Annotated in this window: 203 protein-coding genes, 2 tRNA genes and 3 pseudogenes (2 of these 208 only partly in view); 83 read left to right on the top strand and 125 right to left on the bottom strand. The window is 72.7% G+C overall.

Going from position 1 to position 227,852, the window contains the following annotated elements:
* Both ACTMSW_RS01665 and ACTMSW_RS01660 read left to right on the top strand, forming a co-directional pair.
* Positions 1-1,397: the 3' portion of a UDP-glucose dehydrogenase family protein gene (locus tag ACTMSW_RS01665; RefSeq protein ID WP_441178615.1), read on the top strand. Its footprint begins 31 nt before the window's first position; the window shows 1,397 of its 1,428 coding nt (coding positions 32-1,428); its start codon lies off the left edge, out of view; the stop codon is at positions 1,395-1,397.
* Between the two features lie 171 nt (positions 1,398-1,568).
* Positions 1,569-6,512 (top strand): SCO7613 C-terminal domain-containing membrane protein, encoded by a 4,944-nt coding sequence (locus ACTMSW_RS01660; protein WP_441178614.1) that lies wholly within the window; start codon positions 1,569-1,571, stop codon positions 6,510-6,512.
* 403 nt (positions 6,513-6,915) lie between these two features.
* Here ACTMSW_RS01660 and purE read toward each other — a convergent pair whose 3' ends face one another.
* The 6 genes from purE to mca form a co-directional block, all read right to left on the bottom strand.
* Complete coding sequence (purE, locus tag ACTMSW_RS01655) at positions 6,916-7,407, bottom strand: 5-(carboxyamino)imidazole ribonucleotide mutase (RefSeq protein ID WP_441178613.1); 492 nt, start codon at positions 7,405-7,407, stop codon at positions 6,916-6,918.
* Positions 7,404-8,585, bottom strand: coding sequence for a 5-(carboxyamino)imidazole ribonucleotide synthase (locus ACTMSW_RS01650; protein WP_441178612.1), 1,182 nt, complete (start codon positions 8,583-8,585; stop codon positions 7,404-7,406). The genes purE and ACTMSW_RS01650 overlap by 4 nt, the downstream gene beginning before the upstream one ends.
* 37 nt (positions 8,586-8,622) lie before the next feature.
* Complete coding sequence (locus ACTMSW_RS01645) at positions 8,623-10,668, bottom strand: thioredoxin domain-containing protein (RefSeq protein WP_441178611.1); 2,046 nt, start codon at positions 10,666-10,668, stop codon at positions 8,623-8,625.
* Positions 10,669-10,738: 70 nt separating this feature from the next.
* Positions 10,739-13,228 carry a putative bifunctional diguanylate cyclase/phosphodiesterase gene (locus ACTMSW_RS01640; protein ID WP_441179039.1) on the bottom strand — a complete coding sequence of 830 codons (2,490 nt, stop codon included), beginning with the start codon at positions 13,226-13,228 and terminating at the stop codon, positions 10,739-10,741.
* A gap of 216 nt (positions 13,229-13,444) precedes the next feature.
* Complete coding sequence (locus tag ACTMSW_RS01635) at positions 13,445-13,738, bottom strand: hypothetical protein (protein WP_441178610.1); 294 nt, start codon at positions 13,736-13,738, stop codon at positions 13,445-13,447.
* Positions 13,739-13,786: 48 nt separating this feature from the next.
* A complete protein-coding gene (mca, locus tag ACTMSW_RS01630) occupies positions 13,787-14,668 on the bottom strand; it encodes a mycothiol conjugate amidase Mca (RefSeq protein ID WP_441178609.1) in 882 nt (293 codons plus the stop codon).
* Positions 14,669-14,866: 198 nt separating this feature from the next.
* On the opposite strand from mca, the gene ACTMSW_RS01625 reads away from it, so the two are divergent.
* Both ACTMSW_RS01625 and greA read left to right on the top strand, forming a co-directional pair.
* Positions 14,867-15,301 (top strand): DUF4307 domain-containing protein, encoded by a 435-nt coding sequence (locus ACTMSW_RS01625; protein ID WP_441178608.1) that lies wholly within the window; start codon positions 14,867-14,869, stop codon positions 15,299-15,301.
* Positions 15,302-15,398: 97 nt separating this feature from the next.
* Positions 15,399-15,896, top strand: a complete 498-nt coding sequence (gene greA / locus ACTMSW_RS01620; RefSeq protein WP_441178607.1) for a transcription elongation factor GreA — start codon at positions 15,399-15,401, stop codon at positions 15,894-15,896.
* Positions 15,897-15,986: 90 nt separating this feature from the next.
* Here greA and ilvA read toward each other — a convergent pair whose 3' ends face one another.
* From ilvA to ACTMSW_RS01605, 3 genes are read right to left on the bottom strand one after another with little or no spacing between them, the layout of a single operon-like run.
* Positions 15,987-17,207: a threonine ammonia-lyase gene (ilvA, locus tag ACTMSW_RS01615; protein ID WP_441178606.1), complete on the bottom strand. Its 1,221-nt coding sequence runs from the start codon at positions 17,205-17,207 to the stop codon at positions 15,987-15,989.
* 50 nt (positions 17,208-17,257) lie between these two features.
* A complete protein-coding gene (locus ACTMSW_RS01610; protein WP_441178604.1) occupies positions 17,258-18,658 on the bottom strand; it encodes an amidase in 1,401 nt (466 codons plus the stop codon).
* A gap of 16 nt (positions 18,659-18,674) precedes the next feature.
* On the bottom strand, positions 18,675-19,817 hold the full coding sequence (locus ACTMSW_RS01605) for a cystathionine gamma-synthase (RefSeq protein WP_441178602.1): 1,143 nt from the start codon (positions 19,815-19,817) through the stop codon (positions 18,675-18,677).
* Between the two features lie 121 nt (positions 19,818-19,938).
* Here ACTMSW_RS01605 and ACTMSW_RS01600 point away from each other — a divergent pair, with 121 nt between their 5' ends.
* Positions 19,939-20,358, top strand: a complete 420-nt coding sequence (locus ACTMSW_RS01600; RefSeq protein ID WP_441178601.1) for an HIT family protein — start codon at positions 19,939-19,941, stop codon at positions 20,356-20,358.
* Between the two features lie 63 nt (positions 20,359-20,421).
* On the opposite strand, the gene ACTMSW_RS01595 is transcribed toward ACTMSW_RS01600, so the two are convergent.
* Positions 20,422-22,071 (bottom strand): PKD domain-containing protein, encoded by a 1,650-nt coding sequence (locus ACTMSW_RS01595; RefSeq protein ID WP_441178599.1) that lies wholly within the window; start codon positions 22,069-22,071, stop codon positions 20,422-20,424.
* A gap of 174 nt (positions 22,072-22,245) precedes the next feature.
* Positions 22,246-22,740: a GNAT family N-acetyltransferase gene (locus tag ACTMSW_RS01590; RefSeq protein WP_441178598.1), complete on the bottom strand. Its 495-nt coding sequence runs from the start codon at positions 22,738-22,740 to the stop codon at positions 22,246-22,248.
* 116 nt (positions 22,741-22,856) lie between these two features.
* Here ACTMSW_RS01590 and msrA point away from each other — a divergent pair, with 116 nt between their 5' ends.
* The 7 genes from msrA (at position 22,857) to ACTMSW_RS01555 (ending at position 32,024) form a co-directional block, all read left to right on the top strand.
* Positions 22,857-23,519 (top strand): peptide-methionine (S)-S-oxide reductase MsrA, encoded by a 663-nt coding sequence (msrA, locus tag ACTMSW_RS01585; protein WP_441178596.1) that lies wholly within the window; start codon positions 22,857-22,859, stop codon positions 23,517-23,519.
* 202 nt (positions 23,520-23,721) lie between these two features.
* Positions 23,722-25,506 (top strand): N-acetylglutaminylglutamine amidotransferase, encoded by a 1,785-nt coding sequence (locus ACTMSW_RS01580; protein ID WP_441178595.1) that lies wholly within the window; start codon positions 23,722-23,724, stop codon positions 25,504-25,506.
* 2 nt (positions 25,507-25,508) lie between these two features.
* Entirely contained in the window at positions 25,509-27,332 is a 1,824-nt protein-coding gene (gene ngg, locus ACTMSW_RS01575) for an N-acetylglutaminylglutamine synthetase (RefSeq protein WP_441178594.1), read from the top strand.
* Positions 27,329-28,513, top strand: a complete 1,185-nt coding sequence (locus ACTMSW_RS01570; protein ID WP_441178593.1) for an osmoprotectant NAGGN system M42 family peptidase — start codon at positions 27,329-27,331, stop codon at positions 28,511-28,513. The genes ngg and ACTMSW_RS01570 overlap by 4 nt, the downstream gene beginning before the upstream one ends.
* Before the next feature lie 668 nt (positions 28,514-29,181).
* On the top strand, positions 29,182-30,111 hold the full coding sequence (locus ACTMSW_RS01565; RefSeq protein ID WP_441178592.1) for a ribonuclease Z: 930 nt from the start codon (positions 29,182-29,184) through the stop codon (positions 30,109-30,111).
* Positions 30,108-30,617: an N-acetyltransferase family protein gene (locus ACTMSW_RS01560; protein ID WP_441178591.1), complete on the top strand. Its 510-nt coding sequence runs from the start codon at positions 30,108-30,110 to the stop codon at positions 30,615-30,617. The genes ACTMSW_RS01565 and ACTMSW_RS01560 overlap by 4 nt, the downstream gene beginning before the upstream one ends.
* A 450-nt stretch (positions 30,618-31,067) precedes the next feature.
* The gene (locus ACTMSW_RS01555) at positions 31,068-32,024 is read left to right on the top strand and encodes a S1C family serine protease (RefSeq protein ID WP_441178590.1); all 957 of its coding nucleotides are present in this window, start codon (positions 31,068-31,070) and stop codon (positions 32,022-32,024) included.
* A gap of 49 nt (positions 32,025-32,073) precedes the next feature.
* Here ACTMSW_RS01555 and ACTMSW_RS01550 read toward each other — a convergent pair whose 3' ends face one another.
* A complete protein-coding gene (locus ACTMSW_RS01550) occupies positions 32,074-33,444 on the bottom strand; it encodes a cystathionine beta-synthase (protein ID WP_441178589.1) in 1,371 nt (456 codons plus the stop codon).
* Positions 33,445-33,520: 76 nt separating this feature from the next.
* Positions 33,521-33,877 (bottom strand): YkvA family protein, encoded by a 357-nt coding sequence (locus ACTMSW_RS01545; RefSeq protein WP_441178588.1) that lies wholly within the window; start codon positions 33,875-33,877, stop codon positions 33,521-33,523.
* A gap of 161 nt (positions 33,878-34,038) precedes the next feature.
* Here ACTMSW_RS01545 and ACTMSW_RS01540 point away from each other — a divergent pair.
* The 3 genes and pseudogenes from ACTMSW_RS01540 (at position 34,039) to ACTMSW_RS01530 (ending at position 37,285) form a co-directional block, all read left to right on the top strand.
* Positions 34,039-35,156, top strand: a pseudogene (locus ACTMSW_RS01540) (SGNH/GDSL hydrolase family protein).
* Positions 35,153-35,944 carry an SGNH/GDSL hydrolase family protein gene (locus ACTMSW_RS01535; RefSeq protein WP_441178587.1) on the top strand — a complete coding sequence of 264 codons (792 nt, stop codon included), beginning with the start codon at positions 35,153-35,155 and terminating at the stop codon, positions 35,942-35,944. The pseudogene ACTMSW_RS01540 and the gene ACTMSW_RS01535 overlap by 4 nt, the downstream one beginning before the upstream one ends.
* Positions 35,945-36,022: 78 nt before the next feature.
* Positions 36,023-37,285, top strand: coding sequence for an acetyl-CoA C-acetyltransferase (locus ACTMSW_RS01530; protein WP_441178586.1), 1,263 nt, complete (start codon positions 36,023-36,025; stop codon positions 37,283-37,285).
* Positions 37,286-37,363: 78 nt separating this feature from the next.
* On the opposite strand, the gene ACTMSW_RS01525 is transcribed toward ACTMSW_RS01530, so the two are convergent.
* The 3 genes from ACTMSW_RS01525 to ACTMSW_RS01515 all read right to left on the bottom strand — a co-directional run bounded on the left by ACTMSW_RS01525 (position 37,364) and on the right by ACTMSW_RS01515 (position 38,884).
* On the bottom strand, positions 37,364-37,684 hold the full coding sequence (locus ACTMSW_RS01525) for a hypothetical protein (RefSeq protein ID WP_441178585.1): 321 nt from the start codon (positions 37,682-37,684) through the stop codon (positions 37,364-37,366).
* A 193-nt stretch (positions 37,685-37,877) separates the two neighbouring features.
* Positions 37,878-38,693 carry a Bax inhibitor-1/YccA family protein gene (locus ACTMSW_RS01520; RefSeq protein WP_441178584.1) on the bottom strand — a complete coding sequence of 272 codons (816 nt, stop codon included), beginning with the start codon at positions 38,691-38,693 and terminating at the stop codon, positions 37,878-37,880.
* Positions 38,694-38,803: 110 nt separating this feature from the next.
* Positions 38,804-38,884, bottom strand: a tRNA-Leu gene (locus tag ACTMSW_RS01515).
* Between the two features lie 89 nt (positions 38,885-38,973).
* Between ACTMSW_RS01515 and ACTMSW_RS01510 the strand changes: the two genes are divergently transcribed.
* Positions 38,974-40,794, top strand: a complete 1,821-nt coding sequence (locus tag ACTMSW_RS01510; protein ID WP_441178582.1) for a hypothetical protein — start codon at positions 38,974-38,976, stop codon at positions 40,792-40,794.
* A gap of 91 nt (positions 40,795-40,885) precedes the next feature.
* Here ACTMSW_RS01510 and ACTMSW_RS01505 read toward each other — a convergent pair whose 3' ends face one another.
* The 11 genes from ACTMSW_RS01505 to ACTMSW_RS01455 all read right to left on the bottom strand — a co-directional run bounded on the left by ACTMSW_RS01505 (position 40,886) and on the right by ACTMSW_RS01455 (position 50,363).
* Positions 40,886-42,217: an NAD(P)/FAD-dependent oxidoreductase gene (locus ACTMSW_RS01505; protein ID WP_441178581.1), complete on the bottom strand. Its 1,332-nt coding sequence runs from the start codon at positions 42,215-42,217 to the stop codon at positions 40,886-40,888.
* A gap of 102 nt (positions 42,218-42,319) precedes the next feature.
* Positions 42,320-42,880, bottom strand: coding sequence for a hypothetical protein (locus tag ACTMSW_RS01500; protein ID WP_441179038.1), 561 nt, complete (start codon positions 42,878-42,880; stop codon positions 42,320-42,322).
* 58 nt (positions 42,881-42,938) lie between these two features.
* The gene (locus ACTMSW_RS01495; RefSeq protein WP_441178579.1) at positions 42,939-44,339 is read right to left on the bottom strand and encodes a DUF58 domain-containing protein; all 1,401 of its coding nucleotides are present in this window, start codon (positions 44,337-44,339) and stop codon (positions 42,939-42,941) included.
* Complete coding sequence (locus ACTMSW_RS01490; RefSeq protein ID WP_441178578.1) at positions 44,339-45,346, bottom strand: AAA family ATPase; 1,008 nt, start codon at positions 45,344-45,346, stop codon at positions 44,339-44,341. The genes ACTMSW_RS01495 and ACTMSW_RS01490 overlap by 1 nt, the downstream gene beginning before the upstream one ends.
* The gene (locus ACTMSW_RS01485; RefSeq protein ID WP_441178577.1) at positions 45,343-45,912 is read right to left on the bottom strand and encodes a hypothetical protein; all 570 of its coding nucleotides are present in this window, start codon (positions 45,910-45,912) and stop codon (positions 45,343-45,345) included. Before ACTMSW_RS01485 ends, ACTMSW_RS01490 begins: the two co-directional genes overlap by 4 nt.
* Before the next feature lie 13 nt (positions 45,913-45,925).
* Positions 45,926-46,711: a DUF4129 domain-containing protein gene (locus tag ACTMSW_RS01480; RefSeq protein WP_441178576.1), complete on the bottom strand. Its 786-nt coding sequence runs from the start codon at positions 46,709-46,711 to the stop codon at positions 45,926-45,928.
* 18 nt (positions 46,712-46,729) lie between these two features.
* Complete coding sequence (locus tag ACTMSW_RS01475) at positions 46,730-47,470, bottom strand: uracil-DNA glycosylase (RefSeq protein ID WP_441178575.1); 741 nt, start codon at positions 47,468-47,470, stop codon at positions 46,730-46,732.
* Positions 47,463-48,146, bottom strand: coding sequence for a dienelactone hydrolase family protein (locus tag ACTMSW_RS01470; RefSeq protein WP_441178574.1), 684 nt, complete (start codon positions 48,144-48,146; stop codon positions 47,463-47,465). The genes ACTMSW_RS01475 and ACTMSW_RS01470 overlap by 8 nt, the downstream gene beginning before the upstream one ends.
* A gap of 199 nt (positions 48,147-48,345) precedes the next feature.
* Complete coding sequence (locus ACTMSW_RS01465; protein ID WP_441178573.1) at positions 48,346-48,828, bottom strand: LppU/SCO3897 family protein; 483 nt, start codon at positions 48,826-48,828, stop codon at positions 48,346-48,348.
* Between the two features lie 165 nt (positions 48,829-48,993).
* Positions 48,994-50,034, bottom strand: coding sequence for an HAAS signaling domain-containing protein (locus ACTMSW_RS01460; RefSeq protein ID WP_441178572.1), 1,041 nt, complete (start codon positions 50,032-50,034; stop codon positions 48,994-48,996).
* A complete protein-coding gene (locus ACTMSW_RS01455) occupies positions 50,031-50,363 on the bottom strand; it encodes a PadR family transcriptional regulator (RefSeq protein ID WP_357034836.1) in 333 nt (110 codons plus the stop codon). The genes ACTMSW_RS01460 and ACTMSW_RS01455 overlap by 4 nt, the downstream gene beginning before the upstream one ends.
* A 136-nt stretch (positions 50,364-50,499) precedes the next feature.
* Between ACTMSW_RS01455 and ACTMSW_RS01450 the strand changes: the two genes are divergently transcribed.
* The 3 genes from ACTMSW_RS01450 (at position 50,500) to ACTMSW_RS01440 (ending at position 53,230) form a co-directional block, all read left to right on the top strand.
* On the top strand, positions 50,500-51,558 hold the full coding sequence (locus ACTMSW_RS01450; protein WP_441178571.1) for a transporter substrate-binding domain-containing protein: 1,059 nt from the start codon (positions 50,500-50,502) through the stop codon (positions 51,556-51,558).
* 2 nt (positions 51,559-51,560) lie between these two features.
* Positions 51,561-52,634 carry a hypothetical protein gene (locus tag ACTMSW_RS01445; protein WP_441178570.1) on the top strand — a complete coding sequence of 358 codons (1,074 nt, stop codon included), beginning with the start codon at positions 51,561-51,563 and terminating at the stop codon, positions 52,632-52,634.
* 422 nt (positions 52,635-53,056) lie between these two features.
* A complete protein-coding gene (locus ACTMSW_RS01440; RefSeq protein ID WP_441178569.1) occupies positions 53,057-53,230 on the top strand; it encodes a hypothetical protein in 174 nt (57 codons plus the stop codon).
* Positions 53,231-53,380: 150 nt separating this feature from the next.
* Here ACTMSW_RS01440 and ACTMSW_RS01435 read toward each other — a convergent pair whose 3' ends face one another.
* Complete coding sequence (locus ACTMSW_RS01435) at positions 53,381-54,322, bottom strand: Ppx/GppA phosphatase family protein (protein ID WP_441178568.1); 942 nt, start codon at positions 54,320-54,322, stop codon at positions 53,381-53,383.
* Between the two features lie 10 nt (positions 54,323-54,332).
* Positions 54,333-55,373, bottom strand: coding sequence for an ArsR/SmtB family transcription factor (locus tag ACTMSW_RS01430; RefSeq protein WP_441178567.1), 1,041 nt, complete (start codon positions 55,371-55,373; stop codon positions 54,333-54,335).
* 107 nt (positions 55,374-55,480) lie between these two features.
* Between ACTMSW_RS01430 and ACTMSW_RS01425 the strand changes: the two genes are divergently transcribed.
* Entirely contained in the window at positions 55,481-56,368 is an 888-nt protein-coding gene (locus ACTMSW_RS01425) for an alpha/beta hydrolase family esterase (protein WP_441178565.1), read from the top strand.
* Positions 56,369-56,400: 32 nt separating this feature from the next.
* Here the strand turns inward: ACTMSW_RS01425 and ACTMSW_RS01420 are convergent, their stop codons facing one another.
* The 4 genes from ACTMSW_RS01420 to eno are packed head-to-tail and all read right to left on the bottom strand — an operon-like array spanning position 56,401 to position 59,465.
* Complete coding sequence (locus tag ACTMSW_RS01420; protein ID WP_441178564.1) at positions 56,401-56,913, bottom strand: amino-acid N-acetyltransferase; 513 nt, start codon at positions 56,911-56,913, stop codon at positions 56,401-56,403.
* 2 nt (positions 56,914-56,915) lie between these two features.
* Positions 56,916-57,473: a DUF501 domain-containing protein gene (locus ACTMSW_RS01415; protein ID WP_441178563.1), complete on the bottom strand. Its 558-nt coding sequence runs from the start codon at positions 57,471-57,473 to the stop codon at positions 56,916-56,918.
* Between the two features lie 37 nt (positions 57,474-57,510).
* Positions 57,511-58,149, bottom strand: coding sequence for an FtsB family cell division protein (locus ACTMSW_RS01410; protein ID WP_441178562.1), 639 nt, complete (start codon positions 58,147-58,149; stop codon positions 57,511-57,513).
* Between the two features lie 32 nt (positions 58,150-58,181).
* Positions 58,182-59,465 (bottom strand): phosphopyruvate hydratase, encoded by a 1,284-nt coding sequence (gene eno, locus ACTMSW_RS01405; protein ID WP_441178561.1) that lies wholly within the window; start codon positions 59,463-59,465, stop codon positions 58,182-58,184.
* A gap of 248 nt (positions 59,466-59,713) precedes the next feature.
* Between eno and ACTMSW_RS01400 the strand changes: the two genes are divergently transcribed.
* Positions 59,714-60,406, top strand: a complete 693-nt coding sequence (locus tag ACTMSW_RS01400) for a hypothetical protein (protein ID WP_441178559.1) — start codon at positions 59,714-59,716, stop codon at positions 60,404-60,406.
* Positions 60,403-61,254 (top strand): NAD(+) diphosphatase, encoded by an 852-nt coding sequence (locus ACTMSW_RS01395; RefSeq protein WP_441178558.1) that lies wholly within the window; start codon positions 60,403-60,405, stop codon positions 61,252-61,254. Before ACTMSW_RS01400 ends, ACTMSW_RS01395 begins: the two co-directional genes overlap by 4 nt.
* 79 nt (positions 61,255-61,333) lie before the next feature.
* Here the strand turns inward: ACTMSW_RS01395 and ACTMSW_RS01390 are convergent, their stop codons facing one another.
* The 4 genes from ACTMSW_RS01390 to mfd all read right to left on the bottom strand — a co-directional run bounded on the left by ACTMSW_RS01390 (position 61,334) and on the right by mfd (position 68,479).
* Positions 61,334-62,953, bottom strand: coding sequence for a DUF885 domain-containing protein (locus ACTMSW_RS01390; protein ID WP_441178557.1), 1,620 nt, complete (start codon positions 62,951-62,953; stop codon positions 61,334-61,336).
* Positions 62,954-63,048: 95 nt separating this feature from the next.
* Entirely contained in the window at positions 63,049-64,032 is a 984-nt protein-coding gene (locus ACTMSW_RS01385) for a nucleoside triphosphate pyrophosphohydrolase (RefSeq protein WP_441178556.1), read from the bottom strand.
* Positions 64,033-64,034: 2 nt separating this feature from the next.
* A complete protein-coding gene (locus tag ACTMSW_RS01380; protein WP_441178555.1) occupies positions 64,035-64,793 on the bottom strand; it encodes a hypothetical protein in 759 nt (252 codons plus the stop codon).
* Positions 64,794-64,843: 50 nt separating this feature from the next.
* Complete coding sequence (mfd, locus tag ACTMSW_RS01375; protein WP_441178554.1) at positions 64,844-68,479, bottom strand: transcription-repair coupling factor; 3,636 nt, start codon at positions 68,477-68,479, stop codon at positions 64,844-64,846.
* Positions 68,480-68,632: 153 nt separating this feature from the next.
* Here mfd and ACTMSW_RS01370 point away from each other — a divergent pair, with 153 nt between their 5' ends.
* On the top strand, positions 68,633-69,529 hold the full coding sequence (locus ACTMSW_RS01370; RefSeq protein ID WP_441178553.1) for a helix-turn-helix domain-containing protein: 897 nt from the start codon (positions 68,633-68,635) through the stop codon (positions 69,527-69,529).
* Positions 69,530-69,794: 265 nt separating this feature from the next.
* Here the strand turns inward: ACTMSW_RS01370 and ACTMSW_RS01365 are convergent, their stop codons facing one another.
* Together ACTMSW_RS01365 and ACTMSW_RS01360 are read right to left on the bottom strand one after the other, a co-directional pair.
* Positions 69,795-70,016, bottom strand: a complete 222-nt coding sequence (locus ACTMSW_RS01365; protein WP_441178552.1) for a hypothetical protein — start codon at positions 70,014-70,016, stop codon at positions 69,795-69,797.
* 52 nt (positions 70,017-70,068) lie between these two features.
* Positions 70,069-71,109, bottom strand: a complete 1,041-nt coding sequence (locus ACTMSW_RS01360; RefSeq protein WP_441178551.1) for a S66 family peptidase — start codon at positions 71,107-71,109, stop codon at positions 70,069-70,071.
* Between the two features lie 433 nt (positions 71,110-71,542).
* On the opposite strand from ACTMSW_RS01360, the gene ppc reads away from it, so the two are divergent.
* A complete protein-coding gene (gene ppc / locus ACTMSW_RS01355; protein WP_441178550.1) occupies positions 71,543-74,329 on the top strand; it encodes a phosphoenolpyruvate carboxylase in 2,787 nt (928 codons plus the stop codon).
* A gap of 106 nt (positions 74,330-74,435) precedes the next feature.
* Here the strand turns inward: ppc and ACTMSW_RS01350 are convergent, their stop codons facing one another.
* Positions 74,436-75,275 (bottom strand): hypothetical protein, encoded by an 840-nt coding sequence (locus tag ACTMSW_RS01350; RefSeq protein ID WP_441178549.1) that lies wholly within the window; start codon positions 75,273-75,275, stop codon positions 74,436-74,438.
* Between the two features lie 55 nt (positions 75,276-75,330).
* On the opposite strand from ACTMSW_RS01350, the gene ACTMSW_RS01345 reads away from it, so the two are divergent.
* Complete coding sequence (locus ACTMSW_RS01345) at positions 75,331-76,515, top strand: DNA recombination protein RmuC (protein ID WP_441178548.1); 1,185 nt, start codon at positions 75,331-75,333, stop codon at positions 76,513-76,515.
* Positions 76,516-76,648: 133 nt separating this feature from the next.
* The gene (locus ACTMSW_RS01340) at positions 76,649-79,906 is read left to right on the top strand and encodes a S8 family serine peptidase (RefSeq protein WP_441178547.1); all 3,258 of its coding nucleotides are present in this window, start codon (positions 76,649-76,651) and stop codon (positions 79,904-79,906) included.
* Between the two features lie 307 nt (positions 79,907-80,213).
* Here the strand turns inward: ACTMSW_RS01340 and ACTMSW_RS01335 are convergent, their stop codons facing one another.
* Both ACTMSW_RS01335 and ACTMSW_RS01330 read right to left on the bottom strand, forming a co-directional pair.
* Complete coding sequence (locus tag ACTMSW_RS01335) at positions 80,214-80,663, bottom strand: hypothetical protein (protein WP_441178545.1); 450 nt, start codon at positions 80,661-80,663, stop codon at positions 80,214-80,216.
* A gap of 39 nt (positions 80,664-80,702) precedes the next feature.
* Positions 80,703-81,689 (bottom strand): 4-hydroxy-3-methylbut-2-enyl diphosphate reductase, encoded by a 987-nt coding sequence (locus ACTMSW_RS01330; protein WP_441178543.1) that lies wholly within the window; start codon positions 81,687-81,689, stop codon positions 80,703-80,705.
* Between the two features lie 205 nt (positions 81,690-81,894).
* Between ACTMSW_RS01330 and xseA the strand changes: the two genes are divergently transcribed.
* The gene (gene xseA, locus ACTMSW_RS01325) at positions 81,895-83,061 is read left to right on the top strand and encodes an exodeoxyribonuclease VII large subunit (protein WP_441179037.1); all 1,167 of its coding nucleotides are present in this window, start codon (positions 81,895-81,897) and stop codon (positions 83,059-83,061) included.
* 60 nt (positions 83,062-83,121) lie between these two features.
* Positions 83,122-83,334: an exodeoxyribonuclease VII small subunit gene (locus tag ACTMSW_RS01320; RefSeq protein WP_441178542.1), complete on the top strand. Its 213-nt coding sequence runs from the start codon at positions 83,122-83,124 to the stop codon at positions 83,332-83,334.
* A gap of 96 nt (positions 83,335-83,430) precedes the next feature.
* Here the strand turns inward: ACTMSW_RS01320 and ACTMSW_RS01315 are convergent, their stop codons facing one another.
* From ACTMSW_RS01315 to ACTMSW_RS01305, 3 genes are all read right to left on the bottom strand, one after another.
* Positions 83,431-84,267, bottom strand: a complete 837-nt coding sequence (locus ACTMSW_RS01315) for a hypothetical protein (protein ID WP_441178541.1) — start codon at positions 84,265-84,267, stop codon at positions 83,431-83,433.
* 245 nt (positions 84,268-84,512) lie between these two features.
* Entirely contained in the window at positions 84,513-85,307 is a 795-nt protein-coding gene (locus ACTMSW_RS01310; RefSeq protein ID WP_441178540.1) for a hypothetical protein, read from the bottom strand.
* Between the two features lie 103 nt (positions 85,308-85,410).
* Positions 85,411-86,124: a DUF4245 domain-containing protein gene (locus tag ACTMSW_RS01305; protein WP_441178539.1), complete on the bottom strand. Its 714-nt coding sequence runs from the start codon at positions 86,122-86,124 to the stop codon at positions 85,411-85,413.
* Positions 86,125-86,281: 157 nt separating this feature from the next.
* On the opposite strand from ACTMSW_RS01305, the gene glpX reads away from it, so the two are divergent.
* Together glpX and ACTMSW_RS01295 are read left to right on the top strand one after the other, a co-directional pair.
* Positions 86,282-87,316: a class II fructose-bisphosphatase gene (glpX, locus tag ACTMSW_RS01300; protein ID WP_441178538.1), complete on the top strand. Its 1,035-nt coding sequence runs from the start codon at positions 86,282-86,284 to the stop codon at positions 87,314-87,316.
* Positions 87,313-88,329 (top strand): DMT family transporter, encoded by a 1,017-nt coding sequence (locus ACTMSW_RS01295; RefSeq protein ID WP_441178537.1) that lies wholly within the window; start codon positions 87,313-87,315, stop codon positions 88,327-88,329. Before glpX ends, ACTMSW_RS01295 begins: the two co-directional genes overlap by 4 nt.
* A gap of 3 nt (positions 88,330-88,332) precedes the next feature.
* Here ACTMSW_RS01295 and ACTMSW_RS01290 read toward each other — a convergent pair whose 3' ends face one another.
* Positions 88,333-89,268 carry an NAD-dependent epimerase/dehydratase family protein gene (locus ACTMSW_RS01290; protein WP_441178536.1) on the bottom strand — a complete coding sequence of 312 codons (936 nt, stop codon included), beginning with the start codon at positions 89,266-89,268 and terminating at the stop codon, positions 88,333-88,335.
* Between the two features lie 137 nt (positions 89,269-89,405).
* Between ACTMSW_RS01290 and ACTMSW_RS01285 the strand changes: the two genes are divergently transcribed.
* A complete protein-coding gene (locus tag ACTMSW_RS01285; RefSeq protein WP_441178535.1) occupies positions 89,406-90,095 on the top strand; it encodes a TetR/AcrR family transcriptional regulator in 690 nt (229 codons plus the stop codon).
* A 19-nt stretch (positions 90,096-90,114) separates the two neighbouring features.
* Here ACTMSW_RS01285 and ACTMSW_RS01280 read toward each other — a convergent pair whose 3' ends face one another.
* From ACTMSW_RS01280 to ACTMSW_RS01255, 6 genes are all read right to left on the bottom strand, one after another.
* Complete coding sequence (locus ACTMSW_RS01280; protein WP_441178533.1) at positions 90,115-91,083, bottom strand: NAD(P)/FAD-dependent oxidoreductase; 969 nt, start codon at positions 91,081-91,083, stop codon at positions 90,115-90,117.
* A 112-nt stretch (positions 91,084-91,195) separates the two neighbouring features.
* Entirely contained in the window at positions 91,196-91,849 is a 654-nt protein-coding gene (locus tag ACTMSW_RS01275; RefSeq protein ID WP_441178532.1) for a rhomboid family intramembrane serine protease, read from the bottom strand.
* Positions 91,850-91,961: 112 nt separating this feature from the next.
* Positions 91,962-92,660, bottom strand: a complete 699-nt coding sequence (locus ACTMSW_RS01270; protein ID WP_441178530.1) for a lytic transglycosylase domain-containing protein — start codon at positions 92,658-92,660, stop codon at positions 91,962-91,964.
* A 266-nt stretch (positions 92,661-92,926) separates the two neighbouring features.
* Complete coding sequence (locus ACTMSW_RS01265) at positions 92,927-94,342, bottom strand: PhoH family protein (protein WP_441178529.1); 1,416 nt, start codon at positions 94,340-94,342, stop codon at positions 92,927-92,929.
* Positions 94,343-94,717: 375 nt separating this feature from the next.
* The gene (locus tag ACTMSW_RS01260) at positions 94,718-95,068 is read right to left on the bottom strand and encodes a hypothetical protein (protein ID WP_441178528.1); all 351 of its coding nucleotides are present in this window, start codon (positions 95,066-95,068) and stop codon (positions 94,718-94,720) included.
* A gap of 31 nt (positions 95,069-95,099) precedes the next feature.
* Positions 95,100-95,444, bottom strand: coding sequence for a hypothetical protein (locus ACTMSW_RS01255; protein ID WP_441178527.1), 345 nt, complete (start codon positions 95,442-95,444; stop codon positions 95,100-95,102).
* Positions 95,445-95,708: 264 nt separating this feature from the next.
* Here ACTMSW_RS01255 and ACTMSW_RS01250 point away from each other — a divergent pair, with 264 nt between their 5' ends.
* From ACTMSW_RS01250 to otsB, 3 genes are all read left to right on the top strand, one after another.
* On the top strand, positions 95,709-96,149 hold the full coding sequence (locus ACTMSW_RS01250; protein ID WP_441178526.1) for a helix-turn-helix domain-containing protein: 441 nt from the start codon (positions 95,709-95,711) through the stop codon (positions 96,147-96,149).
* Between the two features lie 160 nt (positions 96,150-96,309).
* A complete protein-coding gene (locus ACTMSW_RS01245) occupies positions 96,310-96,663 on the top strand; it encodes a hypothetical protein (protein ID WP_441178524.1) in 354 nt (117 codons plus the stop codon).
* Between the two features lie 94 nt (positions 96,664-96,757).
* A complete protein-coding gene (gene otsB / locus ACTMSW_RS01240; RefSeq protein WP_441178523.1) occupies positions 96,758-97,582 on the top strand; it encodes a trehalose-phosphatase in 825 nt (274 codons plus the stop codon).
* Positions 97,583-97,624: 42 nt separating this feature from the next.
* Here otsB and ACTMSW_RS01235 read toward each other — a convergent pair whose 3' ends face one another.
* The 4 genes from ACTMSW_RS01235 to ACTMSW_RS01220 all read right to left on the bottom strand — a co-directional run bounded on the left by ACTMSW_RS01235 (position 97,625) and on the right by ACTMSW_RS01220 (position 102,639).
* Entirely contained in the window at positions 97,625-98,395 is a 771-nt protein-coding gene (locus tag ACTMSW_RS01235; RefSeq protein ID WP_441178522.1) for an isoprenyl transferase, read from the bottom strand.
* A 31-nt stretch (positions 98,396-98,426) separates the two neighbouring features.
* Positions 98,427-99,593 carry a geranylgeranyl reductase family protein gene (locus tag ACTMSW_RS01230; protein ID WP_441178521.1) on the bottom strand — a complete coding sequence of 389 codons (1,167 nt, stop codon included), beginning with the start codon at positions 99,591-99,593 and terminating at the stop codon, positions 98,427-98,429.
* 324 nt (positions 99,594-99,917) lie between these two features.
* Positions 99,918-100,757, bottom strand: a complete 840-nt coding sequence (locus tag ACTMSW_RS01225; RefSeq protein ID WP_441178520.1) for a hypothetical protein — start codon at positions 100,755-100,757, stop codon at positions 99,918-99,920.
* 37 nt (positions 100,758-100,794) lie between these two features.
* Entirely contained in the window at positions 100,795-102,639 is a 1,845-nt protein-coding gene (locus tag ACTMSW_RS01220; RefSeq protein ID WP_441178519.1) for a phosphoenolpyruvate carboxykinase (GTP), read from the bottom strand.
* A gap of 134 nt (positions 102,640-102,773) precedes the next feature.
* Between ACTMSW_RS01220 and ACTMSW_RS01215 the strand changes: the two genes are divergently transcribed.
* On the top strand, positions 102,774-103,586 hold the full coding sequence (locus ACTMSW_RS01215; RefSeq protein WP_441178518.1) for a GtrA family protein: 813 nt from the start codon (positions 102,774-102,776) through the stop codon (positions 103,584-103,586).
* 63 nt (positions 103,587-103,649) lie between these two features.
* Positions 103,650-104,372: a GtrA family protein gene (locus tag ACTMSW_RS01210; protein WP_441178517.1), complete on the top strand. Its 723-nt coding sequence runs from the start codon at positions 103,650-103,652 to the stop codon at positions 104,370-104,372.
* A 19-nt stretch (positions 104,373-104,391) separates the two neighbouring features.
* On the opposite strand, the gene ACTMSW_RS01205 is transcribed toward ACTMSW_RS01210, so the two are convergent.
* Both ACTMSW_RS01205 and ACTMSW_RS01200 read right to left on the bottom strand, forming a co-directional pair.
* Complete coding sequence (locus ACTMSW_RS01205) at positions 104,392-104,964, bottom strand: PH domain-containing protein (RefSeq protein ID WP_441178516.1); 573 nt, start codon at positions 104,962-104,964, stop codon at positions 104,392-104,394.
* A gap of 176 nt (positions 104,965-105,140) precedes the next feature.
* Positions 105,141-106,016 carry a biotin--[acetyl-CoA-carboxylase] ligase gene (locus ACTMSW_RS01200; protein ID WP_441178515.1) on the bottom strand — a complete coding sequence of 292 codons (876 nt, stop codon included), beginning with the start codon at positions 106,014-106,016 and terminating at the stop codon, positions 105,141-105,143.
* An 86-nt stretch (positions 106,017-106,102) separates the two neighbouring features.
* On the opposite strand from ACTMSW_RS01200, the gene ACTMSW_RS01195 reads away from it, so the two are divergent.
* On the top strand, positions 106,103-107,686 hold the full coding sequence (locus tag ACTMSW_RS01195) for an acyl-CoA carboxylase subunit beta (RefSeq protein ID WP_441178513.1): 1,584 nt from the start codon (positions 106,103-106,105) through the stop codon (positions 107,684-107,686).
* A 105-nt stretch (positions 107,687-107,791) separates the two neighbouring features.
* Here ACTMSW_RS01195 and ACTMSW_RS01190 read toward each other — a convergent pair whose 3' ends face one another.
* The 3 genes from ACTMSW_RS01190 to ACTMSW_RS01180 all read right to left on the bottom strand — a co-directional run bounded on the left by ACTMSW_RS01190 (position 107,792) and on the right by ACTMSW_RS01180 (position 110,204).
* The gene (locus tag ACTMSW_RS01190; protein ID WP_441178512.1) at positions 107,792-108,646 is read right to left on the bottom strand and encodes a hypothetical protein; all 855 of its coding nucleotides are present in this window, start codon (positions 108,644-108,646) and stop codon (positions 107,792-107,794) included.
* Complete coding sequence (locus ACTMSW_RS01185) at positions 108,646-109,137, bottom strand: SigE family RNA polymerase sigma factor (RefSeq protein ID WP_441178511.1); 492 nt, start codon at positions 109,135-109,137, stop codon at positions 108,646-108,648. Before ACTMSW_RS01185 ends, ACTMSW_RS01190 begins: the two co-directional genes overlap by 1 nt.
* Positions 109,138-109,220: 83 nt before the next feature.
* On the bottom strand, positions 109,221-110,204 hold the full coding sequence (locus ACTMSW_RS01180; protein WP_441178509.1) for a ketopantoate reductase family protein: 984 nt from the start codon (positions 110,202-110,204) through the stop codon (positions 109,221-109,223).
* Between the two features lie 96 nt (positions 110,205-110,300).
* Between ACTMSW_RS01180 and ACTMSW_RS01175 the strand changes: the two genes are divergently transcribed.
* Entirely contained in the window at positions 110,301-110,765 is a 465-nt protein-coding gene (locus tag ACTMSW_RS01175) for an N-acetyltransferase family protein (protein ID WP_441178508.1), read from the top strand.
* Positions 110,766-110,771: 6 nt separating this feature from the next.
* Here ACTMSW_RS01175 and ACTMSW_RS01170 read toward each other — a convergent pair whose 3' ends face one another.
* On the bottom strand, positions 110,772-111,515 hold the full coding sequence (locus tag ACTMSW_RS01170) for a M50 family metallopeptidase (RefSeq protein ID WP_441178507.1): 744 nt from the start codon (positions 111,513-111,515) through the stop codon (positions 110,772-110,774).
* A 100-nt stretch (positions 111,516-111,615) separates the two neighbouring features.
* On the opposite strand from ACTMSW_RS01170, the gene ACTMSW_RS01165 reads away from it, so the two are divergent.
* Positions 111,616-112,167: a Uma2 family endonuclease gene (locus tag ACTMSW_RS01165; protein WP_441178506.1), complete on the top strand. Its 552-nt coding sequence runs from the start codon at positions 111,616-111,618 to the stop codon at positions 112,165-112,167.
* 84 nt (positions 112,168-112,251) lie between these two features.
* Positions 112,252-113,007 (top strand): GH25 family lysozyme, encoded by a 756-nt coding sequence (locus ACTMSW_RS01160; protein ID WP_441178505.1) that lies wholly within the window; start codon positions 112,252-112,254, stop codon positions 113,005-113,007.
* A gap of 88 nt (positions 113,008-113,095) precedes the next feature.
* Here ACTMSW_RS01160 and ACTMSW_RS01155 read toward each other — a convergent pair whose 3' ends face one another.
* Both ACTMSW_RS01155 and ACTMSW_RS01150 read right to left on the bottom strand, forming a co-directional pair.
* On the bottom strand, positions 113,096-113,326 hold the full coding sequence (locus tag ACTMSW_RS01155; RefSeq protein WP_441178504.1) for a hypothetical protein: 231 nt from the start codon (positions 113,324-113,326) through the stop codon (positions 113,096-113,098).
* 94 nt (positions 113,327-113,420) lie between these two features.
* Positions 113,421-115,379, bottom strand: a complete 1,959-nt coding sequence (locus ACTMSW_RS01150; protein WP_441178503.1) for a serine/threonine-protein kinase — start codon at positions 115,377-115,379, stop codon at positions 113,421-113,423.
* Between the two features lie 91 nt (positions 115,380-115,470).
* Here ACTMSW_RS01150 and ACTMSW_RS01145 point away from each other — a divergent pair, with 91 nt between their 5' ends.
* The 3 genes from ACTMSW_RS01145 to ACTMSW_RS01135 all read left to right on the top strand — a co-directional run bounded on the left by ACTMSW_RS01145 (position 115,471) and on the right by ACTMSW_RS01135 (position 118,830).
* Positions 115,471-115,683: an acyl-CoA carboxylase subunit epsilon gene (locus ACTMSW_RS01145; protein ID WP_441178502.1), complete on the top strand. Its 213-nt coding sequence runs from the start codon at positions 115,471-115,473 to the stop codon at positions 115,681-115,683.
* A 134-nt stretch (positions 115,684-115,817) separates the two neighbouring features.
* Positions 115,818-116,279 carry a hypothetical protein gene (locus tag ACTMSW_RS01140; protein ID WP_441178501.1) on the top strand — a complete coding sequence of 154 codons (462 nt, stop codon included), beginning with the start codon at positions 115,818-115,820 and terminating at the stop codon, positions 116,277-116,279.
* 1,417 nt (positions 116,280-117,696) lie between these two features.
* The gene (locus ACTMSW_RS01135; RefSeq protein WP_441178500.1) at positions 117,697-118,830 is read left to right on the top strand and encodes a S8 family serine peptidase; all 1,134 of its coding nucleotides are present in this window, start codon (positions 117,697-117,699) and stop codon (positions 118,828-118,830) included.
* Positions 118,831-119,057: 227 nt separating this feature from the next.
* Here ACTMSW_RS01135 and ACTMSW_RS01130 read toward each other — a convergent pair whose 3' ends face one another.
* A complete protein-coding gene (locus tag ACTMSW_RS01130) occupies positions 119,058-119,483 on the bottom strand; it encodes a PIN domain nuclease (RefSeq protein ID WP_441178499.1) in 426 nt (141 codons plus the stop codon).
* Positions 119,480-119,689, bottom strand: coding sequence for a type II toxin-antitoxin system VapB family antitoxin (locus tag ACTMSW_RS01125; protein WP_441178498.1), 210 nt, complete (start codon positions 119,687-119,689; stop codon positions 119,480-119,482). The genes ACTMSW_RS01130 and ACTMSW_RS01125 overlap by 4 nt, the downstream gene beginning before the upstream one ends.
* Positions 119,690-119,811: 122 nt before the next feature.
* Between ACTMSW_RS01125 and ACTMSW_RS01120 the strand changes: the two genes are divergently transcribed.
* On the top strand, positions 119,812-120,468 hold the full coding sequence (locus ACTMSW_RS01120; protein ID WP_441178497.1) for a Maf family protein: 657 nt from the start codon (positions 119,812-119,814) through the stop codon (positions 120,466-120,468).
* Positions 120,469-120,477: 9 nt separating this feature from the next.
* On the top strand, positions 120,478-121,131 hold the full coding sequence (locus ACTMSW_RS01115) for an O-methyltransferase (RefSeq protein WP_441178496.1): 654 nt from the start codon (positions 120,478-120,480) through the stop codon (positions 121,129-121,131).
* A 15-nt stretch (positions 121,132-121,146) separates the two neighbouring features.
* Here the strand turns inward: ACTMSW_RS01115 and ACTMSW_RS01110 are convergent, their stop codons facing one another.
* The 4 genes from ACTMSW_RS01110 to ACTMSW_RS01095 all read right to left on the bottom strand — a co-directional run bounded on the left by ACTMSW_RS01110 (position 121,147) and on the right by ACTMSW_RS01095 (position 125,049).
* Entirely contained in the window at positions 121,147-122,448 is a 1,302-nt protein-coding gene (locus ACTMSW_RS01110) for an MFS transporter (protein WP_441178495.1), read from the bottom strand.
* A 126-nt stretch (positions 122,449-122,574) separates the two neighbouring features.
* The gene (locus ACTMSW_RS01105; RefSeq protein ID WP_441178494.1) at positions 122,575-123,330 is read right to left on the bottom strand and encodes an ABC transporter permease; all 756 of its coding nucleotides are present in this window, start codon (positions 123,328-123,330) and stop codon (positions 122,575-122,577) included.
* 17 nt (positions 123,331-123,347) lie between these two features.
* Positions 123,348-124,307 carry an ATP-binding cassette domain-containing protein gene (locus tag ACTMSW_RS01100; protein WP_441178493.1) on the bottom strand — a complete coding sequence of 320 codons (960 nt, stop codon included), beginning with the start codon at positions 124,305-124,307 and terminating at the stop codon, positions 123,348-123,350.
* A 121-nt stretch (positions 124,308-124,428) separates the two neighbouring features.
* Positions 124,429-125,049: a PadR family transcriptional regulator gene (locus ACTMSW_RS01095; RefSeq protein ID WP_441179036.1), complete on the bottom strand. Its 621-nt coding sequence runs from the start codon at positions 125,047-125,049 to the stop codon at positions 124,429-124,431.
* A 148-nt stretch (positions 125,050-125,197) separates the two neighbouring features.
* Between ACTMSW_RS01095 and ACTMSW_RS01090 the strand changes: the two genes are divergently transcribed.
* Positions 125,198-126,949, top strand: a complete 1,752-nt coding sequence (locus tag ACTMSW_RS01090; protein WP_441178492.1) for an acetyl/propionyl/methylcrotonyl-CoA carboxylase subunit alpha — start codon at positions 125,198-125,200, stop codon at positions 126,947-126,949.
* A gap of 79 nt (positions 126,950-127,028) precedes the next feature.
* On the opposite strand, the gene ACTMSW_RS01085 is transcribed toward ACTMSW_RS01090, so the two are convergent.
* Positions 127,029-127,925 (bottom strand): LysR family transcriptional regulator ArgP, encoded by an 897-nt coding sequence (locus tag ACTMSW_RS01085; RefSeq protein ID WP_441178490.1) that lies wholly within the window; start codon positions 127,923-127,925, stop codon positions 127,029-127,031.
* Positions 127,926-127,994: 69 nt separating this feature from the next.
* On the opposite strand from ACTMSW_RS01085, the gene ACTMSW_RS01080 reads away from it, so the two are divergent.
* Positions 127,995-128,600 (top strand): LysE/ArgO family amino acid transporter, encoded by a 606-nt coding sequence (locus tag ACTMSW_RS01080; protein WP_441178489.1) that lies wholly within the window; start codon positions 127,995-127,997, stop codon positions 128,598-128,600.
* A 66-nt stretch (positions 128,601-128,666) separates the two neighbouring features.
* Positions 128,667-130,106, top strand: coding sequence for a GuaB1 family IMP dehydrogenase-related protein (locus ACTMSW_RS01075; RefSeq protein WP_441178488.1), 1,440 nt, complete (start codon positions 128,667-128,669; stop codon positions 130,104-130,106).
* 190 nt (positions 130,107-130,296) lie between these two features.
* Here ACTMSW_RS01075 and ACTMSW_RS01070 read toward each other — a convergent pair whose 3' ends face one another.
* On the bottom strand, positions 130,297-130,869 hold the full coding sequence (locus ACTMSW_RS01070; protein ID WP_441178487.1) for a TetR/AcrR family transcriptional regulator: 573 nt from the start codon (positions 130,867-130,869) through the stop codon (positions 130,297-130,299).
* Positions 130,870-130,942: 73 nt separating this feature from the next.
* Here ACTMSW_RS01070 and ACTMSW_RS01065 point away from each other — a divergent pair, with 73 nt between their 5' ends.
* The 4 genes from ACTMSW_RS01065 (at position 130,943) to ACTMSW_RS01050 (ending at position 135,624) form a co-directional block, all read left to right on the top strand.
* Entirely contained in the window at positions 130,943-131,389 is a 447-nt protein-coding gene (locus tag ACTMSW_RS01065; protein WP_441178486.1) for a DoxX family protein, read from the top strand.
* 25 nt (positions 131,390-131,414) lie between these two features.
* Positions 131,415-131,882, top strand: coding sequence for a MarR family winged helix-turn-helix transcriptional regulator (locus tag ACTMSW_RS01060; RefSeq protein ID WP_441178485.1), 468 nt, complete (start codon positions 131,415-131,417; stop codon positions 131,880-131,882).
* The gene (locus ACTMSW_RS01055; RefSeq protein WP_441178484.1) at positions 131,876-133,606 is read left to right on the top strand and encodes an ABC transporter ATP-binding protein; all 1,731 of its coding nucleotides are present in this window, start codon (positions 131,876-131,878) and stop codon (positions 133,604-133,606) included. The genes ACTMSW_RS01060 and ACTMSW_RS01055 overlap by 7 nt, the downstream gene beginning before the upstream one ends.
* Before the next feature lie 119 nt (positions 133,607-133,725).
* Positions 133,726-135,624 carry an ABC transporter ATP-binding protein gene (locus ACTMSW_RS01050; RefSeq protein WP_441179035.1) on the top strand — a complete coding sequence of 633 codons (1,899 nt, stop codon included), beginning with the start codon at positions 133,726-133,728 and terminating at the stop codon, positions 135,622-135,624.
* Here the strand turns inward: ACTMSW_RS01050 and thrS are convergent.
* Complete coding sequence (gene thrS, locus ACTMSW_RS01045; protein WP_441178483.1) at positions 135,621-136,832, bottom strand: threonine--tRNA ligase; 1,212 nt, start codon at positions 136,830-136,832, stop codon at positions 135,621-135,623. The two genes, ACTMSW_RS01050 and thrS, sit on opposite strands and share 4 nt — an antisense overlap.
* A 574-nt stretch (positions 136,833-137,406) precedes the next feature.
* On the opposite strand from thrS, the gene ACTMSW_RS01040 reads away from it, so the two are divergent.
* A complete protein-coding gene (locus ACTMSW_RS01040; protein WP_441178481.1) occupies positions 137,407-138,042 on the top strand; it encodes a DedA family protein in 636 nt (211 codons plus the stop codon).
* Positions 138,043-138,318: 276 nt separating this feature from the next.
* The gene (locus ACTMSW_RS01035; RefSeq protein ID WP_441178480.1) at positions 138,319-138,543 is read left to right on the top strand and encodes a helix-turn-helix domain-containing protein; all 225 of its coding nucleotides are present in this window, start codon (positions 138,319-138,321) and stop codon (positions 138,541-138,543) included.
* A 122-nt stretch (positions 138,544-138,665) separates the two neighbouring features.
* Here the strand turns inward: ACTMSW_RS01035 and ACTMSW_RS01030 are convergent, their stop codons facing one another.
* Positions 138,666-140,069 (bottom strand): NAD(P)H-quinone dehydrogenase, encoded by a 1,404-nt coding sequence (locus ACTMSW_RS01030; RefSeq protein WP_441178478.1) that lies wholly within the window; start codon positions 140,067-140,069, stop codon positions 138,666-138,668.
* 165 nt (positions 140,070-140,234) lie between these two features.
* Here ACTMSW_RS01030 and ACTMSW_RS01025 point away from each other — a divergent pair, with 165 nt between their 5' ends.
* On the top strand, positions 140,235-140,690 hold the full coding sequence (locus tag ACTMSW_RS01025) for a gamma-glutamylcyclotransferase (protein WP_441178477.1): 456 nt from the start codon (positions 140,235-140,237) through the stop codon (positions 140,688-140,690).
* A 73-nt stretch (positions 140,691-140,763) separates the two neighbouring features.
* Here ACTMSW_RS01025 and ACTMSW_RS01020 read toward each other — a convergent pair whose 3' ends face one another.
* The 4 genes from ACTMSW_RS01020 to ACTMSW_RS01005 form a co-directional block, all read right to left on the bottom strand.
* Positions 140,764-141,726, bottom strand: coding sequence for a GNAT family N-acetyltransferase (locus tag ACTMSW_RS01020; RefSeq protein WP_441178476.1), 963 nt, complete (start codon positions 141,724-141,726; stop codon positions 140,764-140,766).
* Positions 141,727-141,793: 67 nt separating this feature from the next.
* Positions 141,794-142,537 carry an SCO6745 family protein gene (locus ACTMSW_RS01015; protein ID WP_441178475.1) on the bottom strand — a complete coding sequence of 248 codons (744 nt, stop codon included), beginning with the start codon at positions 142,535-142,537 and terminating at the stop codon, positions 141,794-141,796.
* Positions 142,538-142,566: 29 nt separating this feature from the next.
* On the bottom strand, positions 142,567-143,502 hold the full coding sequence (locus ACTMSW_RS01010; RefSeq protein ID WP_441178474.1) for a hypothetical protein: 936 nt from the start codon (positions 143,500-143,502) through the stop codon (positions 142,567-142,569).
* Between the two features lie 6 nt (positions 143,503-143,508).
* Positions 143,509-144,138: an MBL fold metallo-hydrolase gene (locus tag ACTMSW_RS01005; protein WP_441178473.1), complete on the bottom strand. Its 630-nt coding sequence runs from the start codon at positions 144,136-144,138 to the stop codon at positions 143,509-143,511.
* Positions 144,139-144,260: 122 nt separating this feature from the next.
* Between ACTMSW_RS01005 and ACTMSW_RS01000 the strand changes: the two genes are divergently transcribed.
* Entirely contained in the window at positions 144,261-145,244 is a 984-nt protein-coding gene (locus ACTMSW_RS01000) for a DUF4349 domain-containing protein (RefSeq protein WP_441178472.1), read from the top strand.
* A gap of 60 nt (positions 145,245-145,304) precedes the next feature.
* Here the strand turns inward: ACTMSW_RS01000 and ACTMSW_RS00995 are convergent, their stop codons facing one another.
* From ACTMSW_RS00995 to ACTMSW_RS00985, 3 genes are all read right to left on the bottom strand, one after another.
* Positions 145,305-146,360: a hypothetical protein gene (locus tag ACTMSW_RS00995; protein ID WP_441178471.1), complete on the bottom strand. Its 1,056-nt coding sequence runs from the start codon at positions 146,358-146,360 to the stop codon at positions 145,305-145,307.
* Positions 146,357-147,634, bottom strand: a complete 1,278-nt coding sequence (locus ACTMSW_RS00990) for an amidohydrolase (protein WP_441178470.1) — start codon at positions 147,632-147,634, stop codon at positions 146,357-146,359. Before ACTMSW_RS00990 ends, ACTMSW_RS00995 begins: the two co-directional genes overlap by 4 nt.
* Positions 147,635-148,293: 659 nt before the next feature.
* Complete coding sequence (locus ACTMSW_RS00985; protein ID WP_441178468.1) at positions 148,294-149,877, bottom strand: acyl-CoA mutase large subunit family protein; 1,584 nt, start codon at positions 149,875-149,877, stop codon at positions 148,294-148,296.
* 205 nt (positions 149,878-150,082) lie between these two features.
* On the opposite strand from ACTMSW_RS00985, the gene ACTMSW_RS00980 reads away from it, so the two are divergent.
* Complete coding sequence (locus ACTMSW_RS00980) at positions 150,083-152,146, top strand: serine/threonine-protein kinase (RefSeq protein ID WP_441178467.1); 2,064 nt, start codon at positions 150,083-150,085, stop codon at positions 152,144-152,146.
* A 48-nt stretch (positions 152,147-152,194) separates the two neighbouring features.
* Positions 152,195-153,919 carry a phospho-sugar mutase gene (locus ACTMSW_RS00975; protein ID WP_441178466.1) on the top strand — a complete coding sequence of 575 codons (1,725 nt, stop codon included), beginning with the start codon at positions 152,195-152,197 and terminating at the stop codon, positions 153,917-153,919.
* A gap of 99 nt (positions 153,920-154,018) precedes the next feature.
* On the opposite strand, the gene ACTMSW_RS00970 is transcribed toward ACTMSW_RS00975, so the two are convergent.
* Together ACTMSW_RS00970 and upp are read right to left on the bottom strand one after the other, a co-directional pair.
* Entirely contained in the window at positions 154,019-154,696 is a 678-nt protein-coding gene (locus ACTMSW_RS00970; RefSeq protein ID WP_441178465.1) for a GOLPH3/VPS74 family protein, read from the bottom strand.
* A gap of 107 nt (positions 154,697-154,803) precedes the next feature.
* Positions 154,804-155,436, bottom strand: coding sequence for a uracil phosphoribosyltransferase (gene upp / locus ACTMSW_RS00965; RefSeq protein WP_441178464.1), 633 nt, complete (start codon positions 155,434-155,436; stop codon positions 154,804-154,806).
* 122 nt (positions 155,437-155,558) lie between these two features.
* Here upp and deoC point away from each other — a divergent pair, with 122 nt between their 5' ends.
* The 5 genes from deoC to ACTMSW_RS00940 all read left to right on the top strand — a co-directional run bounded on the left by deoC (position 155,559) and on the right by ACTMSW_RS00940 (position 160,315).
* Positions 155,559-156,518 carry a deoxyribose-phosphate aldolase gene (gene deoC, locus ACTMSW_RS00960; protein ID WP_441178463.1) on the top strand — a complete coding sequence of 320 codons (960 nt, stop codon included), beginning with the start codon at positions 155,559-155,561 and terminating at the stop codon, positions 156,516-156,518.
* A gap of 5 nt (positions 156,519-156,523) precedes the next feature.
* Positions 156,524-157,954: an aldehyde dehydrogenase family protein gene (locus tag ACTMSW_RS00955; RefSeq protein ID WP_441178462.1), complete on the top strand. Its 1,431-nt coding sequence runs from the start codon at positions 156,524-156,526 to the stop codon at positions 157,952-157,954.
* On the top strand, positions 157,947-158,771 hold the full coding sequence (locus ACTMSW_RS00950; protein ID WP_441178460.1) for an aldehyde dehydrogenase family protein: 825 nt from the start codon (positions 157,947-157,949) through the stop codon (positions 158,769-158,771). Before ACTMSW_RS00955 ends, ACTMSW_RS00950 begins: the two co-directional genes overlap by 8 nt.
* Positions 158,772-158,937: 166 nt before the next feature.
* Positions 158,938-159,399, top strand: coding sequence for a BlaI/MecI/CopY family transcriptional regulator (locus tag ACTMSW_RS00945; protein ID WP_441178459.1), 462 nt, complete (start codon positions 158,938-158,940; stop codon positions 159,397-159,399).
* 10 nt (positions 159,400-159,409) lie between these two features.
* Positions 159,410-160,315 (top strand): M56 family metallopeptidase, encoded by a 906-nt coding sequence (locus ACTMSW_RS00940; protein WP_441178458.1) that lies wholly within the window; start codon positions 159,410-159,412, stop codon positions 160,313-160,315.
* Positions 160,316-160,361: 46 nt separating this feature from the next.
* Here the strand turns inward: ACTMSW_RS00940 and ACTMSW_RS00935 are convergent, their stop codons facing one another.
* Both ACTMSW_RS00935 and ACTMSW_RS00930 read right to left on the bottom strand, forming a co-directional pair.
* Entirely contained in the window at positions 160,362-161,273 is a 912-nt protein-coding gene (locus tag ACTMSW_RS00935) for an alpha/beta hydrolase (protein WP_441178457.1), read from the bottom strand.
* A gap of 3 nt (positions 161,274-161,276) precedes the next feature.
* A complete protein-coding gene (locus ACTMSW_RS00930; RefSeq protein WP_441178456.1) occupies positions 161,277-161,621 on the bottom strand; it encodes a hypothetical protein in 345 nt (114 codons plus the stop codon).
* Between the two features lie 73 nt (positions 161,622-161,694).
* Here ACTMSW_RS00930 and ACTMSW_RS00925 point away from each other — a divergent pair, with 73 nt between their 5' ends.
* The 6 genes and pseudogenes from ACTMSW_RS00925 (at position 161,695) to ACTMSW_RS00900 (ending at position 168,877) form a co-directional block, all read left to right on the top strand.
* Positions 161,695-162,267 (top strand): helix-turn-helix domain-containing protein, encoded by a 573-nt coding sequence (locus ACTMSW_RS00925; protein WP_441178454.1) that lies wholly within the window; start codon positions 161,695-161,697, stop codon positions 162,265-162,267.
* Between the two features lie 78 nt (positions 162,268-162,345).
* A complete protein-coding gene (locus tag ACTMSW_RS00920; RefSeq protein WP_441178453.1) occupies positions 162,346-163,602 on the top strand; it encodes a cytochrome ubiquinol oxidase subunit I in 1,257 nt (418 codons plus the stop codon).
* Between the two features lie 9 nt (positions 163,603-163,611).
* Positions 163,612-164,619, top strand: a complete 1,008-nt coding sequence (locus tag ACTMSW_RS00915) for a cytochrome d ubiquinol oxidase subunit II (protein WP_441178452.1) — start codon at positions 163,612-163,614, stop codon at positions 164,617-164,619.
* Positions 164,616-166,292: a thiol reductant ABC exporter subunit CydD gene (cydD, locus tag ACTMSW_RS00910; protein ID WP_441178451.1), complete on the top strand. Its 1,677-nt coding sequence runs from the start codon at positions 164,616-164,618 to the stop codon at positions 166,290-166,292. The genes ACTMSW_RS00915 and cydD overlap by 4 nt, the downstream gene beginning before the upstream one ends.
* Positions 166,238-168,049 (top strand): annotated as a pseudogene (cydC, locus tag ACTMSW_RS00905) (thiol reductant ABC exporter subunit CydC); the annotation flags it as partial. The gene cydD and the pseudogene cydC, both read left to right, overlap by 55 nt.
* A 132-nt stretch (positions 168,050-168,181) precedes the next feature.
* A complete protein-coding gene (locus ACTMSW_RS00900; RefSeq protein ID WP_441178450.1) occupies positions 168,182-168,877 on the top strand; it encodes a permease prefix domain 1-containing protein in 696 nt (231 codons plus the stop codon).
* Positions 168,878-168,883: 6 nt separating this feature from the next.
* On the opposite strand, the gene ACTMSW_RS00895 is transcribed toward ACTMSW_RS00900, so the two are convergent.
* The gene (locus ACTMSW_RS00895; RefSeq protein ID WP_441178449.1) at positions 168,884-169,225 is read right to left on the bottom strand and encodes a PadR family transcriptional regulator; all 342 of its coding nucleotides are present in this window, start codon (positions 169,223-169,225) and stop codon (positions 168,884-168,886) included.
* A gap of 118 nt (positions 169,226-169,343) precedes the next feature.
* On the opposite strand from ACTMSW_RS00895, the gene ACTMSW_RS00890 reads away from it, so the two are divergent.
* Both ACTMSW_RS00890 and ACTMSW_RS00885 read left to right on the top strand, forming a co-directional pair.
* On the top strand, positions 169,344-170,279 hold the full coding sequence (locus ACTMSW_RS00890) for a DNA primase (RefSeq protein ID WP_441178448.1): 936 nt from the start codon (positions 169,344-169,346) through the stop codon (positions 170,277-170,279).
* Between the two features lie 40 nt (positions 170,280-170,319).
* Positions 170,320-172,791 (top strand): transposase, encoded by a 2,472-nt coding sequence (locus ACTMSW_RS00885; protein WP_441178447.1) that lies wholly within the window; start codon positions 170,320-170,322, stop codon positions 172,789-172,791.
* A 361-nt stretch (positions 172,792-173,152) separates the two neighbouring features.
* Here the strand turns inward: ACTMSW_RS00885 and ACTMSW_RS00880 are convergent, their stop codons facing one another.
* The 4 genes from ACTMSW_RS00880 to ACTMSW_RS00865 form a co-directional block, all read right to left on the bottom strand.
* Positions 173,153-173,746, bottom strand: a complete 594-nt coding sequence (locus tag ACTMSW_RS00880; RefSeq protein WP_357040251.1) for a GTP-binding protein — start codon at positions 173,744-173,746, stop codon at positions 173,153-173,155.
* Position 173,747: 1 nt separating this feature from the next.
* Positions 173,748-174,122 carry a DUF742 domain-containing protein gene (locus tag ACTMSW_RS00875; RefSeq protein ID WP_441178446.1) on the bottom strand — a complete coding sequence of 125 codons (375 nt, stop codon included), beginning with the start codon at positions 174,120-174,122 and terminating at the stop codon, positions 173,748-173,750.
* 101 nt (positions 174,123-174,223) lie between these two features.
* Complete coding sequence (locus ACTMSW_RS00870; protein WP_120730092.1) at positions 174,224-174,628, bottom strand: roadblock/LC7 domain-containing protein; 405 nt, start codon at positions 174,626-174,628, stop codon at positions 174,224-174,226.
* A complete protein-coding gene (locus ACTMSW_RS00865) occupies positions 174,625-178,245 on the bottom strand; it encodes a nitrate- and nitrite sensing domain-containing protein (protein ID WP_441178445.1) in 3,621 nt (1,206 codons plus the stop codon). Before ACTMSW_RS00865 ends, ACTMSW_RS00870 begins: the two co-directional genes overlap by 4 nt.
* Before the next feature lie 502 nt (positions 178,246-178,747).
* Between ACTMSW_RS00865 and ACTMSW_RS00860 the strand changes: the two genes are divergently transcribed.
* Positions 178,748-179,044, top strand: a complete 297-nt coding sequence (locus ACTMSW_RS00860; protein ID WP_441178444.1) for a hypothetical protein — start codon at positions 178,748-178,750, stop codon at positions 179,042-179,044.
* Between the two features lie 68 nt (positions 179,045-179,112).
* Here ACTMSW_RS00860 and ACTMSW_RS00855 read toward each other — a convergent pair whose 3' ends face one another.
* Complete coding sequence (locus ACTMSW_RS00855; RefSeq protein ID WP_441178443.1) at positions 179,113-180,192, bottom strand: adenosine deaminase; 1,080 nt, start codon at positions 180,190-180,192, stop codon at positions 179,113-179,115.
* Positions 180,193-180,345: 153 nt separating this feature from the next.
* Between ACTMSW_RS00855 and ACTMSW_RS00850 the strand changes: the two genes are divergently transcribed.
* Positions 180,346-181,221 (top strand): putative RNA methyltransferase, encoded by an 876-nt coding sequence (locus ACTMSW_RS00850; RefSeq protein ID WP_441178442.1) that lies wholly within the window; start codon positions 180,346-180,348, stop codon positions 181,219-181,221.
* Here ACTMSW_RS00850 and ACTMSW_RS00845 read toward each other — a convergent pair.
* The 9 genes from ACTMSW_RS00845 to ACTMSW_RS00805 form a co-directional block, all read right to left on the bottom strand.
* The gene (locus ACTMSW_RS00845) at positions 181,218-181,898 is read right to left on the bottom strand and encodes a DUF4272 domain-containing protein (protein WP_441178441.1); all 681 of its coding nucleotides are present in this window, start codon (positions 181,896-181,898) and stop codon (positions 181,218-181,220) included. The genes ACTMSW_RS00850 and ACTMSW_RS00845 overlap by 4 nt on opposite strands.
* A gap of 92 nt (positions 181,899-181,990) precedes the next feature.
* On the bottom strand, positions 181,991-183,271 hold the full coding sequence (locus ACTMSW_RS00840) for a thymidine phosphorylase (RefSeq protein ID WP_441178440.1): 1,281 nt from the start codon (positions 183,269-183,271) through the stop codon (positions 181,991-181,993).
* A gap of 19 nt (positions 183,272-183,290) precedes the next feature.
* The gene (locus tag ACTMSW_RS00835; protein WP_441178439.1) at positions 183,291-183,995 is read right to left on the bottom strand and encodes a cytidine deaminase; all 705 of its coding nucleotides are present in this window, start codon (positions 183,993-183,995) and stop codon (positions 183,291-183,293) included.
* A gap of 12 nt (positions 183,996-184,007) precedes the next feature.
* Positions 184,008-185,288: an ABC transporter permease gene (locus ACTMSW_RS00830; RefSeq protein WP_441178438.1), complete on the bottom strand. Its 1,281-nt coding sequence runs from the start codon at positions 185,286-185,288 to the stop codon at positions 184,008-184,010.
* Positions 185,289-185,291: 3 nt separating this feature from the next.
* Positions 185,292-186,617, bottom strand: a complete 1,326-nt coding sequence (locus ACTMSW_RS00825; protein ID WP_441178437.1) for an ABC transporter permease — start codon at positions 186,615-186,617, stop codon at positions 185,292-185,294.
* Positions 186,614-188,161: an ABC transporter ATP-binding protein gene (locus ACTMSW_RS00820; RefSeq protein WP_441179034.1), complete on the bottom strand. Its 1,548-nt coding sequence runs from the start codon at positions 188,159-188,161 to the stop codon at positions 186,614-186,616. The genes ACTMSW_RS00825 and ACTMSW_RS00820 overlap by 4 nt, the downstream gene beginning before the upstream one ends.
* Positions 188,162-188,421: 260 nt before the next feature.
* Positions 188,422-189,486, bottom strand: a complete 1,065-nt coding sequence (locus ACTMSW_RS00815) for a BMP family lipoprotein (RefSeq protein WP_441179033.1) — start codon at positions 189,484-189,486, stop codon at positions 188,422-188,424.
* A gap of 275 nt (positions 189,487-189,761) precedes the next feature.
* Entirely contained in the window at positions 189,762-190,103 is a 342-nt protein-coding gene (locus ACTMSW_RS00810) for a hypothetical protein (RefSeq protein WP_441178436.1), read from the bottom strand.
* A 45-nt stretch (positions 190,104-190,148) separates the two neighbouring features.
* Positions 190,149-191,138, bottom strand: a complete 990-nt coding sequence (locus tag ACTMSW_RS00805) for a hypothetical protein (RefSeq protein WP_441178434.1) — start codon at positions 191,136-191,138, stop codon at positions 190,149-190,151.
* 101 nt (positions 191,139-191,239) lie between these two features.
* Here ACTMSW_RS00805 and ACTMSW_RS00800 point away from each other — a divergent pair, with 101 nt between their 5' ends.
* Complete coding sequence (locus tag ACTMSW_RS00800) at positions 191,240-191,887, top strand: TetR/AcrR family transcriptional regulator (RefSeq protein ID WP_441178432.1); 648 nt, start codon at positions 191,240-191,242, stop codon at positions 191,885-191,887.
* A gap of 12 nt (positions 191,888-191,899) precedes the next feature.
* Here the strand turns inward: ACTMSW_RS00800 and ACTMSW_RS00795 are convergent, their stop codons facing one another.
* The 3 genes from ACTMSW_RS00795 to ACTMSW_RS00785 form a co-directional block, all read right to left on the bottom strand.
* On the bottom strand, positions 191,900-192,811 hold the full coding sequence (locus ACTMSW_RS00795; RefSeq protein ID WP_441178431.1) for a sugar ABC transporter permease: 912 nt from the start codon (positions 192,809-192,811) through the stop codon (positions 191,900-191,902).
* A gap of 1 nt (position 192,812) precedes the next feature.
* Positions 192,813-193,832 (bottom strand): carbohydrate ABC transporter permease, encoded by a 1,020-nt coding sequence (locus tag ACTMSW_RS00790; protein ID WP_441178430.1) that lies wholly within the window; start codon positions 193,830-193,832, stop codon positions 192,813-192,815.
* Positions 193,833-193,942: 110 nt separating this feature from the next.
* A complete protein-coding gene (locus ACTMSW_RS00785; RefSeq protein ID WP_441178428.1) occupies positions 193,943-195,244 on the bottom strand; it encodes an extracellular solute-binding protein in 1,302 nt (433 codons plus the stop codon).
* A gap of 351 nt (positions 195,245-195,595) precedes the next feature.
* Here ACTMSW_RS00785 and ACTMSW_RS00780 point away from each other — a divergent pair, with 351 nt between their 5' ends.
* Together ACTMSW_RS00780 and ACTMSW_RS00775 are read left to right on the top strand one after the other, a co-directional pair.
* Entirely contained in the window at positions 195,596-196,678 is a 1,083-nt protein-coding gene (locus ACTMSW_RS00780) for a LacI family DNA-binding transcriptional regulator (RefSeq protein WP_441178427.1), read from the top strand.
* A gap of 499 nt (positions 196,679-197,177) precedes the next feature.
* The gene (locus ACTMSW_RS00775; RefSeq protein ID WP_441178425.1) at positions 197,178-198,812 is read left to right on the top strand and encodes a glycoside hydrolase family 13 protein; all 1,635 of its coding nucleotides are present in this window, start codon (positions 197,178-197,180) and stop codon (positions 198,810-198,812) included.
* 146 nt (positions 198,813-198,958) lie between these two features.
* Here the strand turns inward: ACTMSW_RS00775 and ACTMSW_RS00770 are convergent, their stop codons facing one another.
* From ACTMSW_RS00770 to ACTMSW_RS00745, 6 genes are all read right to left on the bottom strand, one after another.
* Positions 198,959-199,399, bottom strand: a complete 441-nt coding sequence (locus tag ACTMSW_RS00770) for a hypothetical protein (RefSeq protein ID WP_441178424.1) — start codon at positions 199,397-199,399, stop codon at positions 198,959-198,961.
* A gap of 85 nt (positions 199,400-199,484) precedes the next feature.
* Positions 199,485-199,853 (bottom strand): GntR family transcriptional regulator, encoded by a 369-nt coding sequence (locus ACTMSW_RS00765; protein WP_441178423.1) that lies wholly within the window; start codon positions 199,851-199,853, stop codon positions 199,485-199,487.
* A 20-nt stretch (positions 199,854-199,873) separates the two neighbouring features.
* Entirely contained in the window at positions 199,874-200,797 is a 924-nt protein-coding gene (locus ACTMSW_RS00760) for a YihY/virulence factor BrkB family protein (RefSeq protein ID WP_441178421.1), read from the bottom strand.
* A gap of 33 nt (positions 200,798-200,830) precedes the next feature.
* Positions 200,831-201,403, bottom strand: a complete 573-nt coding sequence (locus ACTMSW_RS00755) for a 2'-5' RNA ligase family protein (RefSeq protein WP_441178420.1) — start codon at positions 201,401-201,403, stop codon at positions 200,831-200,833.
* Between the two features lie 29 nt (positions 201,404-201,432).
* Positions 201,433-202,458: a tryptophan--tRNA ligase gene (gene trpS, locus ACTMSW_RS00750; protein WP_441178419.1), complete on the bottom strand. Its 1,026-nt coding sequence runs from the start codon at positions 202,456-202,458 to the stop codon at positions 201,433-201,435.
* Positions 202,459-202,491: 33 nt separating this feature from the next.
* Positions 202,492-203,517: a hemolysin family protein gene (locus tag ACTMSW_RS00745; protein ID WP_441178418.1), complete on the bottom strand. Its 1,026-nt coding sequence runs from the start codon at positions 203,515-203,517 to the stop codon at positions 202,492-202,494.
* A 172-nt stretch (positions 203,518-203,689) separates the two neighbouring features.
* On the opposite strand from ACTMSW_RS00745, the gene galE reads away from it, so the two are divergent.
* Both galE and galK read left to right on the top strand, forming a co-directional pair.
* Complete coding sequence (gene galE / locus ACTMSW_RS00740; RefSeq protein WP_441178417.1) at positions 203,690-204,673, top strand: UDP-glucose 4-epimerase GalE; 984 nt, start codon at positions 203,690-203,692, stop codon at positions 204,671-204,673.
* Positions 204,670-205,804 (top strand): annotated as a pseudogene (galK, locus tag ACTMSW_RS00735) (galactokinase). The gene galE and the pseudogene galK overlap by 4 nt, the downstream one beginning before the upstream one ends.
* 153 nt (positions 205,805-205,957) lie before the next feature.
* Here galK and cysN read toward each other — a convergent pair.
* The 8 genes from cysN to ACTMSW_RS00695 all read right to left on the bottom strand — a co-directional run bounded on the left by cysN (position 205,958) and on the right by ACTMSW_RS00695 (position 213,733).
* Positions 205,958-207,265, bottom strand: a complete 1,308-nt coding sequence (gene cysN, locus ACTMSW_RS00730; RefSeq protein WP_441178416.1) for a sulfate adenylyltransferase subunit CysN — start codon at positions 207,263-207,265, stop codon at positions 205,958-205,960.
* Positions 207,265-208,176, bottom strand: coding sequence for a sulfate adenylyltransferase subunit CysD (gene cysD / locus ACTMSW_RS00725; RefSeq protein ID WP_441178415.1), 912 nt, complete (start codon positions 208,174-208,176; stop codon positions 207,265-207,267). The genes cysN and cysD overlap by 1 nt, the downstream gene beginning before the upstream one ends.
* Positions 208,177-208,246: 70 nt before the next feature.
* The gene (locus tag ACTMSW_RS00720; RefSeq protein WP_441178414.1) at positions 208,247-209,059 is read right to left on the bottom strand and encodes a 3'(2'),5'-bisphosphate nucleotidase CysQ; all 813 of its coding nucleotides are present in this window, start codon (positions 209,057-209,059) and stop codon (positions 208,247-208,249) included.
* Positions 209,060-209,196: 137 nt separating this feature from the next.
* Positions 209,197-209,787, bottom strand: a complete 591-nt coding sequence (pth, locus tag ACTMSW_RS00715; protein ID WP_441178413.1) for an aminoacyl-tRNA hydrolase — start codon at positions 209,785-209,787, stop codon at positions 209,197-209,199.
* Positions 209,788-209,953: 166 nt separating this feature from the next.
* The gene (locus ACTMSW_RS00710; protein ID WP_441178412.1) at positions 209,954-210,649 is read right to left on the bottom strand and encodes a 50S ribosomal protein L25/general stress protein Ctc; all 696 of its coding nucleotides are present in this window, start codon (positions 210,647-210,649) and stop codon (positions 209,954-209,956) included.
* Between the two features lie 333 nt (positions 210,650-210,982).
* Entirely contained in the window at positions 210,983-211,963 is a 981-nt protein-coding gene (locus ACTMSW_RS00705) for a ribose-phosphate diphosphokinase (RefSeq protein ID WP_441178411.1), read from the bottom strand.
* 57 nt (positions 211,964-212,020) lie between these two features.
* The gene (glmU, locus tag ACTMSW_RS00700; RefSeq protein ID WP_441178410.1) at positions 212,021-213,556 is read right to left on the bottom strand and encodes a bifunctional UDP-N-acetylglucosamine diphosphorylase/glucosamine-1-phosphate N-acetyltransferase GlmU; all 1,536 of its coding nucleotides are present in this window, start codon (positions 213,554-213,556) and stop codon (positions 212,021-212,023) included.
* A gap of 105 nt (positions 213,557-213,661) precedes the next feature.
* Positions 213,662-213,733: transfer RNA gene (locus ACTMSW_RS00695), tRNA-Gln, on the bottom strand.
* 180 nt (positions 213,734-213,913) lie between these two features.
* On the opposite strand from ACTMSW_RS00695, the gene ACTMSW_RS00690 reads away from it, so the two are divergent.
* A complete protein-coding gene (locus ACTMSW_RS00690) occupies positions 213,914-214,597 on the top strand; it encodes a TetR/AcrR family transcriptional regulator (RefSeq protein WP_441178409.1) in 684 nt (227 codons plus the stop codon).
* A 17-nt stretch (positions 214,598-214,614) separates the two neighbouring features.
* Here the strand turns inward: ACTMSW_RS00690 and ACTMSW_RS00685 are convergent, their stop codons facing one another.
* The 6 genes from ACTMSW_RS00685 to ACTMSW_RS00660 all read right to left on the bottom strand — a co-directional run bounded on the left by ACTMSW_RS00685 (position 214,615) and on the right by ACTMSW_RS00660 (position 220,760).
* Positions 214,615-215,091 carry a DUF4383 domain-containing protein gene (locus ACTMSW_RS00685; RefSeq protein ID WP_441178408.1) on the bottom strand — a complete coding sequence of 159 codons (477 nt, stop codon included), beginning with the start codon at positions 215,089-215,091 and terminating at the stop codon, positions 214,615-214,617.
* A gap of 149 nt (positions 215,092-215,240) precedes the next feature.
* The gene (locus ACTMSW_RS00680) at positions 215,241-215,696 is read right to left on the bottom strand and encodes a DUF4383 domain-containing protein (protein ID WP_441178407.1); all 456 of its coding nucleotides are present in this window, start codon (positions 215,694-215,696) and stop codon (positions 215,241-215,243) included.
* 104 nt (positions 215,697-215,800) lie between these two features.
* A complete protein-coding gene (locus ACTMSW_RS00675) occupies positions 215,801-217,606 on the bottom strand; it encodes an ABC-F family ATP-binding cassette domain-containing protein (protein ID WP_441178406.1) in 1,806 nt (601 codons plus the stop codon).
* Between the two features lie 199 nt (positions 217,607-217,805).
* A complete protein-coding gene (locus ACTMSW_RS00670) occupies positions 217,806-218,762 on the bottom strand; it encodes a 4-(cytidine 5'-diphospho)-2-C-methyl-D-erythritol kinase (protein ID WP_441178405.1) in 957 nt (318 codons plus the stop codon).
* A 147-nt stretch (positions 218,763-218,909) separates the two neighbouring features.
* On the bottom strand, positions 218,910-219,779 hold the full coding sequence (gene rsmA, locus ACTMSW_RS00665; protein WP_441178404.1) for a 16S rRNA (adenine(1518)-N(6)/adenine(1519)-N(6))-dimethyltransferase RsmA: 870 nt from the start codon (positions 219,777-219,779) through the stop codon (positions 218,910-218,912).
* An 81-nt stretch (positions 219,780-219,860) separates the two neighbouring features.
* Entirely contained in the window at positions 219,861-220,760 is a 900-nt protein-coding gene (locus tag ACTMSW_RS00660; RefSeq protein ID WP_441178403.1) for a TatD family hydrolase, read from the bottom strand.
* Between the two features lie 100 nt (positions 220,761-220,860).
* Between ACTMSW_RS00660 and ACTMSW_RS00655 the strand changes: the two genes are divergently transcribed.
* A complete protein-coding gene (locus ACTMSW_RS00655) occupies positions 220,861-222,108 on the top strand; it encodes a hypothetical protein (RefSeq protein WP_441178402.1) in 1,248 nt (415 codons plus the stop codon).
* 80 nt (positions 222,109-222,188) lie between these two features.
* Positions 222,189-223,040, top strand: coding sequence for an alpha/beta fold hydrolase (locus tag ACTMSW_RS00650; protein ID WP_441178401.1), 852 nt, complete (start codon positions 222,189-222,191; stop codon positions 223,038-223,040).
* Positions 223,041-223,095: 55 nt separating this feature from the next.
* Here the strand turns inward: ACTMSW_RS00650 and metG are convergent, their stop codons facing one another.
* Positions 223,096-224,898 carry a methionine--tRNA ligase gene (metG, locus tag ACTMSW_RS00645; RefSeq protein WP_441178400.1) on the bottom strand — a complete coding sequence of 601 codons (1,803 nt, stop codon included), beginning with the start codon at positions 224,896-224,898 and terminating at the stop codon, positions 223,096-223,098.
* Between the two features lie 159 nt (positions 224,899-225,057).
* On the opposite strand from metG, the gene ACTMSW_RS00640 reads away from it, so the two are divergent.
* Positions 225,058-225,978 carry a hypothetical protein gene (locus tag ACTMSW_RS00640; RefSeq protein WP_441178398.1) on the top strand — a complete coding sequence of 307 codons (921 nt, stop codon included), beginning with the start codon at positions 225,058-225,060 and terminating at the stop codon, positions 225,976-225,978.
* A gap of 91 nt (positions 225,979-226,069) precedes the next feature.
* On the opposite strand, the gene rsmI is transcribed toward ACTMSW_RS00640, so the two are convergent.
* Positions 226,070-226,936, bottom strand: coding sequence for a 16S rRNA (cytidine(1402)-2'-O)-methyltransferase (rsmI, locus tag ACTMSW_RS00635; protein ID WP_441178397.1), 867 nt, complete (start codon positions 226,934-226,936; stop codon positions 226,070-226,072).
* 66 nt (positions 226,937-227,002) lie between these two features.
* On the opposite strand from rsmI, the gene ACTMSW_RS00630 reads away from it, so the two are divergent.
* Positions 227,003-227,852: the 5' portion of a dolichyl-phosphate-mannose--protein mannosyltransferase gene (locus tag ACTMSW_RS00630; protein WP_441178396.1), read on the top strand. 875 nt of this gene lie beyond the right edge of the window; 850 of the gene's 1,725 nt are visible here — the first part of the coding sequence; it begins with the start codon at positions 227,003-227,005; its stop codon lies beyond the right edge, outside the window.

The following is a 227,852-nucleotide window of genomic DNA, read 5'->3' as shown; positions in this document are numbered from 1 at the left end:
CGCCCGCCATCGCGGCGGTCACGCCCCCCTCGGGCGCCGCCCGGCCCCGGGTGACCTTCCTGGGCACCGGCTACCTCGGCGCGACGTACGCCATCTGCTACGCCGAGCTGGGCTACGAGGTCCTCGGTTTCGACGTGGACGCCGAGAAGATCGCCATGCTGAACGCGGGCGAGGTGCCGATCCACGAGCCGGGCCTCGACGAGCTGCTCAAGCGCAACCTGGCCGCCGGCCGGCTGCGGTTCAGTACCGACATCGCCGAGACCGCCGACTTCGGCGACGTGCACTTCATCTGCGTCGGCACCCCGCAGCGGGCCGACGGCATGGGCGCCGACCTGTCGTACGTCGAGGCGTCCGTCACCAGCCTCGCCCAGCACCTGAACCGCAAGGCCCTCATCGTCGGCAAGTCGACCGTGCCGGTGGGCACCGCCGAGTGGGTGGAGCAGCTGGTCAGCAAGCACACCCCGACCGACCTGGGCGTCGAGGTGGCGTGGAGCCCGGAGTTCCTCCAGGAGGGCTTCGCCGTCGACGACGTGCTGCGCCCCAACCGGATCGTGGTGGGCGTCAAGAGCGAGTGGGCCAACGGCATGCTCTACGCCGCCCACAAGGGCGTCTTCGACCTGGCCGCCACGGAGGACCGGGAGGTCCCGCTGGTGGTCACCGACTTCGCCACCGCCGAGCTGGTCAAGGTCGCCGCGAACGCGTTCCTGGCCACCAAGATCTCCTTCATCAACGCGATGGCCGAGGTCTGCGAGGCCTCCGGCGGTGACGTCACCCACCTGGCCCGCGCGATCGGCTTCGACCCGCGCATCGGCAACCGTTTCCTCCAGGCCGGGCTCGGCTTCGGCGGCGCCTGCCTGCCGAAGGACATCCGGGCGTTCCAGGCCCGGGCGCAGGAGCTGGGCGCCGGCGAGGCGCTGCGCTTCCTGCACGAGGTCGACCTGATCAACCTGCGCCGCCGGACCCGGGTGGTCCAGCTCGCCGCGGAACTGCTCGGCCGCCGGTCCGGGCCCGCCGGTCCGGACCTCTCCGGCACCCGCATCGCGGTCCTGGGCGCGACCTTCAAGCCCAACACCGACGACGTACGCGACGCGCCCGCGCTCGCCGTCGCCGCGCTGCTGCGCAAGGCCGGCGCCGACGTGCACGTCTACGACCCGCAGGGCATGGAGCGGGCCCGCGCGGTGGCGCCCGAGCTGACCTACGAGCCGGGGATCAACGAGGCCGTCACCGGAGCGGACCTGGTCTGCGTGCTCACCGAGTGGGCCGACTTCCGCAACGCCGACCCGGTCGTCCTCGGCGAACTGGCCGCCGGCCGCAAGGTGGTCGACGGCCGCAACTGCCTCGACTCGGCACTGTGGACGCAGGCCGGCTGGGAGTACCGCGGCATGGGTCGCCCCTGACGGCGGACACCTGACGTCACCGACGGCCGGTCGCGGAGCACCCTCCGCGGCCGGCCGTTCGGCGTACGCGCCGACGATCTTTCCACCGGACCCGCCGACAACTGTCGAAATCCGCGCCCACATTGGGCATGCTGCGACAGTGGGAGTCCACAGTGCGGGTGGAGGGCAGTCGTGGCGACGTTCAAGTGCTCCTCGTGCGGCCGGGAGATCAAGCCGGCCGCCAACTGCCCGCACTGCGGTGCCCACCAGCCACAGTGGCTGGAACACCTGGCGGAGATCGAGCGCTCGATCGCGGAGATGAAGGCCCGGGAGGCCGCCATCGCCAGCGAGCAGCGTCAGCTCGCCGTCAAGATGCAGGCCGCCCTGTTCCAGCGGGACATCCTCGCGCACGCCGGTGAGGAACGCGTCAAGCAGGCCACCCGTCCCCGCCGGGTGCTGCGCCGCCGCCCCGGCCGGCGCCCGCCGACGGCCGCCACCGGCGCCCCACCCCGGGTTCCCCGCCAGGGCACCGCCGCCGGCCCGGACGACCCGCCCCCACCGCCGTCCCAGACCGCCACCTGGCTGACCGCGGACGACCCGGAGCACCCGCCGGAGGCGTCGTCGCGGGAGGTGCAGAACATCCCGCTCGGCCTCGGCGCGCTGCTCCTCGGCGTCGCCGCGGTGGTCTTCGCCGCGGTGGCCACCAGCTCGATGGACGCGCTGGCCCGGCTGGGCATCCTGCTGCTCGCCACGGCGCTGCTCCTGCTCGTCCCGCCGGTACTGGCCCGACGCGGCCTGACCTCCACCGCCGAGACCATCTCCACCGTCGGCCTGCTGCTGGTGCCGCTGGCCGGGTACGCGCTCTGGGCCGTGGACACGATCGGCGGGGGCGACGCGTCGGGCGCGGTCTTCGCCAGCATGATCTTCGCGGTCACCGCCGGCGTGTCGTTCGCGTACGCCCTCTGGACCGGCCTGCGCGCGCCCCGCTTCGCGGCCGTGATCGCCGCCCAGCCGGTGCTGCCGCTGCTGGCGTACGACCGGGTGAGCGGGCCGGGCGGCTGGGCGCTGGTGCTGACCGCGGTCGCCGTACTGGACCTGTGGTTGGCCCGGTCCCCGGTCACCGTGGAACGGCCGGGACGCCGGGACGTGCCGGACGGTGCGACCACGTCCACCACCGCCGTGCCCCCCGCCGGCCCGGACGGGGCCGACGGATCGACGACCGCGCCACGGCAGCGCCGGGGCGAGGGCCGGCCGGAGGCCGCGCCGGAGGAGGCCGGGGAGGTCCTCGGCGGCACCGACGGGGAGGAGAAGCCGCTCGCGGTCCGTCCGGTGCCGTGGCTCGCCGAGCTGACCATCGCGCTGCACGGGGTGGCGGTGGTGCTCGCCCTCGCGTACGCCGTCTCCGCGCTGCTGCGCGCGACCACCGTGCCGGGCGCGACCGGCGCCGGGCTGGTGCTGGTGCTGGCGGCCGCGGTGGGCCTGGCCGGGGCGCTGGGCGTGCGCCGGCCCCCGCTGCCCGACGTCGGCGCGGCGGTCCTCACGCTGGCCGTGATCGGCGCGCTGAGCCGGATCGCCTCGGTCGCGCTGCCGGGCCGGTCGCTGCTGGCGATCGCGGCGGTCATCACGCTCACCGGGCTTGCCGTGCGAGCGGTCCCGGAGGCGGCCCGGCGTGGCCCCCAGTTCGCCTCGGCGATCGCCCTCACCGTCAGCGGCGTGGTGGTGGCCGGTGGGGCCCTGCGGGCCGGCGTCGCCCCGGTGCGCGCCGCCCTGCCGGCCTGGGCCGCTGATCTGGACCGGTACCCGGCCGAGCTGGCGGCGGCGGTCGGTCCGACGACCTGGCAGCTCGCCGCGAGCGCGTTCCTGCTGACCGTCGCGGCGGTACTGGCACTGCCGCCGGAGATCCGCCGCGAGTTCGCGGTGGCCGGTGCGGCGCTGACCGCGCTGTCCGTGCCGGCGTCCCTCGGTCTCGGCTGGGCGGCGGCGCCGTGGCCCATGGTGCTCACCGCCATCGGCATCGGTGCGGCCGGCCTGTCAGCCCGGACCGGGCGGGCCGCCGTGGCGCACGCCGTCGGCGCCGCGGTGGTGGGCCTGTTCGGAGCGGGCGCCGGGCTGAGCAGGCCCGCGCTCACCACCGCCGTCCTGCTCGCCCTCTTCGTCGCCGGTGCACTGGTGGCGGTGGCCCCGCGGATCCGGCTGGCCCCGTCCACCGCCGACACCGTCTCCGCGTGGGCGGCCGGCGGCGCCGCGTTCGCACTGCCCGGCGCGGTGGCCGCCTTCGTGGCCGCCACCGTGCCGTCCGACCCGACGCCCACCCCCGCCAGCCTCCGCGAGGTCACCGTCCCGGTGCTGGCGGCGAGCTTCCTGGCGGTCTGCGTCACGCTCGGGTACGCCGCCCTCGTGCAGGTGTCCGAGCGGCGCATCCCGGCACCGTTGGCGGTGGGCACCGGCCTGGGCGCGCTCGTGGTCGCGGCGGCCGGCTTCGGCGCTCCCGGCGCGACCGCCGCCGACGCCTGGGTGAGCGCTCTGCTGCTGGTCGCGGGTGCCCTGCTCCTCCTCGCGCCGAACATCGACGCCGGACGCCGGTCGGACCTGACGCTGGACGGTTCGGACCTGGCCACCGCGGCGGTGACCACCGCCCTCATCGCGACGATGGTGCGGATCACCGCCGTTCTCGCCCCCGGCGGTCAGCTCGTCGTCGCGGCCGGGCTGGTGCTGGTGGTGGCCGTGGCCGCCCGAGCGATGCCGGTCCAGTGGCGGCGCGGCCCGATTCTCGGCATCGCCATCGGTGGCGTGCTGATCGGGGTGCTCGCCGGCTGGTCGGCCCTGCGCGGCGGGTTCGGCGTGCTGGCCACGCCGGGGCCGATCTGGGCCGGTGACCTGAGCGAGTGGCCGGCCGCGCCGACCGGCGGTTCGACGTGGCAGGGACCCGTCGCCCTGGTCCTGCTCGCCGTGGCCGCGGCGATCCTGCTGCCGCCACCCTGGCGGTACGACGTGTCGGGCGGGGCTGCCGCCCTGGCCACCGTGGGCACGGCGGCGGCGTTCGACCTTCCCTGGTGGTCACCCGTCCTGGTGGGCGCCGCCGTGGCCACCGGGTACGGCATGGCGGCGGTGGCCTCGGTGGATCCCCGCGCCGCGCTGTCCCGGGCCGTGGTGGCCGGTGTGGTCGCGCTGCACGCGGCCGGCGCCGGCCTGGTCCGCCCGTGGACCACGGCGCTGGCGCTGGGCAGCATCGCGCTGATCGGCGTCGTGGTGGCCGCTCTGGCCCGGTCCTTCGCCGGACCGCTGGTGGACGACATCGACGCCGAGGGGATGCCGCCGCACCTCGCCCTGATCGGCGGGGCCGCCACGGCGGCCGCACTGCTCGCGCTCCCCGGTGCGGTGGCCGCCCTGGCCGCCGAGTTCGGCCGTACGCCGCAGGTCGTGGTGACCGCCGCGCTGGCCGCGTCCAGCCTGGGCCTGGCCGGGGTGGCCGCCGTCCGGCGACAGGTGCCGCAGTACCTCCCCTGGGCGAGCGCGGCGATCGTCGGCGGGGCCTCGGTGAGCGCCCTCGCGGCGGTCCCCACCGGCCTCCCCGTGGGGGTGTACGCCGCCGCCGCGGCCCTGCTCGGCGTGCTCGCCGAGTTGGTGCGCGGTGCCACCGAGCCGCCCGCCGGCGCGGCGCAGCCGGTGCGTCGCTGGTCGGTGCTGCTCGACGGGGCACTGCGCCGCACGGACACCGGCGCCCGTCGCTGGCGGTTCAGCCCGGCCGCCGGTGCGCTCGCCGCCGCGAGTGTGCCGACCCTGCTGGCGCTGGTCTCCATCGCGCCGCCGCTGTTCGTGGCGCTGGTGGAGCCGCACCGCACCCTGTCCCGGATCTGGCAGGGGCCGCCGCCGGAACTGCTCACCCCGCCGCCCGGTGCGGTCAACGCCACCCACGTGCTGACCGCGCTGCTGCTGACGGCGACCGCCGCCCTGGCCGCCGTGGGCTTCAGCGGTGGCCGGCGGTCCCGAGCGGTGCCGGTGATCCTGCCCGGCGCGGCGGTCACCCTGCTGATCACGCCGATCGCGCTGGGTCAGGGGTGGCCGGGGAGCAGCCTCGCGGCACTCGCCGTGTTCACCCTCTCGATGCTGGGCTTGGCGCTGACGCCACCCCCGGCGCTGGTCGAGCGGGCCCGCTCGCTGCGGCTGGCCCGGGTGCTGGTCTTCGTGATCGGGCTGGCCGCCGGGGGCGCCGGCCTATCCGGTTCCCTCGCCACCCGGGAGCTGACACTGTTCACCCTGGGCGGCGCGGTCGGGGTCGGCACGGTGGCGGCACTGTTCGGCACCACCCAGCGGGCGCGCATCCTGGGCTGGCTCTTCGCCTCCCTGATGGCGCAGCTCTTCGTCCTCACCGCCGGCCTCGTCGCCGGTCTCGCCGCCGTCTGGTCGGCATTCGGTGTGCTCGCCGTGGGCGCGGCCCTCCAGGTGTTCGCCGCGACCCTTCCCCGGTTGCGCCGTCCGGAGGCGCAGCGTGAGGCGGCCACCGTCGAGTGGAGCGGGTACGCCGCCGCGCTCATCGCGCTGGCGCTGGCATTCGACTCGCCCCGGCACATCGCGGCGCTGCTGGCCGCCTGGGGTGCGGTGCTCGGGGTGGCGGCGAGCCGCCCGGGTCGACGGCCGGTGGAGCGGCGCATCCTGTTCTGGGCCGTCGTCGTCTGCGAGATCACCGCCTGGTGGATCCTGATGCGGGTGGCCGACGTGGCGCTGCCCGAGGCGTACACGCTGCCGTTCGCAGCCCTCGCCCTGCTCGTCGGCGTACTGGAGCTGCGCCAGCGGCCCGACCTGAACAGCTGGGTGGCGTACGGGCCGGCCCTGGTCGCGGCGTTCGTGCCCACTCTGGCCATCGTCCTGGCCACCGAGTCCAGCACGCTGCGTCAGGTCCTTCTGCTGCTCGGGGCGGTGGCCGTACTGGTCTTCGGCTCGATGAGCCAGCAGCAGGCCCCCGTGATCGTCGGCGCCACCGTCACCGCGATCGCCGCCGTCCACGCCCTGTTCAGTCTGGGGCCGTGGCTCGCCCTGATCCCGGTCGGTCTCCTGCTGCTGGTCCTCGGCGCCAGCAACGAACGGCGCCGCCGGACCCAGGAGCGCCTCCAGACGGCGCTGCGCGGGATGCGGTGATCGCTGCGCCGGCTTGCGGTGAGCGCTGCGCCGGCATGTGGTGAACGCTCGCCCACCCATGATCGATCACCGTCGGTGACAACCCACCGCAACCCTGCATGCCATCTCCGCTACTTTGCTCTGCACCCCGATTGGCGCCAGTGACGGTGCGTAATACCGGCAGCCCCGTCTCTCCGAGAACGATTTCAAGGAGACACAGGTCAAGGGACTGGTGCGTGGAGGGGTGCAGAGCAAAGTGGCGAAGCCGTTGCCCGACCCCCGGCGGGATCCGTCACGGTGAGTGACGGATCCCTGACGTGACTCCCCGTAGCCGGAAAAGGGGGCGGTCCCGCGGCCCCCGCCGATGAGGTGGAGCGACGGCCCCCGAGTCCGCGCCGACCCCCGGCCGGCTTGCCGGCCTCGCTCAGGCCAGGGAAGCGCGCAGCGCGGCGTCCTTCTCGGCCACCAACTGCTCCAGGTCGGCCTGGTAGGCCGCCATCCGGTCGAGCAGGTCCCGGTCGCTGGCCCCGAGGATCCGGACGGCGAGCAGGCCGGCGTTGCGGGCGTTGCCGATCGACACGGTGGCCACCGGCACGCCGGCCGGCATCTGCACGATCGAGAGCAGCGAGTCCATGCCGTCGAGGTGCTTGAGCGGCACCGGTACGCCGATCACCGGCAGCGGCGTCACCGAGGCGACCATGCCGGGCAGCGCGGCGGCACCGCCCGCACCGGCGATGATCACCTTGAGGCCCCGGTCGGCGGCGGCACGCCCGTACTCGATCATCTTGACCGGGGTGCGGTGCGCGGAGACGACCTCGACCTCGTACGGGATCCCGAACTCGCCGAGCACGTCGGCGGCGGCCTTCATGGTTGGCCAGTCCGAGTCACTTCCCATGATCAGTCCGACGGTGCTCACTCGTGTCCCTCCCGCAGCCAGCGGGCGGCCCGTGCGGCCCGCGTCCGTATCTGGTCCAGGTCGTCGCCGAGCACGGTCACGTGCCCGATCTTGCGGCCGGGGCGTACCTGCTTGCCGTAGAGGTGCACCTTCGCGCCCGGCTCCGCCGCGAACAGGTGGTGCAGCCGCTCGTCGAGCGAGATCCCGCCCGGCTCGCCGCCGAGCACGTTCGCCATCACCACGGCCGGTGCGGCCAGCGAGGTGTCCCCCATCGGGTAGTCGAGCACCGCCCGCAGATGCTGTTCGAACTGGGAGGTGCGGGCACCCTCGATGGTCCAGTGCCCCGAGTTGTGGGGGCGCATGGCCAGCTCGTTGACCACGACGCGGGCACCACCGGGGACGGCCGGGTCGGCGACCTCGAACAGCTCCACGGCCAGCAGGCCCACCACACCGAGCGCGGTCGCCAGGTCGATCGCGAGCTGCTGCGCGGCGACCGCCAGCTCCTCCGGCAGGCCCGGCGCCGGGGCGAGCACCTCGACACAGATGCCGTCACGCTGCACCGTCTCCACCACCGGGTACACGGCGACCTGCCCGAACGGTGAGCGGGCCACCTGCACGGCCAGTTCCCGGCGCAGCGCCACCCGCTCCTCGACGATCAGGGAGGTGCCGCCGGCGAGCAGGGTGGCCGCCAGCTCCGCGGCCTGCGCCGCGTCGGCGACCATCCAGACGCCGCGGCCGTCGTAGCCGCCCCGGGCCGCCTTCAGCACCACCGGCCAGCCCACCTCGTCCCCGAAGGTCACCAGGTCCGCCGGTGCCGTCACCGGACGCCACGCGGGGTTCGGGGCACCCAGCTCACCGAGACGCTCCCGCATGACCCGCTTGTCCTGCGCGTGCAGCAGGGCGTCGGCCGGCGGGAAGACCTTCACCCCCTCGGCGGCCAGCGTGCGGATGTGCTCGGTCGGGACGTGCTCGTGGTCGAAGGTGACCACGTCACAGCCCTTCGCGAAGGTGCGCAGCGCGGCGAGGTCGGTGTGGTCGCCGTACTGGACGTCGGCCGCGACGAGCGCGGCTCCGTCGTCCGGGGCGAGCGCGAGCACGCGCAGCGACTGGCCGAGGGCGATCGCGGACTGGTGGGTCATCCGGGCGAGCTGGCCGCCGCCCACCATGCCGACAACAGGCAGACCGGTACGGGAATCCATAGCGGCGCCAGCCTATCCGGCCTGCGGAACCGCGCTCCTACCGGCCGACGAGCTGCGCGACGAGGTCGTCCACGTCCGTCACCGGACGTTCGCAGACGAAACCCCGGCAGACGTACGCGGTGGGGCGCCCGTCGACCATCGGCCGGTCGGCGAGCAGCGGGATCCCCGGTGCGCCGGACGGACCCGCCACGATCACCGCGCCGGGCGGGGCGTGCCGGTGCGCCGCCACGAGCAGCGGGTCCCCGGCCGGGTCCTCGGTGACCACGGCGACCTCGTACGGACCGGAGAGCACCGCCTCCCCGACGGTGGCCGCGTAGCCGGTGAAGCGGGCGTGCCGGCCGACGATGGGCGCCACGGTCGACAGGGCGGCCTCGGCGGCCTTCCGGTAGCGGGTCTCCCCGGTCAGCGCCGTGTACGCGACGAGCGCCGCGACGATCGCCGACCGGCCCGACGGGGTGGCGTTGTCGGTGGGGTCGGCCGGTCGCGCGACGAGCTGCTCGGCGTCGTCGGCGGTGTCGTAGAAACCGCCGCCGGGGGCGGCGAAGTGCTCCAGGGCGACGTCGAGCAGCTGCCCGGCCAGGGTGAGCCAGCGGCCCTCCCCGGTGAGCTGGTGCATGGCGCAGAACGCCTCGGCGACGCAGCCGTAGTCCTCCAGCACCCCGGCGGACTCGCCGACCCGCCCGTCCCGGGACGTACGGCGCAGCCGGCCGTCCACCAGGTGCGCCCGGGCGAGGTGCTCGGCGGCGTCGCGCATCGCGCCGTCGGCGACGATCGTGACGCCCTCCATGAGGTTCGCGTCCTCGGCCGGGCCGGCCAGCGCGTACCCGGCGGCGACCTGCTGGAACTCGGCGATCGCGGTGACCGCCAGCCCGTTCCAGGCGGCGACCACCTTGTCGTCGCGGGCCGGCTGCGGCCGGTTGTCCCGGGCCGCCAGGAGCCGACGCGACACGTCCTGCCAGCGGGCCCGCACCTCGGGGTCGGCGTCGTCGATGTCCCGGGCCAGGCGCAGCACGCTCGTGCCGTGCTCGAAGGTGCCGGATTCGGTGACCTCGAACAGGTCGGCGGCGAAGCGGCCGTCGGACTCGCCCAGCGTCTCGACGAGCTGCGCCGGCGTCCACACGTAGGTCAGCCCCTCGACCCCCTCGGTGTCGGCGTCCAGCGCCGAGGCGAACCCCTCACCGGGGCGGTGCAGCTCGTCGGCGAGGAACCGGGCCGTGTCCCGGGCGACCCGGCGCGCCAGCGCGTCGCCGGTCAGCCGCCACAGCTGGGTGTACGTCCGCAGCAGCAGCGCGTTGTCGTAGAGCATCTTCTCGAAGTGCGGCACGGTCCAGTGGCCGTCCACCGAGTACCGGGCGAACCCCCCGGCGAGCTGGTCGTGCAGGCCGCCCCGGGCCATCGCCTCGCAGGTGTGCCGGACGATCTCCAGGCTGCGCGGCGAGCCGGTGCGCTGGTGATGCCGGAGCAGGAAGAGGAGGTTCATGTGCGGCGGGAACTTCGGCGCCCCGCCGAAACCGCCGTTCGTCGCGTCGTACTCCCTCCCGAGCTGCTCGGCCGCGGCGTCGAGCACGGTGGCGTCGAGCGGCGCGGTGGGGCCGCCCACGGCCTGGGCGCCGCCGATCGCCTCGACCACGGCGGACCCTTGCTTGAGCACCGCCTCGCGCTGGTCGCGCCAGGCGGTGGCGACGGACTGGAGCAGGCGGACGAAGTTCTCCCGGGGGAAGTAGGTTCCGCAGAAGAACGGGGTGCCATCGGGCGTGGCGAAGACGGTCATCGGCCAGCCGCCCTGCCCGGTCATCGCCTGCGTGGCGGTCATGTAGACGGCGTCGACGTCCGGGCGCTCCTCGCGGTCCACCTTGATGGACACGAAGTCGTCGTTCATCAGGGCGCCGACGTGCTCGTTCTCGAACGACTCGTGGGCCATGACGTGGCACCAGTGACAGGCCGCGTACCCCACGGAGATGATCACGGGCACGTCCCGCCGCTTCGCCTCGGCGAACGCCTCGTCACACCACGGCCACCAGTCGACCGGGTTGTCGGCGTGCTGGAGCAGGTAAGGGCTCGTGGCGTCAGCGAGTCGGTTCACCCGACGACCATAACCATCCCGACCGTCGCCCGCCGGAGGAGTCGACCGGCCGACGCGGACATGGACGGGGTCAGCCGGCGCCGTCGGCGCGGAGGGGGAAGACGTTGGGGCGGGCCTCGTCGAGGAGGGTGCCGAGGACCGCCCCGATCTTGTCGGCCGGCATGGGCTTGAAGAAGTGGTAGCCCTGCGCGGCGGTGCAGCCCAGCTCGGCCAGCACGGACCGCTGTTCGGCCGTCTCCACGCCCTCGGCCACCACGCGCAGGCCCAGTTCCTGGGCGAGTCCCACGGTCGTCCGGACGATCGCCGCCGCCTCCGGTGAGTCGGCCATCCGGATCACGAAGGAACGGTCCACCTTCAGCTCGTCCACCGCGATCCGGGTGAGGAACGTCAGCGACGAGAAGCCGGTGCCGAAGTCGTCGACCGCGAGCTGCACGCCCATCGTCCGGAGCGTGGCGAGCACCTCGTCGATGATCTCCAGCTCGCTCATCACCACCGTCTCGGTGATCTCCAGGACCAACCGGCGTGGTGGCACCTGGTGCCGGCGCAGCGCGTCCCCGATGTCCGTCGGGAGCTTCGGATCCTGGAGGCTGCGGGCCGAGAGGTTCACCGAGATGGGCACGTCCAAGCCGTCCCGGGCCCACTCGGCGGCGACCGTCAGCGCCTTGTCCAGCACGTACCGCGTGAACGTGCCGAGCTGCTCGCTGTTCTCCACCGGGCGGATGAAGTCGTGCGGGCCGAGCCAGCCGCGGCGCGGATGCCGCCACCGGATCAGGGCCTCCACACCGGTCGGCGCCCCGGTGGCCAGGTCCACGGCGGGCTGGAGCGCCAGCACCAGCTGGTCGTCGACCGCCAGCGCCTCGCGCAGCTCCGCCAGGAGCGCCAGCTGGTCGGTGCTGGCCGCGTCCCGGGCCGCGTCGTACGCGGCGACGCTGCCGCCGCCCTCCTTCGCCTGGTACATGGCGATGTCGGCCCGGCGCAGCAGCTCCGTCATGTCGGCGGTGCCCGCGTCGGCGACGACCACCCCGACGGAAACCTCGACCGACATCCGCACCCCGGCCACCTCGGTGGGGGCGGCGAGCCGCTCGGCGATCTCACGGGCCTGGCGCAGCGCGTACGCCATCGGTGCCGCGCGGTCGCCGACCACCGGGACCGACGTGAGCAGCAGGGCGAACTCGTCACCGCCCAGCCGACCCAGAACGTCGCCGGTGCGGGCCAGCACTCCGAGGCGGCTCGCGGTCAGGCACAGCAGCTGGTCGCCGGCGGCGTGCCCGAGGGTGTCGTTGACGTCCTTGAACTGGTCGATGTCGAGCAGCAGGAGGGCCACCGGATGGTCGTGGGCGAGCTTGCGCAGCGTCTGGTCGCCCTTGCCGAGCATCGCCGCACGGTTGACCAGACCGGTCAGCGGGTCGTGCACCGCCTCGTACGACGACCGCGCGGTGACCAGCCGCAGCTCCCGGTGGGTCGCGGCGTCGTGCAGGGCGGCGGCGAGGGCGTCGCCGAAGGCGGCCACCGCGTCGTGCTCGCGGGCCGTCGGCGGCGACGACCGGGGCAGGCGTACGCGCAGCGTCCCCACCTGGGTGGCGCCCACGGTGAGGGAGCGGACCAGCTCGCACTCCGCCGGTTCGTCGCCGGGAGGCGGACCGACCTCCCGGTCGACGACCTGGCCGCTGGGATCGCCCCGGTAGCGCCGCCACCGGCCCTCGCCGCGCGAGACGTCGACCTCGACCAGCTCCGCGTGGAAGAGGGCCAGCGCGCCGGTCACGGCGGCGGTCGCGACGCTTCGTTCGTCGAGCTGGTTGAGCGCGGCGGTCGCGTCGGCGAAGGCCCGCCAGGCCCGCCGTTCCTGGTCGGCCCGGAGCCGGTGCCGGTAGGTCTGCTGGAGCAGCCACAGCGGCGGCGGGAGCAGCAGCAGCCAGCGCGCGTCGAGTTCCAGCAGCGCGACCACCACCACGCCGACCGCGACGTTGCCGACGAACATGAGCAGCTTGCCGCGCAGCGCCGCCAGCATGAGGGGCCCGGCGGGTACGCCGTACCGCAGGGCCAGGGTGCCGGCACCCAGCAGGGCGCTGACGAGGAGGTACGCGACGCAGCCGGCGAGCAGCGCGAACGCGAGGGTCGGGGTGGGCGGGGCCAGCAGCGGTCGGTGGAAGGCGCTGGTGACCGCGACGGCGAGCGCGGTGGCGGCCGACAGGGAGGCCGCGATCCGGACGACCTCCCACACCGGCCGGCGGTCGGAGAACAGCGACATGGCGGCCCAGGCGAGCCCGGCGCCGCACAGGGTCGCCGCGGGAAGCCAACCCGCCGGTGCCAGGTACAGACAGACGATGAGGGCGGCCTCGCCCCAGGTGATGCTCACCAGGCCGGCCGAGGTGCGGAACCGCAGTCGGGCGAGTTGGGCGACGGCGACGACGCCCACGGCGAGACCGAACCGGGCCGGCCCGCCCAGCGGGTCGTCGGCCGGGAGACCGGTCGGCAGGGTCGCACCGAGCGCGGAGGCCACCAGGGCGGTCAGCGTGACGGCGGCGGTGAGCAGGAGCAGCCGGGCCCGGACGCCGGGCACCTCCCGCCAGGGTTCGTCGGCCCCGGCGGACGTCACCGATCCCCTCCCGTCGCCGGCCGCCGGAAGGTACGACGAGCCGCCGCTGCTGTGACGGTCATCGGCGCCCCCTTCCGCGCACGGCTCGGAGGACGTCTGGTCCCCCCGGCGGAAGGCTAAGCCAAACCCGGTGGCCGCAACAGGGGGCGACCACCGGGTTCGTCGTGATTCATGCCCGGACTAGCCGTTCCGGTGCTGCTGACGCCCGTCGGGTGCGTTCGAGGATGAATCCTGCGTTCCGATCCCGTCTGTCGGATCGCCGACTGCCGCATCGGCCCGGGTGTGGTCGGTCGACGGCGGCTGCTGCGGGAACCGGTCGGGCAGCCGACGCAGCCGGGCGTTCATGTTGCGGATCAGCAGGACGGTCGCGGTCGCCAGGAGCAGGATGAGGAACAGGCCCATCGGCCCGGCCAGCCCGCCCGTGCGGGTGTCCCCGAAGTTGTTCTGGGCGAGCACCTGGGTCACGGTCAGCATGGTGTTCCTCCGATGTGCGGTTGGAGACCAGCGTAGCCCCGTGCCCGGTCAGCGGACATGGGCCGTCTCGCGCACCCCGGCGAAGAGGTCCGACTCCGGCAGCGGGCTGTCGACCAGCGACCGGACCAGCTCGAAGTCCTCCGTCGGCCAGGCCCGCCGCTGGAGGTCCATCGGTACGTGGAACCAGAAGCCGTCCGGGTCGATCTGGGTGGCGTGGGCGCGCAGGGCGTCGTCGCGGACCGGAAAATAGTCGGCGCACTCGACACGGGTGGTGATGCGCGGGCCCTTGTCCGGCCGGTCCTCCCAGCGCTTGATCCACTCCCCGTACGGCGACTCCAGGCCGGCGGCGAGCATCCCCTCGTGCAGGGCCATGATCTTGCCCTTGGAGAACCCGATGTCGTAGTAGAGCTTCAGCGGCTGCCACGGCTCGCCCAGGTCGGGGTAGCGCTCCGGGTCACCCGCCGCCTCGAACGCCTCGACACTGATCTTGTGGGTCATGATGTGGTCGGGGTGCGGGTAACCGCCCTCCTCGTCGTACGTGGTCACGACGTGCGGACGGAACTGCCGCATCAGGCGCACCAGCGGCCCCGCCGCGTCCTCGACCTTCTGCAGGGCGAAGCAGCCCTCAGGCAGCGGCGGCAGGGGGTCGCCCTCGGGCAGCCCCGAGTCGACGAAGCCCAGCCATGCCTGCTCGACGCCGAGGATGGCGCGGGCGGCGTCCATCTCGGCGCGGCGGATCTCCCCGATGTTGGCCCACACGTCCGGTCGATCCATCTTCGGATTGAGCACACTTCCGCGCTCTCCCCCGGTGCACGTGACCACGAGGACGTCCACGCCCTCGGCCACGTACTTGGCGGTGGTAGCGGCACCCTTGCTGGACTCGTCGTCCGGATGCGCGTGCACCGCCATGAGTCGCAGTCGCTCTGCCACCTTTGGCGCTCCTCGTCTCTGCCCGCCGGCGGTCACACCCCCGGACCGCCCGGCTGACCTGCCGGAATCCTTCCCCGTGCCCGGACCTGCCGGCACCGACCTGTCATGCTTGACAGCAGGGCCGGCTGGGAGAATGGAACATGGAACTCTGCCATTCTTGCCGATCCAGCCGACAACAACGCCAGGAGATACCCGCCGGTGACCGAGACGCACGCCACAACCGGAACGGACGCGCCGGTATTCCCGCCCGGCCGGTACGGCCGTCGCCGGCAGCCCGGCCGCCGCCGTCCGCTGCTGGTCGCACTGCTGGCGGTCGCCCTGCTGGCGACCCTGGGCGTGGTCAGCCTCCGGCTCTACCAGCAGTACGGCGATCCGACCTACCGGGCCGAGGTGATCACGTACACGGAGATCACCGACGCGCAGGTGCTGATCGACTTCCGGGTCGCCCTGCCCGAGGGCGGGCAGGCCGTGTGCGTCCTCCGGGCACGGGACCGCGCCGGCGCGCAGGTCGGCCTGGAGCAGGTGACCGTGACCGCGTCGCCCGGCCAGCGGCAGGTCACCACGCAGCACCGCCTGGCGACCAGTGGTCGCGCGTTCATCGGCGAGGTCCTGCGCTGCCGGCCCACCGCCTGACCGGGCGGTCGCTTGATCACCGGCAACCTGTGTCGTACGGCACTGGTAACTTGGAAGTTCACCTGTCAGCCAGCACGCACATCTGAGGAGAACGCCTGTGTCCACTGGCAACGAGGCGCCCGCCACCTGGCTGTCCCAGGACGCGTTCAACCGCCTCCAGGCTGAGCTCGACGAGCTGATCGCCAACCGGCCGGTCATCGCGGCCGAGATCAACGCCCGGCGCGAGGAGGGCGACCTGCGGGAGAACGGCGGCTACCACGCCGCCCGCGAGGAGCAGGGCAAGGCCGAGGGGCGCATCCTCTACCTGAAGGAGCTGCTCCGCACCGCCCAGGTCGGCGAGGCCCCCACCGCCGACACCGTGGCACCCGGCATGGTCGTGACGATCTACTTCGACGACGACAAGGACGACACCGAGACCTTCCTGCTCGGTTCCCGGGAGATCTCGTCGACCACCGACCTGACGGTCTACAGCCCCGAGTCGGCGCTGGGCAAGGCGATCCTGCACTGCCGCCCCGGCCAGACCTGCACCTACACCGCCCCCAGCGGCGCGGACATCAAGGTGACCGTGGTCAGCTTCGAGCCGTTCTCCGGCTGAGTTCCACCCCGGGCCTGCGACCGGCTCCGCCGGTCGGCCCGGGGTGCGCGACGTGCGACATCGAGGACCGAGGCGTGACACCGACCGGTGTCACGCCTCGGCCGCGAAGACCACCTGGTAGCCGCTGGCCCGCAGGGCGCTGATCAGCGTGTCCGAGTGCTCCACGCCGCGGGTCTCCACCGACAGCGCGACCTCCACCTCGCCCAGTCGCAGGTGCGGGTTGGCCCGCTGGTGCTCCACGTCCACCACGTTCGCCCGGTGCTCGGCGATCTCGCTGAGCAGCGAGGCGAGCTGGCCCGGCCGGTCCGTGCAGCGCACCGTGACCCGCAGGTAGCGACCGGCGGCGGCGAGGCCGTGCTCGATGACCCGCATCATCAGCAGCGGGTCGATGTTGCCACCCGAGAGCACCGCCACGACCGGGGCCTCAACCTCGACCGCGCCAGCCAGCAGCGCGGCCACACCGACCGCACCGGCCGGCTCCACCACCTGCTTGCCCCGCTCCAGCAGCATCAGCAGCGCCCGGGAGATGTCCTCCTCGGAGACCGTCACCACCTCGTCGACGAGCTTGCGGACGTGGGTGAAGGTCAGCTCCCCCGGCCGCCCGACCGCGATGCCGTCGGCGATCGTGCTGAACGCCGGGAGGCGTACCGGTTCGCCGGCCACCAGTGAGGGCGGGAAGGCCGCGGCGCTGGCCGCCTGCACGCCCACCACGCGGACGTCGGGGCGCAGCGCCTTCGCCACCACCGCGATGCCGGACACCAGGCCGCCACCGCCCACCCCGGTGATGATCGTCTTCACGTCGGGGCACTGTTCGAGGATCTCCAGCGCCACCGTGCCCTGACCGGCGATCACGTCGGGGTGGTCGAAGGGGTGGATCAGGACCGCCCCGGTCCGCTCGGCGAACGTCTGCGCCGCGACCAGCGACTCGTCGACCGTGTTGCCGACCAGTTCGACGCGGGCGCCGTACCCCTTGGTGGCGGCGACCTTCGGCAGCGGCGCGTTCACCGGCATGAAGACGGTGGCGTGCGTACCGACCAGACCGGCGGCGAGCGCCACACCCTGGGCGTGGTTGCCGGCGCTCGCCGCCACCACGCCACCGGCCCGCTCCGCCTCCGACAGCCGGGAGATCCGCACGTACGCGCCGCGCACCTTGTAGGAGCCGGCCCGTTGCAGGTTTTCGCACTTGAGCCAGGCCAAACCGCCCAACTGCGCGCTCAGCGGCCGGGAGGGCTCCAGCGGGGTGGTACGGACGACTCCCGCGAGCAGCTCCCGCGCGGCACGTACGTCGTCCAGGCCGACCAGTTCCGTCATGCCCCGATCGTGCCACCCGCCGCCGGGGCGGCCGGCGGCGACGCCACCGATCAGGAGATGGGGGTGGGGACGCGGGGGTAGCCGGGGGCGTGCCGGGGCCAGGGGGCCTCCATCTCGAACTGGCCGGCGACGCCGAGGAGCAGCAGCTCGGAGCCGGGCGGGCCGACCAGCTGCACCGCCACCGGCAGCCCGTCGGGGCGGCGGCCCACCGGGACCACGATGGCCGGCAGACCGGCGATGTTCCACGGGGCCGCGTACGGGGCGTACCGGATGTTGGCGACGACGTTCGACCGCCAGGACCGGCCCGACCAGCCAGCCGCCTCCGGCGGAGCGGTGGCCAGTGCCGGGGTGAGCAGCAGGTCGACCGAGTGGTCGGTGAAGAAGCCGATCGACCGCTCGCGCCAGACGGCCCGGTCGGTCTCCCGGACGTACCCGCGCCGCTGCGCCCACTCGCCGAGGGCGACGTGCCGGCGGTTGCGGCGCTGGAGGCCGGCCCGGTCGATGCCGGCGGCGCGCACGTCGGCGGCGGCCGCGGCGAACCACGTGGCGATGCCCTGCAGGCCCAGCGCGGTCGGGTAGACCGGATCGGCCGGGACGGTGTCGTGGCCGGCGGCGGCGAGCAGTCGGCCCGCGGCGGCGACCGCGTCCCGGTTCGGCTGGTCGGGCTGCACCCCCCGCACCGGCGACCGGAGCGACACCCCGACGCGCAGCCGCTGCGGCGGCACCAGCTTCTCCTGCCGGCGGCCGGCGAGCACCTGGAAACCGACCGCCGCGTCGGCGACGGTGGTGGCGAGCATCCCGTGCTCGGTGAGGCCGAACCAGTCGTCCGCCCCCAGCTGGCACGGGATCACACCGCGGCCCGGCTTCAGACCGACCAGGCCGCAGCAGGCCGCCGGGATCCGGATGGAACCGAGGCCGTCGTTGGCGTGGGCGATCGGCACCAGGCCCGCGGCCACCGCCGCGGCCGCGCCCCCGGAGGAGCCACCGGGGGTACGCGTCGAGTCCCACGGGTTGCGGGTGACCGCCGTCTCGTCGTCGGTGATGCCCCACAGGCCGAGTTCCGGCATCCGGGTGACACCGAGGATCACCGCGCCGGCACCGCGCAACCGGCGGACCACCTCGTGGTCGGCCTCGGCGATCGCCGTGCGGGCCGCCGCCGAGCCGTTCCACGTCGGCAGGCCGGCGACGGGGGTGTTCTCCTTCACCGCCACCGGTACGCCCGCCAGGGGGAGGTTGGCCAGGTCCTCCTGCTCGTCGACCTTCTCCGCCTCGGTGATCGCCTCCCCGCCGCGTACCGCGCGGAACGCGGCGAGGCCGGCGTCGGCCCGGGCGATGTGGTCGAGATGGTCGGCGACCACCTGGGTGGCCGACACGTCGCCCCGGCGTACACCCCGGGCGATCTGCTTCGCGGTCGCCCCGACCCAGGTCGGCATGATGTCCTGCACGGCCACCCTCCCCAGTGCGCGGTCAGCCCAGCGCCTGCTCCAGATCAGCGAGCAGGTCGTCAACCGTCTCGATGCCGACAGACAGTCGCACGAGATCGCCGGGAACTTCAAGCGGCGAGCCGGCGGCACTTGCGTGTGTCATCCGGCCCGGGTGCTCGATCAGGGACTCCACACCGCCCAGCGACTCGGCGAGCACGAAGAGCTTCGCCCGGTTGCAGATGTCCACGGCGTGCTCCTCGCCGCTGGCCGCCCGGAAGGAGATCATGCCGCCGAAGCGGCGCATCTGCTTCGCGGCTACCTCGTGGCCCGGGTGCGAGGGCAGCCCCGGGTAGATGACCTGACCGACCTTGGCGTGCCCCTCCAGGTACGCGGCGATCCGCTCGGCGTTGTCGCAGTGCCGGTCCATGCGTACGCCCAGGGTCTTGATGCCCCGCAGGGTGAGCCACGCGTCGAACGGACCGTTGACGGCGCCCATCGCGTTCTGGTGGTAGCGCAGCTCCTCGCCGAGGTCCTGGTCGGCCGCGATCAGCGCGCCACCGACCACGTCGGAGTGCCCGCCGACGTACTTGGTGGTGGAGTGCACCACGACGTCCGCGCCGTGCGCGATGGGCTGCTGGAGGTACGGGGAGGCGAACGTGTTGTCGACCACCAGCAGCGCCCCGGCGTCGTGCGCGACAGCCGCCAGGGCCGCGATGTCGGCGATGCCCAGCAGCGGGTTGGTGGGCGTCTCCACCCAGACGATCTTCGTCGTGCCCGGGCGGATCGCGGCCCGGACGGCGTCGGGGTCGGAGACCTTCGCCGGGGTGTACGCGAGACCCCAGCGCTCGGCGACCTTGGCGAAGAGCCGGTACGTGCCGCCGTACGCGTCGTCGGGGATGACCACGTGGTCACCCGGTGCGCAGACGGTCCGCAGGAGGGTGTCCTCGGCGGCCAGGCCGCTGGCGAAGGCGAGCGCGACCGGCCCGCCCTCCAGTGCGGCCAGGCACTCCTGGAGCGCGTCGCGGGTCGGGTTGCCCGAGCGGCTGTACTCGTAGCCCAGCCGGGGGGCGCCGACGGCGTCCTGGGCGTAGGTGCTGGTCTGGTAGATCGGTGGGATCACCGCGCCGGTGCGGGCCTCGGGGTCCTGGCCGGCGTGGATGGCGAGCGTCTCGAAGCCGTGACTCATTCCCCGAACGTTAGTCCAGTGCAAGGAAGGGCCCCCGCTTAACGCCTCCGGTAGAGAAAGGGCCCCTGCTTAACAACGCGCCGACAGGCGATCCTTCGACGCACGGCTCTACGCTCCCGACATGGCCGGGTGTGTGTTCTGCGGGATCGTGGCGGGTGACGTGCCGGCGTTCCGGGTGGTGGACGAGCCGGACGGGGTGGCGTTCCTGGACACCCGGCCCGTCTTCAAGGGCCACGTGCTGGTGGTGCCCCGCACACACCTGGTCACCCTCGGCGACCTGCCACCCGAGTCGCTGGCCGGCTACTTCGGGCTGGTGCGTCGGCTGGCCGTCGCGGTGGAGGCCGGGCTCGACGCGGGCGGCACGTTCGTGGCGATGAACAACAGGGTGTCGCAGTCGGTGCCACACCTGCACACCCACGTGGTGCCCCGGACGAAGGGTGACGGCCTGCGGGGCTTCTTCTGGCCCCGCACCCGCTACGCCGACGACGCGGAGGCCCAGGGGTACGCCGACCGGGTCGCCGCGGCCCTGGCCGGCCGCTGACCTACCGGGCCGGCCGACGAGGTGACGAGGTGCCGTCCCGGACCGGTCGATGGGGACCCGGCGCTACGGCTGGAGGACGACCGTCCAGGTCGTCGTGGTGGTGCTGGCCGCCGCTCCGGTGGCCGCCAGGCCGCCGTAGGTGCCGGCCGGGACCGAACCGCCCGAGTCGGCCAGCAGGCCGGTCACCCGGCCACCCCCGGTCTGCGAGCTGTTGCTGCGCACCTGGACGCCGGACGGGGCGACGAGCGAGGTGGAGACGCTGTCGCCGTGCATCCAGTAAGACACGGCCCAGCTCCGCTCGGCCGTGACCGGGGCGTACGGGGTGACGCGGACGGCGGTGCTGGCGGTGTCGGAGGCGCGGGCGAACGCGGCCACCGGCTGCGTCGGATCCGTGCCCCGGTAGGCGGCGAGCACGAGGTTGCCCTTCGACTGCGACCCGAGCGTCACCCGTACGGTGGATCCCGCGTCGGCCGGCTCCGCCACCTTCCACCAGGCGCTGGTGGCGCCGTTGCCGGCGGCCACCCGGTCGAGCGGGGTCCATCCGGCGACGCCGCTGGGCGAGCCGGTGGTGGCCGGGGTGTTCTGGCTCAGGAACAGCAGCAGGGCGTCGCCGGGCTGGACGTCGGACGGCACCGTCACGGCGTGTGTGACGGCGTTGGTGTTGCCGGTGGCCTGCCCGACGAACGAGATCGCCTCCGCGACCGGTGCGACCGTGACCTGGGCGGTGGCCGTGTCGGTGGCGCCCCGGTCGTCGGTGACGGTCAGCGTGACGGTGTACGTGCCGGCCTGCGCGTAGGTGTGCGAGGTCGTGGGCACGCTGCCGGTGCCGGTGGTCGTACCGTCGCCGAAGTTCCAGGTGTGGTTCTGGATGGCGCCGTCGGCGTCGGTGGAGCCCGCGGCGGACAGCGTGCAGACCAGACCGGAGCAGGTCGGGGCGAGGTCGGCGACCGGAGCCTGGTTGGGCGCGCTGCCCGCGCCCTTGAGGATCCTGACGTAGTCGATGTCGCCGGCGAAGTAGTCACAGGTGACGTTGACGCCGTCGCAGCTGCTCTTGCCGCCGATCGACAGCTGCCAGTTGTTCGCGATGGTGCCGGTGGGGCCGGTCAGCCGGCTCGTCCGTACCCCGTCGACGTACATCTCGACGTAGGCCGAGGTGCGGACGCAGGTCACGGTGTGCCACTGACCGTCGGCGATGGACACGTCGGTGTAGCCGGTACGCGAGGCGCCGTTGCCGCCCCGGAACAGACACTTGGGCTTGCCCGAGGGCGCCTCGAACTTCCAGTAGCCGCCGGCCGTGGCCCCCTGACCCTTCTGGATGATGTTCCCGAAGGAGTACGTGGTGCGGTAGCGGATGGTGAACGAGAAGTCGCCGGCGTCCGGGTTGAAGGCGGTGTTCGCCGGCACCAGGTCGACGTGCCCCGGCACGTACTCCTTGTCGACGGGGTTGTGGAACGCGAAGCGGTGTCCGGTCGCGCCGTCGTAGAGGGCGCCGGTGACCACCTCCGACCCGATGGTGCCGTTGCGTCCGTTGCCGCTGCTGTCCTTGAGCACGGTCGCACCCGCCGGCTCGTCCATGCTCCAGAAGGCGACGGTGCCGGTGGCGTCGGCGTACGTCGGTGCTGGCCCGGCGAGGATCCCCACCGCCGTCAGCAGGGCCGCGACGCCCAGTCGCCCGGCCGTTCGCACCCCTCGCCGCCCCGTGATCGAACGCATGCGATCGGCCCCTCTCCATGGCTGGACCCTCACCCTGTCACGGGAGGCAGTACGACTCCATGACCCGATGGGTTGAGCGCAAGGGGCCCCTGCGGCGGCCGGTGGAAGCCGGGCATCCGGGAGGTGCTCCACCGTTCCGGGACACCGGCGGCCGGAGGGGCGGGTCGCGCGGCGTCAGCTCGGCCGGGCGTACCGGGTGATCCAGAGCCCGGGGGCGACCTCCTCGTCGGTGGTCGCGGTGAAGCCGAGAGCCTCGTAGAGGCGGCGGGCCGGTCGGTTCGCACGACCGGTGGCGACCAGGACGCGGCGGGAGCCGGCGTGGTGCAGCACGGCGGTCACCAGGGCCCGCCCGACGCCGCCCCGGTGGGCGGCCGGGTCGACCACGAGGCGGTCGATGTCGACGACGGCGGCGTCCGCGGTCCAGGCGATCGCGCCGAGCAGCCGTCCGTCGGCGCAGGCGCCGAGCCAGCACAGCGGCGCCGCGCGCAGGTCGGCCAGGGTCTCGCGCAGCGGCGGGATGCGGTCGTCGCCGATCAGGGCGGCCTCGACGGCGTACGCGGCGTGCTGCACCGCGAGCAGCGACCGCGCCAGCGTCTCGTCCGCGCCGGGCCGGATCTCGCCGATGGTGAGCTGCCCCGGCGTGCCCCACCGCGCTCCGGTCAGGTCCATGTCCGTGTCGCCTCCTCGATCAGGTGTATGCCGTGTGCCTGAGCGCCGGAGGTACGGGTAAGGAAGCGGGACCCCGCGGCGTTGCACGCAGGGAAGGGTACGAAAGGAGTCCCATCGTGTTCCTGCGCCGCATGAAGGCCGACATGATCACCCCCGACCAGGCTCTGCCGGGGCGCCCGATCGCCATGCCGATCGCCGACCGGCACGAGGTGCTGGGCACCCCGCTGAAGGGTCCGTTCCCGGAGGGCGCGCAGGTGGCCGTCTTCGGGATGGGCTGTTTCTGGGGCGCCGAGCGCCTGTTCTGGACCCTGCCGGGCGTCATCACCACCTCCGCCGGTTACGCGGGTGGCTACACCGGAAACCCCACGTACGAGGAGGTCTGCTCCGGCCGGACCGGGCACGCCGAGGTGGTCCAGGTCGTGTACGACCCGAAGGTGATCAGCTACGAGGACCTGCTCAAGGTCTTCTGGGAGAACCACGACCCGACCCAGGGCATGCGCCAGGGCAACGACGTGGGTACCCAGTACCGGTCCACGATCTACGTGACCACCGACGAGCAGCTCGCCACCGCGCAGGCGTCCCGGGACGCGTTCGCGCCGATCGTGGCGCGGGCCGGCAAGGGTGAGATCACCACGGAGATCGATCGGCTCGGCGAGTACTACTTCGCCGAGGACTACCACCAGCAGTACCTGGCGCCGACGAAGAACCCGAACGGCTACTGCAACCACGGCCCGAACGGGCTGAGCTGCCCGGTCGGCGTGGCGCGTACCGCCGGCTGACAACGGTCGACGGTGTTACCGGGCCTGCGGTGTTTGTCACACCGCAGGCCCGTGTCGATTCGGGCACCCCCGCGACACCAGGGCCGGACGTCGACGCAGATCACGCACCGTGAGCGAGGGGCGGACATCCTAGCAACGACGTCACGCAATCGTCATCAGCTCAACAGGCGAATCGCAACATCCTCTGGCACCATTGCCTGCCATGTGCGGACTTGCGGGAGAGTTCCGCCGTGACGGCTCACGCGCTGATGTGGCGGCGGTGGAGCGCATGGCGGCCACGATGAGTGACCGGGGACCGGACGACAGCGGGGTGTGGGCCCAGGGGGCGACAGCACTCGGGCACCGACGCCTCAAGATCATCGACCTCTCCGCCGCGAGCGGGCAGCCGCTGGTGGACGCGGAGGCCGGCCTCACCGGCGTCTTCAACGGGTGCATCTACAACTACCGCGAGCTGCGCGCGGAACTCCAGGCGAAGGGCCACCGCTTCTTCTCCTCCGGAGACAGCGAGGTCGTCGTCAAGGCGTACGCCGAGTGGGGCCTGGACTTCGTCGACCACCTGATCGGCATGTTCGCCGTGGCGATCAGCGAGCGGGACACCGGCCGCCTGGTGCTGGCCCGGGACCGCCTGGGCATCAAGCCGCTGTACCTCGCCGAGACGCCGGGCCTGGTGCGCTTCGCCAGCACCCTGCCCGCGCTGCTGGCCGGCGGCGGGATCGACACCTCCATCGACCCGGTCGCGCTCGCCCACTACCTGAGCTTCCACAGCATCGTGCCGCCGCCCCGGACCATCCTGCGCGGCGTCACCAAGCTGCCCCCGGCGACCGTACGGGTCTACGAGGCGAACGGTTCGACCTCCGAGCGGGTCTACTGGGACCCGTCCTTCACCCGCGACGCCGGACGGGCCGGCTGGTCGGAGAAGGACTGGCAGGACGCCCTGCTGGAGTCGCTGACCACCGCCGTACGCCGACGGATGGTCGCCGACGTGCCGGTCGGCGTCCTGCTCTCCGGCGGCCTGGACTCCAGCCTGGTCGTGGCCCTGCTCGCCGGTGAGGGACAGCGCGGCCTGTCCACCTTCTCGATCGGCTTCGACTCCGTCGGCGGCCGGGAGGGCGACGAGTTCCGCTACTCCGACCTGGTGGCGAAGACCTTCGCCACCGACCACCACCAGATCAAGGTGCCCACCGGCGACCTCGTGCCGCCGCTGGAGGCCGCCGTCGCGGCCATGAGCGAGCCGATGGTCAGCCACGACTGCGTGGCCTTCTACCTGCTCAGCGAGGAGGTGGCGCGGCACGTCAAGGTGGTGCAGTCGGGGCAGGGCGCGGACGAGATCCTGGGCGGCTACCACTGGTACCCGCCGCTGGCGAGCGTCGGCCGCGAGGACGCCCTCGACACGTACGCCCGGGCCTTCTTCGACCGGGACGCGGCCGGACTGGCGCAGGTACTCAACCCGGACCGGCTGGCCGACGGCGACCCGGCGCGGGAGTTCGTGGCCGCGCACCTCGCGCGGGCCGGCGCGGAGACCGCCGTGGACGCGGGCCTGCGCATCGACACGCAGGTCATGCTGACCGACGACCCGGTCAAGCGGGTGGACAACATGACCATGGCGCACGGGCTGGAGGCCCGGGTGCCGTTCCTCGACCACGAGTTCGTGGAACTCGCGGCGAGCTGCCCGCCGGAGCTGAAGCTGGCCCAGGGCGGCAAGGGTGTGCTCAAGGAGATCGGGCGCCGCGTCCTGCCGCACGAGGTGATCGACCGGCCCAAGGGCTACTTCCCGGTCCCCGGCCTCACCCACCTGGAGGGCAAGCTCCTCGACCGGGTCCGGGACGCGCTCTCCGCGCCCGAGGCCCGCCGGCGCGACCTGTTCCGCACCGGGTACGTGGACGCGCTCGTCGCCGACCCGAACGCCGAACTGACCCCGTTGAACGGAAACAAGCTGTGGCAACTCGGACTCCTGGAAATGTGGCTCCAGAGCCACGGAATCGACTGACCGTGACCGAGACCCTCGCGACCGGGGTGGCCCGGGCGGACCAGGTACGGGGTCGGATCCGCCGCTTCGAGCGGGTCGGCCCGGGCGGCGACCCGGTGGCCGCGACCACCGGACCGGTCACCGACACCGCACCGGACGGCACCGCCGGCGTGGTGCTGGACTGCGGCTGGGGCCGTCTGGTCTTCGGGCAGACCTTCGCCGACCAGGCCGCCGTCGCCGACGTGCTGCGCTCGGAGGCCGCCGGCTCCCGGGACATCTGCATCTACCTGCGGGATCCTCACGTGCTGGTGTCGCGGCTGCCCGACGAGTTGTTCATCGACCCGTCGCTGACGTACCGGCTGCCGCTGGACCACGAGCTGCCGGACGACGGCGCGATCCCCGGCCTGACGATCCGCGCGCTGCGCGACGTGGCGGACGCGGACGCCGTCAACCGCATCTACGCGGCGAACGGCATGGTCACCGCGCCGGTCGAGGTGCTGGTCGACAACGCCGGGACCGACCGGTTCCTGCACCTGGTCGCGGAGAACGCCACCGGTGAGATCGTCGGCACCATCACGGGCGTCGACCACGTCGCCGTCTTCGACGACCCGGACGACGGCGCCAGCCTCTGGTGCCTCACCGTCGACTTCAACGCCGCTCCGCCCGGCACCGGTCAGGCGCTGATCACCGCGCTGGCCGCCCGGCTGGTCGAGCGCGGTCGGGCGTTCGTGGACCTGTCCGTGCTGGCGGAGAACGCCGGGGCGATCCGGCTCTACGAGCGGCTCGGCTTCTACCGGACGCCGACGCTGTGCGTGAAACGGAAGAACCCGATCAACGAACGGCTGTTCCTGCCCGCCATGCCCGAGGGGTACGACCGGCTCAACCCGTACGCGAAGATCGTTGCGGACGAGGCGATGCGCCGCGGCATCCGGGTGGACGTGACCGACCCGGCCTGGGGCGAGCTACGGCTCACCGTCGGCGGCCGGACCGTCCTCACCCGCGAGTCGCTGTCCGAGCTCACCTCGGCGGTGGCGATGAGCCGTTGTGACGACAAGCGGGTCACCCGCCGGATCCTCGCCGACGCGGGACTGCGCGTGCCGCGCGGCCGGACCGCGACCGGCGACGGGGCCGACGTGGCGTTCCTCGCCGAGGTCGGCCGGTTGGTGGTCAAGCCCGCGCGGGGCGAGCAGGGCAACGGCATCACGGTGGGTGTGCGGACGCCCGAGGCGCTGACCGCCGCCGTGGAACTGGCCGCCCGGTTCTGCCCCGAGGTGCTGCTGGAGGAGCTGTGCTCCGGCGAGGACCTGCGGGTCGTCGTCATCGACCACGAGGTGGTGGCCGCGGCGGTCCGCCGGCCGGCCGCCGTCACCGGCGACGGGGTGCACGACGTCGCCGAGCTGATCGACCGGCAGAGCCGGCGCCGGGCCGCCGCCACCGGCGGCGAGTCGCGGATTCCGGTCGACGACATGACCCGCGAGGTGGTCGCCGAGGCCGGGTACGCGATGGACGACGTCCTGCCCGAGGGCGAGGTCCTCGTCGTCCGCCGGACCGCGAACCTGCACACCGGCGGCACCATCCACGACGTCACCGCGGAACTGCACCCGGCGATCGCCGAGGCGTGCGTGACGGCGAGCCGGGCCCTGGACATCCCGGTCACCGGGTTGGACCTGCTGGTGCCCGCGCCGGACCGGCCCGAGCACGTGTTCATCGAGGCGAACGAGCGGCCCGGCCTGGCCAACCACGAGCCGCAGCCGACCGCCGAGCGCTTCGTCGACCTGCTCTTCCCGGGCACGCGGGCACCTCAGCGTCTGTGGGTCCCCGCGGGTGCGGCAAGCTCGGCGTCATGACCGTACGCAAGCCCGCCCCACTTCCGCTCGACATGGACTACCTGCGCCAGGTGCTGCTGGAGCTGCTGGAGATCCCGAGCCCGTCGGGGCGTACCGACCACGTGCAGCAGTACGTGGGCGAACGCCTCTCGGCGCTCGGGATCTCCTCCACGCTCACCCGGCGCGGGGCACTCAGCGCGTGCCTGACCGGCCCTCGGTCCACCGGCGCCGACCGGGCGATCGTGGTGCACACCGACACGATCGGCGGCATGGTCAAGCGCCTCAAGGAGAACGGTCGGCTGGAGCTGAAGACCATCGGTACGCACAGCGCCCGGTTCGCCGAGGGCGCCCACGTACGGATCTTCACGGACGACCTGGAGCGGGTGATCACCGGCCAGGTGCTCCCGCTCAAGGCCAGCGGGCACCGCTACAACGAGGACGTCGACGTCCAGGGCGTCGGCTGGCAGCACGTCGAGGTCCGGGTGGACGAGCCGGTGGAGGACATCGCCGGCCTGCGGGCACTGGGGATCGACGCCGGCGACTTCGTCGCGTTCCTGCCGAACCCGCAGATCACCCCGACCGGGTACGTCAAGTCGCGGCACCTGGACGACAAGGCCGGCGTGGCGGCGGTGCTGACCGCGTTCAAGGCGATGGTCGACGCGGGCGTCACCCCGGCGGTCACCGCGCACCTGCTGGTGACCGTCACCGAGGAGATCGGCCACGGGGCGTCCCACGGCCTCGACCCGGACGTCGCGGAGATCGTCTCGGTGGACGCGGCGGTGGTCGCCCCCGGCCAGCAGTCCCGGGAGAACGCGGCGACCCTGGCGATGGGCGACGGCGTCGGCCCGTTCGACTACCACCTGACCCGCAACCTGGCCTCGATCGCCCGGGAGCACGGGGTGGACCTGGTTCGGGACGTCTTCGAGTTCTACCGCTCCGACGTGGCGGCGGCGGTCGAGGCGGGCGCGCACGCCCGGGTGGCGTTGCTCGGGTTCGGCGTGGACGCCACCCACGGGCACGAGCGCACCCACCTCGACGGGCTGCGGCACCTCACCCAGTTGCTCTGCCTCTACCTCCAGAGCGACCTGGTGTTCCCCGAGTGGGACGCCGAGCCGGAGGGCGACCTGGCCGACTTCCCGTCGCTGGCGGTCCAGCCGGCCAACACCGACGGCCCGCGCGAGGGCCCGATCGGCATCGACTGAGGCCCACCGCCCGACGTGCCGGTCCGGTCCGCGGGCGGCCGGACGACGTGACCCCACACCGGCGGCGCCGACACCGTCGCGACGCCGATGACGACGACCAGAGCGACCGCCTCGGCCCAGACCGGATCGGCGGCACCACCGATCCGCCGGGCGAGCAGCCAGAGTACGACCACCACCGCGGCCCAGACGCTCCACGCCGGGCCCGCCCGGCCGGCCTCTCCCCAAGCCCGTCGGCGCGGCACGGCTCGCGGTTCGCTCGTCGCCATGGGCCGATGATGACCGGCGGCGGCCTCCCGCGCAGGCACCCCCCGGTGTCGCGCCGCTGGCCGGCCGGTGAACACCCGGCGCGTATTCCCGCCGGCCTTGTGATCGAAATCCGTTGCCGGAGCCGCCGGGAAGTGGATAGCGTGGCGGTACACGGGAAAGGAGGTGGTCCAGACTTGTATAGCAATCGGACTCGTGAGGTGGCTGTCCGCTAGCCGCTGTCCTCGACAGTGAAAACTCGTCCGCCGCGAGGCGGGCATGCACGATCGTCGAGACCGTGTGGCAGCGGTGCGGCGAAACCACGACAGCCACCCGACCCCCGGGGTGCCGACCCAGTCCAGTCGGCCCGCGCGCGAGCGCGGAAGCCCCGGGGGTCGCTTCATATGCCCGGCCGGGAGGTCTCCGTGGCGATGCGCGAACTGGTGGTGCTGGGCACGGCCAGCCAGGCGCCGACGCGGCGGCGCAACCACAACGGGTACGTGCTGCGCTGGGACGACGAGGTGATCCTCTTCGACCCGGGTGAGGGCAGCCAGCGGCAACTGGTGCACACCACGGTCACCGCCACCGACCTGACCCGGATCTGCGTCACCCACTTCCACGGCGACCACTGCCTCGGCCTGCCCGGGATCGTCCAGCGCCTCTCGCTGGACCGGGTGCCCCACCCGGTGGCGGTGCATTTCCCGGCCGAGGGCGCCGAGTACTTCGCCCGGCTGCGGCACGCCAGTTCCTTCCACGAGACCGCCGAGCTGGCCGTGCAGCCGATCGGGACCGACGGGCAGCGGATCCCGCTGCGATCCGGCACCCTGGAGGCCCGCCGGCTGCGGCACCCCGTCGACACGTACGGCTACCGGCTCGTCGAGCCGGACGGCTGCCGGATGCTGCCGGAGAAGCTGGCCGCGTACGGCATCGCCGGTCCGGCGGTCGGGGAGCTGCTCCGCGTCGGCCACCTCGACGTGGACGGGCGCCGCGTCAGCCGGGACGAGGTGAGCGTTCCCCGGCCGGGGCAGCGGTTCGCCTTCGTGATGGACACCGGGCTCTGCGACGGGGTGTACGCCCTCGCCGAGCACGCCGACATGCTCGTCATCGAGTCGACCTTCCTGGACTCCGAGGCCGCGCTCGCCGCCGAGGTCGGCCACCTCACCGCGGCGCAGGCCGCGCGGGTGGCGACCGAGTCGGGCGTACGCCGGCTCGTGCTCACCCACTTCTCCCAGCGGTACGCGGACACGAGCCGCTTCGCCGACGAGGCCCGTGAACACTTCGACGGGGATCTGGTCGTCGCCGAGGACCTGATGACGGTGCCGGTGCCGCCCCGCCGGGTAGCCTCGGCCGGGTGACCGTCACGCTCCGCCCCGGGGCTCCGGGGGACCTGATGGCGGTGGGTGCCCTGCACCACCGCTCCCGGGTCGCCGCCTACTCGGCCTTCCTGCCTCCGGAGGTGCTGTCCGACCCGTCGCCGGAGGCGATGGGTCTCTGGTGGACGGAACGGTGGGGCTGGGAGCGTGACGACCACACGCTGACCGTGGCCGAGCGGGACGGTGCACTGGCCGGCTTCAGCTACGTCGGCCCGGACGACGAGGGGGACCCGTCGACCGGCATCCTGCACGCGATCCACCTGGAGCCGGCGGAGCGGGGACGCGGTGTGGGCCGTGCGCTGATGGTCGACGCGCTGGCGACGATGCGGACCCGGTCGTGGCGACGCGCGGCGCTCTGGGTGCTCCGGGAGAACGCCCACGCCCGCCGCTTCTACGAGCGTGGCGGCTGGACGCCGACCGGGGTGGTACGCGAGGAGTGGATGGGTTCGCGCCGTACGCCGCAGCTCCGCTACGCCCGCGACCTGTGACCCCACGGGCCGGTCGCATCGCCCGGCCTGCGCGCCCAACCGCCGCCGCCCCCAGCCCGTAGTGTCCCGTGCGCCTCGCGGACGGTCGTCACTCTCCGTGACGAATCGAGCAGCCCGCACGTGTCCCACCGCACCACTTTGCTCTGCACCCTGATAAGCGCCAGTCACCTTCGGTGACCACCCGCCCTGCCCAACCCGGATACGCCGGTGCCGGCGCCGCAGGCCAGGGCCCGGCGCGCATGAGGGTGCAGAGCAAAGCGGGCCAAGCGGTCGCCATCGCCCCGGCGATCCACGGTCACTCTCGGTGGCGGGCATCGCTCCTACTGACGGTGAGCATCGGGTGATTCCGACGGCATTCGTGACGACCGGGTCGACCGGCCCGGCGACGGGGGGCGTTCGCTCTGAGCGGATCGGGGCATGGGGCGCCGGCCCGACGGCGTTGCCCCGGGCATGGACACCGATCACACGACGCCCGAGCCGGCCGAGGTCGCCGCGCTCGACGCGTACTCACGGGTGGTCACGACGGTGGCGGCGCGGGTGCTGCCCAGCGTGGCCGCACTGTCGGTCCGGACCCCGCGCGGTGCCGGCGCCGGCTCCGCCGTCCTCATCGGCGCCGACGGCCTGTTGCTGACCAGCGCGCACGTGGTGCAGGGCGCCACGGGCGGTTCGGCGGAGTTCGGCGACGGCACCGCGACCCGGTTCCGGGTGGTCGGTGCCGACCCGCTCTCGGACCTCGCGGTACTGCGGGTCGACGAGGCCACCGTGCCCGCGGTCGAACTGGGCGACGCCGACCGGCTGCGGATCGGCCAGCTGGTGGTGGCGGTCGGCAACCCGATGGGGCTGGCCGGGTCGGTCACCGCCGGGGTGGTCTCCGGACTGGGCCGGTCGCTGCCGGCCCGGGACGGACGGGTCACCCGTCTCATCGAGGACGTCATCCAGACCGACGCCGCCCTGAACCCGGGCAACTCGGGTGGAGCGCTGGCCGACGCGGGGGGCCGGGTCGTCGGGGTGAACACCGCCGTCGCCGGTTACGGGCTCGGCCTCGCCGTGCCGATCAACGGCACCACCCGACGGATCATCGCGGACCTCACCGCACACGGCCGGGTACGCCGCGCGTGGCTGGGCGTGGCCGGCGTACCGGTGCCGCTGCCGCCGGAGGTCGTCACGCGCACCGGCCAGCGGCGCGGCCTGCGGGTCGTGGAGGTGGTGCCCGGCAGCCCCGCCGGGACGGCCGGCATCTACCTGGGCGACGTGATCCTGTCGGCCGGCGGCCGGCCGGTCAGCGACGGTCAGGGCCTGCAGCGGCTGATGCTCGGCGACGCCATCGGCAGCCGCCTTCCGATCACCGTTCTGCGTAAGGGCGCGCTGGTGGACGCGGTCGCCGTACCCACGGAGCTGTCCCGATGACGAGCCGTCGAGAAGGCCCCCCGCCGATGGCAGAGGGCCTTCTCACGTCTCAGCGGGCGCCGAGGTGGGCGAGCAGGTCCTGCCGGGTCAGCACACCCTTCGGCTTGCCGTCGACCAGCACCAGGGCGGCGTCGGACTTCTCCAACATCGCCACCGCCTCGCTCACCGGCTGGCCCCCACCGATCATCGGCAGTGGCTCGCCCATGTGACGCTCGATCGTGTCGTGCAGGTGCGCCTGCCCGGTGAACAGCGCGTCGAGCAGGTCCTTCTCCGCGATCGAGCCGGCGACCTCGCCGGTGACCACCGGCGGCTCGGCCTTGAGCACCGGGAGCTGGGAGACGCCGTACTCGCGCATGTAGTCGATCGCGTCGCGGACCGTCTCGGTCGGGTGCACGTGCACCAGCTCCGGCAGGCCACCCGGCTTGCTGGCGAGCGCGTCGGCCACGGTCGGCTCGGTGCCGGAGTCGTCCAGGAAGCCGTACCGGGCCATCCACCTGTCGTTGAAGATCTTCGACAGGTATCCCTTGCCGGAGTCGGGCAGGAGCACCACGACCACGTCGTCCGGGCCGGCCTTGCGGGCCACCTCCAGCGCCGCCACCACGGCCATCCCGCAGGAGCCGCCGACCAACAGGCCCTCCTCGCGGGCCAGGCGGCGGGTCATCTCAAACGACGCCTTGTCGGAGACCTCGATGATGTCGTCGGCGACACCCCGGTCGTACGTCTCCGGCCAGAAGTCCTCGCCGACGCCCTCGACCAGGTACGGGCGGCCGGTGCCGCCGGAGTAGACGGAGCCCTCCGGGTCCGCGCCGACGACCCTGACCCGCCCCTCGGACGCCTCCTTCAGGTAGCGCCCGATACCGGAGATGGTGCCGCCGGTGCCGACGCCCGTGACGAAGTGGGTGATCTCCCCGCCGGTCTGCTGCCACAGCTCCGGGCCGGTCGTCTCGTAGTGCGAGCGCGGGTTGGCCGGGTTGCTGTACTGGTCGGGCTTCCACGCGCCGGGGATCTCCCGGGCCAGCCGGTCGGAGACGTTGTAGTACGAGCGCGGGTCCTCCGGGGCGACGGCGGTCGGGCAGACCACGACCTCGGCACCGTACGCGCGCAGCACGTCCTGCTTGTCCTGGCTGACCTTGTCCGGGCAGACGAAGACGCACTTGTAACCCTTGAGCTGCGCCACCAGCGCCAGCCCGACCCCGGTGTTGCCGCTGGTCGGCTCGACGATGGTGCCGCCGGGCTTCAGGAGCCCCGCAGCCTCGGCGTCCTCGACCATCCGCAGGGCGATCCGGTCCTTCACCGAACCGCCCGGATTGAGGTACTCCACCTTCGCCAGCACGGTCGCCTGGATGCCCTCGGTGACGCTACGCAGCCGTACCAGCGGGGTGTTGCCGATCATCTCGACGACGTTGTCGTAGTACTGCACGTGGTTGTGCCCTTCTCCTCCGGCGCCGCCGGAGGCGGCCGGGCAGACGAATACTCGCCGCCCAGCCTACGTGCCGTCAGCCAACAACCTGCCCCGGGACGACAGAGCTGCGCCGCGCCTCCCACTCCAGGAACCGTTCGGTCTCGGACAGCACGCTGCCCGCCAGCCAGGTGACCAGGACCGCGTCGTCGGCCAGCCCGAACAGCCCCAGCGGCAGCTCGGGGAGCAGATCCACCGGCGAGACGACGTACGCCGCGGCGGCCGTCATCAGCGCCAGCCGCAGCCCGCCGTCGTACTCCCCCCGGGCCGTGGCCCGGACCATCCGCGGCAGTGCCGCCAGCCGCTTCCCCAGCGACGGGCCGCCCCGGGCTCCGGCCATCAGCGCCCGGGCGAGCGCGGTGAGCGCCGCGCTGCGTTGCAGTGTCTTCCCCATGTCTCCAGCCCCTCTCCGTCCGCCAGCGTGGCGGGTCCGCGCAAGCCCGGCAGTCACCCGGCGGCACCTGTGACAGAGATACCCAGAAGCGTCGTCTTCCAGGCACCCGGGCGCCGTGACGACGACAGCGGCGTGTCGTGCCGGCGCGATAATGTCGGTTCATGGAGGTGGCTGGTTCCCTCGTCGGAGGTGGTCCGCGCTGGCAGCGCGTCCGGCAGATCGCCCGTGTCGCGGCGATCGGCACGGGCGCGACCGCGGCGGCCGCCGTCGCGACCGGCGGCGTCCTCGTCGGCCAGGCCCGCCAGGCCCGCCGCACCATCCCGATGGCCGAGGCCCCGCCGCCCCGCTGCGACGGGCTGTACGGCGCGAGGCTGCCCGGCCCGGCGATCACGATGGTGGTGCTCGGTGACTCCTCGGCCGCCGGTTACGGGGTGCACCGGCGCCGGGAGACCCCCGGCGCACTCCTCGCCACCGGCCTGTCCCGACGGCTGCAGCGGCCGGTCCGCCTGCACCGCTTCGCCGTGGTCGGCGCCATCTCCGCCGTGCTGCGCCACCAGGTGGACGCCGCGCTGGAGTGCCAGCCCGACATCGCGGTGATCCTCATCGGCGGCAACGACGTCACCAACCGGACCCCGCCGGTGCTCGCCGTCCGCTACCTGGTCAACGCCGTGAAGGCACTGCGTGCCGTCGGCTGCGAGGTGGTCGTCGGGACCTGCCCCGACCTGGGCGCGATCCGTCCGATCCAACCGCCGCTGCGGTGGCTGGCCCGGCGCTGGAGCCGGCAGCTCGCCGCCGCCCAGACGGTGGCGGTCGTGGAGGCCGGCGGCTGGACGGTCTCCCTGGGCGACCTCCTCGGTCCCCGCTTTGCCGCCGAGCCCACCCGGATGTTCGCCTGGGACCGGTTCCACCCCTCGGCGGAGGGCTACGCCGTGGCCGCCGCCGCGCTACTGCCGACCGTGCTGTCCGCCCTCGGCGCGGGGCAGGAACGGCGGGCCGCGCCGGCCCGGGGCGAGGGCGTACGGTCACTGCCGGAGGCCGCACAGGAAGCGGCCCGGCACGCGGGCACGGAGGTCAGCGGCGTCCAGGTCCGGGGCCGCGACCGCGGGCCCGGCGGCCGGTGGGCGCAGCTGCGTCGCCGGGCGTTCTTCGGTGTCGGCGCCGGCGCCCCGTCCGGTCCGGCCACCGACTCACCGACAGTGGAGGGACTGGCATGAGCGAGCCAACCATCTTCGACGGCGCCCTCACCGCCGGCGCCGACCACCTGGAGGCCGCGGCATGAGCGAGCACCTCTCCCCCTCGACGCTCGCGGGCCGGCTGGGCCGGGCCGCGGCGCTCTCCCTGGTCGGCAGCGCCGCCGTCCTGGCCGGCCAGGCCTTCGTCGCCCGCCACCGCCGGTACGCCCAGCCCGAGCTGGGCCTGGCCCTGCGGGCCACGGTCGGCCGCCCCGGAGCGCCCCCACTGCGACTGGTGCTGCTCGGTGACTCGTCGGCCCTCGGCGTCGGCGTCGACCGGCTCGACGACACCATCGGCGGCCAGCTGGCCAACCTCCTCGCCGAAGGCCCCGCCGGTCGGCAGGTGCACCTGTCCAGCGTCGGTGTCTCCGGCTCCCGCTCGACCGACCTGGCCACCCAGGTGGCCCGTGCGTTGCTCGGCGAGCGCCCCGACGTGGCGGTGATCCTCATCGGCGCCAACGACGCGACCACCCTGCGCCGGCCCACCGACGCCGCCGCGTACCTCGGTGCGGCCGTGCACCGGCTGCGCGAGGCGCGCGTCGAGGTCGTCGTGGGCACCTGCCCGGACCTCGGCGCCGTCCGTTCGATCGCGCCGCCGCTGCGGCACCTCGTCGGCTGGTCGGGGCGCTGCGTCGCCCGGGCGCAGACCGCCGCCGTGCTCGACGCGGGCGGCACCGTGGTCGACCTGGCCGCCGAGACCGGTCCGGTCTTCCGCGCGGACGCGGGGACGCTCTGCCACGACGGCTTCCACCCCTCCGCCGACGGCTACCGGGTGTGGGCGCATGCCCTGCTGCCCGCCGTCGCCGCCGCCGCGGCCGTCGCTCCCCGCCGCTGACGCCACCACGGCGCGGGTGACATTTCCCGCCGTCGGCGCGGCTTCCGCGCCAAGTTACCAGCGGGTTAACGTTGGTTCATGCCGACTGAGTCGTCCCGCGACGCCGTCATCGTCGCCACCGCCCGCTCCCCCATCGGCCGGGCGCACAAGGGGTCCCTGCGCGACGTCCGTCCGGACGATCTCGCCGCGACCATCGTGCGGGCCGCCCTCGACAAGATCCCGCAGCTCGACCCGACCGAGATCGACGACCTCTACCTGGGCTGCGGCCTGCCCGGCGGCGAGCAGGGCTTCAACATGGCCCGTGTGGTCGCCACCCTGATGGGCCTCGACGGCCTGCCGGGCGCCACGCTGACCCGGTACTGCGCCTCGTCGCTGCAGACCACCCGGATGGCGATGCACGCGATCCGGGCCGGCGAGGGCGACGTGTTCATCTCCGCCGGTGTGGAGACCGTCTCCCGGTACGCCCGCGGCAACTCCGACGGTCTGCCGCCGGAGGCGCAGGCGCTGGTCGGCGGCGGCTGGGAGAACCCGCGCTTCGCCGCCGCGCGCGAGCGTTCCGCGCGGCGGGCGCAGGGCGGCGCCGAGGTGTGGTCCGACCCGCGCGAGGCCGGCGAGCTGCCGGACATCTACCTGACCATGGGCCAGACCGCCGAGAACCTGGCCCAGGCGTACGACGTGAGCCGCGCCGACATGGACGAGTTCGGCGTACGCAGCCAGAACCTCGCCGAGAAGGCCATCGCCGACGGCTTCTGGGCCCGGGAGATCACCCCGGTGACCACGCCGGGCGGCACCGTGGTCAGCACCGACGACGGCCCCCGCGCCGGTGTGACCCTGGAGGCGGTCGCCGGACTGAAGCCGGTGTTCCGCCCGGACGGACGGATCACCGCCGGTAACTGCTGCCCGCTCAACGACGGCGCCGCCGCCGTGGTGGTGATGAGCGCCCAGCGGGCACGGGACCTGGGCCTGACCCCGCTGGCGCGGATCGTGTCCACCGGCGTGACCGCCCTCTCCCCGGAGATCATGGGCCTCGGTCCGGTCGAGGCCTCGAAGCAGGCGCTCAAGCGGGCCGGCATGACCATCGACGACGTGGACCTGGTGGAGATCAACGAGGCGTTCGCCGCCCAGGTGATCCCGTCCTACCGACAGCTCGGCATCCCCGAGGAGAAGCTGAACGTGATGGGCGGCGCGATCGCCATCGGCCACCCGTTCGGCATGACCGGCGCCCGGATCACCGGCACCCTGCTCAACGCCCTCGACTGGCACGACAAGACCATCGGTCTGGAGACCATGTGCGTCGGCGGCGGCCAGGGCATGGCCATGGTGCTCGAGCGCCTGAGCTGACGCTCGCCCGACGGCCCGCCCACCCGCTTCCGGGTCGGCGGGCCGTCGCGTACGCGGACCGGGTGCCGTGACCGGGGATCAGAGGGCGGCGCGGGTGGCCGCCACCTCGTCGGCGGCCCGGGCCAGCACGTCGGCCGGTGGACCCGCTGCCAGGAGGTCGGCGGTGACCACGCGGAGCTGGTCGGGCAGGGCGAGGTCGTTGTCGAGCCGAGGGACCGTACGGCGGGGCAGGCCCTCCACGTCCGCCACCAGATTGGCGAGCTCCTGCACCAGCCGGTGCACGAGATCCGCCCGCGACACGTTCCCGGTCGAGGCGGGAGCCGCCCAGCGGGGCTGCTGCCAGTGCCCCGCCTGCCGCACGAGCAGCTCCACCGCCCGCTCCAGCCCAGGTCCACCCATCCCGCGAGTCTACGCACCCCCGGTCCCCCGCGATCTTGCACTTGAGGTCGCCGTTATGCCGGCTGTGACCGTTTCGCCCCGACACAAAGTGCAAGATCGCGGGGGCGGGCGGCGGCGCGGGGGGCGGGTTTGGGAACGCGACGGCGCCCGTCCCCGGAGGGGACGGGCGCCGTCGAGGGTGCGGGGCGGACGGTCAGTCGTCGCCCTGGAAGTAGCTCAGCAGGCGCAGGATCTCGATGTAGAGCCAGACCAGGCTGACCAGGATGCCGAAGGCGGCGACCCAGGAGTAGCGCTGCGGCAGCCCCATCCGGACGCCGTCCTCGACCTCCTTGAAGCTGAGCACGAAGCTCAGCGAGGCCACCACGATGCAGACCAGGCTGAAACCGATGGCCAGCGGGCTGCCGTCACGCAGGCCGGTGTTGACGCCGAACAGCGCCAGCACCAGGTTGATCAGCATGACGGCGAACAGGCCGGCCATCACGGCGATCATGCCCTTGACGAACGCCGGCGTCGCCCGGATGACCTTCGCCCGGTAGAGGACGGCCATCAGGAAGAACACGCCGAACGTCGCGGTCACCGCCTGGAGCACGATGCCGCTGTAGAGCGTCTCGAAGTACTTGCTGACCATGCCGACGAAGACGCCCTCGACGACGGCGTACGCGACGACCAGCGCCGGGTTCGCCATCCGGGAGAACGAGATGATCAGACCGAGTACGAGACCGACCACCGCCGCGCCGATCCACGCGACGCCGAGCAGCGCGTCCGGGACCAGCACCCAGGCGGCCGCGGCGGACAGGCCGAGGATGCCGAGAAGGGTGACCGTCTTGACCACCACGTCGTCGATCGACATGGTGTTGACGGCCGGCGGAGCGGCCGGGTAACCGGCCTCCGCCGGGTACTGCTGGGGGTAACCGGGCTGCCCGTACGGCCCGGTCGGGGCGTACCCGGCGGAGCGCTCCCGCTCGGCCGCCTGGCCGAGCCGGGCGAGCACCGGGTTCGAAGTCTTCACTGTCAGGCCTCCCTCAGGGGGTCATTGCACGTCAACGTGCACTGTCAAGAGTAAACGGCGAAGCCACTCCCGTGGAGATCACAACCCTGAGCGGTAGCTGAAAGGTTCGGTGCCCGGGGCGGGGGTCGAACCCGCACGCCTTGCGGCAGCCGCTTTTAAGGCGGCCGTGTCTGCCGTTCCACCACCCGGGCGGGTGAACGCACGCACATGCAGTGTCACCGTAGCGGGTCACCCGCGACCCGACGTACCCCGAGGCGGTGCCGGCACTAGGGTCGAGGCCGTGAGCAGCGCAGCCCCCCAGGCACCCGACGCCGCCCCTGACCAGGACGTACGCCGAATTGACGACCGCTCACCGTGGTGGGGCCGGCTGCGCGCGGCAGTCGGCCGCTCCCGGGCGGACCTCGCGGTCGTGCTGCTCTTCCTCGCCGCGGCCGGTTGGCTCACCCACGGACTGTGGCCGGACCCCGGCTCCCGGACGATGGCGCTCAACCCGGCGGACCAGGTGCTCTACGAGTGGTTCCTCGCGGTCGACGCACGGGCGCTGCTCGGCGACTTCGGCCTGCTCACCGACCGGCTGAACGCGCCGGACGGGGTGAACCTGATGGCCAACACCACAGTCATCGCGCTCGGCGTGCTCCTCGCCCCGGTCACCCTGACGCTCGGCGCGCCGGTCACGTTCGCCCTGCTGGCCGGGGCGAACCTGGCCGGTACGGCGGTCGCCTGGTACCTGCTGTTCACCCGGCCGCTGGGCGCCCGCCGGCTCGCCGCCGGGCTCGGCGCGGCCCTGTGCGGCTTCGGTCCGGGGATGGTCTCCCAGACCAACAGCCACCTGCACATGACCGCGCAGTGGCTGGTCCCGGTGATCGTCTGGCTGGTCGTCCGGATGCTGCGCGCCGCCGACCCGGGCCGCGGCGGGCCGGACCGACTGCGGCTGCTCAGCTCGGCGGTCGGGCTCGCCGCGGCGGTCAGCGCGCAGGTGTTCGTCGGCGAGGAGGTGCTCTTCCTGACCTTCGTCACCCTGCTGGTGATGGCGGTCACCTACGCCGTGGTGGACCGGGACCTGGCGCGGCGCGCCCTGCCCGCCTTCACCGGCGGAATGGTGGTCGCCGCCGGGCTGGCCCTGCTGGTCGTCGGGTGGCCCCTGTGGTTCCAGTTCCTCGGGCCGCAGGGCGTCGCCACGGGCCTGTTCAGCCCGCACTACTTCTCGGCGGACCTGCGCAGCTGGTGGACGCTGTCACCGCTGTCCGTGGTCGGCGGTGACGACGCGGCCCGACTGACCACCGGCCCCGCCGAGTACAACACGTTCCTCGGCTGGCCGCTCCTGCTGGTCACCGTCGGCTGCGCGCTCTGGCTCGGGCGCCGGCCACTGGTGGTCGCCTGCCTGGTCTCGGCGCTGGCGATGGGGGCGCTCTCGCTCGGCCCCCGGCTCGTGGTGGACGGGCAGCACACCGGGGTGCCGGGGCCGTTCGCGTTGCTGGCCGACGTACCGGTGGTCGACGGCGCGTTGCCGATGCGCTTCGCGCTCGTGGTGCTCCCGCTGGCCGCCACGCTGGTGGTCCTGGCCGTCGACCGAGCGTCGGCGAGCACCGGACGGGCTCGCCGGCTGGTCCCGGCGGTGGTCGGCGCGGCCCTGCTGCCGCTGTTCCCGGCGCCTCTGCCCACGAGTGGGCGCCCGCCGGTGCCGGAGTTCATCACCGGAGGGTACTGGCGCCAGTGCGTACCGCCCGGTGGGGTGCTGGTCCCGGTGCCGCCGGCCACCCCGCGCGACCCGTGGCCGATGCGCTGGGCGACAGCCACGGACGTCGCGTTCGGGATGCCGGAGGGCTTCTTCATCGGCCCGCACGGGAGGAACGGCGCGGCGACCATCGGCACCTCCAAGCAGCCCACCTCGGCACTGCTCGCCGAGGTCGCCACGTGGGGCCTACGGCCGGCCGTCGGAGAGGAACAGCGCCGTCAGGCGGAACGGGACGCCGACTTCTGGGACGCGTCCTGCGTGGCGCTCACCGTGGACACCCCGTACGCGGACAGCCTGCGGGGCACCCTGGAGGACCTGTACGGCCCGTCCACCCGGATCGCCGACGCCTGGATCTGGCGCGTCTGAGACACCCGGGGGGCGTTAAGAAGGGGCCCCTCCTCTACCGGAGACGGTAAGAAGGGGCCCTTCCTTACACCTCAACCCTTACACCGACACCTCAGATCGGGCGGGCGCCGACCGGCTGGGAGGCCTCGACGAACTCCTCGCGCGGGTCGTGCAGCTGGCCCAGGGCGACCACCTCGCGCTTGAGGAAGAACGCCAGCGACCAGTCGACGACGACCCGGACCTTGCGGTTGAACGACGGGATCCGGCTCATGTGGTACGTCCGGTGCATGAACCACGCCGGCCAGCCGGTCATCTTGATGCCGTAGACCTGCGCGACACCCTTGTGCAGGCCGAGGCTGGCGACGCTGCCCGCGTGCTTGTGCTTGTAGTCCACCGGCTCGCGGCCACGGATGACGTTGGCGATGTTGTCGGCCATCCGGGCGGCCTGCCGGACGGCGTGCTGCGCGCTGGGCGAGCAGTAGTTGCCGGGCTCCTTGGTCAGGTCCGGCACGGCGGCGCAGTCACCGGCGCTCCACGCGCCCTCGACCACCCGGTCGCCGTCGACGACCTGGAGGGTGGGCAGGCAGGTGATGCGGCGTCGCTCGTCACGCGGGAAGTCGGTCGCATCCAGCATCGGCGACGGCTTGACACCCGCCGTCCAGACGATGGTGTCCGAGGCGAAGCTGTCGCCGTCGGAGAGCTTCACCACGCCGTCGACGCACGACTCCAGCCGGGTGTCCAGCCGGATGTCCATGTTCCGCTTGAGCAGCTGCTGCACCGTGTAGGCGCCCATGTCCCGGTCGACCTCGGGCAGCACCCGCTGGGTCGCCTCGACCAGCACCCAGCGCATGTCCTCGGGCTTCAGCTCCGGGTAGTACTTCAGGGCGTCCCGGGCCATGTCCTCCATCTCGGCGAGCGCCTCGATGCCGGCGTAACCACCGCCGACGAAGGTGAACGTCAGCGCCGAGCGCCGGACCCGCGGGTCCGCCGTGGCCGCCGCCACGTCGAGCCGGTCCAGCACGTGGTTGCGCAGGTAGATGGCCTCGCCGATGGTCTTGAACCCGATGCCGTGCTCGTGCAGGCCGGGGATCGGCAGCGTCCGGGACACCGAGCCGGGGGCGACGACGATGTGGTCGTACGGGATCTCCCGGGCCGGGCCGCTGATCGGCTGCACCACCGCGGTCTTGCGGTCGTGGTCGATCCGCTTCACCGCACCGGCCACGACCTTGCACTTGCGCAACTCGCGGCGCAGCGGCACCACGGAGTGGCGCGGCGAGATGTTGCCGGCCGCCGCCTCGGGCAGGAAGGGCTGGTAGGTCATGTGGGGCTGGGGGTCCACCACGATGACCTCAGCCTCACGGGAGCTGAGCTTCTTCGACAGGCGCAGGGCCGCGTACAGGCCGACGTGGCCGGCACCCACCACAAGGATCCGCTTCGGATTCACGTCGTCTATCTTTCCCCGGGCGGCCCGGGTAATCCCGATCGCGGCCCCCATCTGTGACGGAGCACAACACCTGTGAGCTGCGTAACTCCCCTGCTCCGGTGCTCACTTCCGGCGCAGTAGCCAGCCCAGGAACGCCGTCACCACGGCGGCGAGCGCCAGGCCGACGACCGTCGCCGCCTGGATTCCCCGGCCGTCGCCGACGGCGGCGAGTTCCACCAGCAGGACGCCGAGGACCGAGGTGGCGAGCAGCACGGCCGCCGCCCGCAGCAGCCAGCGCACGATCAGTTCGGGGTCCACCACCGCGTCGTACGGCAGCACGGCGGCGAGCGCGCAGAGCGTGTGGGTGAGGTAGAGCACCGCCGCCACGGCGAGCAGCCGCCACAGGGCGATCGGCCGGCCGTACCCGTCGGTGGCGACCAGCCACCCGCCCACGGTGACCAGCGCCGCGAAGGTCGGCCAGACGCGCCGCGGGCTCAGCGCGGGCAGCACCGCCACCAGCAGCAGGCCGCCGAACGACCGGCCGAGGAGCACCTCCGCCGGGTACGCGAGGACCAGGCCGGCCAGCACGCTGAGGAAGATGCCGACCCGGACCAGCATCGGCGTGAGGCTGACCCGGGTCAGCGCGGTCCGCGCCCCGCGCAGCCGGGCGGCGACGACGGTGATCACCGGGCCCCACCTCCGTTCGCGACTGCGGGACTCCGCTGCGCTGCGTTCCTCGCGCTCACCGGCCACCCACCCGAGGGGCGATGGCCAGGCGGGCCACGTCGCGCAGCACCTGGTCGAGACTGCCGGTGCCGGCCCAGCGGACCACCGGCACGCCGTGCTCGCGCAACTGGTCGATCATCGTGTCCCGGTCCAGCCGCCACAACCGGTACGCGACCTCGGCCCATCCCCGGTCCTTCGGCGGAGGGAGGTCGGCGGGCAGGGTGTCCACGGCGACCACGAACCGCCCGGAACGGGCGAGCCGGGCCAGCATCTGCGCCGAACGCTCGTCCAGCAGCGGGGTGAGGACCACCACCAGCGCGTCGGCGGAGAGCAGTTGCGGGCCGAACAGGTGGTCGTACGACTCCTGGGGTGAGGATTCGGCGCGTACGTCGAGCAGCCACTCCAGCACCGTGAGGTACTGCCGGCGGCCGGTGGCCGGGCGGAGCCGCCGGGCGGCCGGGCCGTGCTCCAGCAGCGCGACCCGGTCACCCCGGTACAGGTAGTGCTCGGCGATCGCGGCGGCGGCCCGGACGGTGGTGTCCAGCACCGACGCCGTCCCCTTCACCCCGCCGGAGCGGCCCGCCTCGGCCAGCACGTCGAGCAGGACCACCACCTCGGCGTCCCGGTCGGACAGGGTGGCCGCCACGTGCAACTGCCGCGCCCGCAGGGAGACCCGCCAGTCGATGCGACGCAACCGGTCCCCGGGGGCGAAGACCCGCACACCGGCCAGCTCGCCGCCCTCGCCCGGCTTGCGGGAGTGGTGCGCGCCGACCAGCCCGGCCGCGCGGGGCATCGCCTCCACGGCCTCGAACGGCTCGGTCACCGGGTAGACGCGCACCCGGGCCGGCTCGGCGATGACCACGCGGGAGATCAGCAGGCCCTGTGCGGCGGCCACCCGGACGCCGGCCGGGCCGACCGGATGCCGTCCCCAGCGCAGCGCGGCACCGCGCAGGGTCACGTCGACGGCGGTGTCGCGCGGCACGCCCGTCACGAAGGGCCGGTCGGTGGCCGGCGACGAGTCGGAGCCGAGCCGGGTCACGGAACCGGCGATCGTCGCCCGGTCGACCCGCAGCCACGACGAGACGCGGGTCCGGAGGACCGCCAGGTCGTGGTCGACCACGTCCGGGTTGCCGACGGTGACCGTCGCGGTCAACTCGCCACCCTCCACCAGGTGCTCGTCGTCGTGGGAGACCCACACCTGCGGCAGCGCGGCCGGCCGGCGCCGCAGGGCGTACGCGGTGCCGACCGCGAACGGGGTGGCGAGCACGATGAGGTCGACCCGGCCCAGGATCACGCCCGCGACGAGGAGCAGACCGGTCAGGAGCACGGCGCGGCCCAGCGCCCGGGTCGGCGCCCAGCCGGCGGCCGGCTCCGGCTCCGACACGTCGCTGCGGGACGACACGACGGGCGCGGCCATCAACGTCCGGGCCGGCCGGCGGCGTAGCTCGGCAGCGCGCCGCTGACCGGGGCCGGCGTGGCCTCCAGCACCTCACCGACCACGAAGGACGGATCGACCCGACGCAGCCACATCTCCGGGCGCAGCGTGATGCGGTGCGCCAGCGCCGGAACCGCCACCTCCTTGACGTCCTCCGGCACCACGTAGTCGCGGCCGGCCATCACCGCCCGTACGCGGGACAGCAGCAGCAGGGCCAGCGAACCGCGCGGGGACGCGCCGACCAGCACCGACGGGTGTTCACGGGTGGCGGCGGTCAGCGACACGATGTAATGGCCGACCGAGTCCTCGACCACCACGTCCTCCAGCGCCGTCTGCATGGCGCGGAGTGTGCCGGCGTCGACGACCGGCTTGATCTCGGCCTCCTCCCGCCGGCGGGCCATCCGCCGGCGCAGCACCTCCCACTCCTCGCCGTGCTCCGGGTACCCGAAGGAGACCCGCAGGAGGAACCGGTCGAGCTGCGCCTCGGGCAGCGGATAGGTGCCCTCGTACTCGATGGGGTTGGCGGTGGCCAGCACGTGGAACGGCTCGTCCAGCCGGTACGTGACACCCTCCACCGACACCTGCTTCTCCTGCATCGCCTCCAGCAGGGCCGACTGGGTCTTCGGTGGCGTCCGGTTGATCTCGTCGGCGAGCAGCAGGTTGGTGAAGACCGGGCCGGCCCGGAACGAGAAGTCACCGCTGCGCTGGTCGTACAGGAACGAACCGGTCACGTCGGCGGGGAGCAGGTCGGGGGTGAACTGGAGCCGGCGGAAGTCCAGCCCGAGGGCCTGCGCGAACGAACGCGCGGTCAGCGTCTTGCCGAGGCCGGGCAGGTCCTCCAGCAGCACGTGTCCACCGGCGAGGATCCCGGCGAGCACCAGCTCCAGCGCATCCCGCTTGCCGACGACGACCTGGCCGACCGCCTCCAGCACCGCCCGGGCGAGGTGGCCCACCTCCGTGGCGGGCATGCTGCGGTCCACGTCGTTCATATCTTCTCCAGTTCGGCGACGATCGCCGCGAGGTCGCGCGGCGACGGGGTGCGACGGGGCGGGGTTTCCAGGAACGTCCAGAGCCGCTCGCCCAGCAGGGCGCGGGCGCGTACGGGGTCCGACTCGCGGTTGAGGCCGTGCCGCAGCCGCAGCCGCTCGTCGGCGAGGTCACCCAGGCGCGGCAGGATCACCTCGGTGAAGCGCTCGGGGCGGTTCGCCGACCAGTCGAGCGGCACCTCCCACCCGTTGATGGCGGTGCCCACCGCGTCCCGCGGAGCGGGCCCGTCACCGGCGAAGGTGCGGGTGCCGGCCCGGGGTGGGGGCGGCGGCGCGAGGCCGGCGGTCACCCGCCGCACGGCGAGCACCGCGAGCACGCCGGCGACCAGCACCACCAGCGACACCCGCAACCCGACCGCGCGCAGGCCGGCGACCAGGACGACCACTACGGCCGCCGTGACGGCGAGCGTACGCAGCACCTGCCGGACCCGTCCGCCGCGCGGGCGCTCGGCGCGTGCCGGCCCCTCCTCGTACGAGCCGAGGAGGTCGTCGATGCTGGTGCTGCTCACGTCCCCACCCCGCTCACGCCGCCACGACGGCGGTCAGCTCGCCGCGCAGCCGACGCAGGGCGGCCCGGGCCTGGTCCCGGGTACGTTCGTCGACCGGCCGGGTGGCGTACCGCGCCTCGCGGAACACGTGGGCGAACTCGGCCAGCACGTCGGCGCTCGCGATCGCCGGGACACCGGCCGCCGGGTCGCCCCGCAACAGGCGGGTGACGAGGTCGGTGGGGGTGTCCCCGGCCAGCCGGGGAACGCCGGCGCCGGCGGCGGCCTCCTCCAGGCGTACCCAGCAGGCGATCACCGCGACACGCGGATCGGTGTCGGCGTCGTCCAGTTCGACCAGACCGGCGTCCAGCGCCGCGACCACCTCGCGGGCGGTGCCCCCGGTGTCGCGGTGGGGAGCCCGGGACGGCAACGCCCGGGTGGTCCGCCGGATCGCACCGCGGACCAGCGTCCAGGCGAGCCAGCCGAACACGACGAGGACGGCGAGACCCAGCAGGACCAGGGCCGCCGTGGCGATCCACCCCGGAACGGAGGCCCCCGTCGTCTCCACCGCGTCGCGCGGCTCCACCGGGATCGACGGGACCGGCTCGGCGGTGGGGTACTCGGGCAGGAAGGGCACCTCCTCGACCGCCGTCGGGATGCGGCTCGCGCCGAGCGAGGAGTGGGCGGCCGTCACCGTGACGACGGCGAGCAGCAGAGCCACCGCCGCGACGGGCCACCATCTGCGCAGCGTGTCGAGGTCCACCGCGGTCACCTCCGGGCGGCCGGGGCGTACGGCTCGGGCCGGCGCGTTCTCCTCCGTCATCGCCACCGTCCCGCAGCCTCAGTCCACCCCGGCCAACTGCTTCGCCCGGGCGAACACGTCGTCCAGCATCCCTGGTGTGAGCCGCCCCGTGAAGGTGTTCTGCTGGCTGACGTGGTAGCAGCCGAGGAGTTCCGGTGCGGCCGTGCCGGACCAGTGTGCCCCATGCCCGAACGCGGGTCGCGGGCTGGGCGGACCCAGGTCGTACACGTGGCGGAGCACCGGCCACCACGCGGCCCAGGCGAAGGCACCCAGCGCGACCACGACGCGCAGCGTGGGCCGGATCAGCGAGACCTCGCGGTGCAGCCACGGCGCGCAGGTGTCGCGCTCGGCCGGGGTGGGCTTGTTATCCGGCGGGGCGCAGCGCACGGCGGAGAAGATCCGGACCTCCCGCAGCGCCAGGCCGTCGTCGGCGGCCACGCTCGTCGGCTGGTTGGCCAGGCCGGCGCGGTGCAGGGCCGCGAAGAGGACGTCGCCGGAGCGGTCGCCGGTGAAGATGCGGCCGGTGCGGTTCCCGCCGTGCGCCGCCGGGGCCAGCCCGAGGACGGCGATCCGGGCGGTCGGGTCGCCGAACCCGGGCACCGGCCGGCCCCAGTACTCCTGGTCCCGGAAGGCGGCCCGCCGGGTCCGCGCGACCTCCTCCCGCCAGGCGACCAGGCGCGGGCAGGCGAAGCAGTCGCTGACCGCGCCGTCCAGGTCGGCGAGGTCGGTCGCCCGCGCGGCGCGGGCGACGACCTCACCGGGGGTACGCGGCTCAGCCAAGCTTGGCCCGGAACAGTTCGAGGGTGCGGGCCCAGGCGGTGGCGGCGGCGCGCTGGTCGAAGTTCTCCGGGCGGTCCTCGTTGAAGAACGCGTGGTTGGTGCCCGGGTAGTCGTACGTCTGGCAGGTGCCACCGGCGACCTCGATGGCCCGGCGGGCGGCCTGCACCCCGTCGTCGGCGGAGAGGCCGTCGGCCTCGGAGCAGTGGATGACGGCGGCCTTGCCCGCGTAGTCGGGCCACTCGGCGTGCATGCCCTCCCAGGGCAGCCTCGGGTAGAAGGCCGCGGTGGCGACGATCCGCTCGGAGCGGGTGGCCGCCCAGAGGGCGAGGCTGGCGCCCGCGCAGAAGCCTGCGGCGCCCACCTTGCCGGCCACCTCGGTACGCCCGGTGAGGTACTCCGCGGCGGCGGCGATGTCCGCAGCGGCCTCGTCCATCTGCGCGGCGTTCAGCATCTGCCGGGGCTCACTCGGCTTGACCGCCGGACCCCGTCGGAAGTCCGGCGCGAGAGCCACGAATCCCGCCTCGGCGAAGCGGTCCACCACCGACCGCACGTGGGGTACGAGGCCCCACCAGTCCTGGATGACGATGACCGCCGGGCTGGCCGCACCGCCGGAGGGTATCGCGAGATACCCCTCGCTCGTACCTCCGTTACCGCGGTACCTCACCATGTCGCCCATGGGCCCGTCCTCCTAGCGGTCAGTCAACGTTGGCTGGTCGCCCAGTGGTCCTACGTGCCGGTAGCCTGCCACGCCGGAACCGCGCCGGGAAGACGCCTGAGAAGTGGCATTCACCTCCCGTTCGCGAAAGGAAGGGCCCCTCCTTAACGCCTGGCGTATAGGAGGGGCCCCTTCTTAACGGCTCGCAGCGGGGTTGGGCTCAGGCCTTCTTGGTCAGGCAGAGCACGTAGCCCGTCTTGCCGGGCTCGACACTGGAGAAGACGTAGCCGTCCTGCCCCTCGGTGAAGTACCGCTCACACGCCTCGCCGGTGCCGGCCTGCGCCGCGGTCTGCCCGTCGGCCCGGCCCACCACCGTAAAGGCGGCGTCGGTGGAGGTACAGTCCACGACCTTGGCACCGTCGACCTCCTCCTGCTCCGGGCCGGTCACCTCGGGCAGCTCGGCGATGCAGTCGCCGGCCTTGGCCTCGGCCGTCTCGTCCTTGTTCAGGACGTTGCCGATCGCCGTACCCAGACCGAACTTGAGACCGGCGATGACGAGGAAGGCGACGATCGCGCCGACGATGCCGAGCGCCTTGCGCCGGCCGGACTTCTTCGCCGGCGGCTCGGCGGGCGGCGGCGCCTGGACGCCGGCCGGGGGCTGCGCGGCTTCCGCGGCGGGGGGCGGTGCGACCTGCTCTGACACGGGTTTTCCTTCCGAGGGGTTGATGAGCAGACGACACCGTAACGATCATCGACGTCCCCCGCCGCCCCGCTTCCCTCATCCGTTCAGCCATTTCCCAGGGACGAGATGTAAGGAAGGGGCCCCCTGTTAACGCCTCGTGTAGAGGAGGGGGCCCTTCCTAACACCTCAGGTGGCGCTCGGCGCGGGCGCGGTGGCGGTCGGCGCGGGCGGTGTCGCGGGCGCCGTCGGCGCGGGTGGCGTGCCGGTGGGGGCCGGCGTGGTGGTCGGACCCGGCGTCGTGGTGGGGGCCGGCGTCGTGGTGGGGGCCGGAGTGGACAGTGGCGGCAGTCCCGGCGCCGGAGGAGCAATCGGCGGGCGCGGGGCGAAGGGCGCCCCCTGGGGGCAGTACGGGTACGTCCGCAGCAGCGGGTTGCCGTTGCCCGTCGGGTCGAGGGGATCGGGGCAGTCCGGGTAACCGAGCCGGATCGGGTCGCCGTTCTGGTCGAAGAGCCGGGCGTTCTCCACCAGCCGGCCCTCACTGTCGTACACGTAGACGTCGCGCACGTGCTCGTAGCGGCCGTCGACGGAGATCGGCTGGTATCCGTCGTAGTTGCCCCACCGGGCCCGCTCGTCCACGTTCACCAGGACGACCAGCGCGAACAGCGCGAGGACGACGGTGCCGACCTGGACCGCCCGGTGCTGCCAGCGGCGCAGGTCGCCGGAGCGGCGGCCGAGCCAGATCGAGGCGAGCACGCAGGCGACCAGAAGGACCAGGCCGGTGAACTCGCTGAGGAACGGTCGGGGCACCAGGCCGAAGTTCGCGCCCGTGACGGTGGAGACCAGGAGGGCGGCGAGGTAGCCGCGCAGCACCCACCAGGCCGGACGGAGCAACCGGAGGAATTCGCCCGCGGTCGCGTACCCCAGGGGTGGTCCGAGAGCGACGTCGACGGCGTGCAGCCGGCCGCGCAGCCGGCTCACGGCGGCGGTCATCCGCCGGTTGGCCCGCCGCCCGCCGGTGCCGACCCCGGCGGCGGCGCGCAGTTCGAGGGCGTACGCCTCGGGCGCGCCGAGCCGGTCGGTCAGCGAGCCCTCGGCCTCGGCGGCGACCTCGGCGAGGTGCTCCGGCAGGTCCTCGGTCAACTCGTCGCGGACCTGCGGCGGCAGGTCGGCCAGCGCGGCCCGCACCCGGTCGACGTAGTCCGTGATCTCCTGCTCCGTGACGGTCATGCCGCCATCCCCCGATCGTCGAGCAGCGTGTCCATGGTGGTGGCGAACGAGCGCCAGAGCTTGCCGGACCGGGTGAGCTGGTCCCGGCCGGCGGCGTTGAGTGCGTAGTACTTGCGGTGCGGCCCGGACTCGCTCGGCACGACGTAGGTGGTCAGCAGGCCGGCGGCGAAGAGCCGGCGCAGCGTGCCGTAGACGGAGGCGTCACCGACCTCCTCCAGCCCGGCCTCGCGGAGCCGGCGCAGGATGTCGTAGCCGTAGCCGTCGGACTCGCGGAGCACGGCGAGGACCGCGAGGTCCAGCACGCCCTTGAGTAGTTGTGTGGTGTCCACGCGAAGCAGAGTACTGCGCAATGCGTAGTAGCGCCAGCGATCGGCTGAGTCGGAATGGCGGCGTTGGGCTTCAATGAAATCCCGCTGGGCGCCGATGATGTCGCTGGATCACTCGCCGACCACAGGAAGGGCCGACGTGACCGACATCCGCCGACAGTTCTCGGAGCTGTCCCGCAAGGCGAAGGCCGCGGTGCTGGCCTCCGCCACGGCGCTGCTGCTCGCGATCGGTACGACGTCCTGGGGGTTGATCGCCTCCGACGACGACACGGTCGACGCCTACCTCGACCGGTCCGGTCTCGGTGCGGACCGGGTCGTCCTGCGCGTGGGCATCTTCAAGGACGAGCCGCTGCTGAGCTGGGCCGCCCCCACCAAGCGAGCCTCGACGTCCCTCAAGGACCACCAGGGTTTCCAGATCGAGCTGATCCGGGAACTCGCGCACTACCTGGGCTTCAAGGACGACCAGGTGCACCTCGTGGAGACGCAGGTGCAGAGACGAAGCGTCGACCTCAACAACGACGTCGTCGACGTGGTCGTGGCGACCTACTCGTTCACCCCGCCCCGGGAGCTGGAGGTGAACTTCGCCAAACCGTACCTGCTCACCCAGCCGGAACTCCTCACCCGGCCCGGGCACTTCGGCAGCGACCCGGTCAGCATGCGCCAGATCGGCGACCTCGGCGCGCGGCTCTGCACCGTGGGCAGCTCCACCTCCGAACGGGCCCTGCGCGCCCACGAGATCAAGGGCTTCGACGGCGTGGCGTCCAGCGAGCAGTGCGTGAACGGTCTGCTGGAGAACCGGTACGACGCCTTCATGCTCGACCAGGCCGTGCTCGCCGGCTACAAGGACCGGCACGGCGCCAAGCTCGAACTGGTCGAGCTGGTCCTCGACCAGACCGAGGAGTACGGCATCGCGGTCGCCAACGACGACGAGCACCTGCGCATGGTGATCCGCAACTTCCTGCTGGACAGCTACGAGCGCGGCGAGAGCGGCGCCTGGCAGAAGGCGTGGGACAAGACGCTGTCGAAGGTGCTCGGGGACCGCCGCCAACCCAAGCCCCACGACTATCAGCGCCTGCGCGACTACCAGGACCGGTACCAGAAGGACGTCGCTCTCGGCCCGCCCGGTGAATCGGCCCTTCCCCCGGGTCGGTCGACCGCCGGTACGGCCGCCCGTACGCGCCGCCGCGCCCGCCGGTGAGCATGGTGGAGCGTCCGGCCACCCCGTCCCCGGCCGTCGACGCGGCCCCGCCTCCGATCTCGGACCGGCCGTTCGACCGGGAGGCGTTCTGGACCGTCGCGGTCGGCCTGCCCGCCCTGGTCTCGGTGCTCCGGCTCTGGGCGGAGGCCGGCGACCTGGAGACCACCCTGCTGCTGGTGGCCAACGTCGGGCCGGTGAACCTGCTCGCCAGCCTGGTGGTCACCGCCACCTGGCTGGTCTCGGCGGCACTGGTGGCCGTCTTCGCCGTCGGCGCGGTCACCCGCCGCGGGCGGCGCTCCGGCAGCGCCACCCTGACCTGGAACTCCCTGTTCGCCCAGCTCTCCTGGGCCGCGCCCCGGTGGCTGCGGATCCTGGCCTTCGCCCTGGCCGCGCTCACCTGGCAACTGCTCTACCTGCCACTGCTGCTGCTCGCGGCGGGCGCCGCGTTCGGCGTGCACCCGACCCGCCGCCACCGCATCGGCTGGCTGCTCGCCGCCGTGGCCTACCTGGCCGCGTTCGGACCGGTCGCCGTGTCGGCGGTCCTGGCGTGGTACGTCGTACCGGCCCTGCTCGTCCTCGCCCCGCCCGTGCTGTTCGCGCTCGGCGCCACCCGCCCGATCCCCGCCGGCCTGGCCCGGCCGTTCGCCTCGGTGGCGCAGGTGGCCGCCCTGGCACTGGTGGTGCTGGCGGCGGCACCGGTCTTCACCGCCCCGGTACTGCCGCGCGGCGTGGTCGCCGTGACCGGCGAGGGTGACGATCCGCCGCAACCCGTCCGGGGCCACGTGGTCGAGGTGAACGACACCACCACCGTCGTCCTGCGCAGCAGTGGCGGCGTCGAGTTCATCCCCAACGGCCGCGTCGCCGACCGGGTTCTGTGCCCGGACGAGGGGCAGACCGCCCGCTACCGGCTCTTCGTGTTCGACCTGCACATCGAGGACTCGGTGCTCTCCGGTGCCGGTCGGCTGCGCCGCCCCGCGCCGGTGCTGGACCCGCGCTGCCGGCCGACCGTCCCCGAACGGCCGGCGGGTCTGCCGTTCACCGAACCGACCGCGACCCCTGGGGCGGCGACCAGGTGACCGGCGCTCCCGGATTCTGCCCGTGGTAGTCGCGGCGGCCCGTCCAGCCGACGAACCGTTCGCACAGGTCCTCAGGGGAGGGCCCGGGATTCGGGTTGAGGGTCGTCAGGTCGGCGGTCGCGTCGAACAGACAGGTGGCCATCTAGACAGCCAGCCCCACGCGGTCGCGCCGGTAATCCATGAGGAGAAGCAGCCGGGCCGGCTGGCACGGCCACGGCCCCGCGCACACCCGGCAACGCCAGAGCGGTCGCATCGGCAGGTGCGGCCGGACCGCGCGGCGTTGACGATCGTGTACGGGCGAGACGTTCGGCGTGGGCATACCTCGATAATGTCGACCGCTATTGTCACTGTCAACAACCTCCGCAGTTGTCGCCGTTCACGGACTCCGACGCTGCGATCGTCAACCTGTGGAGCTTGTAGGCGTGTCGGAGATCCGAGCGATGCTCGGCAACGTCTCACGCCAGCGCGCGTCCGTGATCGCCAACCAGCGAAACTTCCCGGAGCCGATCGCCGTGCTGGCAATGGGGAAGATTTGGCGGAAGTCGGACGTGGAGGCGTGGATTCGGGAGCACCGGCCCGAGTTGGCGACGGACTGACGGTCGCCCGGCGTTGATCCACTCGATGTCAGTGAAGTCGGGCTGAAACCCGTCCCCGGACACCCCGATATCAATGACGTCGAGTCGATCATGCCCGGAACCAGGGGAATCGCGCCCGAGACCGGGCGGATCATGCCCGGGACGGAAACCCTAGAGCAGGCTCCAGGCGATGCCGTCGAGGATGTCGTGCTCGGAGGCGACGACCGCGTCCATCCCGGCCCGCTCCATGATCACCCGCAGCACCAGCGCCCCGGCACCGATCACGTCCGCCCGGCCCGGGTGCATCACCGGGATCGCCAACCGCTGCTCGCGCGTCTGCGCCAGCAGGTCGGCGGTCACGTCGGCCACCCGGTCGTACGGCACGCGGGCGTGGTGGATGCGCTCCGGGTCGTACTCCCGGAGGTCCTGGGCGATCGCGACGACGGTGGTGACCGACCCGGCGAGGCCGACCAGCGTGGCGGCCCCGCGGCCGGGGACGGCCTCCAGCGCGCGGTCCACCGCCACCGCGATGTCGGCCTGCGCGGCGGCGACCTCGTCCAGGCTCGGCGGGTCGCCGTGCAGGTGCCGTTCGGTCATCCGGACGCACCCGATGTCCATCGAGATCGCCGCCTGGACACCGCCGGAGCGGGTGCCCACCACGAACTCGGTCGAGCCGCCGCCGATGTCGATCACGAGGTACGGCTCCCGCGCGTCGGCCGGCAGCCCGCGCACCGCGCCGGTGAACGAGAGCCGCGCCTCCTCGTCCCCGGTCACCACCTCCGGGGCCACGCCCAAGGTCTGCTCCACCATCGCCCGGAAGTCGCCGGCGTTGGAGGCGTCCCGGGAGGCCGAGGTGGCGCACATGCGGACCCGCTCGGCGCCCAGCTTGCCGATCTCCTCGGCGTAGTCGGCGAGCGCCACCCGGGTCCGCTCGATCGCCTCCGGCGCGAGTCGGCCGGTCCGGTCGACGCCCTGGCCGAGGCGGACGATCTCCATCCGCCGGCTCAGGTCGGTCAGCGGCGCCTCCGGCCCGGCGTCGGCGTCGGGCAGGTCGGCCACCAGGAGCCGGATGGAGTTGGTGCCGCAGTCGATGGCGGCGACGCGCGTCGTCACGCGCCCAACCCTACGGCAGGTCGCTCCGGACCGTACCGGTCGCCGGAGGCGCCGCGACGCCGGCCACCGACGCCTCGGGGACCTCGCCGAGCAGGTGTGCGCCGAGCGGCGTCAACCGGTGCCGGACCGCCCCGCCGTGCCGGTCACTGGTGACGAGACCGGCCGCCCGCAGCGCCGTCGCATGCTCGGACGCCGATGACAGGCCCACCCCGGCGGCGTCGGCGAGCTCGGTGGTGCTCAGCCCGCCGGACTCCGCCAGCCGCCGCAACACCACCGCGCGGGTGGTGCCGAGGAGACGGCCGAGAGCCTCGCTTGTCGGGCTGGCGACGCGGGGCGGCATCGGTGCAGGATAGACCAGCAGGATCGGGTGCCCCGGCTGGACCAGCACCCGCGGCAGCGGACCGGCCAGCGGTGTCGGCAGCAGGAGCATCCCGTGACCGGTGCCGGTCACCTCCCCGCTCCACCAGGTCCGCACCTCCAGCACCGGGGGCCGCCACCGGATCGCCGGATGCAGCCCGGCGAACAGGCCGGCCAGGCCGCCCATGGTCAACCGCTGGGCGGCGCCGGCCACCTGCTGCCGGTGCGCCGCCGTCAACTCGGCCCAGTGCGGCGCGAGCACGGCCCCGAACCAGGTGTCCACGGCCCGGCCGAACAGGTTCAGCGCCTCCGGGTCGGCCGCCGCGAACCGGCGTCGCAGCGGCGAGGCGGCCACGTCGGCGTACGCCGCGGTGACCTCGGCGCGGATCCGGCGGGCCGAGGTGGCCCGGATCGCCTCCACGCCGGCCGTCACCGACTCCAGCCCGTCGAACGGCGTGAGGAAGTCCGGCAGTCGTCCCCGGGCGGGCAGCAGGTGCCGCAGCATCGTGGCGGCCGCCCCCGTCACCCCGTCCGCCCCGGCCGCCACCGCGCGATCGGCCAGGGCCGGCGCCATGACGGATCCGGTGGGATCGCGCAGCGCCTGGCCGGCCATCATCGCCATGCCGACCGGGTGCAGCCGGTCGGCGAACCGCACCCGGCACAGGTCCGCCGACCCGAGCTGAAGGCGAAGCATACGGACAGCCTGCCGGCCTTCGGCCTGAACCGAAAGGCTTGAGCCGGCTCGCGGTCGCGTTCCAGAGTGGACCGGGGTTCACGAGAGGGGCGGGCGTGCGGCGGACGATGGCAGTGCTGACGGGGCTGTTGATGGTCACGACCGCCGGGGCGTGCGGGGCAGAGAGGGCTGGCCCGGCGGCGCGCACCCCGCCCCCCTCGATTCCGGTCGAACAGCCCGCCGCCGGCGAGCACCTGTTGAGCCTGGAGCACGGTGGAGCGAAACGCACCTACCTGCTGTACGCACCGCCCGGCTACGACCCGACCCGACCCACCGCGCTGGTGATCGCGCTGCACTTCTACCCGGGCAGCGGCACCGGGATCCGCGAGATGGTGGGGCTGGACGCGGTGGCCGACCGGGAGAACATCCTGGTCGCGTACCCGGACGGACGGCACGGCGGCTTCAACGCGTTGATCTGTTGCGGCACGGAGGACGACGTCGGCTTCCTCCGGGCCCTCACCGACCACCTGGTACGGACCTGGCGGGCCGACCCGGACCGGGTCTACCTGACCGGGATCTCCAACGGCGGTGACATGAGCTTCCGGGCCGCCGTCGAGGCCGACGGGGTCTTCGCGGCGATCGGCGTGGTCAGCGGTGGCTACAGCGGTCCCCTGACCGCACCGGAGGACTACGTCCCGAAAAGCCCGGTCTCGGTGATCACGTTCATCGGCGGGCAGGACACCTACGCCGAGACCTTCACCGAGGGCATACGGACCTGGCAGCGACGACTCGGCTGCCGGTCGACCCCCGGTTCCCGGGTGGGCGGGGCCAAGCGCATCAGCCGGACCGACGCGGCGTGCGCCGACGGCAGCGAGGTCACCGTCTACACCCTGCCGGACATGGGGCACTCGTGGCCCGGCGCGCCGGACGGTCAACTCGCCGCCCCCGACGCGGGCCTCGTCGCCACCGAGCTGATCTGGGACTTCTTCGCCGCCCACCCGCGCCGGGCGGGCTGACGGGCGCTACCCCGCGGCGCCGCCCCACGGCACTACAGGCGCAGCAGCATGCGGGTGTTGCCGAGCGTGTTCGGCTTGACCCGCTCCAGGTTGAGGAACTCGGCGACACCCTCGTCGTACGAGCGCAGCAACTGCTCGTACACCGGCTGCGGCACCGGCGCACCGTCGATCTCGTGGAAGCCGAACGAGGCGAAGAACCGGCTCTCGAAGGTCAGCACGAAGATCCGCGCCACGCCCAGTTCCCGGGCGGCGTCGATCAGCTCGCCGACGATCCGGTGCCCGATCTTGCGCCCCCGGCAGACCGGGTCCACCGCCACCGTCCGGATCTCGGCGAGGTCCTCCCACATCACGTGCAGCGCGCCGCAGCCGACCACGGTGCCGTCGCCGGTCACCGCGACCCGGAACTCCTGCACGTCCTCGTAGAGGGTGACCGTCGCCTTGCTGAGCAGCCGCCGGTCGTCGGTGTAGGTGTCGACCAACCGCCGGATCCCCCGCACGTCGGAGGTCCGGGCCCGCCGCACCACGATGTCGTCGGTGCCTGCCATGGTCACTCGTCCGCCGGCACGTCCACGCACGGACCGGCGCTCCACCACGGCTCCAGGACGTCCAGCACCTCGTCACCGAACGGGTTGACCCCCGGCCCGGCGCCCAGCGCGTGACCGAGGTGGACGTGCAGGCACTTCACCCGGCCCGGCATGCCGCCGGCCGAGATGCCGGCGATCTCCGGCACCTGCCCGATCGCGTCGCGCCGGGCCAGGTAGTCCTCGTGCGCCGCCCGGTAGTGGGCCGCCAGCTCCGGGTCCTCGGCGAGCCGGTCGGCCATCTCCTTCATCAGCCCGGCCGACTCCAGCCGGCTGCACGCGGCGGTCGCCCGCGGGCAGGTCAGGTAGAACAGCGTCGGGAAGGGCGTGCCGTCGGCCAGGCGCGGAGTCGTCTCCACCACGTCGGGCAGGCCGCAGGGGCAGCGGTGGGCCACGGCCCGCGTGCCGCGGGGCGGGCGTCCGAGCTGCGCGGCCACCGCGGCCAGGTCGGCCTCGGTGGCCGGCTCACGCTGCGGCAGGGGTACGGAGGCCGCCGCCGGCTCCTGCGGTGGTACGACAGTCACGGTGTTCCATCTCTCGTCCGGTGCTGGTGGTGCTTGCTCACTGGTCGGGTTGGGCGGCGTTCGCGCCCTGCACGCTCGACCACAGGGTGTCGTACCAGGGGTCGGGCTCGGTCGGCTGCCCGGACGGCGCGGGCTTCCCCGCGTCCCGCGCGGCGCCGTCCGGGTCGTCGAGCACGATCAGCAGCTTCTCGCCCGGATAGCCCATCCCGAAGCGTTCCCGGGCCTGGATCTCGATGTACCTCTTGTCCTTCCACTTCGCCGCCTGGACGGACAGCTCCTCGATCGCCTGGCGCTGGGCGGCCTGTGCCGCCTCCATCCGCTCGATGTCGGCCTGCTGGTCCAGGTAGACCCGGACCGGGTAGGTGTAGCCCAGGGCGAGCGCGATCAGCACCGCGAACAGCACGGTGGCGCGCCCGGTGAAGCCCCGGGGGTGGGGAGCGGAGAGCCGCTTGACGGTGCCGGCCGCCGTACGCCGGGCCGCGGCGGGGCGGTTCGTGGCGCGTACGCCATCGGTCGCCCGGGTGGCACCCGGAGCGCGGCCGGGGGTCGCGCGCGGCTCCGCGCGGACACCACCCTCCCGGGCCGGCGTCCGGGCGCCGCGGGCACCGCCCGGCCGGCCGGGCTGACCCGGCCGGCGGGCGGGACGCTGACCACCCGGTGTGCGGCGCTGCTGCATCGTCACACCCCTCCCCCGAGGATCCCCGTGGCTCAGGCCGAACGGTAACGCGGGAACGCGCCGACACCCGCGTAGCGCGCCGCGTCGGCCAGCTCCTCCTCGATCCGCAGGAGCTGGTTGTACTTCGCGACGCGGTCCGAACGGGCCGGCGCGCCAGTCTTGATCTGGCCGCAGCCGGTGGCGACCGCCAGGTCGGCGATGGTGGTGTCCTCGGTCTCGCCGGACCGGTGGCTCATCATGCACCTGAAGCCGGCCCGGTGGGCAAGGTCCACCGCGTCGAGCGTCTCGGTGAGCGAACCGATCTGGTTGACCTTCACCAGCACGGCGTTGGCGGCCTTCTCGGCGATGCCCCGGGCGATCCGCTGCGGGTTGGTGACGAAGAGGTCGTCGCCGACGATCTGGACCCGGTCACCGATGGACGCGGTGAGGGTCTGCCAGCCGGTCCAGTCGTCCTCCGCCAGCGGGTCCTCGATCGACACGATCGGGTACTCGTCGGCGAGCTTGGTGTAGTACGTGCTCATCTCCTCGGCGGTCTTCGCGGCGCCCTCGAACGTGTAGGTGCCGTTGTCGAAGAACTCCGTGGCCGCGACGTCCAGCGCGAAGACGATGTCGGTGCCGAGGCGGTAGCCGGCCTTCTCGACGGCCTCCGCGATCAGGTCCAGGGCCGCGGCGTTGGTCGGCAGGTTCGGCGCGAAACCGCCCTCGTCGCCCAGGCCGGTGGAGAGGCCCTTCTTCTTCAGCACCGACTTCAGTGCGTGGTACACCTCCGCGCCGGAGCGCAGGGCCTCCCGGAAGCTCGGCGCGCCGATCGGCGCGACCATGAACTCCTGGACGTCGACGTTCGAGTCGGCGTGCGCGCCACCGTTCAGGATGTTCATCATCGGGACCGGCAGCAGGTGCGCGTTCGGGCCGCCCAGGTAACGGAAGAGGCTCAGCTCGGCGCTGCCGGCCGCCGCCTTCGCCACCGCCAGGGAGACGCCCAGGATCGCGTTCGCGCCCAGCCCGCCCTTGTTGTCGGTGCCGTCGATGTCGAGCATCTTCTGGTCGATGAGCCGCTGCTCGCTGGCCTCGTAGCCGACGAGCTCGTCGACGATCTTGTCCTCGATGTTGGCGACCGCGTTTTCGACACCCTTGCCCAGGTAGCGGTCCTTGTCACCGTCGCGCAGCTCGATCGCCTCGAAGGCGCCGGTGGAAGCGCCGGACGGCACCGCCGCGCGGGCGATCGTGCCGTCGTCGAGCCCGACCTCGACCTCGACCGTCGGGTTGCCCCGCGAGTCGAGAATCTCCCGGGCGACGATTCCCTCGATGGTTGCCACTGAGTCGCTCCTCGTTTGTGTGTGCCGGTCCGTTATGGGCCGCGACGGTGCGGCTGGGGCAGGTGTTGCCACGCAGCGTATCGGGCGCCGGCCGCCCGCGCCGCGTCGCCTGCCGTACCCGGCGGTACGCCAGTTGCCCGTGACCGACGTACCGAGACCCGTCCCGCACGACGGACATTCCCGTATTCTCGGGCGTCAACCGGCAACGGGTTTGCGCGCGGTTGATCCGATCGGCAAGGCTGGTCGCCATGCCCGCCGCCTCGACCACTCTCCGCCTGCTCGCCGTGTCGGTCATCGCGTCGCTCACCATCACCGGCTGCCAGACCCTCGACGACGCCGGCCGGGCCATCGGGCGGTCCGACCTCGTCAACGACCTCGCCATCCGGCTCGACCGGTCGCTGACCCTGACCTACTCGGCCGAGTACCAGCTCCCCGCCGGGCAGACCGCCACCATCGCCCAGGCGCAGGACCCGGCCCGCTCGGCGTACACGTGGCCGGGCGGGAAGCTGACCGTCACCGAGGACGCCACGGCCCGCTGCGAGACCGCCGCCAGCCGTGCGGTCTGCACCCTGGAGGCACCACCGACCGCCAACGCCAAGCCGTCGGTCACCCTCTTCACCGAGGCCAAGGAGCACGGCCTGGTCACCCCGCCGGTGGTCATGCAACTGCTGACCACCGCCGCGCTCGACCCCGAGGCCGTCATCACGCAGAGTGACACCACCCTGGCCGGCCGACACGCCACGTGCGTCGACGTCCAGCAGTCCGCCGGGGACTTCTCCGCCTGCGTGACGACCGAGGGCGCGCTGGGCAGCTTCACCGGGGAGGTCGACGGCGAGCGGGTCGAGCTGGCCATGACCGACTACCGGGACGCCGTCGACGGCGACGCGTTCGAGCTGCCGCCCGGCGCCGGCGTGGTGGACCGCCGTACGGCCACCCCGTGACCGCAGCCGGCTTCGTACCCGGAGCCAACGGCTCGGCGGCCCCCGCGCCGACCGATGTCGCCCTGCCGGTCGCCGGGCGCAAGCTCCGCACCCGCGACGACGGCGGCCTGCTCCGGGTCGCCGACCTGCCGGCCGACACCACCTGGGTTCCCCTCGGCACGCTCGACGGGCGGCCCGCCTGGGCGACCGAGGTGCCGTCCATCGAGGACAGTCCCCACCGGTGGCGGAGCTGGGCCGGCATCGCCGCCGAGCTGCCCGAGCCGCTCGCCACGCTCGCCGGACGTGCCCTCGCGGTGGTCACCTGGCGGCGTACGCACCGGTGGTGCGGCGCCTGCCGGGCCGAGCTGGCCGACGTGCCGGGCGAGTCCGCGAAACGCTGCCCCGACTGCGACCTGTACGTGCCGATGCAGCTCTCCGCCGCCGTCCTGGTGGCGATCACCCGCCCCGGACCGGCCGGCCACCCCGACGAGCTGCTCCTGGTCCGGCACGCGTACGGGCCGACCGACCTGTGGGCCCTGGTGGCCGGGTTCGTCGACGCCGGGGAGACGCTGGAGGCCGCCGTACGCCGGGAGGCCGGCGAGGAGGTGGGGCTCACCGTCGACGGGCTGCGGTACTTCGGCAGCCAGCCGTGGGCGATGTCCGGCCCGGGCACGCTACTGGTCGGCTTCACCGCCCGCTCCGGTGACCCTGCCGCCGGGCCGGTGGTGGACGGGAAGGAGCTGACCGAGGCGCGGTTCTTCCCACTGGACGCACTGCCGGTGGAGCTGCCCCCGGCGTACTCGATCTCCCGCTGGCTGATCGACGCGGTCGCCGTACCTCCAGCGCCCCCGCCGACCCCGCCGGCGTGAGGCCCGCCGCTTCCCGCCCCGCCACCTGTGTTAAGAAGGGGCCCTTCCTCTACCGCAGGCGTTAATAAGGGGCCCTTCCTTACACGCCCAGCAGGGTGCGGAGGTGGCGCGGCGGTGGGCAGTCGTGGGCGAGCATCGCGTCGTGCCAGTCCCGCACCGACACGCCGTCCGGCCGGGCCCGGGCGATGTCGGCCATCTCGCTCCACCCGACGAAGTACGTGGAGAGCTGGGTCGAGGTGAGCAACGCCCGACGCCACTTGCCGGCCGCCTCGCCCTCCTCCTGGAAGCCGCGCCCGGTCATCAGCGCCATGGCGTCGGCCTCGGTCATCCCCTCGCAGTGCACCAGCTGGTCCAGCAGCGCGTTGATGGTCATCCGCAGCTGCATCTTGAGCTGCTGCATCCGCACCGGGAGACCGCCGAAGCCGAGGCCGGCCATCAGCTCCTCGGCGTACACCGCCCAGCCCTCGATGAACACGCCGGACTCGGTGAGCGGGCGGACCCGGGTCGAGCCGACGTACCGGCGGGCGTGCGCGAGCTGGAGGAAGTGCCCCGGCATCGCCTCGTGCACGGTCAGGTTGCGGATCATGTGGTCGTTGTACTCGCGGTAGAACGACTCCACCCGGTGCGCCGGCCAGTCCTCCGGGGTCGGCGCGATGCAGTAGAAGGTCGGCAGGGCCGTCGTCTCCAACGGTCCCGGCGAGTCGCAGTAGGCGACCGCCACGCCCCGCGCGAACTCCGGCATCTCCTGGATCACGCACGGGTCGTCGACGAGCGTCACCAGGTCGTGTGCCCGGACGAAGTCACTCGCCTCGTCGAGGGTGACCGAGGCGAGGTCCACGATGGTCCCGTTGTCGGGGTGCTCGGCGGCGAGCAGGTCCAGCGCCCGGCGGACCGTCTCGTCGTCGGCGGGACCACCGACCAGCTCGACGGCCGCCGCGCGGATCTCCTCGGTGACCCGGTCCAGGTTGGCCCAGGCGCGGCGCTGGACCTCGGCGGCGCCCAGCTCGGTGTCGAGGGTGTGCCAGAGCCGCGCCTCCCACCGGCGGCGGCCGAGGCGGGGGTCCGGTCCGGGGCCGGGGTCGGCGGCCAGCCCGGCGCGGAGCCAGGCGACGAACTCCTCGCACGCGGCGATCGCCGCCGTGGCGGCCGGCTCGACCCGGTCGTGGGCGGCCGGCGCCTGGGCGAGCAGCGCCGGCACCTCGTCGCGGATCAGGGCCGCCGTGCCGGTGAACTGCCCGACCGCCGTCTCGGCGTGGATCCGCGGCATGTCGCGCAGCGTCGCGCGGGCGGTGGCGAGGGCGTCCGGTACGGCGGCGAGCCGTCCGGCGAGGCTCTCCAGCCGCACCTCGACGGGCGCGTACGGGCGGGCCGCCAGCGCGTGCAGCAGCGGGCCCGGATTGTGTGCCAACGGGTCCCACTCGTGCGCCCGGACCTCCGTGGTCTCGAACAGCGCCCGGTCCACCAGCACGGTCAGCAGGGCGTGGTCGACGGACTCCTCGACGGCCAGGGCGTCCGGGTCGATCTCGGCGAGCGCGTCACCGGCGTCCCGCAGCATCGCCCGGTCGGCGGCGACGGCGTCGGCCGAGAGATCCGGCAGCCGGTCGTCGTACCGGTGGTCCCCGGCCGAGCCGGCGAGCCCCGGCCGACTGGCGAGCAAAGCCTCCACGATCCGCTCCGCGAGCGGTACGAACTCCTCCACCCGTCGGACCCTACCGGCACTCCCGCCCCGCCCGCGCAGCGTTGATCAAGAAGGTGGCGTCAGGATCGGGCGCTCCGGTGACGCGAACTCCTTGATCAACCGGTGCGGTCGGCGCGTTCGGCGGTGCGGACGGCTTCGGCGTAGGCCAGGGTGGCGCGGCGGAGGGCTGCTTCCGGGTCCAGGTTCGCCTGTCGCGCGGCGGCTACCGTCGTCAGGAGGGACGCGCCCAGTCGTGCTTCCTCGTCGACCTGGGAGTCGGCCAGTGGGGGCGGCACGGCCAGGCCGACCCGGGCGGCCCGGTCCAGGATCTTGGCGGCCAGGGCGAGCGCCGGCTGGCTCAGCGCGACGCCGTCCAGCACCGAGTCCCGTGCCTTCTCGGCCCGCTTGATCCGCTCCCAGTTCGCCTCGATCTCCTCCAACGTGCCGCCGGCACCGTCGGCGAAGACGTGCGGGTTGCGCCGGACCATCTTGTCGACCAGCCCACCGGCCACGTCGTCGACGGTCCACCGCTGGTCCTCGGGCAACTCCTCGGCGAGCCGGGCGTGCAGCACCACCTGGAGCAGCACGTCCCCCAACTCCTCGCGCAGCGCGTCGGTGTCCCCCGCGCTGATCGCGTCGTACGCCTCGTAGCACTCCTCCAGCAGGAACCCGGCGAGGCTGCGGTGGGTCTGCGCCCGCTTCCACGGGTCGCCGCCGGGCGACGCCAGACGGTCCATCACCGCCACCGCGTCGAGGAGGCGCGCACCGGGCGGATCCCACGAGCCGTACATCAGCTCCAGCTCGGCCAGGCCCGGCTGGCGGGCCAGCCGCAACCCCAGCTCCCGCGCCAGGGACTCGTCGCCGGCCGGGCCGGACAGCCAGACCGCCGTGCCGTGCGCGGCCACCGTGTCCAGCAACGCCTGCGTCGCCGGGCCGTCCACCACGCTCACCTCGGCGCCCGTCGAGCGGATCGCCGTCGTCAGCTCACTCTCCGCCCCGGCCAGCACCGGAGCCTGGCGTACGACGTCCCAGGCGGCCGCCGTCAGCAACCCGGCCGGCAGCCGGGGTGAGGTGACCAGCAGGACGATCCGCGCCGACATGCTCAGCTGTCGACCGGCTCGCTCGGCTCGGCCGGCTCGACCGACGGCAGCGGCTCCGGGGTGGTGACGTCGGTGACGGCTCCCGTGCCCGGCTCACCGAGCGGGACGCTCACCGCGGCGGCGTTGCTGTTGAACGACAGCACCGGGAACTCCAGCGGGCGGTACCGCGGGTTCACCGTCACGTCGTACCCGGAGACCGCCTCACCGAGGGCCTTCTTCGCGGCCAGCGCGTTGCGCAGCTGCTCGCCGTCGAGCTGGCTGGCCGCCTGCTCGACCGTCACCTCGGCCGGGATGACGCCGGCGGTCTTGCCGGCCGTGACCAGCTCGGTCAGCTCCTCCTGGGTCGGCGCCACCGGGCTACCGATCGGCAGGCCCGAGAGGCAGCTGTTGAGTTCGGCGGAACGCTGCGCGTAGACGCTGCCCGGGGCGAGACCGAGCTGCTGCCGCACGCGCTCCGGCTCCGGCGGCGTCTGCGCCCGGTAGCCCTTGTCGGCGGAGACCCGCTGGCACACCTCGTGCAGCACGAGCGTGCTGACGATCTGGGTGCGGCGGATCTGCGGCCGCTCCGCCGCCGGCTCGCCGGGAGCGGCCTGCGCGGCCGGCGAGGCCGCGGCCAGCTCCGCGACGATGCCGTCGACCGTGCTTTCGGCGATCCGGTGGTCGCCGACGTACGCGGCGACACCCGGCTCGGTGCGACAACCGGCAAGGGCGACGAGACCGACCGCCACGCTGGCGACGGCGACAAGACGGCGAGCACGCATGACGGTCACTCTCTCACGCCCCGACCGGGCGATGTGACGCCCCCCACCCCTCACCGGGCGGCCCCGACGAGGGCCGCGGGTTCGCCGAGAACGTCGGAGAGCAGTTGGGCGCACCACTCCAACAGCGCCTGGTCGCGCAGTGGCTCACCACCCACCCGGCGGGTGCTCGGGCGCGGCACGCTGACCTGGTCCACGGCCTGCTTGTAGACCGAGTCCGGGTGGTAGCGCTTGAGCCGCAGTTGCTTCGAGTCGGGCAGCGGAAGCGGGCCGAACCGGATGTGCTTGCCCTGCATGCTCACGTCGGTGAGCCCGTACCGGCGGGCCAGCAGGCGGAACCGGGCCACCGCCACCAGGTTCTGCACGGGGGCCGGCGGCTCGCCGTACCGGTCGGTCATCTCGGCGACCACCTCGCGCAGCCGATCCTCGTCCCGGGCCTCGGCCAGCTTGCGGTACATCTCCAGCCGTAGCCGCTCCACCCCGACGTAGTCGTGCGGCAGATGCGCGTCGATCGGAAGGTCGATCTTGACGTCGACCTCCTCCTCCTGACGCTCGCCCTTGAACGCCGACACCGCCTCGCCGACCATCCGCACGTACAGGTCGAAGCCGACGCCCTCGATGTGGCCGGACTGCTCACCGCCGAGCAGGTTGCCGGCGCCCCGGATCTCCAGGTCCTTCATCGCCACGTACATGCCGGCACCCAGCTCGGTGTGCTGGGCGATGGTGGCCAGCCGCTCGTGGGCGTTCTCCGTCAACGGCTTGTCCGGCGGGTAGAGGAAGTACGCGTACGCCCGCTCGCGGGCCCGGCCGACCCGGCCCCGGATCTGGTGCAGCTGCGCCAGGCCGAGCAGGTCGGCGCGCTCCACGATCAGGGTGTTGGCGTTCGGGATGTCGATGCCGGACTCCACGATCGTCGTGCAGACCAGGACGTCGAACTCCTTCTCCCAGAAGCCCACCATGACCTTCTCCAGGGCCTCCTCGCCCATCTGGCCGTGCGCCACCGCCACCCGCGCGTCGGGCACCAGCTCCCGCAGCTTCCGCGCCGTCCGGTCGATCGACTCGACCCGGTTGTGCAGGTAGAAGACCTGCCCGTCGCGGAGCAGCTCCCGGTGGATCGCGGCGGCGACCTGCCGGTCGTCGTACGCCCCGACGGCGGTGAGCACCGGGTGCCGCTCCTCCGGCGGGGTGGCGATGGTGGACATCTCCCGGATGCCGGTGATCGCCATCTCCAGCGTCCGCGGGATCGGGGTGGCCGACATGCTCAGCACGTCGACGGAGGCCCGCATCGACTTCAGGTGCTCCTTGTGCTCGACGCCGAACCGCTGCTCCTCGTCGATGACCACCATGCCGAGCGACTTGAACCGGGTGGCCGCCTGGAGCAGCCGGTGGGTGCCGATGACGATGTCGGCCGTGCCGTCGGCGGCCATCGCCAGGGTCTGCTCGGCCTCCTTCGCGGTCTGGAAGCGGGACAGCTGCCGGATGGTCACCGGGAACTGGTTCATCCGCTCGGCGAAGGTGTTGTAGTGCTGCTGCACCAGCAGCGTGGTGGGCACCAGCACCGCGACCTGCTTGCCGTCCTGCACCGCCTTGAAGGCCGCCCGGACCGCGATCTCGGTCTTGCCGTAGCCCACGTCGCCGCAGATCAACCGGTCCATCGGGACGGTCTGCTCCATGTCCCGCTTGACCTCGTCGATGGCGGCGAGCTGGTCCGGCGTCTCCTGCCAGGGGAAGGCGTCCTCCAGCTCCCGCTGCCACGGCGTGTCCGGGCCGAACGAGTGGCCCTTGGACGCCTTCCGCGCCGCGTAGAGCTGGATCAGCTGGGCGGCGATCTCCTTGACCGCCTTGCGGGCCCGGGCCTTGGACTTCTGCCAGTCCGAGCCGCCCATCTTGTGCAGCGTCGGCTGCTCGCCGCCGACGTACCGGGACAGCTGGTCGAGCTGGTCGGTGGGGACGAAGAGACGGTCGCCCGGCTGGCCGCGCTTGCTCGCGGCGTACTCGATGACCAGGTACTCCCGGCTGGCGCCGTTGACGGTGCGCTGCACCAGCTCGACGTACCGGCCGATGCCGTGCTGCTCGTGCACCACGAAGTCGCCGGCCTTCAGCTCCAGCGGATCGATGGTGTTGCGCCGTCGGCTCGGCATCTTGCGCATGTCGCGGGTGGAGGTGCCCCGCCCGCCGGTGACGTCGTTGCCGGTCAGCAGCACGAACCGGGCCGCCTCGTCGACGAAGCCGGAGGTCAGGCAGCCGCAGGAGACCACCAGCTCGCCGGGGACGGGCGCCGTCGGCACCTCCTCGACCATCCGCGCGCCCAGGCCGGCGTCGCGGAGCACCTCGACCGCCCGCTGGGCGGGACCGTGCCCCTCGAAGACCAGCGCGATCGACCAGCCCTCGCCGACCCAGCGCTTCACGTCGTCGACCACCCGCGCGGTCTCGCCGTGGTAGAGCGGGGCGGGCTGGGCGGCCAGGGTCACCGCGATCGCGTCGTCGGGGCTGACGTCGACCTCGGTCGGCGCGTCCTCCCAGGGCTGACGGGCCGGCGTCGCGTCCGCCTCGGCCAGCCCGAATGGCGACAGCGTCCACCAGGGCTGGCGCAGGGCACGCGCCCGCGCGCGTACGTCGGCGAGGGTCTTGAAGGCGGCGGCGCCGAGGTCGACCGGGGCCTGGGCACCGACGGCGGCCGCGGCCCAGCTGGCCTGGAGGAACTCCTCGGAGGTACGCACGAGGTCGTGCGCCCGGGTGCGGATGCGCTCCGGGTCGCAGAGCAGCACGTGGGTGCCGGCCGGCATGGTGTCGACCAGCAGCTCCAAGCTCTCGTTGCCGAGCAGCGCCGGGACCAGCGACTCCATCCCCTCGACCGGGATGCCCTCGGCCAGCTTGTCGAGGATCTCGGCCAGCTCCGGGTGCTCCTGCCCGAGCGCGGCGGCCCGCTGCCGCACCGCCGGGGTGAGCAGCAGCTCCCGGCACGGCGGCGCCCACAGGTGCGCGACCCCCTCGATGGTGCGCTGGTCGGCGACGGCGAAGGTGCGGATCTCCTCCACCTCGTCACCCCAGAACTCGACCCGGGACGGGTGCTCGTCGGTGGGCGGGAAGACGTCCAGGATGCCGCCCCGCACCGCGAACTCGCCGCGCTTGGTGACCAGGTCGACCCGCGCGTACGCCATGTCGGTCAGCCGGCGGGCCACCTCCTCCAGGTCCGCCTCGTCGCCGGCGGCGAGCTGCACCGGCTCCAGGTCGCCGAGCCCCTTGAGCTGCGGTTGCAGCAGCGACCGGACGGGCGCGACGACGACCCGCAGCGGCCCGGTGCGACCGTGCGCGTCCGCCGACTCCGGGTGCGCCAACCGGCGCAGCACGGCCAGCCGCCGGCCGACGGTGTCGGAGCGGGGCGAGAGCCGTTCGTGGGGCAGCGTCTCCCAGGAGGGGAACACCGCCACCTGCTCCGGAGGAAGCAGGCTGCCCAGGGCCGAGGCGAGGTCGTCGGCCTCTCGGCTGGTCGCGGTGACCGCCAGGACCGACCGGCCCGCGCCCCCGTCGGACTCGTCGGCCGCCACGGCCGCCACCGCGAACGGCCGCAGCGCCGCCGGGGCGGTCAGGTCGAGACCGTCGACGCGCGCCGCACCGGAGCGCGCCAGGTCACGCGCCCGGGCGAGGGCCGGGTCGGCGAGGGCGGCGGCGAAGAGTCCGGTCAGCATGTGATCTGCTCCAGTGCGACGGCACGACGATCACCCCTCGTCCGGGCTGGACGGGGGGTCCCACCAGTCGACACTATCTCTCCGGTAGGACGATCGACGCCCGTGTGGGGTGGATCGGCCCGCGCGCCGGTGACGACGACCTGGGGAGGACGTATGCCGGAAGGCGTCGGCAGTGACCCGCGTCAGAAGACCTCGCCCGCCCGCTGGCGGGTGCTGGGCCACCCGGACGGGATCCTGGCGTACCAGGTGCACTGCATCGTCGAGCACCACGGCTGGTCCCAGCCCGCCGCGGAGACGGTGCACAAGGTCATGCTGGGCCGGGCGGGGGTGTACCGGCGCCGGCTCAACGGCCGCACCGCCTTCTCCGACGCGACCGCGGTGCTGCTCCTGCGGCCCGGTGACGAGATGGCGGTCGCCCACCCGTTGGGCTGCGGCGACTCGTACACCTGCCTGGAGATCGACCCGGAGGTGCTTGCCGAGCGGTCGGACACGGAACGCTGGTTGCACACCGCCGGCTGGGAGGGCACCTCGGACGGCACGCTCGACCTGGCCCACCGCATGCTCGTCGCGCAGTTCCGGCGTGGTCTGGACCGCTTCGAGATGGCCGAACGGATGCACCGCTTCCTCGACCGGCTGCTCCGCCACGCCTCGCCGGACCGCGACCTGGCCGGGGTGGACCCGGACCTGGACCGGGCCGTCGGCCGGCGCGCGGCCACGCTGGCCGCACACCGGCACCTGGCGGACCGGGCGCGGGAGGTGCTCGCGGAAGGGGACTTCTCACTCGGCCTGGCCGAGGTCGCCCGGGAGGTGGGCGCGTCGCCGCACCACCTCAGCCGCGTCTTCCAGCGGGTCACCGGGAGCAGCCTCACCGCCTGGCGCAACCGGGTGCGGGTACGGGCGGTGCTCGACACACTCGCCGAGGCCGACGGGCCGCCGTTGCGGGTGGTCGCGTCCGCGTACGGCTTCGCCGACCAGGCGCACCTCACCCGGGTGGTCCGGGAACAGATCGGCCACCCCCCGGCCCGCCTCCGCCATCTCCTCACCGCCTGAGGTGTAAGGAAGGGCCCCCCGTTAACGCCTGCGGTAGAGGAAGGGCCCCTTGTTAACGGCGGAACCGGACCGCGCGCAACCGAGCAAGAATCTTCAAGACCCGGCCACCTGCCCGCGCCGAGGATGGACGACGTCCCCCGGATGCCGCCGACGCGGTGGGGGCGGAGTGGGCGGACCTGTTCGGGGAGGCCCGCAGCTCCGCGCCCGCGCACACCCCTTGACAGGGGCGGTGCGCGGTCCGCCACCGCCGTCGGCGGCGCCGGGGTCAGAAGCCGAGCACCGTCAGCCCGACCTTCCGGGCGAGCCACTCGGCGCGCTCCGGCTCCTGCCCGCCCACGAACATCCGGTCGCGGCCCCGGGCGTGCAGCCAGTGGCCGTACGCCTCGACGTAGCGGGGCAGACCGGAGTGCCGCCCGGTACGCGCCCACAGCTCCACGACGATCTCCCGCAGGCCGGCCAGGGCCAGCAGGCCGCCGGCGGCGTTCATGGCCTGCTGGACGTCCCGGGTGCGCGGATCGGGTACGCGACGGAGTTGCCCATCAGTAGCGCACCGAGATCCGCCGGGCCACCGCGTCGACCCGGACGTCCCCGCCGTACGGAACGATCAGCTGCGGGTCGGTGTGACCCAGGTCGACGTCGAAGACCACCACCGCGTCCGGGTGGTACGCGGCCAGCGCCCGGGTCACCGCGTCCCGCTGCTCGGCGACGTAGACCTCCTTCTCCGCCGGGGACAGCGGCCGGTCGAAGTTCCATGCCTTGGCCCGCCCGACCAGTACGGCGGGGAACGTGCCGAGCAGACCGCGCTCCCCCAGGTTGCGCAGGATGCGGAACACCTCGGTGGCCGACGGCAGCTCCTCGGAGGTCTCCAGCACGAAGACCGAGCCGGCGAGATCCGCCACGGGGGCGACCCGGTCGGCGGCGAGCAACCAGTTCAGCACCTCCAGGTTGCCGCCCCAGGCCGGGCCCTCGACCAGCGTCGCCGGGCCCTGCCAGCGCCAGCCCGAGCCGGGGACCATGGGCGGTTCGTGGGCCAGGCTCGCCGGGTCGTTCCAGTCGTTGGGCTGGTCGCCCCACTCCGTGGCCGGGGTGAGGTCGTACCAGCCGGTGGTGAACAGGGCCGCGCGCAGTGAGTCGGCGGTCAGCGGGTCCAGCCGGCCCGGCCGGCCGAGGTGCACCAGCACCGATCCGCCGTGGTAGCTGACCATCCCCAACCGGTGCAGGTGGTTGAGGACGTTGGTGTTGTCCGAGTATCCGAAGTAGGGCTTCGGGTTGGCCCGCAGCACCTCGTCGTCCAGGTATGGGGTGACGGTGATCAGGTCGTCCCCGCCGACGGTGGCGAGAACGGCGGTCACCGACGGGTCGGCGAAGGCGGCGGTGAGGTCCCGGGCCCGGTCGCGCGGGTCGGCGCCCAGCACGCGGGTGGTCGGGTACTCCACCGGCTCCAGGCCGAACTCCTCGCGCAGCCGGCGCAGACCCAGCTCGTGCACGTGGGGGAAGAGGGCCGGCAGCCCGGCGGACGGTGAGACGACCGCGACGCGGTCGCCCGGCTTCGGCTTGGGGGGATACCTCAGCGACGTCATGCCTGGACGCTACCGACGGCGGCGAGCGGGTTTCGCCACGCAGCCGCCCGGCCGGATGCCGGGTGGCAAAATGCCCTGTAGTACCACAGATCATCCCTGTACGACCCCACGCCCGCGACATGCCGACCGGGGTCCCGTCCGGCGACCGTCGACCACCGACCGCGTCGTCCCATCGTCTGGACACCACTCGGCGTGCCGGGTGTGCTCACCGCCACGATCTTTTACGCCCGCCGCCGGGCGGGTCGCGCCGCCCGGCGACCCGGCGGCCTGCCGACCAGCGCAAACGCCGAGCCCGACGACGGAGGTGTGAAGAGGGGGCCCTTCTACAACGCCAGGCGTTAACAAGGGGCCCCTCCTTACATCGGGGTCGGCGCGGATACCATCCAGGGGATCGGACAGCGCTGTCCTTCGTACTCACGTAAGGAGCGCACCCGTGACCGACCAGCACGACCACGACGGCCCCGACGCCGCACTGCGCGCCGACATCCGCCGCCTCGGCACCCTGCTCGGTCAGACCCTCGCCCGGCAGGAGGGTCGGCCCCTGCTCGACCTGGTCGAGGAGATCCGTGCTCAGGTCCGGTCCGACGCACCGGCCGCCGCCCAGCGGCTCGGCGGCCTCGACGTCACCACCGGCACGAAGCTGGCCCGCGCCTTCTCCACCTACTTCCACCTGGCCAACATCACCGAGCAGGTGCACCGGGCCCGGGACCTGCGACGGCGGCGCGCCACGCACGGCGGCTGGCTCGACCAGGCGGCGAAGATGATCGCCGAACGCGGGGTGCCGGCCGAGGAGATCGCCGCCGCGGCCCGCCGGCTCGCCGTCCGGCCGGTCTTCACCGCCCACCCCACCGAGGCCGCCCGCCGGTCGATCCTGTCCAAGCTGCGCGCCATCGCCGACGAGCTGGACACCGAGACCGCCAACGCGATCCTGTACGGGGCCAGCGACGAGGGCCCGGCCAACCGCCGCCTCGCCGAACTGCTCGACCTCATGTGGCAGACCGACGAACTGCGGCTGGACCGGCCCGACCCCACCGACGAGGCCCGCAACGCCATCTACTACCTGCGGGACCTGTTCGCCGAGGCCGCGCCGCAGGTGCTCGACGACCTCGCCGACACGCTGCGCACCCTCGGGGTGGAGACGTCCCCGACGGCCCGGCCGCTGACCTTCGGCACCTGGATCGGCGGCGACCGCGACGGCAACCCGTTCGTCACCCCGACGGTCACCCGCGAGGTGCTGATCATCCAGCACGAGCATGGCATCGCCGCCACCGAGAAGGCGATGGACCAGCTCATCAACGAGGTGTCCGTCTCCCGGCGGCTGCGCGCGGTCTCGCTGGACCTCTCCGCCAGCCTCGCCACCGACCTGGACGCCCTGCCCGAGGTCGCACCCCGGTTCCGCCGGGTCAATGCCGAGGAGCCCTACCGGCTCAAGGCGCGCTGCGTGAAGGCGAAGCTGGCGAACACCCGGCAGCGGCTGCGGCAGGGCACGGCGCACGTGCCCGGACGGGACTACCGGGGTGCGACCGAGCTGATCGCCGATTTGGAGCTCCTGCGCGCCTCGCTGGCCCGCAACGCCGGGCAGCTCACCGCCGTCGGCCGCCTGGCGTCCACCATCCGTACGGTCTCCGCGTTCGGCCTGCACCTGGCGACGATGGACGTCCGGGAGCACGCCGAGAAGCACCACGAGGTGCTCAGCCAGTTCTACGCTGCGGTCGGCGAGGTCCCCGAATACGCGGCGCTCAGCCGGCTGGAGCGCACCAAGCTGCTCGCCGACGAGCTGACCGGCCGCCGGCCGCTCTCCACCGCCGACACCCCGCTGACCGAGGCCGCCCGGAAGACCTTCGACGTCTTCGGCACCATCCGGGAGGCGCAGGACCGGTTCGGCGCCGAGGTGATCGAGTCGTACATCATCTCGATGACGCTGGGCGTGGACGACGTGCTCGCCGCCGTGGTCCTGGCCCGCGAGGCCGGCCTGGTCGACGTGCACGGCCGCCGGGCCCGGATCGGGATCGTCCCTCTGCTGGAGACGCCGGCCGAGCTCAACGCCGGCGGCGAGCTGCTCGACGAGCTGCTCTCGCTGCCCGCGTACCGGGCGCTGGTCGCGGCGCGCGGCGACGTGCAGGAGGTCATGCTCGGCTACTCCGACTCCAACAAGGAGGCGGGCATCACCACCAGCCAGTGGTCGATCCACCGGGCCCAGCGGGCGCTGCGGGACGTGGCCGCCCGACACGGGGTGCACCTGCGGCTCTTCCACGGCCGGGGTGGCACGGTGGGCCGCGGTGGCGGGCCGACGCACGACGCGATCCTGGCCCAGCCGTACGGCACGCTGGACGGCGCCATCAAGGTGACCGAGCAGGGCGAGGTCATCTCCGACAAGTACACCCTGCCGGCGCTGGCCCGGGAGAACCTGGAGCTGACCGTGGCGGCGGTCCTCCAGGCCACGCTGCTGCACACCGCACCCCGGCAACCGGCCGAGATGCTGGAGCGCTGGGACGCGGCAATGGACGTGGTGTCCGAGTCGGCGTACCGGCGTTACCGGTCGCTGGTCGAGGACCCGGACCTGCCCGAGTACTTCTGGGCGTCGACCCCGACGGAACTGCTCGGCGCACTGAACATCGGCTCCCGACCGGCGAAGCGGCCGAACACCGGGGCGGGCCTGAGCGGGCTGCGCGCCATCCCGTGGGTGTTCGGCTGGACGCAGACCCGGCAGATCGTGCCCGGCTGGTTCGGGGTGGGCACCGGGCTGGCCGCCGCCCGAGAGGCGGGCCTGGCCGACGTGCTGTCCGAGATGAACCGCAACTGGCACTTCTTCCGGACGTTCCTGTCGAACGTCGAGATGATGCTGACCAAGACCGACCTGGGCATCGCCCGTCGGTACGTGGAGACGCTGGTGCCGAAGAAGCTGCACCCGATCTTCCACAAGATCGAGGAGGAGTACGAGCTGACCAGGCAGGAGGTGCTGGCGGTGACCGCCGCACCGGCCCTGCTGGACAACTCGCCGGTGCTCCAGCGCACCCTCGCCGTGCGGGACACCTACCTGGAGCCGCTGCACCACCTCCAGGTGGCTCTGCTGCGGCAGTACCGGGACTCCGGTGCCGCCGGACGGGCGGTGGTGACCGCACCGGGTGGCCGCCGTGCGCCGAGCGACGGCACCGCGCTGGAGCGGGCCCTGCTCACCACGGTCAACGGCATCGCCGCCGGCATGCGCAACACTGGCTGAGGTGTAAGGAAGGGCCCCCGCTTAACGCCTGGCGTAGAGGAAGGGCCCCTTCTTAACAGCAACTGTTAAGAAGGGGCCCTTCCTTGCATCCATCGCCCGGCGGCGCTCAGAAGTCGCCGCCGCCGAAGTCGCCGCCGCCGAAGCCGCCGCCGAAGTCACCACCGCCGCCGAAGTCGCCCGCCTGGTCAGCACCGCCGACGTCGGCGCCCTGGTCACCGCCGCCCTGGTCGTCGCCGCCCTGGTCGTCGCCGCCCTGGTCGTCGCCGCCCTGGTCGTCGCCGTACCCGGCGCCGTCCTGGAAACCCTCCTGGTAGCCCTCGCCGTAGCCGTAGCCCGGGTCGCCCCAGCCGGGCGAGAAGAGGGCGTCGGCGATCAGCAGGCCACCCACGACGCCGGCGCCGGCGCCCAGCGCCGTCTTCCACCACGGCGTCGAGTACCAGCCGGCCGGAACGGGCCGCCCCTGGAACCGCCCACCGGGGTAGTAGTAGGGCGTGTCCCCTCCGGGCTGCGGGCCGGCCTTGAAGGTCTGTCCCTGCACGTCCACCTGACGCTCGCGGGTGAGCTGGCCGGCACCCCGGGCCGCGGCCAGCGGCGGCAGCTCCGGGCCGGGGTCGATGCCGAGCGCCGTCCGGGCCGCCCGGATGTACGCCAGCCCCTCCAGCGCGGTCTCCCGGGCCAGCGCGAACTGCTGCGGCGTCCGCGCCTGCTCCAACTGGGACCCGGCGGCGTTGTACCGCTCACCGGCGTCGGCCAGGGCCTGCCGCACCGCCGGCTGCTCGCCGTGCAGGTTCATCAGCTGGCCGCCCAGCCGCTCGTACCACCGCTGCGCCTCCGCGCGCGCGTCACCGAGTTCGTCACCCCGGCGGGCCCTCGCCTGGGCGCTGACGACCGCGATCGCGACCACCGCACCGACGGCGAGGATGCCGAGACACAGCAGAGTCTCCATGGACCGCTACGTACCCACCGTTCGTAGGTCGTACCCGTTTGGCAAGCTCTGCGGCATGAGCTTCTCGACGCTGGCCGTGGTGGTCGTCTGCCTCGCCGTGGGCGGCGCGCTGGGTTGGCTCGCCGCGCGGTCCCGCGCGGCGGCGGAGATCGCCCGGCTGGAGGCCACGCTGCAGGCCACCCGCGACGGCGAGGGCCGGCTGGAGCAGTCCATGCGCGCGCTGAGCTACGAGGCGACGGCCCAGTCCCAGGAGGCGGTCGCCCGCGCGGTGGCTCCGCTGCACGACACGCTGCGCCGCTACGAACTGCGGGTCGCCGAGCTGGAGCGGGACCGCGTCGACGCGTACGCGGAGCTGCGCGAGCAGGTCCGCGCGATGTCCTCGGTCTCCGGTGAGCTGCGCACCGAGACGAAGCAGCTGGTGGCGGCGCTGCGGGCGCCCCAGGTGCGGGGCCGCTGGGGCGAGCACCAGCTGCGGCGGATCGTGGAGGCGGCCGGCATGCTGGAGCACTGCGACTTCGACGAGCAGGTCACCGCGTCCACCGACCACCAGGGAGTCCGCCCCGACCTGGTGGTACGGCTGCACGGGGGCCGGTCGGTGGTGGTGGACGCCAAGGCGCCGTTCGACGCGTACCTGACCGCGATGGAGGCGCGCGACGAGCGCGGCCGGGACACCCACCTCGACGCGCACGCGCGGCACCTGCGCATGCACGTGGACGCGTTGGCCGCCAAGTCGTACTGGTCCGCCTTCGACATCACGCCGGAGTTCGTGGTGCTCTTCGTGCCGGCCGACCCGTTCCTCGACGTGGCACTCCAGCGGGACCCGACGCTGCTGGAGCACGCGTTCGCCCGCAACGTCGTGCTGGCCACGCCGGCCACCCTGGTCGCCCTCCTGCGGACCGTCGCCTACTCCTGGCGGCAGGAGGTGCTGGCCCGTAACGCCGCCACCGTGCACCTGCTGGCCCGGGAGCTGTACGGGAGGCTGTCCACACTGGGCGACCACGTCGGCAAGCTCGGCGCGTCGCTGGGCGGCGCGGTCACCGCGTACAACCGGGCGGTCGGTTCGCTGGAGGCGCGGGTGCTGGTCAGCGCCCGCAAGCTCGCCGAGTTGGGCGTCTCCGACCAGGAGCTGGCCACGCCGGCCCAGATCGAGCTGGCCCCCCGCCAGCCGCAGGCCCCTGAGCTGCTCGAACAGTCCGATGAGGCCGGTCCGCCGCGCTCCGGAGTGGAGCACCAGATGTGACAATGCGTGTATCCGCATGTCACGAGATGGTCACAACGAACTCGCCGGTAGTGACACGCCCATCGACAGCGCGAAGTATTTCGCTCACGCGTGCCCTGCATCTGAGGGCCCTGTTCTCTGGAGGAAAGAGAACGTGAGCAAACCCCGAAACCTGAGCCGGCGTACCTCCGCCGCGCTCTTCGCGTCGGTCATGGCGGCAAGCGCCGTGACCGTCGCGGGCGGTGCCGCAACCGCGAGCGCCGCACCTTCCGGACCTGACACCGCGCCGGCCACCCCGGTGGAGGCGTTGGGGTCGCACGACGCCAAGCTGCTCGCCGAGGCGGAGGCCGAGAAGGCCCCCACCGTCACCCTGATCGTCGCCACGGAGAAGGGCCAGGCCAAGGACGTCGCCGACGACCTGAACGGCCTCGGTGCCGCCGTCACCGAGCGGTACGACACCATCGGTTACGTGCTGGCCACGGTGCCCACCGACAAGGTCGTCAAGGCGGCCACGCTGCCCGGCGTCTCCGCGGTCGACCTGGACGAGACGATCCAGCGGCCGGAGCCGAAGCCGGAGGCCGCAGCCTCCGGGCGGAAGGCGGCGGAGCAGGGCGCGACCCTTCCCGGCCCGAGCGACGCCACCCGCGCGGCGAACCCCTACATGCCGACCAACGAGACCGGTGCCGTTCGCTTCGTCGAGCAGCACCCGGAGTGGGACGGTCGGGGCGTCACCATCGGCATCATGGACTCCGGTGTGGACCTGGACCACCCGGCGCTCCAGAAGACCACCACCGGCGAGCGCAAGATCGTCGACTGGGTCACCGCCACGGCTCCGGCCGAGGACGCGACCTGGCGTCCGATGGTCACCGAGGTGACCGGTCCGTCGTTCGCGGCGGGCGGCGCGACGTGGACCGCCCCGGCGGGCACCTACCGGTTCAACCTCTTCCGTGAGTCGATCACCGCCGCCAGCGACCCGGGCGGCGACGTCAACCGGGACGGCGACACCACCGACGTGTGGGGCGTGCTCTACAACCCCGCCACCAACGACATCTGGGTGGACGTCAACCAGAACAACGACTTCACCGACGAGGCCCTGATGCGGCCGTACCGGGAGAAGTTCGACATCGGGCACTTCGGCACCGACAACCCGGCCACCGAACTCCGGGAGCAGATGCCGTTCGTCGTCGAGTACCGCAAGGCCGTGCCGACCAGTTCCGGTCCGGTCGACTACGTCAACATCGGCATCGTCGAGGACGCGCACGGCAGCCACGTCGCGGGCATCACCGCCGCGAACGACATGCTCGGCAACGACGTCTTCGACGGGGCAGCGCCCGGCGCCAAGCTGGTCTCCGCCCGCGCCTGCGTCTGGGGCGGCGGCTGCACGGCCGCCGCTCTCACCACCGGTATGGCCGACCTGGTGATCAACCGTAAGGTCGACGTGGTCAACATGTCGATCGGTGGCCTGCCGGCGCTGAACGACGGCAACAACGCCCGCGCCGAGCTGTACAACAACCTGATCACCACCTACGGCGTGCAGCTCGTCCTTTCGGCCGGCAACAGCGGCCCGGGTCTCAACACCGTCGGCGACCCGTCGGTGGCGGCGAACGCGATCAGCACCGCGGCCAGCATCAGCCGGGACACCTGGCTGGCCAACTACGGCTCGGTGGTGCAGACGAAGAACGCCATGTTCAACTTCTCCTCGCGCGGCCCGAGCGAGGACGGCGACGCCAAGCCGAACATCACCGCTCCCGGCTCCGCCATCTCCACCATCCCCGCCTGGCAGCTGGGCAGCCCGGTCGCCGAGGCCGGCTACGCGTTGCCGCCGGGCTACGGCATGTTCAACGGCACGTCGATGGCCGCCCCGCAGGCCGCCGGAGCAGCCGCGCTGCTGCTCTCGGCCGCCAAGGCGACCGACAAGGGCGTCACCCCGGCCGCGCTGCGCCGGGCGCTGTACAGCTCGGCCAAGCCGATCGAGGGCGTCCCGACGTACGCCCAGGGCTACGGCATGGTCAACGTGCCGGGCGCCTGGAACCTGCTGCGCAAGGGCGTCGAGACCCGCTCGTACACCTCGGAGGCCCCGGTCTGCACGGTGCTGTCCGAGCAGCTGGCCACCCCGAACCGGGGCGGGGGCGTCTACAACCGCTGCGCGTCGGCCGAGGGCGGCCACGCGGTCGGCCAGAGCAAGACCTACCAGGTCACGCTCACCCGCACCAGCGGTCCGGCTCGCGGCGTGAAGCACAACATCACGCTGCGGGGCAACGACGGCACCTTCACGGCGCCGAAGATCGTCTGGCTGCCGCTGAACAAGGCCGTCACCGTCACCGTCAAGGCCAAGCCGACGACGGCCGGGGCGCACGGCGCCCTGATGCTGGTCGACGACCCGGCGACCAACACGGTCGACTTCGAGGTTTCCCTCGTGGTCGTCGCCTCCAACGACACCCAAAAGCCGGACTACACGTTCTCGGCCGAGGGCTCGGTGGACCGCAACGGCTTCAGGTCGTACTTCGTGACCGTGCCGGAGGGCGCGGGTGCGCTGCAGGTGAACCTGTCCGGCATCGCCACCGGTTCGCAGACCCGGTTCATCGCGTTCAACCCGTACGGCGTTCCGGTGGAGAGCACCTCCAGCCTGGTCTGCTTCACCAACTTCTCCGACGCCAACGCCTGCAAGCCGCAGGAGCGGGACTACCAGAACCCGATCCCGGGCGTCTGGGAGATCGAGGTCGAGTCGCGTCGCACCTCGCCGTCGCTGGACAACCCGTTCCAGCTCACGGCACGGGTCCAGGGCGTCGCGGTCGAGCCGGCCGTGGTCGAGCTGCCGGCGGTCCAGGCCGGTGTGGCGACCCCGGTCACCTGGAACCTGACCAACACCTTCGGCCCGGTCTCCGTGACCGGGCAGGGCGGCCCGCTCTCCAGCGTCCGGGACGAGCGCCCGACCATCGCCGAGGGCGCGTCGCAGGAGTACCTGGTCGAGGTGCCCGCGGGCGCCTCGCAGTTCACCGCCCGGATCGGCAACCCGGCCGACGCCAGCGCCGACCTGGACCTGTTGGTCTACCGGGGTACCACCCTGGTCGGCCAGGCGGCCGACGGTGACTCCGAGGAGGCGGTCACCCTCGCCAACCCGACGCCGGGCACCTACCGGGTCGTCGTCGTGGGTTACGCGGTGGGCGGTCCTGGCGGCAGCACGGCGTACGACTACCGGGACTCGTTCTCGTCGTCGGCGCTGGGCAGCCTGGCGGCCCCGACCACCCCGCTCACCCTGGCCCACGGCGCCACCGCCACCCTCACCGGTACGGTGACCGCCCTGGCCACCCCGGCCGCCGGCCGGAAGCTGTACGGCGAGCTGGCCGTGGTGACCACGGAGGGCGCGGTCGTCGGCCGCGGCGCGGTCTCCATCGGCGCCGTGAACAACTGATCCGTCCGTAACACCCGCCGGAGCCCGTCCCCGAACCACGGGGGGCGGGCTCCCGCGCGTCCGGGGCGAGGCACGCGCCGGGGACGGGCCGTCCGGACGACCCCGAGCAGCCGATCGAGGACCGCCCTCATTGCCGCAGCGCAGTCATTCAGCTCGATGAGGTCCGCACCGACACGAACATCCTGATCGGCAGCGGCGACGTGGTGGTCCGCGCGGTCAACCGACCTGCGGCCCCGACCAGCGGAGGCCCGCTCCCCGTCCGGGGGGCGGGCCTCCTGCCGTCGTCGGTGCGGTGGGGCGTGGCCGGTCAGGACCGGCGGGCGCTCTCCACCAGGAACGGCGTTCCCTGCTGGCAGGTGGTCATCACGTCGGCCTGCACCCGGCCGGAGACGGTGACCTTCGTGCCGGGGGTCAGCACGTCCCGCGGACCGCCGATCAGCAGGAAATTGTCGAGGAGCACGCAGTTGGGCTCCACGCCGGCCCTGACCGTGCCGGTGAGCTCGGTGGCGCCGACCGGCGGGGGCTTGGTCGGGCCGCCGGGCTTCGGGCTCGGCGGCAGGGCGGTCGGCGGGGGCGGGGTGGGCCCGGTCGACGGGACGCCGTCCGAGGCGCTCGGGTCGGGCGAGGGGGCGCTGGTCACCGGCTGGGCTCCCGTCGGGGTGGGGGTGGGGGTGCCGTCGCCGCCGCCCTGGCCGCCGCAGGCGCTCAGCGCCATGCAGACGGCCAGCGCGGGGACGGCGAGCCGTAGGTTCCTCATACCGTTTCGACGTGTGCGGGCCGGGTGTCGTTCCCGTCCTCAGCCACGCGCCGCCGCGGCCTTCATGTCCCGCTTCAACTCCTGCGGGAGCGAGAAGGTGAGGCGCTCGTTGGCGGTGACCACCTCGTCGACGTCGGCGAAGCCGCGCGCGGCCAGGTGCGCCAGCACGTCCTGCACCAACTCGTCCGGGACGCTCGCGCCGGAGGTCAGGCCGACCGTGGTCGCCCCCTCCAGCCACGTGTCGTCGATCTCGTGGGCGAAGTCGACCAGATGGCCGGCACGGGCGCCGGCGTCCAGGGCGACCTCGACGAGCCGGACCGAGTTGGAGGAGTTGCGCGAGCCGACGACGATCACCACGTCACAGTCCGGGGCGATCTCCTTGACCACGTGCTGCCGGTTGGAGGTGGCGTAGCAGATGTCGTCGCTGGGCGGCGACTGGAGCATCGGCAGGCGCTTCTTGAGACGGGCGACGGTCTCCAGCGTCTCGTCGACCGACAGGGTGGTCTGGGAGAGCCAGACGACCTTGTTCGGGTCGCGGACGGTGATCCGGTCGGCGTCCTCGGGACCGTCGACGAGCTGGATGTGCTCGGGGGCCTCGCCGGCGGTGCCGATGACCTCCTCGTGCCCCTCGTGACCGATGAGCAGGATGTCGTAGTCCTCGGCCGCGAACCGCTTCGCCTCCTGGTGGACCTTGGTCACCAGCGGGCAGGTCGCGTCGATCGCCTTGAGCGACCGCTCCTTCGCCTGCTCGTACACCTCGGGCGCGACGCCGTGGGCGGAGAAGATGACGGTGGCGCCCTCCGGCACCTCCTCGTTCTCCTCCACGAAGATGGCGCCCTGGGCCTCCAGGGTCTGCACCACGTGCTTGTTGTGCACGATCTGCTTACGCACGTAGATCGGGGCGCCGTAGAGCTTGAGCGCCTCCTCGACGGTCTGCACCGCGCGGTCGACGCCCGCGCAGTAGCCGCGGGGCTTCGCCAGGAGCACGCGCTTGCCGGTCCGGGGGGTCGCCTCAGCCTGAGTCACCCGCCCATCGTACGTGCCGCCTCCGCGGGGGGCAGCGGCTGCGACCGTCGCCACAGCGCCGGGCCACCTTCGGGGTTGATCAAGGAGTTTGCGTCAGGAAACACGCCTGCGGTGACGCGAACTTCTTGATCAACGGGGTCGGTCATAGGGTGGGCGGGTGACCGACGTCCCGCGTAGCACCTCCGAGGAGCCGTGGCCGGTCCGCGTGGTCAGCCAGAAGGTGGGGGCCTGGATCGCCCGGCTCGGCTGGGTGTGGGTGGACGGGCAGGTGGCGCAGATCAGCCGCCGTCCCGGCGCCACCACCGTCTTCCTGACCCTGCGGGACCCCTCGGCGGACCTGAGCCTGACCGTCACCACGAACCGCGACGTGCTCGACGCCGGGGCGCCGGAGCTGCGTGAGGGCGCGCGGGTGGTGCTGCACGCCAAGCCGGAGTTCTACGCCGCCCGGGGCACGCTCAGCCTGCGCGCCGACGAGATCCGTCAGGTGGGGCTGGGTGAGCTGCTCGCCCGCCTGGAGAAGCTGAAGAAGCTGCTGGCCGCCGAGGGGCTCTTCGACCGGGCCCGCAAGCGCCGGCCGCCGTTCCTGCCCCAGCGGATCGGGCTGATCACCGGCCGCGCCTCGGCCGCGGAACGGGACGTGCTCACCAACGCCCGGCGGCGCTGGCCGGCGGTGGAGTTCCGCACGGTCAACGTGGCGGTGCAGGGCTCGGGCGCGGTCCCGCAGATCATGGACGCGCTCAAGGTGCTCGACGCCGATCCGAGCATCGACGTCATCGTCATCGCCCGGGGCGGCGGCAGCATCGAGGACCTGCTCCCCTTCTCGGACGAGGCGCTGTGCCGGGCCGTGTTCGCCTGCCGTACGCCGGTGGTCAGCGCGATCGGTCACGAGACCGACGCGCCCCTGCTGGACTACGTCGCGGACGTCCGCGCGTCCACCCCGACCGACGCGGCCAAGCGGATCGTCCCGGACCTCACCGAGGAGGTACGCCTCATCCGGCAGGCCCGGTCCCGGCTGGAACGCGCGGTCCGCAACCTGGTCGACCGGGAGTCGCACCGCCTCGACCTGCTCCGCTCCCGCCCGGTGCTGTCCCGTCCCCAGGTGATGGTCGACCAGCGCGCCACCGAGCTGTCCGCACTGCGCCGGCGGGCGGACCGGTGCCTGGACCACCGGCTGGCCGCCGGCGGCGAAGACCTGCGGCACACCCTCGCCCGGCTCCGCGCGCTCTCCCCCGCGGCGACCCTCGACCGGGGGTACGCGATCGTGCAGCGCGCCGACGGCCACGTGGTCCGCGCGGCATCCGAGGTCGCCAAGGGCGACCCGCTGCGGGTACGCCTCGCCGACGGGGAACTGGCCGCGACCGTCGACGGCTGAACACCCTCGACCCGCGAGCGCGCGTCGGTGGCGTCCGGCCCATGTGGTGGGATGGGTGCGATGACTGACGAGACGAAGGACGAGCGGCCCAGCTACGAGCAGGCCCGCGCCGAGCTGGCCTCGGTGGTGGAGCGGCTGGAGGCCGGCGGGACGACGCTGGAGGAGTCGCTGGCGCTCTGGGAGCGCGGCGAGAAGTTGGCCGACATCTGTCAGCAGTGGCTCGACGGGGCACGGGCGCGCATCGACGCCGCCCGGCAGGACGGCGAGTCCTGACCCGTCCCCCGTCGGGACCGCAGCGACGGGGGACGGCCGGACAGGCGCGGCCACGGGTGCGGGCGGGTGGCCGGAGCCACCCCGCCCGCCCGTCGGTCAGTTGAACAGGTTGTACAGCTCGGCCGGCGCCTCGACGACCTGGTCCGCCGGCGGCTTCTGCGCGGCGGTGGCGTTGCCGTAGTCCGAGTAGGTGATCCGGATCTCCTGGGCGGCCGTCTGACCGGCGGCCGGGATCTGGACGACCATCTCGTTGAGCCGCCCCTGCGGGTCCAGCTTCGCGGTGAACGGCACCGACTTCGCCTGCGGGCCGAGCGCGGTGACCACGGCCGGGTCGATCGAACCGGCCTCGGCCGCCTTCGACACGTCAAGCGTGCCCGCGTACGCGCCGGCGCCGGTCTCGCGTACCTCCGTGATGCCCTGCGTGAGCACGGCGCTGCCGGCCGGGTCGACCTGGTCGAAGTCGAAGCCCAGGCTGCGGTTGCCCTTGATCCGGGTCTGGTCGAGGTGCTGGTACTTGCCGAGGTTCAGCTTCTGCGCGCCCGGCACGCTGGTCGCGGTCTTGCCGCCCAGCTCCAGCTTGACCCAGCTGTCCGGCTTGGCGTGGATGAGGTCGAGCCTCATCGACAGGTCGTCGGTGGGTTGGCCGATGCTCACCCGCATCTCGGCGCTCTGGCTGGGCTCGTGCACCTGCCCCTCGGCGGTGGAGCCGGCGCCGGACATGGTGAAGCGGAAGTTGCCGTTGCTGATCTCGCGCGTCGAGTCGAGCAGGGCCTGCTTGGCGTCGCTGGACACCGGGGCGCCGGTGCCGGACGCGGAGGCGGTCGGGCTGGCGGAGGAGCCGGCCTGCGGGGTGCCGCCGGCGTTGCAGGCGACGAGGCCGGGGGTGAACAACGCGGCGGCCACCAGGCCGGCGCTCAGGCGTCGAACAGTCATCTGTGTCTCCCGTGGGGGTCACCCGGCCCGCCGGGGTGGCGGCCGGAAACCGGCCGACGCAGCAGCTGTGGGCTGCGCCGCGCGAGCGCCGTCCGTCCGCCGTGGCAGCGCCGGTCGGGTCGCACGTACCTAGTTCCCTGCGGTCACGCCGCACAATCACCGGTTCGTCCGGTTCCCTCGTCAGGAGGACCCGCACAGGCACGAAGAAGGGGGCGACCGACCGGCCGCCCCCTTCTCTCGTGGTCCTACTGGAACATCTGGTACGTCTCGGGGGACGCCTCGATGACCTTGTCCGCCGGCGGCTTCTGGGCGGCGGCGGCCTTGCCGTAGTTGGCGTAGGTGACCTTGATCTCGTGCGCCTTGGTCTCGCCCGCGGCCGGGATCGGGATCGCCAGCTCGGCGAGACGACCCTGGTCGTCCAGCTTGGCGGTGAACGGCAGCGCCTTGGCCTGGTCGCCCAGGGCCTTGACCAGGTCGCTGTCGATGGCGCCGGAGTCGGTCACGCCGGAGGCGTCCAGCTTGCCGGTGTAGGTGTTCTCAGCGGTCTTCTGCACGTCCGTGACGGCCTTGAACAGCGCCTCGGCACCGGCCGGGTCCGGGTTCTCCAGGTCCACGGCGAGGGCGTCCGAGTCCTTGATCTTGGACTGGTCGATGTGCTGGAACTTGTCCTTGAGCTTGGCGAACTGCGGGACGGACTCGGCCAGCTCGCCGAAGTCGACCCGGACCCAGCTGTCCTTCTCGATCATGATCATTTCCATGGCCATCGACGAGCCGGAGCCGTCGTTGAAGGACATGTCGAACTGGACGCTGTTGCTGGGCTTGTGCACCAGACCCTTACCGGTGAGGCCGTCACCGGCCATGGTGAAGGTGAAGTTGCCCGCGGCGAGCTCCTTGGTGGAGGCGCGCAGCGCCTCCTTCGGGTCGGCCGGGGCGGAGGAGGCGGCGGCGGTCGGCTCGGCCGACTCGGAGTTGCACGCGGCCACGCCGGGCACGATCAGGGCGGCGGCGAGGACGCCGACGGTCCACCGTCGAATGTTCACAGTTGTCTCTCTTCACAAACAGGTAACACCCGGCCGGAGGGTACGGCCGGGCACGAGCCGGGGCAGCCTAACGGATTCCTCCGACACGGTGGGGGTCACGGGCTCAGCCGAGCGCCCCGGCCAACGCCCGCAGCTCGTTGTCGCGCGCGTCGCCGACCACGATCACCGTCCGGGTCGGCTCCAGCAGCACCAGCGCCTGCTCGTTGCCCCGCGCGGTGTACCGCTGCCAGGTTCGTCCGTCCAGGTCGGCCTGTCCCTGCGGCTGCCCCTCGTCGGTCAGTTCGACCGGCAGCAGCCGCTCCGGCGGGACGTTGCTCTGCACGACCTGCACCGCGCGACCCTCCGGCGTCAGGAAGCCGATCCGGAGGGTGGCGCCTCCCTCCACGGTCTGGAAGGTCGCGTTGACCGTGCGCCAGCCGTCCCCCAGCCCACGGGGCTCGGCGACCGGGAAGGCGTTGGCGGCCCGGGCGGACTCGATCGCCGGCGCCGGGTCGACCGTCGTCGGCTGGTCGCCGCCGAGAAAGCCCCGGTAGAACGCGAGCAGCAGCGCGATCGGGACCAGCAGCACCAGCAGCGAGATGGCCATGTCCTTGGGCGACCGCTCCGACCGGGCGGCCTCCCTCGAGGCCGGCGGCACCGGCCGCTCCCCGGCCTCGGCGGGCGCGGCCGTGGGTGCGGCGGCAGGCTCGACCAGTGCCGGTTCCCCGGCGGGTACGGCCGAATCGGCGGGGCCGGGGCGTCCGGGGGTCACCGGCGGCTGGCCGTCCGGTGGCGTCTGGTCGGCGGGTACGCGGTCAGCAGGCTGTGCGGGATCCACCACGCCATCTTCGCAGCCGCCGAATGTGGCGTATCCAGGCCATCACCGCCCCGGCACCACGCCAGGTCCGTCATCGTGTGAGGATCAGCGACAAAGCCGGCAGCGGCGACGCCACACACTGCCGGTCCACCCCGCAACGCCGCGAGGAGGAGCCGTCATGACGACGAACACCAGGACGCGCATCCCACAGGATCTCGACCGCAACCTTGCCCTCGACCTCGTCCGGGTCACCGAGGCGGCGGCCATGGCCGCCGGCCGCTGGGTCGGCCGCGGCGACAAGGAGGGCGGCGACGGCGCGGCCGTCGACGCCATGCGCAAGCTGATCAACTCGATCCAGATGCGCGGCATCGTCGTAATCGGGGAGGGCGAGAAGGACAACGCCCCGATGCTCTTCAACGGTGAGGAGGTCGGTGACGGCACCGGTCCGGAGGTGGACGTCGCGGTCGACCCGGTCGACGGCACCACGCTCATGAGCAAGGGGATGCCGAACGCCCTCGCCGTGCTCGCCGTCTCCGAGCGGGGCGCGATGTTCGACCCGAGCGCCGTCTTCTACATGGAGAAGCTCGCCGTCGGCCCGGCCTACGCCGACGTGATCGACATCAACGCCGGCCCCGCCGAGAACATCCGCCGGATCGCCAAGGTCAAGGGCACCGACGTCTCCGAGGTCACGGTCTGCGTCCTGGACCGCTCCCGGCACGAGGACCTGGTCAAGCAGATCCGGCGCACCGGAGCGGGTATCCGGTTCATCTCCGACGGCGACATCGCCGGCTCGATCGCCGCCGCCCGCGGCGAATCCGACGTCGACGTGCTGATGGGCATCGGCGGCACCCCGGAGGGCATCATCTCCGCCTGCGCGCTCAAGTGCATGGGTGGGGCGATGCAGGCCAAGCTCTGGCCGCGCGACCCCGAGGAGCGGGAAAAGGCGCTGGCGGCCGGGCACGACCTGGACCGGGTGCTGGGCACCGACGACCTGGTCACCGGCGACAACTGCTTCTTCGTCGCGACCGGGGTCACCTCGGGTGACCTGCTGCGTGGTGTGCGCTACCGGGCCGGCGGGGCGTACACGCAGTCGATCGTGATGCGGTCCAAGAGCGGCACCATCCGGGTCATCGACTCGTACCACCGGCTGGAGAAGCTGGCCCTCTACTCGGCGGTGAACTTCGACGGTCGGCCCCTGGCCGAGCAGGAGTGACCGCGACCGGGACGACGGCACCGCCCACACTGTCGACCGCGCGGCGGGCCATCGGCCTCGGGCTGGCGGTCGCGTCGGGGGTCGCGGTGGCCGTGCAGTCCCGGATCAACGGCGAGCTGGGCGTACGGCTGGCCGACGGGATCGCCGCCGCGGTGGTCTCGTTCGGCCTCGGCCTGCTGGTGCTGCTGGTGCTGGTCCCGGGCACGCCGGGCGGCCGGCGGGGGCTGGTCGCCCTGCGGTCCGCCCTGCGTACGGGGGCTCTGCGGCCCTGGCAGTGCCTGGGCGGGGTGTGCGGCGCGTTCCTGGTCGCCGCCCAGGGACTCACCGTGGGAACACTCGGGGTGGCCGTCTTCACCGTGGCGGTCGTGGCCGGGCAGACCGGCAGCAGCCTGCTCGTGGACCGGGCCGGGGTCGGCCCCCTCGGCCGGCAGCCGGTCACCCCGGCCCGGCTGGTCGGCGCGGCGCTCACCGTGCTGGCGGTGCTCCTCGCCGTCGGTGACCGGTTCGGCGACCCGGACACCCTGGCGCTGGCCGTGCTCCCGCTGCTGGCCGGGGTGGGCATCGCCTGGCAGCAGGCCGTCAACGGGCGGGTCCGGGGCGCCGCCGGCAGCGCCCTCACCGCCACCCTGGTCAACTTCACCGTCGGCACGCTGGCGCTGCTGGCCACGTTCGCCGTCGAGGTGGCGGTCCGGGGCCGGCCCACCGGCGGCTTCCCGAGCGAGCCGTGGCTGTACGTGGGCGGCCCGATCGGGATCGCCTTCATCGCCCTGGCCGCCGCCATCGTCCGCTTCACCGGCGTCCTGCTGCTCGGCCTGGCCACCATCGCCGGGCAGATCGTCGGCGCGGTCCTGCTCGACCTGGTGCTGCCCACCGCGGCCTCGCGGCCCGGCCCGGCCACCCTGACGGGTGCGGCGCTGACCCTGGTCGCCGTTCTCGTCGCCAGCCTCGGCTTCCGCAAGCGGAAGGAAGGGCCCCCTCTTAACGTCTCCGGTAGAGGAAGGGCCCCCCGTTAACACCTAGCGGCGGCCGGCCGGCGCGTTACGCAGGGCCGTGACGGTGGCCGCCAGGGCGTCGTCGACCGGGGTCGGCGTGATGCCGAGGGTCTCCGTGGCGCGTCGGGAGTCCATCACGAACGGTCGGTCGAACTGGTACGCGGTCTCCCGCAGTTCCCGCGCCATCGGGCTGACCAGCCCGCCCAGCCACAGCCCCGCGTACGGCAGGCGGGTGAGCTTCGGGGCCGGCGCCCCGGCCAGGGCCGCGGCCCGGGTCGCCAGGTGCCGCGCCGACACGGCCGCCGCGCTGGGCACGTGCCAGGCCCGTCCCCAGGCCCGCTCGTCGGCGGCGGCCGCGACGAGCGTACGGGCGACGTCGTCGACGTACGTCCAGGTGTGCGGGGCGTCGAAGTCGATCGGCAGCACGACCCGCCGCCCGGCGAGCACCGGGAGCAGCAGCATCATCGGCAGGGAGACCGCACCGGCGCCCAGGTAGTCGGAGCCGCGCACCTCGGTGACCCGGGCCCGCCCGGCCCGGTGGGCGGCGAGCGCGTCGGCCCACATCCGGTTCCGGACCCGCCCCTTGACGCCGGTGGACGCGAGCGGGGTGTCCTCGGTCATCGGTCCGTCGACCGGCCCGTAGCCGTAGAGGTTGCCGACGGTGGCGAGCACCGCCCCGGTGCGCTCGGCGGCGGTGAGCAGCGCACCGGCCAGCGGCGGCCAGTCGGTCGGCCACCGGTGGTACGGCGGGTTGGCGCAGTTGTAGAGGGCGGCGGCGTCGTCGGTGAGGGCGGTGAGGTGGTCGGCGTCCGACGCGTCGGCGGCCACCCGCTCGACGCCCGGCAGATCGGGACCGGTGCCGCGCCGGGTGACGATCCGGACCTTCTCGCCGGCGGCGGTCAGGTGGTGGGCGGTGGCGGTGCCGACGGGACCGGCGCCGACGATGACGTGCAGGGACATCAGGAGTCACCTTCCGGAGCGGGGTTAGTTTTGGAGAGCACCGCTCTCGCACAGCAGCATCACACCCTCGGCGCCATCACGTCAAGAGCGGTGCTCTCGAATTTGATGTCCGCTCTCCATCGTGGCAGGGTGGACGCATGCCGGCTTCCTCCATCCGGGCGCGGGTCCGCGCCGAGATGATCGACGAGATCAAGGCGGTCGCCCGGCGGCACCTTGCCACCGACGGCGCCAACCTGTCCCTGCGCGCGGTCGCCCGCGACATGGGCATGGTCTCGTCGGCGATCTACCGCTACTTCCCGAGCCGCGACGACCTGCTCACCGCGCTGATCATCGAGGCGTACGACGCGCTCGGTGCTGCCGTGGCGACGGCGGACGCCGGGCGCGACCGGCTCGACCTGCGCGGACGCTGGTACGCGGCCTGCCGCGCCGCGCGGGACTGGGCGCTGGCCCACCCGGCGGAGTACGCGCTGCTCTACGGCAGTCCGGTGCCCGGGTACGCGGCACCGGACACCACCGTCGAACCGGCGCAGCGACCGCCGGTGACCCTGGTCGGCATCCTGCGCGACGGGCTCGCCGCCGGGCGGCTCACCGCGCCGACCGAGGAGCTGCCCGAGCCGGTGCGGGAGGACCTGGCGGCGATCGGTGCCGCGTTCTTCCCCGGCCTGCCCGAGGCGCTGCTCGCCCGGGGCATGGCCGGCTGGACCCAGCTCTTCGGGCTGATCAGCTTCGAGCTGTTCGGGCGGCTCAACCGGGCCGTGCCGCACCGCGACGAGTACTTCGACCACCAGATCGCCCTGATGGCCGACCTGATCGGCCTACCTGCCTGATCGCATCCGAGGGCGGTGCTCAGGTGCCGTCGGAGGAGTGCCCGGGGAACAGGTGCGCGCTCGGGTCGATGGCCACGGCCGCGTTGTTCACGGCGGTCGCCGCCTCCCCGAAGCCGGTGGCGATCAGGCGCACCTTGCCCGGGTACTCGGTGATGTCACCGGCGGCGAAGACCCGGGACAGGTTGGTGGCCATGGCGCTGTCGACGACGATGTGCCGGCGGTCCAGGCGCAGTCCCCATTCGGCCAGCGGCCCGAGATCGGCCGTGAAGCCGAGCGCCGCGATCACCGTGTCGACCGGCAGCAGCTCGGCCGCACCGCCGCGCACCGTGATCTCGGCGCCGCTGACGACACCATCGCCGTGCAGCCGTGTCACCTCGGCGTTCACCACCACGCGCACCGGCGTGGCCAGCACCCGCGCGACGGTGCCGGCGTGCGCCCGGAACCGCTCCCGGCGGTGCACCAGAGTCACCGAGCGGGCCAGCGGCTGCAACGTGCACGCCCAGTCGAAGGCGGAGTCGCCACCCCCGACGATCAGCACGTCCCGGTCGGCGAGCTCGGCCGGCTGCGGTACGAAGTAGACGATCCCGGTGCCGGTGAAATGCTCCGCGACCGGGAGCGGCCGAGGGGTGAAGCTGCCCAGCCCACCGGTGACGATCACCGCGCCACAGCTCACCTGCTCGCCGTCGGCCAGCCCGAGCACGGGGCGCCCGTCGGCGTAGGACAGCTTCTCCGCCCGGTTGCCGAGCAGGTAGCAGGGGTCGTACGGGGCGGCCTGCGCGACCAGGTTGGCCACCAGGTCCCGTCCCTTGACCGCGGGGAAGCCGGCCACGTCGTGGATCAGCTTCTCCGGGTACATGGCGGTGATCTGGCCACCGGGCTCGGGCAGCGCGTCGACCACCGCGACGGAGAGGCCCCGGAACCCGGCGTAGTAGGCGGCGAACAGCCCGGCGGGGCCGGCTCCGATCACCGCGACGTCAACCTCGCGCATGCATCCACCGCCGCTTTCCGCTCACGGACCAACGCGTGCTGGCCCCTGACGGTAGGGCGGGCGACCCGACCGGGCAAGCATGTCCCACGCGTGGCGGCGGACCGCTGCCGCGTCAGGGGAACCGGAGGGTGGACTCCGGGCGGTACGGCCCGTCGAGGTCCGGCCGGCGGCGCCGGAAGAGGACGGCCGCCACGATCCCGCCGAGGAGCCCGAAGAGGTGGCCCTGCCAGGAGATCCGCTCGTCGGTGGGGAGGATGCCGACCAACTGCCAGCCGTAGAGGAGGCCGACCAGCAGGAACACGGCGAAGTTCCACCAGCTCCGCTCGACGATGCCTCGGGTGAGCAGGATGCCGAGGTAGCCGAAGATGACGCCGCTGGCCCCGACCACGATCGAGTTCGACGAGCCGGTGAACCAGACACCCAGACCGCTGACCAGGACGATGACCAGGGTCGACCAGAGGAACCGGCGGGCGCCGGCGGCGAGTACGAACGTGCCGAGCAGGATCAGCGGGATGCTGTTGCTGTAGAGATGGTCGAAACCGTGGTGCAGGAACGGCGAGAAGAAGACCCCGTCGATCCCCTCGATGCGCTTCGGGATGATCCCCGCCGCGGCGTCGAGGCCGAAGGCCAGACCCTGGTCGACGGCTTCGACGAGGAAGAGGAACGGCACCACCGCGCACATCGCGACGAAGGCCCGGCCGAGCGCGGCGTAGAACGCCTCGGTGCCGAACCGGTTGGGGTCGCCGCTTCCTGGGAGCAGGGTCACCCGTCAAGAGCTATCAGGTGTGGGCCACAGCCGCCAGTCGGGCGACCGTCCGGCGTACCGACGACGACGGCGGGGTGTGTGGACTCCCACACACCCCGCCGCCAATCACCGATCAGTACCAGCCCACGTCCTGCGAGTGGGCCCACGCCTTGCACGGGGTGTCGTACCGGCCCTTGATGTAGCCGAGGCCCCAGGTGATCTGGGTGGCCGGGTTGGTCTGCCAGTCGTCCGCGACGGAGCCCATCTTGCTGCCGGGCAGCGCCTGCGGGATGCCGTACGCCCCGGAGGAGTTGTTGCGGGCCTTGTGGTTCCAGCCGCTCTCCTTGTCCCAGAGCTTGTTCAGGCACGGGAACTGGTCGATCGCGAAGCCGGCGTCGAGCATGAGCGCGCAACCGATCTCCCGGTTGCCGCTGAACTCGGCGCAGGAGGCGGGGATCGGGCCCTCGTACGGCTTGCTGGCGACCTTCTCCTCCGCGGCCTCGACGGCTGCCGCGGCCTTGACGGCGGCCTCCTCGGCCTTCTTCCGGGACGCGGCGGCGGCCTTGGCCCGGCGCGCACGCTCGGCGGACGCCTCGGCCGCCGCGGCGGACCGCAGCTTCGCGTGGTACTCGGCGGCCCGCTGCTGGGCGGACTGCACGCCGGAGGAGGTCTGCTGGTCGTTCACGGCCTGTTCGGCCGACACACCGACCCGTGCGGTCGGGTCCTGCCGGGTCTCGCGGTCGTCGCCCAGGTAGAAGCCGCCGGCAACGCCCACGGAGAGCAGCGCGACAGCAGCCGTGCGGGCGCCCAACCGGCTCCACAGCCGACTCACGAAGTGGTCCCTTCGTCGGGGGCACGGACACACGACACGGAACCGCGGAGGAGCCACGTCGTGAGCGCCCCGACCCTGCCGGTCGCAGCCGACGCACCGGTGGTCGCCGATGCCGTTCGCCGGATGACGAACGATCACCGACGATCTCTTCGGTGCGTGGGCGCCGTGGGACACCATCGCGCACAGTGAGGCTCTTGGGAAACCAAGAGATCAAAATGTGACCTGCGCCACACTAAATATACCCATGAAACCGATTTAAACGGTCATCAAAGCGAGTTGTCCTCCAGAAGATCCGTCACCATGGCGGCGATCGGAGAACGCTCCGAACGGGTGAGGGTGACGTGGGCGAAGAGCGGATGACCCTTCAACGCCTCGATCACCGCGGTGACGCCGTCGTGCCGGCCGACCCGCAGGTTGTCCCGCTGGGCGACGTCGTGCGTGAGCACCACCCGCGAGCCCTGACCGATCCGCGAGAGCACCGTCAGCAGCACTCCGCGCTCCAGCGACTGCGCCTCGTCGACGATCACGAAGGCGTCGTGCAGGCTGCGTCCCCGGATGTGGGTGAGCGGCAGCACCTCCAGCAGGCCGCGTGAGGTGACCTCCTCGAGCACGTTCTCGTGCACCACCGCGCCGAGGGTGTCGAAGACCGCCTGCGCCCAGGGCGACATCTTCTCCGACTCCGAACCCGGCAGGTAACCCAGTTCCTGGCCGCCCACGGCGTACAACGGGCGGAACACGATGACCTTCTTGTGCCGGCGGCGCTCCATGGCCGCCTCCAACCCGGCGCAGAGCGCCAGGGCGGACTTTCCGGTGCCTGCCCGGCCACCGAGGGAGACGATGCCCACCGAGTCGTCCAGCAGCAGGTCGAGGGCGATCCGCTGCTCGGCCGAGCGGCCGTGCAGGCCGAACGCCTCCCGGTCGCCGCGGACCAGCCGTACGGTCTTGTCGGGCAGCACCCGGCCGAGCGCCGAGCCGCGGCTGGAGTGCAGTACCAGGCCGGTGTGGCAGGGCAGGCCGGCGGCCTCGTCCAGGTCCAGCACCTCACCGCCGTACAGCCGGCTGATCTGCTCCTCACTCAGGTCGAGTTCGGACATGCCCGTCCAGGTCGGATCGCTGGCCTGCCCGTGCCGGTACTCGTCGGCGTGCAGGCCGACCGAGGCGGCCTTGACCCGCAGCGGCATGTCCTTGCTGACCAGGGTGACCTGACGCCCCTCGGCCGCGAGGTTCAACGCCACCGAGAGGATCCGGGCGTCGTTGGACTCGGTGCGGAAGCCCGGCGGCAGCACGCCGTCGTCGGTGTGGTTCAGCTCGACCCGCAGGGTGCCGCCCTGGTCGTTGGCCGGAACCGGCCGGTCCAGCCGGCCGTTCCGGACACGCAGGTCGTCCAGGAGGCGGAGGGACTGACGGGCGAACCAGCCCAGCTCGGGGTGGTGGCGCTTGCCCTCCAGCTCGGTGATGACCACCAGTGGCAGCACCACCTCGTGCTCGGCGAACCGGTGGAAGGCCGCCGGGTCGGAGAGCAGGACCGAGGTGTCCAGGACGAATGCCTGGCCGGATGGTCGGGGCTCCTGGGTCTCGACCGACGCGGCGGCCGCAGCACGGCGGCTGCGGGCGGTCCGGCGGGTCGTGGCAGTCGCGGCCGGGGTCTGGTCGGCACCGGCAGAGGTACGGCGAGTCGTCACAGGCCTGCTCCGACGGATGGGCACCCGCCACCCGTGTTCCGCCTCGTCCGGTGCCCGGGTGGACACGGGGTCGGATGCAAACCCCGTGCGCGAGGTCGCAGGTCCGGGCGGGCCGGCTGGCCCGGGACAACCCCGCGCCATGCCTAGACGCTAGCGGCGTCCGCCCGTCCCGGCTAGAGGGTGATCGTGGATCTCCGGGGTCCGGCGTGTGAACGCACGGCGGAACCGGCCGGGATGCATGCCCCCTGCGCGCATCCCGGCCGGTGGGACCCCCGTCACCGGTCTGACGTGGTCCCGACGGTGCGCGTCCGCCGCGGACGGCGCACCGCGTCATGGGTACGGCCGGCGGGTTCTCGGGTCACCCGCCGGCCGGGCTCAACCGGTCCGCCGGACCAGGGTTCCGGCCGGGTGCCGACCGGCGACCGGAACGGCCGGCGTCGTGAAGGACGATCCGGTGTACGTCGTGCCGGCCCGCGCGACGGCCCCGGCGGCCCGGTCGGCGTTCGTGGTCGTCTCGACGACGGGTGGGCCGGCGAGCGCGGACGCGATGGCCGCCTGGGCGTCGCGTCGCCTCCGGTTCCACGCGCCCCGGTCACCGTCGAAGTAGCCCTGGCGGTACCCGAACCGGTAGCCGATGCGGTAGCTGAGCTGCCCGTGCAGCCGCCCCGCCGCGTAGCTCGTCGCGCCGAGCACGAGGACGAGGAAGACCGCGAGGAAGGGGCTCATCCGTCGACTCCGGTCCGCCGTACGTGCCGTGTCATCGTTCCTCCGGCTCGGCCGAGGTGGGATCGACCACCAGGAGGCGGTCCAGGTCGTCGGTGCTGACCTCCTCGACCAGCTCGACGCTGATCCGGCAGCAGTCCACGACGACCTCGGCGACCGAGGAGCGACGGATCTCGCCGCCCGCGTCGTACACCCGGACGCTGAGCTCCGGGCAGCCGAGGTGGGTACGCCAGGCGTTCCACTCGGCACGGTCGCCGACGCTGAGGGAGAGGTAACGACAGCCCCGGGCCAGGTAGAGGCGCCATGGCGCGCTCAGGCCGGCGGCGACCCCCTCCGCGATCAGGCCGAAGGCCTGGGCACGGGTGGCGAGCTCGGTCACCGCGCCCCCCTCGCACCGCGGACGTGACGCATATGAGCACTGATCGTCTCCTGCACGTGACACACCGTAAGTTGTCCCACGAGCGTGACAGTATCAGCTTTTCGTCCGTTTACCCCCGCACCTACGGCCATCTATTCTGACCAGGTGACACCCCTCAGAAAGGCCGCCGGATCGTTTACCGGCGCACCACAGACTACGTCTCGCTCGCGTGACACCCGCGTGCCACCGGAGCCGCTCGCCGGCTCCTGGCCGTACGGTCGCGGGGTGACCGAGACCGCCAACGCACGGAAGATCGCCTTCGCCAGCTTCGTCCGCCGGGCACTCGACGAGGCACGCGCCACCCGGGCCTGGAGCGGCACCGAGGTCTCGCGCCGCACCGGCGTGTCCCGGCAGACGATCAACCGCTGGGTGCGCGGCGACTGGGCCAGCGACCCGGAGGCCGAGCGCGTGGTCGCCTTCTGCGAGGGCCTCGGCCTGAATCCGGCGATCGCCTTCGCCGCGCTGGGCTGGGACCGGGCGACCTCCCCCCGCACGACCCCGCCGCCCCCACCGATGGATCCGGACGTGGAGGCACTGCTACGTCGCCTGGTCGACCCCGGAGTGTCCGACGCGGAGAAGTTCCACATTCGGGAGACCATCCGCTACCTCGCATATCGCCCGACTCTGCCGGTCGAGGTCCGAAAACGAGGTAAAGAGGCCAGCTAGTTCCTCAGATGGCGAAAGAACGGCAGGTCAGACTCATTCGTTTCGCTCCCGGGCCCGAATCGGCGCGCTAGCGTCCGTTTGTACTGCTTGGGCTCGTCGTCGGCGGGGGGACGGGACAAGGCCGAACCCAGCCCTGCGGGACAGAAGGAGGGGTCTGTCCATGACCCTGAAGTGGTTGGCAGTGGTGGTCGCCACCGTGTCACTGACACTGTGCGCGACCGGGAACGCGGTGACGCTGGCGGTCGACGGCGGGGAGCTTCCCCTGCTCGTCAACCTCCTCGCGCTCATCACCGCCGGCACCGCGGTCGTCCTGGCCGTGGTCGCCGAACTGCACGACCGGCTCAACGACCGGGTCAGCGCGCTCACCGAGTTCCTGGTGGCGCGGCTCAACGAGATCGAGACGCACACCGGCGACCGGAACAGCGGCTTCGTGGAGGGGTACCTGCTCAGCCAGGGCCAGGAAGCAGCTGTGGTGCCGTTCGGCCGACGTGGACGTGGAGCCGCCGAACGCTGACCCTCCACCGACGTCGTTCACCGACCGGACTGTCGGCCGGACGTCACTTTCGCGCCCGGGAATGGGCCGCCACTCCCGGGGTACGCTGTCGCGCGTGCCGCCGTTGAATCTGCGCAACCAACAGCCGGGGACTCCGTTGAACGCCGACCACGCCTGGCGCACGACCGCCGCCCGCGCGGCGGGAACCGTGCTCTTCTTCGACTTCGACGGCACGCTGGCGCCGGTCGACGACGACCCGACCGCGGTGCAGCCCGCACCGAAGGTGCTGGACGCGATCGAAGCGCTCGCCCCGATCGTCCGCCGGGTGGCGATCGTCTCCGCACGACCGGTGGAGTTCCTGCGCGACCATCTGGGCGGCCTCCACGGCGTCGACCTCTACGGCCTCTACGGCCTGGAGCACAGCCACTCCGGTGGGGAGACCGTCACCGAGCCGGCGGCGTTGCCCTGGGTGCCCACCATGGCCGCCCTGGCCGACCTGGCCCGGGCCGAGCTGCCCGCCGGCACGCTTGTCGAGTTCAAGCGGCTCTCCGTGGCGCTGCACTGGCGTACCTCTCCCCGGCTGGGCGGGACGGTCGAGGCGTGGGGCCGGGCACAGGCCGAACGGCTCGGGCTGCGGGTCCAGGCCGGGCGGATGGTGCTGGAGCTGAAGCCCCCGGTCGACCGGGACAAGGGCATGGTGATCGACGAGGTGATCCGGGACGCCGAGGCCGCCTGGTACTTCGGGGACGACGTCTCCGACATCAAGGCGTTCGCGGCGCTGCGCGCGCGGGCCGCCGCCGATCCGGACTTCTTCGGCGTGTGCGTCGCCGTCGCCAATCCGGAGACCGGTCAGGAGGTCGCCGACGCGGCCGACCTGACCATCGATTCCCCCGCCGCGCTGGGCGACTTCCTCACCGCCGCGCTGCCGCGCCTGACCTGAGCCGATCGGCCGCGCGCCGACGCCGCCCCGGCGCGTGCCGGGTCAGGTGCCGAAGCGACGGTGCCGGTTGGCGTACGCGCGCAGCGCCCGGAGGAAGTCGACGCGCCGGAAGTCCGGCCAGTTGAGCTCGCAGAAGTAGAACTCCGAGTGCGCGGACTGCCAGAGCATGAACCCGGACAGGCGCTGCTCCCCGCTGGTGCGGATGATCAGATCCGGGTCCGGCAGGCCCCGGGTGTAGAGGTGCTCGGAGATGTGGTCCACGTCGAGCACCTCGGCGAGTTCTTCGATGCTGGTGCCAGCCCGGGCGTGTTCGTGCAGGAGGGAGCGCACCGCGTCGGTGATCTCCCGCCGGCCGCCGTACCCCACCGCGATGTTGACCTGGGCGCCACCGCTGCGCTCCCGGGTGCGCTCCTCCGCCGCCTTCAGCGCCGCCGCGTGGTGCGCGGGCAGGACGTCGAGCGCGCCGACCATGCGCAGCCGCCAGGGGTTGCCCTCCTCGGCCAGCTCGGTGGTGAGGTCCTCGATGATCTGGAGCAGCGGGTCGAGTTCCGCCGCCGGCCGGGAGAGGTTGTCGGTGGACAGCAGCCAGAGGGTCACGTGGCCCACGCCGGCGGCATCGCACCAGCGCAGCAGCTCCTTGATCCGCTCCGCGCCGACCCGGTGCCCGTCGTTGGGGTCGACGAAGCCCATCTCCCTGGCCCACCGCCGGTTTCCGTCGCACATCACGCCGACGTGGCGGGGCACCGGCTTGCCGGCAAGCTTCGCCGTGAGCCGTCGCTCGTACACCGAGTAGGCGAGGTTCCGCAGAGTCATCACCTAGCAGCGTAGCGACCGGAGTGGGGCGTCATCCTCGGGGAGGCCGATCCCGGGTCGCGAGTCCATAGCCGATCATGCCCAGCGTACGGGCGTCGAGCCGCCCGTCACCGAGCCCCAGCTCCACCACCGTCCGGTAGACCCGGTCGTCACGCCGGGCCGCCCGGACCGCCGCGTCCACCACCGCCCGACGGCGGGCCAGCCACGCCGCGGCCGAGCTGTGCCGCAGGTGCACGCCGAGCCGACGACGCAGCGCGTCGGTGTAGCGCCGGCCGGCGTGCTCCGGCGAACGGGCCGCCGCGGCGCCGGCCAGCGCCCCGGACAGCAGGGCGTAGAAGATGCCCTCCCCGGTGAACGGGTTGATGAGGGAGAGCGCGTCACCGGCGAGCACCACGCGACCCCGCCCAGGCGCCGGACGGTGGGTGGACAGGGGCAGGTGGTGGGCGCGCAGGTCGGTCACCGTGGTCGGATCGGTGCCGGGCAGCAGCGCGGCGAGCCGGTCGACCAGGTGCGCCCGGGTCAGCGGCTCACCCCGGAGGACCTCCCCGTACCCGACGTTCGCCCGGCCGTCACCGATCGGGAACGACCAGGCGTACGCCGGCCAGCGTGGCGCCGACGTGACGATGAGCTGTTCGGGCGGCCCGGACCGGGCCGGCGCGTACCCCCGCAGCGCCAGTGCCAGGTGACGGTCCGGGTTCACCGGATGCCCGAGCACCCGCCGGACCACCGATCCGGCCCCGTCCGCCCCGACCACCGCCGCGGCGGTGACCGCACCGTCCAGCACGACCCGGTCGGCGCGGACCTCGACCCGGCGCACGACGTGCCGACGTAGCTGCGCGCCGGCCGCGACCGCCGCCGCCACCAGACGGGCGTCGAAGACGGTCCGGGGAACCGTGTACGCCGGTCGGGGCAGCGTCCGGGCGACCTCGTCGCCTCCCGGGCTGACCATGCGCAGGGCGGGCAGCGGCGCGTAGCCGGCCACCGCGTCCGGTACGCCCAGTTCGTCGAGCACGTCCAGCGCGTGCGCGGCGATGCCGTCCCCGCACGCCTTGTCCCGGGGGAAGTCGGCCCGGTCCAGCAGCAGCACCCGCGCTCCCGCCCGTCGGGCCGCCAGCGCGGCGGCCGAGCCGGCCGGCCCCGCGCCGACCACCACCACGTCGAACTCGTCCCCGCCCGCACCCTGCTCCACGTCCGTCATGGCGTCCCCCTCCCGCGGGCCGTTCCGGGGCCGCGCCCGCCCCCGTCATCCTGCCCGCCCGAGGCACACGATCGTCGATACGAAACCCCGCCTTCCCCCTCAGCTCGCCTACCCCGACCACGCCGCACCCGCGCCCCGCCACCGCCCCGCCCCGCCCCCGTTCCCCGCCCCGCCCCGCCCCGCCCCGCGATCTTGCACTTTCGGTCGCCGAAGTGCCCTTTTCGCGCCTTAAGTCGAGACAGAAAGTGCAAGATCACGGGCGGGGAGCGGGCGAGGGCGGGGCGGGGCACGGGGTGGGGCGGGCGGGGACGGGGGCGGGGGCGGTCAGGTGGGGGTGGCGCGGTGGAGGGCGTAGAGGGTCACGGTGGCGGCGGTCACCAGCGGGGCGCCGTCCCGGACGAGGCCGTCCGCGCCCAGCAGCCACCAGCAGAGCGGCAGGTCGACGGCGAGCACGGCCAGGGTCACCACGACGAGCAGGCGGCGGGCCCAGCGCCGACCGCGCAGGAGGAAGGCGGTGCAGAAGAGGACCGCGTAGCTGGCGACGATGCCGGCACCGAACCAGAACAGCACGGCGGGCACGGCGACCAACCGGTCGTCCAGCACGGCCGCGGCGGCGACCAGCGCGGGAACCAACATCAGCGGGCTGTACGTGAAGGCGGCCGCCCTGGCGGTCAACAGCCACCCGCTGACCTCGGGCCGGCGTGGCGGGGTCTCCCGCCAGGAGATGCCCCGGCCGTCGATGACCAGGCGCGGGCGGTGCCGGGTCAGGTGGGACGCCACAGCCGGCGAACGGTAGAGCAGCCAGACCACCGCCACGCAGAGCGCGGTGAGCACGGCGAAGCCGAGCAGGCCGGGCAGCGGCGGCACCCCCTGCCGGGGCACGATCAGGCGCGCGACGGCGAACACCGTGGTCACCGCGAGGATCAGGCCGAACGGGCGGGCCACCGTACGGCCGCGCCGGACGTGCCCGATGAGCAGCAGGAAACCGAGTGAGCGGAGCAGCGCCCAGCCGGTGCGTACGGCCAGGGCGAAACCCTGCTCCGGGGCGTACGCCCAGTTGAGCAGCTCGACCACGACGGTGGCCGCCGCGGTCGTCGCCAGCAGCGTGGTGAGCGCCCGGACGGCGGACGGCCGCCGGACCTCGGTCTCGGCGGCCGTCCTCATGAGATCCCGTGTTCCCCCGCGCGGGCGGGCATCACACCTACTTCTGCGGCTGTGCCGCGTCGAGCCGGGCACGCAGCGCGTCCAGCTCGGCCCAGAGGACGCCCGGCAGCTTGTCGCCGAACTTCTCGAACCACTCGGTGACCATCGGCAGCTCGTCGCGCCACTCGTCGGCGTCGACCTTGAGCGCGATCCGGACGTCTTCCGGGGTCATGTCCAGGCCCTCGACGTCCAGCGCGTCGTGGGTCGGGACCATGCCGATCGGGGTCTCGACGGCGTCGGCGCGACCCTCGAGCCGCTCGATGACCCACTTGAGGACCCGGGAGTTCTCGCCGAAGCCCGGCCACAGGAAGGTGCCCTCGGCATCCTTGCGGAACCAGTTGACGTAGTAGATCTTCGGCAGCTTGGACTCGTCGCCGTCGGCGCCCTTGCCCATCTCGATCCAGTGCCGGAAGTAGTCGCCGGCGTGGTAGCCGATGAACGGCAGCATGGCCATCGGGTCGCGGCGGACGACACCGACCGCGCCGGAGGCGGCGGCGGTCGTCTCCGAGGAGAGCGTGGCACCCATGTAGACGCCGTGCACCCAGTCCCGGGCCTCGGTCACCAGCGGGATGGTGTCCCGGCGACGGCCACCGAAGAGGATCGCGTCGATCGGCACGCCGTTCGGGTCGTAGTAGTCCTCGGCGAGGATCGGGCACTGGGTGATCGGGGTGCAGAACCGGCTGTTCGCGTGCGAGGAGAGGCTCTCGCTGTCCGGCGTCCAGTCGTTGCCCTTCCAGTCGATCAGGTGCGCCGGCGGCTCGCCCATGCCCTCCCACCAGATGTCCCCGTCGTCGGTGAGGGCCACGTTGGTGAAGATGGAGTTGCCGCGGTCCAGCGTCCGCATCGCGTTGGCGTTGGTCTTCCAGTCGGTGCCCGGGGCGACGCCGAAGAGGCCGTACTCCGGGTTGACCGCGTAGAGGCGGCCGTCGGCGCCGAACCGCATCCAGGCGATGTCGTCGCCGATCGTCTCGACCTTCCAGCCCGGGATGGTCGGCTCCAGCATGGCCAGGTTGGTCTTGCCGCAGGCCGACGGGAACGCGCCGGCGATGTGGTAGACCCGGCCCTCCGGCGAGGTGATCTTGAGGATCAGCATGTGCTCGGCCAGCCAGCCCTCGTCGCGCCCCATGACGCTGGCGATACGCAGGGAGTAGCACTTCTTGCCGAGCAGCGAGTTGCCGCCGTAGCCGGAGCCGAAGGACCAGATCTCCCGCGTCTCCGGGAAGTGCGAGATGTACTTCGTCTCGTTGCACGGCCAGGCGACATCCTGCTGGCCGGGAGCGAGCGGGGCGCCGATCGAGTGCAGCGCGTGCACGAAGTCCGCGTCGTCACCCATGGCCGCGAGGACCTTCTCGCCCATCCGGGTCATGATCCGCATGGACGCGACGACGTACGGGCTGTCGGTGATCTCGACACCGAACATGGGGCTCTCGGCCTCGACGGGGCCCATGCAGAACGGAATGACGTACATGGTGCGTCCGCGCATGCTGCCGCGGTACAGCTCCGTCATCGTCTGCTTCATCTCGGCCGGCGCCATCCAGTTGTTGGTGGGGCCGGCGTCCGCCTCGTCGACGGAGCAGATGTAGGTGCGCTCCTCGACCCGGGCGACGTCCGTCGGGTCCGTGCGCGCGTAGAACGAGTTCGGCTTCTTCTCCGGGTTGAGACGGATCAGGGTGCCGGCTTCGACCAGCTCGTCGGTGAGGCGGCGCCACTCCTCGTCGGACCCGTCCACCCAGACCACCCGGTCGGGGGTGGTCAGTTCGGCGACCTCACGGACCCAGGCGAGCAGTTTGGGGTGGGACGTCGGGGCCTGATCGATACCCCGAACAGTAGCCGGAGCAACCATGACACATCTCCTTGTGGTCGACGCTGACCGATCTGTGGGATGCACGAGTCTTGACGACTTTGCGCCGCCTTCGTGGAAACCTGGGATTGGCCTCAGCGTAAACCGGGCGGCGTCGCCAGTCAGTGGGACTGGTTGTGAAGAACTGCACAAGGTACGGCCGCGCTGCGGCATCACGAGCTAATACCCGCTTTCGCGCGCAGTTTCACGCAAATCTTGTCGCGGACCTCCCGCGAGCGGGGAGCACCGGACCGTCCGACCGGTGCGCCGCCGACCCGGTCGCGATCGCCGGAAACGACTCCGGATCCGGTCACCGCCGGTTACGCTCCGCTCATCACCGTCTCCGCCGTCCGCGCCGTCCGCCGTTGCTACCCGTACGGCGCGGCGGCAACCGGTACGCTCGCGGGGTGGCCGCCACAATGACCGGGGAGCCTGACTCCCGGCAGACCCGTCCGGGCCTGCTCCGCTCCCTGCTCGACCGGTTCGGTCACCTCGTCCGGGAGCTGGGCAAGTTCGCCACCGTGGGTGGGATCGCCTTCCTCATCGACTTCGCGCTGTTCAACTACATGACGGCCGCGCAGGACGTCGAGCAGGTGACCGCCAAGACCATCTCCACGGTGATCGCGGCGTCGTTCGCGTTCCTCGGCAACCGGTTCTGGACCTGGCGGCACCGCCGTGGCTCCAACCCGGCCCGCGAGTACGCGCTGTTCTTCTTCTTCAACGGGGTCGGTCTCGGCATCACGGTGGCCTGCCTGGCCATCAGCCGATACGGGCTGGGCAGTGTCTGGCCGGAGGTCTTCCAGACCCCGGTGGCGGACAACATCGCCAGCTACCTCGTCGGCACCGGCCTGGCGACCCTCTTCCGGTTCTGGTCCTACCGACGGTTCGTCTTCGTCGCAGGGGGAACGCAACCCGTTCCGGAAGTGAAGCAGGACCGACACGGGGCGTGAGCTGGCGCCCACCTCGTCCAGTCGGGGCCGGCCGGTCCCGCCCACTGCCCTAAGGTGTTCCGCATGCGTCTTGTCCGTCTGCTGCCTGAGCGCTGGCAGAAGTTCATCCACGAGGCGCTCAAATTCGGCATCGTCGGCGGCATCAACACCGTCATCAATTACGCGGTGTTCAATGCCCTGGCACTCACCGTTTTTGTCGACGGTCAACTGAAGGCGACGGTCATCGCCACCGTCGTGGCGACGATCACGTCGTATCTGATGAATCGTCACTGGACGTACCGGGATCGCCCGAAATCGGCGATGAGACGCGAATACGTCCTCTTCTTCCTCTTCAACGGCGCGGGACTGCTCATCGAGCTGGGCGTACTGGCCGCCGCGAAGTACGGCCTCGGCCTGACCGGCCTACTGGCCCTCAACGTGGCGAAGACCTGTGGCGTACTGCTGGCCACGCTCTTCCGGTTCTGGTCGTACCGGACCTTCGTCTTCCAGCCGGCGCCCGCCCACGCGGCACCGACCTGGCACAGCATCCCGCGCGACGAGTGGGACACGATGGCCGAGATGGACCCGGTGGCGGAGCTGGCCGAATCGCTCTCCGAGCTGGAGGAGGCCCAGGCTCAGCCCGGCGAGGCCGAGGTCCGTCCGGCGGCGGCACCGGTGACCGGACCCCCCGTCCAGGGCCGCCCCGCACCGCTCGACGCGGCGCTCGGCGGATCGCTGGACCAGGAGCTGGCGGCCGAACTCGCCGCCGAGCTCCAGGCCACCACCCGCCGCTCCCCCCGCCGCTGACCGGCCGCGACACTCGCAATCAGGTGCTCGGATCGCGCAGGGGCTTGCCCTCGTTCATGTCGGCGAGGATGTCCCGCATCTCGGCGTCACCCAGCGAGTGCTTGTCGTGGTGGGCCTCGACCAGCTCGTAGAGCTTCGTCTGGACCTGACCGACCCGCGGTACGTCGTGCAGGACCGACTGGCCACGCTCCCCGGCCGACTCGATCGTCAGCGTGCCGCAGCCGAGCAGCCGCTCCACGAAGCCCTGGCGCATCGCGTGGTCGTTGATCCGGGTGAGCGGGATGTCCCGCCGGTCCCGGGAGAACAGCCCCTCCTGGAGCAGCACCCGCTCGTTCGTGAAGAGGTAGTGGGTGCTCCGCCACACCAGGTACGGCCGGAGCGTCAACCACAGCACCGCGATCAGGGCCAGCCCACCGATCACGGCCAGCGCCACCGCGCCGCCCCCGCCGGACGGGAGCAGGACCACGCCGGCCACCACCGCGGCGACGGCGAGCACGAGCACCGCGACCGGGCGGACGAGGGCCCTCCAGTGCGGGTGCAGGTGCAGCACGACATGCTCGTCCTCGGTGAGCACGTCCTCGGGAAACGCCACGGGTACCTCCATCGCGAGAAGCGGACGCGCAGACCGTAACGCCCCAGCGCCACCGAGGGGATCAGCCGCGCGGCGCGCGTCAATCCGCCCGGCGCGCCGGTTCGCTCGCCGCGCGCCGGGCGGCGTTAAGAAGGGGCCCTTCCTCTACCGCAGGCGTTAAGCGGGGGCCCTTCCTTTCACCGCAGGTGGAGGACGTCGCCGGCAGTGAGGCGGTGTTCGCCCGTCCCGGTGGTGACGAGGAGGTGGCCGTCGGCGTCCACGCCGGTGGCCGTACCGGTCAGCTCGTCGCCCCCGGGCAGCAGCACGCGTACCTGTCGGCCGACCGTGGCGCAGGCGGCCAGGTAGGCGTCGCGCAGCCCGCACGCGACCGCGTCCCCACCGGCGGAACGCCAGCGGTCGTACCAGTCGGCGACACCACGGAGCAGGGCCCGCAGCAGCGGATCCCGGTCGGTGGCGGCGGCGCCGGCCAGTTGCAGCGAGGTGGCCGGCAGCCCGGTGGGGTTCTCCGGCAGCTCGTCGGCCCGGAGCGTCACGTTCAGGCCGATGCCGAGGACGATCGCGGGCGCCTCACCGGGCCGGGTCGGTGGGACCGCCTCGGCCAGGATGCCGGCGCACTTCGCGTCGTCGAGCAGCAGGTCGTTGGGCCACTTCAAACCCGCCTCCAGTTCCGCGAGCCGAGCCACCGCCTCCACCAGCGCCACCCCGGCCAGCAACGGCAGCCACCCGTACCCCGTCGCGGGCGCCGGCGACCAACCGCGGTCCGGATCGGCCACGCCGGGCCGGAGCAGCACGCTGGTCGCGATGCCCGCGCGGGCCGGCGACTGCCAGGCCCGACCGCGCCGCCCCCGGCCCGCGGTCTGCCGCTCGGCGACCACCACGAGGCCCTCCGGCTCACCCGCCCGCGCCGCCTCCGCGACGTCCGCGTTGGTCGAGCCGGTCTCGGCGCGCAGGTCGAGCCGGGCCCAGGGGCCGTGCGGGGCGACCAGCGCGCGCCGCAGCCGCGCCGCCGACAGCGGCGGCCGGTCGAGATCGGTGTACGGGGACCCCGGCATCCCGTCAGCCTACGGGCCACGCCGACGGAGGGTACTGAGGTGTACTGCACAGCGGCGCCGCCCTGAACCATCGTTATATTCCCTGGGTGACTACCGAGACCGGGATCAACATCCACAGCACCGCGGGCAAGCTGGCGGACCTGGAGCGACGGGTCGACGAGGCGGTGCACGCCGGGTCGGCGCGGGCCGTGGAGAAGCAGCACGCGAGGGGCAAGAAGACCGCACGGGAGCGGATCGAGCTGCTGCTCGACGAGGGCTCCTTCGTCGAGCTGGACGAGCTGGCCCGGCACCGGTCGACGGCCTTCGGGCTGGAGCGGAACCGACCGTACGGCGACGGCGTGATCACCGGCTACGGCACCATCGACGGCCGGCAGGTCTGCGTCTTCGCGCAGGACTTCACGGTCTTCGGCGGCTCCCTCGGCGAGGTCTTCGGTGAGAAGATCGTCAAGGTGATGGACCTGGCGATGAAGATCGGCTGCCCGGTCATCGGCATCAACGACTCCGGCGGCGCGCGCATCCAGGAGGGGGTCGCGTCGCTCGGCCTCTACGGCGAGATCTTCTTCCGCAACGTCCGCGCCAGCGGCGTCATCCCGCAGATCTCCCTCATCATGGGCCCGTGCGCGGGTGGCGCCGTCTACTCCCCCGCGGTCACCGACTTCACCGTGATGGTCGACCAGACCTCCCACATGTTCATCACCGGCCCGGACGTCATCAAGACCGTCACGGGCGAGGACGTGGCGATGGAGGAGCTGGGCGGCGCCCGCACCCACAACTCGCGCAGCGGCAACGCGCACTACCTCGCCAGCGACGAGGAGGACGCGATCGACTACGTGAAGGCGCTGCTGTCGTTCCTGCCGTCGAACAACCTGGACGAGCCGGTCGTGTTCGACGCGCCCGCCGACCTCTCCGTGACGGACGAGGACCGGGAGCTGGACACGCTCATCCCCGACTCGGCCAACCAGCCGTACGACATGCACCGGGTCATCGAGCACGTCCTGGACGACGGCGAGTTCCTGGAGGTCCAGCCGCTCTACGCGCAGAACCTCCTCATCGGCTACGGCCGCGTCGAGGGCCGCCCGGTGGGCGTGGTCGCCAACCAGCCGATGCACTTCGCCGGCACGCTGGACATCGCCGCCTCCGAGAAGGCCGCCCGGTTCGTCCGCACCTGCGACGCGTTCAACATCCCGGTGCTGACCTTCGTGGACGTCCCCGGCTTCCTCCCCGGCACCGGGCAGGAGTGGGACGGCATCATCCGCCGGGGCGCGAAGCTCATCTACGCGTACGCCGAGGCCACCGTGCCGAAGGTCACCGTCATCACCCGCAAGGCGTACGGCGGCGCGTACGACGTCATGGGGTCCAAGCACCTCGGCGCGGACCTGAACTTCGCCTGGCCGACCGCGCAGATCGCGGTGATGGGCGCCCAGGGCGCGGTGAACATCCTGTACCGGTCCGACCTGGCGAACGCCGACGACCCGGCGGCCGTACGGGCCGAGAAGATCGCCGAGTACGAGGACACCCTGGCCAACCCGTACGTCGCCGCCGAGCGCGGATACGTCGACTCGGTCATCCCGCCGCACGAGACCCGGGGGCAGATCGTCCGCGCCCTGCGCGTGCTGCGCACCAAGCGCGAGACCCTGCCCCCGAAGAAGCACGGCAACATCCCGCTCTGACGACCGCTCCGCGGCTGCGTCCGGGCCATGATCGCGCGACTTCGGGGACGTCGACCCTCCCGGCGGGGAGGCGACATCTTCCCCGAAGTCGCGCGAACCTTCGGGTCAGCAGGGCAGGTCGGCCACGGCGACGCAGAGCCGGGCGGCGGCGGTACGAGCAAGCGCACGCAGTTCCGCCCGGGTCAGCACCGGAGGGAAGTCGGTCGGGACGGTCAGCTGGTAGCCCGCCGGCGCGAGCACCATGACGATGTCCCCAACCTGCACGACCGCCCGCAACGTCTCCGCGTGAGCCACGGCGACCCGCTCGCCGGGGACGGGCGACTCTCGGTAGCGCACCACCACGGACCGGTCACCGGCGAAGTCCCGGTCCAGCACCGTCCAGCTTCGCTGGATGGCCACCGGAACGATCTGGTCCCGCCATTCCGCCATCGCCGTGTCCCGCACGGTCGGGCAGGCCCAGATCGCCCGGTCGAGGCCGTCGAAGACATCCCCCGCCACCTCCGGCCGGATGCGGTAGAGCTCCTGACGGAGCAGCGGCCCCCCCACCTGCCGGCTGCGCGGCACCGTCTGCGATCGGGAGTACCGGGAGATCACCCACTCGGCAGCGATCCCCTTGTCCTTCAGGCACGCCATCAGCATGTCGTCCACACGGACCGGTTCCTCGATCCCCGACTGGATGAGCGGCGGTTCCGCCGGCTCAGGCAGGTCGGGTGCAGGCACCAGGGCCTCCAGCGGTATCTCCGCCCGGCTCGGGCCGGCCGCCACCGGCGCCACCAGATCCCTGGGCCGCCCGGCCGCTACTGCGACGGAGCCCGACGCCAGAACCAGCACGGCGGCCGCCGCCAGCGCCGTCGTACGCCGACTGCGCCTCCGGGCCCGGGCCCGCAGCTCGGCCGCTTCGGGCCAGCGGACCCCACTCAGCTCCCGGTGCAGCCGCTCGAAGGTCAGGTGCTCGGACATCATGCCTCCTCCAGATCAGAGACGGCGAGCAGGCCGGCGAGCGCGGTGCGCCCGCGGGAAAGTCGGGCCTTGACCGTGCCGACGGGTGCCTCGGTCTCCCGGGCGACCTCCGCCACCGGCATGCCGAGCAGGTAGTACAGGGCCAGCGCGGTGCGCTGCTCCTCGGGCAGCCGGCGCAGTGCGGCGACCACCTCGACGGTGTCGGTGCCGGGACCGGGCACGCTCGGTGGCTCCCCGTGTCGCAGGTACGCCTTGGCCCGGCTGCGCAGGCTGCGCCAGCGGCTGACGGCGATCCGGCCGGCCACCACCCGCACCCACGCCTCCGGGTCGTCGTACCCGCCCACCGTCGACCAGCGCTGCCACGCCCGGATGTACGCCTCCTGCACGGCGTCCTGGGCTTCGGCGAGGTCGCCGGTGAGCACGTAGACGAACCCGAGCAGCCGTTGCCGGCTGCCCCGGTAAAACTCGTCGAACCCGTCGACGTCCGGCACCTGCTACCTCCCCCGTGGCGGTCGCAGGGGACACGCGCCTGCCCACCGGTCCGGTTGCCCGTGACCGGAGGTTTCTCGGGCGGTCAGGCGAGCAGCTTCTCCAGCTCGGCGGGCGGGAACTCGCCGGCGGGGACGCCCTCGCGCAGCGCGCGGCGTACCCCGAGCTGCACGGCGGCGTTCGCGGGGGTCGGTACGCCGTGCAGCCGACCGAGCAGGACGATCTCGCCGTTGAGGTGGTCCGCCTCGGTCGACGCGGCGCCCCGGGCCAGGCTCTGCCAGGTGGAACTGCCGGATCGCGCCGCACCACCCACCGGACGGTGCCCGACCAGGTCACCCCGCTCGGCGGCCTCCTCGGCGCGGCTGGTGTGCGGGATACCGGCCGCCGCGAGCGCGGCCTCGCCCTCGGCGCGGACCCGGTCCCGGAGGTCGTCGGGGACGTCCCGGCCGAGCAGTGCCTGGAGCCCGTTGCCGAGGTTGGCCAGCAGCTTGCCGTACTTCCAGCGCATCACTTCCTCCCGCACGGGAGCGACGAAGCCGGCGGTGGTGAGGTCGGTGGCGACCGCCCGGTCGGTGTCGTCGACTCCGGACGGATACCGGCCGAGATGCAGCATCCCCGGGTGCGGATGACCGTTGGCCACCACCACACCCGGTTCGAGGTGGGTGGCGGGCAGCCACACGCAGACCCCGTGCACGTCGGCGAAGAGCCGCAGCGCGGCCGGCTCGTTGGCCACCCCGTTCTGCGCGGTGAGCAGCGGCAGCCGCTGGGCCGCCGTACCGCCGCCGTCCACCGGCGCGTCCGCCCAGGCCGCGAGGGCGGTGGCGGTGTCCTGCGACTTCACCGTCAGCACCAGCGCGGTGTCCGCCGGCAACGGCTCGGCACCCGGCCCGTCGACCGCCGGCCCCCGCCAGGTGGTGTCGCCGTCCGGTCGGCGCAGGGTCAGACCCCGCCGACGGATCGCGTCCAGGTGCGCGCCGCGCGCCACCAGGGTCACGTCGTGGCCGGTCTCCCCCAGGCGTACGCCGATGGTCCCGCCGACCGCACCAGCCCCGATGATCACGTATCGCACCGCCCCATTCTGCCCGCACCCGACCGGTGCCCGCCCGAGCGCGCCCGGCGCGAAATTGAGGTGCCCGGCGGCTGGCGCACGGGCACGATGGCGGGCATGACGCGCCGCATCCGTCCCTACCGTGCCGAGGACTGGCCGACGCTGGCCCGCATCCACGACGCCGCCCGCCTCGACGAACTCCGTCCCTCGGTCGGCGTGGAGGCGTTCCGCTCCCTGGCCGACACCGCCGAGGGTGAGGGCCTGTTCGACGGCGACGTGTGGGTCGCCGAGGAGGACGGCGAGGTCGTCGGTTTCGTCGCGCTCGCCGAGGACGAGGTCTCCTGGCTGTACGTCGATCCGGCCCGCTACCGGCAGGGCCACGGCCGGGCGCTGCTCCGGCACGCGCTGGCCGCCGTGGAGGACCGGCCGGTGGAGACCACCGTGCTGGCCGGCAATGACGGCGCCCTGGCCCTCTACCTGGGCGAGGGCTTCGAGGTCGTGGAGACGAAGACGGGGCGGCTGGCGGGGAACGAGGACTTCCCGGCGACCGGACACATCATGGTGCGACCCGTCCCGTCCTGACCGGGCTCAGACGGTGATGCCGGCGTCGGCGAGCAGCGGGCCGGCGAGCAGCAGGGCTCCGGCCACCAGGGCGACCAGGTTGACCAGGGCGAAGACCGTCACCCAGAAGAACGCGGGCAGCGGCGTGATCCCGGCGAGCTGGTCGGCGTCGGAGGCCGGCATGCGGCCCCGGGCGCGCAGCCGCTGCAGCTCCACCACCGGTCGCACGCCACCGAGCAGCAGGAACCACACCCCGGTGTACGCGAACGCGGCCTGGACCTGCGGGCTCGCGTACCAGGAGACGGCGAGGACGATCCCGCCGGTGACCAGCAGCGACAGCACACCGTAGACGTTGCGGATCAGCACCAGCATGGCGAGCAGCAGCGCCACGGCGACCCAGAGCAGCAGGGTGATCCGATTGCCGCCGAGCAGCCACGCGCCGGCGAGGCCCACGAGAGGTGGCGCGACATAGCCGGCGAGCAGGGTGAGGATCATTCCGGGGCCGGTGGGCCGGCCGGCGGAGAGGGTCAGGCCGGAGGTGTCCGAGTGCAGCCGGATGCCGTGCAGCCGGCGACCGGTCAGCAGGGCGGCCAGCGCGTGCCCGCCCTCGTGGGCGATGGTCACCGCGTTGCGGGCGATCCGCCACGGCAGCCGCGTGGAGACCACCACCAGCGCGGCGAGTCCGGTCAGCAGCACCAGCAGCGGGGGTGGGTCGGGCTGCGCACTGAGGAGGCGGTCCCAGAGGTCGGAGAGCCCGTCGATCGACACCATGGGGCGCGAGCCTACCGGCATGATCCGTGTCGGTCCGGGGCCACCGCCTCGTATCGTGTGAAGCTGACCGGGTGGCGATCGGAGCGGGAGGTGGACGCAGGTGAGCGCAGCGCCCCTGGAGCCGCATATCGGCCTGTGGACCGAGGCCGACTACTTCGCCCTGGGCGAGACCCATGACCGGATCGAGCTGCTCGACGGGAGCCTGATCGTGAGCCCTGCCCCGAGCAAGCGGCACCGGTTGGCCTCCCGGCGCCTGGCCAACAGCATCGACGCGGCGGTCGAGCCCGTTGGCCTCATCGTGTTCGAGGCGGTGAACGTGCGTCTTGGAGTCGACCGGATCGTCATTCCCGACATCGTGGTCGCCGACACCGACGACGAGGGCACCGTCGTGGACGCTCACGAGATCGTCCTGGTCGGCGAGATCGTCTCACCCGGCAATGCGGCAGCCGACCGGGTGCTCAAGATGCAGCTTTACGCCATCGCCCGAATCCCCTGGTACCTGCTGGTCGAGCAGGACGGCGCCGGCCACTCCCTGCGGCTGTACCGGCTCGACGGCGGGCACTACGTCGAGGATCAGGTGGCGAAGGCCGGCGAGGAACTGAGCCTGGCCGAGCCCTTCCGCTGGCGACTCGATCCCGCAACGCTACGCTGAAAGTTTCCTCAGCAACCCTTGCGAGTGCGGGCGCTTCCCTTCAAAGATAGGTATCAATAGATACCTATCTCTCGGGAGGTTCTCGTGACCCGTACCCGATCGCCCCTGCGTCGACTGCTCGCCGGCGGCCTCGCGGCCCTGGCCACCGCGGCGGCGGCGCTCGTCGCCACCGCCACCCCCGCCGCCGCGGCCACCACACCCGGCATCGACGTCTCGCGCTACCAGGGCACCATCAACTGGACGAGTGTCCGCAACGCCGGCATCCAGTTCGCGTTCATCAAGGCCACCGAGGGTACGAGCTACCGGGACCCCAACTTCAACAGCAACTACACCAACGCCTACCACGCCGGGGTGATCCGCGGGGCGTACCACTTCGCGCGGCCCAACATCTCCTCCGGGGCGACCCAGGCCAACTACCTGGCCTCCAACGGCGGCGCCTGGTCGGCGGACAGCCGCACCCTCCCGGCGGCCCTGGACATCGAGGCGAACCCCTACAGCGGCGGGTACTGCTACGGCCTCAGCACGACCGGGATGCGGAACTGGATCCAGGACTTCCTGAGCACCTATCGCTCGCGCACCGGCCGGTACGCGGTCATCTACACCACGACGAGCTGGTGGAACCAGTGCACCGGAAGCTGGACCGGCCCGTGGGCGAACCACCCGCTGTGGCTGGCCCGCTGGTCCAGCACGCCCGGCGCGCTGCCGGCCGGCGCCTCGGTGTGGAGCTTCTGGCAGTACACGGCGACCGGCCGCGTCTCCGGCATCAGCGGGGACGTGGACCGCAACTACTGGAACGGCGACCGCACCCGACTGATCGCCCTCGCGAACAACACCGCCTGACGCAGTTGGCGGCAGCGGGATCGGCTGTCACCATACGGTCGACAACTGGTCCGGCTGCCGCCACGCAACCTGCCGGGCGGTAGGCGCCTCAGGCCCGTCGCCGGGCCACCACCGGAACGGCGACCGCGTCGCGGGACGTGAGCGCGCCACGTCGCGTCATCCGCCGGACGCCGAGCCCGCCGAGAGTGACCGTCACGACGCTGAGCAGCGCCACCAGCAGCGGGATTCCCACACTGGCCAGCACGAGGACGATGTCGCCGAGGGCGACCAGCATCCACAGTGCCACCCGGGGTCGGGCGTTCTTCCGTCGGTAACCCATGTCGAACCCTCCCTTCCGTCGTGACGTACAGGTACCCCGTACGACGGAAGGCCATGCGAACGAATCTCGCGGGAGGCGCGAATCCCGGGTGTCGTCAGTCCTGACGGTCGGGCTTGAACCCGCGGGCGATCAGGTCGAAGCCCTGGAGGTTGGCCTGCCAGTCGGCGTCGGCGACCTCCCACCGCAGGGCGTACCCCCGGTCGCTGGCGGTGGCGAAGCCGCGGTTGCGGACGCGGATCCGGGTGTTGTCCCGGGTCTCCCGCCACTCCCAGTCGGCGCAGGTCTTGAAGAAGCTGCAGGGCACGATGCTGATCAACTGGTAGTTGTTGACGCGCTCCTTCCGCCCCGGCTCGATCCGCCTCCAGTCGGCGACCGCGTCCGGCTGCGGCGTGCTGGTCCACTGGACGAGCAGTTCGCCTACCCCGTTGGGCTCGTCGAAGACAACGGTGGTGCTGTCCACCTGCCGACGAACCCAGCTCACCGGAATCGGCAGCTCAAAGCCGTTCTGGTCCTTGTGGATCTTCCAGCCGGCGGGCAGTGCAAGGGCCGACGGGGATGCGGGCGCCGACACCGACGCCGACGCGCTCGGCGCGGCGTCGGTCGGGGCCGGCGCACCGGGCTCCGAGGCCGACGGTGCGGGTGCGGACGTGGCGGCGGTGCCGGTCGCGCCGGCCTGCGGGGCGTCGCCACCGCCCTCGCCGTCACCGTCACCGCTGTTCAGCAGCGGCACGACGATGACAAGGCCGAGCAGCAGCATCGCGACCAGCACGCCGATGAGCACGTTACGGCGGGTGCGGTCGGGCTTCGTGCCGTCGCCGGCGACCACCGTCGCCCGACCGGACGGCGGGCTGACCGGCGCGGGCATCACCGAGGTCGGGTTGACCGGTGCCGGCTTCGCGGCGGCGGCCGGTTTCGGCGCGTCGACCTTCGCCGTCGGCGCGGTGTCGGACGTGGACGCCGAGACGTCGACCGGGGCGGTGGGCGCGACATCAGACGTGTCCGGTGTCGGGTCGTTCGGCGCGTCGGGTGTCGGGGCGGCCGGCGCGTTCACGGCGGCGGCCCCCGCAGCGGCCGCGGCGCCGGCGGCCGCATCCGGCGTCCGCTGAGCGGGCGGCGTGACGGGCTTCGACACCTCCGCCGGCCGGGGTGCCGGCACCAGCGGCGGGCGCGGCTCGCGCGGACCGTTCGGCCCGGGCCGGCGTACGCCGTCGAGCAGCGAGATCCCGCGTGCCCGCTTGCCACCCGCGCGGCGCAGCAGACGCTCCGCCTGCTCGGCGGTGATCCTCTCCTGCGGGTCCTTGTTGAGCAGCCCGGTCAGCACCGGCTTGAGCGGCCCGGCGTTCTTCGGCGGCGGCATCGGCTCGGTGGCCAGCGCCGCGAGGGTGGCGATCGCGGACGGTCGCGCGTACGGCGACTTGCCCTCGACCGCCGCGTAGAGGGTCGCGCCCAGCGACCAGAGGTCGGCCTCCGGCCCGGCGGTGCCGTCCCGGGCGCGCTCCGGCGCGATGTACGCCGGGGAGCCCAGCACCATGCCGGTGCGGGTCACGTTGGGGTCGCCCGGGATGGTGGCGAGACCGAAATCGGTCAGCACCACACGGCCGTCGTCGCCGAGCAGCACGTTGCCGGGCTTGACGTCGCGGTGCATGACGCCCGCCTTGTGCGCCGCCTTCAGCGCGCCGAGCACGCCCAGACCGATCTCCACGGCACGCGCCGGGGACACCGGACCGTCCTCGGCGAGGGTGTCCTGGAGCGACTTCGACGCCACGTACTCCATGACAATCCACGGGTCGCCGTCGGTGCGGAGCACGTCGAAGATGCGGACGACGTTGATGTGGTTGAGCCGGGCGATGGCTCGCGCCTCCCGCAACGAGCGCTCCCGCATCTCGCGGCGCTCCTCGTCGGTGAGATTGGGCGGCGGAACGAGTTCCTTGATCGCCACGTCCCGGTGCAGAACCTCGTCGCGCGCCTTCCACACCCGACCCATGCCGCCCTGACCGAGCGGCGAGAGAAGCCGGTATCGGTCAGCGACGAGTTGGGGAAGCGCGTTCGACATCGGTGAGACGGTACCCGCAGCGCCCGACGCTCACACCGCCGGCACGCCACTGTGCGGCGAAGGTCAAGTTCTGGACGCGTACCCTGACCGCATGTCTGCCGAAGAGCCGCTGCTCCGGGTCGTCCGCGGCGTACCCACCGCCGAGGAACTGGCCGCCCTGGTGGGTGTGATCGCCGTCCGGTCCCGACCGGCCGCCGCGCCCGCCCCGGTCGCGACGTCGGCGTGGGCGCGCAGCGCCCGCCCGGGCGGCGCGACCAACGCCGCCGGTCCGGGATCGTGGCGCGCTTCCGGTCTGCCCCGCTGATTTTCTGAGGTACGGATCACCGCAGGTGACCGCCCCCGGGGGCTGCTGCCGCACCGGGGTGGGGACTGCCCACATCGTCGGGGAGCCATTAACCTCACTCAGGGAAACGGTGCGGTGACGGTTAGGGAGGGACGATGATCCCCGAGGAGGACCGCCCAGCGGCCTGGCTCCGCGGCTACGGCGGCATCGAGGCCGACATCCGTCAGCTGCGCGAATTCGCCGACAGGTTGCAGGCCGAGGTGGAGCGGAACTACGCCCCACACCTGTCGTACATCGCCGAGGACCTGAAGACACCACTGCCCAACCCGGCCGACGCGTTCATCGAGCTGGTCGAGTTCCTGCGCGCCCACCACGAGACCCAGCAGGCCACCGCCGACACGGTCTGGGGCGTACGCGGGGCCACCGGCCACCTCGCCGCGGCTGCCGGGCAGGTCGCCGACCGCTACCGCGACTCCGACGCGTTCTCCTCCGCCCGGGTCGTCGACGTCGAACGGGCGCTCGCCACCCCGGCGCCGGTCACGCCCCCCGGTCCTCCGCTCGTGCTCCACGACCCGACCGGCCCCGAGGGCGCACCGGGCCCGGTGGTGCTGCCGTGAACGAAGCAGGCGTCGGCCGCTCGGGCGGCATCACCAACTGGTACCTGATGGACGTGGCCAGCATGTGGGCCTGCCTCGCCGACCAGGACACCACCAACCACTGGCGGCAGGTCGCCGGCTGGCGCAAGATCTGCGACCTCGCCCAGACGCACCTGGGTCGGCTGCAGGAGTACCGGCGCGGCCTCGCCGAGGCGTGGCCCCCGGAGACCAACGAGGCATCCCGGGCGTACCTCGCCGAACTGGACCAGCTGATCGACCGGGTGCAGCGCACCCACGACGCGGCCGCCACCAACTACACCGCGCTGTCCGCCGCCACCCAGGCCATCGGCACCACGCGTGAGACGCTGCGGAAGATCTACGACGAGTACGTGGTCAAGCTCCAGCAGAGACGCGCGTACGAGGCGACGGTGGCGGACCCCAAGGCCGTCATGGGCAGTCGCGTGACCGAACCACCGGTGACGGACGTCGACCTGGAACGGCTGAACGTCCAGGCGCGCGGGGTGATGTACGGGTTGAGCGGCGAACTTCAGCAGGCCCAGGTCATGCTCCGCCAACCGCCCCCCTCACCACCGCGACCCGGCGTTCAACCCAACGAATCGGACGTCTACGGCGGCAGCGTCAACCCCCCGGCGATTCCGCCAATCGTTCCTGTACCAATCACATCCAACAACAATACTCATTCATCAGGCCGTTCACCGAGTAATGCCCAACGAGTAAGTCTTCCCGCCACTCCAAGCGTCGGCCCAGTGCTAGGCGGCGCTAGTACTGGATTGGCACCAGCACCTCCGACGTCAGCACCACCGATAGCTACGCCGACCAGTCCAGCTAACCCTAGCGGCGGAGCATCGATACTGCCGCCGAGCCATACCACTCGGCCGATCGCAGGTAGCTCTAAAGATGGCAACCTCGGCCGGGCGAGCGGCGCAACGTCGAGCAGTCAAACAAGCAGCGTTCCTCGCGCTGCACCTAGCGCAATGCCGCCAGGCGGGTTGATCGGCGGCTTTCCAGGGGCAGGGCTAGGGCAACCAGCTAATGCCAGCCCTCAGCCAAGGCGAGTCAATCCGATAGGCGGTGTTATCGGGGGCGGCGGCGCAGGTACCGCCCCGACAGGTAGTGCCGGCTCACGGCCCGGCAGCGGTCGCGGATTGGCGGGAGCGCACGGCACTTCACCAATAGGAGGCGCACCAGGAATTTTCGGGGCGTCAGGACCAAACGCATACGGTCTCAAGAAAATGGGGCGAGAGGATGAGAGCCGCACCGAATCTGGAAGTTGGGATCCGGACCACCCATGGACGACCCAACAGGGTGTCAACCCTGTAGTTCTTCCACCCGAAGATGAGGGCCCAATCGACCCAGGACCGGCCATCGGCCTAGGCAGGTGAAGGGACCATTTGCGCGAGATCTACTCGTTGCGCTGATGCTCTCGGTCCCTTTGCTCACCCAGCAAACACCTGCAGGAGCAGCCCCTTCCCCGCCGAGCAACTCCGATGGTGTTTCTCGCATCCGCAGTGACCAGTGGCATTTGCGTTACCTCAATGTCGCCGACGCCCAGCGCCTCAGCCGAGGTGAGGGAGTGACGGTGGCAGTCCCCGACACCGGCGTTGATCCTCACCCCGATCTTCGCAACAACCTGCTTCCCGGTGCTAAGATAATTGGCGATCGAATAGGTGACGGGAGGCGAGACCCGAATAGCCATGGGACGTCCATGGCGGGCCTGATTGCCGCGCACGGTCAAGGCGGAGGTCTTGGAGCGCTAGGCATTGCTCCGAGAGCAAAAATTCTCCCAATCGTCGTCGCTGCGGCCAATAACTACGGCGAGGCCGATGATCTGGCAGCGGGAATAGAGTATGCCATTTCCCAGCAAGCCGACATCATAAGCATTTCAAGTACCGGCGGCTCAAGTCAGCGCTTGATACGTGCAGTGGAATCTGCCATTAGAGCCGACATAGTAGTGGTGGCTGGGGTAGGCAACCAACCAGCGACGACGTCTATCGGCTACCCGGCGAGCCATCCCAGCGTTATAGCTGTGGCCGGCGTGGATGATAAAGGGTTCCATGCCGCCATATCAGTTATGGGGCCCAAAATCGACATAGCAGCGCCTGCGGTCCAGATATATAGCACGAGTTTCGGCGCGAAGTACTCGAAGGGCACCGGCACATCCAGCGCAACGGCAATTGTTGCCGGCGCGGCCGCTCTCGTACGATCGAAGTACCCCGACCTACCCGCATCCGAGGTGATCCATCGCCTGACCGCCACCGCTGTCGACAAGGGACCGTCCGGGCGCGACGACCAGTACGGCTACGGCGTCATTGATCTCGTTGCGGCGCTGACTGCTGACGTCCCGCCGCTCGGCTTCAGCTCTTCGCCGCCCGCACCCACCGTCGCGCCAACACCCGCGGCTGCTCAGCCCGGGGCCGGCTCGAAGGATGGCGACTCCACGGTTCGTGGGCTCCTGACGCTTGGTGTTCTGGTGGTGGCCGGAGGCGTATGGGCAGCGGTTGTTCGGCGTCGGCGTCACGGTGACGATCCGCCCCCGCGTATCAGCCGCTGATCGAACTTTCCTCGACGGTCACTCCCGCGCGCCGGCGGGGCTGGTTGATCCACTCGATGTCATTGAAGTCGGGGTGTTGGGGTGCGCGGGATGGCCCGGTTTCAATGAAGGCGAGTCGATCACGTTCTGCGCCGCTCGCGGCACCTGGGCAGTGGTCGCGCGACGCCGTCGAGGCGGGGACGATCCCACGATCGCTCGGGACCAGTCGTTAGGAGGAACGAGCAGACTCACTTCACCGAGCCGGGCGATGCGACCCAGCGGACGGGTTGGCCCGTGACCTTGGCGATCTGGTCGAAGTCGCGGTCGTAGTGCAGCAGCGAGAGGCCCTGGTACTCGGCGGTGGCCGCGATGAGCAGGTCGACTGCCCCGGCCGATCGGTGAGCGCCGCGACCGGTGAGGTCGTGCTGCATCTCCGCCGCCCGCTCGTAGATCCGGTCCGGCATGGCCACCCAGCCGAACACGATCCTGAGCTGCCCCTGGAGCCATTCGCGGTCAGCCGTCGACTTGGCGGTGTACAGGAATTCCAACTCCACGAGCGGGCACACGGCGAGCAGGCCGGCGGTCAGAGCCGGCTCCCAGCGCGATCGCAGCGCCTCGTGCCGGAGCAGGCGTACGAGGGCGCTGGTGTCCACCAGATAGTCGGCGAGCCTCACGACCGGTAGGAGCCCTTGTCGAGCAGTTCGTCGAAGTCACCGGCTTGGCCGCGCTCGGCCAACTCCCCGAGCGCTCTGGCCCTCCGCAGGCGCGCCGCGCCTTCCCTGAGGGCCACGTTGACTGTGTCCTTCTTGGTCTTGGTGCCGAATGCCTCTGCCGCGTCGGCCAGTGCCTGGTCGTCCACGTCCACCAGGATCTTCGTCATACGCACCCCTATATACGAGAAGCCAAAGCAGTATATCCGCGTTGTCGACGTGCGGCGCGTACAACGGGCAGGCCGCGCGGTGCGTACCGCGGACGGACCGGTGGCCCGGTAACGTCGGCGGCGTGCCTGAATCCAAGCCCCTCCGTCTCGTGCTCGCGTCGGCGAGCCCTGCCCGCCGCAAGACCCTCCAGGCCGCCGGCATCGAGCCGGACGTGCTGGTGAGCGGTGTCGACGAGTCCCTGGTGGTCACCGACCGGGCCGAGGAACTGTGCCTGGAACTGGCGCGCCTCAAGGCCCAGGCGGTGTTGACCCGGCTGCGTCCCGCCGGCGACCAGCGCACGCTGGTGATCGGTTGCGACTCGGTGCTGGCCTTCGACGGGGAGATCCTGGGGAAGCCGGCGGACGCCGCGGACGCCGTCCAGCGGTGGGAGCGGATGCGGGGGCGCAGCGGCGTCCTGCACAGTGGGCACTGCCTCATCGACGTCGACGCGGGTCGGCGGGCCGAGGCGGTGGCCTCGACGACCGTGCACTTCGCCGACGTCGACGACGACGAGATCGCCCGGTACGTGGGCACGGGCGAACCGTTGGCGGTGGCGGGCGCCTTCACGATCGACGGGCTGGGTGGACCGTTCGTCGAGCGGATCGAGGGTGACCCGGGGACGGTGGTGGGTCTGAGCCTGCCGTTGCTGCGTCGACTCCTCGCCGAGCTGGACCTGCGGATCATCGACCTGTGGACGAAGGTCACGCCTGGCAACCAGTCCGTCGAACCGCTGGGCTAACGTCCGGTCATGGCCACCAAGTCGATCCCGCTCACCGAGGACCTGCACGCGTACCTCGTGGCGCACGGCTCGCCACCCGACCAGATCATGCGCGAGCTGATCGAGGAGACCCGGGCGGCCCTGCCGGACGACGCGCGGATGCAGGTCGCTCCGGAGCAGGCCGCATTCCTGACCTTCCTCACCCGGCTGCTCGGTGCGCGCCGAGCGGTCGAGGTCGGCACCTTCACCGGGTTGTCCTCGCTGGCGATCGCCCGGGGTCTGGTCGACGGTGGGCGGCTGACCTGCTTCGACATCTCGGAGGAGTACACCGGCATCGCCCGGCGGTACTGGACCCGCGCGGGGGTGGACGACCAAATCGACCTACGGATCGGGCCAGCGGGGGAGACGCTGCGCGAGCTGCCGTACGAGCGGGAGATCGACTTCGCCTTCATCGACGCGGACAAGACCGGCTACCCGATCTACTGGTCGGAGCTGGTGCCGCGGATGCGCCCGGGCGGGGTGATCGCGGTGGACAACGTGCTGCGGGGTGGCCGGGTGATCGCCCCGGGGAACGCCGACGACCGCGCGATCGCGGCGTTCAACGACGAGGTCCTGGCCGACGTCCGGGTCGACGCGGTGATGCTGCCGATCGCGGACGGCCTCACCCTCGCCCGGGTGCACTGACACCGCGGGAGTGGATCAACCGGCACCGACCGGGGTGGGTTTCGGCTCGTCGGCCAGGGTGCCGGGACGCAGCGCGCGGCCGAGGCGCGCGGCGAGCACCGCCGCGGTGGCGATGAAGCCCGGAAGCAGCAGGAAGGCGAGGTACGGTCCGACGCCGTCGGCCAGCCAGCCCAGGGCCACCGGCGCGATCCCGAAGCCGACCCCCATCGAGTACGACGCCCAGCCCGCCGCCTTGTCCGCGGCCGGACCGGCGACGGCGAGGGCGATGGAGATGGCCAGCGGGTAGTGCAGCGCGTTGCCGAGGCCGAGTACGACCAGCCCGGTGACCGCGAGCCAGCCCACCGGTGCGGTCCAGAAGAGCGTGAACCCGGCCAGCGACACGCCCAAGGCCCCGAGCAGCAGGGGCACCGGCCGGAACCGCAGGGCGATCCGTCCCCCGATCAGTCGCCCGACGAACATCCCACCGACGATCGCGGCGACGGCGGCGGAGGCGGCCCCGGCGTCGAGGCCGGAGTGGTCGCGCAGTACGTCGGCGGTCCACAGCGACAGGCACACCTCGATCGAACCGGTCACGGCCATGAGGGTCCACGCGATCCAGTACGCCCGCGGCAGCCGCTGCGAAAGGAAGGGCCCCCGCTTAACGCCTGGTGTAGAGGAAGGGTCCCTTCCTAACACCGGGCTGGGGTGTGCGGAACGGGTCGTGACAGTCGGGGACGCGGGTACGGCGACCGGGCCGCCGGGAGCCGCGGTAGCGGGGGCGGTCTGCCGCCGGCGTACCCGAAAGGCAACCGCGACCAGCGCGATCAGGCCGACCTCGACGGCCATCACCGGCCGCCAGCCCCAGCCGGCGTCCACGCTGGCCCCGATGACCACCGGGGCGAGGATGCCGAGGCCGGCGCAGGCGGCGTTGGCCTCGGTCAACGCGGCCGGCGCGGCGGGCCCGTGCCGCGCGGTGAGCACGACGGCGACGCCGCTGATGACGATCATGCCGAAGGTGGCGATCACCACGACCGCCGCGATGGTGGCCGGCAGGGGTCGCGCCATGCCGAAGGCCGTGACGCCGGCCGCGACCCCCGCAAGGCCGGTCCAGATCGCCGCGCCGCGGCCGACGCGGCGGGCGAGCGGCGCGAAGAGCGCCCCGCCGAGCAGCGACCCGACGGCGATGCCGGTGCTGTGCAGGCCGGCGACGGCGGCGGAGGTGCCCTGTTCGTCGCGGAGCAGCGGGACCACCGGGCCGAAGCCGTAGAGGAAGAAACCCCAGAGACCCAGCTGGGCGTACGCCAGCCAGGTGGTCCGGTCACGGGTGAGGCGGGGCACGCGCCTTACGCTACAAGCGCTCGGTGCGTGCCCCGCTCCCGGTGAGAGGCAGCTCTCCCCAGCCCGGCGCGAGTGTTAAGCGGGGGCCCTTCCTCTACCGCAGGCGTTAATAGGGGGCCCTTCCTTTCACCTGACGCTGCGGGCGAACTGGCGGGCGGCCCAGAAGACGCCGGCGGCGGCGAGCACCGCGATGATGGTCAGCCCCTGCCACACCTTGTCGTCGCCGAGGTCACCGGCGAAGAGGGCCCGGGTGCCGTCGACCGCCCAGGAGAACGGGTTCCAGTTGGCGACGCCCTGCAACCAGCCGGGCGCGAAGGTCAGCGGGAGCAGGATGCCGGAGAGCAGCAGCACCGGCTGGGCGACGGTGTTCATCAGCGGCGCGAGGGCGTCCTCGCTCTTGACCTTGAGCGCGACCCCGTAGGAGACGGCGGAGGTCATCAGCGCGATGAGGGCCAGCATCAGGTACGCCAGGAGCAGGTCGCCGATGAAGACCCGCAGGTCGAACAGGAGCGCGAGCAGGGTGATGATGACCGCCTGCGCGATCAGCGAGACGACGTCGCGCAGGGAGCGGCCGAGCAGCAGGGCCAGGCGGCTGACCGGGGTGACCCGGGAGCGTTCGATGACCCCGGCGCGCAGCTCGGCGATCAGGCCGAAGCCCTGGAACAGGCCGCCGAAGATGGCCAGCAGGACCAGCAGACCGGGTACGAAGATCTTGTAGGCCTCGGCCTGGGTGGGCGCGTTGAGGGCCGGCTTGAGCAGCGGGGCGAACAGGAGCAGGTACATCACCGGCTGGAAGACGCCGACGAAGACCCAGACCGGGTTGCGCAGGAGCAGCCGGAGCTGCCGCTCGAAGATCAGCCACGTGTCGCGGGCGAGTTTCACGATGTCACTCCGGTGTCTCAGGACTCGCGTAGCGAGCGGCCGGTCTTGGTCAGGAAGACGTCGTCGAGGCTGGGGCGGTGCAGCTCGATCGAGGTGAGCGCGAGGCCGGCGTTGTCGACCCGGCGGAGGATCTGCGGGATGGCGGTCGCGCCCTCGTCGACGTAGAGGCGCAGGCCGCCCTCGTCGGCGGTCTCCAGCTTGTTGACGTACGGCTCGGTGTCGAGCAGCTCGGCCGCCTGCGGCGTGGCGACGGCGTCCAGCCCGACCAGGACCACGTCGCCGGAGATCTCCCGCTTGAGGTCGGCCGGGGTGCCCTCGGCGACCACCTCGCCGTGGTCCATGATCGCGATCCGGTCGCAGAGCGCGTCGGCTTCGTCCAGGTAGTGCGTGGTGATGAAGACGGTCATCCCGTCGGTGCGCAGTCGCCGGATCTCGTCCCACATGTGGGCGCGGCTCTGCGGGTCGAGACCGGTGGTCGGCTCGTCCAGGAAGACGATCCTCGGCTCGTGGATGATGCCGAGCGCGATCTCCACCCGGCGACGCTGGCCGCCGGAGTAGGTCTTGCACTTGCGGTCGGCGTACTCGGTGAGCTGGAAGGCGTCGAGAGCGCCGGCCGCGCGCCGGTGCGCCTCGGCCTTGGAGATGCCGTACATGCGCGCGTGCAGCACCAGCTCCTCGCGGGCGGTCGACTCGTCCCAGGTGCTGCCGCCCTGGGCGACGTAACCGATGCGGCGGCGCACCTCGGCCGGGTCCTTGCGCAGGTCGGCGCCGGCGATGGTCGCCTCGCCGCCGTCCGGCTCGATCAGCGTGGCGAGCATCCGCAGGGTGGTGGTCTTGCCGGCACCGTTGGGGCCGAGGAAGCCGAAGATCTCCCCCTCGGCGACCTGGAGGTCGACCCCGCGCACGGCGTCGACCGTCTTCGTCTCCCGACCGGTGCGGGTGCGGAACGACTTCCGCAACCCTCTGGTCTCGATCATGTATGGCTCCTGGTCGCCCGGGCCGGCGACGCCGGCCACCTCTCTGTCCACAGGAGACGGCGCCGGACGGCGCGCTTCCCCGTTGTGCCGCGGTAAGGCTAACGCGATATAGCTTTTGTGGTCAACGTTGATTATTAGGATCGGAGGTACGCGGTGGCAGCCGCTCCTGCCACCCGGACCACCCGTCCGCATCCTCCAGCCCATCAGGCAGGTACGACATCCCTTCGTCGATCCGGTCGGCGATCCGCTCGCACCAGGCGATCTCCACCTCGGCGCGGTCCGACCAGAGCTCGAACATCCAGGCCACGTGCACCGGCTTGCCGGACCGCAGCCAGTCCGAGTTCAACGACGTACGCATCCATCCGACACCGGCGCGGAGCTGGATCGCCCGGTTGCGCAGGGCCGCCGAGGCCTCCTCGCGGGGCAGCGCGGGCAGGAAGGAGAAGGCCGCCGCGAAGGGATCGGCCGGCTCGTGCAGCCGCCACCACAACCCGCGCAGGAGCGTCTCGAACTCCTCCTCACCCTTGGCGGTGATCTCGTACGTGGTGCGGGCCGGGCGGGCACCGACCTGCTCGGTCGCCACCTCGCGCAGCAGTCCCTCCTGGGTCAGCTTGCGCAGCGCGTGGTAGATCGAGCCGGGCTGGATGTTGGCCCACCTGTCGGCGTTCCAACTCAGCAGCTCGCGGCGGACGTCGTAGCCGTGCACCGGCTGCATCCAGCGGACCAGTCCAAGGATCATCATTCGCGTGGCGGACACGGCGTCAAGCGTATTAGACAAGTTTGACTAGGGCTCGGTGGGGACAGTGCCACATCCCACACTGAGCGATCGTTAGGGACATCAGGGTGGCCGATACACTCCCGGTCAACGACCTCCCGGGAGGAGCCACAAGGTGCGCAAGGTACTCATCGCCAACCGCGGCGAGATCGCCGTCCGCGTCATCCGCGCCTGCCGCGACGCCGGCCTCGGCAGCGTCGCCGTCTACGCGGACTCCGACCGGGACGCCCTGCACGCGACGCTCGCCGACGAGGCGTACGCGCTGGGCGGCGACACGGCGGCCGAGAGCTACCTGCGTATCGACAAGCTGATCGACGTCGCCGCGAAGGCCGGCGCCGACGCTGTCCACCCCGGGTACGGATTCCTCTCCGAGAACGCCGACTTCGCCCAGGCGGTCGTCGACGCCGGGCTGACCTGGATCGGCCCCACCCCGCAGGCCATCCGCGACCTCGGTGACAAGGTGACCGCCCGGCACATCGCCCAGCGCGCCGGCGCACCCCTGGTCCCCGGCACCCCCGATCCGGTGGGCAACGCCGACGAGGTGATCGCCTTCGCCGTCGACCACGGCCTGCCGGTCGCCATCAAGGCGGCCTTCGGCGGCGGCGGTCGCGGCCTCAAGGTGGCCCGCACGATGGAGGAGATCCCGCACCTGTTCGAGTCGGCCACCCGCGAGGCGGTCGCCGCGTTCGGGCGGGGCGAGTGCTTCGTGGAGCGCTACCTGGACAAGCCCCGGCACGTCGAGGCGCAGGTCCTCGCCGACCAGCACGGCAACGTGATCGTCGTGGGCACCCGGGACTGCTCGCTCCAGCGCCGCCACCAGAAGCTGGTCGAGGAGGCCCCCGCGCCGTTCCTCACCGACGCGCAGCGCGCCCAGATCCACGACAGCGCCAAGGCGATCTGCCGGGAGGCCGGCTACCACGGCGCCGGCACGGTGGAGTACCTGGTCGGCGCGGACGGCACCATCTCCTTCCTGGAGGTCAACACCCGTCTCCAGGTGGAGCACCCGGTGACCGAGGAGACCGCCGGCGTCGACCTGGTCCGGGAGCAGTTCCGGATCGCCGACGGCGAGAAGCTGCGCTTCGGCGAGGATCCGACCCCGCGCGGGCACGCCATCGAGTTCCGGATCAACGGCGAGGACCCGGGCCGCAACTTCCTGCCCGCCCCCGGCACGATCACCGCACTGCGGCTGCCCAGCGGCCCGGGCGTCCGGGTGGACACCGGCGTCTCGGCCGGCGACGTGATCGGCGGCAACTTCGACTCGCTGCTGGCGAAGGTGATCATCACCGGCGAGACGCGTACCGAGGCGATCGAGCGGGCCCGCCGCGCACTCGACGAGATGGTGGTCGAGGGCATGGCCACCGCCCTGCCGTTCCACCGCCTCGTGGTGCGGGACGAGGCGTTCACGTCCGAGCCGTTCCACGTGCACACCCGCTGGATCGAGACCGAGTTCGACAACACCGTGCCGGCCTTCACCGCCGTCGCCGGCGCCGTCGAGGGCCCGGCCGAGCGCGAGACCGTCGTGGTCGAGGTCGGTGGCAAGCGCCTGGAGGTGGTCCTGCCCGCCGGCCTCGGCGCGGGTACGGCCACCGCCGCTCCGGCCGCCAAGAAGCCGGGTCGCCGGGGCGGCTCCGCGAAGGCCGGCGCCGCGGTGGGCGGCGACGCCCTCACCTCCCCCATGCAGGGCACGATCGTCAAGATCGCCGTCGCCGACGGGGACACCGTCGCCGAGGGCGACCTGGTGGTGGTGCTGGAGGCGATGAAGATGGAGCAGCCGCTGCACGCGCACAAGGCCGGCACGGTCAGCGGCCTCTCCGCCGAGGTCGGCGCGGTCATCACCGCCGGCGCCGCCATCTGCACCATCGCCTGAGGTGTAAGGAAGGGCACCTTCTTAACGCCTGGTGCATAGGAAGGGCCCCCTCCTAACACCTGCGCGGGCCGAAGCCCGCTCAGCGGAGCGTGACCGCAGCCTCGGCACGTACGGCGGCGGTCAGCGCACCCAGCACCGTCGAGTCCAGCCGCCAGTGCTGCCAGTACAGCGGCACGTCGACGTACCGACCGGGGGCCAGGTCGACGCACGTGCCGTCGGCCAGGTCGGCGGCGGCCAACTGCTCGGGCACCACGCCCCAGCCGAGCCCCCGGCGGATCGCCTCGCTGAACGCCGGCACCGACGGCACGTGGTGCACCGGCGGGTCCAGGTGCCGCCCGGTCACCGACCGTAGGAAACGGTGCTGCACGCGGTCCTTGCGGTCGAACGCCACCATCGGCGCCACGGCCAGCGCCGCGGCGGTCAGCCCGTCGGGGAACCACCGTCCGGCCCGGCCGGACGCGGCCAGCGCGCGGTAACGCATCGCGCCGAGCGACACCGCCCGACAGCCCTGCACCGCCTCCCGCTGGGCGGTCACCGCCGCCATGACGGCACCGTCGCGCAGCAGGTCCGCCGTGTGGTCCTGGTCGTCCTGGCGTACGTCGAAGCGGACCGCCAGATCGTCGGGCACCTGGGCCAGCGCGGCGACGAACCAGGTGGCCAGGGAGTCGGCGTTGACCACGACGGCCAGTCGGGTGCCGACGCGGTCCCCGGTCAGCGCCCCCCGCGCGTCGGCCAGCGCCTCCTGTTCGAGCAGCGCCACTTGACCCGCGAGACGCAGGAGAGGCCGGCCCGCCTCGGTGGCCCGGCACGGCCGCGTACGCCGGACCAGGACCTGCCCGACCGCCTCCTCCAACGCCCGGATCCGTTGGCTGACCGCCGACGGGGTCACGTGGAGGACCCGGGCCGCAGCGTCGAAGCTTCCCTCGGCCACCACGGTCGTCAACGTGCGGAGCTGCGTCGAGTCGAGTCCCTCCATAAGCTGAGCTTACGGAGCATCAGAAACATGAGCTGGACTGGTATGACGCACCGGCCATAGCCTCGCGGTGTGCCAGATCCGTTGCCCTCGGCGCTCGCCGGGTTCTCCGTCTCCCTCGCCCTGATCGTCGCCATCGGCGCGCAGAACGCCTTCGTGCTCCGCCAGGGCCTGCGCCGCGAACACGTCGTACCGGTGGTGGTGGCGTGCGCCGCCTCCGACGCCCTGCTCATCACGGCCGGGATCGCCGGCCTCGGCACCGTCGTGTCCGGGTCGCCGGCCCTGCTGACCGCCATCCGCTGGGGCGGCGCGGCCTTCCTGTTCTGCTACGCGCTCCTCGCGGCGCGGCGCGCACTGCGCCCCGGCACGCTGGCGCCGACCGACCGACCGCCGGCCCCCCTGCGGGCGACCGTCCTCGCCTGCCTCGCCTTCACCTACCTCAACCCGCACGTGTACCTCGACACGGTGCTGCTCATCGGCGGGATCGCCCAGCAGCACGAGGACCGCTGGGCCTTCGGCGGGGGCGCCGCGCTGGCCAGCGTCGTCTGGTTCAGCGCGCTGGGCGCCGGGGCGCACCGGCTCGCGCCCCTGCTGGCGCGTACCCAGGCGTGGCGGGTGTTGGACGGCGCCGTCGCCCTCGTGATGGCCGCGGTGGGCGCGGCCCTGCTCCTGCGGTGAGCGCGCGGAAGGTGTTTTCCGTGACCACCGGCGGCGGGTACGGCGGTGGCCAGGAATGATGGCCGGGTGCGGTTCCTACATGGCGCGGTCCCCGCGCACGACCTGACCTACAACGACGTCTTCATGGCGCCGGCCCGCTCCGAGGTGGGCTCGCGACTCGACGTCGACCTGGCCACCAGCGACGGTACGGGCACCACCATCCCGCTGGTGGTGTCGAACATGACCGCCGTGGCCGGGCGGCGGATGGCCGAGACGGTCGCCCGCCGGGGTGCCATCGCGGTCATCCCGCAGGACATCCCCATCGAGGTCGTGGCGAACGTCGTCGCCTGGGTCAAGCAACGGCACCTCGTGCACGACACGGCGATCACCCTCGGCCCCACCGACACCGTCGGAGACGCCATCCACCTGCTCCCGAAGCGCTCGCACGCTGCGGTGATCGTCGTCGACCCGGAGGGCCGTCCCCTCGGCGTGGTGACCGAGGCGGACACCGTGAGCGTGGACCGGTTCGCCCAGCTCCGGCACGTGATGTCGACCGAGCTGCACACGGTGCCGGCCGACGCGGACCCGCGTACCGGCTTCGACCGGCTGTCGGCCGGGCGCCGGCGACTCGCCCCGGTGGTCGACGCCGAGGGACGGCTGGTCGGTGTACTCACCCGGCAGGGCGCCCTGCGGGCGACCCTCTACAAGCCGGCCGTCGACGACCGGGGTCGGCTGCGCATCGCCGCCGCCGTCGGCATCAACGGCGACGTGGCGGGCAAGGCCGCCGCGCTGCTCCAGGCCGGGGTGGACACCCTGGTCGTGGACACCGCGCACGGCCACCAGGAACGGATGATCTCCGCGCTGCGGAGGGTCCGCGAGGTCGACCCGCACGTCCCGGTGGCGGCCGGCAACGTCGTCACCGCCGAGGGCGTACGCGACCTCGTCGAGGCCGGCGCGGACATCATCAAGGTGGGCGTCGGCCCCGGAGCGATGTGCACCACCCGGATGATGACCGGGGTCGGCCGGCCGCAGTTCTCCGCCGTGCTGGACTGCGCGGCGGCCGCCCGCGAGCTGGGTCGGCACGTCTGGGCCGACGGCGGCGTACGGCACCCCCGTGACGTGGCGCTCGCCCTGGCCGCGGGCGCGTCCAACGTGATGATCGGTTCCTGGTTCGCGGGGACCTACGAGTCCCCCGGCGACCTCTACACCGACGCCGACGGGCGGCGCTACAAGGAGAGCTTCGGTATGGCGTCGGCGCGTGCGGTCAGCGCCCGTACCGCCGACGACAGCGCCTTCGACCGGGCCCGTAAGGCGATCTTCGAGGAGGGCATCTCCTCGGCGCGGATGTACCTCGACCCGACCCGCCCGGGCGTGGAGGACCTCATCGACGAGATCATCTCCGGGGTACGGAGCGCCTTCACGTACGCGGGCGCGCGAAACCTGGACGAGTTCCACGAGCGGGCGCTGGTCGGCGTGCAGAGCGCGGCCGGCTACACCGAGGGGATGCCACTGCCGACGAGCTGGTGACCGACGGAAAGTCGACCCAGCCGCCCCGCGCGCAGGGCCCCCGCCCCCGCGATCTTGCACTTTCGGTCGCCCTTACGGGTGCTTTTGCCGCTTCTGCGGCGGCAGAAAGTGCGAGATCGCCGCCCGGGTCCGGCCGACCCCGGGTCCGGCCGGAGGTCCGGGGGTCGGTCCGCCGCACCGTTCCCGCCCGTCAGGTCCGGGGGAAGAGGCGGTGGATCACGGCGCGGGCGGCGGCGCGGTGGTCGTCGCCGACCGCGGCGGGGAGGGCGCCGGCGAGCCACAGGGTGGCGAAGCCGTGCACGATCGACCAGGCGGCGAGGGCGTCGCCCTCGGGATCGGACGCCGTGGGGCGATCAGCGGGCAGGCCGGCGACGCTGGCGTGGAGGGCGGCGCCGGAGCGCTCCTGGGCGGCCAGCAGCTCCGGGTCGTCGGGCCGGTGCAGGTCGGTGCGGAACATCACCTCGAAGTGCGCCCGGTGCTCGACGGCGAAGCCGACGTACGCCACGCCGACCTCCAGCAGGCCGCCGTCGGCCTCGCGCAGCGCGTCGGCCAGCAGGTCGAATCCCTCGGCGGCGACGGCGGTGAGCAGGCCCGCCTTGTCCCCGAAGTGGTGTGCCGGCGCGGCGTGCGACACGCCCGCCCGGCGGGCCAGGTCCCGCAGGCTCAGGGCGCCCGGCCCGGATTCCCCGATCGACTCCACGGCCGCCGCGAGCAGTGCGCGCCGCAGGTCGCCGTGATGGTAGCCACGCGTTCCGGAGGACATGCCCCACTGTAACTTGCCATTGACAAGATGTGCGTCAGGGCCCAATCTTGTCGGTGACTAGATGGGAGGGGTCATGGTTCCCCTGCTCGCTCTCGTGATCGGCGCCGCGCTCGCCCGACTCGCCGGCCTGGCCGGCGTCGACGCCCTCGACGGGTGGCATCCCGCCCTCCGGGTGGGACTCGCCCTGATGCTCGTACTCACCGGCACGGCCCACTTCTCGCGGAGCCGGCGGGCGGACCTCGTCGCGATGGTCCCGCCCGGACTCCCCCGGCCGGACCTGCTGGTCACCGTCACCGGCGTCCTGGAACTGGTCGGCGCGGCGGCGCTGCTCGTCCCGGCGACCGCACGCTGGGCCGCCGCCGGCCTGGCCCTGCTGATGCTGGCGATGTTCCCGGCGAACGTGTCCGCCGCCCGGCGCGGACTCACCCTCGCCGGCCGGCCGGTCACCCCGATCGGTACGCGGACGGCGCTCCAGGTCGTGTTCGTCGCCACGGCTGTCGCTATTTCGTTTGGCCCCTGACGGTCTCGAAGCTAACGTGTTTGGCGTGGACCTGGTGACCCTCTCGGACGTGCCGCTCGGTCGGCTGCTGGTGGTGGCCGGACACGTCACCGGCCAGCGCTGGAACCGGTTCCTCGCCGAGGAGCACGGGCTCAGCCAGGCCGGCATGGTGGCCCTCATGACGATCGCCCAGCACGGCGAGCTGCCACACCGGGCGGTCGCCGAACGGTGCTTCGTCCGGCCGGCCACCCTCACCGGCATCGTCGACACGCTGGAGCGTGACGGCCTGGTCGAGCGGCAGCGCGACGAGGCGGACCGGCGGAGCGTACGGCTCACGCTCACCGAGGCCGGACGTGCCCGGGCGGCGGCGCTCACCGAGCTGATCCACTCGGAGCGCCCGCTCACCTCCGTCGACGCGGATCCTGCCAAGGCGGCGGTGATCCGGGAGTTCCTCCTGGAGGTCATCGCCGCCGGGGACGAGCCGAGCCCGCCCCTGGAGGCCCCCACATGCTGATGCGGTTGCTGCGCGCGTTCCTGCGCCCGTACCAGCGACCGCTGGCGGCGGTCGTGCTGCTCCAGTTCGTCGGCACGATCGCCTCGCTCTACCTGCCCAGCCTCAACGCCGACATCATCGACCTCGGGGTGGCCCGGGGAGACACCGGCTACATCATGCGGACCGGTGGGTGGATGCTCGCGGTCAGCCTGGTGCAGATCGTCTGCTCGATCGCCGCCGTGTACCTGGGCGCGCGGACCGCCACGGGATTCGGGCGGGACGTCCGGGCCGCGGTGTTCCGGCACGTCAACCGATTCTCGGCCCGCGAGGTGGCCCGCTTCGGCGCGCCGTCGCTGATCACCCGCAACACCAACGACGTGCAGCAGGTGCAGATGCTCGTCCTGATGAGCTGCACGATGCTGGTCGCCGCACCGATCATGAGCGTCGGCGGCGTCGTGATGGCCCTGCGCGAGGACGTCGGGCTGTCCTGGCTGATGCTGGTCAGCGTCCCCGTGCTCGCCGTCGCCCTCGGGTTGATCATCCGGCGGATGGTGCCGGGGTTCCGTCTCATGCAGACCCGCATCGACACCGTCAACCGGGTACTGCGCGAGCAGATCACCGGCATCCGCGTCGTCCGGGCGTTCGTGCGCGAGCCGTACGAGACGGAACGCTTCGCCGGCGCGAACGCCGACCTGACCGCGACCGCCCTGCGCACCGGCCGGCTGATGGCCCTGATCTTCCCCGTCGTGATGCTGGTGCTCAACGTCTCCAGCGTCGCGGTGCTGTGGTTCGGCGCGCAGCGGGTGGAGGACGGGGCGATCCAGGTCGGCGCGCTCACCGCCTTCCTCCAGTACCTGATGCAGATCCTGATGGCGGTCATGATGGCCACCTTCATGCTGATGATGGTGCCCCGCGCGGCGGTCTGCGCCGAGCGGATCACCGAGGTGCTGGACACCGACTCCTCCGTGGTGCCCGCCGCCCGACCCGTGACCGACGTGCCGGGCCGGGCCGAGCTGGAGCTTCGGGACGTGCGGTTCCAGTACCCCGGGGCCGCCGAGGCGGTGCTGCGGGACATCTCCCTCCGGGTCCGTCCCGGTACGACCACCGCGATCGTCGGCAGCACCGGGGCCGGCAAGACCACCCTGCTGTCGCTGATCCCCCGGCTGGTCGACGTGACCGCCGGCGCGGTCCTGGTCGACGGGGTGGACGTGCGGGAGCTGGCACCCGACGAGCTGTGGCGCCGGATCGGCCTGGTGCCGCAGAAGCCGTACCTGTTCACCGGCACCGTGGCGAGCAACCTGCGCTACGGCAACCCCGACGCCACCGACGCCGAGCTGTGGACGGCCCTGGAGATCGCCCAGGCGCGCGACTTCGTCGAGGCCATGCCGGAGGGGCTGGACGCGCCGATCGCGCAGGGCGGTACGAACGTCTCCGGTGGCCAGCGGCAACGGCTGGCGATCGCCCGGGCCCTGGTCCGGCGACCGGAGATCTACCTCTTCGACGACTCGTTCTCGGCGCTGGACCTCGGCACCGACGCCCGGCTGCGGGCGGCGCTGCGACCGGTCACCGCGGACGCGGCGGTGGTGATCGTGGCGCAGCGGATCTCCACGGTCGTCGACGCCGACCAGATCATCGTGCTGGAGAACGGAGGCGTGGTCGGGATGGGCCGACACGACGACCTGCTGGTCGACTGTCCCACGTACGCCGAGATCGTCGCGTCCCAGCAGACCGGGGTGGCGGCGTGACCGGGCGGGGTGGGACGCCTCCCGCCGTACCTCAGCAGAAGCCGGCGGCCGACCCGCGGACGCCGAAGCGGCTGCCACCGGGGGGCCAGCGGGGCGGTCCGCCCTGGATGGGCGCCGGGATGCCCGCGGAGCGGTCGATGACCTTCGTGCCGTCGGCCCGGCGGCTGCTCGGCCGGCTCCGGCCGCACCGGGCACACCTGGTCGCGATCGTCGCGCTGGCGCTGCTCGGCGTGGGCTTCAGCGTCATCGGCCCGATGATCCTCGGCCACGCCACCGACATCATCTTCACCGGCGTGCTCGGCCGGCAGCTTCCCGCCGGCACCACCGCCGACGAGGCCGTCGCCGCGGCGCGGGCGGACGGCGACGCGAGCTTCGCCGACATGCTCGCCCGGATGGACGTGGTGCCCGGCGTCGGCATCGACGTCGACGCGCTGGGCCGGGTCCTGCTGCTCGCCCTGGCGCTCTACCTGGGCGCGAGCCTGTTGATGTGGTGGCAGGGCTGGCTGCTCAACGGCGTGGTGCAGCGGACCGTGTACCGGCTGCGCGCCGACGTCGAGGCCAAACTCAACCGGCTTCCGCTGCCCTACTTCGACCGGCAGCCGCGCGGTGAACTGCTCAGCCGGGTCACCAACGACATCGACAACATCTCCACCAGCCTCCAGCAGACCCTCAGTCAACTGCTGACGTCGGTGCTCACCGTCGTCGGCGTCCTGGCCGCGATGTTCTGGATCTCGCCGCTGCTGGCCCTGGTGGCGCTGGTCGCCGTACCGCTGTCGGTCGCCGTCACCGGCCAGATCGCCAAGCGGTCGCAGAAGCAGTTCATCGCGCAGTGGACGCACACCGGGGAGCTGAACGGCCACATCGAGGAGGCGTTCACCGGCCACGAGCTGGTCAAGGTCTTCGGCCGGCAGCGCGAGGTGGAGGCCGCCTTCACCGACCGGAACGAGGAGCTGTTCCGGGCCAGCTTCGCGGCGCAGTTCATCTCCGGGATCATCATGCCGGCGATGATGTTCATCGGGAACCTGAGCTACGTGGCCATCGCCGTGGTCGGTGGCCTGCGGGTCGCCACCGGAGCGATGAGCCTCGGCGACGTGCAGGCGTTCATCCAGTACTCGCGCCAGTTCACGCAGCCGCTGACCCAGGTCGCCTCGATGGCGAACCTGCTCCAGTCCGGGGTGGCCTCCGCCGAGCGGGTCTTCGCGGTGCTCGACGCGCAGGAACAGAGCCCGGACCCGGAGCCGCCGGCCCGGGTGACCGAGCCGCGCGGCCGGGTCGAGTTCGAGAACGTCTCCTTCCGATACGCGGAGGACAAGCCCCTCATCGAGAACCTGTCCCTGGTCGCCGAGCCGGGGCACACCGTGGCGATCGTCGGGCCGACCGGGGCCGGCAAGACCACCCTGGTCAACCTGATCATGCGCTTCTACGAGCTGGACGCCGGCCGGATCACGCTCGACGGGGTGGACGTGACCACGATGAGCCGCGACGACCTGCGCGGCCGGATCGGCATGGTGCTCCAGGACACCTGGCTCTTCGGCGGCACCATCCGGGACAACATCGCCTACGGGCGCCCGGGCGCCAGCGAGGAGGAGATCGTCGCCGCCGCCCGGGCCACCTTCGTGGACCGGTTCGTCCGCAGCCTCCCCGACGGGTACGACACCGTCATCGACTCCGAGGGCAGCAACGTCAGCGCCGGCGAGAAGCAGCTCATCACCATCGCCCGGGCGTTCCTTGCCGAGCCGTCGCTGCTGATCCTGGACGAGGCGACCAGCTCCGTGGACACCCGTACCGAGGTGCTGCTGCAGCGGGCGATGGCGGCCCTCCGGTCGGACCGGACCAGCTTCGTCATCGCCCACCGCCTCTCCACCATCCGCGACGCCGACCTGATCCTGATGATGGAGAACGGCCGGATCGTCGAACAGGGCACCCACGAGGCCCTGCTCGCCGCGCAGGGCCCCTACCACCGACTCCACCAATCCCAGTTCACCCCCGCCGCGACCCCGACCCCCGCGTCGGTCTAGGGCAGCAGGACATGGGAGCGGGAGCCGACCACGCCGCGGATCACCGCCAGGGCGTCGGCGACGGGCATCGGATCCAGGACACGGCCTCCGCGCAGGCGCAGCGAGACCTCGCCGGCTGCGGCCTCGCGGGGGCCGACCACTCCGACGTACGGCACGCGTCTCCGGGCGGCGTCGCGGATCCGGGCCCCCAGCGACCCGGCCCGTTCCACCTCCACCCGCAGCCCGGCGGCCAGGGCCTCCGCGGCGAGGGCGTCGGCCGCCTCGGCCGGACCGTCGTCGATCGGGAGCACCATCAGCTGCACCGGGGCGTACCAGGCGGGGAACGCGCCCTCGTGCACCTCGATGAGGTACGCGAAGAGCCGCTCCATGCTGCCCACCAGGCTCCGGTGCACCATCACCGGCCGACGTCGGGCCCCACCCGAGTCGGTGTACGACAGGTCGAACCGCTCGGGCTTGTCGAAGTCGAGCTGGACGGTGGAGAGGGTCGACTCCCGACCGGCGGCGTCGACGATCTGGATGTCGATCTTCGGCCCGTAGAACGCGGCCTCGCCCGGGGCCTCGGTGTACTCGACCCCGTCGAGCGCCGCGCGGAGCAGGTCCTCGGCCCGCGCCCACTGGGCGTCGTCGCCGACGTACTTCTCCCCCGGTCCGCGCAGCGAGAGGCGGAAACCCGCCGGCCGTACGCCGAGGGCGGCGTGCGCCTCCCGGATCAGTCGCAGGATGTCGCGTACCTCCTCGCCGACCTGTTCCAGGGCACAGAAGTTGTGCGAGTCGTTGAGCGAGATCGCGCGTACCCGGGACAGCCCGCCGAGCACGCCCGACCGCTCGGAGCGGTACATGCCGCCCAGCTCCGCGACCCGCAGCGGCAGGTCCCGGTAGGACCGGCCGCGCGCCCGGTAGACCAGGGCGTGGTGCGGGCAGAGGGCCGGCCGGAGCACGAACTCGTCGTCGGCGGAGAGCCGCATCGGCGGGAACATGTCGTCGGCGAAGTACCCGAGGTGGCCGGACAGCTCGAACAGCTCCCGCCGGCCCAGGGGCGGGGTGACGACGTGGCGGTAGCCGGCCCGGCGCTCCAGCTCCCGGACGTACTCCTCGACGGCGTGCCGGGCGGCGGCGCCGGCCGGCAGCCAGAGCGGCAGGCCCGCGCCGGCCAGCGGGTCGGATACGAAGAGGTCCAGCTCGCGGCCGAGCCTACGGTGGTCGATCATGTCGCGCTCCTTGATCGGGTACGACCCGGGAGCGACCGACGTCCGGAAAGCCGCGAGGCCCCGGGGCGGATCGCCCGGGGCCTCGTCGACGGATTCGTCAGTGCGGCGCGCCGGGGTTTCCCGGCGTCGTGGTCCGTTCCGCACTGCGCATGGGGCGACGGTACGCACCGCTCGCCACACCTGGCATCCGAATTTCCGGTACGGCCGGCGAACGGGGTACGGAACGGGCCGGCGTGGCGGGCGCACCCGGCGCGGGGCGGCACCCCGGAGAAAGGGGCGGGCCGCCGGCACGGGACCTGCCGACGGCCCGCGGCGGCCCGCTCGTCGAGAACGGGGGACCCGACGGTCGTGGGGCCGCGCGCCGACAACGGTACGCCGATGAACACCGATCCGGCGACCGCCTCGCGTACGTGGTTCATCGGCGAAACCGGTAACCCCGGGCACCCGCCGCTCGTTGACCTCTGGTGGCGCCGCCGTGTCGGCGGTCACCGCCGGCCAGGGCCGTCCCCGGTGACCCGGGCCATGTCGTCAGGCTCTGCAACATCCGATCGGCCCGTCCGGTGAGGTGGCAGCCGTGCCCGAACTACTGACCGAGGTCGCGTCGCCCATGTGGGCGTACCTGGCGCTGCTCGGCCTCCTCGTCGTCGACGCCTTCGTACCGGTGGTGCCCACCCAGGTGCTGATGATCACCGGTGGCGCGCTCACCGTGTACGGCGGCCTGAACCTGCCGGTCACCATCGCGGTCGGCGCGCTCGGCGTCTTCGCCGGGGACCTGGCCTGCTACCTGCTCGGTCGCCGGGCACCGAGGTCGCGGCTGGCGGCGCGGATCCGCGGCAGCCGCCGCCGGCTGCTCCGGTCCCGGGAGCCCGGCCGGGCCCGCCGTGCCGCGGGGCGGGTCACCGAGGGCCTGCGACGCCCCGGCCCGCTGGTGATCCTGCTGTGCCGTTTCGTGCCCGGTGGCCGGATGGCGGCCTGCTTCTCCGCCGGGCGCCGCGGATACCCGTACCGCCTCTTCCTGCTCTACGAGTCGATGGCGGCGCTCGGGTGGGCGGCGTACGGCGCGCTGGTCGGCCACCTGGGCGGAACCGCGCTGACCGGGTCGACCTGGCGGCTGGCGTTGATCGCCGGCGCCGCCGCCGTGGGCTTCGCCGCCGCCGGCTGGGTGATGACGCTCCTCAACACCCGCACCGTACGCCCCACCGCCGAGTGAAAATCGCCCGCAGAGCATAAGTCCGGTTCCTCCACCTGTGCAGGACCGATCCGACTACCGCCGACCTGGTCAGCGAGGCCGTCGATCTCTCGTCGAGCACGGCCCCGCCCTCGGACGGCCCTTGGTCGACCGCCTCAAGGGCAGCTCGTTCCACCATATGAAGGAGCTGCGCCCCGGTTCGAGTGGCACGACGGAGATCAAGATCATCTTCGCTTTCGACCCCGCGCGTGGGAGCACCCCGACCGCCTCGCCCGGCGGGGCGAGTTCCGGGAGAGGATGCTGGCATCGGTCAGCGGCGCGCAGTTGGCTGAGATCCGTCGCCAACTCGGCATGACGCAGAGCCAGTTGGCCGAGGCGGCAGGTTTGTCGCAGGCGCGGATCAGCCAGATCGAGAAGGGCGAACACACGAGCCTCGAGACGCTACGGGCCTACGTCACCGGCCCGGGCGGCCATCTCGACGTGGTGGCGCGCATCGGCAACATCCGCCTCGACGTCGCCTGAGGCACGCCTCGTCTGCACCAGCCGAAGATTGATCTCGAACTGGATTCACTCCTACCGTCCGCGACGGAGCCGACAGCCATCGGCCCGGCCGGTGCACGGACCGGCCGGGACGGGCGGGCGGGTCACTCCAGTTCGTGGAGCATGAGCTGGCGGGCCGCCTCGGTGATCGACCCGGACAGGCTCGGGTAGATGGTGATGGTCTGGGCCAGCTCGTTGACCGTGAGGTTGTTCTCCACGGCCATGGTGATCGGCAGGATCAGCTCGCTCGCCTTCGGCGCGACGACCACGCCGCCGATGACCTGCCCGCTGGCCGGCCGGCAGAAGAGCTTCACGAAGCCGTCGGAGACCTCGTCCATCTTGGCCCGGGCGTTGCCGCCCAGCGTCAGCATCACCTGCCGCGCGGGCACCTTGCCGGCGTCGACCTCGTCCTGGGAGACGCCGACGGTGGCCAGCTCCGGGTCGGTGAAGACGTTCGCCGCGACGGTACGCAGCCGCAGCGGCCGGACCGCCTCGCCGAGCGCGTGCCACATCGCGATCCGGCCCTGCATGGCGGCGACGCTGGCCAGTGGCAGCACCCCGGTGCAGTCGCCGGCGGCGTAGATGCCGGGAACGTTGGTGCGGGAGACCCGGTCGACGGTGACGTAACCGCCCCGGGCCAGCTCGACGCCGTACTCGGCCAGCCCCAGGTCCGCGGTGTTCGGGATCGAGCCGACGGCGATGAGCGCGTGCGAGCCGGTGACCGTGCGGCCGTCGGACAGCTCGACCTCGACCCCGTCGGCGGTGCGGCGGACGGCGTCGGCGCGGGAGTTGTTGAGGATGCTCATGCCCCGGCTGCGGAAGACCCGCTCGATGGCCATCGCCGCGTCGGCGTCCTCGTGCGGCATCACCCGGTCCCGGCTGGAGACCAGGGTGACCGGGACGCCCATGGCGAGGTACGCGCTGGCGAACTCGGCACCGGTGACGCCGGAACCCACCACGATCAGGTGCTCGGGCAGCTCGGGCAGGTCGTACACCTGCCGCCAGGTCAGGATCCGCTCACCGTCGGGTACGGCGGTGGGGAGCTGGCGGGGGGTGGCCCCGGTGGCGACCAGGACGGTGGACGCGGCGATCGAGTACTCCTCGCCGCCCTCGGCCGGGGTGACGATCACCCGGTGGGTGTGCCCGAGGGTGTCCTCGCCGAGCCGGGCGCTGCCCGCGACGAAGGTCACCCCGGCCTTCACCAGCTTGGCGTGGATGTCGCCGGACTGCGCGAGGGCGAGGCGCTTGACCCGCTCGTTGACCGCGCTGGCGTCGACCGTGACGGCGTCCAGGCCGTCGGAGTGCACCCCGAACTCCTCGGTGTCCCGATATCCGGTGACCACCTGGGAGCTGGCGATGAAGGTCTTCGACGGTACGCAGTCCGACAACACGCACGCGCCGCCGGCACCCTCGGCTTCGACGACGGTGACGTCGGCGTCCAACTGGGCGGCGACCAGGGCCGCCTCGTAGCCGGCCGGCCCCCCGCCGATGATCACGATCCGGCTCACAGCGCCGTCCTCTCGTTCGCGACTGCGGGGCTCCGCTCCGCTGCACTCCTCGCGCTCACCGCGCTCGCCTCCGACCAGTGCTCACAGTGACTTTCTTCTCCCGAACGCGTCCGACACGCACCGTCGTATTCTCCCCCACCCGCCGGGCGGACTATCGTCATCGCCGTGCGTCATTACGCCGCCTACGGCTCAAACCTCGATCCTGCCCGGATGCGCGCCTACTGCCCGCATTCGCCGATGGTGGGCACCGGCTGGCTGGAGGGCTGGCGGCTCACCTTCGCCGGCGAGGACGTCATCGGCTGGGAGGGCGCGGTGAGCACCGTCGTCGAGTCCCCCGGTGACCGGGTGTTCGTGGCGCTCTACGACATCCACCCGTACGACGCCGCCCAGCTCGACGAGATCGAGGGCGTGACCGCCGGCACGTACCGCAAGCTGCACGTGCGGATCTCCACCCTCGACGGGGACGTCACCGCGGGGGTCTACGTCTTCGACGGGTACGAGGGCGGGCTGCCCACCTCGTGGTACCTGTCGGAGATCGCGAACGCCGCCGAGAAGGCGGGCGCGCCGGACGACTACGTCACCGAGCTGCGGTCCCGCCCCACCAGCACCGCGTCGGCGTAGGGCGTGTCGCACGACCCCCAGTCTGCTACCGCCACCGGCGGAACCACGATCCGGGCCGGCCTGGCGTCGTCAATCACACACCGGCGGCGGGGACGATCAGCTCGTACATGTCGGTCCAGCGCACGTCGCGCAGCCCCACCGAGCGGTAGAGGGTGACCGGGGCGGTCGGGTTGCTCAGGTCGACGCCGAGCCCGGCGGACTCCCGACCCTTGGCGGCGTAGACCGCGAAGGCACGGCGCAGCAGCGCCGCGCCCACCCCGCGCCGTCGGTACGCGGGCAGCACCGACAGGCTCCGGACGAACCCCTCGTTCTGCTCCAGCGCCTGGTCGGAGGACTGGAGCGCCCCGGCCGGCTCGCCGTCGACCTCGGCCACGAACCATTCGTCCCAGGTCGTCCCGTGCAGGTGCAGTTGCTCGCGCCAGCGGTCGTAGCCGACCGGCTCGTAGTCCGGCGTGTCCCGGAAGGCGGTGTCGAAGATCCGGTGGAACAGCCGCAGGTCGACCTCGTCGCCGGGGCGCAGCGGACGGACGGTCACCCCGGCCTCGAGCGGTGGTTCGGGCGCCAGGTCGGCCAGCGGGCGGTGCATCCGCACGTACCGCTTGACCCGGGTGAAGCCGGCGGCGGCCACCTCGTCCGCCCAGACGGTCTCCGGGGCGAACAGCGCGGTCCGGACGGTGAGCGCCGGCAGGCCCCGCTCGGCGGCCCGCTCGGCGATCCGGTCGAGCATCCGGGCCAGGAGCGGGGCACGCAGGTGGGCACCGCGCTCCGGGTCGACGTAGACCTCCACGAACTCCCGGCCCACGCCGGTCGGGTTGTCCACGGTCGCCCAGGCCACGAGCGTGTCGTCCGGGTCGGTGACCACCCAGGCGTCGCGGGTCGGGTCGGTGAACGGCGCGGTGAGGGCCGCCTCGACGTCGGCCGCGTCGAAGTCCGGGTATCCGACGGCGAAGGTGTCGGCGGCGTGCACGACCGCGAGGATCGCCGGCACGTCGTCCAGGGTGGGTCGGCGGGCGGTCCAGCCGGCGGGGAGCGTCACGGGGCGATCCTGGCAGGCGGGACCCGCGTCCGCCGCTCATTTTTCCGCCCGCGGTCCGCCCCGGTGGTCAGGCCCCGGCGCGCAGGTGGGCGCGGGTGCCGGTGAGCAGGTCCACCAGCTCCGCGCCGTCCCGCGGGCCGAGAGCCGCGAACGCGGGCGCGGCGAGCCGGTCGGTGACGGCCTCCGCCCAGAGGCGACGGCGGACCAGCGGCCCCACCGGTGGGTACGGCGGCGGCCAGCCGCAGGCCAGCGCGCCGGCCTCCCCCTCGGGCCCGGTCAGCACCGCCTCCAGCGGCGTCATCCCGCTGGCCCGTACGGCGAGCAGGTGGGCACCGGCGAAGTGTTCCCGCAGCAGTCGCAGGCCGACGGCCGCGCGGGCTCCGGGTGCCCGCCCCGGCAGCGGCATGGCCCGCCAGGCGGCGAACAGCGGCATGCCGGTGGCGTCGGCCGCCTCGACGGCGTTCCCGAGCAGGCCGGCCAGGCGGCCGACATCCGGCACGGGTCCGAGACGCTCGTCGCCCCAGCGGCAGCACTCGTCGAGGGTGGCGGCGGCCACCTCGACCGGCCGCACGGCCCGCACGGTGGCGTCCCACCCATCGGCGACCGCGTCCGGGGCGAGGAAGCCGAGTGCGGCGGCCACCGTCTCCGCCCGGACGTCGCCGAGCGCGCCGGCCCGGCCGGCGACGTAGAAGGCCCAGCCGGAGATGCCGAGCAGCCGCGCCCGGCGCAGGGTCGTCGGGCATCGGGTGAACGCGTCGCCCAGCTCCAGAACAGCCGGTTTGCTGGCCGCGGCGACCTGCTCCGGCGTCATCCGGTGCCGTTCAGTCCGTCCATAGGGGATCAGTCTGCCGTGCCGCCGTGCGGGCCGTCATCCCCCTCCTCGGCGTCGAGCGCCTCGACGGCGGCCTCGACCTCGCCGGCGCGACGGCGGGCGGCGGTGACCGTCCGCTCGGCGGCCCGGCGGGCGAGCCTGGCCCGGCTCAGCTCCTGCTCGGCGACCGCACGGCGGCGCTCCAGCTCGGCCAGTTCCGCCTCGACGGCATCCAGGGCGGCGGCGCCGTCGTGCTCGGCGGCCGTCGCCCCGGCCAGGTCGGCCTCCGCCCGTTCCTGGTCGGTACGCGCCCGCGCCAGTTCCTTCTCCAGCGCTTGGCGGCGCCGGGCGCGTTCGGCCCGGGCGGCCCGTTCGGCCTGCTCGGCGCGGAGCTCGGCCCGGTCCGGGCGACGGGGTGCGGGCTGGGCGGGTACGACCTCGTCGGCGCCTCCGGTGACCAGCCGCAGGTGGGGCCGGGGCACCTCGCCGAAGCCGGAGTGGCTGGCGGCCCGGAGCAGCCGGCCGGTGCGCACCTGCTCGGCCACCTCGGTGTCGGAGAGCGCGGCGTTGAGCGTCGCCTCCACCTCGGCCAGCGGCAGCTTCCCGGCCGACGGGGCACCCTCGGTCTCGCGCGCCAGCTTGCGGACCTCGGCGACGAGGGCGCCGACCACGGCCCGCCGCTGGGCGGAGAGTTCGCGCAGCCGGGGACCGCTCAGCTCCCGCTGGGCGGTCCGCAGCGCCTCGGCCAGCTGCACCAGGTCGGCGACCAGTTCGGGGCGCTCCAGGGCGAGCAGGTTGACCAGCCAGGCGGCCACGGTGGGGCGGCGCAGGCGGGCGATCTCCCGGGCGGCCTTCGGGTCACCGGCGCGGCGCGCGTCGGCGACCGCGCCGTCGCGGGCGGCGACGAACCGGTCGGGCGGCGTGCGGTAGAGCTGTCGCACCAGGTCTCGGGGCGGGTCGGGCATCGCGCGTCAGGCGTCGACCCGGGTGCCCGGCTCGAGCCGGCGGTAGTCCACATCGGCCAGCCGGGTGAAGTTGTTGTTCAGCAGCGACAGCCCGTTGTCGTTGAGCAGGCCGTCGTGCAGCGCGTACGCCCGGCGCGGCGCCACCGCCCGCAGGAAGTCCAGCGACTCGGAGAACTTCGTCCAGGGGGCGTGGATCGGCAGGAAGAGCGTGTCGACGCGGACGTCGTCGGGCACCACCAGCGAGTCGCCGGGGTGGTAGACCCGGTCGTCGATCAGGTACGCCAGGTTGTCCACCACCGGGATGTCCGGGTGGATCACGGCGTGCCGGCCGCCGTACGCCCGGACCGGCACACCGGCGGCGGCGAACTCGGCGCCCGCCTCGACCGGAGCCAGCACGTCGGCCAGGCCGTCCAGCATGGAGGCCAGCGAGGCTGGCCCGTAGACGGCGAAGGGCCGGTCCTCGTGCCGCTCGGCGAGGGCCGGCACGTTCACGTGGTCCGGGTGCTCGTGGGTGATCAGCACGGCATCCACCCTGTCCAGGGCCTCCGGCTCGCTGAAGACCCCCGGGTCGATCACCAGCACTCCGCCGTCGTGCTCGACGCGTACGCAGGAGTGGCCGTACTTCGTCAGCCGCATTCGTGACTCCTCGATTATCGAATCGTGACGTCCTCAGCGCAGTCTGCCGGAACGGGCGCGGCACCGCGCCTCGTCTGACCGATCGCCCCGACCCTCGGGGCCACGGAGATCGGAGCGGGGACATGGACGGAACGGGACGACGACGTCGGGGCGCGCTGCTCGCGGCGGCCGGACTGGCGGCGGTGCTCGCGTTGGGAGGCTGCAGCGGGTCCGGCGGTGACGAGGCCGCGACGAACGACAGCGCGGCGGGTGGGTCGGCCGGCAATCCCGAGCTGTTCGGCGACCGGGCCGGTGAGGCACCGGCCGGGGCCGGTCAGCCCGCCGATCAGAAGCCCGTGGCCGGGGCACCGGACCTGCGGGTGGACCAGCGTTCCATCGTCTACACCGGCTCGATGCGGGTGCAGGTGCGGAACGTCGACCAGGCGGCCCGGGACGCGATCACGCTCGCCACCGCGGCGGGCGGCTTCGTCGGCGGCGACCAGCGGCGCAGCGCCGGCGGGGACGCCACCGCCGACCTGACGCTCCGGGTGCCGGCGGCGAAGTTCACCGGGGTCGTCGACGAGTTGGCCAAGCTCGGCACGCGGCAGCAACAGGAGATCAACACCCAGGACGTCACCGAGGAGACCGTCGACCTGGACGCCCGCATCACCACCCAGCGTGCCCGGGTCGACAACGCCCGCCGGCTTCTCTCCCGGGCCACCTCCATCGGCGACCTGGTGTCGCTGGAGAACGAGCTGGCCCGGCGGGAGGCCGACCTGGCGTCCCTGGAGGCGAAGAAACGCCGGCTGGCCGACCTGACCGCGCTGTCGACGATCACCGTGTCCCTGGTGGGCCCGGACGCCCGACCGGTCGACGACCCCGACGAGGCCGGCTTCCTCGTCGGCCTGAAGGGCGGCTGGAAGGTCTTCCTGACCTCGACGACCGTGCTGCTGACCGTGCTCGGGGCGGTCCTGCCGTGGCTGGTCGCGTTCGGCGTACCGCTGGGATTGCTGTGGTGGTTCGCCCGCCGTCGCCGGCAGCGGCGGCCGGCCCTGGTCGCTCCGGCACCCCCCGGTCCCGTGGTCGCCACGTCGCCGACCGTGCCGGGGGCGCGGTCCGGCGCCTGATGTCGCGCGTCCGGTGGCGTCTCGTCCCGGGACGAGACGCCACCGGAGGCCGAGGACGGGTCAGCCCGGGGTGCGGGCGGAAGCGGCCCACGGCACGGCGGCGACCTCCGCCGGAGCCGGTTGCCGGAAACGCCAGGGCGCGACGTCCACCCAGGAACGGATCTGCCGCTCGGTGGTGAGCAGGTCCTTGCGCAGGTCGTACACCAGGTGCCGGGGCGAGCCGGCGGGGTCGCCCTGCCGGGTCCCCCGGAACGGCAGCACCGGCAGCAGCAGCGGGTAGTCGATCTGCCCCGTGCCGTTGCCCACCCCGATCTCTTGCTCCAGGAAGTCGCGGATCCCGTTCCGTACGTCCTCGACGTCCTCGAGGCGGGCGAGCCCGGCATCGTCGCCGGCCACGTGGTCACCGGCACGGTCCACCGGCGGCCGCCGCCAGATCAGCTGGAACGCCGGGCGCTTCGCCGTGAAGCCACGGTCCCAGGGGCGCGGGCTGATCGAGTACACGTCGTACGTGTGGTGGTGGTAGACCGAGCCCCACTCGCCCATGTCCCGCAGCACGTCGTCGACCGCCGCCAACCAGGGCAGCAGCTCCTCCTCGCGCAGCCGGGAACCCTCGCTGAGGTGGTACTCCCGGTACAGGTCGGCGCTGCCGGCGTACGGGTTCGGCGGTACCTGCTGCCGCACCTCGACGCGGTTGGCGTCGAGCAGGATGCGGGAGAGGTGGAAGCCGGCGACCGCCACGCCGGGGGCGCGACCCGCGACGATGTCGTCGACCAGGTGCCGGTAGATGGCGGCGGTCCCCAGGTCCAGGTTGTCGTGCACCAGCTGGGCCAGAGCCGTGAAGTCGACCGGGTCGGTGGCGGCGAGCAGGTCCGGCGGCAGTTCCGTGCCGCAGTGCGGCAGGATGTGCAGCTCGCGGACCGGGCCGTCGGTGCTGGCGACGATCGTGCCACCGCCGACGCGGGACCACCGGACGTGCGCTCCGGCCGCCCCCCGGTCCGCGTCGAGGTAGGGGTGACCGCAGTCGGAGCAGTCGTGCCCCCGCTGGTGCTTCAGGAACAGGCCGTCACTTCCCAGGTCGGCCGTCGTCACCACGGGTGCGGGCGCCGGGCGGTTCACCCGAGCGACCCGAAGGTCTCGTCGGCGAGAGCCGCCAACGCGGTGTGCGCCAGGACGCGGACGCCGTACTCGATGGCCCGCTCGTCCACGTCGAATCCGGGCCGGTGGAGGTCACGTTGGTCGGTCGCACCCGGCGGCGAGACCCCGAGCCGGATCATCGCGCCGGGAACCCGCTCCAGGTAGAAGGAGAAGTCCTCCCCGCCCATGCTGGTCTCGGCCTCGAAGACGTTCTCGTGACCCAGCGCCCGGGCCGCCGCGGCGCCGATGACCTCGGCCGCGTGCTTGTCGTTGATGACGGGCGGCGTGCCGCGGACGTACTCGACGTCGATCTCGGCGCCGGTCCCGCTGACCAGGTCCGGGACCAGCTTCATGATGATCTCGCCGGCGTCGTACCAGGCCTCGCGGTGCAGGGAGCGGACCGTCCCCCGGACGTACCCGAGCGAGGGGATGGTGTTGGACGCCTCGCCGGCGTGCACCGCACCCCAGACCAGCGAGACCGGCCAACGGGGGTCCATCCGCCGGGCGAGCTGGGCCGGCAGGTCCGTGACCAGCCGGCCGAGGAGGTCGACCAGGTCGGTGGTGAGGTGCGGGCGGGCGGTGTGCCCGCCCGGGCCGCCGACCCGGATCTCCAGAGTGGCGGCGGCCGCGGTCAGCGGGCCGGAGCGCACCGCGACGGCGCCGACCGGGTACTGCGGCGCGCAGTGCACCGCGAAGATGCACGAGACGCCGTCGAGGCCGCCGGCCGCGATGACCTCCGGCGCTCCGGACGGCATCGCCTCCTCGGCCGGTTGGAAGATCACCCGCACCCGCCCGGGCAGCCGCTCGCGGTCGGCGAGCCGGGCGAGGAGTTCGGCCAGCCCCAGCAGGATCGTGGTGTGCACGTCGTGGCCGCAGGCGTGGCAGACGCCCGGCACGGTGGACCGGTAGGAGGCGTCCTTGATGTCAGGCAGCGGCAGGGCGTCGAGGTCGGCGCGGAACGCGATCAGCGGGCCGGTCGAGGGGCCGATGTCGCAGATGACGCCATTGCCCTTGGGCAGCAGGCGCGGACGCAGGCCGAGCTCGGCGAGCTGGCGCGCGACGAGGGCGGTGGTCTCGAACTCGTCACCGGACAGCTCGGGATGCGCGTGGATGTGCCGGCGGGTGGCGACGAGTTCGGGTACCCGCGAGGCCAGGAGACCGTCCAGGCCGTCGGGCAGCGGCTGGGGCGGGGGAGACGCCTCCAGCGGGGATGACGCCGGGCCACCGGTCGGCGGCGTCGTCAACGCACTCGTCACGTCGGTTTCTCGATCACTAGAAAGGTAAGGATCTTCCGGGACAGCAGACAGACTAGACCGCCGACGGTGACGCTGCGCAACCTCGTTACGGTGATCGCCGGGGCGCACAGTGTCACAATTGCCCTGCTCGGGGTGCTCGGCCAAGAGCGGGACAGCAGGTAGATCGCGGTTCGACGCCGTCATCCGCCCCACACCTCCTACAACGCGTAACCGATTCGGCGGTCGCAAAACTGCGCCGAAGCCAGGCCCGTCTTTCCGAATTGTCGCATTAGTCGCATCGGTGAACTGCCACTACGGCAACTACCCGAACACGCTCGGCAACGGGGCTTCGGAGACGTTCACACCATCGGCCGCTCGCTGACCGCACACCGTGTGCGTCCCGAACACACGAGGTTGCGGAGTCACCCCGTCCGGTTACCCGTAAACCTCCGCGGCACACGCCGTGACCGATGGGCCGCGCCGCCCCCGGAGACGGACGAGCGGGCCCGGCGTCGTCGCGCGGCCCGCTCCGCGTCCACGCCGCCGGTCGGCGACGGGACATGTCTCGACTGTAACTCTGCCGACGCGTCCGCGCCCACCAGCGAAAACGTCCGATCAGTCGGAAGCACGACGGCCACCGTGCCCCCTGGTCCGGGGCCGGTGGCCGTGACGTGCGTGGGTCAGAAGCGGTCCGTCGGCCGGTACAGCCCCCAGACCTGACGCAGCGTGCCGCAGACCTCGCCCACCGTCGCCCGCTCCCGCAGCGCCTGCTTCATCGGGTGCAGCACGTTGTCGGTGCCCTCGGCGGCGGCCCGTAGCGCGGCCAGAGCCCGCTCGACCGCGTCGTTGTCCCGCTCGGCGCGCAGCTTGGCGAGCCGCTCACCCTGGGCCGCCTCGATCGTCGGGTCCACCCGCAGCGGCTCGTACGGCTCCTCGGCGTCGATGGCGAACCGGTTGAGCCCGACCACCACCCGCTCCCCCGAGTCGATCTCCTGCGCGATCCGGTACGCGGACTGTTCGATCTCCCGCTTCTGGAAGCCGGCCTCGATCGCGTCCACCGCCGACCCGTGCTCGAAGACCCGCTCCATCAGGGCGTTCGCCGCCGCCTCGACCTCGGCGGTCATCGCCTCCACCACGTACGAGCCGGCGAACGGGTCGACCGTGGCCGTCAGGTCCGTCTCGTACGCCAGGACCTGCTGGGTACGCAGCGCCAGCCGGGCCGCCTTCTCGGTGGGCAGCGCGATAGCCTCGTCGAAGCTGTTGGTGTGCAGCGACTGGGTGCCGCCGAGCACCGCACCGAGCCCCTGCACCGCCACCCGGACCAGGTTGACCTCGGGCTGCTGGGCGGTGAGCTGCACACCGGCGGTCTGGGTGTGGAACCGCAGCATCACCGACTTCGGGTTCTGCGCGCCGAACTCGTCGCGCATCAGCCGGGCCCAGATCCGTCGGGCGGCGCGGAACTTCGCGACCTCCTCCAGCAGCGTGGTGCGGGCGACGAAGAAGAAGGACAGCCGGGGCGCGAAGTCGTCGACCGCGAGCCCGGCGGCGAGCGCGGCGCGGACGTACTCGACACCGTTGGCGAGGGTGAACGCGATCTCCTGCGCGGGCGTCGCGCCGGCCTCGGCCATGTGGTAACCGGAGATGGAGATGGTGTTCCACTTCGGCACCTCGGCCCGGCAGTAGGCGAAGGTGTCGGCCACCAGCCGCAGCGAGGGCTTCGGCGGGAAGATGTACGTCCCGCGGGCGATGTACTCCTTGAGGATGTCGTTCTGGATCGTGCCGTTCAGCGCCGACCCGGGTACGCCGTTCTCCTCCGCGACCAGTTGGTAGAGCAGGAGCAGCACCGAGCCGGGCGCGTTGATGGTCATCGAGGTGGAGACCTTGTCCAGCGGAATGGCGTCGAAGAGCAGCCGCATGTCCTCGATGGAGTCGATGGCGACGCCGACCTTGCCGACCTCGCCGTGCGCGATCGGGTCGTCGGAGTCGTAGCCCATCTGCGTCGGCAGGTCGAAGGCCACGGACAGGCCCATCGTGCCGGCCCGCAGCAGCTGGTGGTAGCGCGCGTTGGACTCGGTGGCGGTGCCGAAGCCGGCGTACTGCCGCATGGTCCACGGGCGCGAGGTGTACATGGTGGGGTAGACCCCACGGGTGTACGGGTACTCACCGGGGCCGCCCAGCCGGGAATCCAGGTCCTCCGGAAGGTCGGCCGCCGTGTAGACGCCCTTGATCGGGAAACCGGACTCGCTTGACCGCCGTTCGCTCATCACCGGATGGTAGGACGAGGCGGCGCCTCGACGGGTGAGGGATTCCGCACAGCGCGTCCGCGAAGGTCGACCGGAGGTGAACGGCTGGGCACGTACTGTCGAGTTCGGTAAACGTCCGCCGCGTCGGCTTTCGCATCGAGGGTCGGAACCAGCAAGATAGGGGGGTTGTGTCCCAGCCCCCTCGATTTCCCCCGGTGGCTCTTCTGTGACTCAGATCCCGACGTGGAGCGGCGGACCAGTCAGTCCCTCCAACGGCCGCGCGACACCCGGCACCACCATCGGTGGGCGGTACTCGTTGCGCTCCTCCGTGGGCAACGGGGGCATGGGCACGGTCTGGCGTGCCACAGACACGCTGTTGCGTCGTGACGTGGCCGTCAAGGAGGTCGTGCTGCCGCCGGGGCTCGCCCCGAGCGACCGCGACGCCATGTACGAGCGCACCCTCCGCGAGGCGCGCGCCGCCGCCGCGATCCAGCACCCGGCCGTGGTGCAGGTGTACGACGTGGTCACCGAGGGCGGGCGGCCCTGGATCGTGATGGAGCTGCTGGACGCCCGCAGCCTCGCCGACATGGTGATCGAGGACGGCCCGGTCGCGCAGCGGGTGGTGGCCAAGATCGGCATCGCGCTGCTCGGCGCGCTGGAGGTGGCGCACGCGATCGGCGTGCTGCACCGCGACGTCAAGCCGGCCAACGTGCTGATCTGCTCCGACGGCCGCTGCGTGCTGACCGACTTCGGCGTCGCCCGGATGCCGACCGACGTGCAGCTCACCACCCCCGGAATGGTGCTCGGCTCGCCGCACTTCATCTCTCCGGAGCGGGCGATGGGCCAGGACTTCGGGCCCCCCAGCGACCTGTTCTCCCTCGGCGTGACCCTCTACACGGCGGTGGAGGGCCGACCCCCGTTCGACAAGGGCGACCCGATCGAGACGATGCACGCCGTCGTCGAGGACCCGCCGGCCCCGCCGCAGCGCAGCGGCCCGCTGACGCGCGTGCTCATGGGCCTGCTGGAGAAGGACCCGGCCCGCCGGCTGGACGTGCACACCGCCCGGGCCATGCTCCGTGAGCTGCTGGCCGGCCCGTTGACCAGCACCGCCGCCGCGGTGAACTCGGTGACCGACCCCTATTCGGTGGTGCCGGTGCAGCGGCCGGTGCCGACCCCGCCACCGGCGGCCCCGGAGCCGAAGCCGAGCGGCCACATCGGCGGGCGCGCGATGCTCGCCGAGGGCGAGTCGCTGACCGACCGGCTGGCCGCGCTGCGCCGCGGTGACCGGCCGAAGACCGCCGCGGCAGGCACGAACGCGATGGACGACACCAGCGCCGACGCGCTGGCCGGCCCGCTGCACACCCCCACCGGCGCGATACCGGCACCGCCCGGCCCCGCCGCACCGACCACCGGCCGCACCTACGGCGGTTCCGACACCACCCAGCGGATCAGCGGTTCCGACACCACCCAGCGCATCGGCGGCGGCCGGCCGGACGCCACCCAGCCGGTGACGTACGGGCAGCCGGAGGCCACCCAGCGGATCGGCGGCGCGTACGGCGGTGGTCAGTGGTCGGTGCCGGGCACCGGTCAGGCGTGGACCGCGCCGGCCGCCGCGTCCACCCCCGGCGGCTCCGGCGGCGGGGCGGTCGACCGCCTGCGTGGCGCCGGTGGCCGTCTGGTCGCCACCGTCCAGGGCTGGCCGCGCAAGGTCCAGCTCGCCGCGGCCGGCGGCCTGGTCGTCCTGCTGCTGCTGGGGTCGGTGGTCCTGTTCAGCGACGGCGACGACCCGGCGCCGCCCGCACCGCAGGCCGGGTCGACCACCCCGGCTCCGGCCGGTGCCGTCCCGGAGATGGTGGAGCACTCCGCCAAGGGCGTTCGCGTGATGGTGCCCAAGGGCTGGCAGCGCAAGAGCGCGGGCGACTGGGTCGACTACGTCGACCCCGAGGACGACGGCCGTAAGGTGCGGATCCTGGTGGAGAAGTTCAGCACCACCTCGGTGCGCTGGTCCGAGGTCGCGGAGGAGGGGCTGCGGAGCCGCTCGAAGTCCTGCACGAAGCCGTACGCGCAGGTCGATCGCAAGGACGAGGTGCCCCTGGCGGGCATGCCGGCCGCCGAATTCGAGTACACCTGCGGCGAGGGCGACGCCAAGCGCCACGGCGTGTGGCGGGGTGTCGTGCACGACGGCAGGGCGTACTCCTTCTACCTCACCTCCAACGACGTGAAGTTCGAGGAGAGCAGGCCGATCTTCGACGAGATGGTGAAGACGTTCCAGCTCACCGAGGCCGGCTGAGTCGAGGGCGAACCGCCCGGGTGATCCGGCGGCGTGCTATCAAGAGGCATGCCGGCGGACACCACTGACATCGACGACATTCGCGAGCGGGCCCGACGCTGGGTCGAGGACGATCCCGACCCGGCCAGCCGGGAGGAACTCCGGGCGGTGCTCGACCAGCTGCCGGCGAGCGCACCGGAACTGGCCGACCGCTTCGCCGGCCCGCTGACCTTCGGCACCGCCGGGCTGCGCGGCCCGCTCCGGGCCGGTCCGAACGGCATGAACCTCGCGGTGGTCACGCAGGCCGCCGCCGGGCTCGTCGGCTGGCTCGACGCCCAGGGCGGGTCCGGTCCGCTGGTGATCGGGTACGACGCCCGGCGCGGCTCCCGGGAGTTCGCCGAGCGCACCGCCCAGGTGGCCACCGGCGCGGGTCGGCCAGCGCTGCTGCTGCCCGGGCCGCTGCCCACGCCGGTGCTCGCGTACGCGGTGCGCAAGCTCGACGCGGTCGCCGGCGTGATGGTGACCGCCAGCCACAACCCGCCGCAGGACAACGGCTACAAGGTCTACCTCGGCGCCCAGCTCGGCGGTGAGCTGGGGGCGGGTGCGCAGATCGTGCCGCCGGCCGACGCCGGCATCGAGGCCGCGATCCGGGCCGTCGGCCCGCTGACCGAGGTGCCGCTCGGTCCGCCCGGGCAGATGCTCGGCGACGATTTGGCCACGTCGTACGTGGAGCGTGCTGTCGCGGTGATCGACCCGGGCGGCCCGCGTGACCTCAACGTCGCGTACACGCCGTTGCACGGCGTCGGCGCCGCCGTGCTCACCGCCGCGTTCACCCGGGCCGGCTTTCCGGTCCCCGGCGTGGTGCCCGAGCAGGCCGAGCCGGACCCACGGTTCCCCACCGTCTCCTTCCCCAACCCGGAGGAGCCGGGCGCGGTGGACCGCCTCGTCGCGCTCGCCGAGACCACCGGCGCGGACATCGCCATCGCCAACGACCCGGACGCGGACCGGTGCGCGGTGGTGGTACGGGAGACCGACCGCGCGGCCAGCGCCTCCGGCGAGGTCGCCGGCCCGGGCGGTACGGACCCGACCCGTCCCGGATGGCGGATGCTGCGCGGCGACGAGGTGGGCGTGCTGCTGGCCGACCACCTGATGCGACGGGGCGTCACCGGCCTGTACGCCACCACGATCGTGTCGTCGTCCCTGCTGCGGGCGATGTGCGCCGCCCGGGGCCTGCCGTACGACGAGACGTTGACCGGGTTCAAGTGGATCGTGCGGGCCGGCGGCGGTGCCGAGCCGCTGGTCTTCGGCTACGAGGAGGCGCTCGGCTACTGCGTCGCCCCGGGCCACGTCCGCGACAAGGACGGCATCACCGCGGCGCTGACCGTTGCCGAGCTGGCAGCCGGCCTCAAGGCGCGGGGTCGCACGCTCACCGACCGGCTGGACGAGTTGGCCGCCGAGTTCGGCGTGCACCTCACCGATCAGCTGTCGGTACGGGTGGACGACCTGCGGGTGATCGCCGACGCGATGGCCCGCGTCCGCGCCGCCACGCCGACCGCCCTGCTCGGGCAGCCGGTCACCGAGGCACAGGACCTGCTCCCCGAGGCGGACGTGGTGATCCTCCGTACCGGGGCGGCCCGTGTGGTGATCCGCCCGTCGGGCACCGAGCCGAAGCTGAAGGCGTACCTGGAGGTGGTGGAGCCGGTCGCGGACGGCGACGTGGCCGCCGCCCGCACCCGCGCGGAGGCCGCCGTCGCCGCGCTGCGCACCGAGATCGCCACCGCACTGGGCCTGTAAGGAAGGGCCCCCGCTTAACGCCTGCGGTAGAGGAAGGGCCCCTTCTTAACACCGAGTGTTAAGAAGGGGCCCTTCCTTGCACCCCGGGCGGGGCGCGGGTCAGGGGCGCTTGCCGAGGGCCTGGTCCACGGCGCGGGCGAGAGCGGCGACGACCAGGCCGACGCTGGGACGGACCACCGAGTCGTCGAGGCTGACGTTGCCGGAGAAGCCCGCGCCGCCGGCGATCTCCTCAAGCCGGCGGTGGGCGTCGACGGCGGCCTCGCCGGTCAGGCCGAGTGCCGGCTCCATCCTCAGCACCGCGACCAGGGTGGCCAGTGCGGCCGTGCGCTCGTCGGGAAGCTGCCCGTCGGCGAGCGCCTCCCCCAGCCGGCGCCGGCTGTCCTGCTCCACCGACAGGTCGGCCGCCGGGTACCGGTGCACCACGATGAAGCCCAGTTCGGTCTCCTCGACGTCGCGGACCAGGCCACGCCCCACCAGGTCACCGAGGATGCGGTCGCGCAGGCCGTGGCGCAGGCGCTGCACCCAGGAGGACGGGCTGTGCGGGGTGTCGTCGACGATCCGGGCGAGGACCGCGTCCAGGATCGGCTCGCCGACCGGCGTCGGGTCGATCGCCGCCAGGGAGCCGTCGGCGTACGCGATCCGGCCGGCCAGCGCCAGTTCCACCAGCACGGCCGCCGCCATGCCCAGGTCGAGGCTGATCCGGGGCATGGTCGCCTTGCCGGTCTCATCGTCGTACGCCAACAGCAGCAGCTCTTCGGCGAGCGCAACACCAGTCATGGCCCGAGACGGTAGCGGGTGGGGGTGTCTTCCCGCGCGGCAACGCGCCTGACCGTCCGGGACACGACGACGGCCCGCCGGGCGGACCGGCGGGCCGGGAGCCGGCGTCAGAACCGGGGCATGCCGCCGAACTGCCGGTCGCCGGCGTCGCCGAGGCCCGGGACGATGAACATCCGGTCGTTCAGGCCCTCGTCGATGGAGGCGGTGACCAGGCGCAACGGCAGGCCGGACCGCTCCAGCCGCTCGATGCCGACCGGTGCGGCGAGCACGCACAGCACGGTGATGTCGGTGCAGCCCCGGTCGGCCAGGAGCCGGCAGCAGTGCTCCAGCGAGCCGCCGGTGGCCAGCATCGGGTCGAGCACCAGCACCGGCAGGCCGGACAGGTCGCGGGGCAGCGACTCCATGTACGCGCGCGGCTCGTACGTCTCCTCGTCGCGGGCGAGGCCCACGAAGCCCATCGACGACTCCGGCAGCAGACCCAGCGCGGCGTCGGCCATGCCGAGACCCGCCCGCAGCACCGGCACCAGCAGCGGCGGGTTGGCCAGCCGGGTGCCCTGGGTGCCGGTGACGGGGGTCTCCACCGGGTACGTCTCGATCGGGAAGGAGCGGGCGGCCTCGTACACCAGCATGGTGGTGAGTTCGTGCAGCGCCGCCCGGAACGAGGAGGAATCGGTGCGCGCGTCCCGCATGGCGGTCAGCCGCGACTGGGCCAGCGGGTGGTCAATGACGTGTACGTCCACGGTCGCTCAACCTACCCGCCCGTCGCCCGGGGCACGGGCGGTGTGGCCGGACCAGCGACATCGCTCACCGGCCGCCGAAGTGACCAAGATCACTCACCCGGTGGATGCGTAGACTTCGGGGCATGACGGCGACAGCGACGTCGGCCCGGTCGGAGCTCTCCGAGCTGGGACGATCCGAGACCGCTCTGCGGACCTTCCTGCACGGCCTGCCCGGCGTGGACCAGGTCGGCGCGGAGCAGCGGGCGGCACAGCTCGGCACCCGCTCCATCAAGACCACCGCCAAGGCCCAGGCGATCGACCTGGCCATCCGGATGGTCGACCTGACCACCCTGGAGGGGGCGGACACCCCCGGCAAGGTGCGGGCACTCGCGGCGAAGGCTCTGCGCCCCGACCCGGCCGACCCGAGCTGCCCGCACGTCGGCGCGGTCTGCGTCTACCCGGCGATGGTCCCGTACGTGGCCGAGGTGCTGCGCGGCAGTGGCGTACACCTGGCCAGCGTGGCGACCGCGTTCCCGTCCGGGCAGGCCCCGCTGGAGATCAAGCTCGCCGACACCCGGGCCGCCGTCGAGGCCGGTGCCGACGAGATCGACATGGTGATCAACCGGGGCGCGTTCCTGGCCGGGCGCTACAAGGAGGTCTACGACGAGATCGTGGCCACCAAGGAAGCCTGCGGGGACGCCCACCTCAAGGTGATCCTGGAGACCGGCGAGCTGGCCACGTACGACAACGTGCGCCGCGCCTCCTGGCTGGCCATGCTCGCCGGCGGCGACTTCATCAAGACCTCCACCGGCAAGGTCCCGGTGGCCGCGACGCTCCCGGTGACCCTGGTGATGCTGGAGGCGGTCCGCGACTTCCGCGCCGCCACCGGCGTTCAGGTCGGCGTGAAGCCGGCCGGCGGCATCAAGACCACCAAGGACGCGATCAAGTACCTGGTGATGGTCAACGAGACCGTCGGCGCGGACTGGCTGGACCCGGCCTGGTTCCGGTTCGGCGCGTCCAGCCTGCTCAACGACCTGCTCATGCAGCGGACCAAGCTGACGACCGGCGTCTACTCCGGTCCCGACTACTTCACCCTGGACTGAGAGTGATGTTCGAATACGCGCCCGCCCCCGAGTCCCGCTCGGTGGTGGACCTCAAGCCCTCCTACGGACTGTTCATCGACGGGCGGTTCGTCGACCCGACCGACGGTGGCAGCTTCAAGTCGATCAACCCGGCCTCCGAGGAGGTCCTGGCCGACGTCGCCGAGGCCGGCGCGCAGGACGTGGACCGCGCGGTCCGCGCGGCGCGTCAGGCGTACGAGACGGTGTGGGGTCCGATGGCGGGCCGGGACCGGGCCAAGTACCTGTTCCGGATCGCCCGGATCATCCAGGAGCGCTCCCGCGAGCTGGCGGTGCTGGAGTCCCTGGACAACGGCAAGCCGATCAAGGAGTCCCGCGACGTCGACCTGCCGTTGGTCGCCGCGCACTTCTTCTACTACGCCGGCTGGGCGGACAAGCTGGAGCACGCCGGTTTCGGTGCGAACCCGCGCCCGATCGGTGTGGCCGCGCAGGTCATCCCGTGGAACTTCCCGCTGCTGATGCTGTCCTGGAAGATCGCCCCGGCGCTCGCGGCCGGCAACACGGTGGTGCTGAAGCCGGCCGAGACGACCCCGCTGACCGCGCTGCTCTTCGCGGAGATCTGCCAGCAGGCGGACCTGCCGCCCGGCGTCGTCAACATCGTCACCGGGGCCGGCGACACCGGTCGCGCCCTGGTCGAGCACGCGGGCGTGGACAAGGTGGCCTTCACCGGCTCCACCGAGGTCGGCCGGGCCATCGCCCGGTCGGTCGCCGGCACCCGCAAGAAGCTCACCCTGGAGCTGGGCGGCAAGGCCGCCAACATCGTCTTCGACGACGCCCCGATCGACCAGGCCGTCGAGGGGATCGTCAACGGCATCTTCTTCAACCAGGGGCACGTCTGCTGCGCCGGCTCCCGGCTGCTGATCCAGGAGTCCGTGGCCGACCGGTTGCTGGAGTCGCTCAAGCGCCGGATGGCGCAGCTGCGCGTCGGCGACCCGCTGGACAAGAACACCGACATCGGCGCGATCAACTCCGCCGCCCAGCTGGAGCGGATCCGCGAGCTGTCCGACGCCGGGTCCGCGGAGGGCGCCGAGCGCTGGTCACCGCCGTGCGAGCTGCCCGATCGCGGGTTCTGGTTCGCGCCGACCATCTTCACCGGCGTGACCCAGGCACACCGCATCGCCCGCGAGGAGATCTTCGGGCCGGTGCTGTCCGTGCTGACCTTCCGCACCCCGGCCGAGGCCGTGGAGAAGGCCAACAACACGCCGTACGGGCTGTCGGCCGGTATCTGGACCGACAAGGGCTCCCGGATCCTGTGGATGGCCGACCGGCTCCGCGCCGGGGTGGTGTGGGCCAACACGTTCAACAAGTTCGACCCCACCTCGCCGTTCGGCGGCTACAAGGAGTCGGGCTACGGTCGCGAGGGCGGCCGGCACGGGCTGGAGGGCTACCTCAATGTCTGAGCGGGTCGCGGTACGCAAGACGTACAAGCTCTTCATCGGCGGGAAGTTCCCGCGCAGCGAGTCGGGACGGTCGTATCTCGTGCAGGACGCGAATGTCTCCCTGGCCTCCCGCAAGGACGCGCGGGACGCCGTCGTCGCCGCCCGGGCCGCCGTCAAGGGGTGGGCCGGGGCGACCGCGTACAACCGGGGTCAGATCCTCTACCGGGTGGCCGAGATGCTGGAGGGACGCCGCGAGCAGTTCGTGGCCCTGGGCGCTCCCGCCGACGAGGTCGACGCGGCGATCGACCGCTGGGTCTGGTACGCCGGCTGGTCCGACAAGCTCTCGCAGGTGTACGGCGGCGCCAACCCGGTCGCCGGCCCGTACTTCAACCTGTCCTCGCCCGAGCCGACCGGCGTGGTGGCCGCGGTGGCCCCGGAGTCCCCGGCGCTGCTCGGCCTGGTCAGCGTGATCGCCCCGGCGATCGTCACCGGCAACACGGCGGTCGTGGCGGCCTCACCGTCGGCACCGCTGGCGGCGGTGACCCTGGCCGAGGTGCTGGCCACCTCCGACCTGCCCGGCGGGGTGGTCAACATCCTGACCGGCCGGATCGCCGAGACCGCGCCGACGCTGGCGAGCCACATGGACGTCAACGCGATCGACCTGTCCGGGGTGACCGACGCCGACCTGGCGGCCGACCTGGAGGTCAAGGCCGCGGAGAACCTGAAGCGGGTGCTCCGGCCCGCCCCGGCCGACCACGACTGGACCGCCGACCCCGGGATCACCCGCATGACGACCCTCCTGGAGACAAAGACCGTCTGGCACCCCAAGGGCGTCTAACCCCACCCACCCCGCCCGCCCCGCCCGCAGTTTCGGGGAAAGTGTCGCCATTTCCGCGCTGATGGCCACTCTTTCTCTGAAACTGCACGTGGGGTGGGGTGGGGAGCACGTGGGGGGTGGGCGGCGGGGTGGGGGTGGGTCTACTACGAGGGGTAGGATTGACGGCGTGACTCGGTTGGGCGATCTTGAGCGTGCGGTGATGGACGTGCTGTGGGACTCGGTCCCGGGCACGTCGGACGGTGTCACCGTCCGCGAGGTCGCGGACGCCCTGGACGGGCGTGAGCTGGCGTACACCACCGTCATGACGGTGCTGGACCGGCTCGCCGGCAAGGGCATGGTCCAGCGCGAACGCGAGGGCCGTGCGTGGCGGTACCGGGCGGCGGCCAGCCGGGAGGCGTACATCGCCCAGCTCATGCTTGACGCGCTCGACCTCGGCGGCAGCCGGGACGCGGCGCTCGTCCGCTTCGCCCGGTCGGTGACCGGCACCGAGGCGGACGTGCTCCGCGCGGCGCTCGGTGCCGAGGCCGGGTTGAGCGAGCCCGCCGACGGCACCGGCGGACTGTCCGACCGGGTCGAGGACCCGCACGCCGGCCGGGGCCGGCGCACCGACGAGGCAGTGGACCGGTAGGGCGGCGGCCATGGCCTTCGCGGTGCACTTCGGCGTCACGATGCTGGCCTGCTGGCTGGTCGCGCAGGTGCTGGCCCGGTCCACCTGGACGTGGCGGGCCCCCCGGGTCGCGATCGTCTGCTGGCAGGCGGTCGGGCTGGCCCTGGGGTTGTCCGCGATGGGGCTGCCGATGGCGCTGGGCCTGACCGCGTACGACCGGCCGACCGGCAGCGCCCTGCTGGCCCTGGTCGACGATCTCGCCCACGGCACGCTGCCGGTCGGGCTGGGCGCCGCGCACCTCGGGCTGGTCGGCGTCGGCTTCGGCATCGGCGCGGTGCTGCTGACCACCACGGTACGCAGCATCAACGCCGCGGTACGCGCCCAGCGCCGGCACCGGGACCTGCTCTCCCTGGTGGCCCGGAAGGACCCCACCATCCCCGGCGCGCTGGTGCTCGACCACCCGAGCGCGGCGGCGTACTGCCTGCCGGGCGTGCGGCCGCGGGTGGTGGTCAGCGCGGGGACGCTCGACCTGCTGGACCGTGCCGAACTGGACGCCGTGCTCACCCACGAGCGGGCGCACGCGCAGGAGCGTCACGACCTCGTGCTGCTGCCGTTCACCGCGCTCTGCCGGGCGCTGCCGTGGTTCGGCTGGGTACGCCGGGCACACGAGCGGGTGGCCCTGCTGGTGGAGATGCGGGCCGACGACAAGGCGCGTGCGGTGCACGCCGAGGCTCCACTGGCCGGGGCGCTGCGTCGCTTCGCCGCCGCCGGCAACCGGGTCACCCCGGCCGGCGCGCTCGGCATGGGCGACCGGGATCTGGACGTCCGGGTCCAGCGGCTGCTGGTGGCCGACCGCCCGCCCCGGGTCGTCGGGGCCGTCGCGCTGGCCGTCGCGGGCACCCTGGTCGCGCTGCCGGTCTCCCTCTTCCTGAGCTGACCCGCCCGCCGGACACGGCGTCGGCCACCGGAACGGGCCGACGGGCTCAGTGCTGACCCAGCCAGTCGACGACCGCGGTGAGGACGCGGGTGTCGACGGGCCGGACGACGTCGCGGCGGTAGCTGCGCAGGGTCGGCGGGCCGGGCTGGCTGCGCAGAATGTGGCTGAGGTCGTCGATCAGGACGGTTCGCGCACGGTCACCCAGCATCGTGCCGATGACGTCCAAGTCCTGCGGTGGCGCCTGCAGGTCCTTGCCGCCGGCCAGGGCGAGGACGGGTACGCCGAGGCGGGCGAGGTCGGGCGTCGGGTCGTGCGCCATGAACTCACGAAACCAGCGGGCGTTGACCCGTACCCCGCCGAGACGGGCGACGTCACCGGTGCTCGCGCGTAGCCGCTCGTGGTTGCGTGCCACCCGTGCGCGGAGGTCGACGCGCAGCAGGCGCAGCACCGCGCCTACCGGTGCCGGCAGGTCGTGGGCCACCTGGTCGGCCTGCCAGCGCAGCACCTCGGCGCCGGAGCGGGCGGTGGGCGAGAGCAGGACCGCGCCGGCGACCGGCGGGGTGTCGCCGGCCAGCAGGGCGATGGTCACGACGGCGCCTTCGCTGTGGCCCAGGACGAACAACCGGTCCGGGTCGACGCCGGGTCGGGCGCGCAGGGTGCCGAGGGCGGCGCGGGCGTCGGCGACGTTGTCGTGCAGGCCGGTGGCGAGGAAGGTGCCGCTGCTGGCACCGGCGCCTCGTTTGTCGTAGCGCAGGCTCGCCAGGCCCGCGTCGTGCAGGGCGACGGCGAGCTGGCGGGAGATGTCCAGCCGCAGCCGCCGGTGGTTGCCATCGCGGTCCAGGGGCCCGCTACCGGCGAGGATCAACACGCCGGGGACGGACCGGTCGACGTGCGGGCGGGTGATGGTGCCGGCAAGCGTAGCGCCGGCGGACCGGAAGGTGATGTCGGTCTCGGGCATGTCCTACTCCCGGTTGAGGGCGGCGGCGGCGGTGTGGGCGTCCGGGGTGGAGACCAGGATGGTGTCGTACCGCTGCCGGTCGAGGGTCAGCCGGAGCGTGGGTACGCCGCGCCGGACCGCGACGTACTGCCGGGCACTCCGGCCGCGCCAGGTGCCCACCTTCATCCAGCCCGGAATCGCCAGGCCGGGTGCGCGCAGTCCGCGCGTGGCGGCCAGGCCGTCGGTGAGGACCTCGGCGGTGCGGACGGCCGAGCGCGGCAGGTCGAGGTCGCCGTGCAGCGCGAAGATCTTCTCGAGGGGGCGGAGCCGGATCCGCACCCGGTCGGTGGTGACGTGGACGGTGCTCATGACGGCACTCCTTCTTTCGTTCTCATTCTTGATAACGATATCACCGATGATAGCGTTACCGCCGGAGGTGTCGATGACCACCAGCGCGGAACTACTGCTGCACCCCGTACGCCTGCGAGTCGTGCAGGCACTGCTCGGCGGACGGGAGCTGACCACCGCCGACCTGCGGGCGGTGCTGACCGACGTGCCACCGGCGACGCTCTACCGCCAGGTGAACACGCTCGTCGTCGCCGGCGTCCTGGAGGTGACCGCCGAGCGCAGGGTGCGCGGCGCGGTCGAGCGCACGTTCCGGCTACGCGCGGAGCGGGCGTCGGTGACCGAAGAGGAACTGGCGGCGATGTCCGTGGCGGAACACCGCGTCGCGTTCACCACCTTCGTCGCCGGCCTGCTGGCCGACTTCGACCGCTACCTCGCCGAGGGCGACGCCGACCTGGCCCGGGACCTCGCCGGCTACCGCATGGCGGGCTTCTACGCCACCGATGCCGAGTTGCGGCAGGTGATCACGACGATCCAGGAGGCGGTACGCCCCTACGCGCAGGCGGGGCCGGGCCCGGGGCGCACCCGGCGCCTGCTGGCGACGATCCTGCTGCCGGAGCCGACGAGCGGGCCGAGGATCGCCGGCGAGACGGACGAGCGGCCCGGGTGAGGCCAGCGCCTCGGGGCGGATAAGTAGAACACCTACGTGTAGGCTTCCTACAAGAAAGCGTCGACGTGTGGAGCCTCCATGGACACCCTGCTTCTCGCGCGCCTGCAGTTCGCCACCACGACCTCGCTGCACTTCCTGTTCGTGGTGGTCACCCTCGGCCTGGTGACACTGCTGGTCGGCATGCAGACCGCCGGGTTCGTCACGGGCAACCCGAAGTGGGAGCGGCTGACCCGGTTCTGGGGCCAGCTCTACGTGATCAACTATGTCCTCGGGATCGCCACCGGCCTGGTGATGGAGTTCCAGTTCGGGCTGAACTGGAGTGGCCTGTCGCGCTACGTCGGCAACGTGTTCGGGGCGCCCCTGGCGATCGAGACACTTGTCGCCTTCTTCCTGGAGTCGACCTTCCTCGGCATGTGGATCTTCGGCTGGCACCGGCTCCGCCCGGCCGTTCACCTGGCCCTGCTGTGGGGCGTGGCGATCACCGCGTACGCCTCGGCGTTCTGGATCATGGTGGCCAACGCCTGGTTGCAGAACCCGGTCGGCTACCAGGTCCGGGACGGGATCGCCCACCTCACCGACTTCTCCGCGCTGCTGGCCAACCCCACCTTCGGCATGGCCTTCGGGCACGTGGTCGCGGCGTCCCTGCTGACCGGCGGGATGCTGATGGCCGCGGTCAGCGCGTGGCACCTGATCCGTCGTACGCCGGACCACACCCTCTTCCGCACCTCGCTGCGGATCGGTGTGGTCACCGCGGCGGTGTCGATCAGCCTGGTGCAGGGCTTCGGCTTCGCCCAGTTCGGCCCGGTCAACGACCTCCAGCCCACCAAGTTCGGCGGCACACCGGCCGCCGACGCGCTGGTCGCCGAGTGGACGACCACGTTCGGCCCGGGCGACTACGAACCGCCGGCGCTGTCCAGCGTCGGTCTCGGCTTCATGATCCTCATCGGTTTCGGGCTCGGCCTGCTGTGGTTGCTGGTCCCCCTGCTCTGGCGGGACTGGATCATCCGACTGCGGTTCCCGCTCTGGTTGCTCCTGCTGGCCCTGCCGCTGCCCTTCGTGGCGGTGATCCTCGGCTGGATCGCCCGCGAGGTCGGCCGGCAGCCCTGGGTGGCGTACGGGCTGCTGCCCACCGACCGGGCGGTCAGCGGGGTCGATCCGGGCGTGATGCTCGCCTCGCTGATCGGCTTCACCCTGCTGCTCGGCACCCTCGCGGTCACCAACTGGGTGCTGCTGGCGAAGCACGCCGCCCGGGGTGCCGCCGATCCTCCGCTCGGCCGCCGGCCCGATCACCGGCCGGCCGACGACGCCCGCCCCGAAACCGTCCTCGCCGGATAGGAGCCGATCGTGGAACTCGCCTGGTACGCCCTGCTCGGGGCCTTCTTCGCCGGGTACCTCGTGCTCGGCGGCTACGACTACGGCGTCGGCCTGCTGCTGGCCCGCCGGACCGCACCGGCCGACCGGCGGGCCACCCTGAACGCGGTCGGCCCGTTCTTCCTCGGCAACGAGGTCTGGCTCGTCGCCGCCGTCGGCATCCTCTTCGGAGCGTTTCCGACGCTGGAGGGGGAACTGCTCTCCGGCCTCTACCCGGCGGTCGTCGGCGCGCTGACCGGGGTGATTCTGGTGACCGTCGGGGTGCAGCTGCGCAGCCGCCCGGCCGGGGCGGGCGCCCGGTCGGCCTGGGACCGGGTGGTCGCCGTGGGCGGCCTGCTGGCCGCCCTCGGGTGGGGTGCGGTGCTCGCCGGGCTGCTCCAGGGCGTACCGCTGCACGCCGACGGTCACGTGACCGGGGTGACCCACCTCTTCACCCCGTTCGCGGCGAGCGTCGGGCTGGCCCTGGTCGCGCTGGTCGCCGCGCACGGTGCGACGTTCCTCACCCTCCGGCTGCCGGTCGCCGACGCCGCGCCGGCCGGGCGGCTGGCCCGCCGGCTGATCCCGGTGGCGCTCGCCGCGGTCGGCGCGGCCACCGTGCTGGGCCTGCTCTCCGAGGGCGTACGCGCCGCGGCGCAGCGCCCGGCGGTCGGCGTACTCCTGCTGGCGTTGCTGGTCGCGGCGCTGCTGGGGGCCCGGGTGGCGCTCGCCCGGCGGCGGCCGGGACTCGCCTTCGCCGCCACCTCGGCGGCCCTGGCGCTGCCGGTGGTGCTGGTCGGGGCGACCCTCTGGCCCTACGCGCTGGTGTCCACCGTCGATCCCGCCGCCTCGCTGACCGTGGCCGACGCGGCGGCCAGCGAGCCCACCCTGCGGCTGCTGGGTTGGCTGACGGTGCCGCTCGTACCGGCCCTACTAGGCTTTCAGGCGATGTGCTGGTGGGTTTTCCGGGGACGGACCGACGGCAGGGCACCGGTGTACTGGTGAACCGCCGTCCCTTCGACCCGCGTCTGCTGCGCCGGGTCCCCGCGGCCCGGCGCGACCTCGCCGTGCTCGCGCTCCTCGGCGTGCTCGCCGCCGGACTGGTCGTGGCGCAGGCCACCGCGCTGGCGGCGCTGCTGGCCACCGCGTTCGAGGGTCAGCTCGACCGGCCGGCGCTGGCCGGGTTCGTGGCGGCGGTGGCGGCCCGGTCGTTGCTGGTGTGGGCGCAGGGAACGGTGTCGGCGCGGATCGCGGCGACCGTCAAGGCGGCGCTGCGCGTGCAGCTGCTCGACGCGGTCGGCCGGCACGGGCCCGGCTGGGTCGCCGGGCAGCGGGCCGGCCAGCTCGCCACCCTCGCCGGGCGCGGGCTGGACGCGCTGGACGCCTACTTCACCGGGTACCTGCCGCAGCTCGTGCTCAGCGTGACCGTGCCGGTGGCGGTGCTGGCGCGGGTCTTCGTCGCCGACTGGAGCTCGGCGCTGATCATCGCGGCCACCCTGCCGCTGATTCCGATCTTCGGCGCGCTGCTCGGCTGGCAGGCGCAGGCCGCCACGGAACGCCAGTGGCGGCGACTCTCCCTGCTCGGCGGGCACTTCCTCGACATGATCGCCGGGCTGCCCACGCTGCGGACCTTCGGCCGCGCCCGCGCCCAGACGGACGTGGTCCGCCGGATGGCCGACGGGCACCGCCGGGCCACGATGAAGACCCTGCGGATCGCGTTCCTGTCGGCGCTGGTGCTGGAGCTGGTCGCCACCCTGTCGGTGGCGCTGGTCGCGGTGCCGGTGGGCATCCGGCTGCTCTCCGGTGGGCTCACCCTCTCCACCGCACTGCTGGTGCTGCTGCTCACCCCGGAGGCGTACCTCCCGCTCCGTACCGCCGGCAGCCGCTTCCACGCCAGCATGGAGGGCCTCACCGCGCTCAACGACGCCTTCCAGGTCGTCGAGGGCGCGCCCGCTCCCGCCGGCGGAGGCGGCCGTCCGGTGCCGGACGGGCGGGGCGAGATCCGGTTCGAGTCGGTCACCGTCGCGTACGAGCGGACCACCGCCCTCCGCGACGTCACACTGACCATCCGGCCCGGCGAGCGGATCGCGGTGGTCGGGCCGAGCGGCGCCGGCAAGAGCACCCTGATCAACCTGCTGCTCGGCTTCGTGACCCCGACCGACGGTCGTGTCACCGTGGACGGGCTCGACCTCGCCGACGCCGACCCGGACGGCTGGCGCCGGCAGGTGGCCTGGGTGCCGCAGCGCGCCCACCTCTTCGCGGCCACACTTGCCGACAACATCCGCCTGGGCGCCGCCGACACACCGGACGACGCGCTGGCCCGCGCGGTCGGAGACGCCGCGCTGGACGAGGTGGTCGCCGGCCTGCCCGACGGGCTCGCCACCGTCCTCGGCGAACGCGGCCACGGCCTGTCCAGCGGCCAGCGGCAGCGGGTCGCCCTGGCCCGTGCGTTTCTGCGGGACGCCCCGGTGGTGCTGCTCGACGAACCGACCGCCCGACTGGACAGCGCCTCGGAGGCGGTCGTGCTGGAGGCCACCCGTCGGCTGGTCGCCGGCCGCACCGCGCTGCTGGTGGCACACCGGCCCGCGCTGCTCGCCGACGCCGACCGCGTCCTGCGGGTGGAGGACGGCCGGGTCACCGAACTCACCCCGACCCCGGCCGGGGAGGCCACCCGATGACCGGCCGGACCACGTCGCCGGAACGCACCGTGCTGCGGCTCGCGAAGCCCTACCTGAACCGGCTGGTCGGCGCCGGGCTCCTCGCCGCCGCCACCGAGTTCGCCGCACTGGCGCTGATGGCCACCGCCACCTGGCTGCTGATGAGCGCCGCCGGACGCCCCCCGCTGGACCGGCTCACCGTCGCGATCGTGGCGGTCCGGGCGCTGGCCATCGGGCGGGGCGTGCTGCGCTACACCGAACGGCTGGCCGGTCACGACGCCGTACTGCGGCTGGTCACCGACGTCCGGACCCGGGTCTTCGCCACGCTCGCCGCGCGGCGCGACAGCCTCGGGCAGCGCTCCGGCGACGCGCTGAGCCGACTCGTCTCAGACGTCGAGGCGGTCCAGGACCTGCTGCTGCGGGTGCTCGTACCGGCCTCGGGGGCCGCGCTGGTCAGCCTCGTCGCGATCGTCGGTGCCGCCCTGGTCTCGCCGGTCGCCGCCGCCGCGCTCGCCGTCGGACTGCTGGTCGCGGGAGTGGTGCTGCCCGCCCTCGCCACCGCGCTGACCCGGCGTGCCGCCGCCGAGCTGGCACCGCTGCGGGGTGCGCTGGCCACCGACGCGGTCGACCTCACCCACGGCGCCGCCGACCTCGCCGCCTTCGGTGCCACCGGCGACGCCCTGCGGGCCGCCGAGGGTCGTGCGCAGCGCCTCGCCCGGCTGGAGCGCCGCCTCGCCGTCGCCGGCTTCGCGGTGGACGCCGCCGGCGTGCTGGTGGCCGGGCTGACCGCCGGGGCGGTGGTGCTGGCCGCCCTGTCCGCCGGGGTGGACGGGGTGCTCGTCGGCGTCCTGGCGGTCGGCACCCTGGCCGCCGTGGAGATCGCCCTGGCGCTGGTCGGGGCCGCCCGGCAGTGGACCGGCCTGCGCGCCGGGCTGGCCCGGGTCGCCGCCCTCCTGACCACGACTCCGGCACCCGGGGCCGACACGGCTCCCGTGGCCGGGGTGCCGCTGGACGAGCCGCACCACGTCCGGTTCGAGGACGTCACCGTCCGGTACCGGTCCGGTGCCGCGCCCGCGCTGGACGCCTTCGGCCTCGACCTGCCGCCGGGCCGGCGGGTCGCCGTGGTCGGGCCGAGCGGCGCCGGCAAGAGCACCCTGGCGGCCGTGCTGACCGGCGCGGTGCGGCCGGAGAGCGGCCGGGTCGTGCTGGACGGGCGGGACCTGTGGACGTACCCGGCCGAGGAACTGCCCCGTGCCGTCGGTGGGCTGCTCGCCGAGGCGTACGTTTTCCACGCCACGGTCCGGGAGAACCTGCTGCTCGGGCGGTCCGACGCGGGCGAGGACGACCTGGCCGCGGCGACCGCCGCCGCCGGCCTGCTGGAGTGGGTACGCGAGCAGCCCGACGGCTGGCAGACCGTGGTCGGTGAGCAGGGCGGGCAGCTCTCCGGCGGCCAACGGCAACGGCTGGCCCTGGCCCGCGCGCTCCTCGCCGCGCCACCGGTGCTGGTGCTCGACGAGCCGACCGAGGGCCTCGACCCGGCGGCGGCCGACGCGGTCCTCGCCACCGCCCTCGCCGCCACCCCGGTCGACCACTCCGTCCTGCTGATCAGCCACCGGCTGCACGGGCTCGACGGGCTGGACGAGATCGTGGTGCTCGACGCCGGCCGGGTGGTGCAGCGGGGACGGCACGCCGACCTGGTGACCACTCCCGGCTGGTACCGGGACCAGTGGCAGCTCCAGGAGGCCGCCGAGCGCGGCTACCTCGCCCTGGGCACGTAAGGAAGGGCCCCCGCTTAACGCCTGCGGTAGAGGAAGGGCCCCTTCTTAACACGCCGCCGGAGGACGCACGTCGGGGTCCGGCCAGGGTTGTCCCGGACGTCGGAGGGTCGCGTCCCGTGGCAGGGTGGGGTCATGCGGGGCGGGGACGACGTACTGGTGGAGGAGCGCCTGCGGGCGCTGGCGGAGCGGCTGCACGGACCGCGACGGTTGAAGGCCGACCTGTTGACCGAGGCCCGGCACGGACTGCTGGACGCCGTCGAGGCGTACCGGGAGGGTGGGCTCTCCACCGCGGAGGCGCACCGCCGCGCGGTGGCCGAGTTCGGCACTCCCGGCGAGCTGGCCCGGGCCTACCAGACGGAACTGGCGGCGGGGGCCCTGCGTGGTCTGTCGCTGCGGATCCTGGCGGTGGCGGTGACCCTGACCCTCCTGGGCGACCTCACCTGGCGGGGGGCGAGCTGGAGCGAGGGTCCCCGGCCGCCGGCGGGCTACCTCGTGCTCTCGTCGTCGATCGACTGGATCTGGCTGGCCGCCGCCGCGCTCTCCGCCGTCGGGATGCTGCTGGCCGGTCGTCGCCCGACCCCCGGCGGTCAGGTGCTCGACACGGTGGTGGGCGCCGGTCTGACCGGGGTGCTCGCCGTCGGGGTGGTCGCCGGAGCGGCACTCCTCGGTTGGTCGTTCGGGATGTGGGACGCCGCGCTGACCTGGCCGCCGCTGCTGGTCGGCACGGTGCTGATCGTCGCCGGTCACCTCTGGCTGGGCCGGGCCGCGAGATGCTGGATCCGCGCCGTCCGGTCGGTCCGCACCGACGGTGCCCCGATCTCCGGCTGAGCGGCCTCAGGCGGGTGCGGTGGACGTCGGCCCGGTGTCGAGGAACCGGCCGACGGTGCTGCTGAACTCCTGCCACCCGGACCGCTCCCCCGCCAGCGCCCGCCGGCCGTCGTCGGTGAGCTGGTACGTCCGCCGTTCCCGGCCGTTGACCGTGCTCCACGCGCTGGCCACGTGCCCGGCCCGCTCCAGCCGGCGCAGGGCCGGGTAGACGGTGCCGGTGGGCAGGTCGAGCTGACCGTCACTGCGGTTGCGCAGCGCGTCGATGACGGCGTACCCGTGCAGGGGGCCCTGTTCCAGAACGGCGAGCAGCAGCGCGTCGAGGTGTCCGTGCAGCGCCTGGGCCTTCATGCGTAGCAAGACTACTTGTCATTCGGAGGGTTCGCCACCGGGGTGCGGGGTCCGCACCTCCAGGATCGCCCACTAGGGTATGTGCCCGTAGTCACTCGTCGGCGGCGGAGCCCGGCGGGTGGGCAACCCGAAGCACACGGAGGTCAGCGTGGCCCGTCAGTCGTCCCCACGGCCCGACGCCGACGAGCCCGCGCTCGACGACGCCACCGGTCCGGCCGAGTCCGACACCGGAACCGCGTCGGCCGAGGCCGCTCGCGCCCTCTGGGACGAGCTGCGCATCGACCCGGTGGAGATCGCCCTGCCGTCCGGCACCGGTTACACGCTCCGGGCGTACCGGCCGGCACGGGAGCTGACCCCGACCGACGTCACCGAGCGCGACCAGGACGACCCGTTCCTGGCCCGCCGCCAGGTCGTCGAGGCCGAGGACGCCGACGACGAGGCCGTCGTCATCCTCGACGAGGACGTGGCACAGGAGTTCGCCGAGAGCGACGAGGAGGAGGCCCGGACCCGCCGCGGGGATACCGCCGAGGACGAGGACTCCGACGTTGCCGAGGAGGACGCGGGCGACGAGGAGGTGCCCGTCTTCCTGAGCCACCGGGGTCGCCTTCTGCTCTTCAAGACGCCTGAGTCGTTGGTCAGTTTCGTCCGTTCCGGAGCGCCGAACGACCTCTCCCAACTGGACAGCTGGAATGAATTGTCCGAACGGGTGGAACCGGCCGACATCGCCCCGCTGGACGAGGACATCTACGAACTCGACCTGGTCGTGGAGAACCTGCGCGGCGGGCACGACACCTGGGATCCCACGCTGCTCGTCGAGGCCGGCGAGGTGGCCCGCGACCTGGCGTACGCGTTGCGCCTGCCCGCGGTGCTGGACATGCTCTCCGCCGGCTCCAGTCTCGACGACCTGGACGAGGCGCTGCGCGCGACGATGAACGGCGGCGTCGGCGGATTCCTCGGTCGGCGGCGGCTCAAGAAAATCGGGGCACAAACCGCAAGTTTGGGTTGGCGCACCATTGTCGGCAAGATCTCTGCCGTCGTGGACTGGCGCGACTGACCGCTACCAGGGAGCATCAGTCTCTGGCAGAAGAAGGCCTGTGTCTCGGGAGGAGGACGACGCCGTGGCGCTCGTGCGCGTGTACTGCGGTCTGGCTTCGGCGGATCCGGCCGACCGGTCGGCTTCGGCCGGTCCGACGCTGACGTCCGCTGTGGTCGACGACGCAGGCCGTCTGCTGCATGTCTGCGAGATCGGTGACGACCCCGCCGGCTACGCCCGGCTGGTCGCGCTGCTCGTGGAGCGGTCGGGCGGGCCGAGCGGTGCGGCGATCGCCGCCGACAGCGACGACCACACCGTCACCTCGCTGCTCAGCGCCGCCGGTCGTCCCCTCGCCATCGCCGACGACGACTCCGTCGACGACTTCGCCGAGCGGTTCGCCGACGACGACTCCCTCGAAGAGATGCAGTCCCCGCCGGTCGAGCGCCGGGCCGTCGGCCTCGCCCGCGCCCTCCAGGCGGGCGCCCTCTCCGCGGTGACCCTGCCCGCGCCCCGCGACCTGGCCGGCTACAAGCAGGTGCTGGCCGCGCACGCCGCGCTGGCCACCGGCCGGCACTCCGCCGCCGTCGCGCTCCGCGAGGTGCTCCGCGAGCTCTACCCGGCCGCGCTGCGCGCGTACCCGGATCCGGCCGAGGCCGTCTCGCTGGCCGTGCTGGACGCCCTTCCCGAGCCCGGCATGCTCGGCGGTACCTCCGGTCACGGCGGATCCGTGGCCACCGACGCCGTGGCGGCGCACCTGGCCACGGAGGGCGTCGGCGACGCGGACGAGATCGAGGCCGCGGTGACCGCACTGCGGGTCGCCATCTCCGAGACTCCCCGACGCGCCACCGTCAACCGTTCGCTGACCGCCGCCGTGGCCGAGACCGTGCGCCAGGCGGTCGCCTCCGTCCGGGCCTGCGACGCGGGCTGCGACGCCCTGGTCGGAGCGCTCGCCGACCGGGTGGGCGGTCCGACCGCGCTTCCCGGCCGCCGGGCCGCCGCCCGCCGTGGCGAGCCGGTGGCCGAGCTGACCACCACCACTCCCCCGGCCCCGGGTGGCCTGCGGTCGGTCCGCCCGGCCGAGGCCGAGCCGGCCGCCCGGTCCCGCTCGGCTCGCCCGATCGAGGCCGAGCCGGCCGCCCGGTCCCGCTCGGCCCGCCCGATCGAGGCCGAGCCGGCCGCCCGGTCCCGCTCCGTCCGCCCGACCGACTCCGAGCCGGTCCCCTCCGGCGGTCGCCGCAGCCGTCCCGAGCCGGTGTCCGGCAGCACGCCCCCACCGGTGCCCCGGCCGCTCGGCCCGCCGCCGGTCGCTCCGGCCCCGGTGGCACCACCGCCGGTGGCACCCGCACCGCTGACCCCGGCGGCGATGGCCGGCCCTCCGGTCTCCGCTCCGCCGGCACATCCCGAGGCGATGCCCAGCCGGATCGACGGCCCGACCAACCGTCCGGTCTCGTCGCCGCCACCGCCGCCCGGCATCACGCCGATCCCGCCGGCGCAGCGCGGCAGCGTGCCCCCCGCCGAGGCGGGCGAGCCGTTCCGTCCCACCCTGACCACCGCGGCCATCAACAGCGCCCGCGCCGAGCGGCAGCGCACCGTGATCCCGCCCCGGCCGAAGGTCACCAGCGAGCCACCCGCTCCGGCCGGCGGCTTCCGTGCCACCGACCTCAGCGTGCCGTTGCCCACGCCCCGGCCCGACCAGGAGTCGGCTCCCCCCGGGTCCCGCGCGAACTGGCCCCTGGTCAACAACCCGGAGGACCCGGCCGACAGCTCGGCCAGGAACCCGGTCGTCGGCTCGTACGGCGGGCGGGGCGTGGACGCGCCGACCGACCCCGGTGCCGAGCGTCGGGTCACGCCGCCGTGGCTCGCCGACGACCTGCCCCCGGAGCCACCGATGCTGCGCCTGGTGGAGCCCCCGCCGCTGGCCGACCGCGCGCTGCGCAGCGGGCTGGCCGCGTCGTCCGACCCGCAGTTGGAGACGCCTCCGCTGCGGCTCGTCGACCGCGAGGACGCCGGCCGCAGCGGTCGGCCGGCTCCCCGTACCGAGCGGCTCGTGGAACACCGTCCGGCTCCTCCGGTCGAGCACCGGCCGCCGCCGGTCGCCGACGAGGGCGACGGTGACCTGCTGATCTTCGCGCAGGCGAAGTCCGCCTGGTTCGTGGGGCACGGTGACGAGAGCGACCTGGAATGGTCGTCCACGGCGGACTCGGGCTGGCAGGCGGCCGAGAAGGTCGCCCGCCCGGCGGTCGGCGCGGAGACGACGGCCGGTCTGCCGAAGCGCGTTCCGCAGGCCAACCTCGTGCCGGGGTCCCCGCTGCGCGAGGAGCGTCCCCTGCGGATCGTCCGGGACGCGGCCAGCCTCGCCGAGAACACCACCGGCTACTTCCGGGGCTGGCGCCGCGGACAGGAGATCGGCGGGTTCGCGGTGGGTGGTCGTCCGGGCCGGGAGTCGGCGGGTGGGTGGGACTTCACCCGGGACACCGGCGACCGCGACGACGACCGCGAGTACGAGTACCGCTCCGCCGGTTACCGGTCCTGAGCCGCACCGCCGCGTCCGCCGACGTCGTGTTCCCGCCCACACCCGGGTGACCTGACGACGGGCCGGGACGGGCCGGGAGCGTACCCGTGGAGACCTCGGCGGCACGTGTCGCCGCGGATCCTGACCTGGACCCCGGCGAGCCGGCGGTGGACGGCAGCCTGAAGTCGACCGGCTGCGGTGCCACCGGGGCACACTTCAGCGGCGCGCCCCGGCAACGACCGTTGAGGAGCCGGGCGGGCACCGCGCGATGGCGGGTGGACTGCCGGGAGTCAGCCCGGCTCGGCACCGCTTCCGGGACCCGGACAGCAGAACGCGCCCGGTGACGGCCACAGGGCCATCACCGGGCGCGGTGCGTCGTCGGTCAGGCCGGGGCGACGGCGCGGGTGCGGCGCATCGTCAACACGTACTCGACGAGCGAGATCAGCACGTGCTTGGTCGACTCCCGGTTGCGGGCGTCGCAGGCCACCACCGGTACGTCGTGGGAGATCGCGAGCGCGTCCCGGACGTCCTGCGGATCGTGGTACTGCATCCCGTCGAAGCAGTTGATGGCCACCAGGTACGGCAGCCGCCGGTGCTCGAAGAAGTCGATCGCCGCGAAGCAGTCGGCCAGCCGGCGGGTGTCCACCAGCACGACGGCCCCGATCGCACCGCGCACCAGCTCGTCCCACATGAACCAGAAACGCGTCTGACCCGGCGTACCGAACAGGTACAGGATCAGGTCCCGATCGATCGAGATACGACCGAAGTCCATGGCGACGGTGGTCGTCGTCTTGCCCGGCACCTGCCGGGTGTCGTCGACGCCCACGCCGGCGGAGGTCATGATGGCCTCCGTGGTCAGCGGCGTGATCTCCGAGACCGAGCCGACCAGCGTCGTCTTACCGACGCCGAACCCACCGGCGATAACGATCTTCGCCGACGTCACTCGCCCGCTCGGGGTCGGCGGGCGGTGCGACATGTCAGAGCCTGCGAAGTCCACTCAGCACCCTCTCCAGCAGTTCAGTGCCCACCGCGTCGTCAGAGTCGTCCAGGATGGTCGGCTCGTGGACCGCGACCAGGCCGTCCGTCGCCATGTCGGCGATGAGCACCCGGGCCACACCGAGCGGAAGCTGCATCCGCGCCGCGATCTCGGCAAGCGACTGCACACGTCCGTCACACAGCGCGGCGATGTACTGGTGTTCGCGGCCTCCCCCACTGCCGTTGGCAGTGGCTCGGCCGCGCACCGTGGTCTCGACGAGCGCCTCCAGCGCGATGTCGAGTCGGGGGCGGGTACGACCGCGGGTCACGGCGTATGGACGGACCAACGCTCCGGTCGGTTCGTCACGATCGGCCATGTCGCCGCTCACCTCCTTCGTACCCGGCACCGGCTTCCGCCGGTGGCACCCTGTGTTGTTCTCGTTCCTGCCGCCCCGCCGACCAGCCGGTCAGCAGGACGTCAGCCCAGCATCCCCGCGGCCGCACGCGGCTGCGGGGTCAGGGCGTCGCCCACCCGGTCGACGAGCAGCGCCATCTCGTAGCCGACCTGCCCGACGTCACAGCTGCGGGCGGCGAGCACGGCGAACGACGAGCCGTCCGAGATGGACATCAGGAACAGGAAGCCGTTGTCCATCTCCACCACCGTCTGCAGCACGGCGCCGCCCTCGAAGCAGCGAGCCGCGCCCTGGGTGAGGCTGACCAGGCCGGACGCGATGGCGGCCAACTGGTCGGCCCGGTCACGCGGGAGGTCCCGCGAGGACGCGAGGAGCAGGCCGTCCGCCGAGACGGCGACCGCGTGGGCGACACCGGGCACCCGGTCGGCGAAGTTGGCCAGCAGCCAGCCGAGATCCTGCGTACTTGTCATCGTTCCTGCTCCTTCTGCCCGCTCCCGGCCACGGGGCCTGAGCCAGACTGCGAGGATTGCTGCCCTCCCGGAGTCTCCTCCGGGCTGGTCGGGTTGCCGTCCGAGGGGTTGATCGTCCGCCCACGCTGGACACCACGGTGGTAGGCGGAGAGCAGGCCGCGGACCGACTCCGGCGTACGACGCTGCACCGACGTGGTGGGCTTCTCCACCGCGCCCGGCACCAGCTGGGCCATCGGGGTGCGCTTGGGGAGACCCGTGGGGGTGGTGGCCTCCACCGGCACCTCGCTGGCCTTGGAGGCAGCGCGCCAGCCGTCGTCGGCGGCGGTCTGCCAGCCGGCGGTGGCCTGCGGCGTCCGGCGGGGGAAGCTGTCGGCGGCACCGGGGCGGGCGCCTCCGTTCGCCGTCACGCCGGTCTCACGCGGCGTGCCTCCGGCTGTCGGGGTGTCTGCCATCGGTGCGTTACCTGTCGTCCCGGGTGGTGTCTGCTGCACGGCACGGCCGGCGGTGTCGACCTTGGCGAACTGCTGGGTCGCGGCACCGCCGGTCGCCGCCGGGGTGGCGGCGCCGGCCGTCGCCGGGGTGGCGGCGCCGGCCGTCTCCTCCGGGCCGGGCCGGCGGGTACGGAACCAGGCCGACTCCAGCTCCCGGAAGATCGGCAGCTCCATCGTCTCGTCCGCGTACCGCTGCCGGTTCTGGGCCTGCTGCGGGGTCGTCGGCCGGTTCGAGGTCGCCGGTGCGGGCGTCGGCCGGACGGTCGGCGCGGCCGGTGCCGGGGTGGCGGCGGCCGGCGTGGCCGCGGACTCCGTGCCGGACCGGGTGATGCGCGGCAGCTCGGTGGTCATGTCCAGGGCGGCGGCGAGGCGCTCGGGCACCGCCGGGGTGACGGTGTCCCGGTTCGCGCCGGCGACCGGGGGCCAGGCCGGCGGCGCACCGGCGGCCGGCGTCGCCGTCGGAGCCACCGGACGCTGCGGCAGCGACGTGGCCGGCGGTGCGGAGTACGGCTGACCGGAGACCGGCTGGCCGGATACCGGCGCCGCCGAGACCGGCGAGGAGGAGACCGGCATGCCGGAGACCGGCGGGCTGGACACCGGCGGTCCCGCGTACGCCGACGGCGGTGACGACACCGGCGGCGCCGAGTAGGGGCGCGCCTCCGGGCTGCTGGGCAGCTGACGAGGGATGGCCGGTTGCTGCCCGGTCGTACCCGGGTCGCCGTCACCGGCGGTACGCCGCTGCGGCAGCGGGTCGATCGGCTGACCGTTGGCGGTGCGCGGTGCGAAGCCGTCACCGTTGCGCGGGCCGAACGCGTCACCGTTGGCGGTGCGCGGGCCGAAGGCGTCGCCGTTGGCCGGGTGCGTCGGGAAGGCGCCGCCGTCGGGGGCGCCGTTGAGCGGGCTCGCGCCGGTCAGGTCGGACCACGCCGGCATCGACCGGGCCGGGCCCGTGGAGGAGCCCGAGCCGTTCCGGGGGGCCGGGTCGAACGGGCGACCGCCCAGGGTGACCTGGTTGCCGGACTCGCCGGACCGCTGCGCCGGGGCGACGGGGCCGTGGCCGAGCGCGGGCAGCGCGCCGAAGGTGGGCATCGGGCCGGACGACTGCGGGGCGGGCAGCGCCGGCATGGGCAGGCCACGACCGGTGAGCGCCCTCGGCACCAGCACCGAGGTGGGCATGGTGACCTCCGCGACGGTGCCGCGGTCGGCGCCGGGGCGCAGCTCCACCTTGACGCCGTGCCGGGACGCCAGACGGGCGACCACGACCAGACCCATCATGCGGGAGACGGCCACGTCCACCTGCGGCGGCGTGGCGAGCCGCTCGTTGAGGTCGGTGAGCTGGTCGGCACTGATGCCGATGCCCCGGTCCTCGACGTAGAGCGACGCGCGGTCGCCGATGCGGCGGGCCTCCACCATGACCTGCGAGTCCGGCGGGGAGAACGCCGTGGCGTTGTCGAACAGCTCGGCGACGAGGTGGACCAGGTCGTTGACGGCGTGCGCGGCGACCTCGAGGTCCCGGTCGATGATCCCGAACTCGATCCGGGTGTAGTGCTCGACCTCGGACTGGGCGGCGCGGAGCACGTCGATCAGCGCGGCCGGCTCCCGCTGCACACGGGTGGAGTCGGCACCGGCGAGCACCAGCAGGTTCTCGTCGTTACGGCGCATCCGGGTGGCCAGGTGGTCGAGCTGGAACAGCTCGGCCAGCCGATCCGGGTCCTCCTCGCCGCGCTCCAGCCGGTCCAGGTGGCCGATGAGCCGGTCGACCAGGATCTGCGACCGGCGGGCCAGGTTGACGAACATGGTGGCGACGGAGGCGCGCAGCGCGGCCTGCTCGGCGGCGGTACGCACGGCCTCCAGGTGGACCGCGTTGAACGCCTCGGTCACCTGACCGAACTCGTCCTTGCTGCGCACCGGCAGCGGCTCGGCGATCTGGTTGGCGAGCTGCACCGGCGTGAGCTGACCGGTGACCTGCGGGTCGCGCAGTCGCGCCACCGCCTGGGGCAGGCCGTACTGGGCGATGGAGAGGGCACCCTGCCGGAGGTCGCGCAGCGAACGGGCCATCGAGCGGGCGACCAGGTACGCGAAGAGGATGGCGAGCAGCAGCATGCTCAGCAGCAGGCCGGTCTCCAGGAAGACCTGGCGCTGCACGTCCGAGCGGAGGTCGGCGGCGACGCGGACGCCGTCCTTGTCGATGTCCGCCTCCACCGACCGCATCAGGTCGGCCTCGGCGACCATCGCGTTGTCCCACTGGTTGGCGTTGAAGCCCGCCTCGTCCAGGTTGGCGGCACTCGACAGACCGCGCAGGTTGCTCCGGTAGCCGCTGGCCTCACGCGCGTCGGCGCCCGCGACCGTCTGCTGGTAGCGCTCGTCCTCGGACCGGTCGGCGACGCTGTAGAAGGTCTCCAGCCACTGCCGCTGGCCGGTCAGCGTCGAGATGTAGGTGTCGCGCAGGTTGGGTGTCAGCTGACGCTGGAGCAGGGAGATGTGCACCACGTAGCGTTCCTGGGAGTGGAACTCCTTGTGGCGGGCCAGGGCGGTCGCGGCGCGCATCTGGTCGCTCAGCTCGATGTCCCCGGCGAGCTGCGTGGCGGAGTCACGCACGTTGAGCAGGTTGGCGATGAGGTCGTCGTACTGCTGGTACACCTGGACGGTGTTGAGGCGGTAGTTGAGGACCTGACTCCGGATACCGACCAGGTCGGTGAGCGACCGGTCGATGTAGCGCAGATCGTTCTCGAAGACGCTCGGCAGATCCTCGACCTCGGCGCGCTGCCGCGAGTACGGGGCCTTCGCCGCCTCGACGCGGGCGGTGGCCTGCTCGTACACGGTGCGGAAGGTCTCGGCGCCTTTCGTCGAGCCCACCAGCCGGATCGCGGTGGCCCGCTCGTCCTGGAGGGCGTCGACCAGCTCACCCGAGTGGCCGACGAGGCTGGCGAGGTCGCCGGCCCGGTTGGCATTGTTGAGTGTCTGCAGGTGGTCGACGAGACCGCTCGTACCCACGACGACCGTGGCGATGGTCGGCACGATCATGATGAGACCGAGCTTGGACCAGATCGGCATGTCGCGGAGCCGGCCGGCCGGCCGGCGCAGACGCGACAGGAAGGAGCCTGCCGTCTTTGGCCGTTTGCTCACGTCACCGCCCTCGTGATTTCAGCGTCCGCGTCACCCCAGGGCAACGCCCAGCGGCCGACCCGGCGGGTCGGACCATCCGAGATTCCATCACGCCACCTCTGAAAGAGAAAGCCCAGGTTGGCCGTCGATCTGGGTGTGATGAGATGTTGATGCGATTTGATAGCAGTCCGTCTGGCCGGAGTAACTGAAGGTAATGAAACACCCCTACCGCGTCATCCTCCTCGCTGGTCCTTCCGGCTCCGGAAAGTCGTACATAGCGGAGCGAACTGGCCTACCAGTGCTCTGTCTGGACGACTTCTACAAGGACGGCGATGACCCTACGTTGCCACGACAAAACGGCCTGGTCGACTGGGAATCACCCCTGTCCTGGGATGCCGACGCGGCCGTGGAGACGATTACCCGCCTGGCCCGTGAGGGTCGGGCCGATGTGCCGGTCTATGCCATCGATCAGGATCGGCGGGTGGCTACCCGGCCATTCGACATAGCCGGATCGCCACTTTTCGTGGCCGAAGGGATTTTCGCCGCGGAGATCGTCGCCGAATGCCGGCGGCGCGGGCTGGTGGCCGGGGCGTACGCACTGCGGCGACCTCGTGGGGCGACCTTCGTTCGGCGGCTCGCCCGGGACCTCGCCGAACAGCGCAAGGCTCCCCGTGTGCTGCTACGCCGCGGAGTGGAGCTGCTGCGGACGGAGCCGGCGGTGCTGCGCCGGCAGACCGGCCTCGGCGCGGAGGCGGCCCGCGCCGGCGAGGTCCTGCGCCGGGTGGCCGGCCTACTGGCCGCTCACCCGCACCGCTCCTGATCCGGTACGACACGCCGGCCGCCGGGGTGTGAGATCGGACACCCGGCGCCCGGCGCCGTCCGCGCGGCTCAGCCCAGCAGCTTGGCGTACGCGGGCTTGATCACCTCGTCGATGATCCGCAGCCGCTCGTCGAACGGGATGAAGGCGCTCTTCATCGCGTTGATCGTGAACCACCGGAGTTCGGCCCAGCCGTAGCCGAAGGCGTCCACCAGCAGCGCCATCTCCCGTGACATCGAGGTGCCGCTCATCAGGCGGTTGTCGGTGTTGACCGTCACCCGGAACCGCAGGTCGCGCAGCAGCCCGATCGGGTGGTCGGCGATCGAGGCGACGGCGCCCGTCTGCACGTTCGACGACGGGCAGAGCTCCAGCGGGATCCGCTTGTCCCGCACGTACGCGGCCAGCCGGCCCAGCGTCGGTTTCTCCCCGACGGTGATGTCGTCCACGATCCGTACGCCGTGGCCGAGGCGGTCGGCTCCGCACCACTGGATCGCCTGCCAGATGGAGGGCAGCCCGAACGCCTCGCCGGCGTGGATCGTGAAGTGGAAGTTCTCCCGCTGGAGGTACTCGAAGGCGTCCAGGTGCCGGGTGGGCGGGAAACCCGCCTCCGCGCCCGCGATGTCGAAGCCCACCACGCCGGCGTCCCGGTGCCGCACCGCCAGCTCGGCGATCTCCTGCGAGCGGGCGGCGTGCCGCATGGCCGTGAGCAGCGTGCCGACCCGGATGGGTGTGCCGGCGGCCGCGGCCTCCGCACTGCCCTCGGCGAACCCGGCCAGCACCGCCTCGACGACCTCGTCCAGGCCCAGGTCACGCTCCAGGTGCTGCTCCGGAGCGAAGCGGACCTCGGCGTACACCACCCCGTCGGCGGCCAGGTCGAGCGCGCACTCCCGGGCCACGCGGTGCAGCGCCGACGCGGTCTGCATGACGGCGACGGTGTGCGCGAACGTCTCCAGGTAGCGCTCCAGCGAGCCGGAGTCGGCCGCCGCCACGAACCAGCGGCCCAGGGCCTCCGGCTCGGTGGTGGGCAACTCGTGGCCGACCTCGGCGGCCAGCTCCACGATCGTGGCCGGCCGCAGCCCGCCGTCGAGATGATCGTGCAGCAGCGCCTTCGGGACCTTGACGATGTCCTCGTACCGGATTGTCGCGACCATGACCCGACCATAGTGGGCGCGGGTCCGGCGGCCGACGAGGACCAGCCGGTCCGGACGCCGGCACCGGACCGGCCGGCCCGGCCTGCGAGGATGAGCCGGTGAACGTCGTACGCCGGACCGTACGGCACCTGCCGGATGCCGTGGACGCCTGACGTGGACCCCCGCATCGTCGACCGACTCCGCTGCCCGGTCTGCACCGAGCCGCTGGCCGAGGTGACCGTCGGCACCGCCCGCGCGCTGCGCTGCTCCCGCCGGCACAGCTTCGACGTGGCGCGGCAGGGCTACGTGAACCTGCTGGCCGGCCGCGCCCCGCACGTCGGGGACACCGCCGAGATGGTGGCCGCCCGCGCCGACTTCCTGGCCGCCGGCCACTACGACGTGATCTCGGCCGCCCTCTCCCGTGCCGCCGTCGACGCCGCTGACCGCAGGGCGGAGGCGCAGGACGGCGTCGGGGCGTACCCCCTGGTCGTCGACGCCGGCGCGGGCACCGGCCGGCACCTCGCAGCGGTGCTGGCGGCGCTGCCGGACGCCGTCGGCCTGGCCCTGGACGTCGCCAAGCCGGCGCTGCGCCGCGCCGCCCGCGCCCATCCCCGCGCCGCCGCGGCGCTCGCCGACACCTGGCAGCGGCTTCCGCTGGCCGACCGCTCCACCGCCGTGCTGCTCAACGCCTTCGCACCCCGCAACGGCGCGGAGTTCCGCCGGGTCCTCGACCCGGCCGGGACGCTGCTGGTCGTGACCCCGGCCGAGGACCACCTCGCCGAGCTGGTCGGGACGCTCGACCTGCTCCGGGTCGACCCGGCGAAGGCCGACCGGGTTTCCGACAGCCTCGGCGGGCACTTCACCGAGGCGGCGTCCGAGGTGCACCGGCGGGCACTCGCCCTGACCGGGCCGGAGGTCGCGACGCTGGTCGGGATGGGTCCGAGCGCCTGGCACACCGACCCGGCCGGACTGGCGGCCCGGATCACCGCGCTCGGCGAGCCGGTACGGGTGACCGTGGCCGTACGGCTCGGCACCTGGCTGCCGCGCTAGGTGGAGAGGTCGACCTCTTCCCAACCCGGCGGCTCGTCGTGGTACGGGCCGCGCAGGATCACCGCCCACTCCAGCGCCCACCGGCGCTGTCCGATCGCGTTGGCGTCGACCTCCCCGGGCAGCGCACGGCCGGCCTTCTCCGCCTCCAGGTACGCCCAGTCCAGGCAGTAGTGCAGGTCGAGCAGCGCCGCAGCGTCGGCGGGGTGCTGCGGGGCGGCGAGGATCCGCGTGCGCCACTGCCCGAAGGTCTCCCCACCGGCGATGTACGGCATGCGTTCCACCAGCCGCTCGTCCACCGGCAGCGTCGGGTCCAGCTGCTTGGTCAGGCCGATCACCCAGGTGAGCGCGAAGAGCGCGTCGTGGTGCAGCACGAAGGACCGGTGGTCGCCCTTGCCCCCGGTGACGAACTGCCACTCCGGCGGGGTCACCATCTCGACCAGGTGCGAGGCGAGCAGCCAGCTCATCGCCGCCTGCGGCGGCATGCCGAAGCAGCGGGCCAGGATCAGGTGCAGCACCGCGATCCGCGCCTCGATCTCCTCGGTCGGACGAAGCTCGATCTCGTCGCCGGGCTCCCAGACCAGGGGAAACTGGGGTGGCGGCAACGGCAGCCCCATCCGAACCAGCTCGTCGAGGCTCGCCTCGCGCACGGCACGCGGGTCGGGGGCAGGTACGGTCACGGCGAATCCCTGTCTTTCACGACTGCTCGGCGCCGGTGGTCCCCCCTGGCCAGGGAGGATAGCCGCAGTTTCCCGCCCGGCGAAACGCCGGGTCAGCCGATCCGCTCGATGACCAGCGGCGATGCGGCCGGTGCCGCCGGCGCGATCCGCACCGCCCGGGCCGCCTCGGCGAGCGCCGCCGGGATCCGGGTGGCGTCGTCGGCGCGCAGCTCGTACAGGGGATCACCGGCCCGCACCGGATCGCCCGGCCGCTTGTGCAGCACGACACCGGCCGGCACGCTGACCGGGTCCTCCTTGCGGGCCCGTCCCGCGCCGAGCCGCCAGGCCGCCACCCCCATGGCGTACGCGTCGACCTCCGCCACGAAGCCGTCCGCGTCGGCGCGGACCACCTCGACCTCGGCGGCGGCCGGCATCGGGGCGTCCGGGTCGCCGTCCTGCGCCCGGATCATCGCCCGCCAGGCGTCCATCGCCCGCCCGTCGCGCAGCGCCGCCTCCGGGTCGGCGTCCGGCAGGCCGGCCGCGTCGAGCATCTCCCGGGCCAGCGCGAGGGTCAGCTCCACCACGTCGGCGGGACCGCCACCGGCCAGCACCTCGACCGACTCGGTCACCTCGACGGCGTTGCCGATCGTCAGGCCCAGCGGGGTGGACATGTCGGTGAGCAGGGCGACGGTCTGCACGCCGTGGGCCCCGCCCAGCTCGACCATCGTGCGGGCCAGTTCCCGCGCCTGGTCGACCGACTTCATGAACGCACCGGAGCCGACCTTGACGTCGAGCACCAGCGCGCCGGTCCCCTCGGCGATCTTCTTGCTCATGATGGAACTGGCGATCAGCGGGATCGCCTCGACGGTGCCGGTGACGTCGCGCAGCGCGTACAGCTTGCGGTCGGCGGGGGCGAGCCCGGCCCCGGCGGCGCAGACGACCGCGCCGACGTCGCGGAGCTGGGCGATGAACTCGTCGTTGCTCAGCGCCGCCCGCCAGCCGGGGATGGACTCCAGTTTGTCCAGCGTGCCGCCGGTGTGGCCCAGACCGCGACCGCTGAGCTGCGGTACGGCCGCGCCGCAGGCCGCCACCAGCGGCGTGAGCGGCAGGGTGATCTTGTCGCCGACGCCGCCGGTGGAGTGCTTGTCCACGGTCGGCCGGTCCACCGCCGACAGGTCGAGGCGTTCACCGCTGGCGATCATCGCGGCGGTCCACCGGGCGATCTCCGGTGCGGTCATGCCGTTCAGCAGGATCGCCATGGCCAGGGCCGACATCTGCTCGTCGGCGACCACCCCCCGGGTGTACGCGTCCACCACCCAGTCGATCTGCGCGTCGGAGAGCACACCCCCGTCCCGCTTCACCCGGATGACATCGACCGCCGCAAAACCACTCATCACACCGATACTTCCCTACTCAGCCAACCCAGCGGACCGGGATCTCCATCGGCGGCTCACCCTCGCCGGCCCAGAAGATCGTGCCCGAGGCGTCCACCACCACCACGCGGGGTGTCCGGGCCAGCCCCCAGGTCACCGCCTCCGCCGGAGCGTCCCAGGCGGGACCCTCCTCCAGCACACCGGTCTCGGCGTCCTCGGTGTCGCCGGCCGACCGCTCCCAGTACGCCGTCCAGATCTGCTGTCCGGCCGACAGGTCGGGGTGCACGAAGACCGTGCCCCGCCCCCGCCAGGCGGCGAGCCGCTCCGGTACCACCGGCACCGGGGCCTCCGCGGTCACCGCGTCCAGGTCGGCCACGTCGAAGGCGTGCGGCAGCAGCTCGGCCATCCGCAGTGGGCCACCCTTGGCCTCCACCAGGCACTCCGGACCGCCGTTCTCCCACAGCAGCTGCCGGCACCGCCCGCACGGCATGAGCGGCTCACCGGTGGCGTCGACGCAGGACAGCGCCACGAGCCGACCCCCGCCGGTGGCGTGCAGCGAGGACACCACACCGCACTCCGCGCAGAGGGTCACGCCGTACCCGGCGTTCTCCACGTTGCAGCCGACCACGATCCGGCCGTCGTCGACCAGCGCGGCGGCACCCACCGGGAACTTCGAATACGGCGCGTACGCGTGCCGCATCACGTCGGTCGCGGCGGCCCGCAGCCGTTCCCAGTCGATCTCCATGTCGCGCTCCCGTCAGCCCTTGATGTACGGCTTGCCGTCGGCGGCCGGCGCCCGTACCCGTCCCACGAGCCCGGCCACGGCCAGGATCGTCGCCAGGTACGGCAGCATGGCTAGGAACTGGCTCGGGATGCTGCTGTTGATCGCGCTGAGGTACGTGGCGAGCTGGTCGGCGAAGCCGAAGAAGAGCGCCGCGAGCAGCGCGCCGGTCGGGCTCCACCGGCCGAAGATCAGCGCGGCGAGGGCGATGAAGCCCTTGCCGCCGATCATGTTCTTGGTGAACGAGTACAGCGCCAGGGTGTAGGAGGCGCCGCCGATGCCGGCCACCACGCCCGCGAGCACCACGTTGAGGTACCGCAGGCGGAGCACCCGGACACCGAGGGTGTCGGCGGCGATGGGGTGCTCACCGACCGCGCGGGTCCGCAGGCCCCAGCGGGTACGGAACAGCGCGATGTGGATCACCAGCACCAGCAGCAGGCCGAGGTAGAGGAAGATGTTGCCGCGGAACAGCGCCGGGCCGATCAGCGGAATGTCCGACAGCAGCGGGATCTCCCAGTTGCTGAACCGGGGGGCGCTGTTGTACTCCTGCGCGTTGGTCTGCATCAGGCGCTCGTAGAGGAAGCCGGTCACGCCCACCGCGAGCAGGTTCAGCACGATGCCCATGACCACCTGGTCGACCAGGTAGCGGATGGCGAAGACGGCCAGCAGCAGCGAGATGAGCGCGCCACCGATCGCGGCGGCGACGAGACCGACCCAGACGCTGCCGGAGATGCTGCCGAAGAGGGCGCCGCTGAACGCGCCCATCAGCAGCTGCCCCTCGATCGCCACGTTCACCACACCGGAGCGCTCGCACAGCACGCCGGCGAGCGCGCCGAAGATCAGCGGCAGGGCCAGGATGAAGGTGCCCCGGACGATGTTGACCAGCGGCATGAAGTTCTGCCCGGCCGGCGCCGCGGACACCTGCCAGCACAGGAAGCTCAGCACGAAGCCGACCAGCCCGACGCCGAGCACGAGGGTGAACCAGCGCTTCGGCAGGCCTACGAGCATCGCCACGCCGGCGGCGACCGCGACCAGGCCGAACAGGATCGCGCCGATCGTGCCGTTGACCTCCAGCGCGGCGCCGGCGGCGTCCTCGCTGAGGGTGAAGCGGGCCCGCTGATCGGTGGCGAGCGCCCCGAACAGGACCGTGCCGAGCAGGCCGAGCGCGAGCAGCACGACGCCGACCTTGCGCGTACGGGTCCAGAACCCCTGGTCGACCGGGGCGACCGCGACGTTCTCGACAGCCATGGTGGACACGGGTCACCAGCCCTTCGCGAGGCTCGTCTGGAGCCGGGCGGCCCGCGCGGCCCGGAGCTGGAAGATCGCCTTCACCAGGGCCGGCGCGGCGATGAAGATGACGATCAGCGCCTGGAGCACGGTGACCAGCTCCAGCGAGATCCCGGAGTACGACTGCATCCGGTTGCCACCGGCCTGGAGTGCGCCGAAGAGCAGCGCGGCCAGCGCGACGCCCCACGGCTTCACCCGGCCGAGCAGCGCGACCAGAATGCCGTCGAAGCCGATCTGCGCGACCACCAGCGGGGTCAGGGCGCTCGCCGTGGTGCCGAGGACCATCTGCGAGCCGCCGAGGCCGGCGAGGGCACCGGCGAAGACCATGATCAGGACGTACGTCTTGGTGACGCTGATGCCGGCGGTGCGGGCGGCGTCCGGGTTGGCGCCCACGGCACGCAGCTCGAAGCCGAGCGTGGAGCGGTTGAGCAGCCAGGCCACCGCCCAGGTGGCGAGCACCGCCACGATGATGCCGGCGTGCACCCGCAGCCCGTCGCCGAGCAGCCGGGGCAGCTGCGCCGAGGTGTCCACCGACTTGCTGATCGCGTCCGTACGGTTCGGGTCCTGCACCCCGTTCTGCACGATCAGCCAGGTGAGGAAGTAGACGGCGATGTAGTTGAGCATGATCGTGTTGATCACCTCGTGGGCGCCGGTCCGCGCCTTGAGGATGCCGGGGATGAACCCCCAGATGGCGCCACCCAGCGCGCCGGCGAGCACCGCGACCAGCAGGTGCAGCCCGGGCGGCAGCGGCAGCAGGAAGCCCGCGAGCGCGGCCAGGATGACGCCCATGGTGGCCTGGCCCTGCGCACCGATGTTGAACAGGCCGCCCCGGAAGGCGAGCGCCACCGACAGGCCGGTGAAGACCAGCGGCGCGGTGTAGGTCAGCGTCTCCGAGATCGGGCTGAGCGCCGCGTTGAAGCCGACGGCGTCCGGGTCGAAGACGGCGCCCTTGAACAGGTTCCCGTACGCCTCGCTGACCAGCGTCCAGCTGGCGTTGATCGCGTCGGTCGGGCGGGCGGTGATGTAGCTGTAGGTGGCGAGCACCTCCGGGTCGGACACGATCATCAGCACCGCGCCGACAACCATCGCCAGCACCAGCGACAGCAGCGTCACGGTGAAGGTGTTGGCCGCCCAGAGGTTGTCCAGGAACAGCCGGCCGAGTGACGGCCGCCCCTCGGGCGCCGGCGGCTTCGGCGTGGTCGCCGGCTCGGCCTGCTCGGTGTTGCCGAGCGCGGTCTGCGCGGCCTGCGCCTCGGTCGCCGGCTCCTTGTCCGGGGAACCGGGGTTCGGGATGGTCATGCCTTGTCCTCGCTGCCGGGGCCCTCGGGGGCCGGAGCCGCGCTGTCGATGGTGGCCGGGCCGCCGGTCGTCCCGCTGCCGGTGCCGGTGGTCCCGCTGTCGGCGGCGATGCCGGCCATCAGCAGGCCGATCTCCTCGCGCGGGGTGTCCGGGCCGACGATGCCGATGATCCGGCCCCGGTACATGACCGCGATCCGGTCGGCGAGGCCGATCACCTCGTCCAGCTCGCTGGAGACGACCATGACGGCGGTGCCGATGTCGCGCTCGCGGATGACCCGGCTGTGGATGAACTCGATCGAGCCGACGTCGACGCCGCGGGTCGGCTGGGCGGCGATGAAGAGCTTCAGCGGCCGGGACAGCTCCCGGGCCACGATCACCTTCTGCTGGTTGCCGCCGGACAGGGTGCCCACCGGCGCGTCGGCCGACGAGGTGCGGACGTCGAACTGCTCGATCCGCTCCTTCGCCGACGTGGCGATGGCGTCCGGCTTGAGCGCCAGCCCCTTGCCGAACGGCGGCCGGTCGTAGATGTCCAGCACCAGGTTCTCGGCGACGCTGAACTCCTTGACCAGGCCGTCCACGCTGCGGTCCTCGGGCACGTAGCCGACGCCGGCGCGGAGCACCTTCTTGGTCGACCAGCCGTGCACCGGCTGCCCGTCCAGGGTCACCGTGCCGGCGAGCGTGGGACGCAGGCCCATGATGGCCTCGATCAGCTCGGTCTGACCGTTGCCCTGCACGCCCGCGACGCCCAGCACCTCACCGGCGTGCACGGTCAGGTCCACGCCGTCGACGGCGCGCACCTGCCGGTCGTCGTCCACGACCAGGCCGGCGACCTCCAGGATCGGCTTGCCCGGAGTGGCGGGCTGCTTGTCCACGGTGAGGCGGACGCTGCGCCCGACCATGAGGGCGGCCAGCTCGTCGCGGCTCGCCTCCGGCGAGGCGGTGCCGACGGTCTTCCCGCGCCGGATCACGGTGATCCGGTCGGCGATGGCCTTGACCTCGCCGAGCTTGTGGGTGATGAAGACGATCGACTTGCCGGCGGCCTTGAGCGACCGCATCACGGTCAGCAGTTCCTCGGTCTCCTGCGGGGTGAGCACCGCGGTGGGCTCGTCCAGGATCAGCAGGTCCACGTCCCGGGTGAGCGCCTTGACGATCTCCACCCGCTGCTGGATGCCGACCGGCAGGTCCTCGACGACGGCGTCCGGGTCGACCCGCAGGTTGTAGCGGGCGGAGACCTCGGCGACCTCGCGCCGGGCCCGCCGCCGGTCCAGGAAGCCGGCCAGGCCGCCCTTCACCTGCTCGGCGCCGAGCATGATGTTCTCGGCGACGGTGAAGACCGGTACGAGCATGAAGTGCTGGTGCACCATGCCGATACCGGCCGTGATCGCGTCCGACGGGCCCTTCAGCTTCAGCGGCTTCCCGTCGACCAGGATCTCGCCCTCGTCGGGCTGGTAGAGCCCGTAGAGCACGTTCATCAGGGTCGACTTGCCGGCGCCGTTCTCGCCGAGCAGGGCGTGGATCTCTCCAGGCTCCACCGTCAGGTCGATGTGGTCGTTGGCGACCAGATCACCGAACCGCTTGGTGATGCCGCGCAGTTCGAGTCTCAGCGCAACCTCCTGGAGTGCGAAGCGATGGTGCAGCGTAGCTGCCGGGGCGCCGGACGGCGCGCGGACCCGTCGTCGGGGTGGAGCGGATCGGCCGCCCCGGCGTCACGGTGTGCCCGTGGCGCCGAAGCGGCCGATCGTGATGCCGTGCCACTCGCCGGCCTACCCCGATGATCGTCCCATCGTGGGTGGCCGGCGGTGGGTCACTTCGGCTGTGCCTTGGACTCGACCTTGACGGTGCCGGCGGAGATGTCCGCCTTCAGCTTCTCGAGCTCCGTCTTGAGGTCGGCCGGAACCTTGCTCTCGAACTCGTTGAACGGGGCCAGCGAGACACCGTTGTTGGCCAGGGTGCCCAGGAAGCCCGGGTTGGCCTCGAGCTTCTCGCCGTTGGCGGCCTTGAGCACGGCCTCCTTGACGGCGTCCGGGATGTTCTTGACCACGGTGCTGATGATCGCCGAGCAGTCCGGGGTGCTCTTGCAGCCGTCGACGTCCACCCAGATGGTGTTGTACTTGCCGCCGGAGGCCTTGGCCGCACCGGTGGTGCCGAGGCCGGCGCCGCCGGCGACCGGCATGATGATGTCGGCGCCCTGGGCGACCAGCGTGTCGCTGACCTTCTTGCCCTCGTCCTGCTTCACGAAGTCGTTGGTGAAGGAACCCTTCTGGGTCGCCTTGTCCCAACCGAGAACGCGGACGTTCTTGCCCTTGGCCTTGTTGTAGTACGCGACACCGTCGGCGTACCCGTCCATGAAGATGGTCACCGGCGGGATCGGCAGGCCACCGTAGGTGCCGACCGCGTTGGTCTTGCTCATGCCGGCGGCCAGGTAACCGGCGAGGAAGCCGGCCTGGGCGGTGTCGAACTGCATCGGGTAGACGTTGGTCTCCGGCAGCTTCGCGTCGACGATGCCGAACTGCTGGTCCGGGTTCGCCTTGGCGATCTTCGACGTGGCGGTGCCCATCAGGCCACCGACGGCGAGGATGAAGTCGCAGTCCTGGTTGACGTACTGGGTCAGGTTGACCTCGTAGTCCGCCTCGGCCTTCGACGCCGTGTACTTGGTCACGATGTTGCTGTTCTCGGCCTTGGCGGCCTCGAGGCCGGCCCACGCCGAGGTGTTGAACGACTTGTCGTCGATGCCGCCGACGTCGGTCACCATGCAGGCGTTGTACTTCTTGCCGCCGTCACCGGCGCCGTTGTTCTCGTCCGGAGCCTCGCCACAGGCGGCGGCGCTCAGTACGAGCCCACCCACCGCCAGGACCGAGGCGATCCGCATCCCACGCACCGAGCGCAAGACGTCTCCTTCCCATTGCCCACCGCGTTCCCGCGACGGGCAGCCCTTCGCCGGCCTGCCCTGCGCCGCCGGCGTCCCACGTTACGGACGGGAGCGTACGCCCGCGCCCACCCACCGGCCGACAATCGTGCACGACTGATGAGCCCCTGTTACCCCTACGTAACCCTGGCGTGGGGCACATCACTCTCAGTACTGGTAGAGGCGCGTACGCGCGACGCTTTTCGTCCGTTTCCGAGGCCGCTCCCCCTACCCGAAAGCTACCGCCAGAACACCGCGACCGCCGCGTTAACCAGGGTCAACCCGACGATCGCCAGGAAGTGGCCACGGTTGACCTCGTCCCGCTTCCGAGAGAAGAAGACCATGACAAAGATGAGCAGCGCGAGCACCAGTTTGGTAACAAGCTTCGCGGGGTCCGGCTCGTCGCCGTCACGCAGCGGGGCGGAGAGCCCGATGCCGGTCAGCAGGCCGATCACCGAGCCCCAGAGCATGGCCGCGTTGATCCGGATCCGACCGGACACGTACTGGGCGATCGCCCCGCCGAGCAGCAGCGCGAAACCGATCAGATGGACGTAGAGGAGTATCAGTCTCAGAGCTTCCACGGGCACCATCCTCCCCCATCAACGACACGTTGTAGTAGGGGCCCGTCAGCCGGCGCGTCCCGGCGTCGCCACCTCGGCGGGACCGACCGGGCGACGACCGCGGCGCGCGAGCACCACCAGGGTCAGACCGAGCACCGCGTACCCGGTCAGGACCGCCGACGCGTGGGCCGCGCCGGCACCGTCGAAGAACGCCGCCGAGCGGAGCAGGGTGCCGCCGGCACCGACCGGCAGCCACTGGCCGACGGTCCCCCAGGGCTGCGGGAGAAGCTCCGGAGCGGCGCTGACCGCGGAGAGTGGATTGCCCACCAGGAACACCAGCAACGCTCCCAGCCCGAGGCCCGCCCGCCCGAGCAGGGCCCCCAGCCCGGCCACGACACCCGCGGCGGCGAGGGCGAACAGGCCGATCGCCGCCGCCTCGCTGAGCCATGCGCCGTCGATGACGCCCAGCCAGCCGTGCAGCACGGCCGCGCCGACCGTGCCGGCGAGCGTGCCGTAGGCCAGCAGGCCGGTCAGCCGGGCCGTCCGGCCGGAGACCAGCAGGACCAGCAGAACGCCGGCGAGCATGCTGGTCAGCGCGAGCGGCAGGAAGCCCGCCCCGAATCCGGCACCCCGCGGATCGTCCGGGTCGCCGGGCACCACGTCCACCACGGCGACCGGCTGCCCGCCGGAGAGCCGACCGGCGGCCTCGGTGAGCAGCGCGGCGACCGTGGGGCCGGCGGCCGAGGCGGTGTGCAGCGACACCCCGTCCGGTCCGGTGACGAAGGCGGCGTACACCTCCCGGTCGCGCAACGCCCGGTCGGCCGCCGCAACGTCGGGCACGGTGGTGACCGCGAAGGCCCCGGGACGGGCGGCCGCCAGCCGGTCGGCCAGCTCCTCGGCGACGGGCGCGGGGCCCGCGACGGCGACCGGCAGGTCGCGCGGCGCGAGGTTCGCAGCCGGCGCCGCGAACAGGGGTACGAGCAGCGCCTGGACCCCGACCACCAACGCGGCGATCAGGGCGGCGAGCAGCAGGGGCGCTCGGGTACGGGTCGACATGATGGCACTCCTAAAACGAATGCTCGTTCTCTATTGAGTTTCAACCTTCTCCGCCCGAGTCGCCACTGTCAAGAACGAGCGTTCGCTTTACGATGTATCCCGTGCCACGTGTGTCGGAGGAACATCTCGCCGCCCGCCGCCACCAGATCGTCGAGGCGGCCCGCCGGTGCTTCCTGCGGGACGGCTTCCACCGCACGACCATGCAGGACGTCATCGCCGAGGCGGGCCTCTCGGTCGGGGCGGTCTACCGGTACTTCCCGAGCAAGGCCGACCTGATCAAGGCGATCGCCGAGGACGCCATCGGCGGCGCCGGTGCGGTGCTCGCCGAGACGGCCCGGCAGGACCCGCCCCTGCCTCTGCTGGAGGCGCTCGACCGCGCCCTGGCGTACGTCGAAACCCAGGCCGGCGAGGAGGGCGTCCTGCGGATCGCCATCCAGGTGTGGGGCGAGGCGCAGCGGGACCCGGCGCTGGGCGCCTTCGTCGCCGCCACGTACGCCGGCTTCCGTCGCCACTTCGAGACGCTCGCCCGGCAGGCGCAGCGCACCGGGGAGCTACCGGCCGACGCCGACCCCGCGGCCGTCGCCGCCGCCCTCTTCGCCCTGGTGCCGGGCTGGTTCCTCCAACTCGTCCTCACCGGCGGGCCGGACCGCGACACCTACCTCGCCGGCGTCCGCGCCCTCCTGCGCCCGCCCGCTGACCCACCGACGACGACGGGGGTGGACACCGGTCGGTGTCCACCCCCGTCGTGACGGTCGTCCGCGTCAGCCCTTGGTGCCACCGGCGGTGAGGCCGGAGACGAGGTGCCGCTGGGCGACCATGAACACCAGGCCGGCCGGGATGGTGACCAGCACCGCCGCCGCCGTCAGGTACTCCCACTGCGGGTTGAACTGCGGCACGAACTGCTGGAGCCCGTACGCCAGGGTGAACTTGTTGTCGGTCTGGATGAACGCCGACGCGTACGCCACCTCGCCCCAGGCGGTGAGGAAGGTGTAGAAGGCGGTCACCGCCACGGCCGGGCGGGCCAGCGGCAGGATGATCCGCCAGAAGATGGTGAAGGGGCCACAGCCGTCCAGCGCCGCCGCCTCGTCCAGCGAGGTGGGGATGGAGTCGAAGTAGCCCTTCAGCATCCAGGCACAGAACGGCACCGCGATGGTCAGGTACGCGATGATCAGCGCCGGCAACGTGTTGATCAGCCCCAACCGCGCCATGATCGTGTAGATCGGCACGATCAGGATGGCCACCGGGAACATCTGGGTGACCAGGAAGACCAGCATCAGCGGACGGCGGCCCGGGAAGTTGAACCGGGACACCGCGTAGCCGGTGGTGGCCGAGAAGAAGATGCCGATGAGCATGGTGAACGCCGCGACGATCACCGAGTTCAGCAGCCACTTCGGGAAGTTGGTGTCGAACAGCACGTAGCTGTAGTTGGCCAGGGTCGGGTCCTTGACCAGCGTCAGGTCGCTGCTCTGCACCGCGTACCCGGGCTTGAACGACGACAGCAGCACCCAGGCGATCGGGGCGATCGCGATCAGCGACGCGAGGATCAGCGACGCGTGCAGCAGCAGGGACGTCGCCGGGCTGCGCCCGCTGCGTCCGGGCCGCTTGGCGGCACGGGTCTTGACGGCACCGACCGCGGCGGGAGTCGCCGCCACCGGCGTTGTCAGCTGGCTCATGTCACCACACCTCGCCTTGCTTGCGCAGGATCCGCCGGTAGAACACGGAGAACACCAGCAGGATCGACAGGATCAGCACGCCGTAGGTGGAGGCGAGCGAGTAGTTGCGGATGCCCTCGAACGCCGCCCGGTAGGCGCCGGTCACCAGGATCTCGGTCTGCCCGGCCGGCTGCCCCTCGGTCACCAGGAAGATGATCGGGAACATGTTGAACGTCCAGATGGTGCCGAGCAGGATCACCGTCATGCTGACCGAGCGCAGGCCCGGCAGCGTGATGTTGCGGAACCGCTGCCACGGCGAGGCGCCGTCGATCTCGGCGGCCTCGTACAGCTCACCCGGAATCGTCTGCATGCCACCGAGCAGGGCGACCATCATGAACGGCACGCCGAGCCAGATGTTGGTGACGATCGCGGTGAACAGTGACGTCCACTGGTTGGCGAACCAGTCGACCGGATCGATGCCGAGCGACGAGAGCAGCGAGTTCGCCAGGCCGAAGCGCTCGTTGAAGATGAACTTCCAGGCGAAGGCGCTGACGAAGGCCGGCACCGCCCAGGGCAGCACCAGCAGCACCCGGTAGAGGCTACGGCCCCACATCGGGCGGTTCAGCATCACGGCCAGGCCGAGGCCGAGGCCGTAGTGGAAGACGACACAGGCCACGGTCCAGATCAGCGTGATGCCGGTCCACTGCCAGAAGTCCCCGACGTTGCCGCCCAGGACGTTGATGTAGTTGTCGAGACCGACGAACTCCCACTTGTTGGGGTTGTCGTTGCAGACCTCGCTGCCGGTGATCGACTTGGTGCAGATCTCGGCGGCCTGGTTGGCCTCGGTGAGGTTGGTGAGGGAGAGCCAGACCCCGCGGAAGAGCGGGTAGAAGATCAGGACCGCCAGGACGATGACGACGGGCAGGACCATCGCCCAGGCGTACCAGTGCTTGTCCCAGCTGCGTCGGAGCCGGGAGGGTGGTGCGGAGCGGCGGCCGGACGGCGCGGCTTTCGGCGCCGGATCGGCTGTCACAGTGCTCATCAGCTGTGCTCCAAGGGGAGAGTCCTGGAAGGGTCCGGTGACCGTGAGGTCACCGGACCCTGCCGGATGCCGAAGGTGGTCGCCGGCCGCTGCCAGCGCCTACGGTCGGGTCAGAGCCCGTAAGAGGGAACGACCTCGGCCTTGTACTTCTTGGCGACCTCGTCGAGCGCGGCCTTCGGGTCCTTGTTCTGGATCAGGACCTCGGTGGCCATCTGGTCCAGCGGGCCGAAGAACTGGCCGGCCTCGGGGATCCACGGACGACCCACGGCGCTCTCGACGACCGGCTGGTACGCCGCGACGATCGGGTTGTTCTTGACCGCGTCGAGGTTGTAGGCCGACTTGCGGGTCGGCAGCAGGCCCAGCTTCTCCGACAGGAACGCCTGGGACTCGGCGGAGCTCATGAACTTCACGAAGGCGACGGCCGCGTCGATCTTCTCCTGCGGCATGCCGGACCAGATCGTGTAGTTGTGGCCACCGACCGGGCCGCCGGCCTTGGCGGAACCGCCCGGAACCGGGGCGATGCCGAGGTTCTCCAGGCCACCGAAGCCCGGCGCCTGCTTGACGTTGTTGACCTCCCACGGGCCGTTGATGACCATGGCGACCTTCTTCTCCTTGAAGAGGGTCATCATGGTGCCGTAGGAGTCGTTGGCGGACGGCTTGGCGGCCGCACCGCTGGCGATGAGGTCCTTGGCGACCTTCAGCCCGGCGACGTTCTGCTCCGAGTTGATGGTGATCTTCTTGCTCTGGGTGTCGACCAGGTCGCCGCCCTCGCCGTACATGAACGGCAGCAGGAAGTAGCCGGCCGGGTTGATGTAAACACCCTCGGCGCCGGTCTTCTGCTTGATGGTCTGCGAGGCGGTCTTCAGCTCGGCCCAGGTCTTGGGCGGCGAGGTGATGCCGGCCTTGGTCAGCAGTTCCTTGTTGTACATGAGCGACAGGGTGTCGGTCACCTGCGGAACGCCGTAGGTCTTGCCGTCGAACTTGTTCGAGGCGAGCGGGGTCTCCAGGAAGTCCGACTCGTCGCTGAGCAGCTCGGAGCCGTCCAGCGCGTACAGGTAACCGAGGGAGGCGAACTCCGGCACCCAGGCGACCTCGGCCCGGAGGATGTCCGGCGCGCCCGTCTTGGCCTGCGCGGCGGTCTTGAACTTGTTCTGGGCCTCACCGAACGGGACCGACTGGTAGTTGACCTTGACGTTCGGGTAGGTCTGGTTGAACTTGGCGATCAGCTCCTGGAACGCCGGACCCTCGTTCTTCGGGTCGGACGTGTCCCACCAGGTGAGTTCGGCCTTGAGAGCTGTGGGATCCGCCTTCGGCGTCTCCTCCGCGGCCTTGTCGTCCCCGCCACAGGCGGCGAGGGCGAAAGCAAGGGTGGTGGAGGCGAGAACGGCGATCCCCTTGGCTGTGCGACGCATGTTCGCTCCTAGATTGCCTGCCGGGTATCGGCGCGACGGTAGCAAGAAGTTTCGGGATTAGAAACCCCTTGCGAACGTCCTTGCAACAACCGAGCCCGTCTTGTCATCTGACGATGCCTCTCATGGGGCCTTTGGGACAAACCCACAGGGCTCGACGTGGCCAACATCCCACCTCGGTGACCGACCCGAGACCGTACGTCACCTGCCCGTCCACCACGGAGGCTCATGCGCGGCGGTATCGACCGGCCGGCCGGCCTCGCCGGACGACACCTACCGATCATGGTCTGCTCGAATCTGCAAGAACTTGCCGACCACTGCGCAAGAACTATCCGGTGAGCTACAGTGCCGACCATGCGCGCTCGTCTGTCCGACATCGCCCAGCAGGCCGAAGTCAGCGAGGCCACGGTGTCGCGGGTGCTCAACGACCGCCCGGGAGTGGCCCCTGAGACCCGGCAGGCCGTCCTGACCGCCCTCGACGTGCTCGGCTACGAGCGCCCGGCCCGCCTGCGCAAGCGCAGTGCCGGCCTGGTGGGCCTGGTCGTCCCGGAGCTCGACAACCCGATCTTCCCGGCCTTCGCCCAGATCATCGAGTCGGCCCTGGCCCCCACCGGGTTCACCCCCGTGCTCTGCACCCAGACCCCGGGCGGCGTCCGCGAGGACGAGTACGTCGAGATGCTGCTCGACCGCCAGGTCTCCGGCATCGTGTTCGTCTCCGGCCTGCACGCCGACACCGCCGCCGACCACGACCGCTACCGCACGCTGCTCGCCCGCCCGCTGCCCATCGTGATGATCAACGGTTACGCGCCCGGCATCTCGGCGCCCTTCGTCTCCTGCGACGAGCGGGAGGCGGCCGACCTGGCCGTCGCCCACCTGGTCGCCCTGGGGCACCGCCGGATCGGCCTGATCACCGGCCCGGACCGGTTCGTGCCGGTGCAGCGCAGGGTCGCCGGCTACCTGGCGACCATGAAGCGCCTCACCGACGTCACCGACGCCGAGCTCTCCGAGCTGACCGAGCTGTCCCTGTTCGGCGTGGAGGGCGGCGAGGCGGCCGCCGCACGGCTGCTCGACCGGGGCGTCACCGGCATCGTCTGCGGCTCGGACCTGATGGCCCTCGGCGCCATCCGGGCCGCTCGCCAGCGCGGCCTGTCCGTTCCGGCCGACCTGTCCGTGGTCGGCTACGACGACTCCCCGCTGATGGCCTTCACCGACCCGCCGCTGACGACCATGCGCCAGCCGGTGACGGCCATGGCGGTGGCCGCGGTGCGCGCCCTGGTGGACGAGATCAACGGCCACGCCTCCCCGCACTCGGAGTACCTCTTCCGCCCGGAACTGGTGGTGCGCGGCTCCACCGCCGTCGCCCGCGTGGCAGCCGGGTCGGACGACGGCCGGGCACGCCAGCGACCCGCGCCGTCCGCGCTCGCCGTCTCCGCCTGAGCCTCGCCCCGCCGCCCAGGCTCCGCCACGCCGCCCGGCGTTCGGAGCGAGGCGTCCGCCGGCCGGAGCGCCTCCTCCCGAGTTCGGACACCGGTGGCGCGCGCTGTCGAGCTGAGTCATCAACGACATCCGGCGCCGACCAGCGCCGCCGCAACACCCGCACCCGCCGGTCCGACCGGTCCCCGCACCCGCCGGTCCCACATCCATCGGCCCACCGCGCCGCCGGTCCGACCTCCACCGGTCGGTACCACGACGTCCGAAACAGTCGACCGCCCGCGCGGACCGGCCGATCCATCGCCGACATCAGCTCGATGGCGCCCGAGCGCCGGGTGCCGACCCGGTGCGGTACCGGCGGGTAGCGTGACGGCTGTCATTTCTTGCGCAAGCGTTGCTTGACTCTTGCAGCACGTGAGCGGCATTCTTCTCAGACACCCGCGTGCCACCACCCGGCCGCGCCGCAGTGCCGCACACCCGAGCCACAGAACGGGGAACGCCTCCGATGAACGTCAGCAACCCCACGCCGCTGACCTCCGACGACGACTGGTGGCGCTCCGCGGTCGTCTACCAGGTGTACGTCCGCAGCTTCGCCGACTCGAACTCCGACGGCATCGGAGACCTGCAGGGCATCCGGGAGCGCCTGCCGTACCTGCGTGACCTCGGGGTCGACGCGCTCTGGTTGACCCCGTTCTACACCTCGCCGATGGTCGACGGCGGCTACGACGTGGCCGACTACCGCGACGTCGACCCCATGTTCGGCACCCTCACCGACTTCGACAACATGATCACCGACGCCCACGCGCTGGGCCTGCGGATCATCGTCGACCTCGTACCGAACCACACCTCCGACGCGCACCCCTGGTTCCAGGCCGCCCTGGCCGCCGGCCCCGGCTCGCCCGAGCGGGAGCGCTACCTCTTCGCCGAGGGGCGGGGCGAGAACGGCGAGGAGCCCCCGAACGACTGGGAGAGCATCTTCGGGGGGCCGGCCTGGACGCGACTGCCGGACGGCCAGTGGTACCTGCACCTGTTCGACCCGGCCCAGCCCGACCTGAACTGGCGCAACCCCGAGGTGCGCGCCGAGTTCGAGGAGGTGCTGCGCTTCTGGCTGGACCGCGGGGTCGACGGCTTCCGGATCGACGTGGCGCACGGAATGATCAAGGCCGAAGGGCTGCCGGACGTCGGCTTCAGCACGATGACGACCGGCCAGCGTCAGGTGGAGTTGCTCGGCAAGGGCCGGCTCCCCTACTTCGACCAGGACGAGGTGCACGAGATCTACCGGGCCTGGCGGCCGATCCTGGACAGCTACCCCGGCGGCCGGATGGCCGTGGCCGAGGCGTGGGCGGAGACCCCGCAGCGGCTGGCCCGCTACATCGGGGCGGACGAGCTGCACCAGGCGTTCAGCTTCGACTTCCTCGACGCCACCTGGTCCGCCGACTCGTTCCGCAAGGTGATCGACACCGCGCTCGCCGAGTCGACCATCGTCGGTGCGCCGACCACCTGGGTGCTGTCGAACCACGACAAGCAGCGGCACGTCACCCGCTACGGCGACGGCGCCGAGGGACTTCGCCGCGCTCGCGCCGCGTCCCTGCTCATGCTGGCCCTGCCCGGCTGCGCGTACCTCTACCAGGGCGAGGAACTGGGCCTCCCGGAGGTGCTGGACCTGCCCGACGAGGTGCGGCAGGACCCGCAGTTCCTGCGTACCGGCGAAAGCCGCGACGGCTGCCGGGTGCCGATCCCGTGGAGCGGCGAGCTGGCCCCGTACGGCTTCGGTCCGGAGGGCAGCGAGCTGAGCTGGCTGCCGGCCCCCGCGACCTGGCGTGCCCTCTCGGTGGCCGCCCAGGCCGGCGAGCCCGGCTCGACCCTGGAGCTCTACCGCGCGGCGCTGCGGGTCCGGCGCTCGCACCCGGCGCTGTCCACCGGCGCGTCGGGCATCACCTGGCTGGAGACCGGGCCCGGCGTGCTCGCCTTCAGCCGCAACGCCGGCGAGGCGGTGCTGACCTGTGTGGTCAACATCAGCGGCGCGCCGGCCCTGATCGACGGGTACGGCGAACCGGTCGTGGCCAGCGAGGCGCTCACCGGGCAGGGCTCCGGCCACCTGCTCCCGGTCGACGCGGCCGCCTGGTTCGAACGCCGCTGAGCGGGTAACCCGTCATCGACCTGGTCGTCCGTTGTGCTCCGCGCCGACGGGCGACTGGGCTACCGACCCCTTGTGGTGGGGGGTGAGGTGGCGTCGGCGCCTCGCGGAGCACGCTCCGTGTGGCGCCGACGTTCCATCTCGGGACGTCAGTCCGTCCGACCGGTCAGCCTCTCCGCGATCCGGCCGAAGCCGGCGCGCAGCTCCGCCTCGGAGGGCGGGGGCAGCGGTTCGAGGTGGTCCTCGGCGGCCGCCGCCTCCAGCTCCTCGTCGATCGTGTCCTCGTAGTCGCCGTAGAGGTCGGCGTCGTCGACCCGGGCAACCTCGTCCTCGGCGGCGATCTGGGCGGCGGCGATCTCGCCGCGGATCTCCTCCGCCGACACCGCCGGCAGCAACGGCTCGACCACCGCCATCAGCTGCTCCTCGGCGACGACCGCCTCGGCCAGCGCGAGCGCATGGGGTCGCTCGTACGGCCCGCAGACCACCGGCTCCCACTCGTCGGCGTCGCCGAGCGGGCCGAAGGTGATGATCCACGGCAGGCCGAGCATCGGCGAGTCTTCCGGCAGGTCGAGTGTCACGAGAGCGCCCACGCGCTCATCATGGTCCCCCGGCGCGGGGGCGCGGGGGCGGATCGGCGCGATTGTGGTGATCGACTCCGCGTCCCGGGCGGAACGGTCACCCGCGCCGGCCGGCGTCCAGCGCCGCGCGTACGAGATCCAGCGCCGCCTCCGGCGGGATGCCCAGCCGGGCGGCCTCCGCCGCGTAGTCGGCCGCCGCCCGGTGCAACCGGTCGCGTGCGTCGTCGCGGCCGGGTGCGACGACCGTGCCGTGCCGCCCCCGGGTCTCTACCAGGCCGGCCGCCTCCAGCTCACGGTAGGCGCGCGCGACGGTGTTCACCGCCAGGTCCAGGTCCGCGGCGAGCTGCCGCACCGTGGGCAGCCGCGTGCCGACCGGCAGCCGCCCGTCCCCCACCTGCGCCGCGAGCTGCGCGCGCACCTGCTCGTACGGGGGCACCGGCGAGCCCGGGTCGACCGAGAGCCGCACGGCTCCTCCCTTCCCGCCGGTCACCCGGCGCCGCCCGGGGCGCCCGGGTCGGTGTCCACGTCCAGGTCGACCGGTGCGGGGCCCTCGGCCAGATCGACCACCCGCCCCCGGCGGCTGGTGGCGGCGAGCGCCGCGCCGAAGAGCACGAGCTGGTTGAGCAGGTACAGGTAGAGCAGCAGACCGACGGCGCCGGCCACGACGGTGTACGCGGGGTTCCGCTCGGTCCGGACCACGTAGTACCGCCCGACCGTGTTGAGCAGGGTGATGCCGACCGCGACGAAGAGCACCACCGGCCGCAGCCGGGACCGGCTCATGCGGAGCCGCGGCACCGCCACCAGCAGCAGGGTGGCGAGCACCGCGTTGACCACCACGCTGAGCACCGCGCTGACCGTGGTCAGGCCGACCGAGCCGGTGCTGCGCAGCAGGAAGCCCAGCAGCGACTCCAGCGCGTCCACGGCGGCCACCGACAGGCCCAGCAGGACGAACACCAGGAGCAGCACGCCGAGGTCGACCAGCCGCCGGATCACCAGGTTGCCGGGTTGCTGGTTGAGGCCGTACATGAGCCGCTGCGAGGAGCGGATCGCCTCCACCCAGCCGATGCCGGTGAACGCCAGGATGACCAGGCCGATCACGCCGACGGTGCCGCTGCTCTCCTTGATCTGCACCGGGTCCAGGAACGGCAGGTTCTCCCGCAGGAAGTCGGCCACCGCCTCGTAGACCTCGGGGCTGCTCCCCAGGACCGTACCGAACACCCAGTACCCGACCAGCGCGAGCGCGAAGACCGCGAAGAACCCGTAGTAGGCGATGGCCGCGGCCAGCCGGAAGCCCAGCACGTCGTTGTAGAGCACGCCGGCTCGCCACACATGGTCGAAACGGCCCGAGCGGCGGCGCACCGCGCTGATCCGTCGGTCAAGGGCGGCCTCGATACGGCCGAACGCGTTCACGCCGTCATCCTTGCCGATCCGACCCGTAACGGGTCAGCCGCCGAGCCGGAAGTCCCGGCGCGGCTGCCAGCGGGCCGCACCGCTGTGGGAGAAGAGGGTGAACGCCTCCACCTCGAACATGGCCGAGAAGTCGGCCAGGTCCTCGTACGCCTTGTCCAACGCCTCCGGCGCGACGTCCTGGGCGACGGTGACGTGCGGGTGGTACGGGAAGCGCGTCTCCCGGTGCAGTTCGGGAGCGGCCCTGATCGCGGCGGCCAGCAGCTCGCACTCGCTGATCCCGGCGGCGACCGCCACGAAGACCACCTGGGTCACCGGCCGGAAGGTGCCGGTGCCCCGCAGGTGCAGGCTGAACGGCAGGTGGGCGGTGGCGACCGCGCCGAGGTGCCGTTCCACCGCCGGCAGCGTCGCCACCGGGATCTCGGTGGGCCCGAGCAGCGTCACGTGCGCGGGCACGGCCTGCGGGTCGCCCGCCTCGACCCGGCGGCGGGTCAGGAAGCTGCCCCACGGCTCCGGGATGTCGACGGCGATGCCGATCTGGATGGTGTCACCGGCCGTCGCCGGCGTCCCTTCTCCGCGGTCCACGCTGCCCGCCACCCCTTCGGCCACCGACCCTCCACCTCGCCCGTACGCCGCGGCTATTCGCCGCGCACCGGCGGGAAGAAGCCCACCCGCTCGTACGCGGTGCGCAGCGTCGCCGCGGCGACCGTGCGGGCCTTCTCCGCACCGGCGGCGAGCAGCTTGTCGAGCTGCGCCGGGTCGTCGAGGTAGCCCCGGGTGCGCTCCTGGACCGGAGTGACGAACTCCCGGACCACCTCACCGAGATCCTTCTTCAGGTCGCCGTAGCCCTTGCCGGCGTACGCGCCGACGAGGTCGTCGATGCTCCGCCCGGAGAGCGCCGAGTAGATCGTGAGCAGGTTGGAGACGCCCGGCTTCGTCTCGGTGTCGAAGACGATCTCGCGGCCGGTGTCGGTGACCGCCGAGCGGATCTTCTTCGCCGAACGGGCCGCGTCGTCCAGCAGGTTGACGATGCCGGCCGGCGACGACGAGGACTTCGACATCTTGGCGGTCGGGTCCTGGAGGTCGGTGATCTTCGCGGTGTCCTTGACGATGTGCGGCGCGGGCACCGTGAAGGTGGGGCCGAACAGCGAGTTGAACCGCTGCGCCAGGTCGCGGGACAGCTCCAGGTGCTGACGCTGGTCCTCGCCGACCGGCACCGCGTGCGCCTGGTAGAGCAGGATGTCGGCGGCCTGCAGGATCGGGTAGGTGAAGAGGCCCACGCTGGACCGCTCGTTGCCCTGCTTCTGCGACTTGTCCTTGAACTGGGTCATCCGGCCGGCCTCGCCGAAGCCGGTGATGCAGGACAGGACCCAGGCGAGCTGGGGGTGCTCGGGCACCTGGGACTGCACGAACAGCGTGCAGCGCTCCGGGTCCAGACCGACGGCGAGGAGCTGCGCGGCGGCCGTCCGGGACCGCTGCCGCAGCGACGCCGCGTCGTGCCCGACGGTGATCGCGTGCAGGTCCACCACGCAGTAGAACGCGTCGTGGGTCTCCTGCAACGCCACCCAGTGCCGGATCGCGCCCAGGTAGTTGCCGAGGTGGAACGAGTCGGCCGTCGGCTGGATACCGGAGAACACGCGCGGGCGGGCGGGTACGTCGGACATGCCGGCAATTCTGTCAGCAACACCCGGCGTACGTCATGACGGGCCGGCGGGTCGACCACCGCCGACCGCCGTCGGCGCGGTGACCTCGCGCCTCGGTTCGGGAGGACGCCCGACGGAGACCGCGAGCCGGGCCACCCGGCGGCCCTCCAGCTCCATGACCCGCAGCAGCCAGCCGTCCGCCCCCTCGGCCGGCTCCGGCGTGCCGTTGCCGACCGGCTCGACCGCCACCGGCACCTCGTCGCCGGCGACGGGCAGGCGACCCAGCGACGCCATCACGAAGCCGCCGACCGTCTCGTACGGGCCGACGGGCAGCGCCACGCCGGTCCGCTCGGCGAAGTCGGCGAGGTTCAGCCGGCCGTCCACCTCGGCGGGCAGGCCGACGTGCACCGGGTCGGGCGGGGCGTCGTACTCGTCGTGGATCTCCCCGATCAGCTCCTCGATCAGGTCCTCCAGGGTGACGATGCCGGCGGTGCCGCCGTACTCGTCGACCACGACCGCGAGGTGGTGGCGCTCCCGGCGCATCTCGCTCAGCGCGGCGAGCACCCGCTTGCTGCCGGGCAGCTGTTTGACCTCCCGGGTCAGCTCGCCGACCGTGGTGCACGGGTGGAGGTCGGGGCGGAGCAGCACGTCGCGCAGGTGCACGAAGCCGACGACGTCGTCGTGGGTGCCGTCGACGACGGGGTAGCGGGTGTGCGTCTCGACGCGTACCAGCCGCTCGGCGTCGGTGATGGTCAGGCCGGCGGAGAGGAACACCACCTCGGTGCGGGGCACCATCACCTCACGGACCATCTTGGCGCCGGCCACCAGCACCTCGTCGATGATCCGGCGCTCCACCGGGTCCAGGACGGTGTTGGCGGCGACCAGGTCGCGCAGCTCGTCCTCGCTGATCCGCTCCCGGCCGGCCGCCGGACTGGCTCCGAGCAGGTCGGTGACCAGCCGGGTCGCGCCGTCGGCGGCGCGGACCACGATCCGTGCGATACCCCGGGCCAGCGGACCCGGCGCACGGCGTGGTCGCCCCCGCGACCGCCGCCGGAGCCCGGGACCGCGCGCTTCCCGCATGAGAAGGATGGTAGACACCACGCCGCATTCCGGGCGCGCAATGTTCGGCTCTGTTTAATCGTGAGACTTTATGATGGAATGGTGGCGGGGTGACGCCAAGCCCCGGCACAGTCGGCGGCCGTAGGGTGATCACCACACGGTCGCGACCGAGGCGGCCAGGCAGGAGGAGACCGTGAAACTGCTCGTCACCGGTGGCGCCGGCTTCATCGGCAGCGTGGTGACCCGGATGCTGCTCGACGCCGGCCACGAGGTCGTCGTCCTGGACGACCTGCGCACCGGGCACCGGGAGGCGCTGGCCCCTGAGGCGGCCCACGTCGAGGCCTCCCTCCACGACGCCGCCCAGGTGCTCACCCCCGACGCCGGCTTCGACGGCGTCCTGCACTTCGCCGCCCTGATCGCCGCCGGCGAGTCGATGGTCAAGCCGGAGCTGTACTGGCGGACCAACACCATCGGCTCCCTCGCGCTGATCGACGCGGTCCGCGCCGCCGGGGTGCCGAAGCTGGTCTTCTCCTCCACCGCCGCCGTCTACGGCAACCCGATCGAGCTGCCCATCCCGGAGACCGCCGTGAAGGCCCCCACCAACACGTACGGGGCCACGAAGCTCGCCGTCGACATGGCGCTCACCTCCGAGGCGATCGGGCACGGCCTCGCCGCCGTGTCGCTCCGCTACTTCAACGTGGCCGGCGCGCACCTCGACGGCGACATCGCCCTCGGCGAGCGACACGACCCGGAGACCCACCTCATCCCCATCGCGCTGGAGGTCGCCGCCGGCCGGCGGGAGAAGCTCCAGCTCTTCGGCGACGACTACCCCACCGTCGACGGCACCTGCGTCCGCGACTACATCCACGTCGCCGACCTGGCCCGCGCACACCTGCTCGCCCTGGACGCCGCCACGTCCGGGCAGCACCGCATCTACAACCTGGGCAACGGCAACGGCTTCACCAACCGCCAGGTCGCCGACGTGGTCCGCGAGGTCACCGGGCACCCGCTCCCGGTGGAGGTCGCGCCCCGCCGCGAGGGCGACCCGGCAGAGCTGGTCGCCTCGTCCCGCCTGGCCCGCGAGGAGCTGGGCTGGGTGCCGCAGAAGCCGACCCTGCACGACATGGTCGGCGACGCCTGGTCCTTCTACCGCACCCACGTACTGGAGGGCCGGTGACCGACCACTCCGCCGGTCCGGCGCCGACCGACGTCGCCGACCGCGCCACCGCAGGCTTCCGTCGGGAGTACGCCGGGGAGCCCACCGGCCGCTGGGCGGCTCCCGGGCGGGCCAACCCTGTCCCTGCGTACCGTGGCCGCCGCCGCGCCGCAGCCCGGACAGACGTGGACGGTCTGGTCGGAGCTGTCCGGCGAGACCGTCACCTTCGGCGCCGACGAGGTCGCCGCGCCCGGCCGGGTCAAGGGCTGGGCCGCGTACGTGGCCGGGGTGGTGTGGGCGCTGCGCGACGCCGGCCACACCGTCCAAGGTGCCCGGCTGGCGATCGCCTCCGACGTGCCGCTCGGCTCCGGGCTCTCCTCCTCGGCCGCCCTGGAGGCCGCCGTGCTGGCTGCCCTGGTCGACCTCGGCGGGCTCGACCTGCCCACCGAGCGACAGCCCCGGCTCGCCCAGCGCGCCGAGAACGTCTACGTGGGCGCGCCGACCGGGATCATGGACCAGTCGGCGGTGATCCGCTGCCGGGAGGGGCACGCCCTCTTCCTCGACTGCCGGGACGAGTCGATCGAGCAGATCCCCTTCGATCTCGCCGCCGCCGGCCTGGCCGTGCTGGTCGTCGACAGCCGGGCACCGCACCGGCACGCCGACGGCGAGTACGCGGCCCGCCGCCGCTCCTGCGAGCAGGCCGCCGCACAGCTCGGGGTGTCGGCCCTGCGGGACGTGGAGGTGGCCGGGCTCGACGACGCCCTGGCGCGGCTCGACGACCCGGAGACCCGCCGCCGGGTCCGGCACGTGGTCACCGAGAACCAGCGGGTGCTCGACACCGTGGCGCTGCTGCGCGCCGGCCGGGTCCGCGAGATCGGCCCGCTGCTGACCGCCTCCCACGCCTCCATGCGGGACGACTTCGAGATCACCGTGCCCGAGATCGACACCGCGGTCGACGCGGCGCTCGCGGCCGGCGCGCTCGGTGCCCGGATGACCGGTGGCGGCTTCGGCGGCTGCGTTCTCGCCCTGGTCGACGCCGACCGCGCGGACACCGTCGCCGACGCGGTCACCGCCGCGTACGCCGAGCGCGGCTTCGCCGCCCCCGGCCACGTCACGGTCCTCCCGTCCCCCGGCGCCACCCGCCTACCGTGAAAGGAAGGGCCCCCTCTTAACGCCTGCGGTAGAGGAAGGGCCCCTTCTTAACACGAGCCGGGCGGACGGCCGGCCGACAGCCGGAACAACGGAACAGTGGCCTCACCCAACGGGTGAGGCCACTGCTCCGTGTAGCGGGATCGAACGCGTCGGTCAGCTGGCCTCGACGATCATGGCCGCGCCGACCGTACGGTTGGTGGCCTCGTCGATGATGACGAAGCCGCCCGTCGTCCGGTTGCGCCGGTACTCGTCCGCGAGCAGCGGCACGGTCGTCCGCAGCCGCACCCGGCCGATCTCGTTGAGCCGCAGCTCGGTGGCCGACTCGTCGCGGTGCAGCGAGTTGACGTCCAGCCGGTAGTGCAGCCCGCGCACGATCGCCCGCGCCGACCGGGTGGTGTGCTTGATGGCGTACCTGCCGCCGACCTGCAACGGCCGCGTCTCGTCCATCCAGCAGACCATCGCCTCGATGTCCTGCGCGACGGTGGGCGCGTTGTTCGGGCGGCAGATCAGGTCGCCCCGCGAGATGTCGATCTCGTCTTCCAGGCGTACGGTCACCGACATCGGCGGGAACGCCTCGGCGACCGGGCCGTCGGCGGTCTCCACCGCGGCGATCCGGCTGGTGAAGCCGGACGGCAGCACCATCACCTCGTCGCCGGCCTTCAGCACGCCGGAGGCGACCTGACCGGCGTAGCCCCGGTAGTCGGTGACGGTCGTCGACTGTGGCCGGATCACGTACTGCACCGGGAACCGCACGTCGACCAGGTTCCGGTCGCTGGCGATGTGCACCCGCTCCAGGTGGTGCAGCAGCGACGGCCCGTCGTACCAGGGCATGTTCTCCGACCGGGAGACGATGTTGTCACCGCGCAGCGCGGAGATCGGCACCACCGTCAGGTCCGGAGCGTCGAGCTTCGCGGCGAACGCGGTGAACTCGTCCGCGATCTGCTCGAACACCTCCTGGGACCAGTCCACCAGGTCCATCTTGTTGACGCAGAGGACCAGGTGCGGCACCCGCAGCAGCGAGCAGAGGAACGCGTGCCGACGGGACTGCTCGACCAGGCCCTTGCGGGCGTCGACCAGGATCAGCGCCAGGTCGGCCGTGGAAGCCCCGGTGACCATGTTCCGCGTGTACTGGGTGTGCCCCGGCGTGTCGGCGATGATGAACTTCCGCCTCGGCGTGGCGAAGTAGCGGTACGCCACGTCGATCGTGATGCCCTGCTCCCGCTCGGCCCGCAGGCCGTCGGTCAGCAGCGCCAGGTTCGTGTACTCGTCACCCCGGGCCGCGCTGACCGCCTCGACGGCGGCGAGCTGGTCGGTGAAGAGCGACTTCGTGTCGTACAGCAGCCGGCCGATCAGGGTCGACTTGCCGTCGTCGACGCTGCCGGCGGTGGCGAAGCGCAGCAGGTCCATCGGTCGGGCCTCCGTCGCGTTCGCGCCGGCCGGGGCCACGGTCTCGATGCTCATCAGAAGTAGCCCTCCCGCTTGCGGTCCTCCATGGCGGCCTCGCTGACCCGGTCGTCACCACGGGTCGCGCCCCGCTCGGTGATCCGGGTGGCCGCGACCTCCTCGATGACCTTCTCGACCGTGTCGGCGTCGGAGCGGACGGCCGCCGTGCAGGACGCGTCACCCACGGTCCGGTAGCGCACCTGCGCCTTGAACCGCTCCTCCCCCGCCCGGGGGTGGAAGAACTCGTTGACCGCGTACAGCATCCCGTCGCGCTCGACGACCTCGCGCTGGTGCGCGTAGTAGATCGGCGGCAGCGGGATCCGCTCCCGGGCGATGTAGTGCCAGATGTCCAGCTCGGTCCAGTTGGACAGCGGGAACACGCGGATGGACTCGCCCGGGTGGTGGCGCCCGTTGTAGAGCGACCACAGCTCGGGCCGCTGGTTCTTCGGGTCCCACTGGCCGAACTCGTCGCGGAAGCTGAACACCCGCTCCTTGGCGCGGGCCTTCTCCTCGTCGCGCCGGGCGCCGCCGAAGAGCGCGTCGAAGCGGTGCTTCTCCACCGCGTCGAGCAGCACCGGCGTCTGGATCCGGTTGCGCATCCCATCGGCCGACTCACGGACCAGCCCGCGGGCCAGCGCCTCCGGCACGCTCGCCACGACCAGCTGCAGGTTCAGTTCGGCCACCCGCTGGTCCCGGTACTCCAGGACCTCCGGGAAGTTGTGGCCGGTGTCCACGTGCATGACCGGGAAGGGGATGTTCGCCGGGGCGAACGCCTTCTGTGCCAGCCGCAGCATGACAATCGAGTCCTTGCCGCCGGAGAAGAGCAGCACCGGCCGCTCCATCTCGGCGACCACCTCGCGCATCACGAAGACGCTCTCGGCCTCCAGCGCGTCGAGGTGCGACACCTGGTAGGCGGCGGGCGAGGTCATGACACCGGCTCGATTCGCAGGCTCATTTCCAGACCTTTCCGGTCGGGCATGTGAAGAAACAGCGGTCAGACTACTTGGAATGCTCTTGCAGCGCCGCAAGCAACCGACTGGCGAGATCCTTCCGGCAGACCAGGAGGTCCGGCAGGCGCGGATCCGCCTCGTTGTATCTCAGCGCAGAACCGTCGATCCGGGAAGCGTGCAGTCCGGTGGCCGTCGCCACAGCGACCGGAGCCGCCGAGTCCCACTCGTACTGGCCGCCCGCGTGGATGTAGGCGTCCACCTCACCGGTGATCACCGCTGCGATCTTCGCGCCGGCCGACCCCATCGGCACCAGGTGCGCCCCGACGTCCTCCGCCAGGTCGGTCAGGAACACCGGCGGCCGGCTCCGGCTCGCCGCCAGGCGGATGGTCCGCCCGCCGCCCGCGGTCGCCGCCTCCAGCGTCATCGGGGGGTACGCGGGCGGGTAGTCCGTGCCCAACACCCGATGCTGCGCCGGCAGGCCCACCGCACCCGCGACCAGCCCGTGCGGGGTGGGCGAGTTCCGCGCCCACAGCGCCACGTGCACCGCCCAGTCCGAGCGGCCCTCCTCGGAGAACTCCCGCGTGCCGTCCAGCGGGTCGACGATCCACACCCGGTCGGCATCCAGCCGGGACACCGACCCCGCCGACCGCGAGCCCTCGTCCTCCTCGGAGAGGACCGCGTCGCCCGGACGCCACGTCGCCAGCTCGGTACGGATCAAGTCGTGCGAGACCTTGTCACCCGCCGACTTCAGCGCCGCCGCGTCGGCGAAGCCCAGCTCGCTCCGCAGGTCGAGCAGCGCCTGCCCGGCGCGGGCCGCCAGCCAGCGGGCGAACGCACCGTCGATCATCGGAGGACTGCCCATGCCCCTGCTCCCGTCGCCACACCACGGTCCACCTCGTCGCCCCGCACCGGCAGCCCTCGACGCCGCCGGCCGTGCCAGACGCCCGAAGCGCGCACATTACCGGCTGCCGGCCCCCGCCGGACATGCCCCCGCCCCGCTCAGCCGCCGTGGTAGAGGTTCTGCGTCGGCTCCACGCCCTTGACGACCACCGACTCCACCACATCGGCGGCCCGGTCCACCAGGAAGTCGAGCTCCTTGCGCTCCGCGGCGCCGAAATCCGACAGTACGTAGTCCGCCGGATCCTGCCGGCCCGGCGGCCGACCGATCCCGAACCGGACCCGGACGTACTCCTTGGTGCCCAACGACTTCGTCATCGACCGCAGGCCGTTGTGGCCGCCCTCGCCGCCACCGCACTTCACCCGAACCTGCCCGTACGCGATGTCCAGCTCGTCGTGCACCGCGATCACCTGGCCCGGCGGCACCTTGTAGAACTGCGCCAGGCTGGCCACCGGCCCACCCGAGAGGTTCATGTAGGTCAACGGCTTCACCAGCACCAGTTTCGGGCCGCCGAAGCCGAGCCGGCCCTCGGCGACCTCCGCCACCGCCCGCTTGTGCCGGCCGAACTTCGCACCGACCCGACCGGCCAGCAGCTCCGCCACCATGAAACCGACGTTGTGCCGGTTGCCGGCGTACTCCCGGCCCGGGTTGCCCAGGCCGACCACCAGCCACGGCCCCGTCTCGTCCGTCACCGTCCGTCCCTTCCCGCTCTCGCCCGGCGGACGTCGCCGCCCTCCCTGGTCGCCACCGCACGCGCGCAGGGGTCGACCCCCGCCGCCGGCAACCCCGATCCCGCTCCGGTACGCCGACAGGCGCCCCCGGGAGCCGGGGACGCCTGTCGCAGCGCAGCGGGACCGATCAGGCCTCGGTCTTCGCCTCGGTGGTCTCCTCGCCCGCGGCGGCCGGAGCCTCGGCGCCCTCGGACGACTCGGTCTCCTCGCCGACGCCGGCCTCGGCCTCGTCGGCGGCCTCCTCGACCTCGGGGAGGGTGGCCTCGAGCTGCTCGGCGGTCGGCGCGGCGGTCACCGAGGCGACCGTCTGGCTCGCGTCGGCGGCCAGCTCGACACCGGCGGGCAGCTCCACGTCGGCGGCGGTGACCTGGCTGCCGGCCTCCAGGCCCTCGATCGAGGCCTCGAGGTGGTCCGGAACCTTGGTGGCGTCGGCGGTCACCGACAGCGTGTCGTGGTCGTGCACGATCAGGGTGTCCCGCGCGGCGTCACCGGTCAGCTGGACCGGAACCTCGACGGTGACCTTCTCGCCGCGGCGGACCAACAGCAGGTCCACGTGCTCGAAGGTGTCCTTGATCGGGTCACGCTGGATCGCCTTCGGCAGCGCCAGCACCTGGGTGCCGTCGCTGACCTCGATCGCGAAGAGCTGGTTCGCGCCGCCCTTGCGGATCGCGGCCGCGAACTCACGGGCCGGGAGCGCGATGTGCTTGGGCTTCTCGCCGTGGCCGTACAGCACGGCGGGCACCTTGCCGGCCCGGCGGGTACGACGGGCACCACCCTTGCCGAACTCGGTACGGGGCTCGGCGCTGATCTTTACCTCGGACACGGGGAAACTCCTGATGCTTTCGCTGCGGCGGCTTGTCGTCTTGCGGTGCTGGGGCGAGGGGCTCGCTGGGGCTCATGCGTCATGAACGACTGCCCGGAGCACCGCGTCGATGACGGCGCCTCCGTGCGGTGCTTTTCAGCGGCCCGCCGGGCACCCTCGCCGTGGCAACCGCACCAGTCTACCCGAGCCGATTCCCGGGTCTCCGGCAGTCCCCACTATCACCGTCCGGCCTCGCTCGCAGGGCGAAAACGGCGACCGACGGGCGGTCACCGCCGCCCGTCGGACCGCCACGGCCGGGGTGCTCCGCGCGCCCCGGCCCTGGCCGTCACCTCGTCAGCTCAGGCCGCCGAACAGGGTCGTCACCGAACCGTCGTCGAAGACCTCGCGGATGGCGCGGGCCAGCAGCGGCGCGATCGACAGCACGGTCAGCTTGTCCAACTGCTTCTCCGGCGGCAGCGGGAGCGTGTTGGTCACCACGACCTCGCTGATCGGGCTGTTCTTCAGCCGCTCGGTCGCCGGGTCGGAAAGCAGCGCGTGGGTGGAGGCCACGATGATCTCCGCCGCGCCGGACTCCTTCAGGATGTCGGCGGCCTTCGTGATCGTGCCACCGGTGTCGATCATGTCGTCGACGATCAGGCAGATCCGGCCCTCGACCTCACCGACCACGCGGTTCGCCACCACCTGGTTCGGCTTCAGCGGGTCGCGGGTCTTGTGGATGAACGCCAGCGGGCAGCCGCCCAGCCGGTCCGTCCAACGCTCGGCCACCCGCACCCGGCCCGAGTCCGGCGCGACCACGGTCATCGGCCGGCCGGCGTACTTGTGCTCCACGTACTCGGCCAGGATGTCCATCGCGAACAGGTGGTCCACCGGCCCGTCGAAGAAACCCTGGATCTGCGCGGTGTGCAGGTCCACGGTGAGGATCCGGTTCGCACCGGCCGTCTTCAACAGGTCCGCGATCAGCCGCGCCGAGATCGGCTCCCGGCCGCGGTGCTTCTTGTCCTGCCGGGCGTACGGATAGAACGGCAGGACGACCGTGATCCGTTTCGCCGAACCCCGCTTCAGCGCGTCGACCATGATCAGGGTCTCCATGACCCACGTGTTGACGCCGTGCGTGACCGACTGCACCACGAACGCGTCCGAACCACGGACCGAGTCCTTGAACCGTACGAAGATCTCGCCGTTGGCGAACTCGTACGCGTCGGCCGGCGTCGGCGCGACGCCGAGCACCTCGCCGATCTCCTTCGCCAACTCCGGAAAACCACGTCCGGAGAAGAGCATCAGGCTCTTGCGATTTTCCGCGACGATGCTGCCCATGGGCCCGTCTGCTCCCGTTGGTCGGTGGTACCCGGCACGGTGGTGGTGGGCCGGGGACTAGTCGGTTGCAGTATCTCCCGCGCCGGACGCCGGGCCCACCGCCTCCGTGTCCCCGTGGATTGCCTCACCTTCACTTGCCGTCAACCCCGCGTTCGACGCACCCTCGGCGGCCCGCCGGGCCCGCTCGGCGGCCTCCGCGGCGGCCGTGCCGGCCCGCCGCTTGGTCACCCAGCCCTCGATGTTGCGCTGCCGGGCCCGGGCCACGCCCATCGCGCCCGGCGGCACGTTCTCGATGATCACCGAACCGGCCGCCGTGTACGCCCCGTCGCCCACCTCCACCGGGGCGACGAACATGTTGTCCGCCCCGGTACGGGCGTGGCTGCCGATCACCGTGCGGTGCTTGCGCACACCGTCGTAGTTCACGAACACCGACGCCGCGCCGATGTTGCTCTGCTCGCCGATCGTCGCGTCACCGACGTACGTCAGGTGCGGCACCTTCGAGCCGACGCCGATCTCCGAGTTCTTCACCTCGACGAATGTGCCGACCTTGGCCTGCTCGGCCAGCCGGGCCGCCGGCCGCAGGTACGCGTACGGGCCCACGCTGGCGTTCGGGCCGACCTCGGCGCCCACCGCGTGGCTGCGGATCACGGTCGCGCCCGCCCCGACCACCGTGTCGACGAGCGTCACGTCCGGCCCGACCAGCGCGCCGGTGCCGATGACCGTGCCGCCGCGCAGCTGGGTGTTCTGGTCCACCACCGCGTCCCGGTCCAGCGCCACGGTCACGTCGATCCAGGTCGTCGCCGGGTCGAGCAGGCTGACCCCGGTGCGCATCCACGCCTCGTTGACCCGGTCGCGCATCAGCCGGCGCAGCGCGGCCAGCTCCACCCGGTCGTTGCAGCCCAGCGTCTCCGCGTGGTCGGCCGCCACGTGCACGCCCACCGGCTCACCGGCCGAGACGAGCAGGCCGAACACGTCGGTCAGGTACTCCTCGCCCTGGTCGTTGTCGGTGGAGAGCTTGCCCAGCGCGTCCCGCAGCCGGGCGACGTCGAAGGCGTAGATGCCGGCGTTGATCTCCCGGATCGCCCGCTGCGCCTCGGTGGCGTCGCGCTGCTCGACGATCCGCTCCAGCCGCCCGTCGGCGTCGCGCACGATCCGGCCCAGACCGCTCGGGTCGGGCACCTCGGCCGCCAGCACGGTCGCCGCCGAGCCGGCGCCCTCATGCGCCTCCACCAGCGCGTTCACCGTCTCCGCGCGGAGCAGCGGGACGTCGCCGTTGAGCACCACGACGGTGCCGGTCGCGTCCGGCACGGCGTCCAGCGCGATGCGGACCGCGTGACCGGTGCCGAGCTGCTCGGCCTGGAGCACCGCGGTGGCGGCGGGGGCGATCTCGGTCAGATGGGCCCGCACCTGGTCGGCGCCGTGGCCCACCACGACCACCGTGCGATCCGCGGCCAACGGCGCGGCCGCGGTCAGCACGTGACCGACGAGCGTACGACCGAGCAGCGGGTGCAGCACCTTGGGCAGGGCCGACTTCATCCGCTTGCCCTCACCGGCGGCGAGCACGACAACGGTGCGGAGGTGGGGCTGGGACACGACGTGGGCTCCCGTCGGGACGGCGACAGTCTCGCGGTCATGCTAACCACGCGGCTGGTTGCCGCTGCCCGTAACCCCAGCAAGCAATCGGACTTATGGGGACAGCTCGGCCGCCAGGGTTCGAACCTGAAATACGGGTACCAAAGACCCGGGTGTTGCCAATTACACCACGGCCGAAGGATCGTCAACAGCTTAGCGCCTACCCCGAGGGGAGACGAAGTTCGTTTCCCACGCCGCCCGTCGATCGGACACCGCGCGGTAAAGCGAAGACTCGTCGGCGAGGTTACCTGGCAGTATGGCCGGGTGACCGGCAAGATCCCACGACCGGGCGTCATCGGGCGCCCACGAGGTGACGACATGGCGGATGGTCCGGGCGACGAGAGCACCCCGCGCCGGCGCCGGGCCGGACCCGCGCCGGCGAAACCGTCCCGCGTTCGGATGTCGGCCGCGCAGCGCCGCGAGCAGTTGATCTCGATCGCCCGGCAGATCTTCGCCGAGCGCGGGTTCGACGCCACGTCGATCGAGGAGATCGCGGCACGCGCGAAGGTGTCCAAGCCGGTGGTGTACGAGCACTTCGGCGGCAAGGAGGGCCTGTACGCGGTCGTGGTGGACCGGGAGGTTCGCAGTCTGCTGGACCGGATCAGCACCGCGCTGACCGCCGGACATCCCCGGGAGCTGCTGGAGCAGGCCGCGCTGACCCTGCTGACGTACATCGAGGAGGAGACGAGCGGTTTCCGGGTGCTGGTGCGGGAGTCGCCGCTGCTGTCGGCGACGGGCAACTTCAGCAGCGTGATGAACGACGTGGCCCACCAGGTCGAACACATCCTGGGCGCCGAGTTCTCCAGCCGGGGGTACGACCCGAAGCTCGCGGAGCTGTACTCGCAGGCGCTGGTGGGGATGGTGGCGTTGACCGGCCGGTGGTGGCTGGAGGTCCGCAAGCCCCGCAAGGAGACGGTCGCCGCGCACCTGGTCAACCTGGCGTGGAACGGGCTGTCGCACCTGGAGGCGAAGCCGGGCCTGATCACCGTGCGGGGGCGCTGACGCGCGGGCGACGACCCTCAGCGGGTCTGGGGTTCGCGGACCGGGTGGTTACGGTTGCGCCGCTCGGCCTCGGCGTGCTCCTCGGGGCCGACCTTGTCGTACAGGCCGGTGCCGAGCAGGACCAGCCCGAAGATCATCGACACGATGACGGTCGACATCGAGAAGTTGAGGAAGTTGGCCGACGTCTGGAGCACGGACATCATCAGGATGCTGGTGACCAGGAAGACGATGCCGGCGGTCAGGTTCATGTAGTGGCCGAGGTTGCCCCGGCGGGACGCACCCACCATGAGCACGATCCCGAAGGCCACGGAGGCCAGCGAGAACGCGAGGTTCGTGCGGAGTCCGAGCGCCCAGTTGTCGCCCCGGTCGAAGAGCGGGTCGCCGATGGTCAGCACGACGCCCCACACGCCGAAGACCAGGATGTAGAGGCCGATGAGTCCGGCGAGGACCCGGTAGATCGGCCGCGCCGGGTGGTTGACCGGAAAGTGCGCCATGACGCCTCCGCCCCAGTGATGGCAATCGAGAGGATTGTCTCCTGGGGATGGGGCCGATGTCGTCGAATCGCCGGAGCCCGACCCGCGCGGCGGTCGGCAGACCACCGGGCACGGGACGGGCTCGGCGAGGGAACGGGGACCGCGGAGGCTCAGAGCACGAGGCGGGCCTTGTGCCAGGCCTCCTGCTCGTCCTCCGTGCCGACCTTGCCGTACATCCCGACCATCAGCAGGACCAGGCCGATCACCATCAGCACGATCACGGTGACGACGCTGAAGTTGAAGATGTTCGCCTCGGTGCGGATGAAGGCCAGGCCGGCCAGGCTGATCGCCATGATGGCGTACGCCAGCCACTGGTTGATCAGCACGTCGAGGTTCCGGCCGATCACCGTGCCGGCCAGGACCGCGCCGCCGAGCAGGATGCTGAGCAGCGAGAAGCCGAGGTTCGTCCCCTGGCCGAGGACCCGGGTGTCGTCCTGGGCAAGGAGGTCGTTCCCGGCGCTCGCGATGATGCCGAGCACGCCGAAGGCCACCAGGTACAGACCGGTCAGCCCGCCGATCGCCCGGTAGATCGGCCGCGCGGGGTGGTTCACGGGGGTGTGGGCCATGTCTGAGTCTCCAACGCCGTTCGGGTGAGGGGTCGGGCTCGATTGTCCCGCATGTCGAGGTGTGACGCCGCACACGGCCCCCCGGGCACGGCGTCACCGCGGGCTCAGACCGGCGGGATCTCGTCGGCGAGGGCCAGCCAGGTCTCCTCGGTGCGTTCCCGCTCGGCGCGTACCTCCTTGAGCTGCGCGTCGAGGTCGGCGACCTTCGCGTAGTCGGTGGCGTTGGCGGCCAGCTGGTCCAGCAGCGCGGTCTCCTTCTGCTCCAGCTTCCCGATCTGCCGCTCCAGCCTGGTCAGCTCCTTGCGGGCCTGGCGCGCCTCGGCGGCGGACATGCCGGTGGCGGCCGGCGCGTCCGCCGTCACGGCCGGAGCCGCCGGCGCGGGTGCCGGGCCGGGACGGCCGGCCGCACGGGCCAGGTACTCGTCCACGCCGCCGGGCAGGTGCACCAGCCGGCCGTCGCCGAACATCCCGTACACCGACTCGGTGACCCGCTCGATCAGGTAGCGGTCGTGGCTGGCCACGACGATCGTGCCGGGCCAGGAGTCGAGCAGGTCCTCCAGCGAGGCGAGAGTGTCGGTGTCCAGGTCATTGGTGGGCTCGTCGAAGAGGAGCACGTTCGGCTCGGTGGCGAGCAGCCGGAGCATCTGGAGCCGTCGCCGCTCCCCGCCGGAAAGGTCGCTGACCGGGGTCCAGAGCCGCCGGTCGTCGAAGCCGAAGACCTCGGCGAGCTGGGCGGCCGAGATCTCCCGGTCGCCGAGCTGCACCCGCCGGGCGACCTCCTCGACGGCTTCGAGGACCCGCAGGTGGCCGGGGAGTTCGCCGAGCTCCTGGGAGAGGAACGCCGGACGGACCGTGGAGCCGACGGCGAACCGGCCGCCGTCGGGGCGGGTGACACCGGCGAGCATCCGCAGCAGGGTGGTCTTGCCGGCCCCGTTGGCGCCGAGGATGGCGATCCGGTCGCCGGGCCCGACCTGCCAGGTGGTGTCGTCGAGGATGGTCTTCGGGCCGGCGTGCAGGCGGACGTGCTCCAGGTCGTACACCTGCTTGCCGAGCCGGGCGGTGGCGAGCCGTTGCAGCGACATGGTGTCGCGCGGCGGCGGCACGTCGGCGATGAGCGCGTTGGCGGCGTCGATGCGGAAGCGCGGCTTGGACGTCCGGGCCGGCGGGCCGCGCCGCAGCCAGGCGATCTCCTTGCGGAGCAGGTTCTGCCGGCGGGCCTCGGTGGCGGCGGCGACGCGTTCCCGCTCGACACGTGCCAGGGTCCACGCCGCGAAGCCGCCCTCGTACGCGCGGACGGCCTGGTCACCGACCTCCCAGGTGGTGGTGCAGACCACGTCGAGGAACCAGCGGTCGTGGGTGACCACGACGAGGGCGCCCTTGCGGCCGAGGAGGTGCTTCGCGAGCCAGTCGACGCCGCCGACGTCGAGGTGGTTGGTGGGCTCGTCGAGGATCAGCAGATCGGACTCGCGGACGAGCAGGGCGGCGAGGGCGACCCGGCGGCGTTCACCGCCGGACATCGGGCCGATCGGCTGGTCGAGGCCGAGGTGGGGCATGCCGAGGCCGTCGAGGATCGCACGGACCCCCGCGTCGCCGGCCCACTCGTGCTCGGCGCCCATGCTCTCGGAGAGCCACTCGGTGCCCAGGACCACGTCCCGCACGGTGGCGTCCGGGGACAGGTGCAGGGTCTGCGGCAGCCAGGCGACGCGCAGGTCACGTCGGTGGGTGACCCGGCCGTCGTCCGGCTCCTCGCTGCGGGTCAGCAGCCGCAGCAGGGTGGACTTCCCGGCGCCGTTGAGGCCGACCACGCCGATGCGGTCGGCGTCGTCGAGGCCGAGCGAGACGTCGGTGAGCAGCGGCCCGGCGGCGCCGTAGCCCTTGGACACCCGGTCCAGGTTGACGATGTTGGCCACTGCACCCCTCCCATGATCAAGGCGTCCCGGTGCCGGCGGGCACCTGGGGACGCCTGGCCTTCCAGCGTACGCGCGCGTTACGGACGTCGAACGAGGACGTCGTGATCATGAAGTTGTTGCCGTGACACGCCGACGCGCGAGTCGACAACTTCATGATCGACGCCGGGCGGGCGGGGGTGGGGGTGGCGGGTTGGGGGGGTCAGATGATGCGGGCGCCGGCGACCGGGCCGTGGGCGACGCGGGCCTCCCGGCACACCCCGGCGGCGTCCAGCTCCGCGGCGACCCGCCCCGCGTCGGCCTCGTCCGCGACGAGGAAGACGCAGGTGGGCCCGGAGCCGGAGACGAGGCCGGCCAGGGCGCCGGCCGACTCCCCCGCCTTGAGGGTCGCCGCCAGCGAAGGGCGCATGGCGAGCGCGGCGTCCTGGAGATCGTTGCCGAGGGCGGCGGCGAGCACCCGGGGATCCCGCTGGCGCAGCGCGGCGAAGAGCGCGTCGGTGCTGCCCAGCGGCGTACCGGCGGCACCGGTCTCGCGGAGTCGGTCGAGTTCGGCGTACGCCGCCGGGGTGGAGAGCCCGCCGTCGGCGATGGCGACCACCCAGTGCCAGGAGGTGGGTCGGGCCAGGACCGGGCTGACCGCCTCCCCCCGACCGGTGCCGAGGGCGGTGCCGCCGTGGAGGAGGAACGGCACGTCCGAACCGAGGTCGGCGGCGATGCCCGCCAGCTCGTCCCGGGACAGGCCGGTGCCCCAGAGCGCGTCACAGGCGACGAGCGCGGCGGCGGCGTCGGCGCTGCCCCCGGCCAGCCCGCCGGCGAGCGGGATCTGCTTGCGCAGGTGCAGCCGGGCGTGCGGAAGGACGCCCGCGTACCCGGCGAGGGCGTGGGCGGCCCGGATCACCAGGTTGGAGTCGTCCAGGGCCAGCTCACCGGCGCCCTCACCCTCCATGGTCAGGGTGAGGGTGTCACCGCGCCGCGCGGTCAGCTCGTCGTGGATCGAGATCGCGTGGTAAACGGTGTTCAGCTCGTGGTACCCGTCGCGGCGCAGCGGACCCACCCCGAGGTGCAGGTTGACCTTGGCGGGCACCCGGACCTTCACCGGCCCGCTGGCGCCACGCCGCCGCTTGTCGTCCTCGTCGTCCGGTCGCCAGGCCTCGGTCACGGGGCGACGTCCCGCGGGCACCGGCGGATGTCGAACGGCTTGGTCACGGTCAGCTCCTCGGGGGGCGTCGGCGACCGGTGCGTACCGGCCGTCGACCAGGTCCTACGCGTACACGTGCGGTGGGCCCTCGCCGGGCACGGCGCCAGCCTAACCGGCGGTGGGTGCGGGGGCGGGAGCCGACGCGGCGATGGCGGCGAACTGCTCGACGGTGAGTGACTCCCCGCGTGCGCCGGGGTCGACACCGGCGGCGGTGAGGGCGGCGGCCGCGCGGTCCGCGCCGCCGGCCCAGCCCGCCAGGGCGGCGCGGAGGGTCTTGCGCCGCTGCGCGAACGCCGCGTCCACCACGGCGAAGACCCGCTGCCGGGGTACGTCGGGGCGGGGCGGCTCGCGGCGGGTGAAGGCGACCAGGCCGGAGTCGACGTTCGGCACCGGCCAGAACACGTTCGGCGGGACGCGGCCGGCGGCGCGGGAGCGGGAGTACCAGGCGAGCTTCACCGACGGCACTCCGTACACCTTGGAGCCGGGACCGGCGACGAGCCGGTCGGCGACCTCCTTCTGCACCATGACCAGGCCGTGCCGCAGGGTGGGCAGCTCGGCCAGCAGGTGCAGGACCACCGGCACGGCGACGTTGTACGGCAGGTTCGCCACCAGCGCCGTCGGTGCCGGGTCGGCCAGGTCGGCGGCGGTGACCCGCAGCGCGTCGGCGTGGTGCACGGTGAGCCGGGCCGCGTCCGCGCCGACGTGCCGGGCGGCGGTCTCCGGCAGGGCGCCGGCCAGCGTCCGGTCGATCTCCACCGCGTGCACGTGCGCGGCGACCGGGAGCAGGCCCAGCGTGAGCGACCCGAGGCCGGGGCCGACCTCCAGCGCCACGTCGTCCGGCGTGAGGCCGGCGGCGGTGACGATGCGGCGGACCGTGTTCGGGTCGTGCACGAAGTTCTGGCCGAGCTTCTTGGTGGGCGCCACGCCGAGGCGGGCGGCGAGGTCCCGGATCTCCGCCGGGCCGAGGAGACCGGTCACACCCCGTAGCGTATGCGGACCTCCGCCGGTGAAAGGAAGGGCCCCTTCTTAACGCCTGGCGTTAAGAAGGGGCCCTTCCTTTCACCACGGTCCGAAGACGCGGTCACCGGTCGCGGAGATGGCGGCGCAGAGGGCGTCCAGGTCGGTGCCGGTGGTCGCGGCCAGGGACCGGACCGTCAGCGGGATCAGGTACGACGCGTTCGGCCTTCCCCGGTGCGGCATCGGGGTGAGGTACGGGGCGTCGGTCTCCACCAGCATCTGCTCCGGTGGGGTACGGGCGGCGGCCTCGCGCAGCGCGACGGCGCTGCCGAAGGTGACCGTCCCGGCGAAGCTCAGCACGTATCCCCGGCGGACGCACTCGGTGGCGAAGTCGCCGTCACCGGAGAAGCAGTGCAGGACCACCGTGTCCGGGGCGCCCTCGTCGTCGAGGATCCGCAGCACGTCGGCGTGCGCGTCACGGTCGTGGATGACCAGGGCCTTGCCGTACCGCTTCGCGATGGCGATGTGCGCCCGGAAGCTCTCCTCCTGCGCGGCCCGCCCCTCGTCGCCGGTGCGGAAGAAGTCCATGCCGGTCTCGCCGATTCCACGCACCCGGTCCCGGGCGGCGAGCGCCTCGATCTCGCGTAGCGCCTCGTCCAGGTCGGACAGTCGGGGTGCCTCGTTGGGGTGCAGGGCGACGGTCGCGACCACGGCGCCGTACGTCTCGGCGACCTCGGCGCCCCATCGTGAGGAGCCCACGTCGACGCCCACCTGGACCAGCCGGTCGACACCGACCCGGGCAGCCACCTCGATCGCCGCCGCCACCGGGTCGTCGGCGGTACCGCCGCCGGGCACGCCGGCCTCGCTGACCGTGATGTCGAGGTGGGTGTGGCTGTCCAGCACGGGACGGGGCAGCGCCTCCGGCGGGGGCGGGAACTCGCCGGCCCGGCGGGCCGCGCGCTGCTTGCGGGACTCGGTCTGCTCGCTCATCGCGGCAAGCATCACACACCGGGTCTGTCCATTCGGCGGCCATTCCTCGTTCACCCCGCCTACGCCGTACGCGCCTAGCGTCGCCACGTGAGCGAGCCGAGAGGGTGAGGACGTGACCACCACTCCACAGGCCAGCGGGTCCGCGGGCGAGCGGACCGGACTGCACGTGGCGTACGGCGGCGCGGTGTACCCGGCCGAGGAGATCGCGCGCGGCGCGGCGTACGAGTTGTTCAGCGCGGACGAGGTGGCTGGCTTCGAGTGGGCCCCTCGGCCCGGCAGCGCGCTGCCGTGGCGGAAGTTCGCGCACGTCACCGAGGTCACCGCCGTGCACGGAGCGGTGGAGCCGGCCGAGGAGCCGGAGGCGCCGCTGCTGGTGCCGCTGCACCGGGAGCGGGGCTGGAAGCACGTGCACCAGCTCAGCCAGCAGCCCGGGGCGGCGGGCGACCTGTTGCTGCGCACGGTTCGCGCGTCGGCGACGATCCGGCGGGGCACCCGGATGGTGAAGGTGCTCTCCGCCCGGCAGCTCGCGGGCTACGTACGGGGACGGCTGCCGCACGGCTTCTGCTACCGCGAGCACGACGTCGCGCACCTGCGCACCCCGGGCGGTACGGCGGTGCTGCGCAGTGACGGCGCGGAGGCCCGGGACGGCACCGATGTGACGTACGCGCTGCGCTGGCGGGCCGCGGACCCGTCCGACTACGACGTACCGGCCGGCGCGGAGCACCACGGGTTGACCCTCCTGGCACCCCGGGACCGGCTCGGCGCGGCGGTGCTGGGCACGGGTTTCGTGCCGAGCAACAGTCACCTGATCCCCGAGTTCGTCACCCGTGACTTCGCCGACCTGCCGATGCCGGCGAACGCCGCCCTGCTCGCCTACCCGACCGACGGGGTGGAGGTGGTGCTCTACACCTACCAGGCCGAGCAGCGCGGGTGGCTGCGCATGGTGGGCCCGCAGTGGCGGCACCTGTTGGCGGCGGTGCCGGGGCTCTCCCCCGACCAGGAGTACGTGCCGACCGGGGAGGCGCCCCGCGCGACGCAGCTGGTCGGCGGTTACGCCGGCGGCGAGTACGAGGCCGTGGCGGACATGCCGGGCGGGTTCCGGGTGCTGGCGATGACCCGCGCGGCCCGGTACCCGGTCGACTCGGCGGCCCGCCGGGTGCGCTACGGCCAGTGGCGCGGTGTGCTCTGCCTGGTGCTGCGGGAGGAGGCCGGCTGGCTGCGGCTGCGACTGTGCCGGCCGGATCCGGAGTCGGTGGCGACCACCGGGGCGCAGTGCCACGAACGGGGCGTCTACGAGACCTGGGCGCCGGGGACCGAGGTGGTCGACGACCGAGTGGTGGACCACCCGTACGCGGTGTAGGGCGCGCCCGGGGACATATCGGCGGACGGGGTGGGAATGCGCGGCGCGACCGACCAGGAGCGCGACCTCGGGAGACACGCATGCCTTTCATCACCGTGGGGACGGAGAACTCCGCGCCGATCGACCTGTACTACGAGGACCACGGGTCCGGCCAGCCGATCGTGCTGATCCACGGCTTCCCCTTCAGCGGGGCGACCTGGGAGAAGCAGGCCATCCCCCTGCTCAACGCCGGATACCGGGTGATCACGTACGACCGGCGCGGTTTCGGCAACTCCGCCCAGCCGACGTTCGGGTACGACTACGACACGTTCACGGCCGATCTGGACGTGCTGATGACCGAGCTGGACCTGCGGGACACGATCCTCGTCGGTCACTCGATGGGCACCGGTGAGGTGACCCGGTACCTGGGTGTGTACGGCTCGCAGCGGGTGCAGCGGGCGGTGCTGCTCGCCCCGTTGGCGCCGTTCCTGTTGCAGACGGCGGACAACCCGGAGGGGGTCGAGAAGAGTCTCTTCCAGGGCTTCCAGGACGCGATCATCGCCGACCGGTTCGCCTACCTGACCGAGTTCTGCGAGGCGTTCTTCAACTACCAGGAGAACAAGGGCAGGTTGGTCAGCGAGGAGGCACACCGGGCGCACTGGGAGATCGGCGCCCGGGCCTCGGCGAAGGGCACCCACGACTGCGTCGACGCCTGGCAGGAGGACTTCCGCCCGGACGTGGCCCGGATCGACGTGCCGGTGCTGATCGTGCAGGGCGACAAGGACGCGGTGCTGCCGTACCCGAAGACGGGCGCGCGGCTGCAGCCGATGCTGCCCGGCAGTCAGCTGATCACCCTGAAGGGCGCTCCGCACGGCACCCCGTGGACCAACGCCCGCGAGGTCAACCAGGCGATCATGGAGTTCATCGGGTCGCCCACGATGGCCCGCGCCTGACCGCGCCACCGTACGCACCACGGTCCGGGGGCGGGCGCCCCCGGACCGTCGCGGCTCAGGCGGTGAGGCGGGCCAGCTCCTCGTCGACGATCGACGGGTCGAGCTTGCGGAAGACCGGCTTCGGCGCCGCGAGGGGTCGGCCGACCTCCAGCGGGACCGACTCCCAGCGCGCGCCGACCGTGTAGTCGCCGGTCAGCACCGGGTACGCGGGACCACCGTCGAGGTCGTCGACCTCCTGCACGACCGGCATCGGCGCATGCACGCCGGTGCCGCCGAGCAGCTCGTGGACCTTCTGCGCGGAGTGCGGCAGGAACGGGGTGAGCAGCGTGTTGGCGTCGCTGACCACCTGGAGGGCGACGTGCAGGATGGTGCCCATCCGGGGCTTGTCCGCCTCGTCCTTCAGCTTCCAGGGGGCCTGCTCGGACAGGTAGCGGTTGGCCTCGGCGACCACCTTCATCGCCTCGCCGATCGCCTGCTTCTGCCGGTGCTTGCCGATCAGCTCGCCGACGGTCGCGAACCCGGCCCGGGCGACCGCCAGCAGCGCCTCGTCGGCCTCGGTGAGGCCGGCGGGATCGACCGGCGGGATCGCGCCGAAGTTCTTCGCCGCCATGGAGACCGACCGGTTGACCAGGTTGCCCCAGCCGGCGACCAGCTCGTCGTTGTTGCGCCGGAGGAACTCCGCCCAGGTGAAGTCCGTGTCGTTGCTCTCCGGGCCGGCGACGGCGATGAAGTAGCGCAGCGCGTCGGCGTCGTACCGCTCCAGGAAGTCCCGGACGTAGATGACGACCCGGCGGGACGACGAGAACTTGCGCCCCTCCATGGTCAGGAACTCGCTGGAGACCACCTCGGTGGGTAGGTTGAGCCGCCCCAGCGTGCCCGGCTCGCCGTCCTTCGCGCCCTCGCCGGAGTAGCCGGAGAGCAGCGCCGGCCAGATCACCGAGTGGAAGACGATGTTGTCCTTGCCCATGAAGTAGTAGGCGCGGGCGTCCTTGCCCTCGCCGTCGGTGGACCACCACTTCCGCCAGGCTTCCGGGTCACCGGAGCGGCGGGCCCACTCGATGGACGCGGACAGGTAGCCGATCACCGCGTCGAACCACACGTAGATCCGCTTGTCGCCCCGCTCCCGCCAGCCGTCGAGGGGGATCGGAACGCCCCACTCCAGGTCCCGCGTGATGGCCCGGGGCTGGAGGTCGCCGAGCAGGTTCCTGGAGAACCGCAGCACGTTGGGCCGCCAACCCTCACGGTCGTCCAGCCACTGCCGCAGCACGTCGGCCAGCGCCGGCAGGTCCAGGAAGAAGTGCTCGGTCTCGACGAACTTCGGGGTCTCCCCGTTGATCTTCGACTTGGGGTCGATCAGGTCGATCGGGTCGAGCTGGTTGCCGCAGTTGTCGCACTGGTCGCCGCGGGCGCTGTCGTACCCGCAGATGGGGCAGGTGCCCTCGATGTAGCGGTCGGGCAGCGTCCGGCCGGTGGACGGGGAGATGGCCCCCATGGTGGTCTTCGGCACGATGTAGCCGTTGCGGTACATCCCCTCGAACAGCTCCTGCACCACCGCGTAGTGGTTGCGGGTGGTGGTCCGGGTGAACAGGTCGTAGGACAGACCGAGGCCGTGCAGGTCCTCGACGATCACCCGGTTGTAGCGGTCGGCCAGCTCGCGCGGGCTGACCCCCTCGGCGTCGGCCTGCACCTGGATGGGCGTGCCGTGCTCGTCGGTGCCGGAGACCATGAGCACGTCGTGGCCGGCCATCCGCATGTACCGGGCGAAGACGTCGGAGGGAACGCCGAAGCCGGAGACATGGCCGATGTGGCGCGGGCCGTTGGCGTAGGGCCAGGCTACCGCCGCGAGAACGTGACTCATGACCAGCAAGCCTAGTGACCCGTCGGGGAGGGCCGCGAACCAATAGGCCGGACGGGTCGACGGGTCGGTCCGGACCGGGTCCGCCGTTGGTCCGTTTTGTCGCCGACACGCGGCCTGAGCTGCGGGGCACCCACCGCGTACCGGTGTCCAATGGTCACCGTGAGTAGCAGACGAGCGGCGCGGGACCACGACGAGCGTCCCTCCGGGCCGTCGGCGGGCGGACGCCGGGACCCGGTCGGGCCGCCGGCGCGCGGCGGCGCGGTGGCACCGCACCCCCGGCCGGTGCCGGCGGTGCCGCCGGACCGGCCGGCGGAGGCGCCCGAGCCGGAGGCCGCCGTCGAGGTCGAGCCGACGACGGGGGCGCCGGTCGACGCGCTGCCACGCCGGGCCCCGCTGCGTCAGCCGCGCCGGCTCCGCCGCGGGCGTTCCACCGACGCGGGTACGCCCGCCGACGCCGACGACGCGCCGTGGGCGCCGATCGAGCAGGTGCACTGGGACGGTACGCCGGTGCGGGAGGAGCCAGCCGGGGAGCGCTGGGTGACCCGGGTCCTGCGGTGGCGGCCCACCCGGGCCGCCCGGCCCGCCCACCCACCGGATCCGCTGCCGGGGCTCGCCGCGCTGGTGGCGTTGAGCCTGGCGGCGGCGTTCTTCGCCTGGGTCAGCGCGGCGCCGTTCTGGCTGGCGGTCGGACACGCCACGCCGGGCCGGGTGGTCGTCGACGACTGCACCGGAGGGGGGCTCGGCCAGCGGTGCCGGGGCACCTTCGTCGCCGAGCGGGAGCGGTTCTTCGCCCACGGCGTCGCGGTCAGCGGAGTGCCCCGGGAACGGGCGACACCGGGCGCGACGATGCCCGCCCGGATGACCGGCCCGGACGCTGCCACCGCGTACGCGGACACCGGCGCGCGGGGGCACCTACGGTGGCTGCTCGGCCTGGTGACGGTGCTGGGCTGCGCGGTGGGGATCGTCCGGTGGACCGGGGCGGCTCGACTCGCCGACCCGCGGGCCCGCCGCTGGGCGGTCGGCGCCGGGCTGGCCGGCCCGTTGCTGATCACCGTGGGCTTCCTCGTCGCAGCCTGGTGACGGTTGAAGGAAGGGCCCCTTCTTAACGCCCCGCGTTAAGAAGGGGCCCTTCCTATGCACGAGGCGTTAAGCGGGGGCCCTTCCTTACACGTCAGCTGTGGACGACGCCGTAGACGTCGCGGCGGCGCAGTCCGTACGCCGTCGCGACGTCGGTGATCGCGTCCCGCCGGGACATCCCGGCGGCCTCCCGGTCGGCGACCGCCGCGCGCAGCGTGTCGTCGTCCGGGCGTTCGGCGGCAGTCTCCGGTGCTCCGGCGACCACCAGGGTGATCTCGCCGCGTGGCTCCTGCGCGGCGGCCCAGTCGGCCAGTTCCCCGAGCGGCTTGCGGACGACCTGTTCGTACGTCTTGGTCAGCTCCCGGCACAGCGCGGCGGGCCGGTCCGCACCGAAGGTGGCGGCCAGATCGGCGAGCGCGCCGGTGATGCGGTGCGGCGCCTCGAAGAGGACCAGGGTGCGTTCCTCGGTGGCGAGGGCGCGCAGCCGGGAGCGTCGGCCGCTCGGGGTGCGCGGCAGGAAACCCTCGAAGCAGAACCGGTCGCTGGGCAGCCCGGACAGCGCGAGGGCGGTGGTCACCGCGCTCGGGCCGGGCGCAGAGGTGACCGGCACGCCGGCGTCCAGGGCACCCCGGACCAGCCGGTAGCCGGGGTCGGAGACGCTCGGCATGCCGCCGTCGGTGACGAGGGCGACCACGTAACCGGCGACGAGAGCCTCGACCAGTTCCGGCGTACGCCGTTCCTCGTTGCCCTCGAAGTAGGAGACGATCCGGCCCTCGACGGTGATGTCGAGGTCCCGGGCGAGCCGGCTGAGCCGTCGGGTGTCCTCGGCGGCCACCACGTCGGCGGTGGCGAGCACCTGCCGGAGACGCGCGGAGCCGTCGGCGGGGTTGCCGAGCGGCGCGCCCAGCAGGATCAGGCACCCGGTGTCGGACATTTCACCCACGAGTTGGTGCTCCTTCATCGATAACGGTTCCGGATTCGGGGACGACGGGCGCCACCGGCCACCTCCGCAGCCTACGATCGCCAGGTGACCCAGGCGTCGACAGCGCACAGCGCGGGCCAGGCCGGACCGGAGCACTCCGGACCCGACGGCGACGACCCGCAGCGGCCCATCGAGATCACCGCCGGAGACTCCGCCGCGTCCGGTGGCGGCGGTGTGCCCGACATCGTCCGGCGCCGCCTGGCCACCGTCGAGGCCCGGCTCGACGGACGCTCCTGGCTCGCCACCGGGGTGATCGTCGCGATCGCGGCGATCCTGCGGTTCGTCGGCCTGAGCCACCCGCCCGGCAAGATCTTCGACGAGACCTACTACGCCCGGGACGCGTGGGCCCTGGTCGACAAGGGCGTCGAGTGGAACTACAAGGACGGCGGCCCGTCGTACGTGGTGCACCCGCCACTGGGCAAGTGGCTCATCGGGCTCGGCGAGTGGGCCTTCGGCTACTCCGACGCCGAGCACGGCATCTCGGTCCCCGGGCACATCGTCACCACCGCACCGGAGTTCGGCTGGCGCTTCTCCGCCGCCCTGGTCGGCACCCTGTCGGTGCTGCTGCTGGTACGCATCGGCCGGCGGCTGTTCCGGTCCACGCTTCTCGGCTGCACGGCCGGTCTGCTGCTCGCCCTGGACGGCTTCCACCTGGTGCTGTCGCGCACCGCCCTGCTCGACATCTTCCTGCTCTTCTTCGTGCTCGCCGCGTTCGGCGCCCTGGTCCTCGACCGGGACTCCCGGCGGCGGCGCTGGGCCCGCGCCCTCGATGCCGGGCTCGACCCGAAACGGCCCGGCCGCGCCGGCCGCCCACCCGGCGGCTGGCGGACCTGGCCGTGGTGGCGGCTCGCCGCCGGGGTGCTGCTGGGCTGCGCCTGCGCGGTGAAGTGGAGCG

The organism is Micromonospora sp. BQ11, assembly GCF_052068135.1.
In the GTDB taxonomy this organism is placed as follows: domain Bacteria; phylum Actinomycetota; class Actinomycetes; order Mycobacteriales; family Micromonosporaceae; genus Micromonospora.
This window is presented reverse-complemented; position numbering and strand designations above follow the sequence as displayed.

What these genes read in the sequence shown, in the direction of transcription:
- ACTMSW_RS01650 (WP_441178612.1), bottom strand. Translation starts at nt 8,585, where the DNA reads ATGGATTCCCGTACCGGTCTGCCTGTTGTCGGCATGGTGGGCGGCGGC.
- ACTMSW_RS01635 (WP_441178610.1), bottom strand. Translation starts at nt 13,738, where the DNA reads ATGCTGACCGTGACCCAGGTGCTCGCCCAGAACAACTTCGGGGACACC.
- ilvA (WP_441178606.1), bottom strand. Translation starts at nt 17,207, where the DNA reads ATGACGGAACTGGTCGGCCTGGACGACGTACGTGCCGCGCGGGAGCTG.
- ACTMSW_RS01605 (WP_441178602.1), bottom strand. Translation starts at nt 19,817, where the DNA reads ATGAGTCACGGCTTCGAGACGCTCGCCATCCACGCCGGCCAGGACCCC.
- ACTMSW_RS01600 (WP_441178601.1), top strand. Translation starts at nt 19,939, where the DNA reads ATGGCCGGGTGTGTGTTCTGCGGGATCGTGGCGGGTGACGTGCCGGCG.
- ACTMSW_RS01595 (WP_441178599.1), bottom strand. Translation starts at nt 22,071, where the DNA reads ATGCGTTCGATCACGGGGCGGCGAGGGGTGCGAACGGCCGGGCGACTG.
- ACTMSW_RS01590 (WP_441178598.1), bottom strand. Translation starts at nt 22,740, where the DNA reads ATGGACCTGACCGGAGCGCGGTGGGGCACGCCGGGGCAGCTCACCATC.
- ACTMSW_RS01580 (WP_441178595.1), top strand. Translation starts at nt 23,722, where the DNA reads ATGTGCGGACTTGCGGGAGAGTTCCGCCGTGACGGCTCACGCGCTGAT.
- ACTMSW_RS01570 (WP_441178593.1), top strand. Translation starts at nt 27,329, where the DNA reads ATGACCGTACGCAAGCCCGCCCCACTTCCGCTCGACATGGACTACCTG.
- ACTMSW_RS01555 (WP_441178590.1), top strand. Translation starts at nt 31,068, where the DNA reads ATGGACACCGATCACACGACGCCCGAGCCGGCCGAGGTCGCCGCGCTC.
- ACTMSW_RS01545 (WP_441178588.1), bottom strand. Translation starts at nt 33,877, where the DNA reads ATGGGGAAGACACTGCAACGCAGCGCGGCGCTCACCGCGCTCGCCCGG.
- ACTMSW_RS01535 (WP_441178587.1), top strand. Translation starts at nt 35,153, where the DNA reads ATGAGCGAGCACCTCTCCCCCTCGACGCTCGCGGGCCGGCTGGGCCGG.
- ACTMSW_RS01530 (WP_441178586.1), top strand. Translation starts at nt 36,023, where the DNA reads ATGCCGACTGAGTCGTCCCGCGACGCCGTCATCGTCGCCACCGCCCGC.
- ACTMSW_RS01525 (WP_441178585.1), bottom strand. Translation starts at nt 37,684, where the DNA reads ATGGGTGGACCTGGGCTGGAGCGGGCGGTGGAGCTGCTCGTGCGGCAG.
- ACTMSW_RS01495 (WP_441178579.1), bottom strand. Translation starts at nt 44,339, where the DNA reads ATGGCCGCGCCCGTCGTGTCGTCCCGCAGCGACGTGTCGGAGCCGGAG.
- ACTMSW_RS01490 (WP_441178578.1), bottom strand. Translation starts at nt 45,346, where the DNA reads ATGAACGACGTGGACCGCAGCATGCCCGCCACGGAGGTGGGCCACCTC.
- ACTMSW_RS01480 (WP_441178576.1), bottom strand. Translation starts at nt 46,711, where the DNA reads ATGACGGAGGAGAACGCGCCGGCCCGAGCCGTACGCCCCGGCCGCCCG.
- ACTMSW_RS01470 (WP_441178574.1), bottom strand. Translation starts at nt 48,146, where the DNA reads ATGGGCGACATGGTGAGGTACCGCGGTAACGGAGGTACGAGCGAGGGG.
- ACTMSW_RS01460 (WP_441178572.1), bottom strand. Translation starts at nt 50,034, where the DNA reads ATGACCGTCACGGAGCAGGAGATCACGGACTACGTCGACCGGGTGCGG.
- ACTMSW_RS01445 (WP_441178570.1), top strand. Translation starts at nt 51,561, where the DNA reads ATGGTGGAGCGTCCGGCCACCCCGTCCCCGGCCGTCGACGCGGCCCCG.
- ACTMSW_RS01430 (WP_441178567.1), bottom strand. Translation starts at nt 55,373, where the DNA reads ATGCTTCGCCTTCAGCTCGGGTCGGCGGACCTGTGCCGGGTGCGGTTC.
- ACTMSW_RS01425 (WP_441178565.1), top strand. Translation starts at nt 55,481, where the DNA reads ATGGCAGTGCTGACGGGGCTGTTGATGGTCACGACCGCCGGGGCGTGC.
- ACTMSW_RS01420 (WP_441178564.1), bottom strand. Translation starts at nt 56,913, where the DNA reads ATGGCAGGCACCGACGACATCGTGGTGCGGCGGGCCCGGACCTCCGAC.
- ACTMSW_RS01410 (WP_441178562.1), bottom strand. Translation starts at nt 58,149, where the DNA reads ATGCAGCAGCGCCGCACACCGGGTGGTCAGCGTCCCGCCCGCCGGCCG.
- ACTMSW_RS01400 (WP_441178559.1), top strand. Translation starts at nt 59,714, where the DNA reads ATGCCCGCCGCCTCGACCACTCTCCGCCTGCTCGCCGTGTCGGTCATC.
- ACTMSW_RS01385 (WP_441178556.1), bottom strand. Translation starts at nt 64,032, where the DNA reads ATGTCGGCGCGGATCGTCCTGCTGGTCACCTCACCCCGGCTGCCGGCC.
- ACTMSW_RS01380 (WP_441178555.1), bottom strand. Translation starts at nt 64,793, where the DNA reads ATGCGTGCTCGCCGTCTTGTCGCCGTCGCCAGCGTGGCGGTCGGTCTC.
- mfd (WP_441178554.1), bottom strand. Translation starts at nt 68,479, where the DNA reads ATGCTGACCGGACTCTTCGCCGCCGCCCTCGCCGACCCGGCCCTCGCC.
- ACTMSW_RS01370 (WP_441178553.1), top strand. Translation starts at nt 68,633, where the DNA reads ATGCCGGAAGGCGTCGGCAGTGACCCGCGTCAGAAGACCTCGCCCGCC.
- ACTMSW_RS01365 (WP_441178552.1), bottom strand. Translation starts at nt 70,016, where the DNA reads ATGAACGCCGCCGGCGGCCTGCTGGCCCTGGCCGGCCTGCGGGAGATC.
- ACTMSW_RS01360 (WP_441178551.1), bottom strand. Translation starts at nt 71,109, where the DNA reads ATGACGTCGCTGAGGTATCCCCCCAAGCCGAAGCCGGGCGACCGCGTC.
- ACTMSW_RS01350 (WP_441178549.1), bottom strand. Translation starts at nt 75,275, where the DNA reads ATGGAGACTCTGCTGTGTCTCGGCATCCTCGCCGTCGGTGCGGTGGTC.
- ACTMSW_RS01345 (WP_441178548.1), top strand. Translation starts at nt 75,331, where the DNA reads ATGAGCTTCTCGACGCTGGCCGTGGTGGTCGTCTGCCTCGCCGTGGGC.
- ACTMSW_RS01335 (WP_441178545.1), bottom strand. Translation starts at nt 80,663, where the DNA reads ATGAGGAACCTACGGCTCGCCGTCCCCGCGCTGGCCGTCTGCATGGCG.
- ACTMSW_RS01320 (WP_441178542.1), top strand. Translation starts at nt 83,122, where the DNA reads ATGACTGACGAGACGAAGGACGAGCGGCCCAGCTACGAGCAGGCCCGC.
- ACTMSW_RS01315 (WP_441178541.1), bottom strand. Translation starts at nt 84,267, where the DNA reads ATGACTGTTCGACGCCTGAGCGCCGGCCTGGTGGCCGCCGCGTTGTTC.
- glpX (WP_441178538.1), top strand. Translation starts at nt 86,282, where the DNA reads ATGACGACGAACACCAGGACGCGCATCCCACAGGATCTCGACCGCAAC.
- ACTMSW_RS01290 (WP_441178536.1), bottom strand. Translation starts at nt 89,268, where the DNA reads ATGTCCCTGCACGTCATCGTCGGCGCCGGTCCCGTCGGCACCGCCACC.
- ACTMSW_RS01285 (WP_441178535.1), top strand. Translation starts at nt 89,406, where the DNA reads ATGCCGGCTTCCTCCATCCGGGCGCGGGTCCGCGCCGAGATGATCGAC.
- ACTMSW_RS01280 (WP_441178533.1), bottom strand. Translation starts at nt 91,083, where the DNA reads ATGCGCGAGGTTGACGTCGCGGTGATCGGAGCCGGCCCCGCCGGGCTG.
- ACTMSW_RS01260 (WP_441178528.1), bottom strand. Translation starts at nt 95,068, where the DNA reads ATGAGCCCCTTCCTCGCGGTCTTCCTCGTCCTCGTGCTCGGCGCGACG.
- ACTMSW_RS01245 (WP_441178524.1), top strand. Translation starts at nt 96,310, where the DNA reads ATGACCCTGAAGTGGTTGGCAGTGGTGGTCGCCACCGTGTCACTGACA.
- ACTMSW_RS01235 (WP_441178522.1), bottom strand. Translation starts at nt 98,395, where the DNA reads ATGACTCTGCGGAACCTCGCCTACTCGGTGTACGAGCGACGGCTCACG.
- ACTMSW_RS01230 (WP_441178521.1), bottom strand. Translation starts at nt 99,593, where the DNA reads ATGACGGACGTGGAGCAGGGTGCGGGCGGGGACGAGTTCGACGTGGTG.
- ACTMSW_RS01225 (WP_441178520.1), bottom strand. Translation starts at nt 100,757, where the DNA reads ATGAGGACGGCCGCCGAGACCGAGGTCCGGCGGCCGTCCGCCGTCCGG.
- ACTMSW_RS01220 (WP_441178519.1), bottom strand. Translation starts at nt 102,639, where the DNA reads ATGGTTGCTCCGGCTACTGTTCGGGGTATCGATCAGGCCCCGACGTCC.
- ACTMSW_RS01210 (WP_441178517.1), top strand. Translation starts at nt 103,650, where the DNA reads ATGCGTCTTGTCCGTCTGCTGCCTGAGCGCTGGCAGAAGTTCATCCAC.
- ACTMSW_RS01200 (WP_441178515.1), bottom strand. Translation starts at nt 106,016, where the DNA reads ATGCCGGGGTCCCCGTACACCGATCTCGACCGGCCGCCGCTGTCGGCG.
- ACTMSW_RS01190 (WP_441178512.1), bottom strand. Translation starts at nt 108,646, where the DNA reads ATGTCCGAGCACCTGACCTTCGAGCGGCTGCACCGGGAGCTGAGTGGG.
- ACTMSW_RS01175 (WP_441178508.1), top strand. Translation starts at nt 110,301, where the DNA reads ATGACGCGCCGCATCCGTCCCTACCGTGCCGAGGACTGGCCGACGCTG.
- ACTMSW_RS01170 (WP_441178507.1), bottom strand. Translation starts at nt 111,515, where the DNA reads ATGGTGTCGATCGACGGGCTCTCCGACCTCTGGGACCGCCTCCTCAGT.
- ACTMSW_RS01155 (WP_441178504.1), bottom strand. Translation starts at nt 113,326, where the DNA reads ATGGGTTACCGACGGAAGAACGCCCGACCCCGGGTGGCACTGTGGATG.
- ACTMSW_RS01150 (WP_441178503.1), bottom strand. Translation starts at nt 115,379, where the DNA reads ATGTCGAACGCGCTTCCCCAACTCGTCGCTGACCGATACCGGCTTCTC.
- ACTMSW_RS01145 (WP_441178502.1), top strand. Translation starts at nt 115,471, where the DNA reads ATGTCTGCCGAAGAGCCGCTGCTCCGGGTCGTCCGCGGCGTACCCACC.
- ACTMSW_RS01140 (WP_441178501.1), top strand. Translation starts at nt 115,818, where the DNA reads ATGATCCCCGAGGAGGACCGCCCAGCGGCCTGGCTCCGCGGCTACGGC.
- ACTMSW_RS01135 (WP_441178500.1), top strand. Translation starts at nt 117,697, where the DNA reads ATGCTCTCGGTCCCTTTGCTCACCCAGCAAACACCTGCAGGAGCAGCC.
- ACTMSW_RS01125 (WP_441178498.1), bottom strand. Translation starts at nt 119,689, where the DNA reads ATGACGAAGATCCTGGTGGACGTGGACGACCAGGCACTGGCCGACGCG.
- ACTMSW_RS01115 (WP_441178496.1), top strand. Translation starts at nt 120,478, where the DNA reads ATGGCCACCAAGTCGATCCCGCTCACCGAGGACCTGCACGCGTACCTC.
- ACTMSW_RS01100 (WP_441178493.1), bottom strand. Translation starts at nt 124,307, where the DNA reads ATGATCGAGACCAGAGGGTTGCGGAAGTCGTTCCGCACCCGCACCGGT.
- ACTMSW_RS01095 (WP_441179036.1), bottom strand. Translation starts at nt 125,049, where the DNA reads ATGATGATCCTTGGACTGGTCCGCTGGATGCAGCCGGTGCACGGCTAC.
- ACTMSW_RS01085 (WP_441178490.1), bottom strand. Translation starts at nt 127,925, where the DNA reads ATGGAGGGACTCGACTCGACGCAGCTCCGCACGTTGACGACCGTGGTG.
- ACTMSW_RS01070 (WP_441178487.1), bottom strand. Translation starts at nt 130,869, where the DNA reads ATGTCCTCCGGAACGCGTGGCTACCATCACGGCGACCTGCGGCGCGCA.
- ACTMSW_RS01065 (WP_441178486.1), top strand. Translation starts at nt 130,943, where the DNA reads ATGGTTCCCCTGCTCGCTCTCGTGATCGGCGCCGCGCTCGCCCGACTC.
- ACTMSW_RS01055 (WP_441178484.1), top strand. Translation starts at nt 131,876, where the DNA reads ATGCTGATGCGGTTGCTGCGCGCGTTCCTGCGCCCGTACCAGCGACCG.
- ACTMSW_RS01050 (WP_441179035.1), top strand. Translation starts at nt 133,726, where the DNA reads ATGCCCGCGGAGCGGTCGATGACCTTCGTGCCGTCGGCCCGGCGGCTG.
- thrS (WP_441178483.1), bottom strand. Translation starts at nt 136,832, where the DNA reads ATGATCGACCACCGTAGGCTCGGCCGCGAGCTGGACCTCTTCGTATCC.
- ACTMSW_RS01035 (WP_441178480.1), top strand. Translation starts at nt 138,319, where the DNA reads ATGCTGGCATCGGTCAGCGGCGCGCAGTTGGCTGAGATCCGTCGCCAA.
- ACTMSW_RS01015 (WP_441178475.1), bottom strand. Translation starts at nt 142,537, where the DNA reads ATGACGCCGGAGCAGGTCGCCGCGGCCAGCAAACCGGCTGTTCTGGAG.
- ACTMSW_RS01010 (WP_441178474.1), bottom strand. Translation starts at nt 143,502, where the DNA reads ATGCCCGACCCGCCCCGAGACCTGGTGCGACAGCTCTACCGCACGCCG.
- ACTMSW_RS01005 (WP_441178473.1), bottom strand. Translation starts at nt 144,138, where the DNA reads ATGCGGCTGACGAAGTACGGCCACTCCTGCGTACGCGTCGAGCACGAC.
- ACTMSW_RS01000 (WP_441178472.1), top strand. Translation starts at nt 144,261, where the DNA reads ATGGACGGAACGGGACGACGACGTCGGGGCGCGCTGCTCGCGGCGGCC.
- ACTMSW_RS00985 (WP_441178468.1), bottom strand. Translation starts at nt 149,877, where the DNA reads ATGAGCGAACGGCGGTCAAGCGAGTCCGGTTTCCCGATCAAGGGCGTC.
- ACTMSW_RS00975 (WP_441178466.1), top strand. Translation starts at nt 152,195, where the DNA reads ATGCCGGCGGACACCACTGACATCGACGACATTCGCGAGCGGGCCCGA.
- ACTMSW_RS00970 (WP_441178465.1), bottom strand. Translation starts at nt 154,696, where the DNA reads ATGACTGGTGTTGCGCTCGCCGAAGAGCTGCTGCTGTTGGCGTACGAC.
- deoC (WP_441178463.1), top strand. Translation starts at nt 155,559, where the DNA reads ATGACGGCGACAGCGACGTCGGCCCGGTCGGAGCTCTCCGAGCTGGGA.
- ACTMSW_RS00955 (WP_441178462.1), top strand. Translation starts at nt 156,524, where the DNA reads ATGTTCGAATACGCGCCCGCCCCCGAGTCCCGCTCGGTGGTGGACCTC.
- ACTMSW_RS00950 (WP_441178460.1), top strand. Translation starts at nt 157,947, where the DNA reads ATGTCTGAGCGGGTCGCGGTACGCAAGACGTACAAGCTCTTCATCGGC.
- ACTMSW_RS00940 (WP_441178458.1), top strand. Translation starts at nt 159,410, where the DNA reads ATGGCCTTCGCGGTGCACTTCGGCGTCACGATGCTGGCCTGCTGGCTG.
- ACTMSW_RS00935 (WP_441178457.1), bottom strand. Translation starts at nt 161,273, where the DNA reads ATGCCCGAGACCGACATCACCTTCCGGTCCGCCGGCGCTACGCTTGCC.
- ACTMSW_RS00930 (WP_441178456.1), bottom strand. Translation starts at nt 161,621, where the DNA reads ATGAGCACCGTCCACGTCACCACCGACCGGGTGCGGATCCGGCTCCGC.
- ACTMSW_RS00925 (WP_441178454.1), top strand. Translation starts at nt 161,695, where the DNA reads ATGACCACCAGCGCGGAACTACTGCTGCACCCCGTACGCCTGCGAGTC.
- ACTMSW_RS00920 (WP_441178453.1), top strand. Translation starts at nt 162,346, where the DNA reads ATGGACACCCTGCTTCTCGCGCGCCTGCAGTTCGCCACCACGACCTCG.
- ACTMSW_RS00900 (WP_441178450.1), top strand. Translation starts at nt 168,182, where the DNA reads ATGCGGGGCGGGGACGACGTACTGGTGGAGGAGCGCCTGCGGGCGCTG.
- ACTMSW_RS00895 (WP_441178449.1), bottom strand. Translation starts at nt 169,225, where the DNA reads ATGAAGGCCCAGGCGCTGCACGGACACCTCGACGCGCTGCTGCTCGCC.
- ACTMSW_RS00880 (WP_357040251.1), bottom strand. Translation starts at nt 173,746, where the DNA reads ATGTCGCACCGCCCGCCGACCCCGAGCGGGCGAGTGACGTCGGCGAAG.
- ACTMSW_RS00875 (WP_441178446.1), bottom strand. Translation starts at nt 174,122, where the DNA reads ATGGCCGATCGTGACGAACCGACCGGAGCGTTGGTCCGTCCATACGCC.
- ACTMSW_RS00870 (WP_120730092.1), bottom strand. Translation starts at nt 174,628, where the DNA reads ATGACAAGTACGCAGGATCTCGGCTGGCTGCTGGCCAACTTCGCCGAC.
- ACTMSW_RS00855 (WP_441178443.1), bottom strand. Translation starts at nt 180,192, where the DNA reads ATGGTCGCGACAATCCGGTACGAGGACATCGTCAAGGTCCCGAAGGCG.
- ACTMSW_RS00840 (WP_441178440.1), bottom strand. Translation starts at nt 183,271, where the DNA reads ATGAGTGGTTTTGCGGCGGTCGATGTCATCCGGGTGAAGCGGGACGGG.
- ACTMSW_RS00835 (WP_441178439.1), bottom strand. Translation starts at nt 183,995, where the DNA reads ATGGAGATCGACTGGGAACGGCTGCGGGCCGCCGCGACCGACGTGATG.
- ACTMSW_RS00825 (WP_441178437.1), bottom strand. Translation starts at nt 186,617, where the DNA reads ATGACCATCCCGAACCCCGGTTCCCCGGACAAGGAGCCGGCGACCGAG.
- ACTMSW_RS00815 (WP_441179033.1), bottom strand. Translation starts at nt 189,486, where the DNA reads ATGCGGATCGCCTCGGTCCTGGCGGTGGGTGGGCTCGTACTGAGCGCC.
- ACTMSW_RS00805 (WP_441178434.1), bottom strand. Translation starts at nt 191,138, where the DNA reads ATGTCGACCCGTACCCGAGCGCCCCTGCTGCTCGCCGCCCTGATCGCC.
- ACTMSW_RS00795 (WP_441178431.1), bottom strand. Translation starts at nt 192,811, where the DNA reads ATGAGCCAGCTGACAACGCCGGTGGCGGCGACTCCCGCCGCGGTCGGT.
- ACTMSW_RS00790 (WP_441178430.1), bottom strand. Translation starts at nt 193,832, where the DNA reads ATGAGCACTGTGACAGCCGATCCGGCGCCGAAAGCCGCGCCGTCCGGC.
- ACTMSW_RS00785 (WP_441178428.1), bottom strand. Translation starts at nt 195,244, where the DNA reads ATGCGTCGCACAGCCAAGGGGATCGCCGTTCTCGCCTCCACCACCCTT.
- ACTMSW_RS00780 (WP_441178427.1), top strand. Translation starts at nt 195,596, where the DNA reads ATGCGCGCTCGTCTGTCCGACATCGCCCAGCAGGCCGAAGTCAGCGAG.
- ACTMSW_RS00775 (WP_441178425.1), top strand. Translation starts at nt 197,178, where the DNA reads ATGAACGTCAGCAACCCCACGCCGCTGACCTCCGACGACGACTGGTGG.
- trpS (WP_441178419.1), bottom strand. Translation starts at nt 202,458, where the DNA reads ATGTCCGACGTACCCGCCCGCCCGCGCGTGTTCTCCGGTATCCAGCCG.
- ACTMSW_RS00745 (WP_441178418.1), bottom strand. Translation starts at nt 203,517, where the DNA reads ATGCGGGAAGCGCGCGGTCCCGGGCTCCGGCGGCGGTCGCGGGGGCGA.
- cysN (WP_441178416.1), bottom strand. Translation starts at nt 207,265, where the DNA reads ATGAGCATCGAGACCGTGGCCCCGGCCGGCGCGAACGCGACGGAGGCC.
- cysD (WP_441178415.1), bottom strand. Translation starts at nt 208,176, where the DNA reads ATGACCTCGCCCGCCGCCTACCAGGTGTCGCACCTCGACGCGCTGGAG.
- ACTMSW_RS00720 (WP_441178414.1), bottom strand. Translation starts at nt 209,059, where the DNA reads ATGGGCAGTCCTCCGATGATCGACGGTGCGTTCGCCCGCTGGCTGGCG.
- ACTMSW_RS00705 (WP_441178411.1), bottom strand. Translation starts at nt 211,963, where the DNA reads ATGGGCAGCATCGTCGCGGAAAATCGCAAGAGCCTGATGCTCTTCTCC.
- ACTMSW_RS00690 (WP_441178409.1), top strand. Translation starts at nt 213,914, where the DNA reads ATGGCGGATGGTCCGGGCGACGAGAGCACCCCGCGCCGGCGCCGGGCC.
- ACTMSW_RS00685 (WP_441178408.1), bottom strand. Translation starts at nt 215,091, where the DNA reads ATGGCGCACTTTCCGGTCAACCACCCGGCGCGGCCGATCTACCGGGTC.
- ACTMSW_RS00680 (WP_441178407.1), bottom strand. Translation starts at nt 215,696, where the DNA reads ATGGCCCACACCCCCGTGAACCACCCCGCGCGGCCGATCTACCGGGCG.
- ACTMSW_RS00660 (WP_441178403.1), bottom strand. Translation starts at nt 220,760, where the DNA reads ATGCTTGCCGCGATGAGCGAGCAGACCGAGTCCCGCAAGCAGCGCGCG.
- ACTMSW_RS00650 (WP_441178401.1), top strand. Translation starts at nt 222,189, where the DNA reads ATGCCTTTCATCACCGTGGGGACGGAGAACTCCGCGCCGATCGACCTG.
- metG (WP_441178400.1), bottom strand. Translation starts at nt 224,898, where the DNA reads ATGAGTCACGTTCTCGCGGCGGTAGCCTGGCCCTACGCCAACGGCCCG.
- rsmI (WP_441178397.1), bottom strand. Translation starts at nt 226,936, where the DNA reads ATGAAGGAGCACCAACTCGTGGGTGAAATGTCCGACACCGGGTGCCTG.